178 protein-coding genes, 1 tRNA gene, 3 rRNA genes, 6 pseudogenes and 1 riboswitch (2 of these 189 only partly in view) are annotated in these 230,686 nt (G+C 66.1%); of the genes and pseudogenes, 109 read left to right on the top strand and 79 right to left on the bottom strand.

From position 1 onward, the window contains the following. A protein-coding gene (locus tag ERC79_RS01205; protein ID WP_131575032.1) for a hypothetical protein crosses the window boundary here: on the bottom strand, positions 1-69 show its 5' end (the start). It extends 144 nt beyond the left edge of the window; 69 of the gene's 213 nt are visible here — the first part of the coding sequence; the start codon lies at positions 67-69; the stop codon falls past the left edge of the window. Positions 70-191: 122 nt separating this feature from the next. On the opposite strand from ERC79_RS01205, the gene coaE reads away from it, so the two are divergent. Then, entirely contained in the window at positions 192-1,415 is a 1,224-nt protein-coding gene (gene coaE / locus ERC79_RS01200; protein ID WP_207390403.1) for a dephospho-CoA kinase, read from the top strand. An 8-nt stretch (positions 1,416-1,423) separates the two neighbouring features. On the opposite strand, the gene ERC79_RS01195 is transcribed toward coaE, so the two are convergent. After that, on the bottom strand, positions 1,424-2,002 hold the full coding sequence (locus ERC79_RS01195) for a DUF402 domain-containing protein (RefSeq protein ID WP_131575031.1): 579 nt from the start codon (positions 2,000-2,002) through the stop codon (positions 1,424-1,426). 103 nt (positions 2,003-2,105) lie between these two features. Between ERC79_RS01195 and uvrB the strand changes: the two genes are divergently transcribed. The 3 genes from uvrB to ERC79_RS01180 all read left to right on the top strand — a co-directional run bounded on the left by uvrB (position 2,106) and on the right by ERC79_RS01180 (position 5,803). Beyond that, positions 2,106-4,262, top strand: coding sequence for an excinuclease ABC subunit UvrB (uvrB, locus tag ERC79_RS01190; protein WP_131575030.1), 2,157 nt, complete (start codon positions 2,106-2,108; stop codon positions 4,260-4,262). A gap of 19 nt (positions 4,263-4,281) precedes the next feature. Further along, complete coding sequence (locus ERC79_RS01185) at positions 4,282-5,154, top strand: hypothetical protein (protein WP_131575029.1); 873 nt, start codon at positions 4,282-4,284, stop codon at positions 5,152-5,154. A gap of 196 nt (positions 5,155-5,350) precedes the next feature. After that, the gene (locus ERC79_RS01180; protein WP_131575028.1) at positions 5,351-5,803 is read left to right on the top strand and encodes a universal stress protein; all 453 of its coding nucleotides are present in this window, start codon (positions 5,351-5,353) and stop codon (positions 5,801-5,803) included. A gap of 10 nt (positions 5,804-5,813) precedes the next feature. Here ERC79_RS01180 and ERC79_RS01175 read toward each other — a convergent pair whose 3' ends face one another. The 4 genes from ERC79_RS01175 to otsB form a co-directional block, all read right to left on the bottom strand. Further along, entirely contained in the window at positions 5,814-6,236 is a 423-nt protein-coding gene (locus tag ERC79_RS01175; RefSeq protein ID WP_131575027.1) for a hypothetical protein, read from the bottom strand. 89 nt (positions 6,237-6,325) lie between these two features. Further along, positions 6,326-8,551: an ATP-binding domain-containing protein gene (locus ERC79_RS01170; protein ID WP_131580631.1), complete on the bottom strand. Its 2,226-nt coding sequence runs from the start codon at positions 8,549-8,551 to the stop codon at positions 6,326-6,328. 157 nt (positions 8,552-8,708) lie between these two features. Next, the gene (locus tag ERC79_RS01165) at positions 8,709-9,599 is read right to left on the bottom strand and encodes a DoxX family protein (RefSeq protein WP_131575025.1); all 891 of its coding nucleotides are present in this window, start codon (positions 9,597-9,599) and stop codon (positions 8,709-8,711) included. 66 nt (positions 9,600-9,665) lie between these two features. After that, positions 9,666-13,391, bottom strand: coding sequence for a trehalose-phosphatase (otsB, locus tag ERC79_RS01160; protein ID WP_131575023.1), 3,726 nt, complete (start codon positions 13,389-13,391; stop codon positions 9,666-9,668). A 307-nt stretch (positions 13,392-13,698) separates the two neighbouring features. Between otsB and ERC79_RS01155 the strand changes: the two genes are divergently transcribed. Both ERC79_RS01155 and ERC79_RS01150 read left to right on the top strand, forming a co-directional pair. Continuing rightward, positions 13,699-15,150, top strand: coding sequence for a wax ester/triacylglycerol synthase domain-containing protein (locus tag ERC79_RS01155; protein ID WP_131575021.1), 1,452 nt, complete (start codon positions 13,699-13,701; stop codon positions 15,148-15,150). Between the two features lie 57 nt (positions 15,151-15,207). Beyond that, complete coding sequence (locus tag ERC79_RS01150; protein WP_131575020.1) at positions 15,208-16,080, top strand: alpha/beta fold hydrolase; 873 nt, start codon at positions 15,208-15,210, stop codon at positions 16,078-16,080. 38 nt (positions 16,081-16,118) lie between these two features. Here ERC79_RS01150 and ERC79_RS01145 read toward each other — a convergent pair whose 3' ends face one another. After that, complete coding sequence (locus tag ERC79_RS01145) at positions 16,119-16,811, bottom strand: MBL fold metallo-hydrolase (protein WP_131575018.1); 693 nt, start codon at positions 16,809-16,811, stop codon at positions 16,119-16,121. Positions 16,812-16,967: 156 nt separating this feature from the next. Between ERC79_RS01145 and uvrA the strand changes: the two genes are divergently transcribed. Then, the gene (uvrA, locus tag ERC79_RS01140; protein ID WP_131575016.1) at positions 16,968-19,925 is read left to right on the top strand and encodes an excinuclease ABC subunit UvrA; all 2,958 of its coding nucleotides are present in this window, start codon (positions 16,968-16,970) and stop codon (positions 19,923-19,925) included. A 107-nt stretch (positions 19,926-20,032) separates the two neighbouring features. Here the strand turns inward: uvrA and ERC79_RS23675 are convergent, their stop codons facing one another. Then, positions 20,033-20,155 (bottom strand): hypothetical protein, encoded by a 123-nt coding sequence (locus ERC79_RS23675; RefSeq protein ID WP_278249717.1) that lies wholly within the window; start codon positions 20,153-20,155, stop codon positions 20,033-20,035. A gap of 219 nt (positions 20,156-20,374) precedes the next feature. Here ERC79_RS23675 and ERC79_RS01135 point away from each other — a divergent pair, with 219 nt between their 5' ends. Further along, entirely contained in the window at positions 20,375-21,136 is a 762-nt protein-coding gene (locus ERC79_RS01135) for a transglutaminase domain-containing protein (RefSeq protein ID WP_131575014.1), read from the top strand. Between the two features lie 7 nt (positions 21,137-21,143). On the opposite strand, the gene ERC79_RS01130 is transcribed toward ERC79_RS01135, so the two are convergent. Then, entirely contained in the window at positions 21,144-21,566 is a 423-nt protein-coding gene (locus ERC79_RS01130; RefSeq protein WP_131575012.1) for a DUF1801 domain-containing protein, read from the bottom strand. A gap of 77 nt (positions 21,567-21,643) precedes the next feature. Then, positions 21,644-22,021: a DUF1844 domain-containing protein gene (locus tag ERC79_RS01125; RefSeq protein ID WP_131575010.1), complete on the bottom strand. Its 378-nt coding sequence runs from the start codon at positions 22,019-22,021 to the stop codon at positions 21,644-21,646. Between the two features lie 380 nt (positions 22,022-22,401). Between ERC79_RS01125 and infC the strand changes: the two genes are divergently transcribed. The 7 genes from infC (at position 22,402) to ERC79_RS01090 (ending at position 28,789) form a co-directional block, all read left to right on the top strand. Beyond that, a complete protein-coding gene (infC, locus tag ERC79_RS01120) occupies positions 22,402-23,031 on the top strand; it encodes a translation initiation factor IF-3 (RefSeq protein WP_131580630.1) in 630 nt (209 codons plus the stop codon). A gap of 55 nt (positions 23,032-23,086) precedes the next feature. Beyond that, entirely contained in the window at positions 23,087-23,281 is a 195-nt protein-coding gene (gene rpmI, locus ERC79_RS01115) for a 50S ribosomal protein L35 (RefSeq protein ID WP_131575009.1), read from the top strand. A gap of 67 nt (positions 23,282-23,348) precedes the next feature. Further along, positions 23,349-23,738 carry a 50S ribosomal protein L20 gene (rplT, locus tag ERC79_RS01110; RefSeq protein ID WP_131575007.1) on the top strand — a complete coding sequence of 130 codons (390 nt, stop codon included), beginning with the start codon at positions 23,349-23,351 and terminating at the stop codon, positions 23,736-23,738. 23 nt (positions 23,739-23,761) lie between these two features. Beyond that, on the top strand, positions 23,762-24,562 hold the full coding sequence (locus ERC79_RS01105; RefSeq protein WP_131575005.1) for an RNA methyltransferase: 801 nt from the start codon (positions 23,762-23,764) through the stop codon (positions 24,560-24,562). Between the two features lie 105 nt (positions 24,563-24,667). Beyond that, positions 24,668-25,738 carry a phenylalanine--tRNA ligase subunit alpha gene (gene pheS, locus ERC79_RS01100; RefSeq protein ID WP_131575003.1) on the top strand — a complete coding sequence of 357 codons (1,071 nt, stop codon included), beginning with the start codon at positions 24,668-24,670 and terminating at the stop codon, positions 25,736-25,738. A 62-nt stretch (positions 25,739-25,800) separates the two neighbouring features. Next, entirely contained in the window at positions 25,801-28,290 is a 2,490-nt protein-coding gene (gene pheT, locus ERC79_RS01095; RefSeq protein WP_131575001.1) for a phenylalanine--tRNA ligase subunit beta, read from the top strand. 67 nt (positions 28,291-28,357) lie between these two features. Continuing rightward, the gene (locus ERC79_RS01090) at positions 28,358-28,789 is read left to right on the top strand and encodes a hypothetical protein (RefSeq protein WP_131575000.1); all 432 of its coding nucleotides are present in this window, start codon (positions 28,358-28,360) and stop codon (positions 28,787-28,789) included. Positions 28,790-28,801: 12 nt separating this feature from the next. Here ERC79_RS01090 and ERC79_RS01085 read toward each other — a convergent pair whose 3' ends face one another. Then, the gene (locus ERC79_RS01085; RefSeq protein ID WP_131574997.1) at positions 28,802-30,538 is read right to left on the bottom strand and encodes an acyl-CoA dehydrogenase family protein; all 1,737 of its coding nucleotides are present in this window, start codon (positions 30,536-30,538) and stop codon (positions 28,802-28,804) included. A 235-nt stretch (positions 30,539-30,773) separates the two neighbouring features. Between ERC79_RS01085 and argC the strand changes: the two genes are divergently transcribed. The 10 genes from argC (at position 30,774) to ERC79_RS01035 (ending at position 42,819) form a co-directional block, all read left to right on the top strand. Then, positions 30,774-31,856 carry an N-acetyl-gamma-glutamyl-phosphate reductase gene (gene argC / locus ERC79_RS01080; protein WP_131574996.1) on the top strand — a complete coding sequence of 361 codons (1,083 nt, stop codon included), beginning with the start codon at positions 30,774-30,776 and terminating at the stop codon, positions 31,854-31,856. Next, positions 31,853-33,091, top strand: coding sequence for a bifunctional glutamate N-acetyltransferase/amino-acid acetyltransferase ArgJ (argJ, locus tag ERC79_RS01075; protein WP_131574994.1), 1,239 nt, complete (start codon positions 31,853-31,855; stop codon positions 33,089-33,091). The genes argC and argJ overlap by 4 nt, the downstream gene beginning before the upstream one ends. Then, positions 33,088-34,047 carry an acetylglutamate kinase gene (argB, locus tag ERC79_RS01070; protein WP_131574992.1) on the top strand — a complete coding sequence of 320 codons (960 nt, stop codon included), beginning with the start codon at positions 33,088-33,090 and terminating at the stop codon, positions 34,045-34,047. Before argJ ends, argB begins: the two co-directional genes overlap by 4 nt. After that, positions 34,044-35,264, top strand: coding sequence for an acetylornithine transaminase (locus ERC79_RS01065; RefSeq protein WP_131574990.1), 1,221 nt, complete (start codon positions 34,044-34,046; stop codon positions 35,262-35,264). The genes argB and ERC79_RS01065 overlap by 4 nt, the downstream gene beginning before the upstream one ends. After that, complete coding sequence (argF, locus tag ERC79_RS01060; protein WP_131574988.1) at positions 35,261-36,199, top strand: ornithine carbamoyltransferase; 939 nt, start codon at positions 35,261-35,263, stop codon at positions 36,197-36,199. The genes ERC79_RS01065 and argF overlap by 4 nt, the downstream gene beginning before the upstream one ends. Then, positions 36,196-36,711 carry an arginine repressor gene (locus tag ERC79_RS01055; RefSeq protein ID WP_131574986.1) on the top strand — a complete coding sequence of 172 codons (516 nt, stop codon included), beginning with the start codon at positions 36,196-36,198 and terminating at the stop codon, positions 36,709-36,711. The genes argF and ERC79_RS01055 overlap by 4 nt, the downstream gene beginning before the upstream one ends. 49 nt (positions 36,712-36,760) lie before the next feature. Then, positions 36,761-37,960: an argininosuccinate synthase gene (locus tag ERC79_RS01050; protein WP_131574984.1), complete on the top strand. Its 1,200-nt coding sequence runs from the start codon at positions 36,761-36,763 to the stop codon at positions 37,958-37,960. A gap of 3 nt (positions 37,961-37,963) precedes the next feature. Then, complete coding sequence (gene argH / locus ERC79_RS01045) at positions 37,964-39,400, top strand: argininosuccinate lyase (protein ID WP_131574982.1); 1,437 nt, start codon at positions 37,964-37,966, stop codon at positions 39,398-39,400. A gap of 132 nt (positions 39,401-39,532) precedes the next feature. Beyond that, a complete protein-coding gene (locus tag ERC79_RS01040) occupies positions 39,533-42,538 on the top strand; it encodes an acyl-CoA synthetase (protein WP_131574980.1) in 3,006 nt (1,001 codons plus the stop codon). A gap of 65 nt (positions 42,539-42,603) precedes the next feature. Then, positions 42,604-42,819, top strand: coding sequence for a Trm112 family protein (locus tag ERC79_RS01035; protein WP_131574979.1), 216 nt, complete (start codon positions 42,604-42,606; stop codon positions 42,817-42,819). 13 nt (positions 42,820-42,832) lie between these two features. Here ERC79_RS01035 and ERC79_RS01030 read toward each other — a convergent pair whose 3' ends face one another. Beyond that, positions 42,833-43,588: an ABC transporter permease gene (locus tag ERC79_RS01030; protein ID WP_207390470.1), complete on the bottom strand. Its 756-nt coding sequence runs from the start codon at positions 43,586-43,588 to the stop codon at positions 42,833-42,835. Positions 43,589-43,590: 2 nt separating this feature from the next. Beyond that, a complete protein-coding gene (locus tag ERC79_RS01025; protein WP_131574975.1) occupies positions 43,591-44,340 on the bottom strand; it encodes an ABC transporter ATP-binding protein in 750 nt (249 codons plus the stop codon). Positions 44,341-44,464: 124 nt separating this feature from the next. Between ERC79_RS01025 and ERC79_RS01020 the strand changes: the two genes are divergently transcribed. The 24 genes from ERC79_RS01020 (at position 44,465) to ERC79_RS23320 (ending at position 70,626) form a co-directional block, all read left to right on the top strand. After that, entirely contained in the window at positions 44,465-45,073 is a 609-nt protein-coding gene (locus ERC79_RS01020) for a DNA-3-methyladenine glycosylase (protein WP_131580629.1), read from the top strand. Between the two features lie 19 nt (positions 45,074-45,092). Continuing rightward, positions 45,093-46,370 carry a tyrosine--tRNA ligase gene (gene tyrS / locus ERC79_RS01015; protein WP_131574974.1) on the top strand — a complete coding sequence of 426 codons (1,278 nt, stop codon included), beginning with the start codon at positions 45,093-45,095 and terminating at the stop codon, positions 46,368-46,370. Positions 46,371-46,951: 581 nt separating this feature from the next. Next, positions 46,952-48,467: ribosomal RNA gene (locus ERC79_RS01010) — 16S ribosomal RNA — on the top strand. Between the two features lie 328 nt (positions 48,468-48,795). Next, positions 48,796-51,924, top strand: a 23S ribosomal RNA gene (locus tag ERC79_RS01005). A gap of 131 nt (positions 51,925-52,055) precedes the next feature. Further along, positions 52,056-52,172 (top strand): 5S ribosomal RNA (gene rrf / locus ERC79_RS01000). The 16S, 23S and 5S rRNA genes sit together here, the layout of an rRNA operon. A gap of 60 nt (positions 52,173-52,232) precedes the next feature. After that, positions 52,233-53,225, top strand: coding sequence for a hypothetical protein (locus tag ERC79_RS00995; protein WP_131574972.1), 993 nt, complete (start codon positions 52,233-52,235; stop codon positions 53,223-53,225). A gap of 5 nt (positions 53,226-53,230) precedes the next feature. Continuing rightward, entirely contained in the window at positions 53,231-54,280 is a 1,050-nt protein-coding gene (locus tag ERC79_RS00990) for an HAD-IIA family hydrolase (RefSeq protein ID WP_131574970.1), read from the top strand. A 71-nt stretch (positions 54,281-54,351) separates the two neighbouring features. Further along, complete coding sequence (locus tag ERC79_RS00985; RefSeq protein ID WP_131574968.1) at positions 54,352-54,579, top strand: hypothetical protein; 228 nt, start codon at positions 54,352-54,354, stop codon at positions 54,577-54,579. A gap of 1 nt (position 54,580) precedes the next feature. Next, a complete protein-coding gene (locus ERC79_RS00980) occupies positions 54,581-55,417 on the top strand; it encodes a TlyA family RNA methyltransferase (protein WP_131574966.1) in 837 nt (278 codons plus the stop codon). Further along, the gene (locus ERC79_RS00975) at positions 55,414-56,349 is read left to right on the top strand and encodes an NAD kinase (RefSeq protein WP_131574964.1); all 936 of its coding nucleotides are present in this window, start codon (positions 55,414-55,416) and stop codon (positions 56,347-56,349) included. Before ERC79_RS00980 ends, ERC79_RS00975 begins: the two co-directional genes overlap by 4 nt. A gap of 2 nt (positions 56,350-56,351) precedes the next feature. Next, positions 56,352-58,136, top strand: coding sequence for a DNA repair protein RecN (gene recN, locus ERC79_RS00970; RefSeq protein WP_131574963.1), 1,785 nt, complete (start codon positions 56,352-56,354; stop codon positions 58,134-58,136). A 93-nt stretch (positions 58,137-58,229) separates the two neighbouring features. Then, positions 58,230-59,414: a putative cytokinetic ring protein SteA gene (steA, locus tag ERC79_RS00965; protein WP_131580628.1), complete on the top strand. Its 1,185-nt coding sequence runs from the start codon at positions 58,230-58,232 to the stop codon at positions 59,412-59,414. Then, positions 59,411-60,355: a copper transporter gene (locus ERC79_RS00960; protein WP_131574961.1), complete on the top strand. Its 945-nt coding sequence runs from the start codon at positions 59,411-59,413 to the stop codon at positions 60,353-60,355. The genes steA and ERC79_RS00960 overlap by 4 nt, the downstream gene beginning before the upstream one ends. A 147-nt stretch (positions 60,356-60,502) precedes the next feature. Beyond that, entirely contained in the window at positions 60,503-62,236 is a 1,734-nt protein-coding gene (locus ERC79_RS00955) for a CTP synthase (RefSeq protein WP_131574959.1), read from the top strand. Between the two features lie 13 nt (positions 62,237-62,249). Beyond that, positions 62,250-62,900, top strand: coding sequence for an NUDIX hydrolase (locus ERC79_RS00950; protein ID WP_131574957.1), 651 nt, complete (start codon positions 62,250-62,252; stop codon positions 62,898-62,900). Continuing rightward, positions 62,897-63,826, top strand: a complete 930-nt coding sequence (xerD, locus tag ERC79_RS00945; RefSeq protein WP_131574955.1) for a site-specific tyrosine recombinase XerD — start codon at positions 62,897-62,899, stop codon at positions 63,824-63,826. Before ERC79_RS00950 ends, xerD begins: the two co-directional genes overlap by 4 nt. An 84-nt stretch (positions 63,827-63,910) precedes the next feature. Next, positions 63,911-64,864 carry a ParA family protein gene (locus tag ERC79_RS00940; RefSeq protein WP_131574953.1) on the top strand — a complete coding sequence of 318 codons (954 nt, stop codon included), beginning with the start codon at positions 63,911-63,913 and terminating at the stop codon, positions 64,862-64,864. Between the two features lie 49 nt (positions 64,865-64,913). Then, on the top strand, positions 64,914-65,711 hold the full coding sequence (locus ERC79_RS00935) for a segregation/condensation protein A (RefSeq protein ID WP_242676826.1): 798 nt from the start codon (positions 64,914-64,916) through the stop codon (positions 65,709-65,711). Further along, positions 65,708-66,424, top strand: a complete 717-nt coding sequence (scpB, locus tag ERC79_RS00930) for an SMC-Scp complex subunit ScpB (RefSeq protein ID WP_131574951.1) — start codon at positions 65,708-65,710, stop codon at positions 66,422-66,424. Before ERC79_RS00935 ends, scpB begins: the two co-directional genes overlap by 4 nt. A 13-nt stretch (positions 66,425-66,437) precedes the next feature. After that, complete coding sequence (locus ERC79_RS00925; protein WP_131574949.1) at positions 66,438-67,412, top strand: pseudouridine synthase; 975 nt, start codon at positions 66,438-66,440, stop codon at positions 67,410-67,412. Continuing rightward, complete coding sequence (gene cmk, locus ERC79_RS00920) at positions 67,409-68,101, top strand: (d)CMP kinase (protein WP_131574947.1); 693 nt, start codon at positions 67,409-67,411, stop codon at positions 68,099-68,101. The genes ERC79_RS00925 and cmk overlap by 4 nt, the downstream gene beginning before the upstream one ends. Further along, complete coding sequence (gene der / locus ERC79_RS00915) at positions 68,098-69,543, top strand: ribosome biogenesis GTPase Der (protein WP_131574945.1); 1,446 nt, start codon at positions 68,098-68,100, stop codon at positions 69,541-69,543. Before cmk ends, der begins: the two co-directional genes overlap by 4 nt. Before the next feature lie 188 nt (positions 69,544-69,731). After that, positions 69,732-69,805 (top strand) — tRNA-Pro (locus tag ERC79_RS00910). Between the two features lie 518 nt (positions 69,806-70,323). Next, the gene (locus ERC79_RS23320; RefSeq protein ID WP_347563590.1) at positions 70,324-70,626 is read left to right on the top strand and encodes an MmpS family transport accessory protein; all 303 of its coding nucleotides are present in this window, start codon (positions 70,324-70,326) and stop codon (positions 70,624-70,626) included. Between the two features lie 101 nt (positions 70,627-70,727). Here the strand turns inward: ERC79_RS23320 and ERC79_RS23810 are convergent. The 3 genes and pseudogenes from ERC79_RS23810 to ERC79_RS00890 form a co-directional block, all read right to left on the bottom strand. Further along, positions 70,728-71,003 (bottom strand): annotated as a pseudogene (locus ERC79_RS23810) (IS3 family transposase); the annotation flags it as partial. Positions 71,004-71,171: 168 nt separating this feature from the next. Continuing rightward, positions 71,172-71,465 (bottom strand): helix-turn-helix domain-containing protein, encoded by a 294-nt coding sequence (locus tag ERC79_RS00895; RefSeq protein WP_242676825.1) that lies wholly within the window; start codon positions 71,463-71,465, stop codon positions 71,172-71,174. Between the two features lie 505 nt (positions 71,466-71,970). Continuing rightward, complete coding sequence (locus ERC79_RS00890) at positions 71,971-73,011, bottom strand: serine hydrolase domain-containing protein (protein ID WP_242676705.1); 1,041 nt, start codon at positions 73,009-73,011, stop codon at positions 71,971-71,973. Between the two features lie 656 nt (positions 73,012-73,667). Here ERC79_RS00890 and ERC79_RS00885 point away from each other — a divergent pair. Next, positions 73,668-74,852 carry a histidine kinase gene (locus ERC79_RS00885; RefSeq protein WP_131574939.1) on the top strand — a complete coding sequence of 395 codons (1,185 nt, stop codon included), beginning with the start codon at positions 73,668-73,670 and terminating at the stop codon, positions 74,850-74,852. Positions 74,853-74,890: 38 nt separating this feature from the next. Beyond that, a complete protein-coding gene (locus ERC79_RS00880) occupies positions 74,891-75,514 on the top strand; it encodes a response regulator transcription factor (RefSeq protein WP_242676824.1) in 624 nt (207 codons plus the stop codon). A gap of 78 nt (positions 75,515-75,592) precedes the next feature. Here ERC79_RS00880 and ERC79_RS00875 read toward each other — a convergent pair whose 3' ends face one another. After that, entirely contained in the window at positions 75,593-76,081 is a 489-nt protein-coding gene (locus ERC79_RS00875; RefSeq protein WP_131574935.1) for a DUF732 domain-containing protein, read from the bottom strand. Between the two features lie 155 nt (positions 76,082-76,236). Next, a complete protein-coding gene (locus ERC79_RS00870; RefSeq protein ID WP_131574933.1) occupies positions 76,237-76,728 on the bottom strand; it encodes a hypothetical protein in 492 nt (163 codons plus the stop codon). Positions 76,729-76,790: 62 nt separating this feature from the next. On the opposite strand from ERC79_RS00870, the gene ERC79_RS00865 reads away from it, so the two are divergent. Beyond that, positions 76,791-77,495: a hypothetical protein gene (locus tag ERC79_RS00865; protein ID WP_131574931.1), complete on the top strand. Its 705-nt coding sequence runs from the start codon at positions 76,791-76,793 to the stop codon at positions 77,493-77,495. A 110-nt stretch (positions 77,496-77,605) separates the two neighbouring features. Here the strand turns inward: ERC79_RS00865 and ERC79_RS00860 are convergent, their stop codons facing one another. After that, complete coding sequence (locus ERC79_RS00860; RefSeq protein WP_242676823.1) at positions 77,606-78,793, bottom strand: hypothetical protein; 1,188 nt, start codon at positions 78,791-78,793, stop codon at positions 77,606-77,608. Between the two features lie 216 nt (positions 78,794-79,009). Between ERC79_RS00860 and ERC79_RS00855 the strand changes: the two genes are divergently transcribed. The 12 genes from ERC79_RS00855 (at position 79,010) to gcvP (ending at position 89,952) form a co-directional block, all read left to right on the top strand. Further along, entirely contained in the window at positions 79,010-79,627 is a 618-nt protein-coding gene (locus ERC79_RS00855) for a CoA pyrophosphatase (RefSeq protein ID WP_131574927.1), read from the top strand. A gap of 42 nt (positions 79,628-79,669) precedes the next feature. After that, complete coding sequence (locus ERC79_RS00850; RefSeq protein ID WP_131574925.1) at positions 79,670-80,713, top strand: SMP-30/gluconolactonase/LRE family protein; 1,044 nt, start codon at positions 79,670-79,672, stop codon at positions 80,711-80,713. A gap of 87 nt (positions 80,714-80,800) precedes the next feature. After that, positions 80,801-81,430, top strand: coding sequence for a CDP-alcohol phosphatidyltransferase family protein (locus ERC79_RS00845; protein WP_131574924.1), 630 nt, complete (start codon positions 80,801-80,803; stop codon positions 81,428-81,430). After that, positions 81,427-82,293 (top strand): DUF881 domain-containing protein, encoded by an 867-nt coding sequence (locus ERC79_RS00840; RefSeq protein WP_131574922.1) that lies wholly within the window; start codon positions 81,427-81,429, stop codon positions 82,291-82,293. The genes ERC79_RS00845 and ERC79_RS00840 overlap by 4 nt, the downstream gene beginning before the upstream one ends. Continuing rightward, the gene (locus ERC79_RS00835) at positions 82,290-82,640 is read left to right on the top strand and encodes a DUF1290 domain-containing protein (protein ID WP_131574920.1); all 351 of its coding nucleotides are present in this window, start codon (positions 82,290-82,292) and stop codon (positions 82,638-82,640) included. Before ERC79_RS00840 ends, ERC79_RS00835 begins: the two co-directional genes overlap by 4 nt. 5 nt (positions 82,641-82,645) lie before the next feature. Continuing rightward, complete coding sequence (locus tag ERC79_RS00830) at positions 82,646-83,428, top strand: DUF881 domain-containing protein (RefSeq protein WP_131580624.1); 783 nt, start codon at positions 82,646-82,648, stop codon at positions 83,426-83,428. A 44-nt stretch (positions 83,429-83,472) separates the two neighbouring features. Then, the gene (gene gcvH / locus ERC79_RS00825) at positions 83,473-83,877 is read left to right on the top strand and encodes a glycine cleavage system protein GcvH (protein WP_131574918.1); all 405 of its coding nucleotides are present in this window, start codon (positions 83,473-83,475) and stop codon (positions 83,875-83,877) included. A 201-nt stretch (positions 83,878-84,078) separates the two neighbouring features. Further along, the gene (gene garA / locus ERC79_RS00820; protein ID WP_131574916.1) at positions 84,079-84,576 is read left to right on the top strand and encodes a glycogen accumulation regulator GarA; all 498 of its coding nucleotides are present in this window, start codon (positions 84,079-84,081) and stop codon (positions 84,574-84,576) included. After that, positions 84,573-85,310, top strand: coding sequence for a MerR family transcriptional regulator (locus ERC79_RS00815; protein WP_131574914.1), 738 nt, complete (start codon positions 84,573-84,575; stop codon positions 85,308-85,310). The genes garA and ERC79_RS00815 overlap by 4 nt, the downstream gene beginning before the upstream one ends. A 99-nt stretch (positions 85,311-85,409) precedes the next feature. Next, complete coding sequence (locus ERC79_RS00810) at positions 85,410-85,883, top strand: bifunctional nuclease family protein (protein ID WP_131574912.1); 474 nt, start codon at positions 85,410-85,412, stop codon at positions 85,881-85,883. Between the two features lie 262 nt (positions 85,884-86,145). Continuing rightward, positions 86,146-86,769, top strand: coding sequence for a MerR family transcriptional regulator (locus ERC79_RS00805; RefSeq protein WP_131574910.1), 624 nt, complete (start codon positions 86,146-86,148; stop codon positions 86,767-86,769). Positions 86,770-86,822: 53 nt separating this feature from the next. Then, positions 86,823-86,918: riboswitch (glycine riboswitch) on the top strand. 190 nt (positions 86,919-87,108) lie between these two features. Then, positions 87,109-89,952, top strand: a complete 2,844-nt coding sequence (gene gcvP, locus ERC79_RS00800; protein ID WP_131574908.1) for an aminomethyl-transferring glycine dehydrogenase — start codon at positions 87,109-87,111, stop codon at positions 89,950-89,952. Positions 89,953-90,559: 607 nt separating this feature from the next. Here gcvP and ERC79_RS00795 read toward each other — a convergent pair. Beyond that, a complete protein-coding gene (locus ERC79_RS00795) occupies positions 90,560-91,513 on the bottom strand; it encodes an aldo/keto reductase (RefSeq protein ID WP_131574906.1) in 954 nt (317 codons plus the stop codon). A 99-nt stretch (positions 91,514-91,612) separates the two neighbouring features. On the opposite strand from ERC79_RS00795, the gene ERC79_RS00790 reads away from it, so the two are divergent. Further along, positions 91,613-92,200: a TetR family transcriptional regulator gene (locus ERC79_RS00790; RefSeq protein WP_131574904.1), complete on the top strand. Its 588-nt coding sequence runs from the start codon at positions 91,613-91,615 to the stop codon at positions 92,198-92,200. A 382-nt stretch (positions 92,201-92,582) separates the two neighbouring features. On the opposite strand, the pseudogene ERC79_RS00780 reads toward ERC79_RS00790, so the two are convergent. The 4 genes and pseudogenes from ERC79_RS00780 to ERC79_RS00765 all read right to left on the bottom strand — a co-directional run. Next, positions 92,583-92,796 (bottom strand): annotated as a pseudogene (locus ERC79_RS00780) (recombinase family protein); the annotation flags it as partial. A gap of 130 nt (positions 92,797-92,926) precedes the next feature. Beyond that, positions 92,927-93,385: a hypothetical protein gene (locus ERC79_RS23805; RefSeq protein WP_131574900.1), complete on the bottom strand. Its 459-nt coding sequence runs from the start codon at positions 93,383-93,385 to the stop codon at positions 92,927-92,929. A gap of 360 nt (positions 93,386-93,745) precedes the next feature. Continuing rightward, entirely contained in the window at positions 93,746-94,090 is a 345-nt protein-coding gene (locus ERC79_RS00770) for a winged helix-turn-helix domain-containing protein (RefSeq protein WP_131574898.1), read from the bottom strand. 17 nt (positions 94,091-94,107) lie between these two features. Next, positions 94,108-95,115, bottom strand: coding sequence for a TerC family protein (locus ERC79_RS00765; RefSeq protein WP_131574896.1), 1,008 nt, complete (start codon positions 95,113-95,115; stop codon positions 94,108-94,110). A 261-nt stretch (positions 95,116-95,376) separates the two neighbouring features. On the opposite strand from ERC79_RS00765, the gene ERC79_RS00760 reads away from it, so the two are divergent. Beyond that, complete coding sequence (locus ERC79_RS00760) at positions 95,377-95,934, top strand: CBS domain-containing protein (protein WP_131574894.1); 558 nt, start codon at positions 95,377-95,379, stop codon at positions 95,932-95,934. Between the two features lie 95 nt (positions 95,935-96,029). Continuing rightward, positions 96,030-96,920 (top strand): universal stress protein, encoded by an 891-nt coding sequence (locus ERC79_RS00755; protein WP_131574892.1) that lies wholly within the window; start codon positions 96,030-96,032, stop codon positions 96,918-96,920. Positions 96,921-97,231: 311 nt separating this feature from the next. On the opposite strand, the gene ERC79_RS00750 is transcribed toward ERC79_RS00755, so the two are convergent. Further along, positions 97,232-97,600, bottom strand: coding sequence for a hypothetical protein (locus tag ERC79_RS00750; protein WP_131574890.1), 369 nt, complete (start codon positions 97,598-97,600; stop codon positions 97,232-97,234). A gap of 760 nt (positions 97,601-98,360) precedes the next feature. On the opposite strand from ERC79_RS00750, the gene ERC79_RS00745 reads away from it, so the two are divergent. Beyond that, complete coding sequence (locus tag ERC79_RS00745) at positions 98,361-99,329, top strand: hypothetical protein (protein WP_131574888.1); 969 nt, start codon at positions 98,361-98,363, stop codon at positions 99,327-99,329. A 184-nt stretch (positions 99,330-99,513) separates the two neighbouring features. Further along, positions 99,514-99,853, top strand: a pseudogene (locus tag ERC79_RS00740) (recombinase family protein); the annotation flags it as partial. Positions 99,854-100,035: 182 nt separating this feature from the next. Here the strand turns inward: ERC79_RS00740 and metA are convergent. After that, complete coding sequence (gene metA, locus ERC79_RS00735; RefSeq protein WP_347563601.1) at positions 100,036-100,938, bottom strand: homoserine O-succinyltransferase; 903 nt, start codon at positions 100,936-100,938, stop codon at positions 100,036-100,038. Positions 100,939-101,358: 420 nt separating this feature from the next. Here metA and ERC79_RS00730 point away from each other — a divergent pair, with 420 nt between their 5' ends. Beyond that, entirely contained in the window at positions 101,359-101,805 is a 447-nt protein-coding gene (locus tag ERC79_RS00730) for a DUF2971 domain-containing protein (RefSeq protein ID WP_131574884.1), read from the top strand. A gap of 206 nt (positions 101,806-102,011) precedes the next feature. On the opposite strand, the gene ERC79_RS00725 is transcribed toward ERC79_RS00730, so the two are convergent. The 5 genes from ERC79_RS00725 to ERC79_RS00705 all read right to left on the bottom strand — a co-directional run bounded on the left by ERC79_RS00725 (position 102,012) and on the right by ERC79_RS00705 (position 108,994). Next, the gene (locus tag ERC79_RS00725) at positions 102,012-102,518 is read right to left on the bottom strand and encodes an SRPBCC family protein (protein ID WP_131574882.1); all 507 of its coding nucleotides are present in this window, start codon (positions 102,516-102,518) and stop codon (positions 102,012-102,014) included. Further along, positions 102,515-102,880 carry a metalloregulator ArsR/SmtB family transcription factor gene (locus ERC79_RS00720; protein WP_131574880.1) on the bottom strand — a complete coding sequence of 122 codons (366 nt, stop codon included), beginning with the start codon at positions 102,878-102,880 and terminating at the stop codon, positions 102,515-102,517. The genes ERC79_RS00725 and ERC79_RS00720 overlap by 4 nt, the downstream gene beginning before the upstream one ends. An 851-nt stretch (positions 102,881-103,731) precedes the next feature. Further along, positions 103,732-104,886: a metallophosphoesterase gene (locus ERC79_RS00715; protein WP_131574878.1), complete on the bottom strand. Its 1,155-nt coding sequence runs from the start codon at positions 104,884-104,886 to the stop codon at positions 103,732-103,734. A gap of 3 nt (positions 104,887-104,889) precedes the next feature. Continuing rightward, positions 104,890-106,617, bottom strand: a complete 1,728-nt coding sequence (locus tag ERC79_RS00710) for a substrate-binding domain-containing protein (RefSeq protein ID WP_242676704.1) — start codon at positions 106,615-106,617, stop codon at positions 104,890-104,892. 181 nt (positions 106,618-106,798) lie between these two features. Then, positions 106,799-108,994 (bottom strand): malate synthase G, encoded by a 2,196-nt coding sequence (locus tag ERC79_RS00705; RefSeq protein ID WP_131574874.1) that lies wholly within the window; start codon positions 108,992-108,994, stop codon positions 106,799-106,801. Between the two features lie 328 nt (positions 108,995-109,322). Between ERC79_RS00705 and ERC79_RS00700 the strand changes: the two genes are divergently transcribed. Next, positions 109,323-110,372 (top strand): biotin/lipoate A/B protein ligase family protein, encoded by a 1,050-nt coding sequence (locus ERC79_RS00700; protein ID WP_131574872.1) that lies wholly within the window; start codon positions 109,323-109,325, stop codon positions 110,370-110,372. Positions 110,373-110,656: 284 nt separating this feature from the next. Here the strand turns inward: ERC79_RS00700 and ERC79_RS00695 are convergent, their stop codons facing one another. The 10 genes from ERC79_RS00695 to ERC79_RS00650 all read right to left on the bottom strand — a co-directional run bounded on the left by ERC79_RS00695 (position 110,657) and on the right by ERC79_RS00650 (position 123,646). Further along, positions 110,657-111,535 carry a 3-methyladenine DNA glycosylase gene (locus ERC79_RS00695; protein ID WP_131574870.1) on the bottom strand — a complete coding sequence of 293 codons (879 nt, stop codon included), beginning with the start codon at positions 111,533-111,535 and terminating at the stop codon, positions 110,657-110,659. A 5-nt stretch (positions 111,536-111,540) separates the two neighbouring features. Further along, positions 111,541-112,629, bottom strand: a complete 1,089-nt coding sequence (locus tag ERC79_RS00690; RefSeq protein WP_131574868.1) for a hemolysin family protein — start codon at positions 112,627-112,629, stop codon at positions 111,541-111,543. After that, complete coding sequence (locus tag ERC79_RS00685; RefSeq protein WP_131580623.1) at positions 112,622-113,995, bottom strand: hemolysin family protein; 1,374 nt, start codon at positions 113,993-113,995, stop codon at positions 112,622-112,624. Before ERC79_RS00685 ends, ERC79_RS00690 begins: the two co-directional genes overlap by 8 nt. A gap of 329 nt (positions 113,996-114,324) precedes the next feature. Continuing rightward, complete coding sequence (locus ERC79_RS00680) at positions 114,325-115,761, bottom strand: GuaB1 family IMP dehydrogenase-related protein (protein WP_131574866.1); 1,437 nt, start codon at positions 115,759-115,761, stop codon at positions 114,325-114,327. 3 nt (positions 115,762-115,764) lie between these two features. Continuing rightward, positions 115,765-116,646: a DMT family transporter gene (locus tag ERC79_RS00675; protein WP_131574864.1), complete on the bottom strand. Its 882-nt coding sequence runs from the start codon at positions 116,644-116,646 to the stop codon at positions 115,765-115,767. After that, positions 116,643-118,022 carry a DEAD/DEAH box helicase gene (locus ERC79_RS00670; RefSeq protein ID WP_131574862.1) on the bottom strand — a complete coding sequence of 460 codons (1,380 nt, stop codon included), beginning with the start codon at positions 118,020-118,022 and terminating at the stop codon, positions 116,643-116,645. The genes ERC79_RS00675 and ERC79_RS00670 overlap by 4 nt, the downstream gene beginning before the upstream one ends. 209 nt (positions 118,023-118,231) lie before the next feature. Beyond that, complete coding sequence (gene gndA / locus ERC79_RS00665; protein WP_131574860.1) at positions 118,232-119,698, bottom strand: NADP-dependent phosphogluconate dehydrogenase; 1,467 nt, start codon at positions 119,696-119,698, stop codon at positions 118,232-118,234. Positions 119,699-119,849: 151 nt separating this feature from the next. Continuing rightward, positions 119,850-121,868: a DEAD/DEAH box helicase gene (locus tag ERC79_RS00660; protein ID WP_131580622.1), complete on the bottom strand. Its 2,019-nt coding sequence runs from the start codon at positions 121,866-121,868 to the stop codon at positions 119,850-119,852. 364 nt (positions 121,869-122,232) lie between these two features. Next, entirely contained in the window at positions 122,233-123,192 is a 960-nt protein-coding gene (locus tag ERC79_RS00655) for a M56 family metallopeptidase (RefSeq protein ID WP_131574858.1), read from the bottom strand. Between the two features lie 10 nt (positions 123,193-123,202). Further along, the gene (locus tag ERC79_RS00650; RefSeq protein WP_131574856.1) at positions 123,203-123,646 is read right to left on the bottom strand and encodes a BlaI/MecI/CopY family transcriptional regulator; all 444 of its coding nucleotides are present in this window, start codon (positions 123,644-123,646) and stop codon (positions 123,203-123,205) included. A 157-nt stretch (positions 123,647-123,803) separates the two neighbouring features. Here ERC79_RS00650 and ERC79_RS00645 point away from each other — a divergent pair, with 157 nt between their 5' ends. Both ERC79_RS00645 and ERC79_RS00640 read left to right on the top strand, forming a co-directional pair. After that, complete coding sequence (locus ERC79_RS00645) at positions 123,804-125,108, top strand: alpha/beta hydrolase-fold protein (RefSeq protein ID WP_207390401.1); 1,305 nt, start codon at positions 123,804-123,806, stop codon at positions 125,106-125,108. Then, positions 125,105-127,645, top strand: a complete 2,541-nt coding sequence (locus ERC79_RS00640; protein ID WP_131574853.1) for a DUF2156 domain-containing protein — start codon at positions 125,105-125,107, stop codon at positions 127,643-127,645. Before ERC79_RS00645 ends, ERC79_RS00640 begins: the two co-directional genes overlap by 4 nt. 14 nt (positions 127,646-127,659) lie before the next feature. On the opposite strand, the gene yidC is transcribed toward ERC79_RS00640, so the two are convergent. The 3 genes from yidC to ERC79_RS00625 all read right to left on the bottom strand — a co-directional run bounded on the left by yidC (position 127,660) and on the right by ERC79_RS00625 (position 129,874). Continuing rightward, positions 127,660-128,595: a membrane protein insertase YidC gene (yidC, locus tag ERC79_RS00635; protein WP_131580621.1), complete on the bottom strand. Its 936-nt coding sequence runs from the start codon at positions 128,593-128,595 to the stop codon at positions 127,660-127,662. Between the two features lie 128 nt (positions 128,596-128,723). Continuing rightward, positions 128,724-129,056 (bottom strand): DUF6412 domain-containing protein, encoded by a 333-nt coding sequence (locus ERC79_RS00630; protein ID WP_131574851.1) that lies wholly within the window; start codon positions 129,054-129,056, stop codon positions 128,724-128,726. Positions 129,057-129,118: 62 nt separating this feature from the next. After that, the gene (locus tag ERC79_RS00625; protein ID WP_131574849.1) at positions 129,119-129,874 is read right to left on the bottom strand and encodes an NAD(P)H-binding protein; all 756 of its coding nucleotides are present in this window, start codon (positions 129,872-129,874) and stop codon (positions 129,119-129,121) included. A 101-nt stretch (positions 129,875-129,975) separates the two neighbouring features. Here ERC79_RS00625 and ERC79_RS00620 point away from each other — a divergent pair, with 101 nt between their 5' ends. Then, positions 129,976-130,698 carry a TetR/AcrR family transcriptional regulator gene (locus ERC79_RS00620; RefSeq protein ID WP_207390400.1) on the top strand — a complete coding sequence of 241 codons (723 nt, stop codon included), beginning with the start codon at positions 129,976-129,978 and terminating at the stop codon, positions 130,696-130,698. 19 nt (positions 130,699-130,717) lie between these two features. Here ERC79_RS00620 and ERC79_RS00615 read toward each other — a convergent pair whose 3' ends face one another. After that, positions 130,718-131,542 carry a hypothetical protein gene (locus ERC79_RS00615; protein ID WP_131574847.1) on the bottom strand — a complete coding sequence of 275 codons (825 nt, stop codon included), beginning with the start codon at positions 131,540-131,542 and terminating at the stop codon, positions 130,718-130,720. 727 nt (positions 131,543-132,269) lie between these two features. Here ERC79_RS00615 and ERC79_RS00610 point away from each other — a divergent pair. Beyond that, positions 132,270-132,569 carry a protease inhibitor I42 family protein gene (locus ERC79_RS00610; RefSeq protein ID WP_165497017.1) on the top strand — a complete coding sequence of 100 codons (300 nt, stop codon included), beginning with the start codon at positions 132,270-132,272 and terminating at the stop codon, positions 132,567-132,569. 131 nt (positions 132,570-132,700) lie between these two features. Next, the gene (locus ERC79_RS00605) at positions 132,701-135,988 is read left to right on the top strand and encodes an arabinosyltransferase domain-containing protein (RefSeq protein ID WP_131580619.1); all 3,288 of its coding nucleotides are present in this window, start codon (positions 132,701-132,703) and stop codon (positions 135,986-135,988) included. Between the two features lie 77 nt (positions 135,989-136,065). Here ERC79_RS00605 and ERC79_RS00600 read toward each other — a convergent pair whose 3' ends face one another. Further along, a complete protein-coding gene (locus tag ERC79_RS00600; protein ID WP_131574843.1) occupies positions 136,066-136,980 on the bottom strand; it encodes an alpha/beta fold hydrolase in 915 nt (304 codons plus the stop codon). Positions 136,981-137,445: 465 nt separating this feature from the next. Here ERC79_RS00600 and ERC79_RS00595 point away from each other — a divergent pair, with 465 nt between their 5' ends. After that, positions 137,446-137,904 (top strand): PaaI family thioesterase, encoded by a 459-nt coding sequence (locus ERC79_RS00595; RefSeq protein ID WP_131580618.1) that lies wholly within the window; start codon positions 137,446-137,448, stop codon positions 137,902-137,904. A 53-nt stretch (positions 137,905-137,957) separates the two neighbouring features. Here the strand turns inward: ERC79_RS00595 and ERC79_RS00590 are convergent, their stop codons facing one another. After that, positions 137,958-139,331, bottom strand: coding sequence for an NAD(P)/FAD-dependent oxidoreductase (locus ERC79_RS00590; protein ID WP_131574842.1), 1,374 nt, complete (start codon positions 139,329-139,331; stop codon positions 137,958-137,960). 82 nt (positions 139,332-139,413) lie between these two features. Next, positions 139,414-140,439 carry a tyrosine-type recombinase/integrase gene (locus ERC79_RS00585; protein WP_242676703.1) on the bottom strand — a complete coding sequence of 342 codons (1,026 nt, stop codon included), beginning with the start codon at positions 140,437-140,439 and terminating at the stop codon, positions 139,414-139,416. A 417-nt stretch (positions 140,440-140,856) separates the two neighbouring features. Between ERC79_RS00585 and ERC79_RS00580 the strand changes: the two genes are divergently transcribed. Then, positions 140,857-141,090: a hypothetical protein gene (locus ERC79_RS00580; RefSeq protein WP_131574838.1), complete on the top strand. Its 234-nt coding sequence runs from the start codon at positions 140,857-140,859 to the stop codon at positions 141,088-141,090. An 89-nt stretch (positions 141,091-141,179) separates the two neighbouring features. Here ERC79_RS00580 and ERC79_RS00575 read toward each other — a convergent pair whose 3' ends face one another. Together ERC79_RS00575 and ERC79_RS00570 are read right to left on the bottom strand one after the other, a co-directional pair. Next, positions 141,180-141,893 carry a SigB/SigF/SigG family RNA polymerase sigma factor gene (locus tag ERC79_RS00575; protein WP_242676930.1) on the bottom strand — a complete coding sequence of 238 codons (714 nt, stop codon included), beginning with the start codon at positions 141,891-141,893 and terminating at the stop codon, positions 141,180-141,182. 281 nt (positions 141,894-142,174) lie between these two features. Further along, positions 142,175-143,023 (bottom strand): class I SAM-dependent methyltransferase, encoded by an 849-nt coding sequence (locus tag ERC79_RS00570; RefSeq protein WP_131574835.1) that lies wholly within the window; start codon positions 143,021-143,023, stop codon positions 142,175-142,177. Between the two features lie 92 nt (positions 143,024-143,115). Here ERC79_RS00570 and ERC79_RS00565 point away from each other — a divergent pair, with 92 nt between their 5' ends. After that, the gene (locus ERC79_RS00565) at positions 143,116-143,694 is read left to right on the top strand and encodes a TetR family transcriptional regulator C-terminal domain-containing protein (protein ID WP_131574833.1); all 579 of its coding nucleotides are present in this window, start codon (positions 143,116-143,118) and stop codon (positions 143,692-143,694) included. Positions 143,695-144,800: 1,106 nt separating this feature from the next. On the opposite strand, the gene ERC79_RS00560 is transcribed toward ERC79_RS00565, so the two are convergent. Beyond that, complete coding sequence (locus ERC79_RS00560) at positions 144,801-145,379, bottom strand: zeta toxin family protein (protein ID WP_131574831.1); 579 nt, start codon at positions 145,377-145,379, stop codon at positions 144,801-144,803. Further along, on the bottom strand, positions 145,376-145,753 hold the full coding sequence (locus ERC79_RS00555) for a hypothetical protein (RefSeq protein WP_131574830.1): 378 nt from the start codon (positions 145,751-145,753) through the stop codon (positions 145,376-145,378). Before ERC79_RS00555 ends, ERC79_RS00560 begins: the two co-directional genes overlap by 4 nt. 172 nt (positions 145,754-145,925) lie before the next feature. Here ERC79_RS00555 and ERC79_RS00550 point away from each other — a divergent pair, with 172 nt between their 5' ends. From ERC79_RS00550 to ERC79_RS00540, 3 genes are all read left to right on the top strand, one after another. Further along, on the top strand, positions 145,926-147,644 hold the full coding sequence (locus ERC79_RS00550) for a GAF domain-containing protein (RefSeq protein WP_165497016.1): 1,719 nt from the start codon (positions 145,926-145,928) through the stop codon (positions 147,642-147,644). A 24-nt stretch (positions 147,645-147,668) separates the two neighbouring features. Continuing rightward, on the top strand, positions 147,669-148,589 hold the full coding sequence (locus ERC79_RS00545; RefSeq protein ID WP_242676702.1) for a universal stress protein: 921 nt from the start codon (positions 147,669-147,671) through the stop codon (positions 148,587-148,589). A gap of 89 nt (positions 148,590-148,678) precedes the next feature. Then, positions 148,679-149,107: an Hsp20/alpha crystallin family protein gene (locus ERC79_RS00540; RefSeq protein WP_131574826.1), complete on the top strand. Its 429-nt coding sequence runs from the start codon at positions 148,679-148,681 to the stop codon at positions 149,105-149,107. Between the two features lie 37 nt (positions 149,108-149,144). On the opposite strand, the gene ERC79_RS00535 is transcribed toward ERC79_RS00540, so the two are convergent. The 3 genes from ERC79_RS00535 to ppsA are packed head-to-tail and all read right to left on the bottom strand — an operon-like array spanning position 149,145 to position 152,953. Further along, positions 149,145-150,023 carry a universal stress protein gene (locus tag ERC79_RS00535; protein ID WP_131574824.1) on the bottom strand — a complete coding sequence of 293 codons (879 nt, stop codon included), beginning with the start codon at positions 150,021-150,023 and terminating at the stop codon, positions 149,145-149,147. After that, positions 150,020-150,634: a CBS domain-containing protein gene (locus ERC79_RS00530; protein WP_131574823.1), complete on the bottom strand. Its 615-nt coding sequence runs from the start codon at positions 150,632-150,634 to the stop codon at positions 150,020-150,022. Before ERC79_RS00530 ends, ERC79_RS00535 begins: the two co-directional genes overlap by 4 nt. A gap of 3 nt (positions 150,635-150,637) precedes the next feature. Further along, positions 150,638-152,953, bottom strand: a complete 2,316-nt coding sequence (ppsA, locus tag ERC79_RS00525; RefSeq protein ID WP_131574821.1) for a phosphoenolpyruvate synthase — start codon at positions 152,951-152,953, stop codon at positions 150,638-150,640. Between the two features lie 189 nt (positions 152,954-153,142). Between ppsA and ERC79_RS00520 the strand changes: the two genes are divergently transcribed. Further along, on the top strand, positions 153,143-154,168 hold the full coding sequence (locus tag ERC79_RS00520; RefSeq protein ID WP_131574820.1) for a hypothetical protein: 1,026 nt from the start codon (positions 153,143-153,145) through the stop codon (positions 154,166-154,168). 145 nt (positions 154,169-154,313) lie between these two features. Here ERC79_RS00520 and ERC79_RS00515 read toward each other — a convergent pair whose 3' ends face one another. After that, complete coding sequence (locus tag ERC79_RS00515) at positions 154,314-155,234, bottom strand: universal stress protein (protein WP_131574818.1); 921 nt, start codon at positions 155,232-155,234, stop codon at positions 154,314-154,316. Between the two features lie 119 nt (positions 155,235-155,353). Here ERC79_RS00515 and ERC79_RS00510 point away from each other — a divergent pair, with 119 nt between their 5' ends. Both ERC79_RS00510 and ERC79_RS00505 read left to right on the top strand, forming a co-directional pair. Then, complete coding sequence (locus ERC79_RS00510) at positions 155,354-155,992, top strand: response regulator transcription factor (protein WP_131574816.1); 639 nt, start codon at positions 155,354-155,356, stop codon at positions 155,990-155,992. Beyond that, positions 155,989-158,316, top strand: a complete 2,328-nt coding sequence (locus ERC79_RS00505) for a heavy metal translocating P-type ATPase (RefSeq protein ID WP_131574814.1) — start codon at positions 155,989-155,991, stop codon at positions 158,314-158,316. Before ERC79_RS00510 ends, ERC79_RS00505 begins: the two co-directional genes overlap by 4 nt. On the opposite strand, the gene ERC79_RS00500 is transcribed toward ERC79_RS00505, so the two are convergent. From ERC79_RS00500 to ERC79_RS00490, 3 genes are read right to left on the bottom strand one after another with little or no spacing between them, the layout of a single operon-like run. Further along, complete coding sequence (locus tag ERC79_RS00500) at positions 158,283-159,764, bottom strand: AAA family ATPase (RefSeq protein ID WP_242676701.1); 1,482 nt, start codon at positions 159,762-159,764, stop codon at positions 158,283-158,285. The genes ERC79_RS00505 and ERC79_RS00500 overlap by 34 nt on opposite strands. A gap of 47 nt (positions 159,765-159,811) precedes the next feature. After that, positions 159,812-159,982, bottom strand: coding sequence for a zinc transporter permease (locus ERC79_RS00495; protein WP_131574810.1), 171 nt, complete (start codon positions 159,980-159,982; stop codon positions 159,812-159,814). Positions 159,983-159,987: 5 nt separating this feature from the next. Next, the gene (locus ERC79_RS00490) at positions 159,988-160,956 is read right to left on the bottom strand and encodes a 1-phosphofructokinase family hexose kinase (protein WP_131574808.1); all 969 of its coding nucleotides are present in this window, start codon (positions 160,954-160,956) and stop codon (positions 159,988-159,990) included. 172 nt (positions 160,957-161,128) lie between these two features. Between ERC79_RS00490 and ERC79_RS00485 the strand changes: the two genes are divergently transcribed. From ERC79_RS00485 to ERC79_RS00460, 6 genes are read left to right on the top strand one after another with little or no spacing between them, the layout of a single operon-like run. Then, positions 161,129-162,253 carry a 4Fe-4S dicluster domain-containing protein gene (locus ERC79_RS00485; RefSeq protein WP_131574807.1) on the top strand — a complete coding sequence of 375 codons (1,125 nt, stop codon included), beginning with the start codon at positions 161,129-161,131 and terminating at the stop codon, positions 162,251-162,253. Then, positions 162,250-162,717: a cyclic nucleotide-binding domain-containing protein gene (locus tag ERC79_RS00480; RefSeq protein ID WP_242676700.1), complete on the top strand. Its 468-nt coding sequence runs from the start codon at positions 162,250-162,252 to the stop codon at positions 162,715-162,717. Before ERC79_RS00485 ends, ERC79_RS00480 begins: the two co-directional genes overlap by 4 nt. Continuing rightward, positions 162,714-163,538 carry an FAD/NAD(P)-binding protein gene (locus tag ERC79_RS00475; protein WP_131574805.1) on the top strand — a complete coding sequence of 275 codons (825 nt, stop codon included), beginning with the start codon at positions 162,714-162,716 and terminating at the stop codon, positions 163,536-163,538. Before ERC79_RS00480 ends, ERC79_RS00475 begins: the two co-directional genes overlap by 4 nt. After that, the gene (locus ERC79_RS00470; RefSeq protein ID WP_131574803.1) at positions 163,538-164,323 is read left to right on the top strand and encodes an oxidoreductase; all 786 of its coding nucleotides are present in this window, start codon (positions 163,538-163,540) and stop codon (positions 164,321-164,323) included. Before ERC79_RS00475 ends, ERC79_RS00470 begins: the two co-directional genes overlap by 1 nt. Continuing rightward, positions 164,313-165,632 (top strand): nickel-dependent hydrogenase large subunit, encoded by a 1,320-nt coding sequence (locus ERC79_RS00465; protein WP_131574801.1) that lies wholly within the window; start codon positions 164,313-164,315, stop codon positions 165,630-165,632. Before ERC79_RS00470 ends, ERC79_RS00465 begins: the two co-directional genes overlap by 11 nt. A gap of 20 nt (positions 165,633-165,652) precedes the next feature. Further along, positions 165,653-166,141, top strand: coding sequence for a hydrogenase maturation protease (locus tag ERC79_RS00460; protein WP_242676929.1), 489 nt, complete (start codon positions 165,653-165,655; stop codon positions 166,139-166,141). On the opposite strand, the gene ERC79_RS00455 is transcribed toward ERC79_RS00460, so the two are convergent. Then, on the bottom strand, positions 166,083-166,415 hold the full coding sequence (locus ERC79_RS00455) for a hypothetical protein (protein ID WP_131574797.1): 333 nt from the start codon (positions 166,413-166,415) through the stop codon (positions 166,083-166,085). The genes ERC79_RS00460 and ERC79_RS00455 overlap by 59 nt on opposite strands. Positions 166,416-166,588: 173 nt before the next feature. On the opposite strand from ERC79_RS00455, the gene ERC79_RS00450 reads away from it, so the two are divergent. Then, positions 166,589-166,927 (top strand): RNA polymerase-binding protein RbpA, encoded by a 339-nt coding sequence (locus ERC79_RS00450; protein ID WP_131574795.1) that lies wholly within the window; start codon positions 166,589-166,591, stop codon positions 166,925-166,927. 175 nt (positions 166,928-167,102) lie between these two features. Here the strand turns inward: ERC79_RS00450 and ERC79_RS00445 are convergent, their stop codons facing one another. Further along, on the bottom strand, positions 167,103-168,299 hold the full coding sequence (locus ERC79_RS00445) for a lipase family protein (RefSeq protein ID WP_242676699.1): 1,197 nt from the start codon (positions 168,297-168,299) through the stop codon (positions 167,103-167,105). A 422-nt stretch (positions 168,300-168,721) separates the two neighbouring features. On the opposite strand from ERC79_RS00445, the gene ERC79_RS00440 reads away from it, so the two are divergent. The 5 genes from ERC79_RS00440 to ERC79_RS22870 all read left to right on the top strand — a co-directional run bounded on the left by ERC79_RS00440 (position 168,722) and on the right by ERC79_RS22870 (position 173,968). Further along, a complete protein-coding gene (locus ERC79_RS00440) occupies positions 168,722-169,150 on the top strand; it encodes a chorismate mutase family protein (protein WP_131574793.1) in 429 nt (142 codons plus the stop codon). Between the two features lie 7 nt (positions 169,151-169,157). Then, on the top strand, positions 169,158-171,287 hold the full coding sequence (gene pabB, locus ERC79_RS00435) for an aminodeoxychorismate synthase component I (RefSeq protein ID WP_131574791.1): 2,130 nt from the start codon (positions 169,158-169,160) through the stop codon (positions 171,285-171,287). Continuing rightward, positions 171,284-172,216: a prephenate dehydrogenase dimerization domain-containing protein gene (locus ERC79_RS00430; protein WP_242676698.1), complete on the top strand. Its 933-nt coding sequence runs from the start codon at positions 171,284-171,286 to the stop codon at positions 172,214-172,216. The genes pabB and ERC79_RS00430 overlap by 4 nt, the downstream gene beginning before the upstream one ends. Next, positions 172,216-173,226, top strand: a complete 1,011-nt coding sequence (locus ERC79_RS00425) for a diiron oxygenase (RefSeq protein ID WP_131574789.1) — start codon at positions 172,216-172,218, stop codon at positions 173,224-173,226. The genes ERC79_RS00430 and ERC79_RS00425 overlap by 1 nt, the downstream gene beginning before the upstream one ends. A 538-nt stretch (positions 173,227-173,764) precedes the next feature. Beyond that, the gene (locus ERC79_RS22870; RefSeq protein WP_242676697.1) at positions 173,765-173,968 is read left to right on the top strand and encodes a hypothetical protein; all 204 of its coding nucleotides are present in this window, start codon (positions 173,765-173,767) and stop codon (positions 173,966-173,968) included. Positions 173,969-174,218: 250 nt separating this feature from the next. Here the strand turns inward: ERC79_RS22870 and ERC79_RS00415 are convergent, their stop codons facing one another. The 7 genes from ERC79_RS00415 to ERC79_RS00385 all read right to left on the bottom strand — a co-directional run bounded on the left by ERC79_RS00415 (position 174,219) and on the right by ERC79_RS00385 (position 206,730). Then, on the bottom strand, positions 174,219-174,590 hold the full coding sequence (locus ERC79_RS00415; protein WP_131574787.1) for a hypothetical protein: 372 nt from the start codon (positions 174,588-174,590) through the stop codon (positions 174,219-174,221). Positions 174,591-174,717: 127 nt separating this feature from the next. Next, positions 174,718-201,594, bottom strand: coding sequence for a non-ribosomal peptide synthase/polyketide synthase (locus ERC79_RS00410; protein WP_131574785.1), 26,877 nt, complete (start codon positions 201,592-201,594; stop codon positions 174,718-174,720). Between the two features lie 213 nt (positions 201,595-201,807). After that, complete coding sequence (locus tag ERC79_RS00405) at positions 201,808-202,032, bottom strand: MbtH family protein (RefSeq protein WP_278249716.1); 225 nt, start codon at positions 202,030-202,032, stop codon at positions 201,808-201,810. A 163-nt stretch (positions 202,033-202,195) separates the two neighbouring features. Further along, positions 202,196-202,981, bottom strand: a complete 786-nt coding sequence (locus tag ERC79_RS00400) for a polyprenol monophosphomannose synthase (RefSeq protein ID WP_131574782.1) — start codon at positions 202,979-202,981, stop codon at positions 202,196-202,198. Continuing rightward, entirely contained in the window at positions 202,908-204,623 is a 1,716-nt protein-coding gene (lnt, locus tag ERC79_RS00395) for an apolipoprotein N-acyltransferase (RefSeq protein ID WP_131574780.1), read from the bottom strand. Before lnt ends, ERC79_RS00400 begins: the two co-directional genes overlap by 74 nt. Then, on the bottom strand, positions 204,613-206,208 hold the full coding sequence (locus ERC79_RS00390; RefSeq protein ID WP_131574779.1) for an amidohydrolase: 1,596 nt from the start codon (positions 206,206-206,208) through the stop codon (positions 204,613-204,615). The genes lnt and ERC79_RS00390 overlap by 11 nt, the downstream gene beginning before the upstream one ends. 18 nt (positions 206,209-206,226) lie before the next feature. Further along, positions 206,227-206,730 carry an FxsA family protein gene (locus tag ERC79_RS00385; protein WP_131574777.1) on the bottom strand — a complete coding sequence of 168 codons (504 nt, stop codon included), beginning with the start codon at positions 206,728-206,730 and terminating at the stop codon, positions 206,227-206,229. Between the two features lie 193 nt (positions 206,731-206,923). On the opposite strand from ERC79_RS00385, the gene ERC79_RS00380 reads away from it, so the two are divergent. Then, entirely contained in the window at positions 206,924-207,574 is a 651-nt protein-coding gene (locus ERC79_RS00380) for a hypothetical protein (protein ID WP_131574775.1), read from the top strand. 117 nt (positions 207,575-207,691) lie between these two features. On the opposite strand, the gene ERC79_RS00375 is transcribed toward ERC79_RS00380, so the two are convergent. The 6 genes from ERC79_RS00375 to ERC79_RS22865 all read right to left on the bottom strand — a co-directional run bounded on the left by ERC79_RS00375 (position 207,692) and on the right by ERC79_RS22865 (position 212,627). Next, complete coding sequence (locus tag ERC79_RS00375) at positions 207,692-209,233, bottom strand: alpha/beta fold hydrolase (protein ID WP_347563600.1); 1,542 nt, start codon at positions 209,231-209,233, stop codon at positions 207,692-207,694. Between the two features lie 192 nt (positions 209,234-209,425). Continuing rightward, on the bottom strand, positions 209,426-209,734 hold the full coding sequence (locus tag ERC79_RS00370; RefSeq protein WP_131574772.1) for an SMR family transporter: 309 nt from the start codon (positions 209,732-209,734) through the stop codon (positions 209,426-209,428). Next, on the bottom strand, positions 209,734-210,096 hold the full coding sequence (locus ERC79_RS00365; RefSeq protein WP_131574770.1) for an SMR family transporter: 363 nt from the start codon (positions 210,094-210,096) through the stop codon (positions 209,734-209,736). Before ERC79_RS00365 ends, ERC79_RS00370 begins: the two co-directional genes overlap by 1 nt. Before the next feature lie 55 nt (positions 210,097-210,151). After that, the gene (locus tag ERC79_RS00360; protein WP_131574769.1) at positions 210,152-210,811 is read right to left on the bottom strand and encodes a response regulator transcription factor; all 660 of its coding nucleotides are present in this window, start codon (positions 210,809-210,811) and stop codon (positions 210,152-210,154) included. Between the two features lie 38 nt (positions 210,812-210,849). Further along, entirely contained in the window at positions 210,850-212,043 is a 1,194-nt protein-coding gene (locus ERC79_RS00355) for a histidine kinase (protein ID WP_131574767.1), read from the bottom strand. A gap of 56 nt (positions 212,044-212,099) precedes the next feature. Next, on the bottom strand, positions 212,100-212,627 hold the full coding sequence (locus ERC79_RS22865; protein ID WP_165497015.1) for a DUF4304 domain-containing protein: 528 nt from the start codon (positions 212,625-212,627) through the stop codon (positions 212,100-212,102). 339 nt (positions 212,628-212,966) lie between these two features. Here ERC79_RS22865 and ERC79_RS00345 point away from each other — a divergent pair, with 339 nt between their 5' ends. From ERC79_RS00345 to ERC79_RS00325, 5 genes are all read left to right on the top strand, one after another. Beyond that, positions 212,967-214,547, top strand: a complete 1,581-nt coding sequence (locus ERC79_RS00345) for a TldD/PmbA family protein (protein WP_131574763.1) — start codon at positions 212,967-212,969, stop codon at positions 214,545-214,547. Continuing rightward, the gene (locus tag ERC79_RS00340) at positions 214,544-215,908 is read left to right on the top strand and encodes a metallopeptidase TldD-related protein (protein ID WP_131574761.1); all 1,365 of its coding nucleotides are present in this window, start codon (positions 214,544-214,546) and stop codon (positions 215,906-215,908) included. The genes ERC79_RS00345 and ERC79_RS00340 overlap by 4 nt, the downstream gene beginning before the upstream one ends. Positions 215,909-215,912: 4 nt before the next feature. Next, on the top strand, positions 215,913-216,296 hold the full coding sequence (locus tag ERC79_RS00335; RefSeq protein ID WP_131574760.1) for a YchJ family protein: 384 nt from the start codon (positions 215,913-215,915) through the stop codon (positions 216,294-216,296). A 64-nt stretch (positions 216,297-216,360) separates the two neighbouring features. After that, positions 216,361-217,347: an LLM class F420-dependent oxidoreductase gene (locus ERC79_RS00330; RefSeq protein WP_131574758.1), complete on the top strand. Its 987-nt coding sequence runs from the start codon at positions 216,361-216,363 to the stop codon at positions 217,345-217,347. Between the two features lie 45 nt (positions 217,348-217,392). Next, positions 217,393-218,826, top strand: coding sequence for a lipase maturation factor family protein (locus tag ERC79_RS00325; protein WP_131574756.1), 1,434 nt, complete (start codon positions 217,393-217,395; stop codon positions 218,824-218,826). Between the two features lie 18 nt (positions 218,827-218,844). Here the strand turns inward: ERC79_RS00325 and ERC79_RS00320 are convergent, their stop codons facing one another. Beyond that, positions 218,845-219,222 carry a PPOX class F420-dependent oxidoreductase gene (locus ERC79_RS00320; protein WP_131574755.1) on the bottom strand — a complete coding sequence of 126 codons (378 nt, stop codon included), beginning with the start codon at positions 219,220-219,222 and terminating at the stop codon, positions 218,845-218,847. Between the two features lie 142 nt (positions 219,223-219,364). Here ERC79_RS00320 and ERC79_RS00315 point away from each other — a divergent pair, with 142 nt between their 5' ends. Then, on the top strand, positions 219,365-220,444 hold the full coding sequence (locus ERC79_RS00315; RefSeq protein ID WP_131574753.1) for a metallophosphoesterase: 1,080 nt from the start codon (positions 219,365-219,367) through the stop codon (positions 220,442-220,444). Positions 220,445-220,448: 4 nt separating this feature from the next. On the opposite strand, the pseudogene ERC79_RS00310 reads toward ERC79_RS00315, so the two are convergent. After that, a pseudogene (locus ERC79_RS00310) lies at positions 220,449-222,010 on the bottom strand (FHA domain-containing protein). Between the two features lie 208 nt (positions 222,011-222,218). Between ERC79_RS00310 and ERC79_RS00305 the strand changes: the two are divergent. Continuing rightward, entirely contained in the window at positions 222,219-222,860 is a 642-nt protein-coding gene (locus ERC79_RS00305) for a dihydrofolate reductase family protein (protein ID WP_131574751.1), read from the top strand. 9 nt (positions 222,861-222,869) lie between these two features. On the opposite strand, the gene ERC79_RS00300 is transcribed toward ERC79_RS00305, so the two are convergent. Further along, entirely contained in the window at positions 222,870-223,112 is a 243-nt protein-coding gene (locus tag ERC79_RS00300; RefSeq protein ID WP_131574749.1) for a cobaltochelatase subunit CobN, read from the bottom strand. A 42-nt stretch (positions 223,113-223,154) separates the two neighbouring features. Between ERC79_RS00300 and ERC79_RS00295 the strand changes: the two are divergent. The 3 genes and pseudogenes from ERC79_RS00295 to ERC79_RS00285 all read left to right on the top strand — a co-directional run bounded on the left by ERC79_RS00295 (position 223,155) and on the right by ERC79_RS00285 (position 225,728). After that, positions 223,155-224,169: pseudogene (locus ERC79_RS00295) on the top strand (IS3 family transposase). A 67-nt stretch (positions 224,170-224,236) separates the two neighbouring features. Beyond that, positions 224,237-224,602, top strand: a complete 366-nt coding sequence (locus ERC79_RS00290; RefSeq protein ID WP_131574747.1) for a hypothetical protein — start codon at positions 224,237-224,239, stop codon at positions 224,600-224,602. A gap of 74 nt (positions 224,603-224,676) precedes the next feature. Further along, positions 224,677-225,728 (top strand): annotated as a pseudogene (locus ERC79_RS00285) (IS630 family transposase). A 400-nt stretch (positions 225,729-226,128) separates the two neighbouring features. Here the strand turns inward: ERC79_RS00285 and ERC79_RS00280 are convergent. Both ERC79_RS00280 and ERC79_RS00275 read right to left on the bottom strand, forming a co-directional pair. Then, positions 226,129-227,211 (bottom strand): hypothetical protein, encoded by a 1,083-nt coding sequence (locus tag ERC79_RS00280; protein WP_131574745.1) that lies wholly within the window; start codon positions 227,209-227,211, stop codon positions 226,129-226,131. A gap of 98 nt (positions 227,212-227,309) precedes the next feature. Then, on the bottom strand, positions 227,310-227,780 hold the full coding sequence (locus ERC79_RS00275) for a DUF4160 domain-containing protein (protein ID WP_131574743.1): 471 nt from the start codon (positions 227,778-227,780) through the stop codon (positions 227,310-227,312). A gap of 522 nt (positions 227,781-228,302) precedes the next feature. On the opposite strand from ERC79_RS00275, the gene ERC79_RS00270 reads away from it, so the two are divergent. Beyond that, positions 228,303-230,686, top strand: partial view of a hypothetical protein gene (locus tag ERC79_RS00270; RefSeq protein WP_207390399.1) — the 5' portion only. 106 nt of this gene lie beyond the right edge of the window; only the first 2,384 of its 2,490 coding nucleotides appear in the window; its start codon is at positions 228,303-228,305; the stop codon falls past the right edge of the window.

The raw sequence follows: 230,686 nt of genomic DNA, 5'->3' as shown, positions 1-230,686 counted from the left end.
CAGGACCACGTGAACACCGTTCTCCATGCCGAGACGGTGCCGACCGTTACGGGCGGGATTGCTTGGCATGAAGCTCCTTTTCTGGAATCGGCAGACCGGGCACGTAAATCGAAAGGCTAGTGGACCAGCAGGTCAAAGCCTTGCATTTGTCGTTCGTGATCTTCGGCGTGTTTAGTGCGAGACTGGTCGGCGTGTTGAGAGTGGGCCTCACCGGAGGCATTGGAGCCGGCAAGTCGACCGTGTCGAAAGTCCTCGCGGAACTGGGCGCGGTCATAGTGGATGCAGATCTGATAGCGCGCGAGGTCGTCGAGCCCGGAACACCGGGCCTGGCGGCCCTGGTCGACGCCTTCGGGGCCGGCATCTTGCAGGCTGACGGTGCGCTCGACCGGCCGGCACTGGCGGCACAGGCATTCGGCAGCAGTGAATCCCGCGCGCTACTCAACTCGATCCTGCATCCGAGGATCGGCCAGCGGACCGCCGAACTTGTCGAGGGTGCTGCGGCCGACGGGATCGTGGTGCAGGACATTCCCCTGCTCGTCGAGGGACATATGGGGCCGGCGTTCAACCTCGTCCTGGTCGTCTATGCCGACGAAGCGGAGCGGCTACGTCGTCTCGTCGAGGTGCGCGGAATGCGGGAGTCCGACGCGAGGGCTCGGATGGCGGCCCAGGCCACTGACGACGAACGCCGGTCGGCGGCCGATGTCTGGCTCGACAACAGCGGTTCTCCGGAGCTGATCGAGGCGCAGGTGCGCGCGTTGTTCGAGGACCGGCTCGTCCCGTTCGAGCGGAACGTGCGGACCCGCACGGTGGTGCCCGTACCGCCGCTCGTTCGGCCGTCCGACCCTGAATGGGCAGCGCAGGGAGCGCGACTGGTCGAACGGTTGCGGTCGGTCTGTGGAGACCGCGCTATCCGGGTCGACCACGTCGGATCCACCGCTGTCGAGGCGCTCGATGCCCGCGACGAGATTGACGTGCAGATCACCGTTGCCGACCTCGCCGCTGCCGACGCGCTCGCGGAACCGTTGGCGGTTGCCGGCTTCCCGCGGATCGACTCGGTTACCCGCGATGAACCGAAACCGGTCTATGGCGTCGGCGGCGAGGCGGATCCGGCTCTCTGGGCTGTCCGCGTCCACGGTTCCGCAGACCCGGGACGTCCAGCGCGGGTCTGCGTCCGCGTCGACGGGTGGCCTGGTCAGCAGTTCGCGCTGCTGTTGCGCGACTGGCTGCGCGCCGATGCTCAGGCCCGTCTCGAGTTCCTCGAGGTCAAGGAGATTGCCAGTGCGAAGGCGGCGGCCATCGCCGACGACGACGAGGCTGCGCTGACCTATGTCGAGTCGGTTGCGCCGTGGTTCGACCGCGGGTATCGCCGGGCGTGGGAGTGGGCGGAGCGCGCGGGATGGTCACCCGGGCAGTGAATCGCCGGTCATCGCCAGGTGACGGGCATCCCCTTCGACGCCAGCCAAGCGTCCATATCGTGTCCGTGTGCGGCGATCCCGTCCACTGCGGCCATCGCGCAATGCACTGCCCGATCGGCCGCGGCGGCCGAGATCAGCCCGTGCGCCGCAGCCGAGATCAGCTCGTCGACGTCGAGTAGTTCGGTGTCGCGTCCAGTCCGCACGACCAGGTCGAGGTAGTGGTCCTCGGACTTCCAGACGTCCGCGCCGCGGGTGAAGTCACCGATGTCGATGTAGTGGTCCTGATCCCGCTCGTGATACGGGTGGAAGTGGAAGATGGACGCCCGGATCCCGAGGTCTGGAAGCAGCCACGACTCGAGGTAGTGGAACTGCGGATGATCGGCGGTGCGGGCCATGTACAGACCCCAGGGCTCGACGCGGAAGTGGTCGACCGGGCGCACGAATCCCTTCGGATCGGTGTTGGTCCGTTCGGAGATGTTGAAGAACTCTGTCTTCGGGCGATGTGCCGGCGCCAGACCGAGCGTCGGCGCATAGGCAGGACGCGTGTGCGGAACGGGTTCTACAGCGCCCGGTTCGACATTCTCCATACAGCAGAAAGTACAGGCAATCGCGTGCCGGGACAGCGCCGATCGGGGTCCCTGCCGGCAGGCGTTATCGGAACTTGTCAGAGGCTACGCATACCCTGGGATCATGGCGTTTGCATCCGAGCACCCGGTGGTTGCACATTCGGAGTTCCGTCCGGTCAGCGATATCGAACGCGCGGACGGCCGGTTCGAGGTCGTCAGTGAGTACGAACCGGCCGGTGACCAACCGGAGGCCATTGCCGAACTGGAGCGGCGCATTCGCGGGGGCGAGAAGGATGTCGTGTTGCTCGGCGCGACCGGCACCGGTAAGTCCGCGACCACGGCGTGGTTGATCGAGAAGTTGCAGCGTCCGACGCTCTTGATGGCCCCGAACAAGACTCTTGCCGCACAGCTCGCGAATGAGCTGCGCGAGATGCTCCCCAACAATGCGGTCGAGTACTTCGTCTCCTACTACGACTACTACCAGCCGGAGGCGTACATAGCGCAGACGGATACGTACATCGAGAAGGACTCGTCGGTCAATGACGATGTCGAACGACTGCGGCACTCTGCGACATCGAGCTTGCTCTCGCGGCGGGATGTTGTGGTGGTCGCATCTGTCTCGTGCATCTACGGCCTCGGCACCCCGCAGTCATACTTGGATCGGTCCATCCAGCTCGATGTCGGCGTGGAGGTGCCGCGAGACGCGCTGTTGCGCTTGTTGGTCGACGTCCAGTACAACCGCAACGACATGGCGTTCACCCGCGGCTCGTTCCGGGTCCGCGGCGATACCGTCGAGATCATTCCGTCGTACGAGGAGCTGGCGGTCCGGATCGAGTTCTTCGGCGACGAGATCGAGGCGCTGTACTACCTGCATCCACTCACCGGTGATGTGGTGCGGCAGGTGAACTCGGTCCGAATCTTCCCCGCTACCCACTACGTGGCCGGTCCGGAGCGAATGGAACGGGCCGTCAAGGACATCGAGGCAGAGCTCGACGAACGTCTCGCGGACCTCGAGAACAAGGGCAAGCTGCTGGAGGCGCAACGGCTGCGGATGCGCACGCAGTACGACCTGGAAATGATCAAGCAGGTCGGATTCTGTTCGGGCATCGAGAACTACTCGCGGCACATCGACGGTCGGCCCGCGGGTTCGGCGCCGGCTACCCTGATCGACTACTTCCCCGAGGACTTTCTGCTGGTCATTGACGAGTCTCACGTCACCGTGCCGCAGATCGGTGCGATGTACGAGGGCGACATGTCCCGCAAGCGCAACCTGGTGGAATTCGGGTTCCGGCTACCATCCGCCACCGATAACCGACCCCTCACCTGGGAGGAGTTCAGCCAGCGGATCGGTCAGACCGTGTACTTGTCGGCCACCCCGGGAAAATACGAGCTCGGTCAATCGGGAGGCGAGTTCGTCGAACAGGTGATCCGTCCGACCGGACTGGTGGATCCGGAGGTTGTCGTCAAACCGACCAAGGGACAGATCGACGATCTGGTGAACGAGATCCGGCAGCGGACCGACAAGGACGAGCGTGTCCTCGTCACCACACTCACCAAGAAGATGGCCGAGGACCTCACCGACTACCTGCTCGAGCTCGGGATCCGGGTGCGCTATCTGCATTCCGACATCGACACGCTGCGCCGTGTCGAGCTGCTGCGCCAGCTCCGGCTCGGGGAGTACGACGTTCTGGTCGGCATCAACCTGCTGCGCGAGGGCCTGGACCTGCCCGAGGTGTCCCTGGTGGCGATCCTGGATGCAGACAAGGAGGGATTCCTGCGCAGCTCGACGAGCCTCATCCAGACGATCGGCCGTGCGGCCCGCAACGTGTCCGGCCAGGTGCACATGTATGCCGACAAGATCACCGACTCGATGAAGCACGCTATCGAGGAGACCGACCGCCGCCGCGAGAAGCAGATCGCATACAACACGGAGCGGGGCGTCGACCCGCAACCGCTGCGGAAGAAGATCGCTGACATTCTGGACCAGGTCTACGAGGAGGCCGAAGACACCGAGGTCGAGATCGGCGGCTCAGGTCGCAATGCCAGTCGGGGGCGTCGAGCGCAGGGCGAGGCCGGCCGCGCAGTGAGCGCGGGCGTGTACGAGGGCCGCGACGTCAAGTCCATGCCACGCGCCGAGCTTGCCGATCTGGTCAAGGAGCTCACCGATCAGATGATGAATGCGGCCCGTGACCTGCAGTTCGAGCTGGCAGGTCGGCTACGCGACGAGATCTCGGATTTGAAGAAGGAGCTGCGGGGGATGGACGCTGCGGGGCTGAAGTAACGCGCTAACGTTCTGACCCATGGACGTACAGGTTTCGGGTCGCACCGCCCGGTCGCTCGACTTACTTCACTCGCTGGCCTACTTCGCGCCGGAGGTGGAACGCGAACTGGTCGACGCCGGTTTGGAACCGGCGTGGATGACGTACTTCGCAGGCCGCGCCGCGCCGATGGGTGCCGTGGGGGCGGGCGTCGTCGCCGCGACGTTCTACAACTTCAACCCCGCGCTGATCGAGGAGGTTGTGCCGCGGGCGTGGAAGCTCGTGGACCCGAAAGAGATCACGCGCGCACGGTATCGCGGTGTCGATACGGCGTATCGCCGGCTCTTCGGAGAAGCGGTGATCGGCTCGACGGAGCTGGCGGAGGCGGCCCAGCTCGCGGCGATAGCCGCACAGTCGATTCCGGGTGTCGACGGACGTCCTCTGTACGCGGGGTATGCGGCGCTGGAGTGGCCGGAGCCACCGCATCTCGTGCTGTGGCATGCGCTCACACTGCTGCGCGAGTACCGCGGTGATGGGCACATCGCGGCGCTGCAGACGGCCGGGCTCAGCGGACTCGAGGCGTTGATCACACACACGGTGGCAGGAGTCGGCCCGCAAAAGAAGTTCGCGCTCACTCGGCGCGGCTGGACCCAGGAACAATGGGACGCCGCTGTTGCGCGGCTCCATGACCGTGAGCTCCTGGACGCCCGCGGCGAGCTCACCGACGACGGTCGCGAATTGCGCGAGGTCGTCGAGGATCTCACCGACGAGCTGGCATCGGCTCCCTGGACCGGGCTGGGCGAGGACGGCGCGGCCCGCCTTGCGGAGCTCGCCGGACCATGGCGCGACGCTGTGCTCGCGTCGGGGGTGTTCCCCCAGACGTTCTTCGGGCCGCGCTACGGCGAATCGCGCTAGGGGTGGTCCCGTTCCGCGCAGTCCGTGGTGAAATGGTGCCTGGGGTGGGTCGTCCACCGGGGGATGAGGCATATTGTGCCGCAATTCCGCCTGGCTCTGCGCAGATACGGCTACTGTCAGCGCAGCGAGCGGTGATATCGGTCGAACAGGGCACTGCAGTCACCGTCCTCGAAAACACGCACACATGGAGGAATGAATGAGCGCCTACCGGACCGTCGTCGTCGGAACCGATGGATCGGATTCGTCATTGCGTGCAGTCGAGAAGGCCGCCGCACTCGCAGGTGACGCCGAGGCGAAGCTGGTGATCGCATGCGCCTACTACCCGGCAGACCCCAAGGACATGGAGTCGGCGGCGGACACGCTGCGCGAGGATGCGTACCAGGTCACCGGGTCTGCGCCTACCTACGAGATCCTACGAACGGCGCGTGAGCGGGCTACCGCAGCGGGTGCCAAGAATATCGTCGAGCGGGCAATAGTGGGTGCGCCGGTCGATTCTCTGCTCGCCCTCGTCGACGAGGTGGAAGCGGATCTGCTGGTGATCGGCAACCGGGGACTCAACACCCTGACCGGACGCCTGCTGGGGTCCGTGCCGTCGGACGCCGCACGCAAATCGACATCAGATGTGTTGATCGTGCACACTGTTCGCTGAGTGGGCGACGTCAACAGAGATCCGTGCGGGCCGCCCGCAACATGAGTTGCGCGGCGGCCTCACCGGTGAGGCGTCCGCCGGACAGGCTGGCGGCGTATCCGGCGATGGGCCGCAGCTGCTCGAGGATCGCCGGTTCCGGCGTACCTCCCGCAAGGTGCCGGCAGGTTGCGTCCAGGAGCGCGCGCAGAGTCGAGGCAGGAACGACGGCGGGGAGGCCGCCGTCGAGCAGCGCTTGTTCGTATGCGGTGGTGCGCGGATCGATGACCGGTGTGGGGGCCACGGACTCGGCTGGCGGTACTGGAGCCGGCGCTGCGGCGGTGTCGACGGTCGGCGCCGCGGCACAGCTACTGATCGCTGCACACACCGCGAGTGCGCTGACCACGGCGGTCAGCGCTGTACGCGTTCGGCGGCGGTAGCGAAGCGGTGCGGCCACGATGATTCCCGTTCTCGTTCGTCGGGGGAACGCCGACCCGTCGGGTTGACGCCCTAGGCACGGTACATCGTCCGCTTCGGGTTCTCTGATCAGACGCGCGGCGCTGTTACCGGATCGCCTAACGCCTCCAAGACGGCCGGCAGGGGCCGCGAGTGCACTATCCCGAGGCGTTGAGTCGCGCGGGTGAGAGCAACGTACAGGTCATTGATGCCGCGCGGCGACTCGTCGAGGAGGTCCTGTGGTTCGACGATCAGAACCGAATCGAATTCCAGCCCCTTCGCGTCCTTGACGGTCAGCACGCTCACCGAATCCGAGCGAAGGTCAGCCAGGGCCGCGACGTGCTCGTGACCCGCAAGGACTGCGGTCAGGCCCGGTCCCGTCTCAGCTGCGACCTGTCGTCGAACCTCGTCGACAACAGCATCCGCGTCCACCCGTTCCGCCCACGGTGAGAATCCGGAGTCGCGGACCGAACGCGGCACCGTCTGATTCGGATCGATCTCCTCGAGTACCCGGTGCGCGAGTTCCATGATTTCCGCAGGTGTCCGGTAGTTCACGGTGAGTTCGGTCAGCTTCCACCGCTGTGCGACATAGGGTGCCAGGACGTCCTGCCAGGACGAGCTTCCTGCGGGATCACCAGTTTGGGCGATGTCGCCGACCAGAGTCATCCAGCGGTTGGGGATGCGGCGCATCAACATCCGCCAGGCCATCTCGGAGAGCTCCTGGGCCTCGTCGACGATCACATGCCCGTAGGTCCACGTGCGGTCCGACGCGGCGCGCTCGGCGGTGGTCTGGCGCTGGCCGAGATCCTGACGTTCGGCGAGCTGGCTGGCATCGATCAGGTCGTAAGCCATGAGGATCTCGGGATCGAGCTCGTCCTCGAGGTCCTGCGGTGCCGAGCCCGTGAGGATGTCCAGCGCGCCTTGGGCATCCGCGATCTGAGCACGCCACCGGCGTTGGGCGCGCTCGCGTTCGGCTGCGTCATCCACACCCAGGAGCTCGGCGAGCTCATCGAGCAGCGGTGCGTCGGCGGCGCTGAACCCGACACCCTCAGTCCGCAGCAGAGTTGCGCGCTCGTCGTCGGTGAGCTCGGCGGCCGCATCCGCCAATCGCTTCGGCGATCGGAGCAGATCTGTGAGCACCTGCTGTGGGGTGAGGTCGGGCCAGAGGTCGTCGAGCGCCGCCATGATCGCGGGATCCTCGCGCATCTCGTCCCGCATGTCTGCGACGTCCTCACGGCTGAGCAGATTGCCGCCGTCGACGACATTGGCACCGAGCGTGTCGGCGAGCTGCTGTGCGAGTGCCTCGATGACGGCGGAGACGAAGATCGGGCGTGCCAGATTGTGTGGGCGGCGCGACGAACGGGCCCGTCCCCGCGCACGGGTGACGATCTTGCGGTCGATCGTCACGGGATAGGTGTCGAACCGGAGCTCGATCGGGGCCTTCGGGACTTCTTGTCGGTCCCGCACCGCCTTCTTCAGAATCTCGATCATCGCCAGTGAGCCCTTGATTTCCCCGGCCGCCAGTGTGTCCTCCCGCGCGGCGCGGACTCCGGGGTAGAGGTCGCCGATGGTCGACAGCAGCACACCGGTCTCGCCGAGGGAGGGCAGCACCTGACTGATGTAGTCCAGGAAGGTCTCGTTCGGTCCGATGATGAGGACGCCGGCCTTCGCGAGCTGCTGGCGGTAGGTGTACAGCAGGTAGGCGGCGCGATGCAGCGCGACGGCCGTCTTGCCGGTTCCGGGCCCGCCCTGGACGACCAGCACACTCTTGTGGGTCGAGCGGATAATCGCGTCCTGCTCGCTCTGGATCGTCTCGACGATGTCGTGCATCTGACCGGTCCGGGCGGCGTTGAGGGCCGACAGCAGCGCACTTTCGCCCGCGACCCCGCCTGCGCCGGAAGCGGCGCCGTTCGCCTCGGCGGAGGCGAGGTCGAGGAACTCGTCGTTGATTCCGGTGACGGTGCGGCTCCGGCTGCGGATGTGGCGACGCCTGGTCACACCATCCGGTGCGGCCGGGGTCGCCAGATAGAACGGTCGCGCCATCGGCGCGCGCCAGTCGAGCAGCAGGGGCTCGTAGTCGTTCGCCTCGTCGAGGATTCCGACCCGCCCGATGTACCGCTGCTCCTCGTCGAGATCGATCCGACCGAAGCACAATCCGTTCTCCGCGGCGTCGTAGCGCGCCAGATCCTCGGTGTACATCTGGCTGAACGACTCGCGTTCGCTGCGAGCCTGCGGGGTGCCGCCCGACTCGAGCAACACCCGGCTCAGGCGGGTCGACGCGTACGCGCGAAGCCTGTCGAGACGCTCGTAGAGCATCGACAGATACCCCTGCTCGTGTTCGAGATCGGGGTGCACGCGGGCCTCGTCCGGCAAGAGGTCTCCTAGGTTCGGGAACGACGTGAAAAGCGCCAAAACAGTCTAGTGCGCGCTCAACGCCGCCGCAGAATCGCTGGGGCCCGGTCCCGCGGTGCGATCAGTCCTGGAGTTCGGCGGCCTTGGCGCGAGCCGCTGCCAGCGCTCGCTCAGCACGCTTGCGGGCTTGCCGGCTCAACGTCTCCCCTTGCACGGAGGCCGTCGTCGCCCACTCGCTGCCACGTTCGCGTGCGATCTGTGCCAGTTCGGTCCCGCGTTCGCGGGCGATCTCGGCTAGGACGGGACCGCGTTCGCGAGCGAGCTCGGCGAGTGCCGGGCCGCGTTCGCGGGCGACATCCGTGAGCTCGGCGCCACGTTCCTTGGCGAGATGGGCGAGGGCAGCGCCGCGGTGGCGGGCCGTGTCGAGCAGTTCGCTGCTGCGCTCACCGGCGTGCTCCGCCGCGAGCCGGGCCCGGTCGGATACGAGTTGCCGACCGTGGCCGGAATTGCGGTTGTCGTTGTTCGACAGTCTCTCCGCGGTCTCCGCGACCGACGCCTGTGCCTTGCGGGCGGCCCGGCGCCCACGCCATCCGAGCGATGGCTTCGCCTCCGTGTCGACCGCGGCAATCAGCAGCCCCCCGAGCATCGTCATGTTCTTGAAGAACTGCATGCGCTGAATCGCGCGCTGCTGTGGGTCGTCTGCGTTCCAGAAGTCGTGACCGGCCAACGTCGTGGGCACAAGTGTGCCTGCCAGTACCAGTGACGCCACCCGGGGAGCCTTCCCCACGGCGAGCAGCGCTCCGGCCCCGACCTGGATCGCGGCGTTGATCTTGACGAGTGTTTCGGGATCGGGCGGGATCCGGTCCGTCACGGTGGCGGGCAGTGTCTCGACGCTCTTCTCCAGGAACGGCGTGGCGGCCTGTGCTTTCGGGGCGGGACTGCGGAGCGTGTCGATTCCGCCGGCGATGAAGACGGAGGACAGCAGCGGGCGGGCAATACGGCGAACGATCATGGACGGCCTCCCAACCTAGGTTTCTGTTCCACCGTATCCATGCTGACGGGATCCGGCAGATGGTCGCTAGCTCAGCTGTACCGTCGAACCCGGATGTAATTGCGCAACCTGGCCCCGGCACTCGATCTCGATCGGAGGCTGGTTCCCCGCTGCGGCACTGACCTGTACTTGTCGGCCACTGATTTGTAGTCGGAGTCGGTGTCCCCGGTAGTAGATGGGAAATTCGAGTGTTCCGAGTGCTTCCGGCCAGAGGGGTGTGAACACCAATCGGCCCCCGCGAGCCTCCATTCCGGAGAAGCACCGTTGCACCAGGTCGACGCTCCCGGCCATGGCGGCCAGATGGATACCCTCCGAGGTCGTACCGCCTTGGATATCGGCGATGTCGGACTTGAGCACTCGGTCGAAGAAGTCGATGGCCTGATCGCGGTTGGCTCGTGCCAGCACCCACGAGTGCACGACTCCACTGAGAGTCGAGCCATGTGATGTCCGTGCCAGGTAGTAATCGATGGTCCGCGGGATGGCTTCGCCCGGGAGTTCGTAGCCGAGTCGCTCGAGAAGTTCGCGCAACTCGTCGGCGGACAGCAGGTAGAACAGCATCAGAACGTCGGCTTGCTTCGAGGCGCGGTAACAGTTGACGTCGTCGCCCTCTGCCTCGAGGATCCGGTCGAGACGCTGGATGTCGCCGTACTGTCGGCCGTAGCTGTCCCAATCCAACTCGGCCAGGTTCTCGTACCCCTCGAACTGGCTGATGACACGGTCGTGGAACGGAACGAACATGGTGTGGGTGATTGCCTCCCATCGCGCGATCTCCTGGGCATGGAGCCCGAGGGCTTGTGTCAGGTCCGATCTGATCTGCAACGGGATTTGGTCGAGCGCCTCTATGGCCCGCAGGATCACCCACACCGACATGACGTTGGTGTACGCGTTGTTGTCGATGCCCGCGTAGGGGGCGCCCGGATAACCGGCATGGAACTCGTCGGGGCCGATGACGCCGCGGATGGTGTACCGGTCGCGGGTCTCGTCGTAGGTGGCGCGACCGGCATAGAACCGGGCGATTTCCAACAGCATCTCGGCGCCGAATTCGATGAGGAACTCCAGATCACCCGTCACCTGGTAGTACTGCCACACGTTGTAGGCGACTGCGATCCCGATATGGTGCTGGAGTCGGCTCGGGTCCGGGTTCCAGCGCCCGGACCGGGGATTGAGGTGCAGCTGCTGGCTTTCCTCGCGCCCGTCGCTACCGGACTGCCACGGGAACATCGCTCCGGCATGGCCCGCCTCGCTCGCCGCTCGCCGGGCCTCACGCAGGCGACGGTAGCGGTACCGCAGCAACGATCGGGTGAGAGTGGGCAGTCGCAGGTTCAGCACCGGGAATACGAAGAGTTCGTCCCAGAAGATGTGCCCGCGGTAGGCCTCACCGTGCAGGCCTCGTGCAGGAACACCGACATCCAGGTCGGCGGTGTTGGGGGAGACCGTCTGCAGCATCTGAAGCAGGTGGAGCCGAACGATGCGCAGGGCGTGACCGTGGCCCTCGAGCTCGATTCCGAGGTTGTCCCACAACCGCGCCCAGGCCAGCACGTGACCGTCGAGCACTTCGTCGAATCGGGTCAGGCGGGCCAGCCAGCGGGCGGCTTCGTCGGATGGCTCGGAGACTGCATGATCGCGTCCGGTGAACACGGTCACCAGCTTCTCCAGTGTCACGGACCTGTTCGCTTCGACGTCGACGGTGATGTCGTGGCCGATCTGGCCGTCGTCGTCGACGAGTCGATACGAGCCGGCGATGCGCTCGTCGCCGTTCCACAGCGTGCTTCGGGCCGCCATCGCCACCGGAATTCGTGATCGGTTCGTCTGAACCGCGAGCAGCACCGAGTCTGCAGTGAGCTCAGTTGCCTGTAGTGGTTCGAGGTGCCGGCCCGAGAGCTGGCGATAGCGCTCGACGAGGGTGTTCTCGACCGCAGCATCCAACACCGAGCGAATCTCGAGACGACCGGACCAGTTCTCGGCCACGAACGTCGTCTCGAGGGCGCAGGCATGCGGAAGGTTCATCGCGACGAATCTCCGCTGGACGACGGAAGTGACGTGCCCGGCCTCGTCGCGGATCCGGAACCGCCGGGTGAGAACCGCCCGGCGAAGATCGAGGTATTGCCGGTAGTCGAGCAATTCTGCCGAGTCGATGTCGAACCAGGCGGCTCGCTCGGTGCGGAACGTGACGGGCAACCAGTTCGGCAGGTTGACCATGCTCTCGTTCTCGATCGTGTTCCCCGCGATCTCGTCGCGTAGTCGGTTGAAGATCCCGGCCGCGTAGGTTCCCGGGTAGTGCACGGCGTCGGCCCGAGATTCGGGCGTGCAGCCGCGGGTGGCGAAGTAGCCGTTCCCGACGGTGCAGATCGCTTCACGCAGCTTCTCGGTAGGCGGATCGTAACCCTCGAAGAACACTGTCCACGGGTCGTCGGGTGGCGGTGTGGTCGTGGGATCGCTTCCGAGTAGATCGGCGAGCCGTTGCAGAAGTTCGCGGACCTCGTCGGGGCTGTCGACCGCGAACTGCGCCGTAGACCGGCGATCGCCCTGCTCGCTGTGGCGGACCACGATCCCGACTCCCGTTGTTGCGACGGCATCGAACGCGTCCTCGTCGGTGAGGTCGTCGCCGATGTAGATCGGCAGTAGATCCGCCACATCGCCCATCCGATCAAGCACCCAGAGCAGCGCTCGGCCCTTGTCCCAATCGATATCCGGGCGGATCTCGGTGACCTTGCGCCCGTTCGTGACCCGAATCCGATCCACGCCGTTCGCGGCCGCGTACACCGCCGCGACGACCTCCTCTACTCGGTCCGGATCGACGTTGCGATGGTGAACGGCAACGGCGAATCGCTTGTGTTCCACCAGAACTCCGGGAACATCCCGGAGGCGTTCCCTCAGGGAATCGGCGACTCGCGCAAGGTCCGGTGCTGCCGCCAGCGCGGCGTCGTTCTGGTGGAACTCCCCGTCAGGCCCGAGGAGTTCGCAGCCGTGGCTGCCTGCGTACCAGATTCCCGGCACACCGACCCGTCGCTGGACGTCTGTGAGATCTCGGCCGCTGATCACGGCAAGCCGACAGTTGCGAGCCAGACGCGCGAGCTCGGTTGACATGCCGTCGACAAGCGCAGCCGCGTCGGGATCGTTGACGATGTTTGCGAGGGTGCCGTCGAAGTCGAGGAACACCACGGGTCGTCGAGTGCGCAGGATGGTGGTCGATTGGTGGCGCGATGTCAGTGCGTGCGGGAGCTCCGAGATCCGGTGGTCGCTGGTGGGAATGTCGATGTCGGCAGAGTCCGCGACCACCACGTGGGCACCGGCACGGCGCAGCGCGTCGCCGTCGTGCGCTTGGTCGACGCCGATCACGAGCGCGAAACCGCCACGTCTGCCGGCCGCGACGCCGAGCTCCGTGTTATCGATGACCACGGTCCGGGCGGGCGCAGTGCCGAGCCGGTGGGTCGCCTCGACCAGCACGGCCGGGTCGGGGACGTCAGGGAGTCCCAGTTCGTCGGCCACCGCGGCGTCGACTCGAACGTCGAACAGGTCGCCGATGCCCGCAGCGTCCAGGATCTGCGCGCAGTTGCGCCGCGCCGAGACGACGGCCGTTCCGACGCCTGCGCTGCGCAGCCGCCGTACCAGTGCAATGGTGGAATCGCGTACCGGCACTGCGCTCACCTCGGACCGGATGGCCCGCCTGAGTGCCACGGCATCGATGACGACACCGTCGAGGTCGAAGATCGCCGCATCGAATCGGCGGCGGTCTATTGCGACTCGCGTCATCGCTCGAACTCTGGTGACCTGTGCATGGCCGCCTGCTCTCCATACCGTCGATCAACGAAACGATGGCCTGCATTCAGGTGAGGTGGAGGCTTCGTTCCGTCCCGTCGTGGAAGGACATCCCGTCGATGGATCAACTTACGCCGGTTGCGGCGCATCTCACGGGATTCTTCGATCTTGACCGCGTCTCGTGACGGTGGCAACCCGATTGCGGCACGGGCAGCCAAAGGGCCCTACCCGAGCGAACCCGCGGATGGCTAGGTTCGAGGTTGAACCACCATCACGGCACACGCCACAAGGGTGAACCATCATGACGGACACGCGCGAATCGCACATGACGCAGTCGGACTATTTCTCCTGGAACCTGGAACATGATCCGATCATGCGATCGACGATCGTGGCCGTCGTCATCCTCGACACGACGCCGGACTGGGATCGCTTCGTCACCATGATGGACCGAGCGACGAGGGTGGTTCCGAACTTTCGGCACAGGCTCGTCCGTGTCGGGTACGGGTTGGCCCCGCCGCACTGGGAGGTGGATCCCGACTTCGACCTGTCGTGGCACCTGCGGCGCCTGGCGCTTCCCGCGCCGGCGGACCTGGAAGCTGTTCTCGAGGTCGCGCGCCGAAGTGGGATGGGGGCATTCGATGCCCACCGGCCGCTCTGGCAGTTCACACTTCTGGTCGGTCTCGACGACGGCCGTGCGGCGCTGGTTCTGAAGGTCCATCATTCGTTGACGGACGGTCTCGGCGGAATCCAGATCGCGGGCGAGATCGTCGATTTCGCCCGCGAGGGAACCGACCGAGGGCCGCTCCCTCCCGCGCCGTCTCCGACAGTGGTGAGCGCCCTCGCGGACACGTTGCAATGGCATGTGGAGACGGGCGTCGCCCTGGCACGAAGGGGCATCGGCGCGCTCGTTCCGACGGTGCGGAGCACGATCGCGAACCCGTTCCGCGCGTTGCAATCCGCTGCCACTACCGCCACCGCGGTCGTTCGTTTCGCGCGCCCGATCCCGAACACCCTCTCTCCCGTCATGACCGAACGCAGCCTCGGGCGGCGTTTCGCCGGGATCGATATTCCGTTCGAGGCGCTGCATCGCGCGTCGAGACATGCCGGAAGCACGCTCAACGACGCGTTTCTCGCTGCGTTACTGCTGGGGGTGCGTGAGTACCACGAATTGCATCACTCGACCGTCGAACAACTGCGCGTGATGGTGCCGGTCAGCATGCGCACGGAATCCGACCCGATGGGAGGCAACCGAATCACCCTGGTCCGGGTCGCGCTACCCGCGAACGTGACAGACCCGGCCGAACTGATGCACCGCGTGGGCGAGATCGTCAGCATGTCGGGCCACGACCCGGCGCTTCCGCTGTCCAACGCCATCGCCGGCGCACTGAACCTGCTCCCCAACAGCTACCTGGCCTCGGTCTTCAAACATGTCGACTTCCTGGCTTCCGACGTTCCCGGTTCACCTGTGCCCATGTATGTCGCCGGTGCGGAGATAGAGAGGTACTACGCCTTCGGGCCGACACTCGGCACCGCCCTCAACGTCACACTCATGTCCCATACCGGTACCTGCTGTGTGGGAATCAACGCAGACGCGGCGTCGGTACCGGATCTGCCGGTCATGACCGAATGCATCAAGAACGGCTTCCGCTCGGTCCTCAGCGTTGGCATGGGGGCAACGCCCACTTCGCCGGACCTGACGCCGTCGTGGGGGAGACCTCATGGTGCCTGCTCGGACACAGTTGTAGAGAGTTAGCGGGTCCCCCTTGTAGGTTGGGCTGCGTTGGGTGGCTACACCTACGGAGGGGCGACAATGTCGCAACACGAACTCGAGTCCGCAGTTTTTCACCAGGATGTCCTCAAATATGTCGATCTCGGTGAGGGTCCACCAGTCGTGCTCGTGCACGGACTGCTCGGCTCACACGAGTCGTGGGGTCCGCAGATCGACATGCTGGCCGAGAAGTACCGTGTCATTGCGCCGGACCTGTTCGGCCACGGCGAATCAGACAAACCACGGGGTGACTATTCGCTCAGTTCCCACGCCGCGACAGTGCGTGATCTCATGGACCACTTGGAGATCTCCTCGGCCCCTCTGGTGGGCCACTCGCTCGGCGGCGGGATCATCATGCAGATGGCGTACCTTTTTCCCGAGCGGGTGGAACGGCTGTGCCTGGTGAGCAGCGGTGGTCTCGGACCCGAGGTGAGCTCGTACCTCAAGGCGGCGACGTTACCGGGAAGCGAGTTTGTGCTGCCCGTCCTCGCGTCCGGCTGGGTCCGGCGGAACACCGAGGCCGTTCTCGGATTGTTGGGTCGCACGGGCCTGCCCGTGCAGCCGAGCCGCAGTGCTGTCGAGACGTGGCGCTCGCTGGGAACGGTGGCAGACAGGGCCACCCGGGACGCATTTCTCGCATCCGTCCGCGCGGTCGTGGGTCCGCGCGGGCAAACCGTCAGCGCCAAGCAGCATTTCCCGCGGTTCGAAACGTTGCCAGCGATGCTCATCTGGGGCGGCAAAGACACGATGATTCCAGCGCACCACGCCGAGAACGTCCGCGAGGAAGTGCCCAGAAGTCAGATCGAAGTCTTCCCCGACGCTGGCCACTTCCCTCAACTGGACGAGCCTTACCGCTTCTTCCGGGTGCTGGACACGTTCCTGCGGGCCGGCACGGAGGAACCGTCGAACGGCTGATCGGCCCAGTCTCCGCACCGGTGAGTGTGACGGCGTTGTCACCAACCGCGTTCGCGCCACTCCTGCAGGTGCGGCCGCTCGGCGCCGAGGGTCGAGTCCTTGCCGTGGCCGGGGTAGAAGGCGGTGTCGTCGGCAAAGCGCCCGAACAGTTTGGTTTCGACGTCATTCATGAGCGACGTGAAACGCTCGGCGTCGGGTGTCTTGCCGACGCCGCCCGGGAACAGCGAGTCTCCGGTGAACAGGTGGACCCGGCCGTGCTCGGTCTTCTCGGTCAGTGCCAAGGTGATCCCTCCGGGCGTGTGCCCGTCGAGGTGGATGACCTCGAGCGTGAGATCGCCCACCGTGACGGTGTCGCCGTCGGTGAGGTGACGCGCCGGGGTCACGGACAGAACCTCCGAGTCGAGCGGGTGCGCCGCGGTCGGCACGCCGGTTTCGTCGGCCACCTCGGCGAGTGCGAACCAGTGGTCGTGGTGCTGGTGGGTCGTGACGAGGAGCTCGAGCCGCGATGTCTGCTCGCCGATCAGCTGCAGGATGCGGGGCGCATCGTTTGCGGCATCGATGAGCAGCGAACTTCCGGTTGCGGCGCATGTGAGGAGGTAGGTGTTGTTGTCCATCGGTCCGACCGACATCTTGATGATCGTCGCACCGGGCACCGTGCGGCGCTGTGCGCCCGCAGTGCCCGAGAGATCGCCGGTGTAGTTGTCGTCGATGGTGATGTGCTGCTGCTCCATGATCGGGAGGCTACCGTCGAATCGGGGCGTTGCCGTGTGTCGACGTAGATCGTTGGGAAACCCGCTGGTCGGCGAACTTGTCGGTGTCCGCGCCTACCATGGGCTGCGCCCGGACGAGTGTTCACGGGCCGACCGAAGTCGAGAAGGGAATTACGTGTGGCGGATCGCCTGATCGTGCAAGGTGCGCGGGAGCACAATCTGCGAGGGATCAATCTCGATCTGCCCCGGGACAGCCTCATCGTGTTCACCGGACTGTCCGGGTCCGGTAAGTCCAGTCTCGCATTCGACACCATCTTCGCGGAGGGGCAGCGCCGCTACGTCGAGTCGCTGTCCGCGTACGCGCGCCAGTTCCTCGGGCAGATGGACAAGCCGGATGTCGATTTCATCGAGGGGCTCTCACCTGCAGTCTCGATCGACCAGAAGTCCACCAACCGCAACCCGCGGTCCACCGTCGGCACCATCACGGAGGTCTACGACTACCTGCGCCTGCTGTATGCGCGCGCAGGTTCCGCACACTGTCCTGTGTGTGGTGAGCAGATCGCGCGGCAGACGCCGCAGCAAATCGTCGATCAGGTTCTCGCGATGGAGGATGGCACCCGCTTCCAGGTGCTCGCCCCGGTTGTCCGGACCCGCAAGGGCGAGTTCGTGGACTTGTTCGAGCAGCTCAACACCCAGGGTTACTCACGTGTGCGGGTCGACGGCGTCGTACATCAGCTCACGAATCCGCCGAAGCTCAAGAAACAGGAAAAGCACGACATCGAGGTTGTCGTCGACCGCCTCACAGTCAAGGCGAGTTCCAAGCAGAGACTGACGGACTCCGTCGAGACCGCTCTGCGCCTCGCTGAGGGCATCGTCGTCCTGGACTTCGTTGACCGCGAGGAGAACGCGCCGGACCGTGAGCGGCGCTTTTCCGAGAAACTCGCGTGTCCCAACAGCCACCCGCTGTCGATCGACGATCTCGAGCCGCGCTCATTCTCGTTCAACTCGCCGTACGGCGCGTGCCCGGAGTGCACTGGCCTCGGCATCCGCAAGGAAGTCGATCCGGACCTCGTGGTGCCGGATCCGGATCTGAGTCTCGAGGACGGGGCGATCGCGCCGTGGTCGATGGGTCAGAGTTCCGAGTACTTCGGCAGGTTGCTGTCCGGCCTCGGCGACATCATGGGCTTCGATATGACCACGCCATGGAGCAAGCTGCCGGCAAAGGCTCGCAAGGCGATCCTCGAGGGCAGCACCGAGCAGGTTCACGTCAAGTACAAGAACCGCTACGGCCGGACGCGTTCGTACTACGCCGAGTTCGAGGGGGTCATGCCGTTCCTGCACCGGCGGCTCGAGCAGACCGAGTCAGAGCAGATGAAGGAACGCTACGACGGCTACATGCGGGACATCCCCTGCCCTGCCTGCAACGGCGCACGACTGCGGCCGGAGATCCTGTCCGTCACTATTGCGTCGGAGGTCTACGGCAAGAAGTCGATCGCGCAGGTCTGTGAGCTGTCGATCGCGGACTGCGCCGCGTTCCTCAACAGTCTCACACTCGGTTCCCGTGAAGAGGCGATCGCAGGTCAGGTACTCAAGGAGGTTCAGGCGCGGCTCGGGTTCCTGCTCGACGTCGGGCTCGAGTACCTTTCGCTCGCCCGTGCGGCGGGCACCCTGTCCGGCGGCGAGGCCCAGCGTATTCGGCTCGCCACTCAGATTGGTTCCGGGCTCGTCGGCGTACTCTACGTGCTGGACGAGCCGTCCATCGGCCTGCACCAGCGCGACAACCGGCGACTCATCGAAACCCTCACTCGCCTACGTGATCTCGGCAATACGCTGATCGTCGTCGAGCACGACGAGGACACCATCCGGACCTCGGACTGGGTTGTCGACATCGGGCCGCTGGCCGGCGAGCACGGCGGTCGGGTGGTGCACAGCGGCACCTACAAGGATTTGCTGACCAACAAGGAATCCCTCACCGGCGCATATCTTTCCGGTCGCAGCACCATCGACGTTCCAGCGGTGCGCCGAGCGGTCGACCGGAAGCGTCAGGTCACCGTTGTCGGCGCCCGCGAGAACAACCTCAAGGGCATCGATGTCAGCTTCCCGCTCGGGGTCCTCACCTCGGTCACCGGGGTGTCGGGGTCGGGCAAGTCGACACTGGTCAACGACATCCTCGCGACTGTCATGGCGAACAAGCTCAATGGCGCCCGCCAGGTTCCTGGCAGACACACCCGGATCAACGGCCTCGACCAGCTCGACAAGCTCGTGCAGGTCGACCAGTCGCCGATCGGGCGGACACCGCGATCCAATGCCGCCACCTATACCGGCGTCTTCGACAAAATTCGCACCCTGTTCGCGGCCACGACCGAGGCCAAGGTTCGGGGGTACCAGCCGGGACGGTTCTCGTTCAACGTCAAGGGTGGCCGGTGCGAGGCGTGCTCGGGTGACGGCACACTGAAGATCGAGATGAATTTCCTGCCGGACGTCTACGTTCCGTGCGAGGTGTGCCATGGGGCTCGGTACAACCGCGAGACGCTCGAGGTCCACTACAAGGGCAAGACGATCGCAGAAGTCCTGGACATGCCGATCGAGGAGGCCGCCGATTTCTTCGAGCCGGTCACCTCCATTCACCGATACCTGAAGACACTGGTGGAGGTTGGTCTCGGCTACGTTCGACTGGGTCAGCCCGCACCCACGCTCTCCGGCGGCGAGGCGCAACGAGTCAAGCTCGCGGCCGAACTGCAGAAGCGGTCGACGGGACGCACTGTGTACGTGTTGGACGAGCCGACCACCGGTTTGCATTTCGAGGATATTCGTAAACTCCTCAAGGTGGTCAACGGTCTGGTCGACAAGGGCAACTCGGTGATCGTGATCGAGCACAACCTGGACGTGATCAAGACGTCCGACTGGATCGTCGACATGGGACCCGAGGGCGGCTCGGGCGGCGGCACCGTGGTTGCAGAGGGGACGCCGGAAGAGATTGCAGCAGTGGCCGAGAGCTACACCGGCCGCTTCCTCAAGGAGGTTCTCGTCGCCCCGAGTGCGGGCGGGAACGGTGCCGCCGTAGGGGCGGCTCCTGCCCGGAAGGCCGCTACCCCGCGTAAGCGGGTCAAGAAGGCTGCTGCCGCCGTCGGCTGATGCCGACGCGGCCGAGGTGATCGACCGGCATCATCTCCAGGAAGACGTATTGCGGCGGTGGGGAATGATGCCGTTCCCCACCGCCGCAATACCTCAGGAGTCGAGGGTTACTGGGGGGTTTCCTGCTGCGCAGAGCTGTTCATCAGGCCGCTGATGATGGCGGTCAGGTCGATGTCGCCATTGGCGATTGCTGCGAGTAGACCGTTGAGGATGGTGGTGATCGATCCCATTCGATACTCCTTTGGTTCGGGCCTTCGGGGAGGTGAAGGACCCAGTGGGGGGTTTGCGTGATCTTGATCGCGCAAGGGGCACGCTACCAATGCAATTGCGTTGCGCGATGGACTTTCGCGATTCGAATTCTCGTGTCTGCCATCGCGCTTCCTGCTGCGTGCGGCCGGATTTCCCCCAGTCGGACATATGTCCAGCTCGAACCGGGCTACGTTGGGACGATGGTGTGTGCATCACTGACGTCATGGCGGGGGGCGGTGCTGTCGCCGGTATCGAACAGTGCCACCGGCGCAGGCGGCGGAACTGAGGCGACCGCGATCCTGGACTGGCATCATCCGGCGGTGGAAGAGTTGCATCAGGCGGCCATGTCGCGATCGGCGACGGAGAACCCTGCCGACTTCCTGATTGCTGCTCACGCGCTGGTGCGACAGGAGATTCGCGCGGTGTACGCATTGGACGAGGCGCAGCCGGCGTCGGTGACCGTCCGACGCGGTCGCGGATCCTGCAGTCAGCGGCTTGCGGTCGTCGAGGCGATGGCCCGCCGAAACGGGATCGCCACCCGGACACGGGGCTACCTCGTCCGCGGCGAGTTCTGGTACCCGAGGTTCCGTCGACTGCGCGTGCTGATCCCGGATCGGGTCCTCGTGGCCTGGCCTGAGTTTCGTCCCGGTGGTCGCTGGCTCGACGCGTCGGCGGTGTTCGGCCCGGTCGGGTGTGAATCGACGGCACCGGATCCCTTCACCAACGACGGGGCGGAGACGCTGTTCGACGCGCTGAGTCGTGCGCCGCTCAGCTGGCGGCCGGCGGACCGGCCTTGCATTGACCTGTCGGGGCATGTCGAGGCCGACCTCGGACTTTTCGAATCGCGTGACGCGCTGTTCGCCGAGTACGGCCAGACGATAATCGAACCCGTTCGATCACTGATCGACCCGGTGTTCTCCCGTTGGGGGGCCTCCCGTCGGGGGCGGGGGCGCCCCCGGTGACCTGCCGTCAGCTGTTGCCGAGTGCGTGTGCGGCCGATACCGAGCGCGTCACGAGCTCCGTCAGCGCGGCGTCGTCAACTTTCGCGAGCCGCTTGATGTACAGGCAGCCCTTGCCTACTCGGTGCGGGCCGAGTTGCGCGAGGGTTGCCGTCTCGGCCTCGAAATCCAGCGTCAGATACAGCGCCAGTGCGGTGGTCCTGGGGGAGAAGCCGATGAGCGCCGTCTCGCCCGAGTGTCCGCTCGCATAGCGGTACGTGCGACGGCCGAAGCCGACGATGCTGGTTCCCCACATCGTTGCGGGTTCCCCGGTGATCGTGCCCATGATCGCGCACAGGTGTCGAGCGTCGTCGCGAGCAATGGGGTCGGCGATGCCGTCGAGGAATTCCGCGACGCTCGCGTCGGTGGCATGGGTCTTGTTCGCGCTGGCCATGAGGGCACGTTAGGACACTTCGGGTCCATCCGCTGCCGCCGACGCCTTCGGTCGCGGGCGGCGAAACCGGCTGGGTGTCAGTAGACGGGACCTGTGTACTTCTCGCCCGGGCCCTTGCCCGGCTCGTCGGGATGCGCCGATGCCTCGCGGAATGCGCGCTGCAGCGCCTGCAGTCCTTCACGAATGGGTCCGGCATGTGGACCGAGGTACTCGACCGAGGCCGTGACCAGACCTGCAAGTGCGGTGATGACTCGGCGGGCCTCGTCCAGATCGAGATTGGGGCTGGTGTCAGGATCGGGATCCGACAGGCCGAGTTTCTCGGCAGCGGAGCTCATCAACATGACGGCGGCGCGGCTGATCACCTCTATGGCCGGGACCTCGGCAAGTTCGCGCACATCGGTGAAATCGTCCTCGGCGTGCTGTACGGAATCGGCCGGATCGGGGTTCTGCGTCATACCCATGAGGATCCCACCCCGGCCGTGGCCGCGAGCAGGGCGGTCCGAGGGATCGGGAGCGATTCGATTGTGGGATGCAGTGGTGCTAAGCTTTCCAGCACGACCGCCCTAGGCCTCGGCCGAGGGCAGCAAAGTGGAGTCCGACTCCCACCTCTGCGCGACACACTCTGTGTGCAGTTCAGTGGTCCGGTCGCCTCACGGGAGCAGTCTCGGTGGGGCTCCTTCGAGGTCGATGCCCGTTGACGGGTGTCGAGCATAGTTCGAGGGGGATCGTGGTTCCGGCAATCCGGATCCGCTGTCCGACCGGTCGACATCGGGCCCCGCACGGAGAGTTCACTCTCCGACGCGGGGCTTTCTTGTTGGGGCACAGGGCGCACGGGCTGCGGCGCGGTCACCGGACTGCACCGCTCAACCTAGGAGGCCCCATCAGCACTGAGACCCGCATCAACGATCGCATCCGCGTTCCCGAGGTTCGCCTCATCGGACCCGGTGGTGAGCAGGTTGGGATCGTGCGTGTTGAAGATGCGCTCCGCGTCGCCCTCGAGGCAGACCTCGACCTGGTCGAGGTGGCTCCCGATGCCCGTCCTCCGGTCTGCAAGATCATGGACTACGGCAAGTTCAAGTACGAAACGGCGCAGAAAGCGCGCGAATCGCGCAAGAACCAGCAGCAGACCGTCATCAAGGAGCAGAAGCTCCGTCCGAAGATCGACGATCACGACTACGAGACCAAGAAGCGGAACGTCATTCGCTTCCTCGAGGCCGGATCGAAGGTCAAGGTCACGATCATGTTCCGTGGCCGCGAGCAGTCGCGTCCCGAGCTCGGGTTCCGCCTGCTGCAGCGCCTCGGCGCCGACGTAGCGGACCTCGGTTTCGTCGAGACCTCCGCGAAGCAGGACGGTCGCAACATGACGATGGTGCTGGCTCCGCACAAGGGCGCGAAGACCCGTGTCAAGGCGCAGGAAGATGCCGCACCGGGTCACACCCCGGCCGGTGAGACGCCGAGCAGCTAGGCCAGATCACTTCACGCAAGACCGAAGTACAGAGAACACAAGAACTGAGGACTCCATGCCCAAGTCGAAGACCCACAGTGGCGCCGCGAAGCGATTCAAGGTGTCCGGTAGCGGAAAGATCCTGCGCCAGAAGGCCGGACGTCGCCACCTCCTCGAGCACAAGAGCTCGCGGGTGACCCGTCGCCTCGACGGCACTGCCGTCGTCAGCGAGAAGGATGCTCCCCGCATCAAGCGCATGCTCGGTATCTGAGCGAGTTCTTCCCCTACTTGACCGCCTGGGGTGCCGTCAGCGCCCCAAAGATTGACAGGATTTTGCAGTGGCACGCGTAAAGAGGGCTGTCAACGCCCAGAAGAAGCGTCGTTCGATTCTCGAGGCGTCCAGCGGCTACCGCGGGCAGCGTTCGCGCCTGTACCGCAAGGCGAAGGAGCAGCAGCTCCACTCGCTGACCTACGCCTACCGTGACCGTCGTGCGCGTAAGGGCGACTTCCGGAAGCTGTGGATCACGCGTATCAACGCCGCCGCGCGTGCGAACGATATGACCTACAACCGCTTCATCCAGGGTCTGACCGCCGCGGGTGTCGAGGTTGATCGCAAGATCCTCGCCGAGCTCGCAGTCTCTGACGCCGAGGCATTTGCCGGCCTGGTGGCCATTGCGAAGGCGGCACTGCCGGCCGACGTGAACGCCCCTGCCGGGGATGCAGCCTGAGTCAGCTGTTCCGGAACCGACCCGTGGACCCGTTCACCGAACGGACTCCACGGGTCGTTTCTGCTGTCAAGCTCCTGCGCGGCGCAGAGCGCAGGAAGACGGGTCGTTTCCTCGTCGAGGGTGAGAACTGTGTCGCCGAGGCGCTCTCGTCCGCGCCGGTGCACGAGCTGTTCTTCACGGAAGCCGCGGCTGAGCGTTACCCGGATCTGATCGAGCGGGCGATCGCTGCCGGAGTCCGCACCTCGCCCGTCACCGATCGGGCGATCCGCGCCCTCAGCGACACCGTCACCCCGCCCGGGCTGGTGGCGGTCTGCGATGTCCTCGACGTGCCGTTGACGAAGGCGGTGACGCCGACGACGCGGCTTCTCGCGGTCCCTGTCTCGATTGCCGAACCCGGCAACGCCGGAACTGTCATCCGCGTGGCCGATGCAGTCGGGGCGGACGCGGCGATTCTCGCCGGTGACAGCGTCGATCCGCACAACGGCAAGTGCGTGCGGGCCTCGGCCGGCAGCCTCTTCCACATCCCGGTCGTGCGTGAGCGCGACACCGATTCCGTGCTCGACGCGCTCAGCGGCGCCGGAATCCAGCTGCTCGCGACGGCCGCGGACGGGGAGATCGACCTCGACGAGGCCGACGAGCTGCTCGCCCGCCCCACGGCGTGGTTGTTCGGCAATGAGGCACACGGTCTGGACTCGGCAGTAGCCGCCCGCGCCGATCACCGCGTGCGGATTCCCATCCGAGGTCGTGCGGAGAGTCTGAACCTGGCGACCGCGGCGTCGATCTGCCTGTACGCAAGCGCCCGCATCCAGCACCGGAGCTCGTGACCCGTTCCGCAAACGCGTGCGTGGCGTCCGCGGTCGATCGCCTAGGATTCGGGTGTTGTGCCCGCGCGCTGATATCCATCGATTGACTAAGGAGTTGCACCGGTCGTGGCTAAGAATGAGGGCGGCGCCCCGCCGACTGTCGATGCGAATGCGCTCACCGAGGAGGCGCTCAGCGCTGCGGCGCTCGCGGCCGAGGAGGCGTTCGCCGAGGCCGCTGATCTGGATGCGCTTGCAAAGGCCAAGATCGAGCACTTGGGCGACAAGTCCCCGATCGCCCTGGCGAAGCGCGGTCTGGGTGCCTTGCCCGGAAACGAACGTGCCGACGCCGGCAAGCGAGTGAACGTTGCACGGACCCGTGTCAGCACTGCCTTCGACGTGCGGCGTGAGGTTCTGCTCGCCGAGCGTGATGCCGCGGTCCTGGTGGCCGAGGTCATCGATGTCACCCTGCCGGCGCGGCGCCGTCCGGTCGGCGCTCGTCACCCGATCACGATCATCTCCGATCAGATCGCCGACGTGTTCGTCGCGATGGGATGGGAGGTCGCCGAAGGCCCCGAGGTCGAGACCGAGCACTTCAACTTCGATGCGCTGAACTTCCTGCCGGATCATCCGGCCCGCACGATGCAGGACACCTTTCACATCGCACCGCCGAATTCGCGGCAGGTACTGCGCACCCACACCTCACCGGTGCAGGTCCGCACGATGCTCGAGCGCGAGGTGCCGATCTACGTGGTGTGCCCCGGCCGAACCTTCCGCACTGACGAACTCGACGCCACCCACACACCGGTGTTCTCTCAGGTCGAGGGTCTCGCGATCGACAAGGGCCTGACAATGGCGAATCTGCGCGGCACGCTCGACGCCTTCGCGCGGGCACTGTTCGGTCCTGATACCCGGACCCGGATGCGCCCCAACTACTTCCCCTTCACCGAACCGTCCGCCGAGGTGGACGTGTGGTTCCCGAAGAAGAAGGGCGGAGCCGGCTGGGTCGAGTGGGGTGGCTGCGGCATGGTCAACCCGAACGTGTTGCGCGCCAGTGGAATCGATCCCGAGGAGTATTCGGGATTCGCATTCGGAATGGGCATGGAGCGAACCCTGCAGTTCCGCAACGGTATCCCGGACATGCGTGACATCGTCGAGGGCGACGTGCGCTTCACGCTGCCCTTCGGTGTGCAGGCATGAGAGGTGGATCCTGCGGAATGCCCAGAGATCACAGACTTCACGAGCGAGAGAGCTGAGAAGACGTGCGAGTAGCGCAATCGTGGCTGACCGAGATTCTGCAGCGGGCGACGCCCGACTGGCAGGTGAATGCCGAGGAGTTGGACGCAGGCTTCGTCCGCGTGGGTCTCGAGGTCGAGGAGGTCGACCAGCTGGAGCCGGTGGCGGGCCCGCTGGTGGTGGGTCGGGTCCTGGAGATCGCCGAGCTGACCGAGTTCAAGAAGCCGATCCGATTCTGCAAGGTGGACGTCGGGGCCGACGAGCCGCAGGAAATCGTATGTGGCGCCCGCAATTTCGCCGAGGGTGACCTGGTCGTCGCCGCGCTGCCCGGGGCGGTGCTACCCGGGGGATTCGCGATCGCGTCCCGCAAGACGTACGGCCAGGTGTCGAACGGCATGATGTGTTCGGCGTCCGAGCTGGGCATCGGCAAGGATCATTCGGGCATCCTCGTGCTGGAGCCGGGCACAGCAGAGCCGGGGACCGATGCCAACGAGCTGCTCGGCCTCGACGACACCGTCATCGAGCTGAACATCACGCCCGATCGCGGCTACTGCTTCTCGGTCCGCGGACTCACCCGCGAGCTGGCGTGTGGTTTCGACCTCGGGTTCGCCGATCCGGCGGACGTCGCGGCGCTGCCGTCGGACGGCGGCGAGGCGTGGCCGGTGCAGCTCGAACCGGAGTCCAAGGCCACGCGGTTCACCGCGCGCAAGATTGTCGGCATCGACCCGAAGGCGGTCAGCCCCTGGTGGATGCAGCGTCGTCTGCTGCTGTCGGGCGTCCGGCCGATCTCGCCGGCCGTGGACGTCACGAACTATGTGTTGCTCGAGCTCGGGCAGCCGCTGCACGCGTTCGACGCCGCGAAGGTCAGCGGCGGACTGGTCGTCCGGCGTGCGACCGAGGGGGAGAAGCTCACCACCCTCGACGGCGTCGAGCGCACGCTCGATCCGGAGGACGTCGTCATCACCGACGACACCGGCGTGATCTCGCTGGCCGGCATCATGGGCGGCGCGAGCACCGAGGTGGGTTCCGAAACGGTCGATGTGCTGCTCGAGTCAGCGACCTGGGATCCGCTGGCGGTGTTCAAGACCGCACGTCGGCACAAGCTCACCAGTGAGGCGAGCAAGCGGTTCGAACGAGTCGTCGACCCGCGGGTGGCGCTGCCCGCACTCGATCGTGCCGCGGCGCTCCTGGTGGAGATCGCGGGCGGTACCGTCGAACCGGTCCTCACCGACGTCGGTGCTGTCGCAGCGTCCGTTCAGATCCGGATGGACATCGACCTGCCGGACCGGGTGGCGGGCGTGACGTATCCGAACGGCACCGCTGCGCGGCGCCTGACGCAGATCGGCTGCACTGTCGAGGTCGGAGTCAGCGAGACCGGCCACGGACAGCTCGTCGTGACCCCGCCGTCGTGGCGTCCGGATCTGGTCCAGCCAGCGGACCTGGTCGAGGAGGTGCTTCGGCTCGAGGGTCTCGAGCAGATCCCATCGGTACTGCCGCAGGCGCCGGCCGGCCGGGGTCTGACCGGCAAGCAGCGTCGGCGCCGTTCGGTGGGCCGCCTGCTCGCGGCCGACGGGTTCGTCGAGATCCTGCCCCCGGTGTTCCTGCCGCACGCCGTGTTCGACACATGGGGCCTGGATGCCGACGATCCGCGCCGCAACACCTCCAAGGTGCTCAATCCGCTGGAGTCGGATCGGCCCGAGCTGGGGACGACCCTGTTGCCGGGTCTGCTCGAGGTGTTGGCGCGCAACACTTCCCGTGGTCAGCGTGATCTGTCGCTGTTCGGTATCGCGCAGGTGGTGCAGCCGGGGTCGGACACCAAACCTGTGGACGCCCTGCCGGTGGACCGTCGCCCCACCGACGAGCAGATCGCCGATCTGCTGAAGTCGCTCCCCGCGCAGCCGCTGCACGTCGCCGTGGTCCTGTCGGGACTGCGTGATCCCGCGGGTCCGTGGGGTCCGGGGCGCCAGGCGGAGGCATCGGACGCGTTTGCGGCCGTACAGACCATTGCCGACGCTGCCGGTGTGACGGTGGAGCTGCGGGCCGCGCAGTACCTGCCGTGGCATCCGGGGCGCTGCGCCGAGGTGCTGCTTGACGGTGTTGTCGTCGGCCACGCCGGCGAGCTGCACCCAGCGGTGCTCGAGCGGGCCGGATTGCCGGCGCGCACATGCGCCGTCGAGATCGATCTCGATGCGCTGCCCATCACTGAAGTGCTTCCCGCGCCGCGGGTCTCGCCGTTCCCGGCGGTGCTACAGGATGTTGCCGTCGTGGTCGGGAAGTCGGTGTCGGCCGCTTCCGTCGAGACGGCGCTTCGCGCCGGTGGTGGCGAGTTGCTCGAGGACATCCGGCTGTTCGACGTGTTCGAGGGCGAGCAGGTGGGCGAGGGTCGTAAGTCGCTCGCGTACGCACTTCGGTTCCGCGCGGTCGATCGCACGCTCACCGAGGACGAGGCGAGTGCTGCGCGCGATGCGGCCGTCGCGGCGGCGACCGAGTCTGTCGGCGCGGTGCTCCGCGGCTGACCCGTCGAAACATCCGGTGAGGGGCTCCCCTCGGTAGCCTGGACAGTGCTACCGGGAGGAGCCCCTCATGGTCGATATGGACGACACACTCGCGCGACTGCGCGGGCTCGGTGATGCGGAACTACTGGCTGCGATTCTCGCGGTCACGGCGGAGCGTCCGGGACTGTTGCCGGTTCACACCGCTGCGGCGATGCTGGCCGCGGGACGTGGACACACGCCGGACATCCCGCCGGATCCGTCGCGCCCGGCAGCGCCGCCGGATGTCCCACCGCCGACGACGATCGGTTCGGTTCCGCCGCCCGACTACACCGAGGCCGGGGTACCGACGTTCGACCGGGTGCGCGACCAGATCGAGGAACGCTTCGGATCCGCTCTCGGCTCGGAGGAGTTGGAGCGTGACAGCGAGGCCCGGCGCGACCTCGACGAGCAGTGGCAAGCTCGGGAGAAGGCCAGCCGCGACAGGCTCGACGAGATCCGCCGGTCCATGCGCAGGGATTGACGCTGGGAGGTGTCAGTGCCGTTCGAGGATTGCCGAGAAGTCGCTTCCTACCGGAAGTGTTCCGTACTCGAGATCGCGGTCGGCGCCCATCCGTGCCGCGACGAATGCGTCGGCGACAGCGGTCGGCGCCGTCCGTAGGAGCAGTGAGCCCTGCAGCCCCAGCGCCATGGCGGCCGCGACCGGCCGGGCCCGGAACTGCGCCGTCGCCGGATCGAGGGTCGCGAGGTCGGTGAGCATCGTGCGGACCCGGTCCAGGTGCTCGTCGAACACCGACGACGCGCCCCGCGCGAGGTTCAGTTCGGCGTCGAACGCCCGGACCGACTCGGGCTCGCGGGTCATCGCGCGCAGCACGTCGAGGGCGATGACGTTGCCCGATCCCTCCCACACCGCCATCACTGGCTGCTCGCGGTACCGGCGCGCGAGCGGAAAGGCCTCGGTGTAGCCGTTGCCGCCGAGACACTCGAGCGACTCGTACGCGTGATGTGGCCCGCGCTTACAGATCCAGTACTTGCTCACCGCGGTCGCGAGCCGGCGGAATGCCTTCTCCGAGTCGGACGCGTCGTCGTCGTGGGCGCGCGCCAACCGCAGGGCAGTCGCCGTCGCGGCCTCGGACTCTAGGGCGAGGTCGGCGACCACCGCCGTCATCGCGGGCTGGTCGATCAGCGTCGCACCGAATGCCGATCGGTGGCGCACGTGCCACAGTGCCTCCGCGACTGACTGCCGCATACCGGCGGCGGAGCCGTAGACACAGTCGAGCCGGGTGCGGGAAACCATCTCGATGATCGTGCGGACCCCGCGCCCGGGCTCGCCGACGAGGTGGCCGATCGTTCCGTCGAGCTCGATCTCCGAGGACGCATTGGACTTGTTGCCCAGCTTGTCCTTGAGCCGCTGGATACGGAACACGTTGCGGGTACCGTCGTCGAGAACCCGCGGAACCAGGAAGCAGGAGAGCCCCTCCCGTGATTCTCGGTCGCTCCGCGGGCTGCGCTCCCGCGATTCTCGGTCGCTCCGCGGGCTGCGCTCCCGCGCGTTGGCGAGTACCAGGAATGCGTCCGACATCGGGGCCGAGCAGAACCACTTGTGCCCGCTCAGCAGGTAGGTGCCGTCCGAGAGTGGCTGGGCGACAGTAGTGTTGGCGCGGACGTCGGATCCACCCTGCTTCTCGGTCATCGCCATGCCGAACAGCACGCCGGGCTTGTCGCCGGGCGCGGCGAGGGCGCCGTCGTAGCCGCGTGAGTACACCCGCGGTAGCCAGCGCTGCGCCAGTTCGGGCGCGAACATCAGCGACGGGACGGCGGAGTGGGTCATCGAGATCGGGCACGCGTGGCCGGGTTCGAGCTGTGCGAAGAGCATGAAGGTTGCAGCGCGTGCGACATTCGCCCCGGGCCGAGGTTCGGCCCATGCGGAGGTGTGCGCGCCGTACTCGACAGCGGCGGAGATCACCTGATGGTAGGCGGGGTGGTACTCGACCTCGTCGATGCGGTGTCCGTAGCGGTCGTGCGAGTGCAGTCGGGGGAGCTCAGTGTTCGCAAGTTCTGCTGCGTGCTGAAACTCTGCGGTGCTGACGAGTGCGCCCACCTCGGACAGGTGCGCCGACGCCCACGAGGCGTCGTAGCGGGTGACGCCCTCGACGAGTGGTTTGTTGGTGGTGAACTCGTTGATGTCGACTCGCGGTGGGGCCTGGTTGAACACTTCGTGGGTGCGATGTCCGCCGATGGTCGTGCTCGTGGAGTCCTGCGCTGTCGTCATGGCCGATACCCTTCCGCCAAACTATGAATCACAATTCAGTTCTTTTCGGTGACTGTAGAACGAATTCCCGCGGCGGGCAATGGCTCCGCGGGTCGCGCAGTCGGATTTACGGAGGTGCTCCGATCGAAGTCGATGCCCGGATGCTGACGAATCGCGGACTTCGGGGGTGCTGGTGATCCGGCCGATCGAGAAGCCTGAGATGAATAAGTTTGCATGATGGTGCATAATCATCCGCATGGGTACTTCTGGAGAATCCGGAACGTCGGCGAGCGGTAACCCGCTGTCGATCAAGGTCGCGATCGCGGGTGCGAGCGGGTATGCGGGCGGGGAAATCCTCCGCCTGCTGCTCGGCCACCCCGCGTATCGCGACGGTTCACTCGTGATCGGTGCGCTCACCGCGGGCGGTAACGCCGGCACCACACTCGGCGCACACCACCCGCACCTGGTGCCGCTCGCCGACCGTGTTCTCGCCGCCACGGACATCGAGACGCTGTCCGGTCATGATGTCGTGTTCCTCGGTCTGCCGCACGGTAACTCCGCCGAAATTGCGCGTCAGCTCCCCGAATCGACGGTGATCATCGACTGCGGCGCCGATTTCCGGCTCACCGACGCCGATGCGTGGGAGAAGTACTACGGCAGCCCCCATGCCGGTAGCTGGCCGTACGGTCTGCCCGAGCTGCCGGGCGGCCGGGACAAGCTCGTCGGCGCCACCCGGATCGCGGTGCCCGGGTGCTACCCGACTGCAGCGAGCCTGGCGCTCGCGCCCGCCGTCGCGGCAGGTGTCGTCGAACCGCGGGTCAACATCGTGGCGGTCAGCGGAACCTCGGGCGCCGGCAAGGCGCCCAAGGCGGATCTGCTGGGCTCCGAGGTCATGGGCTCGGTCCGGGCGTATGGCGTCGGGGGTGCCCACCGGCACACTCCGGAGATCAGGCAGAACCTCTCCGCTGCGGCCGGCACCGATGTGACCGTCTCGTTCACGCCGGTGCTCGCCCCGATGCCACGAGGCATCCTCGCCACCTGCACCGCGCCCACCACATCGTCCGTCGACGAGATCCGGGCGGTCTACGAGAAGGCCTACAAGAGTGAGCCGTTCGTCCACGTGCTGCCCGAGGGCCAGCTGCCGCAGACCGGTGCGGTCGTAGGCTCCAATGCGGTGCAGATTTCTGTCACCGTCGACGAGGGGGCCGGCCTGCTCGTGGTGATCGCGGCGATCGACAACCTCACCAAGGGCACCGCCGGAGGTGCCGTCCAATCCATGAACCTGGCCCTGGGCCTGCCCGAGACCGATGGTCTCTCGACCGTGGGAGTTGCACCGTGACAACCGAATCCGACTTCGCTGACGCCATCGAGATTGCCGGTGGTCGGCTGATCCGCACGCAGGGGGTCACCGCACCGGCGGGCTTCCGCGCCGCCGGTATCAAGGCCGGTATCAAGGTCAGCGGCCGCTCCGATCTCGCGCTGGTCTTCAACGAGGGCCCCGAACTGGCAGCCGCCGGTGTGTTCACCGCCAACAAGGTCAAGGCTGCACCCGTCCTGTGGTCGCAGCAGGTTCTCACCACCGGTCGACTGCGGGCAGTCGTCCTCAACTCCGGCGGAGCCAATGCGTGCACCGGGGCGCCCGGATTCCAGGACGCCCACAAGACGGCCGAGCACGTGGCTGCGTCGCTCAGCGACTGGGGCACCGAGACCGGCGCGATCGAGGTCGCGGTGTGCTCCACCGGGCTGATCGGTGACCGGCTGCCGATGGACAAGGTTCTCGCCGGCGTCACCGAGATCGTGCACGAACTGGCCGGCGGCATCTCTGGTGGCACCGACGCCGCACACGCCATCATGACCACCGACACCGTTGCGAAGCAGGCCGCGCTGCACCACGGCGACAAGTGGAATGTCGGCGGCATGGCCAAGGGTGCCGGCATGCTCGCCCCGTCGCTCGCGACCATGCTGTCGGTCATCACCACCGACGCCGTCGCGACCGCCGAACAGCTCGACGAGGCCCTGCGGTTCGCGACACGGTTGTCGTTCGATCGGCTCGACGTCGACGGCGCCACTTCCACCAACGACACCGTGCTGCTGCTCTCCTCCGGAGCCAGCTCGGTCGCCCCGTCACAGGAGGAGCTCAACGCCGCGGTCCTGGCGGTGTGCGACAGCCTCGCCGACCAGCTGATGGCCGACGCCGAGGGTGTCACCAAGCGGGTCCGGGTCACCGTCAGCGGCGCCGCATCCGAACAGGACGCGCTCCTCGCCGCTCGGACCGTCGCCCGCGACAGTCTCGTCAAGACCGCGCTGTTCGGCTCCGACCCCAATTGGGGCCGCGTGCTCGCCGCGGTGGGGATCGCGCCGGTCACGCTCGACCCGGACCGGATCTCGGTGTCGTTCAACGGCAATCCGGTGTGCATCGACGGTGTCGGCGCTCCCGGCGCGCGCGAGGTGGACCTGTCCGGTATCGACATCGACCTGACCATCGAACTCGGCGTCGGCGAGCACAGCGTCACCATCCGCACCACCGACCTGTCGCACGCGTACGTCGAAGAGAACTCGGCGTACTCGTCATGAGCGGCGGCATCGGCGACACGGTGGTCACCGACCCGAGCATCGCGAATCTGACGTCGAGTCAGAAGGCGTATGTCCTGGCGGAGGCGCTGCCGTGGCTGCAGCGGTTCCACGACAAGGTCGTCGTGATCAAGTACGGCGGCAACGCGATGATCGACGAGGAACTCAAGAGCGCGTTCGCGGCGGACATGGCGTTCCTGCGCACGATCGGCATCCACCCGGTCGTCGTGCACGGTGGCGGCCCGCAGATCAACGCGATGTTGAAGCGGCTCGGCATGGAGGGCGAATTCCGCGGAGGCTTCCGCGTCACGACGCCCGAGGTCATGGATATCGTCCGGATGGTCTTGTTCGGTCAGGTCGGCCGGGAACTCGTCGGCCTCATCAACGCACACGGCCCATTCGCCGTCGGCATCTCCGGTGAGGACGCACGGCTGCTGACCGCGACCCGCCGCACCGTGCAGGTCGACGGCGAGGCCACTGACATCGGACTCGTCGGCGACGTCACCACCGTCAACCCCGAGGCCGTGCTCGATCTCATCGCTGCCGGACGCATCCCGGTCGTCTCGACGATCGCGCCCGACGAGGACGGCGTTGTGCACAACATCAACGCCGATACTGCGGCCGCCGCCATCGCCGAGGCTATCGGTGCAGAGAAGCTCGTCGTCCTCACCGACGTCGAGGGGCTGTACACCGACTGGCCCGATCGCAGCTCGCTTGCCTCCGAGATCGACACGGCCGCATTGCGTCTGCTGTTGCCGAGTCTCGACTCCGGGATGGTCCCCAAGATGGAGGCCTGCCTGCGGGCCGTGGAGGGCGGCGTGCCCACCGCGCACGTCATCGACGGCCGGGTGGCACACGCGGTCCTGCTCGAACTCCTCACCGGCGAGGGCATCGGCACGATGGTTGTCCCCGCCCCTCACACCACCGTCAGCCCTGCAACCCCGGAAGGACTGGAATGACTGCCACGACGGATCTCCAGCAGCGCTGGTCCGGCGCACTGATGAACACCTACGGCGTGCCGCGGGTGGCGCTGGTCCGTGGCGAGGGCGTGATCGTCACCGACGCGGACGGGAAGCAGTACCTGGATCTACTCGCGGGCATCGCCGTCAACATCCTCGGACACGCGCATCCTGCGATCGTCGATGCGGTCACGACGCAGCTCTCGACACTCGGACACGTGTCGAACCTGTACGTCAGCGAACCCGCCGTAGAGCTGGCCGAGCACCTCCTCGCGCAGTTGGGTGCCGGCGACAACGCCGGTTCCGTCACCGGACGGGTGTTCCTGTGCAACTCGGGAACCGAGGCCAACGAGGCCGCGTTCAAGCTGGCGCGGGCGACCGGCCGGCGCAAGATCATCGCTGCCGAGAAGGCGTTCCACGGCCGGACGATGGGCGCGCTCGCGCTCACCGGTCAGCCCGACAAGCGCGCGCCGTTCGAACCGATGCCCCCCGGTGTCGAGCACGTGCCCTACGGTGACCTCGACGCGCTGGACCGCGCCGTCGACGAGGACACAGCTGCGGTGTTCCTCGAACCGATCATGGGCGAGGGCGGCGTCGTCGTTCCGCCCGAGGGCTATCTGGCCGGTGCGCGGCGGATCACCGCCGAGCGCGGCGCACTCCTGATCCTCGACGAGGTGCAGACCGGAATCGGCCGCACCGGCTGGTTCTATGCGCATCAGGCCGCGGGCATCGTGCCCGACGTGATGACGCTCGCGAAGGGCCTCGGCGGCGGCATGCCGATCGGTGCCTGCATCGCTACCGGCGCGGCCGCGGAGCTGTTCGGTCCGGGCAAGCACGGCACCACGTTCGGTGGCAACCCGGTGTGCGTGTCCGCGGCTCTAGCGGTGCTCCAGACCATCGCGTCCGAGGATCTGCTCTCGCACGCCGACAACGTCGGCAAGGTCCTTGCCGCCGGTATCGAGGGGCTCGAGCACCCGCTCGTCGACCATGTGCGTGGTTCCGGTCTGTTGTTGGGTGTCGTCCTCACCGAGGACGTGGCCCCTGCAGTCGAGACTGCGGCCCGTGACGCCGGGTACCTGGTCAACGCGGCCCAGCCCGGTGTGGTGCGGCTGGCACCCCCGCTGATTCTCACGGAGTCGCAGGCGGAAGGATTCGTCGCGGCGCTGCCTGCGATCTTGGACAGTGCTGTAGCGATTACTGGAGGCAAAACCACATGACGATTCGGCACTTCCTGAGGGACGACGACCTCACTCCGGCGGAGCAGGCGGAGGTTCTGGAGCTCGCCCGTGAGTTGAAGGCGAATCCGTATGCGCGGCAGCCACTCGCGGGCCCGCGTGGCGTCGGCGTCATCTTCGACAAGAACTCGACCCGAACCAGGTTCTCCTTCGAGATGGGTATCGCACAACTCGGCGGGCATGCGGTGGTCGTCGACGGGCGCAACACCCAGCTCGGCCGCGACGAGACGTTGCAGGACACCGGGCGCGTGCTGTCCAGGTTCGTCGATGCAGTCGTGTGGCGCACGTTCGGCCAGGAACGCCTCGATCAGATGGCCGAGGGCGCCACCGTGCCGGTAGTCAACGCGCTCTCCCGCGAGTTCCATCCGTGCCAGGTGCTGGCGGATCTGCAGACCCTCGCCGAGCGCAAGGGCGAGCTGAAGGGTCTGAGGCTCACTTACCTGGGCGACGGCGCCAACAACATGGCGCACTCGCTTCTGCTCGGCGGTGCCACGGCAGGAATCCACGTCACGATTGCGGCCCCGGCTGGGTTTGCTCCCGCGCAATGGGTGGTCGACGCCGCGCGGGTCCGGGCAGAGCAGACGGGCGCGATGATCACGCTCACCGAGGACCCGCAGGCCGCGGTTGAGGGCGTCGACGCGTTGGTAACCGATACGTGGACGTCGATGGGGCAGGAGGACGACGGGCTCGACCGCGTCGGGCCGTTCCGTCCCTTCCAGATCAATGCGGATCTGCTGGCAAAGGCGGCACCGGACGCAGTTGTGCTGCACTGTTTGCCCGCCCATCGCGGCGAGGAGATCACCGACGAGGTGCTCGACGGTCCGCAGTCGGCGGCGTGGGACGAGGCGGAGAACCGGCTGCATGCGCAGAAGGCGCTCCTCGTGTGGTTGCTCGAACGTGCCGGGACCCGGCCGTGACCTCCGCCCCGGGCCCGCACTCCGCGCCGACCGCCGCCGTCGCGCATACGCGCGCCGGCCGGCAGGCGCGGATCACCGCGCTCGTCGCGGAGCGGCATGTCCGTAGCCAGGGCGAGCTCGCGGCGCTACTCGCCGCCGAGGGAATCGAGGTGTCCAACGCGACGCTCTCGCGTGACCTGGAGGAACTCGGCGCGGTGAAGCTGCGGGCCGCCGACGGCGGGGCCGGGGTGTACGTGGTGCCGGAGGACGGTTCGCCCGTCCGCGGTGTGTCCGGAGGCACCGACCGGCTGTCGAGGCTGTTGGGGGAGCTGCTGGTCTCCACCGACGCCAGCGGCAATCTGGCCGTGCTGCGAACCCCGCCGGGGGCCGCGCACTACCTGGCCAGCGCCCTCGACCGGGCCTCACTGCCCGACGTCGTCGGCACCATCGCCGGCGACGACACAATCCTGGTCGTGGCCCGCGAACCGCTCACCGGTGCTGAGCTTGCCGCGGCGATCGAACGCCTGGCCTGACCACTAGACTCTTGTTGAACAATTCGATTTTCTAAGGAGCACACACACCATGGCTGATCGCGTCGTACTCGCCTACTCGGGCGGGCTGGACACCTCCGTAGCCATCAGCTGGATCGGCAAGGAGACCGGCAAGGAGGTTGTTGCTGTCGCGATCGATCTCGGCCAGGGCGGCGAGGACATGGAGGTCGTGCGTCAGCGTGCCCTCGACTGCGGCGCCGTCGAGTCGGTCGTGGTGGATGCGCGCGACGAGTTCGCGAACGAGTACTGCCTGCCGACGATCCAGGCGAATGCGCTGTACATGGACCGCTACCCGCTGGTCTCGGCCATCAGCCGTCCGCTGATCGTCAAGCACATCGTCGAGGCTGCTCGTGCACACGGCGGGACCGTGGTCTCCCACGGCTGCACCGGCAAGGGCAACGACCAGGTCCGCTTCGAGGTCGGCTTCGGCGCCCTCGCGCCCGACCTGGAGGTCATCGCACCGGTCCGTGACTACGCGTGGACTCGCGAGAAGGCGATCGCCTTCGCTGAGGAGAACAGCATCCCGATCAACGTCTCGAAGCGTTCGCCGTTCTCGATCGACCAGAACGTGTGGGGCCGCGCGGTGGAAACGGGCTTCCTCGAGGATCTGTGGAACGCGCCGACCAAGGACGTCTACGACTACACCCAGGATCCGACGCTCAACTGGAACGCCCCCGACGAGCTGATCATCAGCTTCGAGGCCGGCAAGCCCGTGGCGATCGACGGCAAGCCGGTCACCGTGCTCGAGGCCATCCAGGAGCTCAACAAGCGTGCAGGCGCCCAGGGCGTCGGCCGCCTGGACGTCGTCGAGGACCGTCTCGTCGGGATCAAGAGCCGCGAGGTCTACGAGGCCCCGGGAGCAATGGTGCTCATCACCGCGCACCAGGAGCTCGAGCACCTCACGCTCGAGCGTGAGCTGGGCCGTTACAAGCGTCAGATGGAGCAGCGCTGGAGCGAGCTGGTCTACGACGGCCTGTGGTTCTCCCCGCTCAAGGACGCGCTGGACACGTTCGTCGCGAAGACCCAGGAGCGGGTCACGGGCGACATCCGCCTGTTCCTGCACGGTGGCGCGATCACGGTCAACGGCCGTCGAAGCCCGGAGTCGCTGTACGACTTCAACCTCGCAACCTACGACGAGGGCGACTCGTTCGATCAGTCCTACGCCAAGGGCTTCGTCAACATCCACGGCCTGTCTTCCAAGGTCGCCGCGAAGCGCGATCTGAGCCTGTAAGCGATGTCGGACAACGGCAGCAGCTCTCACGGGACAAATGAGGGTGCCCTATGGGGTGGCCGGTTCGAGTCCGGACCGGCCGCCGCCATGGCCGCCCTGAGCAAGTCCACCCACTTCGACTGGGTCCTGGCGCCGTACGACGTGCGGGCGTCGCAGGCGCACGCACGTGTGCTGCACAAGGCGGGTCTGCTCAGTGACCAGGATCTGGCCACCATGCTCGACGGCCTCGGCCGCCTCGCCGACGACGTCGCGAGCGGCGCGTTCGGGCCCGCCGAGTCCGACGAGGACGTCCATGGCGCCCTGGAGCGCGGTCTGATCGAACGGGCCGGTCCCGAGGTGGGCGGTCGGCTCCGTGCCGGTCGCTCCCGCAACGACCAGGTGGCCACGCTGTTCCGGATGTGGCTGCGGGATGCGGCACGGCGGGTAGCCGACGGTGTCCTCGATGTCGTCGACGCCCTCGCGACGCAGGCGGCGGCGCATCCGGATGCCGTGATGCCGGGCAAGACGCATCTGCAGGCGGCGCAGCCGGTGCTGTTGGCACACCACCTGCTCGCGCACACTCATCCGCTGCTGCGCGACGTTGCGCGTCTGCGGGACTTCGACAAGCGGGCCGCGGTGTCCCCGTACGGGTCCGGCGCGCTCGCGGGCTCGTCGCTGGGTCTGGATCCGGACGCGATCGCCGCTGAGCTGAAGTTCGATTCGGCCGCCGAGAACTCGATCGACGCGACGTCCTCGCGCGACTTCGCGGCCGAGGCGGCGTTCGTGTTCGCGATGATCGCGGTGGATCTCTCGCGGATGGCCGAAGAGGTCATCATCTGGAGCACACCGGAATTCGGCTACATCACACTGGCCGACGCCTGGTCGACGGGTTCGTCGATCATGCCCCAGAAGAAGAACCCGGACGTCTCCGAACTCACCCGCGGCAAGGCCGGACGCCTCATCGGCAACCTGACGGGTCTGCTGGCGACTCTCAAGGCGCAGCCGCTTGCGTACAACCGCGACCTGCAGGAGGACAAGGAGCCGGTCTTCGACTCGGTGGCTCAGCTCGAGCTGCTGCTTCCGGCGATCACCGGACTGGTCTCCACCCTCGAGTTCCATACGGACCGGATGGCAGAACTGGCGCCGGCCGGATTCACTCTCGCGACCGATATCGCGGAATGGATGGTGCGCCAGGGTGTTCCGTTCCGTGTCGCCCACGAGGCGGCCGGTGCGTGCGTTCGCGTCGCGGAGGCTCGTGGCGTGGGACTCGACGAACTCACGGACGAGGAGATCGCCGCTGTGGACGCGGCGCTCACACCCGCAGTCCGTGACGTCCTCACCGTCCACGGTTCGATCGCCTCGCGGAACGCGCGCGGCGGTACGGCCGGGGTGCGGGTCGCCGAGCAGCTCGGTGGCGTTCGTCGGTCCGTCGAGGCGCTACGGGAGTGGACCGGCGCATAAGGCCGCCCCGGTGGCACGTCCGTCTCGGGCAGTTGGTGCCTCGGTGACACGTCCGTCACGGACAGTAAGTAGTGTGAGCCCCATCGAACGGAATGTGATGCAAGTCACGATGGGTTGCTGGGGAGTGCGCTAGTGGGTCTGAGCTCCGAATACGTGGTCGGGTCGCTTCGTCGGGCGGTGGCCACGGCGCAGAACGGTCTCGAGGTGGTGCGGCTCGGCGGTCTGGAGACGGGGGCGACTCCGTCCCCGTTCCAGGTCGTCGAGCGCGCACCGATGTACCGGTTGCGGCGCTACTTTCCGGATACCGACCCGGAGCTGACCGGGCCGCCGATCGTGCTGGTTCCGCCGATGATGATGTCAGCGGACGTGTACGACGTCACTCGGGATCAGGGCGCGGTCGGAATCCTGCACGAGATGGGTATCGACCCGTGGGTCGTCGACTTCGGGTCTCCGGACTCCGAGGAGGGCGGCTGGGATCGCACCCTCGCTGACCACATCGTCGCGATCAGCGAGATCGTCGACCGAGTCCACGAGCTGACCGGACGGGACGTCCACCTGTCCGGCTACTCTCAGGGCGGCATGTTCTGCTATCAGGCCGCCGCGTACCGGCGTTGCCGAAACATCGCGAGTCTGGTGACCTTCGGCGCCCCCGTCGATACCCTCGCAGCGCTGCCGTTCGGCATTCCGGAGGTACTTGCGACCAGGGCCGCTGACCTGCTCGCCGACCACGTCTTCAGTCGCCTTTCCATCGCGGGGTGGATGGCACGCACCGGGTTCCAGTTGCTCGATCCGGTGAAGACTGCGAAGTCCCGGCTCGAGTTCCTTCTGCAGTTGCACGACCGTGAGGCTCTGCTGCCGCGCGAGCAGCAGCGCCGCTTCCTGACGCAGGACGGCTGGGTGGCATGGTCAGGTCCGGCGGTCGCGGAACTACTCAAGCAGTTCATCGTTCACAACCGTATGATGACCGGTGGTTTCGTCATCAAGGACGTTGCGGTGAGCCTCGCCGAGCTGTCCTGCCCGATCCTCGCCTTCGTCGGCGAGGTCGACGATATCGGCCAGCCGCTCGCGGTGCGTGGCATCAAGCGGGCGGCCCCGCGCGCCGAGGTGTTCGAGTCGACTTTACGCGCCGGGCATTTCGGACTCGTTGTCGGTTCGGCAGCGGCGGTTCGGACGTGGCCCACCACGGGTGAATGGGTGATGTGGCGAGAGGGCACGGGGCCGCGGCCCGAGGCGGTCGAGGTGATGATCCAGGAAGAGCCGTCCGACAACGAGACCGGTGTGAGCATGACCAACCGGATCACTCACACAGTCGCGTCCATCGCGGAAGTCGGTGTCGGAGTGGGCAAGGGGATCGCGGACCTGGCCACCGACACGGTGCGAGGGACCCGCGAGATCTCCATCGAGGCGGCCCGGGCGCTACCTCGGCTTGCCCGGCTCGGTCAGCTGCAACCACACTCTCGGATCTCGCTGGGGCTCCTGCTGGCCGAGCAGGGCCGCAAGGTGCCCAAGGGGGAGTGCTTCCTCTTCGACGATCGGGTTCACACCAACGCCGCCGTCAACACGCGCATCGACAACGTCGTCCGCGGCCTGATCCACGTCGGCATCAGGCCGGCAAATCACGTCGGTGTCCTCATGGAGACTCGACCCAGCGCGCTGGTCGCGATCGCGGCGCTCTCGCGTCTCGGTGCGGTCGCGGTACTACTGCCACCGGGCGGAGATCTGGCGGCGGCGGCTCAGCTCGGGGGCGTCGACCGTATCCTGGTCGACCCCGACAATCTCGAGGATGCAGTCGCGACCGGCAAGAAGGTCCTCGTGCTCGGCGGCGGCGAATTCCGTGGTCTCGCGGTCGAACTCGGGCCGGATGTCGTAGATCTCGAGCAGGTGGATCCGGCAGCGGTGACCCTTCCCGGCTGGTACCGGCGTGACCCGGGGCTGGCCGGCGAACTTGCGTTCGTCATCTTCAGTGGTTCGCGCGGTGGCCTCGAGGCCAAATACATCACCAACTATCGGTGGGCGCTGTCCGCGTTCGGTACCGCATCGGCGGCTTCTCTCAGTCGTGGCGACACGGTGTATTGTCTTGCACCGCTGCACCATTCGTCCGGCCTGATGGCCACGCTCGGTGGTGCGATCGCCGGCGGTTCGCGCATCGCGCTATCCCGTGGTCTCGATCCCGACCGCTTTGCCGAGGAGATCCGGCGGTACGGCGTGACGGTCGTCAGTTACACGTGGACGATGCTCCGCGAGATCCTCGGGGCCAAGTCGCTTCCTCTGGACGAGGGTCATCCGGTTCGGCTGTTCATCGGTTCGGGCATGCCGCCCGGCATCTGGAGGCAGACCACCGAGCGTTTCGCGCCCGCGCAGGTACTCGAGTTCTACGCCTCGACCGAGGGCGACGTCGTCCTCGTCAATGTCTCGGGTGCGAAGGTCGGCTCGAAGGGGCGCCCGCTGCCCGGCAGCGCGGAGGTGCGGCTGGGCGCCTACGACCCCATCGCGGGCCGGCTGCTCGAGGATGAGCGCGGATTCGTCCGGGTGTGTGAGGACGACGAGGTCGGGCTTCTCCTCGGCCGTCCCGGCGCCCGTTCGGAGGCCGCCACCGGGGTGATGCGCGGAGTGTTCGCGGCCGGTGACTCATGGGTGCCGACCGAGAACCTTTTCCGGCGTGACGCAGACGGTGACTACTGGCTGGTCGATCACAAGCGCACGGTTGTCGCCGCCGCTCGTGGCCCGGTGTTCACGCAGCCGATTGTCGATGTCCTCGACCAGATGCCGCAGGTCGACCTCGCGGTCGCCTACTCGGTGGCCGCTGGAGCACACGATGTCGCGGTTGCGGCTTTCACAGTCCACGACGGTCGGGTGCCCAGCGTTGCCGAGGTCGGCGCCGCGCTCGGACAGCTTCCCGAGGATCAGCGTCCGGACCTGGTGCACGTCGTCGATCAGATTCCGATCGGTGCCACCTATCGCCCCAGTGCTGCCGAGTTGCAGGCCGCAGGGCTGCCGAAGCCGAGCGTGCGTTCGTGGTACTTCGATTCGGAGGCCGGACGGTACAGGCGCTTGACGAAGGCGGTAGCCGCCCGATTCGCTCAGATGCCGGCGAACTCGGGTGACAGGCCGGCAAAGCCGGGTGGGGTGCCCGCGTAGTCGGCCAGCACCCCGACTTGTAGCCTGGACCTGCCGAGATCCAGGACGGCCCGAGAGGACTTCACGTGGTTATTGATCCGACCCTGCTCAGCATTCTGGCGTGCCCGCAGGACAAGGGTCCGCTGTTGCTGGTTGGCGACGAAGTGCTCTACAACCCACGTCTGCGTCGGGCGTATCCGATCGAGAAGGGCATCCCTGTGTTGCTGATCGACGAGGCCGTCGATGTCGACGATGCCACGCACGAGGATTACGCCGCGCGTGGGGTGGGTTCGGGCGGCTGATCAGGCTCGCCGGTCACGGTGTCCGGCGGCGCAGGGTTGCGGCGCCGAGCCCCAATGCGACCACCACGAACAGCGTGACGACAGCGATGTCCCGCCCCATGAGTGCGGTAGTTCCGGGATGGGTTGCGACCTGCTGCAGGGCCTCCACCGCGTAACTGAGCGGCAGGGCATTGCTGATCCACTCCAGCCACTGCGGTAATTGCCCGCGGGGGACCAACAGCCCGCACAGCAGCAACTGTGGGATGACGATGACCGGCATGAACTGCACCGCTTGGAACTCGGTACGGGCGAACGCGCTGCACAGCAGACCCAGCGCTACGCCCAGTACTGCGTTGACGATGGCAATCAGCAGCACCCAAGCGACATTGCCCTCGGTGGTCAGGTTCAGGAATCCGAAGGCGACTGCGCAGGCCAGTCCCGCCTGCGCGGCCGCGGCGATCGAGAACGCGGTGCCGTAACCCGCGAGGAGGTCGAGTTTCGACAGGGGAGTGGTGAGCAGGCGCTCGAGGGTCCCGGAACTGCGCTCGCGCTGCATCGCGATCGAGGTCACCAGGAACATGACCACGAACGGGATGATCCCCAGCATCGTGATCGCGACGCGATCGAATAGTGGAATCTGTCCGGGCGGGGTGGGCACATTCTGGTAGAGGAAGTAAAGCAGCACCATCAGGAGCGCCGGTACCAGCAGAATCATCGCGACGGTGCGACGGTCGACCCGAAGCTGGCGCAGGATCCGCACAGTGCTCGACCCGTAGATGCGGGGGGTGATGATCATTGCGAAGCACCCACCTGTTGTTCACGGATGAGGGCCAGGAAGGCCTGCTCGAGGTTCGATTTACCGGTACGACGGCGTAGTTCGTCGGGCGGAACCTGTGCGAGTAGGCGTCCGTTGCGCATGAGGAGCAGATTCTCGCAGCGGTCGGCTTCGTCCATCACGTGACTCGACACCAGCAGTGTCGTGCCCTGGTCTGCCAGGGCCTGGAAGTGTCCCCACAGTTCGTCGCGCAGAACGGGATCGAGGCCGACGGTCGGTTCGTCGAGCACCAGCAATTCGGGGCGTGCGACCAGCGCGCATGCCAGCGACACCCGGGCTAGCTGACCGCCGGAGAGGTCGCCGGCCCGGTGGTGGATATGGGTGGTGAGCCCGACGGCCTCGATCGTCTCGAGAACCGCATCGCTTCCGCTTCCGTACAGCGACGCGAAGTACCGCACATTCTCCTTGATCGTGAGGTCCAGGTAGACACTCGGCGCCTGGGTGACGTAGCCGACCCGGCTACGCAGGAATGCCGTGCCGGCGGAGCGTCCGAGGACGGTGACGGTGCCGGACTCGACGATCTGGGTGCCGACTATGCACCGCATCAGTGTCGTCTTCCCGCAGCCCGACGGTCCGAGCAGTCCGGTGATCGTTCCGCGCTCGATCGTGAGGGTCAGGTCGCACAGTGCGGGTACGCCGCCTCGCCGGACGTCGAGATTGCAGATCTCGACCGCGGGGGAGTCGGCTGAGGGAGGGGAGCCGGGCATGTCGGCCTCGATTCATCGAATGATGAACTCATCGTCTGATGAACTATTCGCTCGTGAGGAAGTTCAGGTCAACGGTCCTCGGGTCTCGAACGCGCACACGTGGACAATCGATCTTGTGACCATCCTGGGACGAGACAGACTGCGCAACGTCACCGACCCGCTCGACGCAGCCCGTGCCGTGCTGGGTGCCAAGCTGACGGTCGGAGCGGTTACGGTCCGTATCGTCGAGGTGGAGGCCTACGGAGGCGATCCGGCGGGGCCGTGGCCGGATCCGGCGTCACACTCGTTCAGGGGACGCTCGGCACGGAACGCCGTCATGTTCGGGGAGGCCGGCCACCTGTACGTCTACCACAGCTATGGCATGCACTACTGCGCCAACGTTTCCTACGGACCGGAGGGTGTCGCGGGAGGGGTATTGCTACGGGCAGGTGAGGTTCTCGCCGGTCACGTCGTGGTTGCGGCTCGGCGCCGCAGCGCCCGGCGCCCCATCGACGCCGCACGGGGACCCGGGAACCTCGGCTCCGCGCTGGCGCTTTCCCTCGAGGACAACGGCGCCGACCTGTTCGGGTCGGGGGAGGGCGCCCGACTCGTTCTCGGCCCGCCGATGGAGGTCGCGAGCGGCCCCAGGGTCGGGATTTCGGTTGCGGCCGAGCGGCCGTGGCGGCTGTGGATCCCCGGATCGCCTGCGGTCTCCTCCTATCGCCGCAGCCCGCGCGCACCCGCCGTCAACTGACGGTGGGATGATCGGGTGCGTGACTGAGAACATCCTTGACGAACTGACCTGGCGTGGGCTCATTGCCCAGTCGACCGATCTGGACGCACTGCGTCGTGAGACCGAGGCCGGTCCAGTCACGTTGTATGCCGGCTTCGATCCGACCGGTCCGAGCCTGCACGCCGGGCATCTGGTGCCGCTGCTCGCGCTCAAGCGCTTCCAGCGGGCGGGCCATCGCCCAATCGTGCTGGCCGGTGGCGCCACCGGCATGATCGGTGATCCGCGCGACGTCGGCGAGCGGGTCATGAACACCGCAGACACCGTCGCGGACTGGGCCGAGCGCATCCGTTCGCAGCTAGAGCGCTTCGTCGACTTCGACGAATCCCCGACCGGTGCGGTGATCGAGAACAATGCCAATTGGACTTCGAAGCTGACCGCGATCGACTTCCTGCGCGACATCGGTAAGCACTTCTCGGTGAACGTCATGCTCGCCCGTGACACCGTCAAGCGTCGGCTCGAGTCCGACGGCATCTCGTACACCGAGTTCAGTTACATGCTGCTGCAGGCCAACGACTTCGTGCACCTTCGCCGCAACTACGGCTGCGCACTGCAGGTCGGCGGCTCCGATCAGTGGGGCAACATCATCGCGGGTGTCGATCTGAACCGGAAACTCGATGGTGCGTCGGTACACGCGATGACGGTTCCGTTGGTGACCTCGGCCGACGGTAAGAAGTTCGGAAAGTCGACCGGAGGCGGCAGTCTGTGGCTCGACCCGGAGATGACCAGTCCGTATGCCTGGTACCAGTACTTCGTCAACACCGGCGACGCCGACGTCATGCGGTACCTGCGCTGGTTCACATTCCTCACCCAGGAGGAACTCGCCGAGCTGGAGTCCGCGACGGCCGAACGTCCGCAGGCTCGTGAGGCACAGCGCCGGCTTGCGGCTGAGATGACGACCCTCGTGCACGGCCAGGCCAACACTGATGCCGTCGAGCTTGCGAGCCGGGCGCTGTTCGGCCGCGCCGAACTCGCCGATCTCGACGAGTCGACTCTCTCGGCCGCATTGACAGAGGCTTCGGTTGCCGAGGTGCGCGCAGGGGAGCCGTCCACGATCGTCGATCTGCTCGTGGTGACCGGGCTGTGCGAGAGCAAGGGCGCAGCGCGCCGGGCCGTGAAGGAGGGCGGCGCTTCGGTGAACAACCAGCGGGTGGCGGGTGAGGACTGGGTGCCCGGCGCCGGTGACCTGCTGCACGGACAGTGGTTGGTGATCCGCCGCGGAAAGAGGAACTTCGCGGGCGTCAAGGTTCTCGCCGGCTGACGTGGCACGTGCCACAGAGATTCAGATCGAGCCGAACGGGGCGGGGTAATCCTCGCCCCGTTCGGTCTACCTGGCGGTTCGCCAACCCGAGGACAGTGAATGAGCGCCTGACCAGGCGATTTGGCATTGGCCGTCGAGTTCGCGTAACTTAATTCAGGTCAGAGTGACACGGACACCGACCCGGACCTGAGGGACTGGGAAAACGAGGTTGTACGGAGAGCGCCTGAAAATCCGGATGTGAAGCTTCCTGTAGGGTTGTGGAGCGTGTTCGGGTGGCTGGGAGAGGGTCGGGTTTGCACTCGGGTCTGTTACCGGTTAGGCTGGAACAGTTGCCCCGAAACGATGAGCCTGTGGGTTCGGAGTGGTGGTGTGCGCGTGTTCTTTGAGAACTCAACAGTGTGTCGATGAATGTCAGTGCCAATTATTTTGGTGCCCCGCATCTTTTTTGGGTGTGGGTTTGCTGATTGTTCCATTCTTCCGTCTGGGATGGTCAGCGCAATAGCTAGTTTGAGTTTTTTTGCTAGTGATTTGACTCGATGTCTATGACTGATTGGTGGCTTCGGCTGCGTAATCTAGAGTCTTCAACGGAGAGTTTGATCCTGGCTCAGGACGAACGCTGGCGGCGTGCTTAACACATGCAAGTCGAGCGGTAGGGCCCTTCGGGGTACACGAGCGGCGAACGGGTGAGTAACACGTGGGTGATCTGCCCTGCACTTCGGGATAAGCTTGGGAAACTGGGTCTAATACCGGATATGAGCCTCTACTGCATGGTGGAGGTTGGAAAGGTTTACTGGTGCAGGATGGGCCCGCGGCCTATCAGCTTGTTGGTGGGGTAATGGCCTACCAAGGCGACGACGGGTAGCCGGCCTGAGAGGGCGACCGGCCACACTGGGACTGAGACACGGCCCAGACTCCTACGGGAGGCAGCAGTGGGGAATATTGCACAATGGGCGAAAGCCTGATGCAGCGACGCCGCGTGAGGGATGACGGCCTTCGGGTTGTAAACCTCTTTCAGCAGGGACGAAGCGAGAGTGACGGTACCTGCAGAAGAAGCACCGGCCAACTACGTGCCAGCAGCCGCGGTAATACGTAGGGTGCGAGCGTTGTCCGGAATTACTGGGCGTAAAGAGCTCGTAGGCGGTTTGTCGCGTCGTCGGTGAAAACCAGCAGCTCAACTGCTGGCTTGCAGGCGATACGGGCAGACTTGAGTACTGCAGGGGAGACTGGAATTCCTGGTGTAGCGGTGAAATGCGCAGATATCAGGAGGAACACCGGTGGCGAAGGCGGGTCTCTGGGCAGTAACTGACGCTGAGGAGCGAAAGCGTGGGTAGCGAACAGGATTAGATACCCTGGTAGTCCACGCCGTAAACGGTGGGCGCTAGGTGTGGGTTTCCTTCCACGGGATCCGTGCCGTAGCTAACGCATTAAGCGCCCCGCCTGGGGAGTACGGCCGCAAGGCTAAAACTCAAAGGAATTGACGGGGGCCCGCACAAGCGGCGGAGCATGTGGATTAATTCGATGCAACGCGAAGAACCTTACCTGGGTTTGACATATACCGGAAAGCCGTAGAGATACGGCCCCCTTGTGGTCGGTATACAGGTGGTGCATGGCTGTCGTCAGCTCGTGTCGTGAGATGTTGGGTTAAGTCCCGCAACGAGCGCAACCCTTGTCCTGTGTTGCCAGCACGTAATGGTGGGGACTCGCAGGAGACCGCCGGGGTCAACTCGGAGGAAGGTGGGGACGACGTCAAGTCATCATGCCCCTTATGTCCAGGGCTTCACACATGCTACAATGGCCGGTACAGAGGGCTGCGATACCGTGAGGTGGAGCGAATCCCTTAAAGCCGGTCTCAGTTCGGATCGGGGTCTGCAACTCGACCCCGTGAAGTCGGAGTCGCTAGTAATCGCAGATCAGCAACGCTGCGGTGAATACGTTCCCGGGCCTTGTACACACCGCCCGTCACGTCATGAAAGTCGGTAACACCCGAAGCCGGTGGCCTAACCCTTGTGGAGGGAGCCGTCGAAGGTGGGATCGGCGATTGGGACGAAGTCGTAACAAGGTAGCCGTACCGGAAGGTGCGGCTGGATCACCTCCTTTCTAAGGAGCATCTCCTTCTCGGACCAGCACGTAGGTGTTGGGGGAGTGAGGCAGAGGCCGTTGAGTGAACACATGTTTCACTGCGGTTGCTCATGGGTGGAACACTGACTGTTTCGTCTGCGTATCGGATGGCCATGATGGTTGTTCGGCAGGTGATATATCGGCATACTGTTGGGTCCTGAGAGAACACGTGAGTGTTTCCTCGAAGGAGAGACGATCCTGTTCGGATGTCAGGCAGACCGCACTACTTCGGTGGTGGGCATGGTGCTGGCGGAGTTCGAGTGGGGTGTGTTGTTTGAGAACTGCACAGTGGACGCGAGCATCTTTGTTGTAAGTAATGAAGAGCGTACGGTGGATGCCTTGGCACCAGGAGCCGATGAAGGACGTAGGAGGCTGCGATAAGCCTCGGGGAGCTGTCAACCGAGCTGAGATCCGAGGATGTCCGAATGGGGAAACCCAGCCACAGTGATGTGTGGTTACCCGCGCCTGAATATATAGGGCGTGTGGAGGGAACGTGGGGAAGTGAAACATCTCAGTACCCACAGGAAGAGAAAACAACAGTGATTCCGTGAGTAGTGGCGAGCGAAAGCGGAAGAGGCTAAACCGTGGATGTGTGATAGCCGGCAGGCGTTGCATTCGTGGGGTTGTGGGATTCATTTTGTCGATTCTGCCGAGTCGGCCGACAGTAAGAAATCGTTGTGTTAGTCGAAGTGGTCTGGAACGGCCTGTCGTAGAGGGTGAGAATCCCGTAGACGAAAACATGACGACTGTCGTAGTGGACACCCAAGTAGCAGCGGGCCCGTGAAATCTGCTGTGAATCTGTCGGGACCACCCGATAAGCCTGAATACTCCCTGGTGACCGATAGCGGACTAGTACCGTGAGGGAAAGGTGAAAAGTACCCCGGGAGGGGAGTGAAATAGTACCTGAAACCGTGCGCTTACAATCCGTCAGAGCCTTTGCACCTTCGGGTGGGGGGTGATGGCGTGCCTTTTGAAGAATGAGCCTGCGAGTTAGTGACATGTCGCGAGGTTAACCCGTGTGGGGTAGCCGTAGCGAAAGCGAGTCTGAATAGGGCGTTCGTAGTGGCATGTTCTAGACCCGAAGCGGAGTGATCTACCCATGGCCAGGGTGAAGCGACGGTAAGACGTCGTGGAGGCCCGAACCCACTTAGGTTGAAAACTGAGGGGATGAGTTGTGGGTAGGGGTGAAAGGCCAATCAAACTCCGTGATAGCTGGTTCTCCCCGAAATGCATTTAGGTGCAGCGTCGCGTGTTTCTCACCGGAGGTAGAGCTACTGGATGGTCTAGGGGGCCCACAAGCTTACCGAAATCAGCCAAACTCCGAATGCCGGTGAGTGAGAGCGCGGCAGTGAGACTGCGGGGGATAAGCTTCGTAGTCGAGAGGGAAACAGCCCAGATCGCCAGCTAAGGTCCCTAAGCGTGTACTAAGTGGAAAAGGATGTGGGGTCGCGAAGACAACCAGGAGGTTGGCTTAGAAGCAGCCACCCTTGAAAGAGTGCGTAATAGCTCACTGGTCAAGTGATTCTGCGCCGACAATGTAGCGGGGCTCAAGTACACCACCGAAGCTGCGGCATTCGCATAACACCCATGTTCCCTTGCGGGGGGATGTGCAGTGGTGTGGATGGGTAGGGGAGCGTCGTGTGGCCATGGAAGCGCCGGAGTGATCCAGGTGTGGAGGCCACACGAGTGAGAATGCAGGCATGAGTAGCGAAAGACGAGTGAGAAACTCGTCCGCCGAATGACCAAGGGTTCCTGGGCCAGGTTAATCCGCCCAGGGTGAGTCGGGACCTAAGGCGAGGCCGACAGGCGTAGTCGATGGACAACGGGTTGATATTCCCGTACCCGTGTGAACGCGCCCCTGGTGAATCAGTGATGCTAAGCACCCTGAAGCTATTCGTTGTCCTTCGGGACGGTGGGTGGTGGATGCGTGTGAACCGATCTGGTAGTAGCCAAGCGATGGGGTGACGCAGGAAGGTAGCTGAGCCAGTCAGTGGTAATACTGGTGTAAGCGTGTAGGGCGTGACCTAGGCAAATCCGGGTCGCATACAGCCTGAGACGTGATGCGTAGCCGATTGAGGCGAATTCAGTGATCCTATGCTGCCGAGAAAAGCCTCTAGCGAGCTTTCACACGGCCCGTACCCCAAACCGACACAGGTGGTCAGGTAGAGAATACTAAGGCGATCGAGATAACTGTGGTTAAGGAACTCGGCAAAATGCCCCCGTAACTTCGGGAGAAGGGGGGCCTTCGCTGGTGATCGGACTTGCTCCGTGAGCTGGTGGGGGCCGCAGAGACCAGAGAGAAGCGACTGTTTACTAAAAACACAGGTCCGTGCGAAGTCGTAAGACGATGTATACGGACTGACGCCTGCCCGGTGCTGGAAGGTTAAGAGGACCGGTTAGCCAGTGATGGCGAAGCTGAGAATTTAAGCCCCAGTAAACGGCGGTGGTAACTATAACCATCCTAAGGTAGCGAAATTCCTTGTCGGGTAAGTTCCGACCTGCACGAATGGCGTAACGACTTCTCTGCTGTCTCAACCACAGACTCGGCGAAATTGCATTACGAGTAAAGATGCTCGTTACGCGCGGCAGGACGAAAAGACCCCGGGACCTTCACTATAGCTTGGTATTGGTGTTCGGTTCGGTTTGTGTAGGATAGGTGGGAGACTGTGAAGCGGGCACGCCAGTGTTCGTGGAGTCGTTGTTGAAATACCACTCTGATCGTATTGGATATCTAACCTCGGACCATGATCTGGTTCAGGGACAGTGCCTGGTGGGTAGTTTAACTGGGGCGGTTGCCTCCCAAAATGTAACGGAGGCGCCCAAAGGTTCCCTCAGCCTGGTTGGCAATCAGGTGTCGAGTGCAAGTGCACAAGGGAGCTTGACTGTGAGACTGACAAGTCGAGCAGGGACGAAAGTCGGGACTAGTGATCCGGCACCGGCAAGTGGAAGCGGTGTCGCTCAACGGATAAAAGGTACCCCGGGGATAACAGGCTGATCTTCCCCAAGAGTCCATATCGACGGGATGGTTTGGCACCTCGATGTCGGCTCGTCGCATCCTGGGGCTGGAGTAGGTCCCAAGGGTTGGGCTGTTCGCCCATTAAAGCGGCACGCGAGCTGGGTTTAGAACGTCGTGAGACAGTTCGGTCTCTATCCGCCGCGCGCGTTAGAAACTTGAGGAAGGCTGTCCCTAGTACGAGAGGACCGGGACGGACGAACCTCTGGTGTGCCAGTTGTTCCGCCAGGAGCACTGCTGGTTAGCTACGTTCGGAAGGGATAACCGCTGAAAGCATCTAAGCGGGAAGCCTGTTCCAAGATGAGGTTTCTCACCCCTTCGAGGGGGTAAGGCCCCCGGCAGACCACCGGGTTGATAGGCCAGAACTGGAAGTCCGGTAACGGATGGAGGTGACTGGTACTAATAGGCCGAGGACTTACCACAAAGAAGCTACGCGTCCACTGTGCGGTATCTGAAACAACACACAGATATCATTCACCCCCCACATTCCGAAGCCTTCGGGTCGACGGATGGTTCGGGCGGGGAGAGGTGAATGTGTGACAGTTTCATAGAGTTACGGCGGCCATAGCGGAGGGGAAACGCCCGGTCCCATTCCGAACCCGGAAGCTAAGCCCTCCAGCGCCGATGGTACTGCACTCGACAGGGTGTGGGAGAGTAGGACACCGCCGAACATCCGTTACCGAAAGGGGACCCAATATACTGGGTCCCCTTTCGTGTTTTGTATGAAAGGAATGGCTGTGTCGGAAAGCAGTGGTGATCGTCGGTCCTTTCGCGGAGACGGCACGCACCGTTCCGACGGATCCCGTGACGGACGCTCATCGGACCGTCAGGGTCCGCGCGAAGGCCGGAATCTGAGTTCCGGATCCGGACAGGATCGGTCACCTCGTCAGGGTGGCGGCCAGTGGCGTGATCGAGACGATCGACGCGGTGGCGATGATCGGCGAAGTGATGATCGGCGCGGGTCGGCGGGTCCCCGCCGTCGCGGTGGCGAAGGTAGCTTCGGAGCACCCCGGGGCCGTGACTCTGGTGGTCCTCAGCGGCGCGACGCCCGTCCAGACGAACCGGATCTGCCGGATGAGGTGGAGGCAGGCGAGCTCGACCCCGCCGTCCGGCGTGATCTACTGAGCCTGGACAAGAACAATGCGAACGCGGTGGCACGTCACCTGGTGATGGCGAGCCGGCTGATCGAGGACGATCCGCGTCTCGCGCTTGCTCACGCTCGCGCCGCTCGTCAGCGGGCCGGTCGCATCGCGGTGGTGCGCGAGACTGCTGGCATCACGGCGTACCACGCGGGAGAGTGGGCGGAGGCTCTGGCAGAGCTGCGAGCTGCGCGACGAATGTCCGGTGGCCCCGGCCTACTTGCGGTGATGGCTGACTGTGAACGCGGATTGGGTCGTCCCGAGCGTGCGATCGAACTCGGTCGCAGTGACGAAGCCCGTGCTCTGAACGGGGAAGAGGCAAGCGAACTGCGGATGGTTGTGGCCGGCGCCCGTATGGATCTGGGTCAGTTCGATCAAGCAGTGGTGACATTGCAGACCGCGGATCTCGATGCGTCGCGTACCGGCCCGGCTGCTGCTCGGTTGTTCTACGCCTATGCGGACGCACTGGTTGCGGCGGGCCGCATCGAGGATGGCCTCAAATGGTTCCTCAACTCTGCGGCGGCGGACCTCGACGGTGATACCGATGCCGAGGAGCGTGTGGCCGAACTGACCGGGGGAGCATAGTGATCATGCCCGCACCGACCGCACCCTCGCCCGCGCGAGACGAGGGCGCGGTCCTGCGTGAGAAGTACGACGTCCTCCTGCTCGACCTGGACGGAACCGTCTACCAGGGGCCACATGCCATCCCTGGTGCACGTGAGGCGCTCGAACGTGGCAGTCAGCGTCTGCTGTATGTGACCAACAACGCGAGTCGTAGTCCCGCCGAGGTGGCGGATCATCTTCGCGCACTTGGGTTCACCCCCGGTGACGACGACGTTGTGACGAGTTCCCAGTCTGCCGCGCGCCTGCTTGCCGAGCACGTGCAACCTGGCTCGGCGGTCCTCGTGGTCGGTACGGATGCACTGGCTGCCGAGGTGGAACGTGTCGGTCTACGGCCGGTCCGCCGATTCGTGGAGAATCCCGCTGCTGTCGTGCAGGGCCATTCCCCCGGAACCGATTGGGGGATTCTGGCTGAGGCAACCTTGGCGATCCGTGCCGGGGCGCTGTGGATCGCAGCCAATCTCGACTCGACCTTGCCGACGGAGCGTGGCCTCGTGCTGGGTAACGGTTCGATGGTGGCAGCGGTCCGCACCGCGACAGGTCGGGAGCCGCTGGTTGCCGGGAAGCCGTCTGCGCCGCTGATGGAGGATGCGCTCCGTCGTGCCGGCGCCTCGCGTCCCTTGGTGGTCGGTGACCGCCTCGACACCGACATTGCGGGGGCCAACGCTGTCGGCATCGATTCGCTGCTGGTACTCACCGGAGTGAGCACTGCCGCAGATCTGCTGCGGGCGGCCCCGGATCACCGACCGACCTATGTTTCCGAGTCATTGGAGGCTGTGAACCGGAGGGCCGAGTTGTCGTCCGTCGGTCCGCAGAGTCACTGGCGGGTCGATTCCGTAGACGGCGACGTCGTGGTCTCGTTCATCGGGGACGTCGGCGGTCCGGATCCGTCCGATCTCCCTCTGGCCGCGTTGCTGGCCACGCTCGACGTGGCCTGGCGGCTACCGGAGTTCGGGACGGTTCGCGGCGCCGATGACACGGCTCGGGCGGTGACATCGGGATGGAACGCTCGACAGTGACCACTGTCTCCGGGCCTGGCGGGACCTTGTACAGTGGTCGGCTGTCGGTTCGATGAGCTAGGTTTGCACCGATGAGCACGTCAGTACCACTCCCAGGCCAACACCTTCCGGATCGTGATCCGGAGGTCGATCCGCCACGAATCGTGAGCCGGGTAGAAGAGCTGCTTTCGGCGTTGGATGAGTCTTCGGAGTCAGGGGCCGTCGCCGGGGGTCCCGACGCATTGTCTCGCCAGGCACAGATCCTCGAGCAGGCTCACGACATACTGGTCGAGTCGCTCGCTGCAGTGGACAAGATCTGACGTGGCGCGTCGAGCAAGGGTTGACGCTGAGTTGGTCCGACGCGGACTCGCACGGTCCCGTGAGCAAGCGGTCGAGCTGATCTCGGCGGGACGGGTTCTGATTTCGGGATCCGTCGCAACCAAACCCGCGACGGCAATCGAGTCCGGAACCCCACTACTCGTGACCGAGGTCGACGAGGAAGTGTCCTGGGCCTCGCGCGGCGCCCACAAGCTCATCGGTGCGCTCGAGGCGTTCGCGCCCGACGGATTGCGAGTCGAGGGACGCCGGTGCCTCGACGCCGGCGCCTCTACCGGAGGTTTCACCGACGTCCTGCTTCACCGTGGAGCGCGCGAAGTCGTAGCAGTGGACGTCGGCTACGGGCAGCTCGTATGGCGCCTGCAGTCAGATGACCGGGTGCATGTCATAGACCGCACCAACGTGCGCTCGATCGATGCCGAGAAGGTTGGGGGACCCGTCGACATGGTGGTTGCCGACCTGTCATTCATCTCCCTCAAACTTGTGCTGCCTGCCATGGTGGCATGTGCCGCGGATGGCGCCGATCTGGTGCCCATGGTGAAGCCTCAGTTCGAGGTCGGTAAGGACCGTGTCGGCACCGGCGGCGTCGTACGGGATCCGGAGTTGCGTGCGGCCGTGGTGCTCGAGGTGGCACAGTCGGCTGCCGAACTGGGCCTCCGTACCCTCGGCGTTGTCGCCAGTCCGCTGCCGGGGCCGTCTGGCAACGTCGAGTACTTCCTGTGGTTGCGCAAGGATCCCGGGTCCGCGGACACCGAGCCGGCAGCTGACATCCCGAAGGTCGAGGACATGGTCCACCGTGCGGTCCAGGAAGGTCCTCAGTGACCTCGGATTCTCTCACCGGCGTCGCTCGCCGTGAGATTCTGCTGGTAGCCCATCCCGGTCGGAACGAGATCACCGAGACCGCTCGACGGGTTGCCGAGATTTGTGCGCGTGCGGGCATCGGGCTGAGGATCCTCGAGAACGAGGTCGATCCGTCCCGGATCGACCTCGCGACAGACGAGGACGTAATGGTGACCGTCGTGCCCGAGGGGCCGACCGCCGCTTCCGGTTGCGAGATGGTGATCGTTCTCGGCGGCGACGGCAGCTTTCTTCGCGCCGCGGAGTTGGCGCAGTCCGCGGACGTCCCTGTGCTGGGGATCAATCTCGGCCGGATCGGGTTCCTCGCCGAAGCGGAGGCCGATCACCTCGAGGAGGCGATGGCACAGGTAGTGCGACGCGAGTACCGAGTCGAGCACCGCATGACGCTCGACGTGCTGGTTCGGGTCGAGGATCAGATCGTCCAGCGCGGCTGGGCCCTGAACGAGGCCAGCATCGAGAACCGCTCACGTCTGGGGGTGCTCGAGGTGGTGCTCGAGGTCGATGGGCGGCCTGTGTCGGCGTTCGGTTGCGACGGGGTTCTGATCGCGACACCCACGGGTTCGACGGCATATGCGTTTTCGGCGGGCGGTCCCGTGGTGTGGCCCGAACTCGAGGCGCTGCTGGTCATTCCGAGTAACGCGCATGCGCTGTTCGCGCGGCCTCTCGTGACGAGCCCCGAGTCGATCGTCGCGGTGGAGACCGCGGCCGGCAGCCATGACGGCCTGGTCTTCTGCGACGGCCGGCGCACGCTCGAGCTTCCGGCGGGAGGCCGGGTCGAGGTGGTACGTGGCAGGGATCCGATCCGATGGGTCCGGCTCGATTCGGCTCCGTTCGCGGATCGGATGGTCCGCAAGTTCGAACTTCCGGTGACCGGCTGGCGAGGGAGGAAGCGGTAGCGGTGCTTGCAGAGATTCGGATCGACGGACTCGGAGTGATCTCGTCGGCCTGTGCGCAGTTCCACGAGGGCCTGACTGTCCTCACCGGTGAGACCGGTGCCGGTAAGACCATGGTCGTCACGAGCCTGCACTTGCTCAGCGGTGCCCGCGCGGACGCCGGCAGGGTCCGGATCGGTGCCTCCCGGGCCATCGTCGAGGGTCGGTTCACCGTCGACGAAGCGGCCGTCCAGATCGACCGGCAGGTGACGCGAGTGCTCGAGTCGTGCGGCGCCGAGCGAGACGAAGACGGCAGCATCATCGCAGTGCGCACCGTTGGCGGCGATGGGCGCTCCCGTGCGCATCTCGGTGGACGCAGCGTTCCCGCGGGCGTGCTGTCTCAGTTCACCGATCCACTGCTGACCGTCCACGGGCAGAATGATCAGCTCCGCCTGCTGCGGCCGGATGAGCAGCGCAATGCGCTCGACCTGTTCGCCGACAAGAACATCGGACCGCTGCTGGCGCGCTACCGAAAGCATCGCGCCGAGTGGGTCGAATGCCGTGCGGAATTCATCGAACGGACCAGTCGCACGCGGGAACTCGCGCAAGAAGCTGACCAGCTGACCTACGCGCTGGAGGAGATCGACCGGATTGCACCGTCGCCCGGCGAGGACAGCGCCATTGTCACCGAGGTCCGGCGGCTCGGCGATCTCGATTCACTCCGATCGGCTGCGGAGGGCGCGCAGGCGGCGCTCACGGGCTCAGACGATTCCGGCGGGTCCGTCGACGGGGTCAGCGCGGCGCTGGATCTACTGGGTGAGGCGCGTTCGCGGATCGAGGCATCGGACGATCCGGCACTCACCGGGCTGGGGCCGCGACTGGGCGAGGCGATCGCCGTTGTCGCCGACGTTTCCGGGGAGCTGTCCGGGTACCTGTCGGCGCTGCCCAGCGATCCCGATGCGCTGGACATGCTGCTCACCAGGCAGGCAGAACTCAAGACCCTGACGCGCAAGTACGCGGCCGACATCGACGGCGTGCTGGCGTGGGCGGACAATGCCCGTGACCGGCTGGCGAAGATCGACGTCTCGGCCGATGCCCTCGCGGATCTCGCTGCACGTGTGGACGTGACGGCGGGCGCGACGGCCGAGGCTGCCGTCAAGCTCACCGCGGCGCGGGTGAAGGCGGCGTCGAAGCTGGCCAAGTCTGTCAGCGAGGAACTCGCCGGACTGGCGATGGGGCGTGCGGCGCTGGAGGTATCGGTGCGCCCCAGGGACGCAGGGCCCCATGATGCCGCTCCGCTGAAGATCGGTGACCGCGAGCTACATGCTGGAATGTCCGGGGTGGACGAGGTCGAGTTCCGGCTCGCCGCGCACAGCGGCGCCCAGTCATTGCCGATCAGCCGAAGTGCGTCGGGAGGTGAACTCTCGCGAGTGATGCTGGCGCTCGAAGTTGTGCTGGCCGGCTCCGACCGGGGCGCGACGATGGTGTTCGACGAGGTGGATGCGGGAGTCGGTGGTCGCGCCGCCGTCGAGATCGGGCGTCGGCTCGCACGGCTGGCCCGCACTCACCAGGTCATCGTCGTCACGCACCTGCCGCAGGTCGCGGCGTTCGCGGATACGCACCTGGTCGTCGACAAGGTCGACGATGCGCGCAGCGGTGTCAACAGCGGGGTGCGAACGCTGACCGAGGACGAACGAGTGGTGGAGCTCGCACGCATGCTTGCCGGGCTCGACGACACCGAAACCGGGCGTGCCCATGCCGAGGAGTTGCTTGCCATAGCGGGGCAGGAACGCAGCACGGCGCTCGCCTAGCCGGAACTGATCTTGGTACTGCTGTGACTGGTGTGGTATTCGGTCCGGCGCGCCTCCACGATCGACGACTCGCCGCGCGCGATCATCGAGGTCATGAAGATGCCGGCGCTGCTCTCCCGTAAGACCGAAACCCTGCCCGGAATCAGTGGCATCGCCCGAGTCGACCGCGACACTGCCAAGCTGTTGCGGAGGGTCGGCCACGGCGATGTCGTCGTCCTCGACGAGATAGATCTGGACCGGGTCACCGCTGACGCGATCGTCGCCGCCGGTGTCCTGGCCGTAGTCAACGCGTCTCCGTCGATTTCGGGACGCTACCCGAACCTCGGTCCCGAAGTGCTGGTCGCAAACGGGATCACGCTGATCGATTCTGTCGGCGCCGAGGTCTTCAAAGCGATCAAGGACGGATCGAAGGTCCGTCTCCACGAGGGTGGCGTCTACGCCGGTGACCGGCGTTTGGCGAAGGGTGACGAGCAGACCGAGGCCGAGATCTCCGATCGGATGATCGAGGCGAAGACCGGCCTGGTCGACCACCTCGAGGCATTCTCGGGCAACACGATCGAGTTCATCCGATCCGAGAGTCCACTTCTGATCGACGGGGTGGGGGTGCCCGACATCGCCGTAGATCTCGAGGATCGGCACGTGGTGGTGGTCGCGGATGGTCCGGGGCATCAGCAGGACCTGAAGAATCTCAAACCGTTCATCAAGGAGTACTCGCCGATTCTGGTCGGCGTAGGTGCGGGTGCGGACACTCTCACGCAGTCCGGATACCGTCCGGACCTGATCGTCGGTGATCCCGACGACATCAGCAGTGAAACCCTCAAATGCGGTGCCGAGGTGGTGTTGCCGGCCGACCCGGACGGTCACGCGCAGGGGTTGGAGCGGATCCAGGACCTCGGGATCGGCGCCATGACGTTCCCCGCGTCGGCGTCGCCGTCGGATCTGGCACTGTTGCTCGCCGATCACCACGGTGCGTCGCTGATCGTCACAGTCGGCAGTACCGTCTCGCTGGACGAGTTCTTCGATCGGGGACGTCGGGACACCAACCCCGCGGCGTTCATGACGCGCCTCAAGGTGGGTCCGAAGCTTGTCGACTCCAAAGCAGTTGCGACGCTGTACCGTAGCCGCGTCTCCGGTGCGGCCATCGCGTTGCTGGTTCTCGCAGCACTGACCGCAGTGATCGTCGCGCTCGTGGTCTCGAATGTCGGCGGAGACGCAGTGGACTGGGCAATCGACACGTGGAACAGCTTCGCGCTGTGGGTACAGGGGCTCTTCAAGTGATTTCTCTGCGGCAACATGCAATCTCCATAGCGGCAATCTTTCTGGCCCTCGCGATCGGCGTGGTGCTCGGATCGGGGCTGCTCTCGAACGGGATGCTGTCGGGCCTGCGGGACGACAAGGCCGGGCTGCAGAACCAGATCGAGGATCTGAACACGCAGAACAACAGGTTGGGTGAGCAGCTCAACTCTGCAGACAGCTTCGACGCCGCGGTGGCCGACAGGATCGTCCGTGACAGCCTCGCGCAGCGCTCGGTGATCGTCGTGACGACGCCGGACGCGAATCCTGGCGATGTCGAAGGGATCAACCGGCTGATCGGGCTCGCCGGCGGCACAGTCACGGGGCGTGTGTCACTCACGAAGTCGTTCGTCGACTCCGTCAATGGTGATCAGCTGCGCACGATGGTGACCAATATCATCCCGGCGGGTGTTCAGCTGCGCACCGGCGCGGTCGACCAAGGTAGCCTCGCCGGCGACCTGCTGGGGTCGGTGCTGCTGCTCAATCCGCAGACGGCCCAGCCGCAGACCACCCCGCAGGAGCGTGTGCTGGCGCTGGACACCCTGCGTGGCGGCGGATTCATCGAGTTCGACGGCAACGTAGCGCCGGCGCAGCTGGCGGTGGTTCTGACGGGCGGGGGCGATCCGGACAGTGTGGGCGGTAACCGGGGTGCTGTGATCGCGCGTTTCGCCGGAGCCATGGACGGTCGCGGTGCCGGAGCCGTGCTCGCGGGTCCGCCGTCCGCGGCGGAGGGCAGCGGTCCAATCGCGGTGGCCCGCGCCGACGCGGCGCTGTCCGCGGTGCTGGCGACCGTCGACAACATCGATCGGGAGGCCGGCCGGATCACCGTCCCGCTGGCCCTCCAGGAGCAGCTGGGTGGGGTTTCCGGGCGTTACGGAACCGGCCCCGGTGCGGTCTCGGTCACCGTCGGGGCGAAGCCGCTGTAGGCGACCGAAGCCGACCCTCGGCGGTGGAGCCGGGCGCGCCGAGTACGGTTCCTCGCCGGCAGGTGTTACCGTGAAGTCCCGTGGGTCGGCAGGCCCCAGCACGCTTCATCTCAGACCAAGTCCTGCACAGTCGTCACGGGAGCCCCTTTGCCACAGTCACGCATCCATTCGCGTAACGCCACCAAGCACATCTTCGTGAGCGGGGGTGTAGCTTCCTCCCTTGGTAAGGGATTGACCGCCTCCAGCCTTGGTGAGCTGCTCACCGCTCGCGGACTGCGCGTGACCATGCAGAAGCTGGATCCCTACCTCAATGTCGATCCCGGAACGATGAACCCGTTCCAGCACGGCGAGGTGTTCGTCACGGAGGACGGCGCCGAGACGGACCTGGATGTCGGCCATTACGAGCGCTTCCTCGACCGCGACCTCAACGGATTCGCAAACGTCACCACCGGCCAGGTGTACTCCGCGGTGATCGCGAAGGAGCGTCGCGGGGAGTACCTGGGTGACACGGTGCAGGTCATCCCGCACATCACCGACGAGATCAAGAGCCGGATTCTCGCGATGGCCGGTCCCGACGCCCAGGGACAGGTCCCCGACGTCGTCATCACGGAGATCGGTGGCACGGTGGGTGACATCGAGTCGCAGCCTTTCCTGGAGGCTGCCCGTCAGGTGCGCCACGACGTGGGGCGTGAGAACGTCTTCTTCCTGCACGTTTCGCTGGTGCCGTACCTCGGCCCCTCTGGTGAACTCAAGACCAAGCCGACTCAGCACTCCGTGGCGGCACTGCGCAACATCGGTATCCAGCCGGACGCGCTGATCCTGCGCTGCGACCGCGACGTGCCGCAGGCGCTCAAGGCGAAGATTGCGCTGATGTGCGACGTCGACGTCGACGCATGCATCTCCACTCCCGACGCACCGTCGATCTACGACATCCCGAAGGTGCTGCACCGGGAGGGCCTCGACGCGTATGTCGTGCGCCAGCTCGGCTTGCCGTTCCGGGATGTGGACTGGACCGTGTGGGGTGATCTGCTCGAGCGCGTCCACAACCCTCGTGAGACGGTTCGCGTCGCGCTGGTCGGCAAGTACGTCGACCTGCCGGACGCCTACCTGTCGGTGACCGAGGCGCTGCGTGCCGGCGGTTTCGCGCACCACGCCAAGGTGGAGATTTCCTGGGTGCCCTCGGATGAATGCGAGACCGAGGCGGGTGCCCTGGCGGCGCTCGGCGACGTCGACGCAGTCCTGATCCCCGGCGGTTTCGGGATCCGCGGCATCGAGGGCAAGCTCGGCGCCATCAAGTTCGCCCGCACTCGCCAGATTCCGCTGCTGGGTCTGTGCCTGGGCCTGCAAGCAGTGGTGATCGAAGCTGCCCGTTCGGTGGGGCTCGAGGACGCGAACTCGGAGGAGTTCGACGCCGGCACCAAGCACCCCGTCATCTCGACGATGGCCGATCAGGAGCAGATCGTCGCCGGCGAAGCCGACCTCGGCGGCACGATGCGGTTGGGCGCCTACCCTGCGGTGCTCGCCAAGGGCTCCGTCGTGGCCAAGGCCTACGGCAGCGAGAACGTCTCCGAGCGTCATCGTCATCGCTACGAGGTCAACAACGCCTACCGGGACCGGATCGCCGAGAGTGGTCTCGTCTTCTCGGGCACGTCGCCTGACGGCCATCTCGTCGAGTTCGTCGAGCTGCCCGCCGAGAAGCATCCGTTCTTCGTTGCGACGCAGGCGCATCCGGAGCTCAAGAGCCGTCCAACTCGGCCGCATCCGTTGTTCTCGGCGTTCATCAACGCGGCACTGGTCTACAAGGCTGCCGAGCAGCTGCCGGTGGACGTCGAGCCGGACGCCGCACAGGAGCAGTCCGCCACCGCGGACAGCGTCGGATAGTCGGCGCACGCGGATGAGCCTGCCGGGCGAGCACGAGTTCCGTACCGTCGACTCGCGTGAGGTGTACAGCGGGGCAATCGTCGCGCTGCGAGTGGATCGGGTCGCGATGCCCGGCGGGCGTGAGGCAGATCGCGAGATCGTCGAGCACCACGGCGCGGTTGCCGTCGCGGTGCTCGACGATGACGAACGGCTGGTGCTGATCCGTCAGTACCGTCACGCACTCGGGCGTCGGCTGTGGGAGCTGCCGGCCGGGCTGCTCGACGAACCCGGCGAGGCTCCTCTCGTCGCTGCGCGGCGCGAGCTGGCGGAGGAGACGGGACTTGCTGCGGACCGGTGGTCGCTGCTGGTCGACGTCGCGCTCTCTCCCGGGTTCACCGACGAATCGGTGCGGGTGTTCTTGGCGGAGGGGCTGCGGGATGTCGGGCGCCCGGCCGCGCATGATGAGGAAGCCGATCTCGAGATTGCCCGGGTGCCGCTGGCCGACGCGGTCGTGATGGCACTGCGCGGCGAGATCGTGAATGCGACCGCGGTCTCGGGGATCCTGGCGCTTGCCGCGGCCCGCTCCGGTGGGGTCGTCCTGCGTCCGACGGAGGCGCCGTGGCCGGACCGGCCCGAGATGTTCTCGCGCCGGAAGCGAAATCGGACCGGTACTGGGAGAACATGACGGTGCTGGGGGGACAGGTCGATGCATACCTCGACCATCTGGCGGTCGAACGCGGTGCCGCTCGCAACACGCTCACTTCGTACCGGAGGGATCTGGAGCGGTACGCACGATTCCTGTCCGGGCGGGGTGTCAGCGACCTCGTCTCGGTGAGCGAGGCAGACGTCAGTGATTTCGTCGTGGCACTGCGCCGGGGGAATCCTGCGGAGGGCGCCGTGGCGCTGGCTGCTAGTTCCGCCGCACGCGCATTGATCGCGGTGCGCGGACTTCATCGTTTCGCGGCTGCGGAGGGTGTCACGCCGACCGACGTCGCCCGAGCGGTCAAGCCGCCGAACCCTGGGCGCCGACTGCCGAAGTCGCTTCCGTTGGATGACGTCCTTGCGCTGCTCGATGCCGCCGGGGGTGACGGTGCGTCGGACAATCCGCGGACGCTCCGCGACCGTGCCCTGCTCGAAGTCCTGTATTCGACTGGCGCGCGGATCTCGGAGGCCGTCGGCCTCGACATCGACGACCTCGACACCGAGGCGCGGTCGGTACTGTTACGCGGCAAGGGCGGCAAGGAGCGGGTGGTGCCGGTCGGCCGGCCTGCAATCTCTGCCGTCGACGCCTATCTGGTTCGCGGGCGGCCAGCCCTCGCGGGGCGCGGAACACCGGCGCTGTTCCTGAACGTCCGGGGTGGCCGTTTGTCCCGGCAGAGCGCGTGGCAGGTGCTGCATACCGCCGCGGAAAAGGCGGGGATCACGGTGCCGGTGTCCCCTCACACGCTGCGGCATTCCTTTGCGACCCATCTGCTCGACGGTGGCGCGGACGTGCGCGTGGTGCAAGAGTTGCTCGGTCATGCTTCGGTCACGACGACCCAGGTCTACACGATGGTCACCGTCGGTGCGCTCAGAGAGGTCTGGGCGCAGGCACACCCGCGTGCACGCTGAGGAAATGCGTGTTGGCATCGCCTTCATGTCACGAAGCGGTAGCGTTACGATATAGCCGTCTACAGGACAGGGGAGCATCGGACAGTGGTGACACCGCAGCCGCCTGGAGCGGAGCAAGCGCACCCGCATTCTCGGGATGCGCTGTCCTTCGCGGGGAACGCCGAGCTGCCACAGGCTGCCGCGGCCGTCTCGGACATCGAAGAGAGAGTGGGACCTACGGGTCGGTATCGACGTGAGGTCCCGGAGCCGCGGCCACTCGCCAGCCACGGGCCCGCCCGGATCATCGCGATGTGCAACCAGAAGGGTGGCGTCGGCAAGACCACGTCCACTATCAACTTGGGCGCGTCGCTCGCCGAGTACGGCCGTCGCGTGCTGCTGGTAGACCTCGATCCGCAGGGGGCGCTGTCTGCGGGACTCGGTGTCGCACACCATGATCTGGATTTGACGGTCCATAACCTGCTGGTGGAACGGACTTCCATCGACGACGTCCTGATGCGCACGCGTATCGAGGGGCTCGACTTGCTGCCGAGCAATATCGACCTGTCCGCCGCCGAGATCCAGCTCGTCACAGAAGTGGGCCGCGAGCAGACACTCGGCCGGGTCCTGCATCCGGTTCTCGACCGTTACGACTATGTGCTGATCGACTGCCAGCCATCGTTGGGATTGCTCACGGTCAACGCACTCGCGTGCGCGGACAGCGTGATCATCCCGATGGAGTGCGAGTACTTTTCGCTGCGCGGTCTCGCGCTTCTCAACGACACCGTCGACAAGGTGCGTGATCGACTCAATCCGCGCCTGCGGCTCGAGGGCATTGTCGTGACAATGTTCGACGCCCGTACATTGCATGCGCGCGAGGTGATGTCGCGTGTGGTCGAGGTGTTCGGCGACCTCGTGTACGACACCGTCATCAGCCGTACCGTTCGCTTCCCGGAGACCAGCGTCGCCGGCGAACCGATCACCACGTGGGCACCGAAGTCCCTGGGCGCGGAGGCGTACCGAGCACTGGCCCGCGAGGTGATCCACCGGTCCGGCCGGTAGCGGTGTGACCGTGGACGAGGCGCTTGCGGACGCCGCCGCGGTATCGACGCTGGAGCGGCCCACAGGTGGGTCGGGCTTCCAATTGCGGTTGCGAAACTTCGAGGGGCCCTTCGATCTACTGCTGAAGCTGATCAGCCAGCATCAGCTCGACGTGACCGAGGTGGCGTTGCACCAGGTCACGGACGAGTTCATCGAGTACACCCGGTCGCTCGGCGGCGAAATGGCACTGGACCAGACCACCGAGTTCCTGGTGGTCGCGGCCACGCTGCTCGACTTGAAGGCGGCACGGTTGCTCCCCGCGGGCGAGGTGGACGACGATGAGGACCTGGCGTTACTCGAGGCCCGCGATCTTCTGTTCGCGCGTTTGCTGCAGTACCGCGCCTACAAGCAGGTGGCGCAGCTGTTCGGGGAGCTCGAGGCGGCAGCACTGCGACGCTATCCGCGGTCGGTATCGGTGGAAGATCGCTTCGTAGGATTGCTCCCGGAGGTGCTCCTGGGGGTGGACCCACAACGGTTCGCGGAGATTGCGGCCACGGCGTTCCGGCCACGACCGGTCCCGACCGTCGGGCTGGATCATCTACACGTGCCCACGGTGTCGGTGCCGGAGCAGGCGGCGCGAATCCTTGAACTGTTGCGTGACCGGGGCGTCGGCGTGTGGACCCCGTTCGGGGACCTGATCGCCGAGTGCGCGAACCAGGTCCAGATCGTCGCCAGGTTCCTTGCGCTGCTCGAGCTCTACCGGGAACGGTCGGTGTTCTTCGAACAGCCCGAACCGCTCGGCGATCTGCTGGTGAGCTGGACGGGGGAATCCGGGGACGCACCCGCGAGTGAGGAGGACTACGCATGACGTCCGTCGATGCCGACGAGCTGCACCCGGACGGGTGGGAGATCGACGAGAAGACCGGAGATCGCCAGGAGCTTTCCGACGGCCGGTTGGCGTCCGCGCTCGAGTCGATGCTGCTGGTGGTCGATTCACCGGCGTCGAGCGAGATGTTGGCCTCTGTGCTGGGGGAGCCGGAGGTCCGCATCGAGGCTGCGCTGCGGACGATCGCAGCCGATCTCACCGCGCGCGACAGCGGCATCGACCTGCGCTATGCGGGAGACGGATGGCGGTTCTACACCCGCAACGAATACGCCCCGTACGTCGAGCGTCTGCTTCTCGACGGTGCCCGCTCGAAGCTGACCCGCGCCGCACTCGAGACGCTCGCCGTGATCGCGTATCGGCAGCCGTTGTCCCGTGCCCGGATCAGCGCGGTGCGCGGCGTCAACGTCGACGGAGTGATCCGCACGCTGCTGGCCCGCGGACTGATCACCGAGGCCGGCACCGATCCGGAGACCGGCGCCACCACATACACGACGACGGAAATGTTCCTCGAACGTCTCGGATTGGCCTCCTTGGCCGATCTTCCGGCTCTCGCACCGCTGCTTCCGGACGTAGATGTGATCGATGACATCAGTGAGAGTCTCGAAGCGGACCCGCGATTTGCGAGAATGGAACGGACAACACCTTCAATGGGACCGACACAGACGCTGGACCCCGAGCTCGACGCAGATTACTGACAGGGATCGAAAAGTGAACAAGCCCGCTCGCCGTGATGGCACACCGGACCGCAAGAAGCCCGCTCGCCGTGATGGCGCACCGGACCGCAAGAGGACGCCGACGACCGGCCGCACCGACGCTGCGACGAACAAGCGCGGTAAGCCAAAGTCCGCAAAGCCGCAGCGTGCGCAGACGCAAGCTCCGAAGATCAGCAACGCCAAGCCCGCCCGCCATCAGTATGCCGAGGCCGATCGCAGCCTGGCGCCCATGAAGGGCGACGGGGTGCGGCTGCAGAAGGTGCTGGCGCAGGCCGGTGTCGCCTCCCGGCGCGCCGCCGAGGAACTCATCGACCAGGGCCGTGTCGAGGTCGACGGCCGGATCGTCGTCGAACAAGGACTACGGATCGACCCCGAGAACGCGATCGTTCGTGTCGACGGCATCCGCGTGGTCGTCAAGAAGGATCTGGTCCACATCGCGCTGAACAAGCCGCGTGGATGGCAGTCCACGATGTCCGACGACCTCGGGCGTCCGTGCATTGGTGACATCGTGTCCGAACGTGTCTCCGCCGGTCAACGTCTCTTCCACGTCGGCCGGCTCGACGCCGACACTGAAGGACTGATTCTGCTGACCAACGACGGAGACCTTGCACACCGACTGATGCACCCGTCGTACGAGGTGCCCAAGACATACTTGGCGACCGTCAACGGTGTCGTCGATCGCGGTCTCGGGAAGAAGCTCAAGGCCGGCGTCGAGCTCGAGGACGGCCCGGCAACGGTGGACGCATTCACGCTCCTCGACATCAACGGTGGCAAGTCGCTGGTCAAGATTGTCCTGCACGAGGGTCGCAAGCACATCGTGCGCCGACTCCTCGATGCCGTCGGGCACCCGGTGGTGCGTCTGGTCCGCACCGACATCGGCGCCGTCGCGCTCGGCGACGGTCGTCCGGGCACGCTGCGGGTACTCGGCCGCGGTGAGGTCGGCAGCCTGTACGGGGCGGTGGGACTGTGACAGCAGCGGGTCCGCTGGTCGTCGCGATCGACGGTCCGTCGGGTACCGGCAAGTCGAGCGTGTCTCGGCGTCTGGCGATGAGTCTCGGCGCCCGCTATCTCGACACCGGCGCGATGTACCGGATCGCGACGCTGCATGTGCTGCGGCTCGGCGTAGACGTGACGGATCCGGTAGCGATAGCCAAGGCAACGGCGTCGCTGCCATTGACGATCGGCACCGATCCGGTGACGGACGGTGTCCAACTCGACGGTGAGGATGTCACCGACGAGATCCGTGGCGCCGCCGTCACCCAGGCCGTATCCGCGGTGTCGGCCGTGCCCGATGTGCGCTCGTTCCTGGTGGACCTGCAGCGGCGAATCGTCGCACAGGCCGAGCGGATTGTCGTCGAGGGCCGCGACATCGGAACCGTCGTACTGCCGGACGCGGATGCGAAGATCTTCCTGACCGCCTCCGCGGAAGCGCGTGCGACCCGGCGCAACGCCCAGAACATCGCGGAGGGCCGCGGCGACGATTTTGCCGCCGTGCTCGCGGACGTGCAGCGCCGGGACCACCTGGACTCCACCCGCGCGGTATCTCCATTGCGTCCGGCTGACGATTCGGTGACGGTGGACACTAGTGAACTGGGTATCGAAGACGTGATCGGCAGGTTGCTGCTGGTAGTAGGCGACAGAACTGGAGCAGTGCAGTGACCGACGATTTTTCCGGCGATTCCACGGCGATCGAGTATGCAGGAGACGGAATCTGGAGTGAGGAGTCCGACTGGGACCTCGCCGATTTCGTCGACGGTGAGGACAGCGAGGAGGAGGTCGCGGTACCGACCCTTGCGATCGTCGGCCGGCCGAACGTCGGCAAGTCGACGCTCGTCAACCGCATCATCGGCCGACGTGAGGCCGTTGTCGAGGACATTCCGGGTGTGACCCGAGACAGGGTGTCCTACGAGGCAAACTGGTCCGGACGCCGATTCATGGTGCAGGACACCGGCGGCTGGGAGCCCGACGCCAAGGGGCTGCAGCAGGCGGTCGCCCGGCAGGCCGAACTGGCCATGCAGACCGCCGACGCGATCCTGCTCGTCGTCGACGCCGTCGTCGGCGCGACTGCGACGGACGAGGCCGTGGCGCGATTGCTGCGCCGATCCAAGACTCCGGTGCTGCTGGTCGCCAACAAGGTCGACGACGGCCGCACCGAGTCGGAGGTGGCGTCACTGTGGTCGCTCGGCCTCGGTCAGCCGTACGCGGTGAGCTCGATCCACGGCCGCGGCACCGGTGACCTGCTCGACGAGGTGCTCGCCGTGCTGCCGGAGACGCCCCGCGAGGGCACCGGTGGCCAGGGTCCGCGCCGCGTCGCGCTGGTCGGCAAGCCCAATGTCGGCAAGTCCAGCCTGATCAACAAGCTTTCGGGTGACGAGCGCTCGGTTGTCCATGACGTCGCGGGTACCACCGTCGACCCCGTCGACTCGCTCGTCGAACTGGGCGGCAAGGTGTGGAAGTTCGTCGACACCGCCGGTTTGCGCAAGAAGGTCAGCCATGCCAGTGGCCACGAGTTCTATGCGTCGCTGCGCACCAAGTCGGCGATCGAGGCGGCTGAGGTCGCGATCCTGCTGATCGACGCGTCGCAGCCGATCACCGAGCAGGATCTGCGTGTCCTGAGCATGGTGGCCGAGACGGGCCGTGCGCTGGTGCTCGCGTTCAACAAGTGGGACCTGGTCGACGAGGACCGCCGTCTGATGCTCGAAAAGGAGATCGATCGCGAGCTGGTTCGCGTGCCGTGGGCGCAGCGGGTCAACATCTCCGCGCATACCGGCCGCGCCGTCCAGAAGCTCGTCCCGGCGCTCGAAACGGCGCTGGACTCGTGGGACAAGCGAATCTCGACGGGCCGGTTGAACAACTGGCTCAAGGAGGTTGTGGCCGCGACACCGCCGCCGATGCGTGGCGGCCGCCTGCCCCGCATCATGTTCGCCACCCAGGCGGGCACCCGGCCGCCGACGTTCGTGCTGTTCACCAGCGGCTTCCTCGAAGCTGGCTACCGGCGCTTCCTCGAGCGCCGTCTGCGTGAGGAGTTCAACTTCGACGGCAGCCCTGTCCGCATCTCGGTGCGCGTGCGGGAGAAGCGGGAACGTAACAAGAAGCGCTGACATAGGGATCCCCGCCTCTCACAGGTTTTGCCGGTATCACACACCGCTTCTGGCTGAATTAGTGTGTGACTACCGCAAAACCTGTGAGAGGCCAGGTTCGCGATTGCCGAACTGGCCCCTGGCCTGGCGATTCGCTTTCCTGAGCGACACTGTTGTAATCTCTTGAGGCGCCCGAACGAGGGTGTGGACGGGCTGTGGCGCAGCTTGGTAGCGCACTTGACTGGGGGTCAAGTGGTCGCAGGTTCAAATCCTGTCAGCCCGACCGAGTAAAACCCAGGTGAGAGACCATCTCACCTGGGTTTTTCTGCATCTACAGACGCTCTGCGATGCTCTGGCTTTACCGCAGGAGATCTCGCACGCGAGACAGCAGGCAGGCAACGGCAGCGCGGGCGAGGGGTGGCTGCGCGCCAGCCATTGGGGGTCGGTGAGGGTTCGGCGCACAGCTCAATAGTAAGTCGACCGGTTGGTCTACTATGAGAAGTTCGTATGTTCATCAGCGCTCGTCGGGGGATTTCGGGGGCGCACCGATTCAACTAGGGGAGCGCTACACCCCTGACCGAGCCGTTACAGCCTGCCGCCACGCCGCCTGCGCCGGAGCCGAAGGGTAAGAAGAAAAAGTGGCCGTGGATCGTCGGGGTCGCTGCGGTCGTCATTGTCATTGCGGCCGTCTCTAGCGGTGGCGAGGACAAAAAGGATGCGGACAAGACCGCGTCTGGCAATACGACAACCGCTGTCGATTCTCCGCCTGCGGCAGCGACCACCGCGCCGAAGGCGGAAGAAGTGGCCGCGACGACCCTGCCGCCGCTCAAGGCCGCTGCGCCGTCCGGCAAGGGTAAGCAGATTCAGTACGGGGCGATCTCAGATTCAGCCAGTCTCAATAGCGTGACTTGGTTCGACGAGAACAACAGTCTGCAGCAGTCGAGCTCCGCATCGGCTCCGTGGTCGCTGGAGTTGACGAACACCTCGTCCTTCGTGACTGCTGGGGTTACGGCGCAGACGGATGGGACATCGGTGACGTGCCGCGTTGTCGTTGACGGCAAGGTGGAGATGAGAAGACGGCAACCGGCAAGTATGCCGTGGTGAATTGCACCGCCGCCGTTTTTTAGCTCGCCGCAATACCATGAACGCCTCTGCCAAGATGCGTGCTGGTATTGGAACTCCTGGTCAGAGTGCACGAGCGGCGCCTGAACTGGGACGAGGGTTGCGAGGGCGGCGCGCAGCGGAGTGTTCGTCAGGTGCAAACTCGGTGAGCGGCCGGTGGAGTAGGCGATGATATCGCGGTTGAACAGGTCCATGATCGGCGAGAGATAGAGCTTCGTGTAGCGGCGTCTGCGGCGCAGCCGGCAGACCAGCCCGAGTTCTCGCATCAGCTTGGTCTGCTTGGCAACCTGCGTGCTGGCCTTTATCAGCTCTCCGTGCACCCGGCGATGCCCGTAGCGGCCGCGGTTGACAGTGAACACATCGGTGACTGCCGGCTTCAGTTCCGCCTGCGGGTCTAGGGCGGCGAGCCGGGCTTGGTGATAGAAGAACGTCGATCGGGCAAGCCTTGCGACACCGAGTGGATCGGCCAGCGGTGGTCAGCCTTGAAGGAGACGACGGCGAGGATGCTCACCGTCGTTGCTGCTCCCTCAAGGCCCCCAATTCTCCAAGGCCCGCAGTTTTCCCAGGTAATCGACCTCGGCCCGCAACCGGTCGTTCTCGCGCCGCAATCGTTCCAGCTCCCACACCTCGCCTGAGAGCACCGCCGAGTCGCTCCGTGGTCGGCGGCCCTTCGGCTTCGGCGGACGCAGCGCGTCCTCGCCATCGCGCCGATACTCGCGTACCCACTTCTCCAGCAACTGCACAGACGACAACCCGAGGTCCGTGGCGAGATCGGCCTTGGTCTCGCCCGCAAGGAACCGTTGAACGACATCGAGTTTGATCGAATGTGTACGACTGTTTCCTCGTCGCCGCCACCAGTACTCCCGGTCCGCGAGCCCGCCAACGTCGATACAGGCTCGTCACCGGGCAGCGCGACACACCCAGTCGCTTCGCCACCCCGGTGTCCGCCAAGCCCTCCTCGAACCACGCTATCGCCGCCGCACGCTCACCGTCAGACAGCGAACTTGGATACCCCATACAACTGCTCCCCGGGAGTCGAAGCTGAATTCCTCAGTCCAGCTTCCGGGGGAGCGGTTCAATCCTCGGGGCGTTCGTCGTTTGGGGCGAGAGTTCTCGAAGAAATTGCCGCGCAAGGAATGCAAATACGGCGCAAGCGCAGCAACCCAGAAGACGCAAGAGGGAAGAAGATACCTTCCCGGAGGGAAACGATCGGGGCCGCCTCAATGCATTGACGCTGCCGGCCATGTGGGCCACCGAGTCGACCTGCCTGATCCCCAACCTACCGTGTATGCCGAGTAGGAGGACAGGGCGGGCATCTCTGCGGGCTCAGCCGTATATGTGATCGGGACTGATCACTTCGGTAATCGGGGTGACGAGTGCGCCAGCGAGGTCGGTGTTGTCGCCCTCGACATCCGAATTGACGAGTACGACCATGGTGAGGTCTCGCTCCGGGAGATACACTGCGACGCTCTTGTATCCCGGCAGGCTTCCATTGTGTCCGATCCACCCCTCAATATTGAAGAGGCCGAGTCCGTACCCTGCGTCTTCCTGCCCTTCTGTCAGGGCGACGGTCTGGAGTCTTTGTTGCTGGGTGTCGGCGTGAAGCAGGTCGCCCTTCGCGAGCGCGGGCGCCCAGATCCGCAAATCGTCGAGCGTAGAAATCATCGCACCGGCAGCCCAGCCCCATGATGGATTCCAATCGGTTGCGACCGCGATTGTCCCGTCCTTCGTCTGGTTGGTGTACCCCTGGGCGTGCGGTTCCGGAAACGCATTTGTTGTAGGGAAGTTCGTACTATCCATTCCGAGCGGCCGAAGGATCTTCGCGTCGATGACATTGGGCAATGAATCTCCCGTCACTTTCTCGACAACAAGGCCCAGCAAAATCGTGTTGGTATTGGAATAGTCGACCTCGGTTCCTGGTGTGAACTTCAACGGCTCGTCCTTGATGTACGCGAACAGTTGTTCGGGGGTAAAACCGCCCTTCGGATCGGCAAGATAATCTGTCGCGAACTGTTCCGACGTCGTGTAGTCGGGCAATCCACTTCGCATACCGGCCAATTGGCGAAGAGTGATGCGGTCGCCATCGGTCACACCGTTGACGTACTTCGAGATCGGATCATCGAGACCAATCTTGCCGTCGTCGACGAGCTGAAGCAGAGCCGTCACAGTGAAAGTCTTTGTCACACTGCCTATGCGACTGTGGAAGTCAGCCTTCATAGGAGCCCCCGTCGCAGTGTCTGCAACCCCGGTTGCGCTGGTGTATGTGCCGTTCGGTCCCCAGATACCCACGATTGCGCCGGGAATTCCCGTCTGTTGGATTGCTGCCGCAATCACCGAGTCCAGTTTCGCGGTAGTCGCCTTATCCATACTCGCATCAGCAGTCGCCGACGACCCCGGCCTCGCCGAAGTGGAGCTCCCACCCGCGTCGCCGCAACCAGTCGCGGCGACTGTCAAAACGGTTGCACACAGGGCAATGCAAAGCGCTCTCCTCATGCGTGAATGCGAATCGATCAGCATCGATATACCTCTCTTCTGTGCATCCAACCCGGATGCTCTATCAGTAGAGCAGGCGAAAGCCTCAAAATTGATATGGGACTACAGATTTCAAGAAAGTCACGACCTGCGATGTATGGCAGCTATGCCTCAAGGCATACCTGATCGCTCCGTTTACGGTCGATCGGCTGATGCGGAAGCCCACGATGACGCGGATGATCGCCGGGCCGGGAACTCTCTTGGACGTCAGGGCTGTTCACGCAGGATTCTCGGCCCGGAATCACCTCGTTGCCTTGGGGTGAGCCGACGTTCAGCCATCGCCGTGTCTTTGAGGAGATCGACATGATCGGCGTTCGTAAGGTTGCGTCCAATCCAGTCGGTGGGTTCTCCCGCGGTATGCGTGTCAAAGTGACTCAAATCCGGGGGTTCTCTGTTCGAAGTGGACGAAGTTCGGATACTGCGTGCGTGGAGGTGACCTAGATCGGCGCTGCCGTCTATCGCCTCCCGTGTGGATACCTGACCAAGGAACAATGTCCACCATGCGCTACCTCCGTCCAGTCGAACATCCAGCCGATCGCTCCCCAGGCCGTTGGGTCTTCGACACGGCGGTCATGATGCTGGCCGTCGCGGTGGCGGTGCCCGACATTGTCGAAGACCCCTCGCACTCACCTGCGATCGCGATTCCGGCCTTGCTCATCGTGCTCGCGCCGCTGGCGATCCGGCGTGTCTTTCCAACCCCGGTGCTCGCCTGGGTCCTGATCGCTTCGGTTGTGGCCGGACTCTGGAACGAGCACATCGTTGCGGACCTGGGCCTGCTGATCGCGCTCTACACCGTTGCCTCAGCGCATGCACGCCGGGAGGCACTGGTTGCGGCAGCCTTCGTCGGACCGGTGATGGTCGAGGTCACCGTCCGTATGACGGGCGTCACCTGGTGGTACGCCGCGATCATCGTGTCTGGTCTGGTTGGTGCTGCGGTCGGGCTCGGTCTGTACTCGTCGACCCGGCGCGCGTATCTCGCCGAGCTCCGAGATCGGGCGGTGCACCTGGAGTACGAACGCGACCAGCAATCCGCCTTGGCCGCAGCAGCCGAACGCGCCCGGATCAGTCGCGAGATGCACGACATCGTCGCGCATCATCTCACTGTCATGATTGCCCTCAGCGAAGGTGCGGTCGCCGTGAGCGCGGTCTCTCCCGAACGCGGGATCGAGGTGATGCGCACCGTCTCCGCCACCGGACGGCGCGCGCTGGCCGACACCCGCAAGCTGCTCGGAGCGTTGCGGGTGGACGAACAGGAGAACGATGGTGGACTTGGGCCCGTACCGGACCTAGCCGAACTCGAGGTGCTCATCGAACGGGTCAGCGCCGCGGGACTGACGACCACCCTCCAGGTGCACGGAACCAGCCCTGATGTGCCTGCAGCCGTCCAGCTCACGGTGTACCGCCTGGTGCAGGAGGCACTGACCAACACCCTCAAGCACTGCGGTCCGGGTGCTCAGGCCTCAGTGCGGCTGCAGCATCTGCCCGGCGAACTGAGGGTGGACGTCGATGACGACGGCGCCGGCGCGGCGGCTACTCTGGCCGGAGTCGGCAGTGGCCTGATCGGTATGCGGGAGCGGGTCCACGCCTGTGGCGGCGACATGCACGCCGGCCCTCGCCAGTCTGTCGGTTGGAGTGTCTCTGCGCGGCTGCGCCTGGACGAAGGAGACACCACGTGATCCGCGTGCTTCTAGTCGACGATCAATCCCTGTTGCGGATGGGATTTCGGCTGATCCTGGAAGCCGAACCCGACATCGAGGTGATCGGTGAGGCAGGAGACGGCGCGACCGGGGTCCGTATGGCGGCGGCGCTCGGGCCCGACGTCGTGTTGATGGATGTCCGCATGCCGGCAATGGACGGGATCGCGGCGACGGCCGCGATCCTCGACAGCCGACCGGCGACCGCGGTCCTCATCCTCACCACCTTCGACGCGGACCAGTATCTCTACGCCGGCCTTAAGGCGGGTGCAAGTGGCTTCCTGCTCAAGGATGCGCCCCCGACCGCGCTGGTCGCCGCGATCCGCACGGTTGCCGGTGGTGAGGCAGTGCTCGCCCCGACCGCGACCCGACGCCTGATCGACCAGTTCATGCCGTTGATGCCCGCGCCGGACCGGCAGGCCCGGCAGGAGAAGGTACTCAACGCGCTGACTGTCAGGGAACGGACAGTCTTTGCCGAGCTCGCCGCCGGGCGATCGAATCGCGAGATAGCTGGCGACCTGCACCTCTCCGAAGGCACCGTGAAGATCCACGTGGGACGAATCCTGACCAAGCTGGACCTGCGTGACCGCGTGCAGGCAGTGGTGCTCGCGTACGAGTCCGGCCTGATCACCCCAGGGAACTAGGGGCACGAAGGTGGCGCGGTCGACGCCATATTCTTGGCTACGTCACCGATCGGGATCGGTTCGGCCATCAGATCGTGCTCACCCTAACTCGGGGCAGTAGGAGGCTGTCGCGGCGTTGAGAATATTCGCCACCTCCGCTCGGGTGTACGAGGTGTCCGCGAGCGCGGCGGCAGTGAGTTCGGTTTCGGAGATTCCACGTTCGAGCGAGCGGCAGATCGAGCGCCCCAGGCGGATCTGATCGCTCTCGGACTTTTCCATGAGCGTGAACTCGGTGATGTAGGACAGGAATACGATGTCTTCCCTGCTGAGCGCGTCGATCGTGACAGGGACGAATTCCTGCCTGGTCACGGGCACGGAAGGCGCCGCGGAGCGGATGGGTACGGCAGTCGGCGGGGTGGTTGTCGAGGCAGTCGGGGCGGGGGTGTCAGCATTCGGTGTTGTGAGGTCGCGTCCGGCGTCGGCGGTGACGACTGGGTCGCTGGCGGTGGGGGTGCTGCTGCAGCCGGTCAGGAGCAGGGCCGAAACCGAAAGAGCGGCGAGAATGCCCACACGGGCCGAGCGAATCACGATGGGGGATCTTTCCCTACCGGCCGGCCAAGATCGTTCTCGGGTGGGGCGGGGCGGCTGCGCCGATGAGGTCGGGGAGGCGGCACACGCGTCTTCCGGGTTCAATACGGCTGAGAAGGTTGGCCGTACCCGGAATCCGTTGCGATCGGTGGCGGCTACAGGCCGGCGCAGCTGGCCGCCGCCACGCCATGGTTGACGTAGACGTTGCTTTCCGGGGTGCTGTACTGCTCGGCCATGATCAGAGCGCCGCCGAAACTGTTCTTGATGCCGAGCGCGATGTTGTAGTGCTTGCTCCGCAGTGTGAATCCGTTGTCGGATTGGGTGGCGTGGAAGTTGGTGTTCTGTCCCATGCTGCCCGGCACACGTAGGCAGGTCTCGCCGTAGATGACGGTGAATCCGGTGGACAGCACGTACATGGGCTGGTTCGCCCAGGCACCCATAGGAAGGGCGGTGGCGCGGGTGTTGTGGCTGGAATCGTAGGGGTTGATGATGCCGATTGCCGCCCCGGTGTGGTTGTGAAGCCAGATGTAGACCAGGGACGCTTGTGCGGGTTGTATAACTGGAATGGCTAGAGCCGATCCCATGGTTGTGGCCATGGCGGCCATGATCAGCGACACGGTGACGAGAAACTGCTTGACCGTCTTCATAGTTGCTCTCCTGCCGCGAGCCGGGCCGATCTGGCCTCGCGATGCACTCTAGAACACGATCATTGTCAGCCGGACACTTTTTGGAAGACTTCGGCAGTGTGCCGGACGTGGCGGTGACAAGACTTCCATTACGAGACAAGGTCTTTGTGCCGACCCCTCGCATTGATCGACGTCGGGCGCAGGCTGCGTACGAACCGTTCCTTCCAGCTCCATTGCTGAAATTCTCTTCATCGAGAATTCGTGATGCCAGTTGGTTTCGGGTGCTAGCCTCTGGCGCGTATTTCCGGCCGATGCGGCCGGATTTCTCAGACGCGGAGGTAAGTATGAGATTCAAAAGGCTCTTCGCCGCAGTTGCCGCGATCGCTGCAATCGTAGCGTCCGGCGCCGCGGGTTCCTCGACGGCTCATGCAACTACCACCGTAATCAAGATTACGGTTTGGAACGGATCGGGCGCCGCTATCGGCCTGATCAACCCGGCAGACAGCCAACACACCACACGAGCGACTGCGCTGTCGATCCCTCCCTGGGGAGAAGCCACGGACATCTGGGTGCCGACCGATGGCACTTTCGTTGTCATTTACGCCGAGACGTGCTTGCGCGTTCCGGGCAGTCTGAACGGTTTCAATTTCGTGGGAGGCAGATACAACGTCCAGCTTGGCGCGGTCTGGCTCACACCCACACTCAACTTCGTTCAGGACAAGTCCAACCCCACGAACGGCGTCTACGTGGTCCAGAACTCGACCGCCTCGAGTTGCTCTGGCTTGTGACCGAGTGATTCAACATGTTCGGGCCGGCATCGGTGGTATGTAGCCAGGAGTGGCGCTGCGGGACATCGCCGGCTGCGGGCGGAGGCCGCGCACCTGGATGCCCGGGCGCTTCACTGCTCCTCAGAGAAGCAGCTCCGATACCCGTGGTCGGCGAATGTCGTTGCCGCGCAGTACGTCGCGATGGGGTAGAAATCGCCCATCGAAACAGAGGGGTCGCTGTCACTCGCTTGTGACGCCTGGATCGACATCGGATAGAAGTCTTTCGTGGGCAACATGTTCCGCAGGATCAGAACCTTCTTCGGTACGTCGGTCGAACCCCACGGCAGTACGGTCACCGTCGGGTCGAGGGCCGGTGGAAGGTCGACGGGCGCGGCGACCACGTAGGTGTAGTAGCCGTCGGTGTCGACCCGAGTCTGGTAGTCCGCGGCACATGCCACTACCGGGTACGGGGAAACCAGATCGTTCTGGCACATCGACCAGTACCGCACTTGCTGATCGGGGTCGGTCGGTGGCGCGCCATTTCGCGTGTCGGGGAACACCGGTGCCTTGCCCCGCACCACGACGATCCGCCCGGGCTGATAGGTCAGTGCGGCGCCGATGTACTTGTTGTCGCCGTTCGGAAACAGTCCTGACGTGCTCGAGGGATTGACGAACCTTGCCTCGGGGGAATTGCCGGGAATGGCTCCGGCGGCGGCCCCCTCGATCGCCTGATTGACGCCCATTCGCGCGGCGTCGGCGAGGGGGCCGGAGTGCGCGCCCGGATCGAGGGTTCGCGAACATGGCTGGACCGGAACTGTGCTCCCGCCTAGTCGGTACGTGACGTCGGGTAGCGCCGCACCGCCGCTGAGGGATGCGGGATCGTCCGGCACATAGATACGGATGATCAGGAATCCGACGGGCGCGGTCCCTGGCGTCAGTGCCTGGATCTCGTTGCGGCCGTGGTCGGCTGGGCCGGGCACCAATGTTGCCTGCCAGCTGCGTCCCTGTGGTGGCGGCGTAGGGGCATCGGCCTCGGCGAACGGATTCCTGCTGCCCGGATCGGCGCTGATCTGGTTGTCCCGCAACGTGTCGATCGTGTCCAGATCGGTTCCGTATGTGTTCAGGGAGAAGTATCGTGCCGCGGGAAATGCGCCGGACAACTCGATCGTGTCGCGCGGACCGAGCGCGTACGGAAGCACCCAGTACGCGGCATTGGTGTCCGGGAAGGCCGCGTTCAGCTTTTCGCCGTCGGACATGAAACGCCAGGCGCAGGGGAGTGGGTCGAGCGGCTCGGCTGCTGCCTGGGGAGTTGCGACCATCGAGAGTGTTGCACACAGGACAGCGACGGAACCGAGAAGGCTGCGGGCGATGGAACGTGAGGAAGCGTCCATCAGCGGCTCCGTTCGCAGGTCCTCACGATAACGTGGCGGCCTTGACTCCGGTCGTCGTTCGGCCGGACGCTCCGACCGGGCCCGGCGCGGTGTCGGGCATGATCGAGCCAAGGTAGTGAGAGTGGAACAACGCAGGAGGCGCTCGTGACCGATTCGAAACTGCTCGAGCGCGATCACATCGAGGCGGCCCTCGCCGCCTTCGTCCCGGAAACGGTGCCGCTCGGGGACCGTCGCGCGGCGTCCGTCGTCATCGCGCTCATGCGAGGCGACGACGGCGCGCCGGTGTTCCCGCTGACGTTGCGGCCAGCGAGGATGCGCGCCCACGCTGGGCAGTTCGCCCTCCCAGGAGGCCGTGTCGACCAGGGCGAGTCGGCATGTGAGGCAGCCCTACGGGAACTGCGCGAGGAACTTGGACTGGAGGTCCCTGCTGACGACGTGCTCGGTCGCCTCGACGACTACGTCACCCGCTCGGGCTACGTCATGACCCCATTCGTGGTGTGGTCGGGACAATCCTTCGACGCTGTGCGCCCGAACCCTGACGAGGTGGCGCATGCGTTTGCGGTGACTGCCGAAGAGCTTGATATCGACCCGCAGCAGGTCTTCGTGCCGGGATCGGCCGAGCCCATTGTGCAGTGGCCGTTTCGTGGTGAGCAGATCTACGCGCCGACCGGGGCCGTGATCCACCAGTTCCGTGAGGTAGTGCTCCGCGGTCGGCACACCCGCGTCGGCGGGTTTGCACAGCCGGCCTTTGCGTGGCGGTGAAATCCGCCCGACCGGGAAGCCGACGGTACTAACGTCGCGCTGGTGAGCATCCTTCGATCGGTCCTGCAGGTAATCGACCGCACCGGCATCGAGCCGGTTGCGTGGACACCTCCACCCGCGCCCCCAGCGACGGGCCGATATGCGCCCAGCCGCGAACTCGACGGTATCGAGCAGTGGCGACTTCCCACAGGACGTGGGCCGGAGGACGTCGCTGTCGACGGTGAAGGCAGGGTGATCACGGGTGGCGACGACGGCCGCCTCTGGCGCTTCGACAACGCGGGGGCGGTCACCGAACTTGCGCACACCGGCGGGCGCCCGCTCGGCGTCGAGGTGCTCGACGATGGACGTTTCCTGGTTTGCGACAGCGAACGCGGTCTGTTGCGGGTCGACGAGACCGGACGGGTCGAACTGCTCGCCGATACGGCGCTGGGCCGGCCGCTGCTGGCGTGCAACAACTCCGCCGTCGGGCGGGACGGCGTCGTCTACTTCACCGACTCGTCGTCGCGGTTCACGATTTCGGATCATCGGTTGGACCTACTCGAGCACAGCGGAACCGGGCGGCTGCTGCGATTCGATCCCGCCTCTGGCGACATGGATCTGCTCGCGGACGGACTGCAGTTCGCCAACGGGGTGGGCCTGTCCACCGACGAGTCCTACCTCGTCGTTGCCGAGACCGGTGCGTACCGGATCCGACGGGTCGAGCTGACCGGTTCGCGGGCCGGGGCGGTGTCGATCTGGGCGGAGAATCTGCCGGGCATCCCCGACAACGTCACCTCACAGACCTCCGGCGGCATTTTCTGGGTCGCTCTCTACAGTCCGCGGATGCGACTCCTCGATCAGGTCGCTCCCTATCCGAACCTGCGGATCCTCACCGCGAATCTGCCGGCTTTCCTGCAGCCGGATCCGGAGCACCGGGCCTGGGTGCTGGGCATCGACGGTGCCGGGACGGTGGTGCGCAGCCTGCAGGGCGGTAAGGGCAGTTACTCCCCGGTGACGGGTGTCCGGGAGGCGGCGGATCACCTCTACCTCGGCAGCCTGTCGGCGGGCTCGATCGCGCGATTACCACGTTGCGAACTGGGGCTCTGACCGAGAGGTCGCCGAACGGTGGTCCCTGAAATGCGACACCGGGTGTGGAAAGCTGGCCTGCGACAGCGGACGGGAAGCAGAAAGGGAATGTTGGTGGACGCGGTAGGGCAGCAGAACGTGGGCTCGGAGCCGGGCGCTGACCGTATCCTGACGATCCCGAATCTCCTCAGCATGATCCGGCTCGCCGGAGTTCCGCTGTTCCTCTACCTGCTGCTCGGGCCGCAGGCCGACGGTTGGGCACTGGCGATTCTGATGCTCAGTGGCTTCACTGACTGGGCCGACGGGAAGCTCGCCCGGTTGCTGAACCAGATGTCACGGTTGGGCGCGCTGCTCGACCCTCTGGTGGACCGGCTCTACGTGATCACGACGCTGCTCGCATTCGTCATCCGCGACATCATCCCGTGGTGGGTGGCTGCGATCCTCATCGGCCGGGACCTGATCCTGGCGTTCACTCTGCCCGTGTATCGGCGCCGTGGCCTGCCGCCGCCGGAAGTCATCTATCTCGGCAAGGCGGCGACGTTCGCGCTGATGTTCGCGCTGCCGATGCTGCTCGCAGCGCAGCTGGACTGGAGTTTCGCCACGATCGCGCGGCCGTGGGGGTATGCGCTCCTGGTGTGGGGCACCGTGCTCTATGTCTGGACGGCGGGCATCTACATCGCGAAGGCCGCAGATCTCGCGCGGACGGTGTCGCGAACAGCACCACGGAGCGCAGGATGAGCGGTTCGCCGCGACAGGTGCGGCGGAATCCGGTTCCGTCGCTGCTGAAGTCCTTGATGACCGAGCACCTCGATCCTGGGTATGCGGGCGCCGCGAACGACCGGGACCAGGGTCATTCGAAGCCCACGCGCGTCGCGGCGGGAGTGTGGATCGCGCTGGGCGCTTTGCTGATCGGACTGGTCTTCGGCATTGCGTACGCGCAGGCAACCGCGGGAGCGCCGGACGCGAGTCAGGAGCGCAGCGAGATGCTGTCGAAGGTGCGTGCGGCCGAGGAGCGTGGACGCAGCCTCGCGACGAACCGCGATGAATTGACCAGCCGCGCCGACGAACAGCGCGCCTCGGCGCTGGCGGGTGACGCACAGGGCGCCGAAGTGCTGGGGCAGTTGCGCCTGCTCGAGGCGGGCGCTGCAACGGAGCCGGTTCACGGTCCCGGGCTCGTGGTGACGCTGACGGACCTGGCGGCGCGTCCGGACCTGTCGGATTCCTCGCAGCGGGTGCCCGGATCACCCAAGGCCGGGGTGCTGGACCGTGACCTGCAGTCCGTGGTGAACGCGTTGTGGGCTAGCGGTGCCGAGGCAGTGGCGGTCGGCGATGTCCGGGTCGGCCCGGCGGTAACGATCCGGCAGGCGGGCGGCGCGATGCTGGTCGACAACCAGCCGGTGCCGTCGCCGTACCGGGTGTCGGCGATCGGTCCGCCGGGCAAGTTGCAAACCGGCTTCGTCGTGAGTGACGCATTCCTACGGATGTCGGCGGTCCGAGATCTGTATGGGGTGGGGTTCTCCATCGCCGAGACAGATGATCTGAGCCTGCCCGCCGCGGCGGGCCGTGAAATTAGATTCGCACAGGAAACGGGGGCACCGTGAAAGGTGGTTACGCGCTCTACGGAGTGCTTGCATTGATCGGCGGGATCGTGGTCGGGATCGTGTTCAGCCCGCAGGTGCCCGATGCGGTGCAGCCGTACCTTCCGATTGCTGTGGTGGCTGCGCTCGACGCGGTGTTCGGCGGTCTGCGCGCCTATCTCGACGAGATCTTCGATTCGAAGGTCTTCGTCGTCTCGTTCGTCTTCAACGTCCTGGTCGCTGCGTTGATCGTGTGGTTGGGGGACCAGCTGGGCGTCGGAACGCAGCTCTCCACCGCCATCATCGTCGTTCTCGGTATCCGGATCTTCGGAAACGCCGCCGCATTACGCCGGCGTCTGTTCGGGGCGTGACGGGGATGTCGGACAACGAACATCGTCCCGATCCCCGCCACGATCCGCGGCCCGAGGGACGCCACGAACTCCGCCCCGCCGCGCCGGCGAGGAGTCGCGCGCGTCTCGGGTTCGGACTGCTGGCGGTGCTGCTGATGGTGGCACTGGGGATCGCGATCGCCACCCAGGTGAGCAGTACCGGTTCCGGTGACAGCCTGGACTCCGCGCGACCCGCGGATCTGCTGACCGTGCTGGGCAATCTCAACCAGCGCGAGGCCGCTCTGCGGCAGGAAATTGCGGGTATCGAACAGACGCTGTCGACCCTGCAAGCCGGCGGCGGCAGCGCCGGCGCCGCGCTGGACGAGGCGAAGGCGCGGCTGGCGGCGCTGTCGATCCAGGTCGGCACCGTCGCTGCGACGGGCCCCGGGGTGATCCTGTCCATCGACGATCCTGGGAAGTCAGTGGGCTCCGAGGTGCTGCTGGACCTGATCCAGGAACTGCGTGCAGCGGGGGCCGAGGCGATCGAGATCGCAGGGTCCGGATCCGCACCGATCCGCATCGGCGTCGACTCGTGGGTCAGCGGCAGCGGCGGGAAGGTGACGATCGACGGACAGGCGGTGAGTGCTCCCTACAAGATCGTCGCGATCGGTGACCCGCCGACGCTCGCGGCCGCCCTGAACATTCCCGGCGGTGTCGTCGACACCGTCGCTCGCAGTGGAGGGCGGCTGCGGATCGAACAATCGCCGCAGGTCACGGTGGCCGCCTTGCGGGAGATGAAACCACGCCAATACGCTCAACCCGGAAACTGATCTTCTCCGGCCCGTTCGTCGGATCACACCGAAAGGAAGCCACCTTGAGTGAGCTCGCTACCCCTGCCGATCTGCGCTACACAGCAGAGCACGAATGGGTTCGGCGTACGGGTCCGGCGTCGGTTCGTGTGGGCATCACGGACTTCGCGCAGTCTCAGCTCGGCGACGTCGTGTTCGTCCAGCTGCCCGCCGCCGGTGACGTCGTGACCTCTGGTGAGTCGTTCGGCGAGGTTGAATCGACGAAGAGCGTGTCCGATATCTACGCGCCGCTGACTGCCAAAGTTGTTGCCGTCAACACTGATCTGGACGGTAGCCCGGAGTTGGTGAACACCGAACCGTACGGCGGCGGGTGGCTCGTCGACCTCGAGGTCGAGGACGAGGCTGCGCTCGACGAGGTGTTGGCCGGAACTCTCGATGCCGACGGATACCGGGCGGTTTCCGGCAGCTGATATCGCGCACTCGCGCACGGCCTGTCCACCTACACGCACCGCCGGTCTCAGGGTACGGTCGAGGTGAGCGCAATGCCGTGTCGGGCCGCAGATCCGCATCGGAATGTGATCGTGGCCGAGATTCGTCGAGGCCTAGTTGTACCGCGTGACCCCGGGAGTGTTCGGTAACTTCTCGGGTAGTCGGACTGAGGAGGAGAAACGGTGAGCGAGAACGGCAACGACGCGGTTTACGGTGAGACACCGGCCGAGACCACATCGGTATTCCGTGCTGATTTTCTCAGCGAGTTGGACACCGCTTCATCCCAGACGGCCGAGGCTCCGGTCTCCGGAGTCGAGGGACTGCCGGCCGGGTCCGCGCTGCTCGTCGTCAAGCGGGGGCCGAATGCCGGCTCTCGTTTCCTGCTCGATCAGCCGACGACCTCGGCCGGGCGGCACCCGGACAGTGACATCTTCCTCGATGACGTCACCGTCAGCCGCCGTCACGCGGAGTTCCGTCAGGATGACGACGAGTTCCAGGTGGTCGACGTGGGCAGCCTGAATGGCACCTATGTCAACCGCGAGCCGGTGGACTCGGCGGTTCTCGCAAACGGTGACGAGGTGCAGATCGGCAAGTTCCGGCTCGTCTTCCTCACCGGCCCGCGCGGAAACTCCGGCGGCCCCCAGATCGGTGAGTCCGCGGCTGGTGCAGGAAACCAATGACCGCCGTGCGGCAGCAGGCCGCCACGGGTATGTCGATCGGCACGGTGCTCGATCGACTTCGTCCGGATTTCCCGGATGTCACGATATCGAAGATCCGGTTCCTCGAAGCTGAAGGACTGGTCAGTCCCGAACGCACGCCGTCCGGGTACCGGAGGTTCTCGATCGAGGACTGTGAGCGGCTGCGTTTCGTGCTCACGGCGCAGCGGGACCAGTACTTGCCACTCAAGGTGATCAAGGAACAGCTCGAGGCGATCGACAGTGGCGTCGCGACCGTCGGTGCCGTCGATGCGGCTCCACGACGGCCTCGCACACTGGCGATCGCCCCGGGCGAGGTATCGCCGGACGAGTTCCGGGTCGATCGAGAGGTGCGCATCAGCCGGGAAGACCTGATCTCGCGTTCCGGTATCGACGAGCGGTTCCTGGGCGAACTGCTGCGTAGTGCGCTCGTCGTTCCCGGACCGGCAGGCTTCTTCGACGAGGATGCCGTGACGCTGGCCCGGACCGCAAAGGCGATGTCCGACTTCGGTCTCGAGGTTCGGCATCTGCGGGCCTTCAAGTTGGCTGCAGATCGTGAGGCCGGCCTCGTTGCGCAGATTGCCGGGCCCGTTGCGAAAGGGCGAGATGCCGGAGCCCGGGATCGTGCCGAAGAAATGGTGCGGGAGCTGGCCGCTCTGTCGCTGACTCTCCACACATGCCTTGTCAAGTCCGCTGTGCGGGGCGCTCTCGATCGCTGACGGCCACAGTTCGTTCGAATAGAATCGGGGCAGTACGTCAGGCGGGGCTCGGACACCGGATCAGGTGGACCCGATCACCGGTGCGAGGTGGAGGACACGATGAGCGAGATGCGCGTGATCGGAATCCGTGTCGAGCAGCCGCAGAACCAGCCAGTGCTGCTTTTGCGTGAGAGTGATGGCGACCGCTATCTGCCGATCTGGATCGGACAGACGGAGGCTACCGCGATCGCGCTGGAACAGCAGGGTGTCGAACCGGCGCGCCCGCTGACGCACGACCTCATCAAAGACCTGCTGGAGGCGTTCGGTCACGCGCTGCGCGAGGTGCGCATCGTGGATCTGCAGGCAGGCACGTTCTACGCCGACCTGGTTTTCGATGACGACATCCGGGTTTCCGCGCGCCCATCCGATTCCATCGCGATTGCGTTGCGGATCGGAGTCCCGATTTTCGTCGAGGAAGCCGTCCTCGAGGAGGCTGGACTGGTGATGCCGGACGAGCGTGAGGACGAAGTCGAGAAGTTCAAAGAGTTCCTCGAGTCGGTGTCGCCGGATGATTTCAAGGCGACCGACGGCTGATTAAGTCTCTACCTCAACTTTAGGTTTAGTTTTCTTGGGCGCGTCGCGTTGACCCTGCCCCGCCGGGGCCATAGCGTCGGGGGCGTTGTCAGCGTCCGGGTCCTTGAACCCCCGCCACGCTGTCTGTCCAGGGCGTACTCTGAGTAGATCCACCGTTCGGGTTTACTCGGTTGTCACGAGTGAGCGATTGCAGGTAGCGGGGAGAGTCGAATGCCACGCCCCACCTGTCAGCCGCTGCTGAACATGCGAGAGGGAGTAGTCAGTGGGAGATCGGCCGCAGGAGCACCAGTTGAATCTCGCGTCTACTGACGAGGCATCGGTCGTGGCGCCGATTGTCGATCAGGAAACGCAGCCAGGGTTGTTCCCCGACGATTCCATCCCGGACGAGCTCGTCGGCTACCGCGTACCGAGTGCATGCCAGATCGCCGGCATCACCTACCGTCAGCTGGACTACTGGGCCCGTACCAATCTGGTCGTGCCTTCGATCCGCGGCGCCGCCGGTTCCGGCAGCCAACGTCTGTACTCCTTCAAGGACATTCTCGTCCTCAAGATCGTCAAACGACTCCTCGACACCGGGATCTCACTGCAGAACATCCGGGTCGCGGTCGATCACTTGCGCCAGCGCGGTGTGCGCGACCTTGCTCGAATCACCCTGTTCTCCGATGGAACAACCGTTTACGAATGCATGTCTGCGGAAGAGGTCGTCGACCTGCTCCAGGGCGGTCAGGGAGTCTTCGGGATCGCGGTGAGCGGAGCTATGCGCGAGCTCACCGGCACCATCGCTGACTTCCCGGCCGAGCGTGCCGATGGTGGCGCGGCCGAGCAGAGTCCTGAGGACGAATTGGCGTCTCGCCGCAAGAACCGGGGCGACCGCAAGACCGGATAGCCGGTACCGGGCGTTCGTTGCATCCTGCGCGGTGGCATAGAATGGCGGGGCGTCGCCGTCGTGCGGGAGAGTTCCGGGCACCTGTCCGGGCGCCGAAGGAGCAGCACCTCCCCGTCAATCTCTCAGGTACCCAGGACCGTGCGGGCTCCGACGCCTCTGGAAAGCGGTGGGAGTACCCACCCGCCCACGGGGAAAGGCGCGCACGTCCATGCTCAGGCGCGGACGACGTGGCAGCCGAATCTCTCAGGCGCTCGGGTCTCCCGAGCAGGCGACAGAGGGGGAGGAACGTTCCTCATCGTGGAGCGTGTCCTGGACCTTTCGACCTGCCTGGGAGTTCACTTGATCGACGCTCGTAGCCATTCGTTCGCTGACCGCCACGTCGGCCCCGATTCGGCCGAACTGGCCCGCATCCTCGATGTCGTCGGGGTTGCCTCGCTCGATGAGCTCGCAACGCGCGCGGTGCCCGCCAGCATCCTGGACGCGGCGCCGGGTGGTGTCGCCGCCGGGCTCGACACCCTGGACTCGCCTCTCACCGAACACGAGGCGCTGATTGCCCTGTCTGCGCTGGCAGCTCGCAACACGGTCGCCGTCTCGATGGTGGGTCTCGGCTACTACGACACCCTCACTCCGCCCGTGCTGGTGCGCAACATCCTCGAAAACCCGGCCTGGTACACCGCCTACACGCCGTATCAGCCGGAGATCAGCCAGGGCCGGCTCGAGGCGCTACTCAACTTCCAGACGATGGTCGGCGATCTGACGGGCATGGAGATCGCGAACTCGTCGATGCTCGACGAGGGCACGGCCGCGGCCGAGGCGATGACCCTGCTGCGTCGTGCCTCTCGCAGCAAGTCCCCGCGGTTCGTCCTGGACACCGACCTGTTCCCGCAGACCCGCGCCGTGGTGATCACGCGTGCCGAGCCGCTCGGCATCGAGATCGTCGAGGCTGATCTGACGCAGGGCCTGCCGGACGGTGAGTTCTTCGGCGTGCTCGCGCAGCTGCCCGGTGCTTCGGGGAGGGTCGTCGACCACACGTCGATGATCGCCGAGGCACATGAGCGCGGCGCGCTCGTGGCCGTCGGTGCCGACCTGCTGGCGTTGACCCTGCTGACCCCGCCCGGCGAACAAGGTGCCGACGCGTGCTTCGGCACGACCCAGCGTTTCGGCGTTCCCATGGGTTTCGGTGGCCCGCATGCGGGCTATCTAGCCGTGCATACCAAGCATGCACGTCAGCTCCCGGGCCGCCTGGTCGGCATCTCGGTCGACGTCGACGGCGACAAGGCCTACCGACTGGCACTGCAGACCCGCGAGCAGCACATCCGTCGTGAGAAGGCGACATCCAACATCTGCACCGCACAGGTGCTGCTCGCGATAGTCGCGGCGATGTATGCCAGCTACCACGGCGCCGAGGGACTGAAGGCCATCGCGCAGCGGGTGCACCGTCATGCCGAGTTCATTGCGGCAGGTCTGCAAGCAGCGGGCGTGGAGGTGGTGCACGGAGAGTTCTTCGACACCGTGCTCGCCCGGGTGCCCGGCCGGGCGGTCGAGGTCGTAGAGAATGCACAGGCTTGGGGCATCAACCTGCGTCTGGTCGACAGCGACCACGTCGGCATCGCGTGCGACGAGGCGACCACCGTCGAGCACACCGCGTCGGTCCTCGCCGCGTTCGGGCTGACGGCGGGCACTGTCGTCGACGTCGCGCCGGCCCCGTTCGGGAACCGCACCAGCGGCTACCTCGAGCACGAGTCGTTCACGAAGTACCGCACGGAGACCGCGATGCTGCGGTACCTGCGGTCGTTGTCCGACAAGGATATTGCGCTCGACCGCAGCATGATCCCGCTCGGGTCGTGCACCATGAAGCTCAATGCGACCGCCGAGATGGAACCCATCACGTGGCCGGGCTTCTCGAAACTGCACCCGTTCGCTCCCGCGTCGGACACACCGGGGATGCTGCAGGTGATCGAAGATCTTCAGGACTGGCTGGTCGCGATCACCGGCTACGACGCGGTGAGCCTGCAGCCGAATGCCGGCAGCCAGGGCGAGTACGCGGGCCTGCTCGCGATCCGCAACTATCACCTCAGCCGCGGCGACAGTCACCGCGACACCTGCCTGATCCCCTCCAGCGCGCATGGCACCAACGCCGCCTCAGCGGTCATGGCGGGCATGCGGGTCGAGGTCGTGGCGTGCCGAGAGAACGGCGATGTCGACCTCGACGACCTGCGCGCCAAGATCGCCGACCATGCCGAGCGTCTCGCCGCGATCATGATCACCTACCCGTCGACGCACGGTGTGTACGAGCACGAGATCGGCGAGATCTGCGCGGCCGTCCACGACGCGGGTGGCCAGGTGTACGTCGACGGAGCGAACCTCAATGCTCTTGTCGGACTGGCCCGTCCGGGCCGGTTCGGTGGTGACGTGAGCCATTTGAACCTGCACAAGACGTTTTGCATCCCGCACGGCGGCGGCGGTCCCGGTGTCGGGCCGATCGGTGTGCGATCGCACCTCGCACCGTTCCTGCCCGGGCATCCGATGGCCCCTGAACTCGGCGAGGCCGGTCCGGTGTCGGCGGCGCCCTACGGAAGCGCGTCGATCCTGCCCATCACCTGGACCTACATCAAGATGATGGGTGCGCAAGGTCTGCGGCGCGCATCGCTGACAGCCATCGCGTCGGCCAACTACATCGCACGTCGTCTCGACGAGCACTTCCCGGTGCTCTACACGGGCGAGAACGGCATGGTCGCGCACGAGTGCATCCTGGACCTGCGTCCGCTCACGAAGGAGACCGGTGTGACGGTCGACGACGTCGCCAAGCGCCTCGCGGACTACGGCTTCCATGCGCCGACAATGAGCTTCCCGGTGGCCGGCACGCTGATGGTGGAGCCCACCGAGAGTGAGAACCTCGACGAGATCGACGAGTTCTGCGAGGCAATGATCGCGATTCGTCGCGAGATCGACCGGGTCGGGGCAGGGGAGTGGCCCGTCGACGACAACCCGTTGCGGGGAGCCCCGCACACCGCAGAGTGTCTTGTTTCCGAATGGAAACACCCCTACTCGAGGGAGGTCGCGGTCTACCCGCGCGGCAAGGCTCGCCCGAAGGTGTGGCCGGCCGTGCGTCGCATCGATGGCGCGCACGGGGACCGCAACCTCGTGTGCTCGTGCCCGCCGATCGAGGCGTACAGCGACTGATTCGGTTTCGCGGCCCGGCCAGGTTCATTCAGGTCGGGCCGCGTCAATCTCTATCGAAGAGAAATCCGATCGAGACGGAAAACATTCAATTCCCGAAATAAGGTGATCGCCTCGCCTCACGCAGTCCTCGGGTGGGGATGCGGGATGCCCTCCACTGCCGGTGCCTGGAATCGACTCCTTGCATTGCGGAACATAGCCACTCGCCGATTCGGAGAGCTGGCCCGTGCCCGGGGGAATCGGGGCCCGCAGCGACTGTGGGCGCCATTCGATCAGGCACTCGATCTAAGCGGGGGAGTCGCTCGCCAGGGCGGGCGAGGATCGAGGGGCTTTCTCGCTGGACATCCGACTGCCGGAAGCGGGTTCGCGGCGATGCTCACGCGTCTACCCGGTCTCTGGTTGCTCAGTCTAACCCCAGCGGAGTCGGTACGCGGAGGTCTGTACCCGACGGAATGAGTTAAATAACAGAAGTGCAGGTAGCTCGCAGGCGGCCAATCCCACCTTTTCGAACAGCAAAAGAGCGCCGCCGGGCGGCGGCAACACGCCAGATCGCGGTGCGAGACCGGGGCGTCGCGGTCCGGTGGGGTGGGCCAGGCCACCGGACCGCTTGTCACAGCCAGGGTGAGGGTGTGCCGCGACCGCCGTGTCCGCCGGTCGGGGCGATGTCGGCGATGCGAGTGAGATCGTCGGCGGTGAGGGTGATCTCGGTGGCCGCGATGTTCCATGCGACGCGGTCGGGGTTGCGGGAGCCGGGGATCGGCACAATGTAGTCGCGTTGTGCGAGCGTCCAGGCCAGGGCCAGCTGGGACACGGTGATGCTCTTGGTTTCGGCGATTTCGACGAGCCGACCGACGATGTGTGTATTGGCGTCGAAGTTCTCGGCACTCCACCACGGCATGTGGGCGCGGAAATCGCCGGGCTCGTGTTCGGCTGCGGGTTTCGCTGTGCCGGTGAGAAGGCCGCGCGCCAGAGGGGAGTAGGCAACGAATCCGATGCCGAGTTCCTCGAGTAACGGGAACAAGGGTTCGGCGTCCGGGGCGAAGATCGAGTATTCGCTCTGCAGCGCTGAGATTGGGTGTACCGCATGGGCCTTGCGGATCGTCTCGGGTCCGGCTTCGGACAGGCCGACGTACTTCACCTTGCCGGCACCGACGAGTTCGGCCATGGTCCCGACCACGTCCTCGATCGGAACAGTGGGATCGACTCGGTGTTGGTAGAGCATGTCGATGGTGTCTACACCCAGGTTTCGCAGGCTGGCATCGACTACCTTGCGTATACGGCTCGGGTGAGAGTCGGTACCGAAGTCGTGGGTCAAGCCGAACTTCGTGGCGATCACCACCTCGTCGCGAAAGGGTGCCACCGCGCGGCCGAGCAGCTTCTCGCCGGTTCCCCAGCCGTACATCTCGGCGGTGTCGAAGAAGGTGACTCCGAGATCGTGGGCGCGACGGATCGCGGCGATGGACTCTGCGTCGTCGGTGGCGCCGTATCCGACTGCGGTACCCATCGAGCCGTAGCCCATCGCCGACACGATCAGACCTTGGTTTCCGAGTGCTCTGCGTTGCACGAATGCCCCTCCTGAATCAAACCGAACTGTTTGGTTTGACCATACTGCGACGGGTTCCGCTCGTCAAACTGAATAGTTCGGTTTTGTTAGGATTGGGGAATGGCCTCCTCGTCCAGCGATGATTCGACCCGCGGCCGCGTTCTCGGGGCCGCCAAGGCTGAGTTCGCTCGCTACGGGATTGCCGGTGCGCGAATCGACCGAATTGCAAAGGCCGCCAGAACCAGCAAGGAACGCGTCTACGCCTACTTTCGTAGCAAGGACGAGCTCTACCAATTCGTCGTGGCCCAGGAACTCGAAGCGATCGCAGAAGCGACGCGCATGAATCCTGCCGATCTACCCGGTTATGCCGGGCGAGTTCACGACTACTTCGTGGCGAATCCGGACAACATGCGTCTCATGCGCTGGGGACAGCTTGAACTCGCCGACAGTGAACCCGATGACGCCTCCGCGGAGACGGCGAACCGCAAAATCGGACAGCTGCGTCGCGCGCAGCGGGACGGGCTGCTTGATCCGTCGTGGAACCCACTCGACATCCTCATGTTCGTCAACCAGCTGGCGATGGCTTGGGCTGGGCAACCCGGTGTGGCAGCTGCCGAAGCCGCGGCTGGTGGCCAATTCCTGGCCGACCGTCGCGCGGCGATCGTCGCCGCGGTCGAGCGACTGTTCCCCGCGAGTACCTCGCCGTAGTGTTCGGCGATCGGCTCCGGATTCACTCTTCCGCGTGAACAGCGGTACCGCATGCGGGAAACGGTCCTCGATGGGTAGCCGTAGTACTCGGGGAGCTTCGGGCGGATATGACCGAGCACGGAGATCTTCCTGCTCAGCTTTCGCTGAGCGAACTGAGGCAGTTCAGGTCGAATCCCGATGTGGCAGCGGGCTACAGCCTGTCGGTATCGCGAGAACCTGGGCCGCAGCTCAGAGTCGATCCGTCGCGGACGGCTCGATTCCCGCACGGCGAATGGCGCGGTGGACAGTGGAGCGGGCGACGTTGAACAGTTCGGCGAGTTCGGTGGTGGTGTGTGCTGGCCGGTCTCGGCAATCATCGGCAGAGTGGTGAACGGCAGCCGTCCGATCGGGCCGGGCGATCGAGTTTGCCAACGATCAGCATGTCTCCTTCGCGTACCGCCGCAAGGGCCTCACGTAGCCTGGGACGGGCACGATTGGTCCCGGTCAGTCCATGATCGACATAGATCCGGTGGGCATCGATTCCCATGCGGGGCAGGGTGTCGATCTGCGCGGTGAGGTCCTGTGCATGTAGTGCAGCGTGTGTAGCCGACCAACAGTTCGAGCGCCACCCGAGAGTAGCGATCGACCCCCGTTGACCGGGCATTCTTGCGGGCAGGTGGTTCGGGAGTGCTGGTCAGGCGCGAGCTGCGCAGACGCCGTCAGTTTCGGAAGTCCCCTGCACGGATTTCAGAAGTGGTCTGCACACGGTGACGTGTCGCTTGCTCCTAGGGTCCTCGGATAGCTCGATGGATGCGGGAGTTGGGGCTTGGCCGTGGTCCAGTTGTCGTTCATCGTCAGGGTCTGCTCGAGAAGGGCGTCGGCGCGGGCTTCGAAATCGTCGAGGACATTGGCGACGTCTGCAAGCGCGTCGACCGCGTCGCGGCGCGCGGCGAGGGCGCGATGGTAGTGGTCGCTGGAGAGCTGTGGCGGCTCCGGTGGCGGGGTCGGGACAGTCGCAGCGGTTTTCGTTCGTGGCCGGCGGGGCGGGAGTGGGTGGGTGTCGTCGTACGGCATGGCGCGGGTGATACCGGACCCGTCCTGGTCGGTCTTCGACTTCCGCAGCTGCACATGCAGACCATCGTGCCGGTGCCGGGTGACGTGGCCGGCCCGGGCGCCGTGAAGCCCGCGGCGTGGAGGCGGCCCCATCTATCCCCACCGGCACCGGCACTGGCCCCGCTTCGGTACTCGCAAAGCGGGGACCGGAGAGCCTTCACCGGCAAAGACAATCGGAGGCATCAACGCGGATTCCCTTGTCGTAGTTCGCGTATCCGTGGGGTCGAAGCCTGCGTACTCGCGCAGAGTGGTCTCCGTTCGCCGAGACCGCCGCTGATTCGTGTCGTAGTCGATGTCCACAGGTCGAGCCTCTATGGCTGTGCGACACCAGGGAACACGACAAAGTCGATGTCGCTGCACGGGAGGGATGCTCCGTGGTCGCTGCGCTGATGCCTCTGTCGGGGCACCTCGGGGTCTACGCGCAGAGACGCCGGGTAGTCGTTGCACGACGGATCAGTTCAGGGCTGTGATGAGTTCACCGATGGTGTGGTCGGATTCGAGGTGGTGGCGGAGGCGGCCATCGATGTTGACGGTGTAGGAGTTGCGGCGGCCGTTCTTCGTTCGGGTGAGGTATCCGTCCTCGATAAGGTCGGCGATGATGGCCTGCACGGCGCGTTCGGTGATTCCGACGGCGAGCGCGAGTTCGCGCATGGTGAGGTCGGCCTCGCGGGACAGACACAGAAGCACGTGCGCGTGGTTGGTGAGGAATGTCCAACCCCGACCCGCTTTGGGCGCCGGGCCCGCGGCGGCACGATCGGGGCGAATGGGGGCAGCATCGGTGTCGTGGTGGACGGCCATAGAGGCACAATAGACCATCATCGTTTCGTGTATCCCTTTTCGTGTTTTCTGCAGGGTGCTGGGTCGGCGACCCGCGCCGAAGAGGTCGGCGTTGGCGCGCTGTCCGTTGGTGTCATCGTGGAGCGGGTGCGGATCCAGCTTGCGGCGATTGCGGCCGTGAGGACGGCGATGACCACGGCCAGCGAGACGGTGGTGGGGATCTTGTAGACCTCGAGGAGCAGCATCTTGGTTCCGACCCAGACCAGGACGACGGCGAGGCCGAGTTTGAGGTAGACGAAACGATGCATCAGGTCGGCGAGCATGAAGTACATCGCGCGCAAGCCCAGGATGGCGAAGGCATTCGAGGTGAAGACGAGGAACGGCTCGCTCGTGACCGCGAAGATCGCCGGGATGGAGTCCACGGCGAAGATGATGTCCGTTGTCTCGACCAGCACCAGGACCGCCAACAGGGGGGTGGCCACCCAGCGCCCGCCTTCCCGGACCCAGAACTTCTGACCGTGGTATCGGTCTGTCGTCGGAACCACGCGCCGGAACCCGCGCAGCACCAGTGACTTGTCGGGGTCGATGGTGTCGTCGCGGTGGCGGGCCATCTTGATGCCGGTGACTACCAGGAAAGCACCGAAGACGTAGAGGATCCAGGCGAAGCTGGCGATGAGGATCGATCCGGCGGCGATGAACGCCCCGCGGAAGACCAGGGCTCCCAGGACGCCGTAGAACAGCACGCGATGCTGGTATTCGCGCGGCACGGCGAAGTAGCTGAAGATGATCGCGAAGACGAAGACATTGTCGACCGCGAGAGACTTCTCGATCACGTACCCGGAGAAGTACTGGGCCGCGAACTCGCCGCCCCACATCCACCAGATCAGCGCGCCGAACCCGAGCGCGAGCGTGACCCACACGGCCGACCAGATCGCCGCCTCTCGGACGCCGACGACGTGCGCCTTGCGGTGGGCGAACAGGTCCACCGCCAGCATGACCAGGATGACGGCGAGTACCGCCGGCCACATCCACAAGGGGACCGACATGAGGTGAAACCTCCAGTCCTTTCGGGTCGACTGGACCGGAAGCGGCAGGTCACTCGTCTGCACCTGTGCGGACCAGGCTTCCCGTGTGGGCCTCCGGCGAAGCGATGGGTCGCTCCACTAAGAATTATTCGGGAAGTACAGTTCATGTGTCAAGCTTCACTTTGACAGTATCGCGGTTTATAATTGGTGAATACTAGTTCGCATGTTGATCTCGACTGGCGGGCGTGACGGACAGCCGAGGGAAGGGTCGGGGTAGTTCCGATGTGGGTACAAGATGTGATGAGTCGCCCGGTGGTGGCGGTCGATGAGGACACATCGGTGCGGGTGGCGGCCGTGACTCTCGCCGAGCACGGGTTTGCGGCGTTGCCGGTCCTCACCGGCGACGGGCAGCTGGCGGGAGTGCTCACCAGTGGGGACGTGCTGCGAGCGGGCGAGCTGAGCGCAGACCTCACCGCGGCGGACACGATGACGACAACTGCGGTGGTCGCCGCGACCTACCAGGACCTCGCCGAGGTGGTGCGGATGCTGTTGCGGCAAGGCGTGCGGTCGCTTCCGGTACTCGACAGTGCCGGCCACGTGCAGGGCATGTTCAGTCGCGGTGACGCACTGCGGATCATGCTGCGGCCGGACGACGCCATCGAGGTCGGTGTCCAGGCCCGCCTCGACGACTACATCGGCCCTCGCCGCTGGCAGGCCACCGCACGGGACGGCGCGGTCACCGTGGCCGGCGCGTTCACCGACGATTCCGAGCGACGCATCGCCGCCGCGTTGGTGCGCACCGTCTCCGGGGTACGAGAAGTTACCATCACCACACTCTGATCGCCGCGCGTGCACCCCCGTCCGAGGGGAACGACTCGTCGGATCACACCTCCGGCAACACGACGTACGGAATCGACGACGAGAGAAGGTCGCACATGTCCATCAGCGCGCTCGTGGGATACGACGGCTCCCGCAGATCCGCTGCCGCGATCGAGGCAGGGTCGGCACTGTTCCCAGCAGCACACGGGTGGATCACCCACCTGTGGACCCCGCCGTTCGCCGACTCTACGATTCGGCGGCGACTGCTCGCCCGCGCCCACGATGCGGACCAGTTGACCGAGATGGTGGAGCAGGAGGGCCAGCGCGAAGCCGAACGCATCGCCGCGATGGGAGTCGCCCTGGCACAAGCCGCTGGATGGGACGCCGAACCACTCCTGAAACGGGCCTGGGGAACCGAGGGCGTATCGATCGCCCGTAGCGCCGAAGAGGTCCACGCGGACCTGGTGCTCGTCGCCTCGCGCGGGCTCGGGGGCACCCGTGCCGTCCTCGGCAGCGTCTCCGACATGGTGGTGCACTTCTCCGCCCGGCCCGTCGTCGTAGTCCCCTCCCCGATGCTCACTGCCGAGTTCGACGCGTTGGACAGCGGACCCATCATCGTCGGCTGGGACGGATCGGCCGGCGCCGAGCAAGCGATCGCCGCAGCCACCCGATTGTTCCCCGGCCGCGAAGTGCTGCCGGTCTCTGTCGACGAAGGGGACGCCGAACCTACCGCCCCTGCGCCGCGGGTCGGTGGCCGAGAAGTTCTGCGCTCTGACAGCGAACGTGGTCCCGCTTTGCACGGTCGCGGTGTCGCCGACGCACTTGTCACGATCGCGAATGCTCACGACGCCGCCGCAGTGGTCGTCGGATCTCGCGGACGCTCCGCTATTCGCGAGATTCTGCTCGGCAGCGTCGCCATGGCCACCCTGCACCACAGCCACCGGCCGGTCATGGTGGTGCCGAAGAAGCCTTCACCGACAGCTGCGCCCGGGCCCCGGACCCCGTGAAGCCCAGAACGGAGGCTGCTGTTCGCTGAACAGCCGGAGAGATCTGGCTGACAGAACGCTTCGGGTAGGTCGAGGCCGCCGCAGCTGCAGATCTGGCAGCACGGCGCGAAGCTGGTCGATGAGATCCCTTCGCACCCTCTCGAATCCCTGAGAGGCAGTCGGGCTGCCGGTTTCGAGGTTCGCACCACTGACACTGCTCCCCGAGCGCACCTACCGGCGCCGCCTCACCGCCACCGTGACGGTGCGCAGGTTAAGGGGCATGGTCGGCGCCCTGATGCGCGTCGCCGGTCACGAAGGGTCGGAGTTGGTGTTCATGGGCCGCCGAGGAGTTGGTAGGTGGTGTATGTATTGCCCCATTTGAGGTAGGCGCTGGTGGTGGCTTGGCCTCGAATGTCGTCGTTCTGGAATTGGTAGACGGGGTGGCGGGGCCAGAGGGTGCTGACGTGTTCGAGGGTGTAGTACTCCCGGTGGATGGGTGAGTGTCGCTGGTGGATCTCTTCGAGGGTGAACGTGGGCAGGTTGCTGAGTTGATAAGTCCTGCCGAGGGATTCGAGGCGTTCGGGTGGGGTGAATATGTTGATGCTGCGGTAGATGAACATCGTGTAGAGGGTCCCGGCGGTGAGCATGGCGGCGAGTGCGAGGGCTCCATATCGGACAGCGCGGCGCAGCGGCGGGTGCATCTGAGCACGGTACCGTGCGGTGGCCAGGGAACTGCTGCCCGATCGACGGGTTCGGTTGGGCAGCATAAGCGGCTGGTGTGGTCATGATGGTCTGCGATTCGACCGCAGGTCGGTTCGCCGAGCCTGGCTTGGCGATGGTGGTAGGCCCGTTCGACTCTCCCCCGCAAAGCGGGTGGTATCCCCGGTGACGATCGCGCCAGTGTGGCCGGTGCCCGTCCCAGTCGCGATTTCCTGACGCCGATCGCTGATCGGATTCATGCAGCAGGCCTGTCACGCCGAGCGGGAACTCGAACGACTGCTCGGCACCTTCGACGGCCTCGAGATCCCCACTTGCGACTTCGCGGCGGATCGCCTTCCCCCGAGAGCCCCGACGTAGCCGCTGCGTCGTCGTGGAGCGGCTCCCTCTGGGGCCATCAGTCATGCTCCGTGACCGAATGGAGCCCGGATTTGGGCGGCTCTACCAGTCACTCATGGTTCTGTGTGGGGAGCGTCGATTAGTGTAGCTATCGCACATAGTAGTGAAAAGCTGCAGGTCCCACGGTTATCGGGTCCGGACGACTCCCGGCAGGTGCGCCGGTACATGAGTTTCGGCCGTCGCACGCAGCTGTGTCGCAGAATCGGGTCGTTACCGCGCACACGGCGTCGATGGAGTACGCTCGCTCTCTTCGCCTCTGGGTGAAGTACGTGGGAGCAGTGACCCGATGCCGGAACACAAGCAGATGCAGCCGCCGGACTACTACAGCGAGCCGGGCGCGTACACGTGACTGTCTACAGGACGTCAGCGGAATTGGCCCAGCGGATCCGCGCGACTGTCGGCGACGAGATTCGTCCCGTTCACGAGTATCTGGCATCGGTGGTCGGACACGATGGCGCCCTGCGGATCGGCCGAGGCCCGGCGCTGGTGGCCTCCAGCGTGGAGCTTGACGACGTCACCGTCTCGGTGAGCGTCTCCTGGGACGATCCATCGTTCCTGGGAACCTTCGACAGGACCGCAGATACGCGACTGGTTCGGGTGGTGATCGGTGCGAGGCTGGTCGCCACCCCGGCACCCGAACATTCGTTGCCGCCGGCGGTCGAGTTGTCTCGACGAGAGGAGATCGCCTGGCTGAGGGTTGTCCTCGGGGGTCTGGCGGATTACGCCTACCGGATCGTCACCGACATGAGCGTGCTGCGTGGTCGACCCGCGTGGTTCATCGTCCTGGTCGACCGCCACGGCACACCGCGGCTCGCGCCGAGCGACTTCGAATGGATCCTCGCCAGCTACGGCGGCCGGCACGCCTACCGAGAGAAGGTGGTTCCCGAGGACCCGGACCTACTCAGAGGCCTGCGCCGAAATGGTGATCTGGTTCCAGTCGAACAGGTTCCACACCCACAAGCAGCCCCACCAGAGGTGTGGGCACAGCAGTTCGTCTCACACCTGACGGCCACCATCGCCGACCAGCTCGGCCGCACGAACATGAGCGACTGGTTCACGTTCGACGAGATCAGCCTGCACGGCACGAACCGCGTTGTCGTGCGATACACCTGGCACCTCGTCGCAGGAGACAAGGCGTACGGGTTCGACATCGATCTGGCAGGCGTCCGCGCGCAGCGTCTTCGGCTGTTCGACGACCCTCGTGCTTGTTCCGCAGCTTGGAGGATTGGGACGACGCCGTTCGATCAGCCCGTGTTTCGAGATCCTCCGGTGATCGACGGCGTGACCTGGATCAGATTCGGCGTATCGGAGTGATACACAGAAACCAACTGGCGTTCCGAGATCAGTCGTTACCGCGACCGCCACATCCGCATTCTGTGCACACCGCTACTGACGTCCGTGCCGTCGACCTCTGAATCTGACAAGCGTCCCAAGAACATGTCTCGATGCTGTTGTCCCGAACCCGGTGCTATAGGTGAGTTCTGGGACACTTCCGGCCGTGAGCGCACTGTTGGGCTACGCCCGGGTCTCGACCGCTGACCAGAACCCCGACCTCCAAAGCGACGCACTCCGCGCCGCCGGGTGCTTTCGGGTGTGGACCGACACCGCCTCCGGCGCGAAGACCGACCGCTCCGACCTTGCCGCGGTGATGGATGCGCTCGGCCCGGGAGGAGACGCTCGTCGTGCGGCGACTCGACCGACTCGGCCGCAGCCTCCTGCATCTGATCGAGGCAGTCACCGAACTAGAAAAGCGTGGGGTGGCGTTCCGCACCCTGACAGAGTCCATCGACACATCGACTGCTGGCGGGAAGCTGATCTTCCATGTCTTCGGTGCGCTCGCTGATTTCGTTGTTATCTGGACACTTCCTCGATCTGCCTCGGCTGGAAGCAAGTGGGTTGTTCGCGATCGAGCACCAGCTCATCGCCGATGCCCACGGGCGAGGCTGGGATCGTGAAGCCGACCGCCACCGGCGGATAGCCACGCGCATATCGGAAGTGTCGACGGAACCGGCTCAGCCGGTCAGACCTCGCCTGGACTGAACGGTGTCTCCTGGTAGACGCAGTAGTTCAGCCAGTTGGAGTACAAAAGGTGCCCGTGGCCGCGCCATCGGTTGAGCGGGATGGCGGTGGGATCGTCGCCGGGAAAGTAATGCGCCGGAGCTGGGACCGGCAGTCCTTGCTCGCTGTCGCGGCGGTATTCACGTGCCAAAGTGTCCGCGTCGTACTCCGGGTGACCGGTCACGAAGACCTGGCGGCCGTCCGCGGTGGCTGCCAAGTAGACCCCGGCCTCCTCGCTCACCGCCAACACGGCGACCTCACCGGTGGCCTCGATGTCGGCGGCGTGGACATCGGTGTGCCGTGAGTGCGGCGCTAGGAACTCGTCGTCGAACCCGGTGACGATCGGAGACCGCGCACCAGTGATCCGATGGGAGAAGACGCCGGAGATTTTCTGTGAGACCTCGTGTTTGCGCACACCGTAGTAGTGGTAGAGGGCCGCCTGGGCGCCCCAGCAGACGTGCAGAGTCGACTGCACGGCGCTGCGGGACCAGTCAAGGATCTTGGTCATCTCCGGCCAGTAGTCGACGTCCTCGAAGTCGAGTTTCTCGATCGGCGCCCCGGTGATGATGAGGCCGTCGAAGTGCATATGGGCCACGTCATCGAAAGTCGAGTAGAACGATTCGAGATGCTCTACAGAGGTGTTACGCGAGACATGGCTGGCCATGTGCAGCAGGGTGATCTCGATCTGCAGAGGAGTATTGCTGAGCAACCGCAGCAGCTGCGTCTCGGTGCTGACCTTCATCGGCATCAGATTCAAGATGGCGATCCGCATAGGGCGAATATCCTGATGTCCAGCACGCTCGTCGGACATGACAAAGATTCGCTCCGCCTCCAGGATGGCCCTGGCGGGAAGATCGCGCGGCATAGTGACAGGCATCGCCCAGTAGCTTAGTCCGCCTCCGATTGCCGTCAGGAACCGGAGCTTCAATAGCTCCAGCGGCGCGTCGCGAGAACAGCGTCGCGGGACGGTCTGTCCACACAATCGTCGCCGAGGTGCTCTAAGTGCGCTGTATCGACACCTCGGATGATCCAGTTCACTCGGGTGCCTGATGGCCAGGCTGGTGCGAGAGACTGGTCGGCGTGGCTGAGGGTTTCGACACCGCTAGCGAGATCTTCTGTACCACTACGGATGCCTTTGGGCTGCAGGGGATTGTGGCTCCATCGCCGTGGTCGAGGGATGTTCGGGTTGATCCGAAGGTGTATCGGTCGGCGATACAGCTGTGGGCGTCGGATGTCCGGTACATGAGCGATTCACGCGACTTGGTCTTCGGGGCCGAGGTATTCAATGACGTGTTCGCTCGCGCTCGCCGTGACCCTGCATCTTTCGAAGGATCTGACAGACCTGTTCTTTGAGCTGCGGCGCGCATTTGCCGGCGATTCGGTGTTTGAGTGGGCCTATGGCCTGAGGTGCTTCGCGATCTGCCTGTGTGAGAAGGGGGACCTGGTGAGTCAGTGGCGCGGCTACGCGGGAGGCACAGGCGGATTCGCGATTGGTTTCTCGCCCGATGTTGTCGCCAAGACCCTCGCGTTTCATCCGGAATCAACCGCCATGGGAACCACGCCATCCGGTGAGGATTCGCCCGAGAAGTGCAGGGCTGCTCCCGTATCTAGAAGCGGTACCGAACCCTGGACAGGGACGACGTCCCCGCAGTTGAGCAGCCGATCGTCGATCTGGTGGTGGGACCTGGTCCAGATCAAGCGGGACAGGTCGCCGCGGCGAGAGAGCTATTGAAGCTCCGGCGATTCGATTCTCGCGTTGTCAGACCGTCGTCCGCTCCCTGTGCAGGGGTTGACGAGGCGCTCGGCGCTCGATCTCCTCCCAGCGATGCCCAGGAAATCGTGGACACCGAGAAGTCCACCACGCGCCAACCTCTCCTCCGGCGTTGGCGCGTGGTTGTCCGTTGCTGGCCGACGCTGACCTCAGTGTCGGACGACGGATCACTCTGCGGTGAGCTCCTCGTAGTACGGCTTCATCGAGGGGTAGTAGTCATTGAAATCCGGTTGTGGCGAACCGGATTGGGCTGTGCTGAACATATCCAGGTAGTATTCCCATCCTGGGCCGACCTGTGGAACCATGGCCACCCCGTTTGCGCCGGCGAGGTGCTGGGTGAAGACGAGTTCGGTCGTTCCGGACGATTCGAAAAGACGTACTTCAAGGTCCCAGGAGCCTGCATCATCCACAGCCGAGATCTGCAATCGGTGTGGCGGCTCGCACGCATCGATACGCATGTCAGCCCAGGGCTGCCCCTCCTCGAAGGCCATCTGCACCCTGATCATGCGGTCCGGTCCGGCTTCTCCTTCCCAGGTGCCGTACCAACGGGCGGTCCGGTGAGGTTCGGTGAGGCTCGCCCAGACATCCTTGATCGGTGCGCGGTAGGTCCTCGTCAGGACCAGGTCTGCACCGAGGTCGGTGCCGACCAGTCGCCCGAGTGGGGTCGGGGTCATGCCGTTTGCTCCTTCTGTGTTTGCTGATCCGTCGGACCGGCGCGGTGTTCGCGGCGAGTCCGGTAAACCTCGGTTTCCAGTGCGTCGAGGCGTTGCATCCATTCGGCGGACGTGTCGAAGCGGGCAATCCAGGTGGCGAGCTCAGCGAGTTCTCCGGGGTGGAGCACGTAGAACCGCTGTCTGCCCACCAGCTCGTCATGCACCAGTCCGCTTTCGCGCAGCACGCGCAAATGCCTGCTGATCGCGGGTCTGGTGATGGAGAAGTGCGACGCAATGTCACCGGCGGTGCGGCGGGAGTGCCGCAGCAGTTCCAGGATTTCGCGCCGCACCGGATCGGCTATCGCACCTGCTACCGCGTCCATGCCGAAAAGGTAACTGAATGGTTACATGTATGTCCACTGATGGTGGTCGCCGCCATACGGCCTCGCGAAGAGCGACGTTTGTTGGGCCCGTGAGTCGTCTAGACCCCTTCGGATGTGACCCGATGGACTACGACAAAGCCCTTCTCGCGTTCGCAGCCTCCCGAGAGTGCACGTAATGGCTCACGTGCAGTGGTTACTGCGCTGTTTCGAGTTGTGTCCGTCGATTCATCTGGCTTCGGCACTTCGTCGATAGGCCGGCCGCTCGGGGAACCGGCCCGAGGCTGTCATGGCAGCAGCGTGAGGCAACTCGAATCGCATACGCACCGAGCGTCCTTCACAAGGCCACGCGAGCTATCGCCGGAGTGTGGTGCCCGCTCGTGCATCACATGGGCACGCCGCCGGTGTGGCTATGGAGCGAGCCACACGCAGCTCGACACCGCCGGAGAACGCTGGGGGAGCGGCGAGATCGCAACCAAGTCGATCCGGGTCTGCGTGTGGTCGACCAGAACCCGCAGGGTGTGCGTGAGCGGTGCGATGCCATTGATCCAGTCGTCGGATACGTGGAGCGGACAAGGAACAGTCGCCCGTCTTCGCGGTCCAGGTCGACCAGCATGCCTACCTCCTGGAAGTGATCCTCGGTCGAGGGCGTGTCCCAGTTCGACCAGAAGCGGTGCGGGGTGGACTCGACCTCGGACAGGGACGGGATCGTCGGACCAGTCGATATCGACGACGAGTCCGCCGGTGAGTTCGACTCGTCCGGTCAGGGGCCGGTCGGACATCCACTCGGCGCGCTCGAGGGCGTGCCCCCGGTTCGCTACGTCCGGGAGGGCGCCCACCTGCCGTTTGTGACCTCAGCGGCGATCGAAGGTGGGGGCACGACTCGCGAGTTCGAGGATCGTGATCTCAGGCGGTGCGCCGACGCGGACCGGTGGGCCCCATGCGCCGACGCCCCGGCTGGTGTACAGAACGGTGTTGCCGATTCGGTCCAGGCCCGTCACCGACGGCTGCTGCAGTGGGACCAGGTAGCCCAGCGGCCACATCTGACCACCGTGCGTATGCCCGGACAACTGCAGGTCCACACCGAACTCCGACGCCTCGATCGCCTGCTTGGGCTGATGGGCGAGAAGCAGCACGAAGCGTTCAGGGTCACGGCCGGCAAGTGCTGCGGGTAGGTCCGGTTCGAAAGGAACAGGGGAGCTGTGGTCGTGGATGCCGGCGAGGTCGATGGCCGCGCCGCCGCGCCTGATCTCGACACGTTCGTTGCGCAGTGTGTGGATTCCGAGCTGGTCCCACAGATCGAGCCAGGGTCCGCCGTCGCCGGCGTAGAACTCGTGGTTTCCGCTCACCCCGAACACTCCGAGAGGCGCGCGCAGGTCGCGCAACGGTTCGAGATCCGGACCCACCTTCGCGACGGTGCCGTCGACCAGGTCGCCGCCGAGCAGGATCAGTTCGGGGTTCTCCGCGTTGACGAGGTCGACGACTTGGCGGGTGAACCCGACGCCCCGTGCCGGGCCGACGTGGAGGTCGGTGACCAATGCGATCCGGGTTCCGGCGAATGGGCTGGGCAACCGATCGAGGGGCACCCGTACTCGCTGAATGCGTGGTCTCGCCGCCTCCGCTACACCGTAAGCGGCCGCGCCGACCGCCGCTAACGTGACAACTGCGGTGGCGCCGCGCAGGACTCGTCGCCGTGAGGGATCGGTCGGCCGGGGGCGGCCCGCCGCACGCGCGATGCCCGAGCCGATCGAGACCACGAGCAGCCCGGCTACCAGGTACAGCATGGCCGCCAACCAAACCCAGCCGACGAAGCCCGGAATGCGTGTCCATCGCGGATGGAAGACCTCGCCGGTGCCGATGCCGAGCATCGCGAGCGCCCACAGGAGGACAAGGGCGAGATCGGCGGCGCGGGCCGTTCGACGGGAGAGGCCGGTGGCGCGGACCAGACGGCGGTGTAGCAACCACGTGACGAGCGCCAGGAAGATGCCGAAGACGAGAATGCGGGTCATCTTCTAGGACAGCAGCTTTCCGAGGGCCTGCTCGAGGTCTGCGCCCTGGGCCGACGGCATCGCGATGAGCGCCCCGCCTGTCTGCTCGGCGATCGCCTGCAGTGTCGCCTGGTCGCTGTTCTCGCCGATCGAGATCACGTCGACTCGGACCGGGCGGTTGGGGTCGGTCGCGGCGAGCGCGGCAGTCAGCCGTTGCCTGGTTGTCGATGTGTCATCGTTGGGGCCGTCGGTGATCAGCAGAACCGAGTTGGTCCGTCCGGGTACGTAGCCCTTCACCGCGCTGTCGTGGGCGGCGATGACCGATGCATACGTCGATGTCGCGGTTGCGGGGCGTAAGCCAGCGAGCGCGGTCTCGATCTGCTGGCGCCGGTTTGCCTCCGGCAGTGGCCCGGTCGGCACCTTCACCTGGTATGGGCGGTTGCCGTCGAGCCCGCGACTGTATGCCCACAGACCCGTGTCGGACGCATCCGGTAGCTGCGCGATCCGTCCGGTGAGGGCGGCGACGGTGTTGCTCAACCGGGTGCCCGAACCGTCGCTGTAGCCCATGGAACCGGACACGTCGAGCAGGATCGTCGTGGTCTGGGGAACGGCAGGATTCGCGAAGGTATGCGCGAGGCCCACGGCTGCCGGTCCGGTCGCGGGGGCGAGCACCTGTCCCAGCGCTGGTGTCGGCGTCCGGTCGGTTGCGTCGGGGGTCCTCTCGCCGACGCGGAATCCGGCGTCGACCAGAGTCTGCACCTGCTCGGGCTGGCGCAGGAAGTCCACGAATTGCGCTGCCGTCCGGCTGTGGGTCTCGTCCACCCACGGAGTCGCCAGGATCGCGGCGGGATGGTCGGCGACCGGTGTGGCGCCGGCGGGGGCGAACGCGACCAGCGTGGAGGCCTTGTCTCCGGCGGCGAACAGTTGCTGTTCGGTGGCGGGTACGGCATGGAAAGACCCATTCGCCGGATCCGGCTGATCGGCGAGAGCCGCGAGAGCGTCCGTCGTGGACGGGGGGACGCCCTCGAGTACCTTCGTGCCGTTCGCGAGTGCGGCAATCGCGGCGGTCACCTTCGGCAAGGCCGCTTGTGCCTCGTCGAGGGGGCCGACCCCGGCGTCGGCTGTGGCGGCAGCGACGGCGTCGAGGGCAAGTCCGGTGGCCGCTGAGCCCGAACCGGTGGGCAGGGCCAGCCTCAGACTGCCCCAGCCGTCGAGACCGAGACCGTTCAACGAGTCTGTGCCGGCTTGCAGGGTGGTCACGTTCTGCCATCCGGTCCCCGCAGCGGTGAGCGCTTGGGACAACTCGCGTGGTACCGCGAGCACCACTGGGCTGGACGCCACAGGTTTCGGCTGGCCGGCGACGACTCCAGCGTTTGCGCCTACACGGTTGATCGACTGGCTGCCCGCCGGGATCCACAGCGCCGGCGCCGGTCCCAGGGTCTCGTTCCACGGGCCGTCCGGTGCTGCGACGAGTGCATCGGCGACGGCATTCGAATCGCTCGCGGTCACCGATACCGACACACAGTGGTCGCGTACCACCGGATTCGTGGCGGTGTAGCGGGCGGCGAGGTCACGGATCTGAGGGGCGAGGTCGGGGGCGGCTGCCACTTCGAGTGTCGCATCGCCCTCGACGCACAGTTCAGCCGCGGCTGAACCTTGGTTGCTCGTTCGGTCCCGCAGTTGGAACCAGCCGACGACGGCGAGTACCAGCAGCAGGACCGTCACCAGGGCGATCACCGGACCCTTGCTCACGCTCCGGGTGTGCCGATCACTGCGATGCTGCCCCACGTGTTCAACCGCCTTGCCTCACGCTGAAGAACCGGATTTCGGCCGGCCTTGACGAACGCAGTCTAGTTGCGCGTTATGCCGCCTTGACGGTCTCGGCCCCGACACCGTTGCAGATGTCGGGGCCGAGACCGTCAAACGTTCGCGATCAGGCGTTGGCAGCCTTGTACTCGCGACGACGGCGGTGCAGGATCGGCTCGGTGTAGCCACTCGGCTGCTTGCCGCCCTCGAGGATCAGCTCCTTCGCCGCCTGGAAGGCGATGCAGGAATCGAAGTTCGGTGCCATGTTCCGGTATGTGATGTCACCAGCGTTCTGTCGATCCACGACGGGAGCCATCCGCTCGAGGCTCGCAACGACGTCTGCCTCGGTGACGATGCCGTGGCGGAGCCAGTTCGCCAGCAGCTGGCTCGAGATGCGTAGCGTCGCCCGGTCCTCCATGAGCGCGACGTCATGGATGTCGGGCACCTTGGAGCAGCCGACACCTGCGTCGATCCAGCGGACGACGTAGCCGAGGATCGACTGGCAGTTGTTGTCAAGCTCCTGCTGCTTCTCGGCGTCCGACCAGTCGGTGCTGGGCGCGAGCGGGATCGTGAGGATCTCGTCGAGCGTCGCGCGGGGCTTGCCCTTGAGCGCGTTTTGTACCGCGAACACGTCCACCTGGTGGTAGTGCGTTGCGTGCAGCGTCGCGCCGGTGGGTGAGGGCACCCATGCGGTGTTGGCGCCGGCCTTCGGGTGACCGATCTTCTGCTCGAGCATGTCCGCCATCAGATCGGTCATCGCCCACATGCCCTTACCGATCTGCGCCTTGCCCTGCAGACCCGTCGCGAGACCTGTGTCGACATTCCAGTCCTCGTATGCGGCGATCCACGTCTGCTTCTTCATGTCGGCCTTGCGCACCATCGCGCCGGCCTCCATCGAGGTGTGGATCTCGTCGCCGGTGCGGTCGAGGAAGCCGGTGTTGATGAACACCACCCGCTCATCCGCTTCCTTGATGCAGGCCGCGAGGTTGACGGTGGTGCGCCGCTCCTCGTCCATGATGCCGACCTTGAGGGTGTTCGCGGGCAGACCCAGGACCTCCTCGACACGGCCGAACAGTTCGGTCGTGAACGCGACCTCCTCGGGACCGTGCTGCTTGGGCTTGACGATGTAGATCGAGCCGGTGCGCGAATTGTTCAGCGGGCCGTGATCGTCGTCGATGCTCAGGCCGTGGACCGCGCACGCGCTGGTGATCAGGGCGTCGAGAATGCCCTCGGGCAGCTCGTTGCCGTCGGCGTCGAGGACGGCCGGGTTGGTCATGAGGTGACCGACGTTACGCACGAACAGCAACGAACGGCCGTGCAGAGCCAACTCACTGCCGTCCGGTGCGGTGTAGGTGCGGTCGCCGTTCAGTGTGCGGGTGACCGTCTTGCCGCCCTTGTCGAACGACTCGGACAGATCGCCGCGGTTGAGGCCCAGCCAGTTTCGGTAGCCGACGACCTTGTCGTCCGCGTCGACCGCGGCCACCGAGTCCTCGAAGTCCATGATCGTCGTGATGGCGGACTCCAGCACGACGTCCTTGACGCCCGCGGCATCGGTCTGGCCGATGGGGGAGTCGGCGTCGATCTGAATCTCTGCGTGCAGCCCGTTGTTGCGTAGCAGCACCGACGTCGGGGCGTCTTTCTCTCCCAGGTAGCCGACGAACTTCTCCGGCTGCTCCAGCGTGGTGACGACCTCGTGGCCGAGCTCGATCCTCAGGTCGGTGCCGTCGATCCAGTAGCGCGTGGCGTCAACGTGTGAGCCCTTGGCCAGCGGAGCCGCGGTGTCGAGGAAGCCACGGGCCCAGGCGATGACCTTGTCGCCGCGAACCTTGTTGTAGCCGGGCTTTCCTCCGGGCGCCTTCTCGGCGCCACCCTCCTCGGAGATCGCGTCCGTACCGTAGAGGGCGTCGTACAGCGACCCCCAGCGGGCATTGGACGCGTTGAGCGCGAACCGTGCGTTGAGCACCGGGACGACGAGCTGCGGGCCGGCGGTCGTGGCGATCTCGGCGTCGACGTTGCGGGTAGCGACCTCGAACGGCGCCGGCTCGGGCAGCAGGTACCCGATGTCCTGGAGGAACGCCTTGTACTCGGCGGCGTCGAGCGGCTTGCCCGCGCGATCACGGTGCCAGGCATCGATCTGCTCCTGCAGATCGTCACGCTTGGCCAGCAGTGCCTTGTTCTTCGGCGCCAAATCGGCGAAGACCTTACCGGCGCCTTCCCAGAATGCGTCAGCGCTCACGCCGGTGCCGGGAAGCGCCTCATCGTTCACGAAGTCGTAAAGAACCTTGGCGACCTGAAGACCACCGACCTGCACGCGTTCAGTCATCGAACTGCCTCACTTTTCCGGTACCAGCAGCGCCCACAGTGGGACGCTCAACGGGACGACATATATGTTACCCGGCGGTAGTTTCGGAGCGATCTTTCCGGTACAGCTGCCGGGGCGGCATCGATACATACAGCTCAGGGCTGAGGCGCATGAGGTGGGCGCCGACTGTTCACGGACGTACGGTGCGCGTCCGCGCGCAATCTCGATCATGAAAGGCTAGTTTGCCGATCGTGCACAGATAATACTGGCCAGCCAAGGTAGCCGCGCGACGGCCTGTACGCGTAGCGACCGTGAAGGTCATCCGACGACGCCCGATACGCTCTCTGCCGTGCGTGGTGAGTACAAGGTTCCCGGTGGCAAGCTCGTGGTGGTCGACGTCGAGGTGGAGGACGGGCGTCTGTCCCGGGTGGCGCTGTCCGGCGACTTCTTCCTCGAACCGGACGAGGCGCTCGACGACATCACGGCTGCGGTCACCGGCACGCCCGTCGCTGCCGATGCCGCGCAACTCGGCCAGGCGATCTCGGAAGCGCTCGGTGACGACGTGGCAATGATCGGTTTCACTCCGGAGTCCGTGGGCATCGCGATCCGACGCGCGCTCGGCCACGCCACCGGCTGGCACGACCACACCTTCGACGTGATCGAGCCGGTCGTGCTCGACCCGGCGATGCATGTCGCGCTCGACGAGGTGATCACCGGGGAGGTGGCGGCCGGCGAGCGCCGCCCGACGCTGCGGTTCTGGGATTGGGATTCCCCGCTCGTGGTGCTCGGTTCGTTCCAGTCGGTGCGCAATGAAGTGGACGAGGAGGCCGCGGCCCGGCACGGCATCGGGATCGTGCGGCGAATCTCCGGCGGCGGCGCGATGTTCATGGAGCCCGGCAACTGCATCACCTACTCGCTGGCGGTGCCGACGTCGTTGGTCGATGGCCTGAGCTTCGAGCGCTCGTACGAGTTTCTCGACCAGTGGGTGATGGGTGCGCTCGCCGACGTCGGCATCAAGGCTCGCTATGTGCCGCTCAACGATATCGCCTCCGAACAGGGCAAGATCGCCGGTGCCGCCCAGAAGCGATTCGCCGCCGGCGCGGTGCTGCACCACGTGACGATGGCCTACGACATCGACGCCGACAAGATGACCGAGGTGCTGCGCATCGGGCGGGAGAAGATCTCCGACAAGGGGATCACCAGCTCTGGCAAGCGGGTCGACCCGATGCGCTCACAGACCGGCATGGCCCGCGCCGACATCATCGCGGCCTTCCTTGCGCACTTCCGCGCCCGCTACGACACCCGCGAGGGCACCTACTCCGACGCCGAACTGGCTGCCGCGCGTGAGCTGGTCGATGCCAAGTTCATGGCCCCCGAATGGACCTACCGGGTGCCGTGAACGCCGGTGCCGCGCGCGAAGTGGTGCCGTGCGCGCGCAATCGTGCGCGCGGGACGTCACTTTGCGCGCGACGGCGAATCGACTGGGACATCGGAGCTACGGGCGCATTCCGCTGAGGGGTGAGGCCCGCGCCGGTCTGTCCGCCGACGGTGGCTGCCGCGAACGAGGCGCCCACGGGCACGGGAGCCGCAGGGCGCCGAAAGGCTGTTGCGGGAAACTCGCCCGATGTGCTCGAAAGTGTCCCCCAGACCGTCCACCAAGGTGGCTGTGACGGACGGATATTGCTACTTGGTGAGCGCCGCCGACAGTCCTCGGCACCGTGCGAGCAACTCCGAGCGCAGGGTCGCGGCTCGCTCCGACAGCGCGACCTGTTCGCGTACGTACTCGGCGCGGCCCTGGGGGGTCTCGATGGGAACCGCGTCGTAGCCGTAGCTGGTGAGGTCGTACGGGCTGGCCTTCATGTCGAGTTCGCGCGCGTCTGTTGCCAGACGGAAACAGTCGATGACCAATTCGGACTCGACGAGCGGGCCGAGCTTGGTGGCCCACTTGTACAGGTCCATCCCCGCGTGCAGGCAGCCAGGCTGCTCGCGGGCGATCTGATCGTCCCGGCTCAACGGCACCTCGTTGCGGGGCGCCGCGTCGCGGGTGAAGAACCGGAACGCGTCGAAGTGGGTGCACCGCAGGTTCATCGACTCGACCACCTCGTCGGTACCGGCATGCCCCAGGCGCAGCGGCACCGAGGAATGCCGGACAGCGTCCTCTCCGCCGCGGTACACCATCGCCCACTCGTGCAGGCCGAAGCAGCTCAGCTGGGGGCGCCGGGATTCGGTGGCGGAGAGCAGGGCCGTCACGAATTCCACGGCGGGGCGGCGGTGCTCGAGTAGAGCGGGGGAGACGGTCACACCCACGTCGGTGGCCGCGTAGCCCGCGTACTCGAGGTAGATCGCCGATTCGGCGCCACCGAGCACTGTGCCGAATCCAGGGTGCCAGCGCCGCAACTGATTCGGACGGACGCTGTAGTAGGTGAACAGGAAGTCGTGCACCGGGTGTGTGACGCCCTCCGCCCGGCGCCGCAGGTGCGGCCCGACGAGATCCGCCACCACCTCGAGGTGGCGGTCTCGTCGGGCAGTCCACACAGCTTCTGGCAGAACTGCCGAACTCACTGCTGTCAGCTCGCCTTCTGACCAGGAATCGCGTCGTCGATCCGGTGTGTGCCGTCGCGTACGGTACCGACGAACTCCTCGACCAGGTCTTCGAGCGCGACGATGCCGATCACCCCGCCAGCCGGATCGGCCACCGCGCCCAGGTGTGAGCTCGCACGCCGGAGCCGAGTCAGTGCGTCGTCCAGCGGCAGCGCCACCGGGATCGACGGTAGACGGCGGATGTCGGAGCGCGGGATCACTGTCTCCGGACCGGCGGAATCGTCGGCCACCTGATCGAGCACGTCCTTGAGGTGCAGGTAGCCGGCCAGCGATCCGTCGGCCGCGCGCACCGGGTACCGCGAGTAGCCGGTTTCGATGACCGCCTGCTCCACGGAACCGAGTGTGGTGCCCGCCGCGGACAGTGGCACGGTACGTACCTTGTCCAGCGGGATCATCACATCGGCGACGGTACGGCCCGCGGTTTCGAGCGCCTGGGTGAGGCGCCGATGCTCTTCCTCGTCGATCAGGCCCTCGGTGTGCGACTCGCCGATCATCTCCGAGAGTTCGAGCGCCGACACGGTCGCGTCGAGTTCGTCCTTGGGCTCGACGCGCAGCATCCTCAGGATCCCGTTGGCAGTGATGTTGTAGAACCCGATCAGCGGGCGAACCAATTTGATGAACGCCAGGTGCGCGGGTACCAGCAGCATCGCGGTCCGCTCCGGTCCGGCGATGGCGATGTTCTTCGGGACCATCTCGCCGAGCAGGATGTGCAGGACCACGACCAGGGACAACGCGATCGCGAACGCGATCGGATGCAGCAGCCCCTCGGGCACACCGAGCGCAGCCATCGGTGCTTCGATGAGGTGGGCGATGGCTGGCTCGCCGACCTTACCGAGCAGGATGGAGCAGATCGTGATGCCCAACTGTGCACCGGCCAGCATCAGCGACAGGTTCTCGCCGGCGGTGATCACGGTGCGCGCGCGCTTCTTGCCTTGTGCATGCAGCGCCTCGAGCCGGTCTCGGCGTGCGGTGATGAGTGCGAACTCGGCGCCCACGAAGAACGCGTTGCCTGCGAGCAGGACGACGGTGAGGAGCACTCCGAAAAGGTCATTCATCGGTTGACTCCAGTCGTCCGGCGCCGATGGACGGGACCGGTGTGAGCAGCACCCGATCGATCCGTCGGCCGTCCATGGTCAGTACGCGGGCGATCCAGCCGCGGCCGTCGGGCCCGATCGGCCTGCCCGACGCGTCGGGCAGCGGAACATCGTCGCCCTCTTCGGGGATCCGGCCCAGGTGTGTGAGCACCAGGCCGCCGAGTGTGTCGTACTCGCCCTCCGGAGCGGTGTACCCGGTTGCCCGGGTCACCTCGTCGGTGCGCAGCAGGCCAGAGCACGACCAGCTGTGGCCGACGCGCTGGACGTCGATCTCCGGCTCGTCGTGTTCGTCGCGAACGTCGCCGAGGATCTCCTCGATGAGGTCCTCCATGGTGACCATGCCGGCCGTGCCGCCGTACTCGTCGACGACGAGCGCGACTTGCATGCCGTCGGCACGTACTTGTGCCATCACCGAGTCACCGTCGAGCGAGGACGGAACCACCGGGACTCGTTGCGCGATGGAAACCAGCTGCGTGGTCGCGCGGCGGGCCGCGGGCACCGTGAACGCCTGCTTTATGTGTACGACGCCGACCGTTCCGTCGAGGTCGCCATCCACGACCGGGAACCTCGAGAACCCGGTGCGCGACGCGGCATCGATGAGATCGATGACGGTCGCGTCGGTGTCGAGGGACTCGATCTTCACGCGCGGAGTCATCAGTTCCTCGGCGCTGAGATCACCGAACCGCAGAGAACGGTTGACCAGCAGCGCGGTTCCGGCGTCCAGGGAGCCACGTTCGGCGGACGTGCGGACCAGCGAACCGAGCTCCTGCGGGGATCGGGCAGAACGCAGCTCCTCGGCCGGTTCGATGCCGAGCCGGCGCACCACCCAGTTGGCGGTGCCGTTGAGCCCGTTGATTGCCCACTTGAAGATCAGCGAGAACCCGGCCTGCAGTCCGGCGGTGGCCCGTGCGGTCGGCAGGGGCTTCGAGATCGCCAGGTTCTTCGGAACGAGCTCGCCGAAGATCATCGAGAACGAGGTCGCGATGATCAATGCGAGGGCCAGGGATATACCGCTCGCGGTCGATGCGGACAGGCCTACACCGTGGAGCACCGGAGTGATGAAGCGGGCCAGAACTGGTTCCGCGAGGTAGCCGGTGATCAGCGTCGTGATGGTGATGCCCAGCTGAGCACCGGACAGCTGAAAGGACAGCGTGCGATGTGCGTGTTGCACCTGCCGGGCACGGCGGTCGCCGTCGCGGGCATGGGAGTCGACGGTGCTGCGCTCGAGTGCGGTAAGGGAAAATTCCGCCGCAACGAAGAGGGCGGTGCCTGCAGTCAGTGCAAGAAAGCCGACCAGGCTGAGTGTGGTGAGGATGATCTCTGCGATGTTCACGTCAGCATCGCCCACCGTGATGTTCGGGGCCGCCGGGTTTGTCTCCCGGCTCGGTAGAGGAGCCCTCCGAGTTTTCAGCCGAACCCTCAGCGGATTCGGAATCCGCTCCCGGGCAGGCTGCTACGGAGGTCGCTACGGCGTTCGAGTCGGGGGGCGTGTGTATGGGTGCCTCGGGCACCTGGGTCCTCTCTGTCGGGCGGCGTCTTCCGTGACATACAACCGGAATGACGCCGCACGTATTTCCGGAAATTGATCCTCCATCATACCGGCACATACCCGGATGGGATGACACCGACGATGCCGGGATGGCTGAACGTGGGTTCTCACCACCCTGTCGGGAGTGGACGGCCTTCGGCGAACCCGGCCGCGGACTGGATGCCGACGATGGCCTTCTCGTGTAGCTCGTCGACCGTGCGTGCCCCGGCATACGTGCACGTGCTGCGCACGCCCGAACAGATGTGGTCGAGCAGGTCCTCCACACCGGGCCGGGCCGGATCCAGCAGCATCCGCGACGTCGAGATGCCCTCCTCGAAGAGTGCTTTGCGGGCCCGGTCGAACGCGCCGTCGTCGATGTTCCGGGCGGCGACCGCCCGTTTGGACGCCATCCCGAAGCTCTCCTTGTATCGGTTTCCGTCCCGATCGATCCGCAATTCGCCCGGTGATTCGTAGGTACCGGCGAACCACGAGCCCACCATGACATTCGAAGCGCCCGCTGCCAGTGCCAGCGCGACATCGCGCGGGTGCCGAATGCCACCGTCCGCCCACACGTGCCCGCCCAGTTCGCGGGCCGCTGCCGCGCACTCGGCGACCGCCGAGAACTGTGGCCGGCCCACCCCGGTCATCATCCGGGTGGTGCACATCGCGCCGGGCCCCACGCCGACCTTGACGATGTCCGCGCCGGCCTGGATGAGGTCGCGGGTGCCCTGCGCGGAGACGACGTTCCCGGCGACCAGGGGAATACCCAGTCCGAGTGCTGAAACAGCGCGCAGCGCGTCGATCATCCGTTTCTGATGCCCGTGGGCGGTGTCGAGCACGAGTAGGTCGGCTCCCGCGTCGGCGAGCGCTTTCGCCTTCGCGGCGACGTCCCCGTTGACTCCGACCGCAGCGGCGATCCGGAGTTTGCCGTGCGAGTCGACCGCGGGCGTGTAGATGCCGGCTCGGATCGCGCCGGTGCGGGTGAGCACGCCGGTGAGCCGACCCGTGTCGTCCACGATCACGGCCAACGGGTCGTGGCGGGATTCGAGCAGGGCGAAGACCTCACGCGGGGTAGCCGTGACCGGAGCGGTTGCGAAATCCGTGACCGCGACGGCGCGGACGCGGGTGAACCGGTCGACGTCGTTGAAGGAGGATTCCGTGACGACGCCGACGGGCTTGCCGTCAGCGGTGACGACGGCCGCGCGATGGGCCCGCTTGTGCAGCAGGGTCAGTGCGTCTGCGACCGCGGCGTCGGGGTCGAGGGTGATGGGGGTGTCCGCGACCAGATGTCGGCTCTTGACGAAGGCGACGGTTTCCGCGACCGCGTCCGCCGGTACGTCCTGCGGAATCACGACCAGGCCACCGCGGCGGGCGACAGTCTCGGCCATCCGCCTACCCGCCACCGCGGTCATGTTCGCGACGACGATGGGGATCGTGGTGCCAGACCCGTCGGACGTCGAGAGGTTGACGTCGAACCTGGACGCCACCTCGGTCCGGTTCGGGACGAGGAAGACATCGTCGTAGGTCAGGTCATATGGTGGGCGCTGCCCGTGAAGGAACTGCACGCCTCACGAGCTTAGTGGCGATGCGGCATTCGCGCCCGATGTCAGAGCTGCCTGATCTCGGGAGAGTCCGATCGTCGCCACCAGCATCACCACGGCGGACAGTGCGATCACAACGATTCCGGTGCCCGAGACCCGCAGGCGCTCGTCGAGCACCGCCATCCCCAGGAACACCGCGACCACCGGTTCACCGATCGTCATTGCGGGCAGCGACGCCGACAGCGGTCCCACCTGGAACGCGCGCTGCTGCAGGTAGACGCCCAGAACCCCGGCCGCTACCAGCGCCCACGACTGCCATGCCGAGACGACGGCAAGTGCGCCGTCGTCGAACAAATCAGTGACGTACTTGGTGAACGCGACCGCCACGCCGTACAAGCCTCCGCTCGCTCCGCCGAGAAGCAGTGCCCGCCACCCGGGTTCGACGCGGGGCGAGAGCCCCACCAGGGTCGCGGTGGCGATGACGACGACCACCGCGGCGAGCGGGACGGCCCATTCGCCCAGTGCCGCATCGGCGTTGCCCTCGGTGGGATTGCCGACGACGAGGAATACCCCGAGCGCGAGAGTGAGCCCGATCGCGAGGGTCCACGACCTACGCGTGAATCGGTACCCGGAGAAGCGCGCCGACAGCGGCAGCGCGAACAGCAGCATGCTCACCAGCAGCGGCTGGACGATCAGCACCGATCCAAGGGCGAGCGCGACCACCTGCATCAGGTAGCCGCCCCCGTCCCCGACCAGCCCGGCCCACCAGCGAGGGCTGCGCATCAGGGTCGCGATCAGCGACTGGTCCTCCGGCACCTGTGCGGCCGCGCTCTGCTGCGCGACCGAGGCACACGCGAACAGGAACGCGGCGGCGAGTGCACACAGGACGGAGGCGACCATCGGGCTCACGCACCCCCGCGGCGGCCGCGGCCGCGCGGTGCGGCGCCGGGACGGCCCCGACGCTGATCGCCGCGGCCGGGTTTCTGCGCCGCCTCGCGGCCCTTCTGGCCGCCGGCGCCGCGGGGCGGTAGCGCGGTGCCGCGCAGGGACACCCGCGTCGGCCGCTCGTCGGGTGTCGGCTCGGGTGCCGCCTTCTCCGGGACAGGCACACCGCTGGGTTTGCGCGCACCGGTGATCGCGGCCAGCCGAGCATCATTCGGGCGCACAGTGATCGGGGTGGACGCGACGCCGGCCGCGCGCATCACCTTCACCGACTGGGCCTGCTCGTCCTCGGCGACGAGCGTCACCACGGCGCCGGTCTCGCCGGCGCGTGCAGTGCGTCCGGCCCGGTGCAGATACGCCTTGGGCTCGGTCGGTGGATCGACGTGCACCACCAGGGAGATGTCGTCGACGTGGATGCCGCGTGCCGCCACGTCGGTGGCCACCAGCACCGGCCGGGTACCGTCAGCGAACTCGGCGAGCGTTCGGGTGCGGTGTCCCTGCGGCTTGTCGCCGTGTAGTGCGCCGGCGTCGACGCCGACCGCACGCAACTCCTGGTGCAGGCGGTCCACGCCGGACTTGGTGCGAGCGAACATCAGTGTGCGGCCCTCGCGGGACGCGATCCGCGCGACGATCTCGGGCTTGTCGGCGCGGTCGATGTACAGCACGTGGTGCGTCATCGTCTCGACCGCCGCCTCCACCGCCGCGGTCGCGTGCGTCACCGGGTCGGACAGATAGCGGCGAACCAGTTCACCGACCTCGCCGTCGAGCGTCGCCGAGAACAGCAGCCGCTGCGAGTGCGCGGGGGTGCGATCGAGGACCTCCGTCACCTGGGTGAGGAATCCGAATTCGGCCATGTGATCGGCCTCGTCGACCGCGGTGACGACGACGTCGTCGAGGGTGATCGTGCCCTGGGCGAGGTGATCGGCCAGCCGGCCGGGAGTCGCGACGACGAGGTCCGTGGTGCGTGAGAGCCGCGTCGCCTGTCCCTTGAAGGGCACCCCGCCGACCAGCAACGCAATCCTCAGTCCCAGCGCCAGCGCCGGTTCGTCGAGCGCCTTGTCGATCTGCGCAGCGAGTTCGCGGGTGGGGACGAGCACGATGCCACGCGGGCGGCCCGGTCGGCTCGCCGCACCGGTGAGGCGTACCAGCATCGGCAACCCGAAAGCAAGGGTCTTACCGGAGCCGGTGGGGCCGCGGCCGAGCACGTCCCGCCCGGCGAGAATGTCCGGGATGGTCGCCGCCTGGATCGGGAACGGCGCCGTGATACCCCCGCGTCCCAGCGCGTGGATGAGGGGAGTCGGCAGACCGAGCTGGGCGAAGGTGACGTCAGGGCTGGTGGGCATCGGTGTGGGCTGGCCTCCGTTACGCCGCGGTAGAGATCCGGGCGGGCGCCCCGGGCACGTACGGGGCTCCGCTCGTGAATCCACAGGCTACCGCGGGCGCGGGACCGTGCATCCCGCTGGACCGCCGTCACCCGCGGGTCCAGCCGCGCGGGGGGAGGGGACGGCTGCAGCTGCTGCAGCCGTCCCCTCCCACGTACTGAAGACGAGGCTCAGGCCTCGATCTCGGAGCGATCGCCGCTCCAGAGGGTGTGGAACTTGCCTGGCTTGTCGATGCGCTCGTAGGTGTGCGCGCCGAAGAAGTCGCGCTGGCCCTGGGTGAGGGCCGCCGGCAGGCGCTCGGCTCGCAGACCGTCGTAGTACGACAGCGACGACGCGAACGCTGGCACCGGAATTCCGAGCATGGTCGCGGTCGCTACGACCCGACGCCAGCTGTCGATGCCGGTCTCGATGGCCTCACGGAAGTACGGCGCCAGAATCAGGCTCTGCAGTTCCGGATCGGCGTCGAACGCATCCTTGATGCGGTTGAGGAACTGCGCACGAATGATGCAGCCACCGCGCCAGATGGTCGCCAGGTCGGCACGATTGACGTTCCAGCCGTACTCGGCGCTGCCAGCGGTGATCTGGTCGAAGCCCTGCGCGTACGCCACGATCTTCGACGCGTAGAGCGCAGCCTGGATGTCCTTGGCGAACTGCTCGACATCGGCGGGCTTGTCTCCGAGCGTGCCCGAAGCCAGCCCCTGCGCCTGTGCCGCCTTGCGCTGTGAGCGAGATCCCGACAGCGCGCGCGCGAACACGGCCTCGGCGATGCCGGTGACCGGCACACCCAGATCCAGCGCAGACTTGACCGTCCAGCGGCCGGTGCCCTTCTGCTCGGCCGCATCGACGATGACGTCGACCAACGGCATGCCGGTCTCGGCGTCCACCTGGCGGAGCACCTCGGCGGTGATCTCGATCAGGTAGGACTCCAGCGTGCCCTTGTTCCACTCGCTGAAGACATCGGCGACCTGGCCGGCGTCGTAGCCGAGCGCGTCCCGGAAGAGGTTGTACGCCTCGCCGATGAGCTGCATGTCGGCGTACTCGATGCCGTTGTGCACCATCTTCACGAAGTGGCCGCTGCCGTCGGGGCCGATGTGCGTGCAGCACGGGGTGCCGTCGACATGTGCGGAGATCGACTCGAGCAGTGGTCCGAGCGCCTCGTACGACTCCTTGGGGCCACCGGGCATGATGGACGGGCCGTTGAGTGCGCCCTCCTCGCCGCCGGAGATGCCGGCGCCCACGAAGTGCAGGCCGCGGGCGCGGATCGCGGCCTCGCGGCGAATCGTGTCGGTGTACAGCGAGTTGCCGCCGTCGATGATGATGTCACCGGGCTCCATCGCATCGGCGAGCTCCTCGATCACCGCGTCAGTGGCGTCGCCTGCCTTGACCATGATGAGGACGCGTCGCGGCTTCTGCAGCGCGCCGACGAATTCCGCGATGGTCTCGGTGCGGACGAAGTCGCCCTCGTCGCCGTGCGCGGCCAGAAGCGCATCCGTCTTCGCGACACTGCGGTTGTGCAGGGCCACGGTATGTCCGTGGCGGGCGAAGTTGCGGGCGATGTTGGATCCCATAACGGCGAGCCCGGTGACGCCGATCTGGGCGCGGGCAGCCTCGGTGCTGGCAGAGGTCTCGATGGTCATGGTTACAGCTTCCCTCGTGAACCCTCGCGGATGCGAACCGGCCCCGTTGATCAGGATGTGACAGGTGCCACACAGACGGCCCCGACTGCCCGTCGCGGGGCAGTCGGGGCCGTCTGCGGCTTCACGTCCGGTCGACTACACGACCGCGGCGCTACGCGTTGCGGTTGCGGTGCGGACCATCGAAGCCGTCGTAGCTGCGGCGCTCGGTGCGGCTACGGAATCCGCTGCCGGACTGCTGGCCGGACGGGGCGCCGTTGCCGCGGCGGTCGCCGAACGATCGGTTGTCGCGATCGTTGCGGTCGCCGAAGTCGCGACGCGGGCCACCGTCGCGGTTTCCGCCGTTGCCTCGGAAGCCACTGCTGTCGCCGTCGCGGCGGGGTGCGCGGTTGTCGCGGTCGCCGAAGTCGCGACGAGGTCCACGGTCGTCGCGGTTGCCGAACGAACGGTTGTCACCATCACGACGGGGACCGCGATCACCGACGCTCCGGTCGTTACGGAAGCCGCCGCGGGAGTCGCTACTGCGGGAGCCGCCGCTGTCTCGGTTGTTGTCACGGTTGCCGCGGAACCCGCCGCTGTCGCCGTCACGGCGGGGTGCGCGGTTGTCGCGATCGCCGAAGCTACGCTGACCGCTCGGACGGTCGCCCTGCGGTCGATCGACACGGCTGCTCGAGTTGCCGCGGAACCCGCCGCCGTCGCGGTTGTTGTCCCGGTTGCCACGGAAGCCGCCGCTGTCGCCATCGCGGCGGGGTGGGCGACTGTCCCGCCCGAAGTCCCGGCGCGGGCCGCGATCGTCACGGTTGCCGCCGTGCGAGCGGTTGTCGCGATCGCCGAAGCTACGCTGACCGCTCGGGCGGCCGTCACGAGAGCCGAAGTCCCGACGGGGTCCACGGTCGCCGAACGACCGCTCACGACGATCGCCGCCACGGCCGTCCCGCTCACTGCGGAAGTGGCTCTCGCGCACCGGCTCACCGCTGGGTGCCTGCGCGCCGGTGATGGCGGCCAACTGCTCCGAGCCCGGGGCGACGGGGACGGCCGTGGCGTTGACGCCAGCCATTCCGGTCAGGCGGCGGAACTGCCGACGCTGATTCGGTAGCACGATGGCCGCGACCACGCCGGCCTCACCGGCACGAGCCGTACGACCCGCACGGTGCAGGTAGTCCTTGTGATCGGCGGGCGGATCGACATGCACGACGAGGGAGATGCCGTCCACGTGGATACCGCGTGCGGCGACGTCGGTGGCGACCAGAACGGGGGTGCGTCCGGCCTTGAAACGCTCGAGGACTCTGGTGCGCTGATTCTGTGCCTTGCCGCCGTGCAGCGACTCGGCAGCGACACCCTGCTCGCGCAGGCGCTCGGTGATGCCCTCGGCGCCCAGCTTGGTGCGGGCGAACATGATCGTGCGTCCCTTGCGAGAAGCGATCTCGGCCAGGACCTCGTCCTTCTGGCCACGCTCGACCAGCAGGACGTAATGATCCATCGTGTCGACCGAGGCGCGGCCGTCCTGCGTCGAGTGCATCTCGTGCTGGGGCAGGAACTCCCGCACCAGGGTCTTCACGTCGTTATCGAGCGTCGCAGAGAACAGTAGGCGCTGGCTGTCGGCCGGGGTATCACCCAGCAGGGTGCGAACCTCGGGCAGAAAGCCCATGTCTGCCATCTGGTCCGCCTCGTCGAGCGCGGTCATCTCGACCTCGCCGAGCATGCAGGTGTTCTGCCGCAGGTGATCGCCGAGACGGCCGGGGGTGGCGACGAGGATGTCCACCCCGCGACGGAGTTGGTCCACCTGCTTGGTGAATGGGGTTCCGCCGACCGCAGCACGCACGCTCAGCCCCAGGGAGCCCGCGTACGGGGTGAGCGAATCGACGACCTGGAAGGCAAGCTCACGGGTGGGAACGAGGACGAGGGCGCGGGGCCGTTTCGGCGCCGGACGGTCCTCGTGGCGTGCGAGCCGTGCGAGCATCGGCAGACCGAATGCGAGGGTCTTGCCGGAACCGGTCTGGGCGCGGCCGAGGATGTTCTTCCCCGCGATGGCATCGGGGATTGCCATGGCCTGAATGGGTGACGGCACCGTGATGGAGTTCCGGGCGAGGGCAGCGACGACGGGCTCGGGGAGCCCGATCTCGGCGAAGGTCTGCTGCGCGGGCGCCGACTCGGTCTCGACGACGGAATCCACAGCAGGGTTCTCGACAGCAGGGTTCTCGACAATAGGTGCGTCGACGGGTGTTTCGATGGCTGGCTCATTTCGAGCAGCGGAATCTTGGGTAGCAGTAGTCACGCGGAATTACCTCTCCGGACGTCGGGCACGTCGCGGAGCGGGCTGTCACGCAGCCGCACGAAGAGACGAGCCAGGGCACATTTCACCTGGCCATCCGTGCGCTCTGCGCAGGGGAGATGGGGCTGTGTGCCACACATTGATTGATCGAGCCGCGATGGCGGCCGCATTCGAGTGTACGCGATCGCGATCTGTTGCGAGGATTCGGCCAGGTGCTGTGACCTGCGTAACTACCCGTCGGGTGAAGTGCGCAGTCGGGGGCCGGTCAGGGCTGCGCGGGTGAGAAAAACCGGCTCAGCTCGACCAGCCATGGCACCGCGACGGCGATTGTCGGAACGACGAGGATCGCGGCCGCGGCCAGATAGGCGGCCGCCGCAACGCGCATATCGCCACGAACGTCGCGCAGCCGTTGGACACGGACCAGGGTGCTCGGCCCGCCAGCCGCCATCGCACCACGCGGCGCGGTGGAACCGGCGCAGGTCACCAGGGCACGGGCCAGTGGACCAGGCCCGGTGACCTTGACCGCGGAGTCGTCCGCGAGCAGTTCGACCAGTAGCTGCACGGAGCCGAGAGCCGATTTCGAGCGGACCACCCGCGGAAACGCCTCGTGGACCGCGGTGAACGCCTCTAGTACGAGATCGTGCCTGGCCCGCAGGTGGGAACGTTCGTGGGTGAGGATCGCGGTGACCTCGGCATCGTTGAGCGACGCGAGTGTGCCTTCGCTGAGTACGACGCGCTGGCGCAGACCCGGTAGGCAGTAGGCAATGGGTTCGGCCGCGTCGAGTACACGCACTCCAGACGCACGCCCGAGTGCAGACGAGATGTCGCCACGGTCGAGGAGGTCGACCAGCATCCGGTGCCGCGCCCGGCGGCGGCGTGTGTACACCGCGACCCGGATCACCGAAAAGATGAGCTTCGCGCCGATCAGCAGGGTGATGCCGAAGATGACGACGTACAGGGTCCACAGCGGCAGCCCCAGAGCGTCGATCTCGGCAGTCGGCTCGGTGGTCGGCCGGCCGTCAGGTCCGGGAACGAGGAGCTGGCTCGCGATCGCCAGCCCGGAACTGAATGCCGACAACACTGCGGCGAGCCCGATGGCCTGCCACAGCACCAGGGCGGCGCGGGGCGCACGGAACGGCCACTCGGCGCGGCTGAGCAGTGCCGGCACCGGACCCGTCAGGGCCAATGCCAACACGCCGAAGGCCAGCGCCGTGGTGGTGTTCATCGCAGACAGGTCATGATGCGGGGCGGGCTCTCAACTCGCCCGAACGCGAATCCGTCGAACCTGCGGAGTGCATCGAGGTATCGGCCTCGGACGCCTCGAGTGCGGCGAGTGCCTCTCGGAGAGCAGCGGCCTCGTCGGCGCCGACCTGTCCCACGAAGTGCACGAGCGCGGCGGCGCGGCTGCCGGACGCGTCGGCCTGCTGCAGGGCGTCGACCATGAGACTCGCGACGAGCTCTTCGCGCCCGTGCACGGGCAGGTACCGGTGCGCACGATCGTCACGCTGCTGGATCACGAGGTGCTTCTTCGCCAGGCGCTGGAGCACAGTCATCACTGTCGTATACGCGAGTTCACGCTGCGCCGCGAGTGCTTCGTGCACCTGCCGCACGGTTTGAGGTTCCGGCATGGACCACAGATGTTCCATCACCGCACGTTCGAGCTCGCCGAGTCCAGCCATGCTCTGATTCTACGGATAGACCGGTCCCCATGGTTACTACTAGCGGTAGTAACCGGCCGGAACCAGTGTGGTATTGGTCGCATCCCTGTTCGGGACTGTATACCGGTGAGGAGATGCGGCGCGGGGGAGGCACCTTGGAGATTGCGGAGGTCTGGTATTGGGGTGGCTCGATCGAATGTCGTTGGTGTCCGGGCCGTTGCCGTACATCGTTGCGGTGTGCGGCGTCATCGGCGCGATCTGGCTCGTAGCCAGTCGCCGACGCTGGTTCGTCCGGCGCGTGCTGCCCGGGTGTCTTCTCGCCGCCGTCGGGCTGACCGTGGCGTTGTACGTCGTCGTCGAGAAAGTGTGGCGGCCGTTCCCTGATCCGGTCGAGACGTCCATCTACGTGTGGATCGGCATCGGGTTGTGCGCTGTGGCACTGATGATTCCGCGGATCTTCGCGGGACGGCCGTGGACCGCGCCGGTATCGGTGCTCGCTACTGCAGCGGTCGTGCTCACCGCGGCGGTGCAGATCAACCTGGTGTTCTATGCCTACCCCACGGTCGGGAACGTTCTGGGGTCGTCCGATCCCGACCGCATCGACTTCGCACAGGTGCCGTCGTCTGCCGGGCCGGTAGTGACGGGACGCCCACTCGAGGACATCTGGGCGCAGCAGGCGCCATCGGACATGCCTGATGGGGGACGGATCGCGACCGTACCGATTCCCGGTACCAAGTCCGGATTCGCGGCCCGGGACGCGGTGATCTATCTCCCGCCTGCCTACTTCGTGAGCCCACGTCCGCTGCTGCCGGTACTGGTGCTGCTGGCCGGGCAGCCCGGCTCGCCGGAGGACTGGCTCGGCGGCGGCAAGCTTGCGACGACGATGGACGCGTTCGCGCGCGAACACCACGGGCTCGCACCGGTGGTCGTCGTCGCGGACGGCACAGGGTCTCAGTTCGCCAACCCGCTGTGTATGGATTCGCGGCTCGGCAATGCCGCGACCTATCTTGCCGTCGACGTGCCCACGTGGACGAAGTCGAACCTGCAGGTCGATCCGGACCCCCGCGCGTGGGCGGTGGCCGGGCTGTCCTACGGCGGCACGTGCGCACTGCAGCTGGCCACCAACTTCCCGGAGGTGTATCCGACCTTTCTGGACCTGTCCGGGCAGCAGGAGCCGACTCTCGGCGACCGCGAGCGGACCATCGGCGATGCGTTCGGCGGCGACGAGGCCGCTTTCGTGGCGGTCAACCCGATGGATCTGATGACGACCCGACGCTATCCGGACACGGCGGGGATCATCGTCGTGGGCGCGAGCGACGATGCGTACCGCGGCGGGGCTCAGCGGGTGTTCGAGGCGGCGAAGAACTCCGGCATGGACGTGCAGTACGTGGAGCTGCCGGGCAGACACAGCTTCAAAGTCTGGTCCACTGGCCTGCGTGAGGAACTCGATTGGATGGCGAAGCGCATGGGGTTGATCTCGTGAACACCTTGCGGCGCTACGGCCGTCGAGTGCTCGAACTGCTGCGATACGGCGCGGCCGGGGCGCCTGTCAGCATCACGCTACTAGCGGCGCTGTGGGTGCTCGGGTTCGCGACCGATTCGGTCCTTCGCGGCCCCTCTCAGTTCGTCGACCGGCATCTGGCTCTCGGCATCGGCCCGCTCGAACACTGGCGGCTGTGGACGCCGTTGACCGCTGGCCTGTGGGCGCCTGGTCTGGTGGGCTACCTCGGTGTCACGCTGCTGATCTTTCTGGTGGCGGCGCCGCTCGAGCGCCGTATGGGTTCGGGCCGCTTCGCATTCGCCGCGGTCGCCACCCAGGTGGGTGGTGCCATGCTCGGACTCGCGGTTGCGACGATCGTCAAGCTGCTCGACTCGGACTGGGGATTCCGTCTCCACGTCGGCACCGCGGTCGGCCCCACTACCTGGATCCTGGGTGTCGCGATGGTCGCCAGCTCCTCGATGGGCACGCTGTGGCGCAGACGGATCCGCGTCGGGTCGCTGGCCCTGACGATCACCCTCGTCCTCTTCGCCGGGCAGCTGCAGGACGTGATCCGGTTCGGCGCGGTCGTTGTCGGATTGCTCGCCGGTCCGTGGATCGTCGGGCGGTCGGCGCGCGGTTCCCGCATCACGGGAACCCGGAGGGAGGGCCGTGTGCTGGTCGCGATCGTCGTAGCGGCGAGTTCGATCGGCACGATGCTCGCCGCATTGTCTCCGCACGCCGTCGGCCCGCTCGCGGTGCTTCGGGACCTGTTCCGGGGCGTGCCCTGGACGGCGGCTGAGGTTCGGGAGATCTGCGAGGCGACGCCGACCGACCCCGACTGCCGGCGCGGCATGCTCGATCTTCGACTGTCCGGCATCGGGCCGACGTTGCTGAGTCTGATGCCGTCGGTCTTCCTGCTCGTGTTGTGCGATGGACTACGGCGCGGACGCCGGTTCGCGTGGATCGCGGCCACCGTGGCGCAGGCGGTGCTGCTGGCGCTGTCGCTGCTGAACTTCGTAGTCCGCTACGTCGACGTCTCCGGCGAGGACACCCTGTTCTACGGGCTCGAGTCGCCGAATCTATACCGCACGATCGCCCCGTTCCTCACCCCGCTGGCGCTGCTGATCCTGCTGTTGGCGACGCGCCGGTTGTTCGACGTCGTCGCGCCGCCGCGGACGTATCGGCGCCTGGGCGGCAACCTCGCGCTGCTCGTGGCGGGCCTCGGCCTCCTGTACGTCCTCGGCGGACTGTGGGCGCGCAACGGTTTCGATCGCCGGGCCACGTTCTCGCTGTTGGTCGCTGATTTCCCGGAACGTCTGGTCCCGCCGGTGTACCTGCAAATGCTCGATCCTCGGCTGCTGCCTGACGACTGGGCTTCGACCCTGCTCTACGAATGGACCGGAGTCGTCTTCTGGGTGACTACCTGTGCACTTGTTGCAGCGACGTTCCTGCGCCCGGCGCACGGATCCGTCGTCGGCGCTGCAGACCGGGCGCGCGAGATCCTGAGGTCGGGGTCGGGCAGTGCGCTCTCGTGGATGACAACCTGGCGCGGCAACTCGTACTGGTTCGGCGACGGCGGCGACAGCTACGTCGCCTTCCGAGTGAGCTCCGGTGTCGCACTGACCACGGGCGGACCGGTGGGCCGTCCGGACCGGGTCCGGGACGATGTCATCGGGTTCGCCGAGTACGCATCCGCGAACGGCTGGGTCCCCTGCTTCTACTCCGTAACCGGCGATGTCAAGGCCGTCTCCGACGAGCTCGGCTGGGTGGGAGTCCAGGTCGCGGAGGAGACGCTGCTCGATCTGGGCAAGATCGCATTCACCGGCAAGAAATTCCAGGATGTGCGCACAGCGCTGAACCGCGCCGCGAAGTCCGGCATCACCGCCGAGTGGATCAGCTTCCACACTGCCCCGCTCGCGCTCACAGACCAGATCTCCGCGATCTCCGAGGAATGGGTCGCCGACAAGGGCATGCCCGAGATGGGATTCACCCTCGGCGGGCTGCAGGAGATGGACGATCCGGAAGTTCGCTGTCTGATCGCGGTCGACGAGGACCGGACAGTGCACGGGGTGACGTCGTGGCTGCCGGTGTACCGCAACGGGCATGTGGTGGGCTGGACGCTCGACTTCATGCGTCGGCGCGCGGACGGCTTCCGGCCCGCGATGGAGTTCCTCATCGCCTCCGCCGCAGTCCTGTTGGAAGGTGAGGGTGCCGAGTTCCTGAGTTTGTCGGGTGCGCCGTTGGCCACTGTCGGCGGCGCCGGCGACCCGGAGCAGTCCGGCGGCGATGCACGCGTGGGGTTGTCCGAAGCGATGGAATCGGTACTCGAGGCGCTAGGCCAGACTCTCGAACCGGTGTACGGCTTCCGGTCACTGTTGGCGTTCAAGTCGAAGTTCCAGCCGCGCTACGAGCCGATGTACATGTGCTTCGCAGACCCCGTGGCACTGCCGAGTATCGGCAACGCAATCGGCCGGTCGTACCTGCCGGAAGTCTCGCTCGGGCAGGGGATGCGCCTGGTCCGGACGTTGATTCGGCGGTGAGCCCGGCGCAGCGATTACTTCCGCCGCCCTCGTTTCCGGCGGTTAGGAGTCGGCCGGGCGCCCGGTTCCGGACCGGCGGCCGGGCGTCGATGCGCGATCTCCTGCAGTTTCATGGCTTCTTCCCGGTCGATTCGGGCGAGAACCAGATGTTGTTGGCCGTAGGTCCATACGTTGTTGCTCACCCAGTACAACAGGATCGCGATCATCAGGAACGGTCCTCCGACGAGGACACCGAGTGGGAAGATCCACAGCATCAGTTTGTTCATGATTGCCGCCTGCGGATTGGCCGCGGCTTCCGGACTCTGCCTTCTCACCGATGCCCGGGCATTGAAGTGTGTGGCAAGGCTCGCAAGCACCATCAGCGGGAGAGCCACAGCGGCAATCGTGGCCAGTGTCGGGACTCCGCCGTACTGTGCGAAGGATGCCAGAGTGGCTTCTGGGCTGCTGATCGCGGCGGAAATCGGTGCACCGAACAGCCGGGCGCTGAGGAACGACTGCACATCGGTAGCGCTGAAGACATAGTTCGGAGTGCTTGCATTTGCTGTGGGCGTCATCCCTGGCTGGCCCAGCCCGGTTCCGGTGCGGTTGAACGAGCGGAGCACATGGTAGAGGCCGAGGAACACCGGAGCCTGTACCAGCGCAGGTAGACACCCCATCAACGGATTGAACCCGTGCTCCTTCTGCAGCTTCTGCATCTCTGTAGCCTGGCGTTGCCGGTCGCCGTCGTGCTTCTTCTGCAGGGCCTTGATCTGCGGTTGCAGCTCCTTCATCTGGCGGGTTGTGCGAACCTGTCTGATCGCGGGTTTGAGCAGCAGAACGCGCAGGGTGAAGACCAGGAACACGACCGCGAGCGCCCAGGCGAATCCGTTGTCCGGTCCCAAGACTGCGCCGAATAGCTTGTGCCAGAACCACAGGATCGCGGACACGGGGTAGTAGACGAAGTCGAGCATGGTGAGCACCTCTTTGCTGCACGACGCAACGTCACACGGCATCGTGCGAGTCGGAATACACGCCGGAGTCCGCTGTGGACGATCACGGCGTGGAAAGTGGACGGCCGATTGAGGTGGCCTACACAGCGTCAGGAACGCTGTGCGGCCGCCAGGGCCTGCCCGGGTGCTCGGGGCCGACGTGGGCGGCCGGGGGTGTCCGGCGCGCTCTGCCTGCGGAACGCGCCACGCAGGCGCTGCTCTTCCTCGGGTGGACCAGACGCCGGCTCGGTCCGTGGGTGCAGTTGGGACAACGAACTCTGCCCGGCAACGGCAAGCAGGAGAACGATCGCAACCGTGGCGCCGACGACTGCAGCCGGCCCATCGATCGCGGTTGTCGTGGCAATCACCAACGCCAGCACGGTCACCCACGTGAACTGAACGATGTTCAGTCCCCGTGTGAGTACAGACCAGATCCGTGCCATGCGCCACAGCGTACCGAGAAATCTGATTCACACGCTTGCCGTGCACACACGGCGATTCGGTGTCAGGGGGTGTCGGCGATGGGCGAGGGCATGCTGCCGAGGGTCCCGGGGGATCGTCCGTCACCGTCGTGGGCCAGCGCGCTGGGCGTGCGGCGCCCGACTATCGCAGGAGCCTCGCGGATGAGCGTGTCGTCGGTCAGTGCCTCCACCATGAACAGCGCGAAATCCACGCGCCGCGTCAGGTTGCTCGCGAGGACCGGGTCGCCGACGTGGCGGCTCCATACCGGCAGGCCTTGGCTCTCGCCCTCCTCGAGGTCGCTGCCACGGACGACGGTCCACCGGCGATCGCTGGCGAAGATCCGTCGGCATGCCTCCACCTGATCGTCGATCTCCACGGCGCGCACGAGGCGAGCCAGCCAGGTGACGATCCGGACGGACGCCTTGAATCTCCTGGAGTACTGGTCCTTGCCGTCGCGCGAGATGTGCCAACCGCACGAGAAGACCAGGCGCGCATTCGGTTCGGCATAGTCGAGCACTGCCTGCGCCGTGCCCGACGAGTATTGCTGCACACCCCAGGGCGCCAGTACGGTCAGCACGCCGTCGCATCCCGCGACTGCCTTTCGAATCACCTCGCGGTCGTTCGTGGGTCCGGGAACGATGGTGATCCGGTCCGCGAACGCCGCGAGCTTCGGGACGCTGCGTTCGCGGCATACGCCGACCACCTCGTAGCCGCGGTCCAATGCATGTCCAACCATGTAGGTCCCGAGTTTCCCCGAGGCGCCGACGATGCAGATCTTCCGGATCCGGTTCGTGTTCATGTCCCCACTCCTGCCACTCGCGTCTGGGTTCGAACTTACGGTGTAAGTCACGGTAGGCTTACGTTGTAAGTCCGTCAACCGGGAATCAGGAGGCAGAACCGATGAGCGAGCGCGGCACCGGACAGCGTGCGAGGCCCAAGCGAGCGCCGCTCAGCCGGGAGCGGGTGGTGGCCGCCGCAATGGCGCTCGCCGACGAGAAGGGTGAAGCCGGAATCACATTGCGAGCGATCGCCGCCCGGCTGGGCGTCGAGGCGATGTCGCTGTACAACCACGTCGCCGGCAGGGAGGACATCCTCGACGGGATGGTCGACGCGGTGTTCGGTGAGATCGAGCTTCCGGCGTCGGCCACCGATTGGAAGGTGGCGATGCGCGAGCGTGCAGCCTCGACACATGCGGTCCTTCAACGCCATCGCTGGGCAGTCGGCCTGATGGACTCCCGCAGCCAGCCCGGCCCGGCGACCTTGCGTCACCACGACGCCGTGCTGGGCATCCTGCGGGCGGGAGGCTTCTCCGTCGCGATGGCTGCGCACGCGTTCTCGGTAATCGACAGCTACCTCTACGGGTTCGTCCTGCAGGAACTGAGCCTGCCGTTCTCGAGCCCGTCCGAAGTCGACGAGATCGCGGGAGGCATCCTGCGGGATCTGCCGACCGACGCCTACCCACACCTCATCGAGCTCATCACCGAGCACGCCCTTCGGCCGGATTACAACTACGGTGACGACTTCGAGTTCGGGCTCGGACTGATCCTCGAAGCCCTCCGCCCCGACGAGGCGCGGGTCGAGTCTCTCGAGGAGTACGAGCGGGGAGGTGGGTGCAGGCCCTAGCTCGCGCCGACGGTTGTCACTACTGCGGCTCAACTGCAGCATCCCGGCCTGCATACCGCAGTCGGGAGATCAGCCGGTCGGGTTCGTCGACGTACACGCTGATAGAGGTGACATCCGCAGTCTTGCGGCGGCTGGGTGACAATGCCGGCATCCGGACCGTCACTGGTCTCCCGAGCACCATATCGACCGTGGTTCCGTCGGCATTGGGGAGGAACAGGCGCCCGGCCACAATCGCTGGCGTGGTTTCGGCGAACCGGCGGCGCAGCGTCACGCGCTCGATGTTTGCCAGCGCAACTGCGACGACAACGGCGCCGGAGTGGCGCAGGACCAGCCGTTCGCTCGTCGCGTAGTGCGGATGTGTGCGGTGGATCGCAAAGTAGCCGAACAACATCACCAACGACCACACCGACAACACGGCCAGGACTGCCTGTACCCACTGCCAGGGAATCAGCAGGTGAAGCACCACGACCTCTATTCCGGTTGCGAGCGCAAACGCCGTCGGAACCACGAGAGTTCCTGCGTGCGATGAGAAGACGACAGCGTCGGACTCGGGTACCGAGTTGCGCCCGCGGATCCACATCCACAACGCCACGTACGACCGGATCTCCGTTTTGACCATGGGCCCGAACGGGGAATCAGCCAGCGTCTCCGTCACCACCTGCCGCATCCCGGCACCGGCGCGCCGCTTCGCCACGATCGCACCGACTACCGCCAATGCCGCGATACACAGCAAGGGGGCCTCGACGGCCACCAGCAGTGCAAGTGCCTGCCGTCGGGTGACCACGCCGGAGAAGAACAACGCTCCATTGACGAGCAGGACGATCACCGACAGCCACTGCGTCACGTGCTGGAATCGTCGGGCAGCACGCGGTGTCATCACCTGTTCGACCACGATCTCGTCGACCTCCGGGTGACCGTCGAACCAATCTTCATGGCACCGAGTGTCAACTATGACCTCGCGTCAAGGTCAAGCACACGCAGTCCGGCTGTCCGGCTCTCAGATCGGGCAGTTCCGACCAAAGTGGTGCGCGTCGAATACGCCGATGGTGGATTCGCGTCGGCGGCGCACTCTCAACCGAGGGGTCCGCAACTCGGAAATCGATGGTGGCGTCCGATGGCGGGGGCGCATATAATCTATACCCAAGACGCAAAAGCGTTGATCATGCCGAAACATCACTCCTGAGGAAGGCCGCTGTTCACGGGGGATTCCCCTCCCGAAACGAACAGTCGACCACGAAATACCGCTCTTCAGCAGCAGGTCAGTGGGGTCTTCTTCCGTCAGCTCGATCGACTGGGGATGCCCGTGACGCTCTGATCGGGAGATGATTGGCAAGACGTGGGGCCCTTGTTGCAATGCCCTGACCCGGAGGCGGGTCTTTCGATCAATGATTCCGGGGGCTCACCGGCTGGAGCAGTTGCCTATTTTGGCGAGGATGCGGTGACAATACAATCCGTCAAGAGATGTCGAGATCGATGAGCTCGTGAACAAATTTGTGGGATCTTGCCAGTTTGAAACAATAAGGGAGCATTCCGAATATCGTTCCAAATCGGATCCAACGAAAGGGGTAATGATGACCGCCACCCAGCATTCCGCTGATGAAAAGACCACGGTCTTTGCGCGACTCGCCGAAATCTCTCTGGAGGAGAACCCTTCAACGGGGTCTCGGTGGAATCTGATCCTTCCGCCCGCCCTCTCCCTCGTCGACGACAGATACATACCTGATGAGCCGGTCCGTCCCGGCAGCGGAGGCACACGAGTCTTCATTGTGCGTGCGTCCAAGAGCGGAACCTATGAGGTTTCGGCGATTCTCCAGCGTCCCTGGGAGCCGAATCCGATCGAGACGCGAAAAATCGTCATCGTTGTGCAGTAAGTCGATCCCGACTCAGTCGCCGGTGCCGAAGCGCAGGACCGGCGACTGGGCCCTGGCTTCCCGGCGCAGGCCAAGGGTGATCTGGATGTCGGTACTTCGGTGAGTGGATAAGCTCGCTTGCCGTGACCGAAATGAGAACGGCAGCCGAACCACCACTGCCTACCCCCGACGGTGTTCGAGGCTACGAGAAACCACCCCAAACAACAGCCGACCTGACCAGCGCGCGTCTGGTTGCGATAGTCAGCTCGGTAGTGGGGATCCTCGCAGCGATCGCGATCCCGTTTCTACCCGTGCAGCAGACCGAGGCGAGAATCTCGTGGCCGCAGAACGGTTTTGCCACGGGTGTGACAGCACCGTTGGTGTCGTACACGCCGACCGATCTCGACATCACAATTCCGTGTGCGGCCGTCGGGGAGTTGGCCACTACGGGTGGCGGTGTCCTCGTGTCGACCGCACCGATCGGAGCCGCCGAGCCGGACCGGTGGACGCTGTCCGCCCGTGTGATCGCAGGCGACGACGTCGGCGGTCGATTGGAAGTGGTTGCCCGGAACACGATTCTGCTGTCGGCACCTGTCGAGTCCTTGTCGGGCGCAGGTTGTGCGGTCTCGATCTCGTCGACTCCGACCCGGACCGTCGCCACGGTGACTGGCAGCAGGGGCAGTGACACCGAGCAGATCTTCGATCGTGATCTGCGCCCGCAGATGGTCGGGGTCTTCTCGGACCTCGATGGTGCCGCGCCGGAGGGGCTGCGGGTCGACGCCACTCTCGATACTCGGTTCACGACGTCGCCGACCGCAATGAAGCTGACAGCGATGGTGCTGGCGGTGTTGGCGACAGTTCTCGCATTGTGGTCGCTGTACCGGCTCGATATCGCGGATGGGCGACGATCACGCAGAGTTCTCCCGGCTTCGTGGTGGTCCTTCACCCGCATCGACGCGGTCGTGGTCGGTGTGCTGGCGTTGTGGCATCTCATCGGAGCCAACACTTCCGACGACGGTTATCAGCTCGGAATGGCCCGCGCCGCAGGCGAGGCGGGCTACATGGCCAACTACTTCCGGTGGTTCGGCGTACCCGAAGCACCGTTCGGGACCCCGTTCTACGACGTCCTCGCCTGGATGGCGAATGTATCTACAGCCAGTGTGTGGATGCGCCTGCCGGCGCTCATCGCGGGGATTCTCACATGGTGGCTGATCAGTCGAGAGGTAGCGCCGAGGCTCGGGGTGGTGGTCCGCCGAACGTCGCTGCCGCTGTGGACCGGCGCACTGGTCTTCCTCGCGTTCTGGCTGCCGTTCAACAACGGTCTGCGCCCGGAACCGATCGTTGCAGCCGGGGTCCTGTTGACCTGGTGCTCAGTCGAACGTGCCGTCGCCACTCGGCGACTATTGCCTGCCGCGGCGGGCATCCTGATCGGTGCCCTCACGGTGACTGCCGGGCCGTCCGGCATCATCTGCTTTGCGGTGCTCATCGCTGGGGCTCGCCCGGTGGCGCGGATCGTTGCCGATCGCTCCCGCGTCACGGGCTACGCGGCGCTGCTGCTACCGATGGCATCCGCCGGACTGGTCATTCTTGCTGCCGCCTTCGCAGATCAAACATTTGCCGCAGTGCGTGAGATGCAGCGGGTACACCAGATCGCCCCGAACGCCCCCTGGTTCGAGGAGTACATGCGCTACCAATGGCTACTGCAGGACGGCGCCGACGGGTCACTGGCTCGCCGATTCGCGGTCTTCACCATGGTGCTCTGCCTGATCACCGTCATCCTGGCAATGCTCCGGCGCGGCGGCCAGATCCCCGGAACCGCCCAAGGCCCGACACGACGGATCGTCGGAATCACCATCGGCGCCATGGTGTTGATGACGTTCGTTCCTACCAAGTGGACCCACCACTTCGGGATCTATGCCGGCCTGGCCGCATCCGTTGCAATCGTCGCGGCAGTCGCGGTGGCTCCGGCAGTGTTGCGCTCACGCCGAAACCGGGCCCTGTTCGCGGCCGCGGTGATGGCGGTCGTAGCGATCTCCTTCGCCGGCCGAAATGAATGGTGGTACGTCTCGAGCTACGGCGTGCCATGGTTCGACAAGCCGCCATCTATCGCCGGCCACGGGTTCGCGGTGGCGTTTCTCGCCGTGACCGGACTGCTACTTGCGGTGGCCGCATGGTTCCACATCCACCCGACGGCCTCGACCAGAACCGATACGCCGTCGCGCTGGTGGGCCATCCCGCCGTTGACCGTCGCCGCGGCGGCCATGGTGTTGTTCGAGGTGCTGTCCTTCGCCAAGGGCGCGATCTCCCAGTATCCGGCGTACTCGATTGCCCGATCGAACATCGACGCGCTCACTGGTTCTTCGTGCGGGCTTGCCAATGACGTTCTGCTCGAAACGGATCCCAACGGGTCGATGCTGCAACCGATCGCCGCGACCACCGGCAGCGGCCTGTCAGCCGGCGGAGCGGACGGATTCACCCCGAACGGTGTGGCCCCGGACCTCACACCCGATCAAGAGGACCTCGCCTCCGGCACAGCGAACACCGTCGACCGCACCAACGCCGACCAGAAGACCTCGGGAGAGACCGCGGGCACCGGCGGAGGGTTCGGCGGCGAAGGGGTCAACGGCAGTACCATTGCCCTACCGTTCGGCCTGAATCCCGCCACTACGCCTGTTCTGGGCAGCTTCGGCAACGAGGGTGCTGCCGCCGTCACCACCGACTGGTATCAGCTACCGGAGTCCGATGCAGACGGCTCACGCGGGGACATCGTGTCCATCTCTGCGGCTGGCCGAGTTCGCTCGGTCAACGCAGACGGTATCGAAACCTACGGGCAGAAGCTCGAACTCGAATACGGTGTCGCGGCCCCGGACAATACGGTGAGGTCCCTGGGGTCGGCCGTACCGATCGACATCGGCCCGACGCCGTCGTGGCGGAATCTGCGGGTTCCGCTCGATCAGTTGCCGGCAGAGGCGAATGTCGTCCGGATTGTTGTCGTCGACAACGACATTCGGATGGATCAGTGGGTGGCATTCACTCCACCCCGAGTGCCCCGGACACAAACCCTGCAGCAGGTTCTCGGCCGCGACACCCCGGTGCTGCTGGACTGGGCGGTGGGTCTGAACTTCCCGTGCCAGCATCAGATGCTCCACGCCAACGGAGTCGCCGAGATTCCCGAGTATCGGATCTCCCCGGACCGGCCGGGGGCAGTCGTCACCGGACTGTGGCAGGACCACTACGGAGGGGGCCCGCTCGGCTGGACGCAATTGCTACTCGGCGCCCGAACGATCCCCTCCTATCTGGCCCATGACTGGGACCGAGATTGGGGCTCGATCGAGCAGTTCGTTCCGATCGACCGCAGCGCGACACCGGCGCAGATCCACACAAGCAGCACGACCCGGTCCGGGCTGTGGACACCAGGACCGATCAACATCACTTCCTGAGTGCGAATGTCGACCGTGGTGGGCCGAGCCGGATCCGGCTCGGCCCACCATGTCTGTCGCGATGAACAAACATGCGGTCAGCCCTGCTCAGCCACTCCAGCAATCACCGATCGCGCTGTGGTGATCAGTTGCGCAAGTCCGGGTTCTTCGATCGGCCAGTGTCCGCAGTTCTCGAGAAGGACCGACTGCGTTGGTGCGCAGATGCGGTCGAGGAATTGCTGGCTGAGCTGCGGTGGAGTCCATCGGTCGGCTGCGGGGTGAACAAGCGTCACTGGAGCAGCGGTGAACTGTTCGGGTACGGCGTGCGGGAAGGTGAACCAGTCGGCGAGGAATCCGAGGGGGACCCGGACTCCACCTCCGCGTGGATCGGAAGCGCACAGACGTGACAGGTCGGGGTCGTTACTCATTCGGTTCATACGCACCAGCCACTTGATCGGCGGGCGCAGTCCGCCGGCCACTCGGGCGATGGGCGGTAGAAGTGCGGGGGCAGCCTTCCCGGCGGCTCCCCATCGGGCTGCGGCCGCGCGGGCTCGAGGATCAGCGGGGTCGAGCAAGCACGTCGCGAGCACGGCAGCTACCTGACCTGTACGGGAAGCGACCTCGTACGCCATCATCCCGCCCATGCTTGCGCCGAAGAGAACCAGCGGGCGTGGGTCACAGGCTCGTTCGGCGTCGACCAGGTCGCACAGAAGGTCGATCCAATCGTGGTAGCGAACCTGAGCTGGCCGAGGCTCGACAGTGAGCCCGTAGATGGGCATGTCCGGAAAGAGGATCTCCACACCTTCGTCTGCAGCCAGTGCCGCGAATGACCAGAGCGCCATGGCGTGGCCGCCGGCGCCGTGGATTCCCATGACGCGCACACGAGCATCGGGGCGAACGGCGCGCGCAATGTGGACACGACGGCCGCGCCACTGCCACCACGTCGATTCCGGTTCGCGGTAAGCCGATCGGTAGCCATCGGGCAGGAAGCCTGCGTATGCCACTGCGTCCATTCTTCGAATCTCCGTCCTCGTCGGACTGTACGGGCCAGAACCCGCGCCGCTGTGGTGGCGAACGATAGCCGGACGCCACTGACCTGCACAATGTGCGTACCATTGCCAAGAATCGTAAGCGGCGCAACGAATTACAGATCCTCTACCGCCTCACTTGCTTGTTCGGTGAACCTGTCTTGCAGTTCACCGGGCAGGGTCCGCGATAGGGCACGTCTTCTGGACCGAGACATCCCCGTGGATCGGCAGGTTGCATATTAGGGCAGCCTGACCTATCTTAAATCTGGATTGGCTGCCGGACCGCGGGGAGTCCTGAGGGCTGCAGAGACTCCCGGTCCATCCCGCGGCGGGTTCCGCGCTTCCGGGCGCGGAACCCGCCGATCTGTTTTCGGAGGGGCGGATGTGCAGACTCCGATCTCGTGGATCACTATGACGAGGTACATATCGGACGAATTGATGGAGCAGATCATGGCGAGCGAGGCAGGGCACGCATTCGGGCTGGGTGATGGATCGGATCCCGCCCAGATCAATGCGTTTCTGAACAAGGGATTCGGCGAGGCGTTGGGTCTCGAGTTCACCGAGCTCACCCCGGACCGCGTCCGGGCCCAGTGGAAGGTGACCCCGGCGCTGCATCAGCCATGGGGGATCATGCATGGCGGCGTGCATTGCGCGGTGGTCGAATCGGTGGCCAGCATCGCCGCGAGCATTTGGCTCGGCGACCGAGGCCACGTCGTCGGAGTCAACAACAACACAGACTTTCTCCGAGCTTCACGCGAAGGCGTGCTCTATGCGGAGGGAAATCCCGTCCATCGTGGACGCACACAGCAGTTGTGGCTGGTGACGATCACCGACGAGCAGGAACGGCTGGTCGCACGCGGCCAAGTGCGGTTGCAGAACATCACCGAGACTGACCGGCTAGGCAAGTAGTGTCTCGTGGTCGCCGTCTTGGGTGCGGCGACCACGAGCCTTCGGTCGGCGGCTCAGCCGACCTCGCGTGACTCGGCCGCATGGCGTGCCCGACTCTGCTCCTGCAGGATGTCGATCGCGTTGCGCGCGAACACCTGTTGCTCGGTAGACGCCATCTGTGCACGTCCGCGACCGAGGAACGAGACCGTCCACGAGATCACCGTGGACAACCGGCTCCGGAAGCCCACCAGATACATCAGGTGGATCACGAGCCACATCATCCAGCCGATGAACCCGCTGATCTCGAGCTTGCCGACCTTCGCGACCGCGCTGAACCGCGAGATTGTGGCCATCGAGCCCTTGTCGAAATACTTGAACGGCTGACGGTCCTCGGGTTTCGCGCCGTCCAGCCCCGCCCGGATCTCCTTGGCCGCGTACTTGCCGCCCTGCATCGCGACCTGCGCGAGGCCCGGCAGCTTGTCGAGCGACATCATGTCGCCGATGACGAACACATGGGGATAGCCGGGCAGGGTGAGATCCGGATTGACGTGCACCCGTCCGGCGCGGTCGACTTCCGCGCCGGACTGCTCGCCCAACTGCTTCCCGAGCGGGCTCGCCTGGACACCGGCCGACCAGACCTTGCACTGAGATTCGATGCGCATCTCGGTGCCGTCCTTGTGCCGGACCACCAGACCGTCGACATCGACGTTGGTCACCATCGCGTCCAGCTGAATCTCCACACCGAGCTTCTCCAACCGCTCCGCGGCCTTGCGGCTCAACTTGCCGCCGTAGACCGGCAACACCGCGGGCGCGCCGTCCAGGAGGATGACGCGAGCGTCGGTCGGATCGATGCGACGGAACGCGCCCTTGAGCGTGCGGTGCGCGAGCTCGGCGATCTGTCCGGCCAGCTCGACGCCCGTAGGGCCCGCGCCGACCACTACGAACGTCAGCAGCCGCGCGCGCTCGTCCGGATTGTCGGACAACTCGGCCTGCTCGAACGCGCCGAGGATCCGCCCGCGCAACTCGAGGGCATCGTCGATGGTCTTCATACCGGGTGCGAACTCGGCAAAATGATCATTGCCGAAGTACGACTGCCCGGCACCGGCCGCGACGATGAGCGAATCGAACTCGGTGACCGTGATGCGATCGAGTAGCCGGGAGGTCACTTTCCCGCCCGCGAGATCGATAGTCTCCACGTCGCCCAGCAGCACCTCCGCGTTCTTCTGCTTGCGCAACACCATCCGGGTGGCGGGTGCGATATCGCCGACGGAGAGAATGCCGGTTGCGACTTGATAGAGCAGTGGCTGGAACAGGTGGTGGGTGGTTCTCGCGATGAGTGTGATGTCCGCGTCGGCGCGTTCGAGGGCCTGTGCTCCGAACAACCCGCCGAAGCCGGATCCAATGATCACGACGCGGTGACGACGTGTGTGTGCCGAGGGGATGCTCATCCTGCGCTCCTCGAAGCTTGTCCGAACGTGCTCTCCTTGTCACCGTAGCCGTCGAATGGCCGGTCGTCTCTCCGACTCGGGGTCACTTCTCGTCGAGGAGCCGGTACAGCGGGTTGCGCGCGGCAGCTTCTCGCACACCGGTACCGGCGCCCTCGGTGTACACCTGTGTGGTGTTCATCGACTCATGCCCCAGCATGCGCATGAGAGTGAAGATGCTGACGTTCTCGTCCGCCATGTTGGTCGCGAAGGTATGCCGGAACTGGTGCGTCAGGGCGCCCTTGGCCCGCTCGCCATTGATCCCAGCTCGCCGGTAGGCGCGCAGTACCCGGTATTGCAGGGTGCCGCGGGTGATTCGTTCGCCGTCTGCGCCCACGAACAGGGGGTCGGCGCTACGGAAGTGCTGCCACGGCGTCGCGTCGGCGCTCACCCGGCGCTTGGTGGAGCCCGGGAAGCGGTCGATGCGGGACTCGAGGTAGCCACTGAGCGCGGCGACGAGCGCCGGTTCCGCGGTGGCCACCCGCTCCTTACTGCCCTTGCCGCGCACGAGAATCACCTTCGCAGCTCCCCCCGAGGCGTCCGCGGCGGTTCGGACATCGCCGATATCGACGGAGATCAGTTCGGAGGACCGCATGCCTGTGAGTAACGCGGTGAGGATGATCGCGAAATCGCGTTCCCCCCAGGGCCGGACGCCGTCGTGGTCGTCCTCTTGGAGGGTGGTGATCAGTCGCGCGACGGCGTCGGCCGGCAGCGCCTTGGGGAGCCGCTTCGGCGCCTTCGGGCGCAGCACCGCGGACATCGGGTTGGCGACGATGGCGTCGATTGAGAACAGGAAGTCGCACAGGGTGTTCCAGGTGGACCAGCACCGCCGGATCGAGGCCACCTCGTGCGTCGCTGCGAACGCCGCGAACGACTGCTGCATCGACTGTTTGGTGATCACGTCGACGGTCAGCTGCCGAACCGGCACGCCGGATTCCTGCGCGAGAAATCCGGCGATAGCGGACACGTCCTGCCGGTACGCCTTGATAGTGTGCGGGGACGGTTTGGCTGTGCTGCGGTGGAGGAGGAACTCGCCGAACCAGGCCTCGAGCAGTTGTCGATCATCACTCACGTAGGACTGCTCCAATACCCTTTCGGAATGTTCGTGCGGGAGCTGTGCGCGTCCCGTGCCGCCTCAGGGAGTCTATCTGCCGAGTCCGACCCCGAGCGTCCACGACAGGTTGCGCGCGGGAAAGCGTCCAGTACGGACGCTCCGCGAGCGTAGTTCGCGGACTGGGAGCTGGGCCTGGCGCCGACGAGAAGCGCTTCACCCTCGATTTCACCCCAGTCCAGCTTCCTTTGCTCGCCTCGTCCTCGGATAATTGGGACAGGCCAGGCGCACCCCCCGACGTGTGCCTGGCCTCCTCAATTTTCGAGCACGCTCCGCCCCGCTCATTCGGCTCGAGCACATGTGTAACCCATCCGCTCTCGGGGTAAGCCACCTCTTGTCGGCCCGTTCAGTGGCCGTGGCCCGACGAGGAGGCATGCGATGGCGACCTGTGAGACGTGCGGCAACGACTACGACAAGGCGTTCACGGTGGTCATGGGGGACCGGAAAGGCGTGTTCGACAGTTTCGAGTGTGCCGCCCACGCGATGGCTCCAGTGTGCGCGCACTGCGGGTGCCGGATTCTCGGCCACGGTGTCGAGGACGAGAGCCGGATCTTCTGCTGCGCGAACTGTGCGCGGATCGCCGGACACGAGCGGTTCGTCGACCGTGTGTAAGTCCGCGCCGTAAGGCCGTGTCGCAGTGCAGCTGTCGTCACGGCTCGAGTTCCTCTCGCTGGATCACGGCTCGAGTTCCTCTCGCTGGGTCACGGCTCGAGTTCCTCTCGCAGTGTCGCGAGGGAACGAGTGAGTAGCCGGGACACGTGCATCTGGGACAACCCGACCTGCTCCGCGATTTTGCTCTGGGTGAGATTGCCGTAGAACCTGAGCGCCAGGATCTGGCGTTCCCGTTCCGGCAGGACGGCGAGCGCCGGGCGCAAGGTCTCGTGGTTCTCGACTGTTTCCAGTTCGGAATCGTATTCGCCCAGCGTGTCTGCGAGGACCTGATCGGTTCGCCGATCGCCGGTGCCTGCATCGACCGACAGTGTCTGGTACGCATTTCCGGCCAGCAGTCCGTTGACCACGTCCTTCTCTCCGACGCCCAACTCGTCGGCGAGTTCGTGAGCCGTCGGGGATCGGCCGTGACGCTGAGTCAGCGCGCCAGTCACGTGAACGATCTCGAGGTGTAGTTCCTTGACTCCTCGGGGTACCCGCACGGCCCAACCTGTGTCGCGGAAGTGCCGTCGGATCTCACCGGTGATGGTCGGCACCGCGAAGGCCACGAAATCGGAGCCGACCGTGACATCGAACCTGTCGACCGCCTTCACCAGTCCAACTCGGCCAACCTGCACGAGGTCGTCGTAGTACTCACCACGCCCGGAGAACCGTTTCGCAATGTGCTCGGCGAGCGGAAGACATCGGATCACCACGTGTTCCCGCAACTTCCGGTACCGCTCGTCGTCCGGATCGAGCCCGGCCATGGACGCGAACAGCGGTCTGACGTCGCTGTACTCGTCGGCGCGCGCAATTCGGGGGGTCACACGTTCGACCCGCCTGATTGTCTGCGGCCCGAGCCGGGGATGTGCGATCGACGTGTGGGTTCGGCAGCGACCACACCGGCGTCGGGCCCATATGTGTGACTCATACGTCCTCCGATCGCGACGATGCCGCGTCCCTTCATCGTATGGCGCCGCAGCGGTCCCTGGTTAGACCTCGAGAACCTCCTCGACAGGCGTCGGCCACCAGCCTGGAGGGGGAGTGCCTATCCGCGCGGCCGGCCGGGCCGCCTGGCGACGATTGCGAAGTTCAGGGGGATTCGAGGCGCCTCCGGTGACAGCGTCCACCCCTGCGAACACGGGACAAGGTCAGGAAAGGCGGGCCAGTCCATGAAGGGGAGCTCGCTGAATGCCTCAATTCGGAGCCCTGCACATAGCAGTGAACTGACGACCTCACCCAAGTCGTGCCGCCACTCGTGATTGGTGACGTGTGCAATTCGTCCGGCCGAGTTGTCGGTATAGGTTCCGGAGTCATCGTAAGTTCGGGTGCCGCCGCCTCCGAGGTAATCATCGGTGATGACCCAGGGTTCGAATTCCATCGCACCGAGGATCGGATGATCGTCTCGGATCATGAACACACCACCCGGTTCGAGAAGGTCATGGATCGACTGAGCCCAAGTCGCAAGCTCCGGTAGCCACACGATGGTTCCGGCACTGGTGACGATGATGTCGAAGCGTCGGTCGATCAGCATCGAGGCGAACCGTGCGTCGCCTTCCACCCAGTTGATCTCCCGGCCGTCGGCCTTCGCAATGCGAGCCGCGTGGTGCAGCGACTTGGGGGACAGGTCGAGCCCGTGGACGTCGACGGCCCCGAGCCGCGCCCAGGAGACGGTATCGGTGCCTATGTGACACTGCAGGTGCAGCAGCGAACGACCCCGGACCCCGGAATCCGGCAGGTGGGGAGCCAACACCGAGAGGTCCTTCTGCACGACGGCGGAGATTTCGGCGCGGTCGGCCAGGAAGCCGTCGACGTTGTACATCTCGGAGCGCGCGTGGACCTCGGCTCGATCGTCCCAGTTCGCCCGGTTGGCGGCGATGGCTTCCGTCTCGTGCATGGAGAGTCCTTTCGAAAATGGCGTCGGCTGGCAGATCAGCCTTCTTTGTATCACGCGCGTGATACATAAGCCTGTCGATTTAGACTGACCCGGTGCCCGTACAGGTTGATGCCGATGAACGCCGACGTCATATCGCGGAGGCGGCGCTACGCCTGGTCGTTGCCGAAGGCATGGCCGCCGTGACATTTCGAAAGGTCGCCGCGGAGGCCGCCCTGAACGTCGGATCGGTCCGCCACTACTTTGCCGACCATGAGTCGCTCGTCGTCGCGGCAGTGACCGAGGCTGGAGATCGCATGGGGCAGCGCCTGGCCCGCCATCCCGCGCCCGCGGGACAGGGTCGCGAAGCGGCGAAGCGGCATCTTCTCGTCGTACTCGAAGAGCTGGTGCCCTTGGACGATGAGCGGCATCGAGAAGCGGTCGTCCTGCTGGAGGTCATCACCGCTTCGCGAATCAACCGCGCCTTCGAGCCTGTGACCAGACAGATGGCGTCAGATCTGCATGTAGTGCTGACTGAGGCACTGGCCGAGGTCGGCGTGAGTGCCCCCGCTCGCGAGGCAGTTCGCTTGGCTGCTCTCATTTCCGGCCTGTCATTGGATGCGGTGACCCCGCATGGAGGAGTCGACAGGTCGACCATCCGGGCAGTGCTGGAACAGCACGTCGCGGGGCTCTGACGTGATGCCCTCGAGTAGGGGGAGTGGGGTAGTGGAATGCGCTTGCGGGCAAGGCCGATCGGTTCTGCGGCACGCAGCCGGAGAGTGGTCGGGCAGAACGTGCTCAGGGAACCCGATCGTCGTACGGGAACTGGGGCGGAGCAGGGGCGGCCATGAGGGTGGCGGATTGGGTGCGGCACTCCAGATATGTGAATCGGTGCCACCTCGGCGGTGTTCGCTGTATCTTGAAAGCGATTGGAAGACATGGATATTCGTCATTATCCATGAAAGGTGAGTGCGGGATGGCCCGAGAGCGGCGGGGGAAGGCCGGCTCGGATCAGCGTCGTGGCCTACGTCGAACAGCGGATCCCGAGTCCGGCGCGGACGCCGCGTTCCGATTGTCGCATCCGCGGCGCCATGACCATCAGGCAGAGTCGTCATCCCGAGGCGGCGTCATCACTATGGAGCGATGTGCGATCAGGAACGCGTGGACACCGATCGATCCGAGGTGGGGCGATCAGCCGGAGCCGCCGCGCGCAGCCTTGCCTGCTGCGCGCGCGATTCGGCTCGCGGGAGGCAAGGCTGCGCGCGGCGTCGTGGGCCGGGGCAACACGATGAATCAGCACTGATGCACCCGGGCTCCGTCGGAAGGCTGCTCGACCAGCGCCGGGGACCGCCCGATATCGATTACTTGACATAATGTGGATTATCGGCGAAATGGTGACCTGCATGAATATCGCGCTCGGCCGGATGATGACGTTAATCGCCACGCTGACTGGCAAATGGAGTCCGCAGTCGGCGCAGTGGTCGCCCTCGTTGCGGCGGCTTCGTTCACTGATCGCTCACTCGACTCGAGACCTTCGGAGCCTGCCCAGTTATCTGCTTGCTCCGTCCGTCTCGCTGACAGTGTGGATTTGGGACGGTGCGGATTTGGGACAGTACGGCATCTGGGCGCGACGACAACCTCGCGCAATCAGGCGTTCATCGGGTCGACAAGTTCCCTACCCGGACTCCCAGTCTTGCACCCCATTTTCGTCACAGTGACGAAAATGCTCTGGTGTGCTTGTCGGCCCAATTTGACACTTCGACCTGAGACTTCGGTCCAGCATGCAGCACCCACATCCGAGTCAGCCATGGACCATTTTGGTCAGATCTTCTGGAGTCCATGCAGGCCAGATGATCTCGGCTACCGCGTCTCCGTCGACGAACCGCGCGACGATCCGTGTGACGTCCGCGGCGGTGTTGTCGTAGACGGTCGCGTGGTCGGCTCGGCCGATCGCGTCTACGACCAGCGGCCACAGTCGCTTGAATCGCTCGCGAATCTTTTCCTCGGGCACCGAGTGCCCGCCCTCGACGACGCGTTCGGCAACACGAGCGACCGACAGCTCGACTGGCACCAGGACTATGTGGAGCACGACGACGTACCCGGCCTCGCGGGCCCGGTCGATCAACTCCAGTTTCGAGGGGTGCGAGAACACCGTCTCGGCGATGAACGACTCCCCCTGCTTGATCAGGGCGAGTCGGATCGTCGCTGCAATCTGCGCGGCCTCGTAGGAGTGCTCCTCGGCACTGTCAGGCCAGCGGTCCTTGGCGATGACGTCGGCGTTGACGAATATGCTGCCCGGCAGCAGCGGCGCGAGGCGTTGCTCGACGAACGTCGACTTACCGGCGCCATTCGGTCCGACGATCAGGTCGAGACGTCTCACAGGATGATTTGGGTGCCGTCAGGAAGGTGTTTGACGACGCGTCCCTGGTCGTCGAGCACGACCGCCGCGCGGCCCTGGGCGGCGCGGTCGGCGACATGGTTGCCTGCGGCGAGTGATTCTTCGAGTGTGGCCGCGATCTCGGCGTTGAACACCGCGCCTTCCTCGGCGGAGAGCGCGCTCAGCGATATCCGGCCGGCGAGGGCCGCCTCGACGCGACGGCGAGCGACCCGTCGCTGATTCGACACCTCGCGACCGACCCGGGCCCAGTGCTCGAGCTGCTGGCGTGCCGAGCGGTGCTCGCGCTCCCCCTCGGCCGAAGCGGCGTCGAAGAGCTCCGCCGAGAACCTGGTGACCTTGTCGGCGACCTCCGTCATGACTTCTCCTTCCACGCAACATCACTTCGGGCACATCACCGAGGCCATTGTAGCAATCTGCTACACGGTGTTCTTGCGCTCGTCACGTCCCCACGAGCACCGGTCAGGCGGTTCCGCGCTGAGACACCGCCACAGCGCCCATCGATCGCCGCCGGCGTGGGAGAATGGCCCTGTGTCTCGCGCACCGAGACCGGGCGCGCGCCCGGGCGGTACAGGTCAACTCGAGCAGCACGGGTTGACCGTCGATACCTGCCGGACTCGCGGGCAGCTCGGTGAGCTCGTGCAGGCGCTGTTGGATGTGACATCCGGGCTCGAGCTCGACGACACCCTCGATCGGGTGGTCGAAGCCGCGATGCGGCTCACCGGTGCACGCTACGGCGCTCTCGGCGTCCGGAGTGCCCACGCCACACAGCTGTCGCAGTTCGTGCACCGCGGTATCGATCCGAGCGCGGTGGCGAACATCGGCGGACTCCCCCGCGGCCGCGGCGTCCTGGGCCTGATGTTCGATGAGCCCGTGCCGCTGCGTCTCGATGACCTGGGGCAGCACCCGTCCTCGGTAGGCCTTCCGCCAGGGCATCCGACCATGCGGACGTTCCTCGGGGTTCCGGTCCGGGTGCGCGGTGGCGTGTTCGGCATCCTGTACCTGTCCGAGAAGGCGAGCGGCGCCACCTTCACCGAGGATGACGAGATCATCGTGCAGGCGCTGACGTCGGCAGCCGGTGTCGCTATCGACAATGCCCGAATTCACGACCAGGCACAGGCGCGTCGAAGCCGGCTCGAGGCGCTGCAGGACGTGAGCACCGAACTGCTCGGCGGGAACGATCCGGGGCGTGCTATTCAGCTGGTGGCCGACCGGGCCTGTGAACTCACCGACGCGGACCAGAGTTTTGTCGCGGTGCCGTCGGATCCGGACGTTCCACCCGATCAGGTGGACGAACTCGTGATCACTGTCGCATCCGGCCCAGAATCCGGACATGCGTTGGGCCGCAGGATTCCGGTCAACCGCTCGAGTTCCGGTGAGGTGTTCCGAACCCGTCTGCCGAACAGCTCCGACCACCTCGAGTACGACGCCTTCGGTAGTGCGGTGAAGGACTTCGGTCCTGCGATGATCACTCCCCTGCGCGCTGTCGGTACCGCGACCGGTGTGCTGGTGGCGCTGCGTCGCCGCGGTCGGCCCACATTCGACACCGACCAGCTGGCGCTGATGACGTCGTTCGCGGATCAGGCCGCTCTCGCGTTGCGCGTAGCAGCTGCACAACGCGAGAAGCAGGAGCTGACGCTGCTCGCCGACCGCGACCGTATCGCCCGGGACCTGCACGACCACGTGATTCAGCGGTTGTTCGCGGCGGGCCTGTCCCTGCACGGCACCCTGCGACGGACGGAGGCGCCGGAGGTGCGAGCGCGGATCGACTCCACGATCGACGAACTGCAGGCGATCATCGGCGATATCCGGACGGTCATCTTCGATTTACACAGCGGCGCAAGCGAATCGGAGAATCTTGGGCGGCTGCGGCGTGCGGTGGCGGATCTTACTGCCGACAGCGGCCTGGTCGCCGATGTCCGCTTTCACGGTCCGCTCGGTGCGGTCCGACCGGATCTCGCGGACCATGCCGAGGCCGTGGTCCGGGAGGCGGTCAGCAATGCGGTCCGCCACTCCAGCGCCGACACGGTGGCGGTCATGGTCACCGTGGACGACCAGCTGACGGTGGAAGTGGAGGACGACGGGTCCGGTGTCGATACGCCTTCGGCCCCGAGTGGGCTCGCGAATCTCGCGGCCCGGGCGCGGGAGGTGGACGGGACGTTCGAGTTCGATTCGACGGTCGGATCGGGGACCCGGGTCCGCTGGTCTGCGCCACTGCCCGAGCGGCGAGCGGCCGAAGCGCAAGACTGAGCAGGCTAGTGACGGAGGACCCCTGTGGCCAACGAACCTGAGACCGCGTCCGGTGTGCTGCCAGGTCCGGACGCGATTGTCGTCGGAGTCGACGAGTCGGATTCCGCGTTCGATGCGTTGCATTGGGCGGCCCGGGTGGCGGGGCGTCGCGCCGCTCCCCTGCATGTCGTGCACGCGCTGCCGACTCCCGGGGTGTTCCTGAGTGAGGCAGCGGTTCTCATTCAGGCGCAGTTCACCGAGACGCTGCAGGAAGCCGCGAAGCAGGTGCTGGCGCGGGCGCGGACGGCGATGGAGTCCGATCACCCTGATGTGGCCTTCACGACCGGCGCCTATCCGGGGCCGTCGGCGGCGGCACTGATCGACGTCAGCGAGGACGCTGCGCTGCTGGTCCTGGGCGCGACCGGCTCCGGCAGCATCGGGACCGCACTGGTCGGGTCGACAGGCCAGCGGGTGGCGAACCACTCACGGTGCCCGGTGACGATCTGTCGGGGCGGGCGGCATGCCGCCGCGGATACACGTCCGGTAGTGGTCGGCGTGGACGGCAGTGAGTTGAGTGTCCGGGCGGTGGGCGCGGCATTCGAGTACGCGTCACTGTTCGACGTTCCTCTGATCGTTGTTCATGCGTGGGGCTCGGACCGAACCGCGGACCCGCACAGTGCGTCTCGACTGGCGGACTGGGCGGCGATCGAGACAGCGGAACGCGCGGTGGTCAGCGAGAGTATCGCGGGCTGGGTCGAGGACTATCCCGACGTCGAAATCGTGACCGAGCTGAATCAAGCCGGTGCCGGCCGGCTATTGCTCGCGTATGCGAAGCAAGCGCAGTTGGTGGTCGTCGGGAGCCGCGGACGCAGTCGGCTCGCGGGCGTCCTTCTCGGATCCACCAGCCAGAATCTGGTCCACCACGCCCCGTGCCCGGTGATGATCTGTCGCGATCCGACGCGGTGACCAACGACCCTGCCGAGCGCGCCTGGAACGGAGTCGAATGGAGATGTCACCGTTCGAGCGGTGATCGACAGCGACAGCGAGGAGTAGTCATGTCCAACGTTCCCGCCCGGCGCCGACCGCGGTCCGTGTTCCCGGATTTGACCGAACTGTTCGATGCCCTGCCCGTGACGGGGCTTCGTCCTCCGTTCGGCGGCAACTTGATTCGGGTCGAAGACCAGGTGGAGGACGACCGGTACATCTTGCGAGCCGAGCTTCCAGGCCTGGACCCGGCGAAGGATATCAAGGTCAGCGTCCAGGACGGTCATCTCACGATCGAGGCCGAGCGCACCGAGGAGAAGTCCGAGAACGGTCGATCCGAATTCAGCTACGGGTCGTTCACCCGCACCGTGGCGTTGCCGGTCGGTGCGGACGAGGACAAGGTCGAAGCCGGCTATTCCAAGGGCATTCTGGAGGTGTCGGTGGGGCTTTCCGCGAAGGACGAGGGCGCCAAGCAGATCGCGATCGAGTCCCGGGACTGAGTCTCGAGATTGAGTCCGCGGCCGGTCTGATCGTGCGCTACCCGGGGCGCACGATCAGCAGGGGGCACGTGACGGTGCGGAGCAGCGCGGTACTGGTGGAACCGAGTGTCATGCCGCGGAATCCGCCACGGCCCCGGCTGCCTACCACGATCAGCTGGGCTCCGGACCCGCGCATCAGCAGATTCCGCACCGGCCGATCCTGGACCACGACCGGCCGCACCGTGACGTCAGGGTACTGCTCCTGCCAGCCGGCGAGACTCTCGGCGAGAACGGCTCGTTCGGAGGACTCGGTCGTCGGCCACGTGGGGATCTGACGAGAACTGCTCGATGCGGCGAGAACCGACAGATCGAGGTCCGACCAGGCATGGATCGCAACCAGGTCCGCACCGTGCAGCGACGCCTCCTCGAATGCCGCGGCAATTGCCGCTTCGCTGGCCGCGGAGCCGTCTACTCCCACAACCACCGGACCGTCGAGGTCCGCCTCCCCGGGGCGCGGCCATCCGGCAATCACCGCGACCGGGCAATGCGCGTGGTGGACCACGGCCGAGGTGACCGATCCCACCAGCGAGCCGGTGAATTCCCCCAGCCCGCGGGTCCCCAACACGATCATCCGGGCCGTCTCGGAGTGCTCGAGTAGCGCCTCGACGGGGACACGCCCCGACAGCTCGATGTGAGGTTCGAGGGTGCCGCCCGGATCCTCGGCTGTAGCCAGCTCGACGGCGTCCGCAGAGGCGCGCTCCCCGAGGAGCCTCAGATCGTCGTCGAACGGAGACGAGGTGCCGATGCCGCCCGGGCTGACACTGGACACCAACAGCAGCGGTGCGCCGCGGATGACGGCCTCGCGCGCGGCCCAGCGCACCGCGTCACGAGAGGTCGGTGAGCCGTCGACTCCGACGACGATCGGGGAATCGATCATGTGGATCTCCTCGGTGGTGCGACGTGGTGGTGACCGGGGCCGGGGGTGGGCTGGATACGGACCTCCCCCACCCCGTGGATCGAGCGGGCGAGCACGAGAGCCACCTGGCGGTCGGCTTCGTCCGGGAAGGCGCCCTCGACCGTGACCACGCCATCGCGGACGTCTACCTGCCAGCGGGATGCCGCGCCGTACCGTGCAAGCCGGCCGAGCAGCTCGCCGCGAACGGTGGCGTCGTCTCGGGCCAGCGCCCGGACGACTTCGAGGCGGGTGATCATTCCGATCACGGTGAACTGGTCGACGATCGGCACCGCACGGGTTCGGGCATCGGCGAGTGCCGTTGCGACGTGCCGGACATCGGTATCCGGCGTCATCGCGAGTACCGGGGTGATCATGAGGTCTGTGACGCGGTCCACCGCGCCGTCCGGTCCGGGCGCCGGCGCGATCTTGTCGAGCAGGTTCGCCACGGTGATCAGCCCGACGAGTTCGCCGTCGTTGTTGACGACGGGCAGCGCGGATACCGCCGAGTCGGCGAGCAGTCGTAGGGCATCAGTGACGGTGGCGTGCTCGCCGACGGTGGCGACCGGATGGGTCATGATGTCGCGGGCACGCACGGCTCAGTCCTCGGTACGGGATGCGGCGCGAGCATGGTCCAGCAGGATCCGGCGCTCCGCGGTCGCGACGACGCGCCGCGTATGAGCGGCCGAGTCGGGCGTGACCGACACCGAGGTGATCCCTCGCCGCACCAGGTGTTCGGCCAGGCGCGGATCGGTGGAGACCGCCTGCCCGCACAGCGACGTGGTGAGCCCGGCGGCGCGGGATCGGTCGATGATTCGGTCGATGGCGTCGAGCACGGCTGGGTCCATCGTGTCGAAGAGGTCCTTGCACACCTCGGAATCACGGTCGACCCCCAGCATCAACTGGGTCAGGTCGTTGCTCCCGATGGAGACCCCGTCGATGCCCAACTTCGCGTAGGCGGGAATCCAGTGCACCACCGACGGCACCTCTGCCATGATCCAGCGGAGCATGCCGCGGTCGGCGCCGAGCGGATGCGCGTCGAGCTGTGCGAGGCACTGCGCGAGTTCCCAGCGGGTCCGCACGAACGGGATCATCAGGTGCACGTTCGGCAGGCGTTCGCGAACGCGGTGGAGGACGTCGAGATCGAGGCGGAAGAGCTCCGGTTCGCGGACGTAGCGGAAGCAGCCGCGGTAGCCGATCATCGGGTTGTCCTCGTCCGGTTCCACCTCCCCTCCCTCGAGTCCGGCGAACTCGTTGGAGCGCAGGTCGATCGCACGATAGACCACCGGCCGAGGCGCGAACGCTGCGGCGATGTGTTCGACGCCGGCTGCCATCTCGTCGATGTAGTCCTGGCGGCGTCCGGCGGCGATCATTGCGGTCGGGTGGGCGCCGCCGAGGGCCGTGGTGATCATGAACTCGGCGCGCAGCAGGCCGACGCCGTCGACGTCCTGGGCAGCGACGCCTTCAGCCGCATCGGGCGTCGCGAGGTTGACGTACACGGCGGTGGCCGTCGGTGCGGATACCGCCGTCCGCGTGGTGGCTGCTGTGGGAGCGGGGGTTTCGGCGGACGCCCGCTCGCCCGAGAACACCGTCCCGCTGCCGCCGTCGACGGTGATCAGTGTCCCGTCGGTGATGACGGTGGTCGCATCGTGGGTGCCGACGACCACCGGCCTGCCGAGTTCGCGTCCCACGATCGCGGCATGGCAGGTGACTCCGCCACCGTCGGTGACGATTGCGGCGGCCCGGCGCAGCACAGGAAGCCAGTCCGGGCGGGTCATCGGCGCGACCAGGATGTCACCGTCTCCGAGCCGGTCCGCGTCACCCAGTCCCAGCAGGACGCGCGCGGTACCTGTTGCGGTGCCGGGCCCGGCACCGAGGCCGTGTACCAGCTCGGTCCGGTCTGCGGCGGCGCGAGCGGTGTCGGCGGGGGCCGCGGAGCCAGTGCGGCCGAGCGTCGTGATCGGCCTCGTCTGGACGATCCACAGATGCCTGCCGGCAAAGGCGAATTCGAGGTCCTGGGGCTGCCCGTAGTGATTCTCGACGGCAGCGGCGAGCCGGGCCACTTGCAGTAGCTGGTCGTCGTCGAGGACCTGTCGATTGCTTTCCTCCGCCGACAGGTCGACGCGTCGGTCACCGGACTCCCCCGGCTCGATCGCGAAGGCCTGAGCGCCGATATGCAGCTCGAGCAGGTCGAAGCCCTCCTTCGCCACCACGTAGGTGTCCGGTTCGACCTGACCGCCCACGATCACCTCGCCCAGACCGAGTGCGGCCTCGATCACGATGCGGTCCCGCGCCCCGGTCCGTGGATCCGCGGTGAACGCAACTCCGGACCGGTCCGAGCGGACCATCCGCTGGACCACCACCGCGATGGATGGCTCATCGGTGTAGCCGCGCAGGGTCCGGTAGGTGAGAGCGCGCGCGGACCAGAGCGATGCCCAGCACTCGCGGACCGCATCGATCAGGGCATCGGCGCCGGTCACATCGGTGAAGCTCTCGTGGATCCCGGCGAAGGAGGTGTCGGCGGCGTCCTCCGCGGGGGCCGACGAGCGGACCGCTACCGACACCTCGTTGCCGAGGTCGCGATAGGCGCCTCGGATCTGCGCCTGCATCTCGTCGGGAAGCGTCACCCCGCGTACGACGGCCTGCAGTTCGTCGGCCTCTCGGGTGAGGTCACTGTCGTCAGGACTGCGCGGGGCAGCCCCACGGCGGGCGAGTTCGGACCGGACGCCGGCCGCATCCATCGCATCCTTGTACGCCTGCTCGTCGATCGCGAAGCCCGGCGGTACGGGGAACTTGCCGCGCGTGAGTTCGCCGAGATTCGCGGCTTTTCCGCCGACAGACGGCGCGTCGGCGGGCCCGAGCCGCTCGAGCGGGGCGACCCACCGGGACGGTGTCGGGGCCGGCTGAGCTGTCATGGTCCGTGCTCCTCGCTGCTGGGCCACTGGGCGGCTATGGCACTCGGATGTCGTTCTCGTCGTCTCGCTCCAGCAAACACCCGGTTGGGCCGCTCCTACAGGGCCCAAGGTCACCGGTCGCCGCGGAAGGAGGAGGGTGAGGCCCAACGACTCTTGCCGCGCCGATCGCGGGGCGACGACACTCGAGGAATGACAACGGGTCCTGGACCCGACGTGATCCGCGGCGCGGTCGAGATCGCATGTCGGGCACCGTCACTGCACAACAGTCAGCCGTGGTTGTGGACGTACGCCCGGGGGGCGCTGGAACTGTACGCCGACCGTGCGAGGTCGCTGGCGGTCACCGATCCCCTGGGACGTCAGATGCTCATCAGTTGCGGCGCGGTGCTGCACCACTGCGTGGTCGCGGCGTCCGGGTTTGGAAGCGACGTCACGGTCGAACGGTTTCCCGATCCGCAGGACCCGATGCACCTGGCCACCCTGAACTTCGCGCCGTCGAGGCAGACGCCGGACGCTGTCCCAGATTCCCGAATGGCGTCGTTGCGGGGTGCGATCGCCGATCGCCGCACCGATCGGCGGCCGTTCGATGCGCCGGAGTCGGCGGGTCTTGCGGGATTGGACGCCGGCCTGGGGTTGTTCGCGTCGTCGTTGACCCTCCTCGGCGACGACGGCGCCGCGCGTTTGGCGGAGGCGTCCCGTCATAGCGCGTCGGTGCGGCGCTATGACGCGGCCTACCGCACCGAACTCTTCTGGTGGACCGGGCACTCACTTCCCGACGAGGGCGTCCCGCCGTCCGCCCGGCCGGCCGGGCGGGCAGTTCCCACTGGTCGCGAATTCCCGAGCGGGACATTGAAGTCCGATGCACCGGGTCCGGATCGGGCCGCGCTCGCGGTGATCAGCACGGAAGCGGACACCCGACTCGACTGGTTACGCAGCGGTGAGGCGCTTTCCCAGGTCCTGCTCGACGCCACCGCTCGCGGGCTACGGACCTGCCCGCTCACCCATCTGACGGAGGTGGCGGCGAGCCGGGCGATGGTGCGGGACGCGGCAGCGGCGCGGGGCGAACGGTTCCGATTCCCACAGACCGTGGTGCGGATCGGTACCGGTAGGAACGGCGTGGCTGCAGAACTGTCGGCCACGGGACGTCGGTCCATCGACGAGGTGTGCCGGATTGATCAGGCCGCCCCAGAATCGGATTCGTCACCGCTCGCCGAATGACAGGAGTCCTCCGCCAGGACGACACATGCGCGGAGTTCCAGGAACGCACACGCGATCGCGTCTGTGACGGTCACTCCAGGACCGGCCACGAAGTAGATCTGTTCGTCGTGCTGCACTGGGGAACCTTCCGGAGGAATCTGTCGGATCAGTCGGTGCCCGATTGATTGCTGCCGGGTCTGCTACGCACGATCAGTAGCGGGCACCTTGCCGAGTGCAGCAGTGCGGTGCTGGTGGAACCGATCAGCATCCCGGAGAAGCCGCCTCGGCCGTGGCTGCCGACGACGAGCAGTTCGGCTTCCTCCGAACGGTCCCTGAGTTCGTCCGCCGAGGTGCCCTTGGCAACGATCCGGTTGACGCGTACCTCGGGATATCGCTCACTCCATCCGGCAAGACTCTCGGCAAGCACCGCTTGCTCGGCAACTTCGACCGCATCCCACGGCAGATCCAGCTGGTCGTCGAAGGCCGTGGACAGTGTGAACGGCGACCACGTGTGGACTGCAACGAGATCGGCGCCGCGCAGCGCTGCTTCCTCGAACGCCGCCGCCAGCGCCGGACGGCTGTTGTCCGAACCGTCGATCCCGACGACCACTTCTCCACGGCCCGAGGTCTGTCCGGCACGGCCCCGCAGCACCGCGACCGGGCAGTGCGCATGTGCGGCGAGCGCGGAGGTCACCGATCCCGCGAGGACCGCGGTGATCTGGCCGAACCCACGACTGCCGAACACCATCATTCTCGCCGACTTCGAGGCCTCGATCAGCTGGGGACGTGCGGAACCGTTCCGCACCTCGGTGGCGGCTTCCGTGGAATCGGCGGCGCCGCGATCCGGGAGCACCGTGCGCGCGATCGCCAGAGCTTCTGCCAGATGAGAATGCGCGGCTCGGTCGCGATCGGCGAAGTAACTCTGCGGCAGCTGTACTCCGTCCCCGTAGGGTGCGGGGGCGCCGAGCGCAGTGACGATCTTGAGCGGGCAGTCGTGGAGGCGTGCCTCCTTGGCGGCCCAGCTCACCGCGGCGTAGGAGTTCGTGGACCCATCGATGCCGACGACAATCGGCGCTGTGGTCTCCATTTTCGACCTCCGCATGTGCATCTGCGTTCATCGTCGCCGGGCTGCGGCTGACGCCGATAGGGCCGGAAGTCCCCGCAAACGTCGTAGGATCGGCTCATCCGCAACGGTGGAGGTGGCCGATGCTCACCGTATTTCTGGTCGACGACCATGAGGTCGTGCGCCGCGGTCTGGCCGAACTCATCGAGGAGGACGACGAGATGGAGGTCGTCGGCCAGGCCGAGAACCGGGCGCAGGCTCTTGCCCGGATCCCGGCCCTGCGCCCCGATGTGGCGCTGCTCGACGTTCGCCTACCCGACGGGAACGGGATAGACCTGTGTCGGCTGCTGCGTGGGCGCCTGCCGGATCTGCGTTGTCTTGTCGTCACCTCGTTCCGCGACGAGCAAGCGATGCGCGATGCCGCAGCCGCCGGCGCGATGGGGTACGTCGTCAAGGACGTCCGGGGCATGCAGTTGGTGCAGGCGGTCCGAGAGGTTGGCGCCGGCCGTTCCCTGCTCGCCGCCCACACGGCGGTCTCGCGAGTGCGGGCCGGCCCGACCCGTGGCGGAGGGGTGCTCGCCGATCTCACCGAACAGGAGCGGCGCTTGCTGGCGTTGCTCGGAGAGGGACTGACGAACCGGCAAATCGCGGCACGGATGTTCCTGGCCGAGAAGACCGTCAAGAACTATGTCTCGCGGCTGCTGGCCAAGCTGGGCATGGAACGGCGCACGCAGGCTGCGGTTCTGGCGGCAAAGCTCGAGACACCGACTGTGTCGGAATGACAGTGGAGCTTCGTGACCGGTTCGCGACCAGGGCGAGGGCCGCGATCGTGCCGACCCTGCTGACCCTGACTGTCGGCGCACTCGCGACCGGCATCGTGGCTGTGCTTCTCGGTGAGGACGGTGTCGCAGACATCGCCTGGGCCACCGGCACAGTTGTGGCACTGATACCAGCGGTTGGCTGGGTCGTGGCCGCAGTGCGCCGCCGTTCTGTCGGTGTCGATCTGATCGCGGTGCTGTCCCTGATCGGCACTCTCGCGGTCCACGAGTACCTGGCGGGCGCGCTGATCGCGGTAATGCTTGCGACGGGCCGCACTCTGGACGCCGCGGCGGAGCGGCGGGCCTCCCGAGACCTGCGCGCTCTGCTCGAGCGTGCTCCCCGGACAGCCCACAGAATGGTCGGGGATGCGGTGACGACTGTGCCACTCGAGAGCATCGTCGCCGGGGATCGGCTGATGGTCAAGCCCGGCGAGGTGGTCCCGGTGGACGGATGGGTGGAATCCGGCACCGCAGTTCTGGACGAGTCGGCGCTGACCGGGGAGCCACTACAGGTCGAACGACCCGCGGGTGAGCGGGTACGCAGCGGTGTGGTCAACGCGGGTGGGCCCTTGCAGCTCCGGTGCGAGGCGGCGGCGGAGGCGAGTACCTATGCCGGCATCGTGCGCCTGGCCCGGGATGCGGCCGCCGACACGGCCCCGGTCGTCCGTCTCGCCGACCGGTTCGCTGCCTGGTTCCTGCCGCTGACCTTGGCGGTGGCGGGCGCGGCGTGGGCGTTCAGCGGGTCAGCGGTACGCGCGGTGTCGGTGCTCGTAGTCGCGACCCCGTGCCCGCTGTTGCTGGCTGCACCCGTCGCCATCGTGTCCGGCTTGTCCCGGGCTTCGCGGCTCGGGGTGGTGGTGCGCAGCGGCGGCGCTCTCGAGAGTCTGGGTCGGGCGCGCACGCTTGTGCTGGACAAGACCGGAACCCTCACCACCGGTACACCGGCAGGTCTCGACGTGGCGACCGCCCCGAACCGGTCCAGCGACGAGGTGCTACGTCTGGCCGCGGCGGCCGATCAGTTCTCACCGCACGTCGTCGCGCAGGCGATCGTCCACTCGGCCCGCGTCCGTCGACTCGAGCTGCCCCTGCCGACCGATGTCGACGAGCAGGCCGGCACGGGCGTTGCGGCCACCGTCGAGGGCCGCCGAGTGAGGGTCGGCGACCACGCGGTTCCGGACACCCTGCCGCAGTGGGCGACGACAGTGCGAACTCGGTCGGAGTTGGACGGCACCGCGATCGCATGGGTCTGGGTCGACGCGGAACTGGCCGGTGCGATCACGATCCGGGACCCCCTGCGCCGCGACGCGCCCCGAACCCTGAGGCGTTTGCGTGCCTCCGGGCTGACGCGTCTGATCATGCTCACCGGGGACCGGCCGGCCCCGGCCAGGGAGATCGCAACGGTTGTGGGCCTCGACGCAGTGTTCGCCGAGCAAACTCCGGCCGACAAGGTCGCCGTGGTCCGGGACGAGTGCCGGCTCGCGGTCACGGTCATGGTGGGCGATGGCGTCAACGACGCGCCGGCACTCGCCACCGCGACTGTGGGCGTCGCGATGGGCGCGCGCGGCGCCACCGCCAGTTCGGAGGCGGCGGACGTGGTGCTCACTACTGATCGGCTGGATCGGCTCGCCGATGCGATCGAGATCGCGCACCGTTCCCGGGCCATCGCAATCCAGAGCGCCGGAGTCGGGATGGCGCTGTCGCTGATCGCGATGACGGCGGCGGCCTTCGGGTTCCTACCCCCGGCGGTCGGTGCGTTGCTCCAGGAGGGTATCGACGTTGCGGTGATCCTCAATGCGCTGCGGGCGCTCCGGATGCCACCGTCTGCGGATATGGCGCTCGACGCCGACACCGAGCGTCTGGTGCGCCGTTTCGACCGGGAGCACGACGAACTCCGGACGGCGCTGCCGATGATCCGGGAAGCCGCCGAGCAGCTCGCGACGGAGCCGTCGGATGCGGCCCTCGCGGCGCTGCGTCGCGCTCACCGGAGTCTCACCGAACGGCTACTGCCGCATGAACGTTCGGAGGAGCGGGAACTCTATCCTGCGATCGGGGCGGCACTGGGTAGCACGGAGGTGACCGCGACAATGAGCCGAGCGCACGCCGAGATCGAGCGCCTGGCCCGTCGGTTGGCCGTGCACGTGGAGATGGCAGATGCCCACGGCGGTATCCGCCCGGATCAGATAGACGATCTACGAGCGTGTCTGTACGGCCTCTATGCAGTCCTGCAGCTGCACTTCGCACAGGAGGAGGAAGGCTACTTCGTGATGTCGTCCGACCGGGGCACGTGAGCCGATGTCGTGGGATTCAGCCGCCACCATTGCTCGGTTGCGGCGCGAACCGATTGTTCGACCGGCCCGGCAGTATCGATATCGGTAGCTTCGGGCCAGGCGTCCGCGGCTCGTGCCATCGCCCGGGCAATTGCGGGTGTCGCTTCCGAATCAGCGCTCGTTCCGGCATGGCCCGAGCGAGGGCTCACTCGCCTCCGCAGCCGTCGTTCGGCGATCTCCGAGTCCGCGGTGCACTGAAGCGACACCAGCTCGCTGAGCGTCTCGCCTGCAAGTTCCGCGGCGCGCCCCCGAAGACGTCGATCGGTCCAGGAGGCGTCCAGAACGACCGACTCGCCCCGCTCTAGGGCCCGGCGCGCCCGGTCGAGCATTGTCGCGTACACCCGCGCGGTGGCCTCCGCCGAGTACCGCCCGTCCCGAAATCCCGGATTCGGATCCGAGGCTCGATCTTTCTCGAACAGCTCTCGGCGCACCCGATCGCTCGAAACCAGTTGCGCACCAACACTTTCAGCGAGCCGTTCGGCCACCGTGGACTTCCCGGTGGCGGGCAGACCGCCGACGAGCGCGAGGCGCACCGCCCCCTGCTCGAGGTGTGCCTCGGCGAGCTCGGTGTGCCGCAGCGCGTCGGTTCGGGACTCGCTGCGGCCCTGGAGATACCGAACACAGTCGACCTTCGCACGCATGAAGGCCCGGTACGCGATGTAGTGGTGCCGTAACGCTGTCGGGGCCGGATCGTCGATGAGCGCGGCGTACCGATCGAGGAAGCGGTCGGCGAGGTCTCCGCGCCCCTGGAACTCGAGATCCATTGCCAGACAGGACACGTCGTCGAGACCGTCCACATAGCGGAGGTCGTCGTCGAACTCGAGACAGTCCAGGATGCGTGGACCGTCGTCGAGGCAGAAGATGTCGTCCGCCAGCAGGTCTGCGTGCCCGTCGACGATCCGCGCATCTGCGATTCGCTGCGCGAACAGTTGCTGACGTCCGTCGAGGAAGCGCAGCACTCGCCGCTCGATCGCATCGAGCCGATCAGGGTCGACGATGTCCTGGTCGAGCTCACGTGTCTCGCGGATGTTGTTGCACCACCGCCGCCGAACCGCCCGCACGGATCCTTGTCGATCGATGTCCGGACCGCGGGCGGCCGAGGTGTGGAACCTCGCGACCACATCGGCAATCGAATCCACCAGAGCATCGGCCGGCGACCCGTTGGCCACCAGCGCGGACAGTCGAGAATCCTCCGGCATCCGTCGCATGACCACCAGCGGTTCGCCGGCACCGCCGGCGGGATCCGCCAGCTCGATCACCCCGAGGTAGACGTCCGGCGCGAGGCGTCGATTGAGCGAGACCTCGCGGGCGCACACGCTGCGCCGCGCCTCGACTGTGCGGAAGTCCAGGAACTCGGTTCGGATCGGCTTCTTGGCCTTGTAGACCCGATCGCCGAGCAGGAAGACCACCCCGGAGTGTGTTTCGTGCAGCGCGGCGAACGGCTGGTCGACGGAAATCAGCCGACCTCACCGTGTTCGTCGTAGTGGCCCTCGTGCTCCGCGTGACGGTGCCCGTCATGGATGTAGTCCACGTGATCGCCGTGCTGGACGGATTCGTGCCCACAGTCGCTCCCGTGAACGTGCGGATGATCCGAGGGATTGTGTGGATGGTGCTCGGAGGCGGTCATGATCCCTACCTTTCGGTCGTCTCCACGCGGGTGTCTTCCAGAGTAGTTGGGTCGGCGATGGTGCGATACAGATCCTCGATCTCCTCGCGGCGGCACGGACGGGTCCCCGGCGTGGTGAGCATCGCGGTCCCGGCCGCCACGCCGAGCCGCACGGCATCGTCAAGGCTCTTGTTGCGGACGAGTCCCACAGTGATGCCGGCGAGCATCGCGTCCCCTGCACCGACACCGCTGCGGACGTGGACCGGGATCGCCGGGAATCGATGGGCCGAGTCCGACGTGACGGCCAGGGCGCCGCGGGCGCCGAGCGAGAGCACCACCACCTGGCAGCGCCCGTCGGTGACGAGTTCGCGCGCCGCGCGGACCCATTCGGATTCTTCGGTCAGTTCGCGGCCGGTCATGTCGCGGAGTTCACGGATACTCGGCTTGAGCAGATACACCGAGGTGCCACTGCGGCGAAGCGGTTCCCCCGATGTGTCGAGCACGCATTGCGCTCCGAGATTTCGGGTCATGCGCGCGACCCGGTCATAGAAGTCCGGCGGAGTTCCGGGCGGCAGGCTACCGCTGGCGACGACGAACCGTGCATCGTGCGCGACCTCGGCGAGCAGCGCGAGACACCGCTCCTGATCGGCGGCAAGGAGTTCGGGGCCGGGGAGCACGAACCGGTACTGGTTTCCGGTGCAGTGCTCGTCGACGGTGAAGCTCTCTCGGGTCGCGCCCGATACCGGTACCCGTCGGCTCCACACACCCTCGCGGTCGAGCAGGGCGCCGAGCACTGATCCGGTCGCGCCGCCGACCGGAAACACCGCGACCACGGACTCCCCCAGCACTCGAACCAGCCGCGCGACATTGATTCCCCCACCGCCGGGGTCGTACCGGGGTGCGGTACACCGCACCTTGTCCGTCGGTGACACGGTCTCCGCCGTCGTCGAGATGTCGAGTGCTGGATTCATGGTCAGCGTGACGATCGCCGGCATCCCATCACTCTCCTAGGCACTGCTCACCGACCCCCGCCGACCCCCTTGCCGACCCGATGACTCGCTTCGGCGTCCTGCGTCGATCCTGGGCTGCGATTCCTGCCCCGAACAGGGCCGAAGGGCCCTTTACAGGTTCGATGGTTCCTGTCCCAATGGACACGGAGGAGCAGCCATGGATACCGCTGTGATCGACCGGTCCGCGCTCGACGATCTGATTGCCGTGCTGCGGGACGAGGGATACCGGGTGATCGGTCCCTCTGTACGTGACACCGCGATCGTGCTCGCCGAACTCGAAACCGGCGCACAACTCCCCGACGGCTGGGGTGTGAGCACTGCACCCGGCGAGTATCGCTTGCACCCGCGCGCGGACGGTGCGGTGTTCGCGCATTCCGCGGGGCCGATGTCTTGGAAGCAGTTCGTTCACCCCGCACGCCGCATGCTGTGGTCCTCGGACGGTACGGAATTCTCGGCCCCGCCGGACGAAGCGCCCCGCTACGCCTTTCTCGGCGTACGGGGTTGCGATCTCGCCGCGATCCGGACCCTGCGCACTGTCCTCGGTGCCGATCCGGACGGATACACCGCACGGGTGATCGAGCAACTCGTGGTGATCGCCGTGAACTGCACCGAGCCCGGTGGCGTGTGCTTCTGCGCCTCGATGGGAACTGGTCCCGGCGTTGCTGCCGACTACGATCTTGCGCTCACCGAGCACATCGACGCACTCGGCCATCGTTTCGTCACCGACATCGGAACCGACAAGGGTCGACGGCTCCTCGGGCGCATCCACCACCGCGAGGCGAGCACAGTCGACGTGGACTCCGCACGGGACGCCGTCGAGGAGGCCAGTGGCCGCATGGGCCGCACCATGCCGGATGTGGACCTGCGGGCGCTGCTGCGCGCCGCCCGCGATGAACCGGTTTGGGAGGACGTGGCCAACCGCTGCCTGACCTGTGGGAACTGCACCATGGTGTGCCCGACGTGTTTCTGCACCACCGCGGAGGATGTCAGCGATCTGACCGGCGACCACACCGAGCGCTGGCAGCACTGGTCGTCGTGTTTCGAACTCGACTACTCGCACCTGCACGGCGGGAACATCCGCACCAGCGGCGAGAGCCGGTACCGGCAGTGGATGACACACAAAATGGGAACATGGTTCGACCAGTTCGGCACGTCTGGCTGTGTGGGCTGTGGCCGCTGCATCGACTGGTGCCCAGTGGGCATCGACATCACCGCGGAGGCAGCCCGGCTCACGGGCGCACTGCCGGACGCTTCGGAACCGGAACCGGGGCCTAGTCCGTGACCACCCCACCAGAGGACACCCGCACACCGATCCTGCTGCCGGAGTTGGGCGCCGCGGACCGGCAGCGGCTGCAGCGGATGAGTACACCGGTGACGTTCGAGGCAGGCGAGTACATCTTCCGGGAGGGCGAGGCGGCCCGCAGCTGCTGGCTGTTGCGGCGCGGCCGCGTCTTGTTGAGCACGTCGGTACCCGGTCGCGGAGACGTCGTGATCGAGACGCTTTCGGATGGCGACGTCCTCGGCTGGTCCTGGATGCAGCCCCCGCACGTGTGGAGTTTCGGGGCGCTGGCGGCGACAGCAACCGAGGCGTGGAAGATCGATGCGGCGACCCTGCGCGCTGCTGCCGAGGTAGATCCGGCCTTCGGTTATGCGGTGACGCGCGCCCTGTCCGGATTGCTGCTCGATCGGTTGCTGGCGACCCGCGCTCGCCTGCTCGACCTGTACTCGAATCCCGGAACGCCATGACGACACCACTTGTGCCGGTTCCGCACCGGGTGCTGCGTCGGACGGTCGAGACCAACGATTCGGCGACCCTCGAACTGGGCCCGGTCGGTTCACCGTTACCGGCATTCCGGCCCGGCCAGTTCATGATGCTGTGCGCGCCGGGCGTCGGCGAGATCCCGGTTTCGCTGTGCGGGGATCCGAGCAGGCAGGACGGCACGCTGACCCACACCATCCGGCGGGTCGGCGCGGTGAGCGCTGCATTGCATGACGCGCCGGTGGGCCGCGTGATCGGGGTGCGCGGGCCGTTCGGCACCGGCTGGGATCTGACGCCGGCGATCGGTGGCGACCTGCTGATCGTCGCGGGGGGTGTCGGGCTCGCGGCAGTCCGCGCGCCGGTGCTGGCGGTCCTCGCGGATCGGCACCGCTATCGGCGGGTCGGCCTCGTCGTCGGCGCTCGCAATCCCGCCGAGATCCTGTACCGCCGAGACCTGGACGTCTGGCAGGACGCGGGTATCGACGTCGTGGTGACGATCGATCAGCCGACTCGCGACTGGTCCGGACCTGTCGGATTCGTCACCGAGGTTCTGGCAAGACTCGAGATCGATCCCGCTCGCACCCGGTCGCTGGTCTGCGGCCCGGAGGCCATGATGCGGTACGCGGTGCGGATTCTGGAAGGAAAAGGCATGCAGCCGTGGGACATCGAGGTGTCACTGGAGCGGAACATGCAGTGCGGCATCGGTGTGTGTGGACACTGCCAGCTGGGCGAACTGCTGCTGTGCCGCGACGGCCCGGTAGTCGACTATGCGATTGCTGCACCTCTACTGCACACCAGGGAGTTGTGATGCCCGAACCATTCCCGCCCTCGAAGCCGACACTCGCGGTGTGGAAGTTCGCCTCGTGTGACGGGTGCCAGCTGTCGCTTCTCGACTGTGAGGACGAGCTCCTCGCGGTGGCCGGATCGATGCAGATCGCACATTTTCTGGAGATGTCGAGCGCATCGGTCGACGGTCCCTACGACCTGTCGCTGGTGGAGGGCTCGATCACCACCGCGGCCGATGTGGAACGGATCCACCGGATCCGGGATGATTCGGCACGGCTGGTGACGATCGGTGCGTGCGCCACCGCCGGGGGCGTCCAGGCGCTGCGGAACTTCGGCGATGTCGCCGAGTTCGCGGACGTCGTCTACGCGAGTCCGCAGTACATCGATACGCTCGGGACGTCGACGCCGATATCGGCACATGTCCCGGTGGATTTCGAGTTGCGCGGCTGTCCGATCGACCGCCGGCAACTCATCGAGGTGATCACCGCTTTCCTGGCCGGACGCACCCCGAACATCCCGAATACCAGCGTCTGTACCGAATGCAAACGGCGCGGACTGACGTGTGTCATGGTTGCCGACGGCACCCCATGCCTCGGCCCCGTCACACACGCCGGCTGCGGTGCACTGTGTCCCGCCCACTCTCGGGGCTGTTACGGCTGCTTCGGGCCGACACCAGACCCGAACATCGCCTCGCTCGCCGGATGGCTACGCCGGTGCGGAATGGACGAGGAGGCTGTCGGGAGGGTGTTCTCCACTTTCAATGTGGCGGCGCCCGGGTTCGAGGAGGGCCGTCGGCATGGCCGGTGATGCACCCGACGGCGACGCCGCGGCCGAGCGCCGCCAGTTGACCGTCCGGGCTCTGGCCCGGGTAGAGGGTGAGGGACGGCTGGACGTCGCGGTCCGAAACGGGTCGGTCGAGTCGGCGCAGCTGAACATCTACGAACCGCCCCGGTTCTTCGAGGCGTTCCTGCGCGGCCGCGACTTCCGGGAACCACCGGACCTCACCTCCCGGATCTGCGGCATCTGTCCGGTCGCCTACCAGGTGAGCGCGTGCAATGCCCTCGAGCAGGCGTGCGGAGCTTCCGTGGACCGGCGGGTGGTCGAGCTACGCCGGTTGCTGTACTGCGGCGAGTGGATCGCGAGCCACGCACTGCACATCTATTTCCTGCATGCCCCGGATTTCCTGGGCGCACCCGACTCTGTGGCACTGGCGCGCTCCCAGCGGGGCGCGGTCGAACGGGGCCTCGCCTTGAAGAAGGCTGGTAACGCGATCCTCGAGACCGTCGGTGGACGGCCCATCCACCCGGTCAATGTGCGGGTCGGGGGCTTCTACCGGGCACCCACCCGCACCGATCTCGCGCCGCTCGCCGAGACACTCCGCCGCGCCCTCGACGACGCAATCGAGACGGTTCGCTGGGTCGCCGGGTTCGAGTTCCCCGATGTCCGGCTCGAATCGACACTCATGGCCCTGCACCACCCGGAGCGATACGCGATCGAGGATGGGGACATCCGCACCAGCGGGGGCGGCGGCTTTCCTGTCGCCGACTTCGACGACCATGTCGTCGAATACCACGTCCCGCACTCGACGGCGTTGCACGCCCGCCTGGACGGGGAGAGGTATCTCACCGGGCCCCTGGCTCGGTACACCCTCCACCATGAGCAACTGTCCGCGACCGCCCGCGAGGCAGCAACGGCCGCCGGACTCGACACCGAATGCCGAAACCCATTCCGCAGCATCGTAGTTCGCGCCGTCGAGGTGGTCTATGCGGTGGATGAAGCGCTTCGGCTGATCGAGGCCTACGAGCGGCCCGAGCCCCCCGCCACACCGGTGACTGCGCGCGCGGCAGTGGGCCGTGGCGTGAGCGAGGCCCCACGTGGCCTGCTCTACCACCGCTACCATCTCGCCGCGAATGGGCTGATCGAGTCGGCGAACATCGTGCCGCCGACCGCGCAGAACCAGGATGCGATCGAGGCAGATCTCGCCGATCGGATCGGTGAGCATCTGGACCTCGACGATGCCGCCTTGACGGCACTGTGCGAGCGAACGATCCGCAACCACGATCCCTGTATCTCCTGTGCCACGCACTTCCTCGATCTCCGGGTCGTGCGCCGGTGACGACGGTTGTGGTCGTGGGGATGGGAAACGAGTTCCGGCGGGACGACGGCCTGGGACCGGCGGTCATCCGGGCGCTGGCAGACCGAACCCCCGGTGGTCACAGGGTGGACGCGGTCGTTGCGGCCGACGCGGTCGACCTGCTCGACGCCTGGTCGGGGGCTGACCTCGCGATCGTGGTGGACCTGGCGATGGGCACCCCTGCGCGGGCGGGGCGGGTGCGGCGGGCCACCTCGGCTGGGGTCGATGCAGTGGGCTCGATAGGCGGCCACAGTGTCGACCTGTTCACGACGCTGGAGCTGGCCCGCGAGCTCGGCCGCAGCCCGGGTGCCCTCGTCGTATTCACCGTCGAGGGCGCCGATGTCAGGGTGGGGATCGGTCTGTCGCCCCCTGTCGCACGGGCGGTCGCGGAAGTTGTGGCTGCGATCGATACCGAACTGGAGAACTGGGAGATCAGCGAAAGCGCTCGGCGGCGCGTGCCAGACCCACCAGGTCCGTGGCCAGCGCGCTGAGTTCGCCGGAATCTGCGCCCTCTGCAATCGCCGTCGCGACGTCCTCTGCCGCGCAGCGCAGTTCGAACATGCGGTCGGCCAGCGCCGAGGCCTCGTCAGCGGTGAGCACGAGCGCGTCCGCCGGAATGCTGGTGCCCTTGACCGCAGCACGCTGTTCGTAGGCGCGCTGGCGACACGACTGCCGGCAGTAACGCCGCCGGCGGCCGACTGTCGAACCCGCGACCTCCCGTCCGCACCACACGCAGGATTCGGGTCGGCGGCTTGGTCCGGGCATGGTTGTACACCTTACTGCCGGTGCGGTGCGGCCGCCCCGGTAAGATGGGGCGGCCGCAGCCGCGTAAGTCGCGGGAACGTTTCCAGATTCCGGGACGTTGTAGATGGTTGTGAACGCTCGGTGCGCCGTTGCAGGCGAGCTGGCGCGGCGGAAGAACGAAGAGAGGACACACCATGGCAGATCGCGTACTTCGAGGTAGCCGACTCGGTGCGGTGAGCTACGAGACCGATCGAGACCACGACCTGGCGCCCCGTCGCGTCGCCCGTTACCGGTGCGACAATGGCGAGGAGTTCGATGTTCCCTTCGCCGACGAAGCCGAGATCCCCGGCACGTGGCTGTGCAAGAACGGGCTCGAGGGAGCGCTCCTGGAGGGCACCGCTCCCGAGGCGAAGAAGGTCAAGCCGCCTCGTACCCACTGGGACATGCTGCTCGAGCGCCGCTCGGTCGAGGAACTAGAAGAGTTGCTCAAGGAGCGCCTCGACCTCCTCAAGACCAAGCGTCGCGGAGCGTAAGCACCAAGTTCCAGCGTCGCGGAGCGTAAGCACCAAGTTCCAGCGTCGCGGAGCGTGAGCACCAAGTTCCAGCGTCGCGCACGCAGTGACGATGTCAGTGCCGTCATGGAGACAACTCCGTGACGGCACTGACTCGTTGTGTGGCCTGATAGTCGGGTAGCCCTGTATTTGTCTCTCAGCAGTTGCTGGGCGCGGGTTCTCCACGGAAGCGTGCGTCGAGATAGTCCAGCGCTCGTGGGAGGCCGAGTACCGCGGTGGTGAGATGGTCCGGGCTGGGAAATAGCTCCGATTGAACCTTCGCCCCGGCCGCGCAGTAGCGCTGCATCGTCGAGTCGATCGAGTCGACCGGGATGAGAGCATCGGTCGGACTGTGCCACTCGAAGAGCGGCGCGGTGGGGATGCCGGGAAATTTTTCGATGCTGTTGTCGTCGAGGATCTCGACGGCGGCCGGGCTGGCCAACAGATCGGTCGTATTCGAGATCTCAAAGGCGCTGCGGCCAGCGCCCACCGTCAGAATGTCGTTGGTGCACGCATTGGCGACTGCATTGCGCATCGCCAACCCTTTGGCGTTCAGTTGCTCGCTGATGGGCAGTCGGTCGGGATACTCGCGTTCGAGGCCGATCGCGGCTGCGAGGGCCAAACCGAACACCGGGTGCGGGGCGGTGCCTAGCCCCTGTGCCATCTTCCCGATGTTCATCGGTACTCCGCCGGCGGCAACTCCGACGATGTTCAGTTCCGGAGCGTACGAGGGCGCGAGGGCTGCCGCATACGCCGTCGCCATCCCGCCGCCGGAGTATCCCGCCATCGTCACCGGGCTACGCGCGAGGCCGAGAACGGGGAACCGCTGGACCGCGCGGACTCCGTCCAGCGAGATCTGTCCGCCCAGTTTCGCGGCGCCGTAGGCACTACCGGGCCCGAGATGATCGGGCAACGCCACGGTCCAGCCGCGGGCAAGGACGACATTGAGCGCCGGCGCCTCGCGAATGATCAGGTTGGCGTCATTGCTGTACAGAGCGCGCGATGGCGCGCACTGGGTACCGAGTGCGTTGATGATGTGCTGGTAGGAGAGCAACGGGCCGTTCGGCTTCCGGTTGGCCGGGACGAGCACAGTGGTCACTGCCGCGATCGGCCGGTTCGTCGAGTTTGTGGAGCGGAACTTGATCTGCCACACGGTGGTGTTCGGGAACAGCGGCAACGGTGGCATCTCGCGGGCGGAGAGCACATCGCCGGGAGCGTGCTCGGCGAGATCGTTCGACGGGGCGTAGAAGGGATCAGGATCGCTCACCGGGTAGATCGGTGCCGCGGTCGATGTCATCGGTTCGAGAATCATCGAGCATGCGACCACCGCGGCGACAGCTAGCGCTTTCCTCATGCGATGTCGCATCGCAACAGGCATCGACGTCCCCCTCGAAATCCGGTTGACCGCTCTGTGTTTGACCGAACGACGACCTAGCCTATGCGAGACCTTCGGGATGGAGGGCGATCATTCCGAACCTCTTTGCGCGGCGGTAGGTTTCGGTCGACGAGATACCTCACGCGAGGGCCTCGCGCAATCGAAGCCGGACACTTCGGCACCGGTCGTGATCACACTGTCACCGAAGCCTCCAGCGACCCGGTCGGTCGATCAACCGACAAGTGCCGGATATTCGAGGGAAGATTCGCGTCCCCTCGTTCGGTCGTGCAATCATGAAAGAACCCGACAGGACGGAACGCACACAGCTAGCAGACTTCGGCTGACGCGAATGGGCTCCTGGTCTCCCGCGCCGGTCCAGTAGATGTAAGGCGAGGTGGCGTATGGACGACACCAACGGCTCGACAAAGGCCGGCACCTCCGGGATACCCACGGGAACCATCTCGGCAGACCAACCGGACCTCGAGGCACTTCGTGCAGAACTCGACGGAATCGACCGGCGGCTACTCGAGGACATCGGGGCCCGGATCGATGTGTGTGTCCGAATTGCCCAGGTGAAGCGGGACCGGCAGATTCCGATGATGCAGCCACATCGGGTGAATCTCGTGCAGGACCGGGCAGAGGACTTCGCACGCACCCATGGCCTGTCGCCCGCGTTCCTTCGACGCCTATACGACGTGCTGATCGGCGAGACGTGCCGGGTCGAGGATCTCGTGATCGGCCGAGACGGCGCGGTCGACGTGGGCGTCCCCAACGGAGACGGAGGCAAGGGTAACGGCGACGAGATCAACGGCAACGGCATTGCAGGTTGATGGCATCATGGCGATCCGCACGCTTCTGATCGACAACTACGACTCGTTCACCTACAACCTCTACAGCCTGTTGTCGGAGGTGAACGGAGTTCCTCCCTGCGTGGTGAAGAACGATGCGGAGTGGGCATCGGTGGACCTCGATGCATTTGACAACATCGTCATCTCCCCAGGCCCGGGCCGTCCCGATCGGGTCCGGGATTTCGGTATCAGCGCACGTGCGATCGCGAACCGAGCGATCCCGGTGCTCGGGGTTTGCCTGGGACATCAGGGGCTGTGTCATCTGTTCGGGAGTACCGTCGGGCTCGCGCCGGTCCCGATGCACGGTCGACTCTCGCCGATCCGTCATGTCGGGACCGGACTCTTCGACAGCATTCCGTCGCCGTTCGAGGGGGTCCGCTACCACTCGTTGATCGTCGAGGACCTACCCCCGGAACTCGAGCCGCTGGCCTGGACCGACGAGGGCCTGCTGATGGCAGCGCGCCACCGCCGGTATCCCTTGTGGGGCGTGCAGTTCCACCCCGAATCGATTTGCACGCAGTACGGACGCAAGCTCCTCGCCAACTTTCGCGATCTCACGCCGGCCCGGACCGCGACCGCCCCGGCCGAGGACAATGAGCCGGTCCCGCAGAATCGCATCGACGCCCACACCGAGGCGCCGCCGTACGTCGTCCGCAGCGTCCGGGTGGACAGGGCCGTAGATCCCCAGGCCGTGTACACACTGCTGTTCGCGAACGGGCCGGAGAGCTTCTGGCTGGACGGCAGTGCGGCACGGGAGCCAGAGTCCCGCTTCTCGGTGATGGGCGATTGTTCGGGGCCGTTCGCGGAGTACCTCACCTACCGGGTTGCCGAGACGACGGTGTGCGTCCGGCGCCAGGGGCGCCCGGAAGAACGAATCAATCAGCGGTTCTTCGACTACATCGACGAGCAGGTACGCGCACGCGCGGTGCCCCCGAATCCCGATCTTCCCTTCGCTTTCGGACTCGGCTACGTCGGGTACCTGGGTTACGAACTCAAGGCCGACGCGGGCAGTCAATTGGTACACACCTCTCCAAACGCGGATGCCGCCTTCGTCTTCGCTGATCGCGCGGTGGTGATCGATCACCTCGGCGGCTGCTGCTACCTCCTCGCCCTCAGTGACGATCCCGACGATCCGCGCGTGCGAGAGTGGTTCGCGCACACCGAATCCGAACTGTGCAAACTCGACGAAGCCGTCGAATCGCCACCACCACACCCTCTGGTCAAAATCGACGAGGACACGAAGCCGCGACTCCGACACGACAGAGACGCGTACCTGGCGCTCGTCGGCCAGTGCCTCGACGAGATCCGGTCCGGCGAATCGTACGAGGTCTGTCTGACGAATGCGGCATCCGTCGATCGGGTGATCGATCCCCTGCAGAGCTACGAGACCCTTCGCGAGATCAGCCCCACTCCGTACAGCGCGCTACTGAAATTCTCCGGCCTGTCGGTGCTGAGCGCGTCGCCTGAGCGCTTCCTGCGGATCGGTATCGACCGAGTCGTCGAGTCGAAACCGATCAAGGGCACGCGGCCCCGGCACGCCGACGACAAACGCGATGCGGCGCTGCGGCAGGATCTGCTCGACAGCGAGAAGGATCGGGCCGAGAACCTCATGATCGTCGATCTGGTTCGTAACGATCTGTCCCGCGTGTGCGTCCCCGGGTCGGTCCACGTCCCGAAGCTGTTCGATGTCGAGACCTACGCCCCGGTGCATCAGCTGGTGTCGACGGTGCGTGGCACGCTGCGCAGTGATGTGTCCTCGGTCGACTGCGTCCGCGCGGCATTCCCCGGCGGCTCGATGACCGGTGCGCCGAAGCTCCGCACGATGGAGATCATCGACAAGCTCGAGGAGGGTCCGCGTGGCGTGTACTCCGGCGCCATCGGCTACTTCTCGATCAATGGGACGGCAGACTTCTCGATCGTCATCCGGACCATGGTCGCGACTGCTGACGAGGTGACATTCGGGGTGGGCGGGGCCATCGTCGCGCTGTCGGATCCTGAAGAGGAACTCGAGGAGACCATGGTCAAGGCCGTCACAATGCGACGCTGTCTGTCGGTGACCGCCGCCGACGCCGACGACCTCGACCGGCCAGATTCCGATCGTGAGGATCCCGATCCGTGACCTTTCCGGTAACGCCCACGACCGACCGACTCGTCGTGGTCGGCGGCCTGGGTGCCGTCGGGTCGATGTTGGTGGACCTGCTGCGCACGGACGGCGCAGTGGTGACGGTCGTGGATCCGAGGGCAGACGGGGCGGTCGGAACCGGTGACATCACGGCACCGGATGCAACGCTGTCTGCGGTCCTCGCGGACGCCGATACGGTGATTCTGGCAGTCCCCGAGTCGGTTGCACTCGCAGCCGTCCCGGTACTCACCCGCGCAATGCGGGCCGACGCGCTGCTCGTCGAGACGCTGTCGGTGAAGTCCCGCATCCACCAAGTCTTGCTCGACCGCTCCCTTCCTCCGGGCTCAGCGGCACCAGCGGTGGGCATCAACCCGATGTTCGCGCCCGGCTTGGGCATGTCCGGACGCCCGGTGGCGGCGGTGGTTCACCGAGCCGGTCCCTCCGTCGACGCGTTTCTCCGCTCGGCGGCCGGCTGGGGTGCGGAGGTGGTACGGGTCGATGCCGCACGACACGACCGGATCGTCGCCGCGACGCAGGCACTCACCCACGCGGCAGTGCTCTCGTTCGGCCTGGCGCTGACGGAACTGGATGTCGGTCCGGATGAACTCGCTGCGATCGCTCCCCCGCCCCACACCACGATGCTGGCGCTGCTGGCACGGGTCGGTTCCGGCCTGCCCGAGGTGTATCGGGACATCCAGGCGGGTAACCCGGCGGCCGGAGACGCGCGCGCTGCGCTGGCACGGGCCCTCGCGCAGTTGGCGGACACTGTCGCGTGCGGCAACGATGCAACGTTCCAGGAACTGATGGATCAGTCCGTGCGCGGACTCGGAGGTCGTATCGGCGAGTACCGCGCGTTGTGCGACACCCTGTTCCGGGAGCTACCGACCCTATCGGACCATGTTCGGCGATCGGACGGTGATTTATGATGAGCGACAGCATTTTTGGTGGAAGTTCAACCGGAGACGAGGCCGCGGAGCGGGAGACGCTGTTGCGGCTGCCGTCCCTGCCGCCGTTCGATCCCTCCAATCCGGTGGAGAGCGCGGTCATCAGCAGCCTCGCCGGCAGTTGGCCCCGGCGAGCCACCGTCAAGAGGGCGGAGCCCGATCTCGACGACCTCTTCGAGCCAGACAAGGCGGATTACCCGGACCATCTGATCCCGTTCCACGACGACGATCGCTACCGTCGGCTCGACGAACCTGTGCGTGCCCGCTTGTCGGCCTGGGCGTGGATCGCCTACAACAAGAACGTGATGGACGTCGAGCAATACGTCGTCAATCCTGGATTCCGGCTCCTGTCACAGGATGCCTTCGGTACCGGCCTCGGGGACACACTCACCATTGCGACACTGCAGGCGATGGTGGACGAGCAGTACCACACGCTGATGCACCTGAACGCGAGCGCGCTCACCAGGCGTCGGCGCGGCTGGGACCTTCACGAGGGTCAACTGCCCTACGGTCCGACGGTGCGTCGCCACCACGCTGCGGTGAGCGCAGCCGACGGCCCCCGTGCCGCCGCGCTGGCGAGTCTGGCATTCACCACGGTTGCGGAGACCTCGATCAGCGCATATCTCGGTCTCATGACCGACGACGAAACCGTGCAACCGGTCAATCGGTCAACCGTCGTGCTGCACCGTCGCGATGAGTACTGCCACTCGTCAATCGCTGGCGAGCTACTGAAGATCGTGTTCGAGAGCCTCGGCGCTGATGACCGGCGACTGCTGCTGGCCGGGCTCGCCGACGGTCTCGAGGCGTTCTCCGCCAACGACTTCTCGACCTGGGCGGCCGTGATGGACGCGGAAGGAGTTCCCGGCAGACAGGGCATCCTCGCGGACGCGGTGCACGACACGAGCCGTCGGAACCTGGTCCAGGACTGCTCGGCGATCCGGCGTCTGTGTGACGAGCTGGGCGTGTCCGCGGAGGTCCCCTACGACTGGTGACCGCGGTGCTGCGCCATGTCCACGGCAGGACATCCGGGTTGACAACTGCAGCAATGGCTTCGAGCGACGATATAGCCGGTTCCGTCGGGGTCTCGATACCGCTGATGACGGCCAGGGCGCCTCTCGGGGTGCTGACTGTGCAGTCATCACGACGTAGTTGAAGTGTCTATCAGGCCCTGCAACGCATCGCGGGTGACACTGGTGTCATCTCCTACTGTCACGAACATGTCGATCCTGATTACGCAGTACAACGGTAAGCCTGCCACTGTCCACAACCTCGCGCCGTTGGCCTTCGCTGGCTTCGCCCACTTCACAGCCATGCAGGTGCGCAACCGCTCTGTCAGGGGACTCGACCTCCACCTGAAGCGGCTGCGGACCGCCAGTGACCAACTGTTCGGCCATCATCTCCCCGACGAAGCGATCCACCGCAGGTGGTCGAGGGAGAACCCGACGTCGGTGCCGATGGTGGGGAGCGCGACGTTGAGGATCGAGTCCCGAATTCGCGACTCTGTGGGCCAAACACCCAGTCCGGAAGTGCATGAGCGGCGTCAAACAATTCCGTCACCCCGAAGTCGGTAACTTCGACCTCAGCTTCGAGGTACTCCACCTGCCCGAAGCCAACGGCCAACGCATCATGACCCACATGGCCGAACCTGGTTCACCTGCCGAAGCAGCGCTCGCCCTGCTCCGAGCGACCGGCACGGCCGTACGCGACACCCCCAAGCAAGCTACTGGGCGGTGACTCACGAGTCCGTCCACTCGTGTCACTCCTAGTTTGTGGCGGTGATGGCAATGCCCCAGACACGACGCCTGACGTGGCCGCACCGGGATCTCCACGGTGCGCTCCCACGCCCGTGGTCTCCCGCTCAGCGTATCGCTTGACGCACGTGGGATCCTCGACGCTCAACTGCTCGGCGACGAGGTTCAGCAGCGACGTCAGCACCGCGATCGAATCCGACAGGAACGTCCCGACGCACTGCCCAGTGCCGGTGCTACGGCGTGGCATTGAGCCATTCGTAGAACGCTGGCTGCACATTGGGGTTTGCTCCGGTGATGCCGTTGTACGCGCCGACAGCGGCGCCGATCCCGGTGCCGACGATGCAGCCGGCAATGAAGTTCGGGAAAATCGAGACACAGCCGATCGCCAGCCCGACACCCGCCCCGATCGCCATGCCCGCGGGACCGCCCGTCTCCCATCCGATCGTGATCTCACGAATCAGGTTGTCCTGCGCAGTCTGCTTGTCGACGACGGGCTGCACCAAGGGAACGGATGACGTGAGCGGGGCCGCGTATGCGGTGCCGGCGCCCGCGCCGAGTGCAGCAACGACGAGAACCGATGCAGCCGATGCTCTGAGAAGGTTCATGACGCTCTCCGAACTGTGTGGGAAGAAACGCTGTCCTGTCGTTCCGACGCTAGTCGCTGCGATCCTGCTTCGCCGCGAATCTGTGTTGCCCGGTACTATTGCGAAGTTTGTTGTGGCAGGACCGATTTCAGTGCGTAATGAGGTATTCCTCGAGTAGTGGACCGATTTCGGCCAGCGCGGCCGGTTCGATCATCTGATTGTGTTCGCAGTCGATCGTGAACTCCCGGATCCGACCGGAGATCACCGGCCTCCACACCTGTGGTGAATGCTCCTGTCCCGCATCGCTACTGCCATCACCCTGACCGGCAGTGAAGAACAGCAGGTCGCCATCGAACACAGCCGGTGAGTATTGGTTCATGATGTTGGCCGACGTGGTGAAGCCGTCGTTGATGCGCTTGAGGTGCTCGGGTGTCAGGCCGGTTCGCTGTCCGAGTGATTCGTCGAGCAACTCCACCGCACGGGCGTAGCTCAGGTCCGTGACGTCACCGAACGACGCCAGGTCCAGCCCCAGTCCCTCGAGCAGCTCCGCAACCGTGAGCCGTTCGACGTCCTCCTCCCCCTCGGTGAGGTAGCTGTCCATGATCGCGAGCGTCTCGACCTCGTCACCGGCATTGCGCAACTCGACGGCCATGGCATGCGCGATGACACCACCGAGCGACCACCCGAGTAGGTGATACGGCCCGTGCGGCTGGACTACCCGGATCTCCTCGACGTACCGGTGTGCGAGCTGGTCGACGGACCCGAAGTCCGGCCCACCGCTCAACAGCGGCAACTGGAGCCCGTACGCCGGCCGGTCCTTCGCAAGGTGCTGAACCAGGCCCGCGTAGCCCCACGACAATCCGATACCGGGGTGGACGCAGAACAGTGGCGGCCGATCACCATTCGGTCGGAGCGGGATCATCACACCGAGCGCATCGTCGACCGGCGACGCGCCGCGCCCCAAGTGCCCGACCGGAAGATCGATCCGTCGGGCCAGCCCGGACGGTGTCGGGTCGAGGAACATCGTCTGCAGTGGGAGCTGACGGCCGAGGCGGGACTGCAGCGCGGACATCAGGCGGGTCGCGATGATCGAGTTGCCGCCCAGATCGAAGAAGCTGTCGTCGATCCCGACGTGCTCGACGCCGAGGACATCGGCGAACACCTCGGTCACGGCACGCTCCGTCGCCGTCGTCGGTGGCCGGAATTCGGTTGTGAGCGAATTGAAGTCGGGTGTCGGCAGCGCTCGCCGGTCGAGTTTACCGACGGGAGTGAGCGGGATGTCGTCGAGGACGACCACCGCCGACGGCACCATGTGTGCCGGCAACTGGGCGGCGACATGTGCCCGCAGGTCGCGCGGCTCGACGGTGTGACCCTCGACCGGACGGACGTAGGACGCCAGCAGCGTGTCCCCGGAGGGCCCGACGTGGCCCAGCGTCGCCGCGAATGTGACGGCGGGGTGCCGCGTGAGCACCGCGTCGATCTCGCCGAGCTCGATCCGGAAGCCGCGGACCTTGACCTGGAAGTCCGACCGCCCGATGTGCTCGATCGTGTGATCCGGCCGCCATCGCACCACGTCGCCGGTGCGGTACATCCGTTCGCCGGGATCGCCGAACGGGTTGGCGACGAACCGCTCGGCGGTCAGTCCCGGACGGTTGTGGTAACCGCGGGCGAGGCCCGGGCCCGAGATGTACAGCTCGCCGGGCACCCCGACCGGAACCGGCCGCAGCCGGCCGTCGAGCACGGTCTCGCCGAATCCGATGGCAGGTCCGCCGATGTTGACGACCTCTCCGGGTTGCATCGGCGCGCTGACGCTCGCCTGAATCGTCGTCTCCGTGGGGCCGTAGCCGTTGAACATCCGACGTCCGGGCGCCCATTTGGCGACCAGCTCCGGCGGGCAGGCCTCGCCGGCGACGGCAAGCACCCGCAATGAGTCGAGCCCATCCTCGTCTATCGAGGCCAGCGCTGTCGGGGTGATGAACGCGTGGGTGACGCCCTCCCGAACCAGCAGCTCGGCAAGCTCTGCGCCGCCGTAGACCGTCGGCGGCACGATGACCAGCCGGGCACCGGCGCTGAACGCCATCATCATCTCGAACACCGAGGCGTCGAAGCTGGGTGATGCGAGGTGCGAGACTCGTGACTGCTGCGTCACGCTGAAGCGGTTCCTCTCCTCCGCGGTGAGATTCGCGATCCCGACGTGAGTGACGATGACGCCCTTCGGCAGGCCCGTCGAGCCTGATGTGTAAATCAGGTACGCGGGATGCGTCAAGTGCAGCGGCGCGGTCCTGTCGGCGTCGGTGACCGGACCTGCAGACACGGCGGCCATCCGGTCCTCGAAGTCCGTGTCGTCGAGCACCAGCCACGGAACTGTGTCGGGCAATCGTTCGCGCAGCGCCGATGTGGTCAGCCCGACGGCAGCTCCCGAATCGGTGAGCATGTGGGCAATACGCTCGGCCGGGTAGTTGGGGTCCACCGGGACGAAGGCGGCGCCCGCCTTCGCCACCGCCCAGATCGACATCACTTCCTCCACCGAGCGCGGCATGCCCAGTGCAACGAACGTCTCCGGTCCCACACCACGTCCGCTGAGCACCCGGGCCAGCCGGTTGGAACGCTCGTCGAGCTCGCGATAGGTCACTTGGTGTCCGAGATACGACAGCGCGACCGCGTCGAGGTCGCGTGCCGCAGCGGTCGAGAGCAGTTCGGGCCATACGTGGGGCGAGACGTCGTTGCGGCCGTGCGCGGGCGCCAGTTCCGCGAGCTCCGCGCTGTCGAGGATCTCGATGTCCCCGACCGAGAGCGCCGCGTCCGTGGTGACGGCCTCGAGGATGCGCACGAAGCGCTCCGCGAATCCTCGGACGGTGGACGCGTCGAACAGGTCGGTTGCGAAATCGAGGGACGCCTTGATCCCGGCCGGGGCTCCGTCGTCGGTGAACTCCTCGGCGAGGACGAGTTCCAGGTCCTCCTTCGCCACCTGCGCGTCGATCCCGAATCCCTCGACCACGAGGCCGGGCAGCTCGAGCCGAGGGCGTTCATTGTTCTGGAATTCGATCGAAACCTGGAAGAGCGGCGAATACGACGTGGACCGTGGCGGGTTGAGTTCCTCCACCAGCCGTTCGAACGGAACCTCGGCATGCCCGAAGGCGGCGAGGTCGGATTCCCGGACGCGGCGCAGCAGTTCGTCGAACGAGGCTCCGTGATCGACGCTGGTGCGCAGCACCAGCGTGTTGACGAACATACCCACCAGCTCGTCGAGGGCGATCTCGCCGCGGCCGGCGATCGGGGTGCCGACCGCGATGTCATCGGTGTCGGCGAGGCGCGCAAGCAGCGTCGCGAGCGCGGCGTGCATTGCCATGAACATGCTCGCTTCGTGGCGGTGTGCCAGCGCGGTGATCCGCGTATGCAGGTCGGCGTCGATCCTGAACTCGATGCGACCGCCGTGGAACGTTTGTTGAACCGGCCGCGGCCGGTCGGTCGGCAGCTGGATCACGTCGGGCAGACCGGCGAGCTCGTCGGTCCAGAACCGCAGCTGGCGGTTGAGGAGCGAATCGGGGTCGCTGTCCGAGCCGAGCAGTTCGTGCTGCCACAACGTGTAGTCGGCGTACTGCACCGGCAGCGGCGACCACTGCGGGACCGACCCGGCGGCGCGGGCCGTGTACGCGGCCATCACGTCCCGGCCGAGCGGGGCCATCGAGTAACCGTCGGCGCAGATGTGATGGGCGACGATCACCAGCACATGCTCGTCGAGCCCGGTTTCCAGTAGTTCTGCCCGTACCGGGGGCGCAGTGGTCACGTCGAAGCCAGCGGATGCGAATGCGGTGATCCGCGCGCGCAGTTCGTCGTCCCCGGACACCTGCACCGGCGTCAGATCGGTGAGAACATCCCCGGCGGGGATCACCCGTTGACTCGGCTCTTGGTCGACGACGGGGTACTCGGTGCGCAGTGCCTCGTGGCGTTCGAGGACATCGCCGACGGCCGCACGAAGAGCCGCGACATCGAGGTGGCCCGAGAGGTTGACGGCCATCGGGATGTTGTATGCCGGTGACGCCGTGTCGAACTGATTGATGAACCACATCCGTTGCTGGGCAAGCGAGAGCGGTATCCGCTCCGGCCGTTCGCGGGGCCCGAGTTCGGGGCGGCCAGTACCGGTCGTGGTCTCCCGCGCAATCCACTGCGCGAGACTGTGAATCGTGGGCGCCTCGAACAGCGCACGGACCGGGATGTCCGCATCGAGAGCGCCGCTGAGCCGCGCGGTGACCCGGGTGGCGATCAGGGAGTTGCCACCGAGTTCGAAGAAGCTGTCGAGAGCACCGACCCGCTCCACCCCGAGCACCTCGGCGAAGACATCCGAGATGGTGTACTCGAGGGGGTTGGTGGGTGCCCGGAATTCGTTGGTGGCGAAGGCAAAATCCGGTTCGGGTAGGGCAGCGCGGTCGAGCTTGCCGACCGGGGTCAGCGGGATGTCGTCGAGCACCGTCACCGCCGCCGGAACCATGTGCGCGGGCAGTCGGTTCGACAGCTGCGCGGTGAGAGCGGACGGGTCGACGGTACTGCCCACCCGGGGCACCACGTACGACGCGAGCACCGTGTCACCGGCCGGGCCGGGCACTCCGAGTGTCACCGCGAAACCGACCGTTGGATCGGCCATGAGCGCGGCGTCGACCTCACCCAGTTCTATCCGGAAGCCACGCACCTTGACTTGGAAGTCCGATCGGCCCACATACTCGATCGTGTGATCGGCGCGCCAGCGCACTATGTCGCCGGTCCGGTACATCCGCTCCCCCGGCTTACCGTACGGATTCGCCACGAAGCGTTCGGAGGTCAGACCGGGCCTGCGGTGATACCCGCGGGCCAGCCCGAGGCCAGTGATGTAGAGCTCGCCTGGCACACCTACCGGGACCGGGAGCAGCTGTCCGTCGAGAACTACCTCACCGACCCCCCGGATGGGGCCACCTATCGTGATCGGTGCACCCGCGGTCATGGGTGCGCTGATGTTCGACATGATCGTCGTCTCGGTAGGTCCGTAGGCGTTGTGCAACTCCCGCCCCGGCGCCCAGCGGGTCACCAGGTCCGATGGACATGCCTCCCCGCCGACCGCGACATGCCGGAACTCTCCGAGCCCGGTTGGGTCGACGGTCGAGAGCGCCGCGGTCGTGATGAATGCGTGGGTGACGTGACCTGTGCTGATGACACGGGCCAGGTCGGCTCCGCCGAACACGGTGGGCTCCGCGATCACCATCGTCGCGCCGACACCGAACGCCTGCAGGTACTCGAATACCGCGCCGTCGAAACTCGGTGTCGCAAAGTGCAGCGTGCGTGACGCAGACGTCGCGCCGAACCGTGCCTTCTGATCTCGCGCGAAGTTGTCCAGTCCCCGGTGAGTCACGACGACCCCCTTGGGCCGGCCGGTCGAACCCGACGTGTAGACGACGTAGGCGGCGTGCTCGAGTCCCACCGCGGAGATTCGGTCGGTATCGGTGACCGGAGCTGCGGATCGGGCGGTGCATTCGGCTCGGAACTCGGGGTCCTCGAGGGTGATCCACGTGACGGTGTCCGGCAGGTCGTGCCGGTGTGCCTCGACGGTGAGCCCCAGCCCGGCACCGGAGTCGGCGAGCATGTGCTCGATCCGTTCGAGGGGGTAGTTCGGGTCGATGGGCACGAACGCGGCACCAGCCTTTGCGACCGCCCACACCGCGAGCACTGACTCGATGGAGCGGGGAATACCCAAGGCCACCAAGGACTCGGGTCCGACTCCCTGGTCGATCAGCACACGGGCGATGCGTGAGGAGTCCTCGTCCAACTCGCGGTAGGTCACGTCGCGTCCCGCGTATGTCAGTGCTGTCGCCTCCGGATCGATCGCCGCCGCATCGGTGAAGATCTGCGGCAGTGTGCGCGACGATCCGCCGTGCGGCCCGAGTACCGGAGTCAGGTCCCGGCGTTCGGATTCGGTCAGCAGGTCGAGCTGTGCCAGCTGCTGTTCCGGATCGGTCGCCAGCTGGTCGAGGACCACCTCGACCCGGGTGGCGATCGACTCGACGGCCGCGCGGTCGAAGTACTGCGGGAAGTACTCGAACTTGAGGTTGAGCCGGGCATCCGCTGACGCGACCAGAGACAGTGGGTAGTGTGCGGCGTCCCGGCCGTCGATACCGACGACCCGGAGACCGGCAATGTCCGTGTCGGCGGTCAATGCCGCCCGGTCCACGGGATACGACTCGAAGACGGTCAGCGTGTCGAACGCGGTTGCCGGTCCGGTTGCCTTCTGAATGTCGGCCAGACCCAGATAGTGGTGGTCCATCAGCGCCGCCTGCTCACGCTGGATCCGGTCGAGGAGACAACCGAGAGTTTCGGTTGCATCGAGCGTTACCCGCACGGGCAGCGTGTTGATGAACAAACCCACCATCGATTCGATGCCGGGTATCTGCGGCGGGCGTCCCGACACAGTACCGCCGAACAGAACGTCGTCACGGGCGGTCAACTTGCCCAGCACGATTCCCCACGCGGCCTGCACGATGGTGTTGAGTGTGAGACCTCGCTCCCGAGCGAGCGACCGCAGTGTATCGGTCTGTTCCTCGGGCAGCGTCACCTCGAGTTCGTCGGTGCCCGTCGAACTGTCCCGCCGGGTGGCCCCCGCCAGCAGGGTGGGTTCCTCGAGTCCCACCAGGGCACGCCGCCATGCCGCGGCTGATTCGGATGCATCCTGCCGTGCCATCCATGCGAGGTAGTCGCGGTACGGGTGGACGCGCGGCAGCGCAGATGCATCGCCGTCCGTGGCGTACAGAGTGAGCAGATCACGCAGCACCAGCGGCGTCGACCAGCCGTCGAGCAGGATGTGGTGGTTCGTCACGACCAGGCGATACCCGCCGTCACCCATGTTGCACAGCATCATCCGGATCGCGGGTGCGGTGGCAAGGTCGAACTTGGTGAGGCGGTCGGCGTGCACCAGCTCGTCGAATCGCCGGGCGCGAGTATCGGTGTCGAGGTGGGAGAGGTCGACGTCGGTCCACGGCAACTGGACGCCGTCGCACACCACCTGGATCGCGCTGCCGACCCCTCCGTCATCATCGGCCTGCTGGACGAAAGCTGCCCGCAGATTCGGATGCCGGTCCAGGAGTGCCTGACCGGCGCGCCGGAGTCGCTGGGGATCGACCTTGCCGCCGAGGTCGAGGGTCAACTGAACCAGGTACGCGTCGACGGAGTCGTCGGAGAACATTGCATGGAAGTGCAGGCCGGCCTGTAGCGGCGACAGTGACCACACATCGGACATGGCCGGATACCGTGTCTCGAGCCGTTCGATCGCGCGCTGATCGAGGTCCACCAGTTCCAGATCGGACGGGGTCAGGCCGGCCGCGCCGGGATGGTCCGCATGACGGGCCAGCGCGGTCAGCGCCCGTACCCACAGGTCGGCAAGTTCACCGACGTCGACATGGGCGAGGACCCCGCTCGGGAACGACCACGTCGCCCGGAGCTTCGGGCCGTCGGCGGTGTCGGTGACCACGGCGTTGACGTCGAGGACTGCGGCGACCGGCATGCCTGGGCTGGGCTTGTCGCCGAGTTCGATGTCGCCCACCGGGATCCAGCCGACCCCGTCGGTTCCGTCCGAGGTGCCGCCGAGCCGGCCGAGGTAGTTGAAACTGACCTGCGGTACCGGCAATGCTGCCAGGATCGGTGCCGCCTGCGGATCCAGGTAGCGGAGCATGCCGAATCCGATGCCGTGATCCGGGATGGACAGTAACTGTTCCTTGACCGCCTTCACTGCGGCACCTGCCGCCGGGCCGGAGTCGAAGGCGTCGTGGAGATCGATGCCGTCGAGATCCAACCGAACCGGGAAGATCGTGGTGAACCATCCGACGGTTCTACCCAGGTCGGCGCCGGGGACCACGTGGTCCTCGCGGCCGTGCCCCTCGAGATTGACCAGTGCGGTGTCGGTCTCGACGCCGCGGGTGCGGCGCCAGCGGGTCAGCGCCATCGCGAGCCCGGTCAGCAGACCGTCGTTGACGCTGCCCCGGTACGCCTGGGGCAGTGTCGTGAGCAGCGCCTCGGTGACCGACGTGGGCACTTCCACCGACACCTTTTCCACCGTGGCGTTGACATCGACCGCCGGGTCCAGCGGTCGTGCGCCGATCACTGGGTCGACCGCGGCGAGCATCCGACGCCACAGGTCCAGCTCGCGGCCACGACCCGGCACACCTGCGACGGCGGCCTCTGCCAATCCGTGCGCCCAGCGCCGCATCGAGGTGCCGGTGGCGGGTAGTTCGGGAACTTCCCCGGCGACTACCTGCGACCAAGCGGACGCAAGATCTGGGACCAGGATCCGCCACGAGACGCCATCCACGGCGAGGTGGTGCACCACCAACAGCAGTCGGCCACCGGTGTCCGGACCGGCGTCGAACCACACCGCCTGCAACATGATTCCGTTGACCGGGTCCAGCCGGCCAGCCGCGGCATCGAGTGCGGCACCGGCGACGTCGGTGAACGCGGGCCCTGTCGGCTGCTCGACCGCTACCCGAGTGAGCAGTCCACCTGCCTCCACCGCACCGACCGGTCGTACCTCCATCGTCGGGTCGGAACCGGCGGAATCGGTGTGCAATCGCGCGCGGAGTAGGTCGTGCCGGTCGATGACAGACTGCAGAGTGCGTTCGAGCTGAATCCGGTCCATCGCGGCCGGCAGGGTGAGCAGCGCAGTCTGGGTGTACCGGCGAAGGTCGCCGCCGCGGCCCAACAGCCAGTGCACTATCGGGGTTGCCGGGAACTCCCCCACCCCGCCGCCTGGCAGTTCCTCGAGCCGGATCTGGTCGGCGGCGCCGGTCGCTGTCGAGACTGCGGCCAGTCCGGCGACCGTCCGGTGCTCGAACACGTCCCGCGGGGAGAACTGCAGGCCCGCCTCCTTGGCGCGCGACACCAGCTGAATGGACATGATGCTGTCGCCACCGAGCGCGAAGAACGAGTCGTCCACACCCACCGAGTCGAGCCCGAGAACCTCCGCAAACAATCCCGCGAGGGTTCGTTCGCTGTCGGTCTGTGGGTCGCGGCTCGAGGTAGCGCGCTGGCCGAAGTCCGCCTCCGGCAGTGCTTTGCGGTCCAGCTTGCCATTCGCGGTGACCGGAAGCTCGTCGAGCACGACGAGCGCGGCGGGCACCATGTACGACGTCAACTGCGCGCCCACGTAATCGAGCACGGCCTCCGGCTCGATTTCCGTGACGCCCTCGGGGTAGTCGAGTTCACCCTGTTCACGCACGACGTAGCCGACGAGCCGGACTGCGCCACGGGGTTCTTCGTGCACCGTCACCACGGCCTGCGCGACACCCGGGTAGCTCAGCAGCACCGACTCGATCTCGCCGAGTTCGATCCGGAAGCCACGAACCTTCACCTGGAAGTCGCTGCGGCCGAGATACTCGAGCTGCCCGTCCCGGTTCCAACGAGCCAGATCACCGGTGCGGTACATCCGGGAGCCGTTGCAGCCGAATGGATCTGCAACGAAGCGGCCTGCAGTCAGTGCGCATCGGCCCAGATAGCCTCGGGTCACCTGGTCGCCGGAAACATACATTTCGCCGGTTACCCCCGGCGGTACCGGGTGCAGCCGGGCGTCGAGCACCGCAACCCGCAGACCAGGTATCGCGCGTCCGATGACGCTTGCCGAAGCCTCGGCTGCGAAGTCGCGGTCCAGCTCGAGTTCCGTGACGTGGACGGTCGTCTCGGTGATGCCGTACATGTTCACGAGCGCCGGCGAGGTGTCCGGATGCCGGGTGTACCAACGCGAGAGCTGTCCCAGGTCGAGCGCCTCGCCGCCGAAGATCACGTACCGCAGCGCCAGACCGGGTCCGCCCTCGCCAGAGATCCGGTCGGCCTCAGCGAGCTGGTAGAACGCGGTCGGGGTCTGGTTCAGAACCGTCACGCCCTCAGTACGCAGCAGGTCGAGGAACATTTCCGGCGACCGCGCGGTGAAGAAGTCGACGACGACGAGCCGCCCGCCGTGCAGCAACGGGCCCCACAGTTCCCACACCGAGAAGTCGAATGCATACGAGTGGAACATCGTCCACACGTCCGTCTCGTCGAATCCGAAAGTGGCCGCGGTGTTCTCGAACAGTGTGAGCACATTGCGATGGGAAACCTGCACACCCTTCGGCCGGCCGGTGGAGCCGGAAGTGTAGATGACGTACGCGACATCCTCGGGGCGCAGTGGCGCCGACCGGTCCGCATCGGTGATCGGTTGCGCCGACCGCGCACCGATCGCAGCCACTGTTTCCGCGGTGTCGAGCAGCACATGCGGTACCGCCGCCACCGCCGGCAGGCTCGCCGAGTCCGCCTCGGTGGTGAGCACGCAGACCGGCACCGAGTCGGCGAGCATGAACTCCAGCCTGTCGGTCGGATAGGTGACATCCAACGGCAGGTAGCCGCCGCCGGCCTTGATCACCGCGAGCAGTGCCACAATCAGGTCCGCGGAACGGGGCAACGCCACCGCGACGAGTGATTCCGGCCCCACTCCGAGATCGACCAGGTGCCGCGCCAGCCGGTTGGCCCGGGCATCCAGCTCGGCATAGGTGAGGGTGACTCCCTCGCAAGTGACCGCTGGGGACTCGGCAAAGCGTGCGGCGGACGCCGTGACTCGGTCGGCGAGCGACCCGCTCGGCGTGACCGCGCCCGGCATGTTCCAATCGAAGAGCAGCATCGCCCGTTCGGCGGCTGTTGTGATCTCGACATCGCCGGTCGGGCGAGTCGGATCATCGGTGACCGCGGTGAGCAGGCGCACGAACCGCTGCCCGAGGTCGTGGACGGTGTCCGGGTCGAACAGGTCGGTGGCGTAGGTGAATGCGGCGGTGATGCCGGCGGGGACCCCGTGCTCGTCGGTCTGTTCGGCGAGCGTGAGCTGCAGGTCGAACTTCGCAACCGCGAGTTCCGTATCGACCGGCTCGACCACCAGCCCGGGCAGTTCCAGTCGGGGCAGCTCGTTGTTCTGGAATTCGAGCATCACCTGGAACAGCGGTGAATGCGCAGTCGACCGCTCCGGGGCGAGCACATCCACGAGACGTTCGAACGGCAGGTCCGCGTGCCCGAACGCACCGAGGTCGAATTCCCTGGCGTGAGTGAGAAGTTCGCCGAATCCCACTCGGCCGTCAACGTGTGTACGCAGCACCAACGTATTGACGAACATCCCTACCAGGTCGTCGAGTTCGGCCTCACCGCGTCCGGCGATCGGGGTGCCGATCGCAATGTCGTCAGTGCCGCTGAGTTTGGCGAGTAACAATGCCAGGGCGGCGTGCGTGGCCATGAACATCGTCGCGCCCTGCCTGCGGGCCAGTTCCGCGAGCGCACGGTGCACATCGGCCGGAATGTCGAACTGCGCCCGAGCTCCGACGAAGCCCTGCTGGGCGGGCCGGGGTCGGTCGGTGGGCAGTGCGATGGCGTCGGGCAGCCCGGCAAGTGCCTCGGTCCAGAAAGACAGTTGCTCGCTGATCAGCGAATCCGGATCGTCCTCCGAACCCAGCATGTCGGTCTGCCACAGCGCGAAGTCCGCATACTGCACCGGCAAGGGCGCCCACTGCGGCAGGTGCCCGCCGGTGCGGGCGACGTACGCGGTCATGACGTCCCGCGCTAGCGGCGCCATCGAGAAACCGTCGGCGCAGATATGGTGAACCACGATCGAGAGCACGTGTTCGGTGGGACTCAGTCGCAGGAGCAGTGCCCGGACCGGGACCACATCGGTGACGTCGAAGCCCTGAGAGATCAGCTCGGCCACTCTCTCGGGCACTTCGTAAGCCGGGATGTCGGCCACCGTCAGGTCCGGGATCGCCTCTGCCGCCGGGACTGTCATCTGTACCGGTTCCCCGTGTTCGGAGGGGAAGAAGGTCCGCAACGACTCGTGCCGGGTGAGCACGTCACCGACAGCCGCGCGCAGCGCCGTTACATCGAGGTTCCCGGACAGCCGCACAGCCAGCGGAATGTTGTAGGCCGCCGAGTCCGGATCGAACTGATTGATGAACCACATCCGCTTCTGCGCCAACGACAGCGGGACACGATCGGGCCGCGGCGCCGCCACCAGCGGCGGACGCGCCGCCACTGACTGCTGGTCACCGATCCACCGGGCGAGCCGATGTGCATCGGGCGCCTCGAACAGAGCCCGCACTCCGATGTCGACACCGAGCGCCGAGGACAGGCGCGCAATCACCCGTGTCGCGATCAGCGAATTGCCGCCGAGGTCGAAGAAGCTGTCGTCGACACCGACTCGCTCGATTCCGAGGACCTGGGCGAACACTTCCGTGACGGCCTGTTCGAGTGGGTTCGTCGGTGCCCGGAACGTCGTCCCGGAAGGCAGGAACTCCGGCTCCGGCAGCGCGGACCGATCGAGCTTGCCTATCGGTGTCAAAGGGAGCTCGTCGAGCACCATCACGCTGGCCGGCACCATGTGCGAGGGCAGTCGCTCGGCGACGAAATCGCGCAATTCGCCCGGCTCGGGTCGTTCGCCGTCGATCGGCAGCACATAGGTGACCAGTGCGGTCTGTCCGGCCGGGCCTGGGCGGCCGAGCGTGACAGCGAACCGGATCGCCGGATGATCACCGAACGCGTTGTCGATGTCGCCGAGTTCGATACGGAAGCCGCGGATCTTCACCTGGAAGTCATTCCGGCCGATGTATTCGACTGTGTGACCGGGCCGCCACCGCACCACGTCGCCGGTGCGGTACATCCGTTCACCCGGCGCGCCGTGCGGGTTGGCGACGAAGCGCTCGGCGGTCAGTCCCGGACGACGGTGGTAGCCACGGGCCAGCCCCGGCCCGGCAATGTACAACTCGCCGGGCACTCCCTCGGGGACGGGTCGCAGACTCGCGTCGAGCACCAGTTCCGATACCGCGCGCAGTGGCACACCGATCGTGACGGTCTCGCCGGTGACGAGCGGGGCGCTGACATTCGACATCACCGTTGCTTCGGTGGGGCCGTAGCCGTTGTAGAAGCGCCGACCGGGCGCCCACCGGGCCACCAGTTCCGGCGGGCACGCCTCGCCGCCAACCATGACCTCGACGAACTCGTCGAGACCGGAGGGATCGACGGTGGCGGCGGCAGCGCTGGTGATGAACGCGTGCGAGACGTGTTCGTCCCGGATCAGCTGCGCCAGGTCCGCGCCGCCGTACACGTTCGGCGGCGCGATGATCATTGTGGCGCCCGCGCCGAATGCCAGCAGATAGTCGAGCACCGAGGCATCGAAGCTCGGCGTCGAGAAGTGCAGCGTCCGCGAGGACGGTTGCGTGGCAAACCGCGCCCGGTATTCTTCGGACAGATTGTCGATCCCCGCGTGAGTGACTATGACACCCTTCGGGACTCCGGTTGTGCCGGACGTATAGATCACATAGGCGGGATGCGCGAACTGCAATCGTGCTGGCCGATCGTCATCGGTGACCGGCTCCGCTGACTGCGCGTCGCACCGCGCCGTAAAGCCTGCGCCGTCGAGCACCGTCCACGGCACCGCGTCCGGTAGCCGATCACGAGCCGTCGTCACCGTCAGGCCCAGTGTCGATTCCGAGTCGGCGAGCATGAATGCGATCCGGTCGGGCGGGTAGTTCGGGTCCACCGGCACGAATGCCGCGCCGGTCTTCGTCACCGCCCACACCGCCACCACCGAGTCGATCGACCGCGGAATACCCAGGGCAACAAATGTTTCCGGACCGATTCCCGCATCAAGGAGAACCCGCGCCATTCGATTGGACCGTTCGTCGAGATCGCGATAGGTGACCTCGACACCCGCGGCGACCAGCGCCACTGCCTCCGGGGCGGCGGCCGCCGCGGCACCGAGGAGATCCGGCAGCGTCCGCTGCGATCCGCCCGGCCGGCCGTGGACCGGCACCAGCTCGTCCCACTCTGCATCGGAGAGCAGCCGCAGCTGGGCGGGCACCACCCGCGGGTCGTCGGATATCTCGACCAGCACCCGCGCGACCCGGTCTGCGAGGGCCTGAGCCTGCCCGCGGTCGAACAGGTCGGGCAGGAACTTCAGCTTCATCCGGAGCCGCTCGTCTCCGGAGTCCGATGAACCGGAGGAGGCGACGAGCGTAATCGGGTAGTGCGCCGCATCCGAGCCTTCATGGATGTGCACGACCCGTAGTCCAGCGATATCGGAGTCCGCCCGGCTCAGCGCCTCGCGGTCGACTGGATACGACTCGAACACCGTCAGTGTGTCGAAGCCGAGCGCGGGACCGACAGCGTCCTGAATCTCCGTCAGCCCCACATCGTGGTGATCGAGAAGTTCGGCCTGTTCGGCCTGTACGCGGCGCAGCAGGTCGCCGACCGGCTCCCGCGGATCGATTCGAATCCGCACCGGGAGCGTGTTGATGAACAGACCGATCATCGACTCGATACCGTCGATCTGCGGCGGCCGTCCCGAGACGGTGCCGCCGAACACCACATCGTCGCGACCTGTCATGGCACCGAGCACAATCGCCCATGCGGTCTGCACCATCGTGTTGAGGGTTACCCCCCACTGCCGCGCCGTAGCGCCGAGCCGCTGTGTCCGTTCGGAATCGAGTGCGACGGTGACCTCGTCCGGCACAGTGGCCTGCTCGCGGCCCCGATTCAGCGGCGCGATCAGAGTCGGCTCCTCGACCCCGGCCAGCGCCCGAGTCCAGGCCTGTGTCGAGGCCTCGGAGTCCTGCGCCGCGAGCCACGACAGATACTCGCGATAGGACTGGACCCGCGGCAGAACCGAACGGTCACCGTCGGTCGCGTACAGCGTCAGCAACTCCTGCAGCAACAGCGGCGTCGACCACCCGTCGAGCAGGATGTGATGGTTGGTGAGGACCAGCCGGTGCTCGTCGGGTCCGGTTCGTACCAGCAGGAACCGCAGCAGCGGCGCCATCGTCATGTCGAAGCGATCCGCACGGTCAGCCTCGAGTAGCCGGGCCAATTCCGTTGCCCGCACAGGTTCGTCGAGTTCGGACAGGTCGATCTCGCGCCACGGCACCACGATTCCGCTCTGGATCACTTGCAGGGCCGATCCGTCGGACCCGGTCACGAACGCCGCGCGCAGGTTCGGATGACGGTCGAGCATCGATTGCCCTGCCCGCCGCAGCCTTGCAGGGTCCGCGCCGCGGACATCGAGCATCAGCTGCACCAGGTACGAGTCCACTGAACGGTCTGCCAACCGCGCATGGAACAACAGCCCAGACTGCAGTGGCGACAGTGACCACACGTCCGCCAGCGCCGGGAATCGTTGCTCGAGCCGTTCGATTTCCGGCTGGTCGAGGGATACCAGGTCGAGGTCTGACGGGGTGACGCCGCCTGCGCCGGGCCGGGCGACGTGGCGGGCCAGACCCACCAGCGCGTCGGTCCACAGTCCGGCCACCTCCTGGACTTCGTTCGCGGCCAGGACCCCCGCCGGGAACGCCCACGTCGCAGTCAGCTGAGGCCCGTCCGGGCCGTCCGTGGTTACCGCATTGATGTCGAGCACTGCGGCCACCGGCCGGTCCGAGTCCTGCAGGACGTTCAGGTCTGCATCGTCGGTGGGTACCCAGCCCACATCGCGCAACCCGTCCGGAACCTGGGCGGCGCTGAGTCGGCCGAGATAGTTGAAGCTCACCTGCGGCGCCGGAAGCCGGCGCAGCTCGAGCTCGGTCTCCGGGTTCAGGTACCGCAGCATGCCGTACCCGATGCCGTGGTCGGGCACCGCGAGCAGTTGTTCCTTGACGGCCTTCACCGCGGCGCCGGCACCACAGCCACCGGTGAACGCGTCGTCGACGTCTATTCCGGACAGCTCGAGCCGGACGGGAAACAGGGTGGTGAACCAGCCGACGGTGCGTCCCAGGTCGGCTCCGGGCAGCACCTGGTCCTCGCGGCCGTGGCCCTCGAGAGTGACAAGTGCGTCATCGACGTCGATGCCGTGCAAGCGCCGCCACCGCGTCAGTGCGAGCGCCAGCGCGGTGAGCAGTCCGTCGTTGACGCTGCCCCGGAACGCCTCCGGGAGGGTGGTGAGCAGTGCCTCCGTGACGTCCGCCGTTACTCCGACCGTCACCTCGGCCACGGTCGCCGCGACATCGACCGACGGGTCCAACGGCCGGGACCCGAGTAGCGGATCGGCCCCGGACAGTGTGCGCTGCCAGAGTTCGAGCTCAGCCGTCCGCTGCGGCGCCGCCTCGATCAGACCGTGTGCCCACCGGCGCATCGAGGTGCCCACCGGCGCCGGATCCGGTCGGTCACCTGCCGCCACGCGCGCCCACGCGGCAGCCAGGTCGGGCACCAGAATCCGCCACGAAACACCGTCGACAGCAAGGTGGTGCACGACCACAAGGAGCCGTCCGGCACCGGACGTCGCATCGAGCCACACCACTTGGATCATGTCCCCTGCAGCGGGATCGAGACGATCCATCGCGGCATCGAGTTCGGTGCGCACGTGCTCGGCGAACTCGGGGGTCCCCGCGACCGCGTCGACAACCACGCGCCGGATCAGCCACTCCGCGTACACCGAACCCGGCAGCGCGACCTCCATTCGGTGCGCACCTGACCGCAACCGTGACCGCAGCATGTCGTGTCGGTCCAGGACCGCTTGTACGGTTGCGGCCAGTGCAGCATCGGTGAGCCCAGCAGGCGCGGTGAGAAGGGCAGCCTGCGAGAACCGGTCGTGATGACCACCGCGTTCGAGCATCCAGCGGACAACCGGGGTCGGTGGAACGTCACCGACTCCCCCGCCGTCGAGTTCTTCGAGGACTGCGGCAGCATCGCCGGCGTGCGCGACGCCGGCGAGAGCTGCCACCGACTTGTGCTCGAACACGTCCCGCGGGGAGAACTGCAGGCCCGCCTCCTTGGCGCGCGACACCAGCTGAATGGACATGATGCTGTCGCCACCGAGCGCGAAGAACGAGTCGTCCACACCCACCGAGTCGAGCCCGAGAACCTCCGCAAAGAGCTCTGCGAGCTGCATCTCCAAACGCGACTTCGGCGCCCGGCCCGTCGACGCATCCCCGAAGTCCGGTGCGGGCAGCGCACGCCGATCCAGCTTGCCGGCGGGCCCCAACGGCAGTTGGGCGAGCACCATCACCGCCGACGGCACCATGTACGACGCCAAGAACGTTCCGGTGAACGTGATGATCTCGGCAGGCACGAGCTCCGCACCCGGCTCCGGGACGACGTATCCGACGAGCCGGCTTGCCGGGCCGGTGCCATCGACGGTCACCACTGCCCGGGCGACCCCTTCGTACCGGCGCAGCGCGGACTCGACCTCGCCGAGTTCGATCCGGAAGCCGCGAATCTTGACTTGGAAATCGGAACGGCCCAGGTACTCGAGCTGCCCGGACCCGTTCCACCGCACCAGGTCGCCGGTGCGGTACATGCGGGAGCCGGGGTCGCCGAACGGAGCGGCGACGAACCGGGAGGCGGTGGTGCCCGGACGGGCATGGTAGCCGCGGGCGAGTCCGCTGCCGAGGATGTACAGCTCGCCCGGCACCCCTGCGGGCACCGGGTGCATTCGCGCGTCGAGGACTACGACATCGGTGCCCATCGGCGGGCGGCCTATCGTCACGGGCATTCCGACGACGAGCGGTTCGCTGATACTCGCGACGACTGTTGCCTCGGTGGGGCCGTAGGCGTTGAACATCCGGCGCCCCGGCGCCCACTGCGCTACCAGCTCAGGCGGGCACGCCTCGCCACCGGTGACGACGCACTCGAGCCGGTCGAGCCCGATGGGATCGACCGATGCCAGCGCGGCCGGAGTCACGAAAGCGTGCGTGACGTGCTCACTGCTGAGCAGCTCACGCAGCTCGTCACCGCCGATCACCGACTGCGGCGCGACCACCATCTCGGCTCCCGCGCCGACCGCGAGGAGCAATTCGAGGATCGACGCGTCGAAGCTCGGCGACGAGAAGTGCAGAGTCCGCGCCCGGGGCGTCACCCCGAACCGGGTCCGTTCCTCGGCAGCGAAGTTCGCGAGCCCGCGGTGCGGTACGACGACGCCCTTCGGAGTGCCGGTCGAACCGGACGTGTAGATCAGGTACGCGGGGTCGTCGAGGCACAGCGGACGCACCCGGTCGGTGTCGGTGACCTGCCCGGCAGCAAACCGCTCGAGCCGCAGCGCAGTCGCCGGTTCGTCGACGACGATCCACGGGGTCTCGTCGGGCAGCGCGCCGCGGTGCGCGGTGGCTGTGAGACCGACGGCGGCGCCGGAATCGGTGAGCATGTGTTCGATCCGGTCGGCCGGATAGTTCGGATCCACCGGCACGAACGCCGCCCCGGACTTGGCCACCGCCCACGTTGCGGTAACCGAGTGGAGGGAACGGGCGAACGCGAGTGCCACCACCGATTCCGGTCCGACACCCGCGTCGATCAGCAAGCGCGCCAGACGATCCGAACGTGAGTCGATCTCACGGTACGTCAGACAGCTGCCTTCGAACGTCACCGCCGGTGCGTCCGGGTCGATCACCACCGCTGCCGCCAGGATCTCCGGCAGTGTGCGGGCCGGGACCCCGACGCCGCCGTTCACCGGGGCCAGCGCGGCGCGTTCGGTGGCACTGAGCAGGTCGATGTCGCCGACCCTGGCCGTCGGCGCTGCGGTCACCGTGCGCAGAACCGTGACGAACCGTTCGGCGAGACGATCCACCGTCGACGGGTCGAACAGGTCTCTCGCGTAGGTGAATCCTGCCGTGATGCCCGCCGGAGCGCCGGTTCCGTCGAAATCCTCGGTGAGCGTCAACTGCAGATCGAAGTTCGCGATCTCGGTACCCGGATCGGCGACGGTCACGGTGAGCCCGGGCAGCTCGAGGTGAGGCAGTTCGTTGTTACGGAACTCGAGCATCACCTGGAACAGCGGGGAATGCGCGGTGGTCCGTTCCGGCGCGAGCGCGTCGACAAGACGCTCGAACGGCAGGTCCGCATGGTGAAAGGCGGCGAGGTCGGTGTCGCGGACCTCGGTCAGCAGTTCGGAGTACGTCGCATCCGAATCGACTCGGCTCCGCAGCACCAGCGTGTTGACGAACATGCCTACGACATCGTCCAGCGCCGCCTCACCGCGTCCGGCGATCGGGGTGCCGATCGCGACATCGTCGGTGTCGCCGAGCCGCGCGAGCACCGCGGCCAGAGCAGCGTGCACCGCCATGAACACCGTCGAATTGTGGCCTCGCGCAATCGCCACGAGCTGTCGGTGCACGTCGGCGTCGATCTGGAAGTCCCAGACCGCCCCGCGCATCGTGCGGGCCGTGGGACGTGGCCGATCGGTCGGCAGATCAAGCACCTCGGGCAGACCGTCGAGAGTGCGGGCCCAGTAGTCGAGCTGGGTCGAAAGCAGACTCTCGGGATCGTCGGTGCTGCCGAGCACGTGATGCTGCCACAGCGTGAAATCCGCATACTGCACCGGAAGCGGAGTCCACTGGGGCACCTGCCCGCTCGTTCTGGCCACGTACGCACTCATCAGGTCGCGTGCGAGCGGCGCCATCGAGAAGCCGTCTGCACAGATATGGTGCATGACGATCTCCACGACGTGGGACCGCGCCCCGACACGGAGCAGCTGCGCGCGCACCGGCGGAGCCGCGGTGACATCGAACCCGGAGCCGGCGAACTCTGCAACCCGCTCGGCGACCTCGGGCTCGGAGACGTCGATGGGCTCCAGTGTGGGAGCGACATCGGCCGTCGGCACCACCACCTGCGTCGGCTCGCCGTCAGCCATCGGGAACCGGGTCCGCAGTGCCTCGTGCCGGTCGAGGACATCCGACATCGCCGCCTGCAGTGCGTCGAGATCGAGGTCCCCGTCGAGGCGGATCGGCAGCACCACGTTGTAGGCAGGCGACGCTGTATCGAACTGATTGATGAACCACATCCGCTTCTGCGCCAACGACACCGGAAGCAGCGGGGGACGTTCCTGTGCGATCAGTGGCGGCTGGTCGGCGGCGAGTGCGCCCGCAGACTCGATCCGCTGCGCCAGCGCCGACACCGTCGGGGCGTCGAAGACGTCGCGGACACCGATGCCGGCGTCGAGCGCCGAGTTCACCCGCGCCACCAGACGGGTGGCAATCAGTGAGTTGCCGCCGAGCTCGAAGAAACTGTCGAACACGCCGACCCGCTCCGCCCCGACCAGGTCGGCGAAGATCGACGCAAGGATCTCCTCGTCTGGGTTGCGGGGGGCGACGAACTCGCCCTCCGGGCCCCGGAAGTCGGTCGCCGGCAGTGCCTTACGGTCCAGTTTTCCGGTTGTGCCGAGCGGGAGCTCGTCGAGTACGACGATCTGCGACGGCACCATGTAGGCGGGCAGCGACCGGGCCACCGCATCTCGCAGACCGACCGGATCGATTTCGGCATCAGCGGCGGCCGGTGGCTGGGCAGTCTGCTGGGCGACCACGTACCCGACCAGTGCCTCGCCCAGGATGTCGCTGCGCTGGACCACCACGACGGCCTGCGACACCGCCGGATCGGCCAGCAAAACCGACTCCACTTCACCGAGCTCGATGCGCAGACCACGGAGCTTCACCTGGAAATCGCTACGGCCCAGATACTCGAGAGAGTTGTCGAGTCCTTTCGATCTCTTCCAGCGGACGATGTCGCCCGTGCGGTACATCCGGGTTCCGGGCGCCCCGAACGGGTTGGCCACGAACCGGTCCGCGGTGAGATCCGGGCGACCGATGTATCCGCGGGCCAGCTGGATTCCCGCGAGATACAGCTCACCGGAAACCCCGACCGGAACCGGGTGCAGACGTGAATCGAGTACGAAGACCATGGTGTTCCACACGGGCGCGCCGATCGGAACGGTGACGGTATCGGCCGCCGTGTACTCCCGGTACGTCACGTCGACTGCGGCCTCGGTGGGGCCGTACAGGTTGTGGAGTTGTGCGCCGCAGACCTCGGTGAACGCGGACGCGGTGGCGGGCGGCAATGCCTCGCCGCTGCAGAATACGGCGCGCAGGGACCGGTACTGTTCGGGTACGGCGCCCATGACGAACGCGGCCAGCATCGAGGGCACGAAGTGCGCGACGGTCACCCCGTGTTCCTCGATCAGCCGCGACAGATACACCGGATCGCGGTGTCCGTCGGGCGCGGCGATCACCAGGCGCGCACCGGTCTGCAACGGCCAGAAGAACTCCCACACCGAAACGTCGAACGTCGCGGGTGTCTTCTGCACCACCGCATCGGACGCGGTGAGCTGATACCGGCCCTGCATCCACAGCAGGCGGTTGACGATCGCTTCATGAGGGACCGCGACGCCCTTCGGCCGCCCCGTCGAGCCGGATGTGTAGATGACGTACGCGAGGTCGGCCGGGTGTAGCGATCCATTGCGTTCCCCGGCCTGCACGACGGTGTCACTATGTGCCCGGGGGTCGAGCCGATCGATCTCGAGCACCTCGACGCCGTCCGGTAACGCGCCGCGGTCCCGGCCGGTGCTGAGCACGCATGCCGGCCGCGCGCTCGCCAGCACGTACTCGTTGCGTGCCCGCGGGTGATCGGGATCGAGCGGGACGTACGCGGCGCCCGCCGCCGCTATCGCGTACATGCCGATCAGTAACTCCGGTGACCGGCGTATCGCCAGCGCGACGCAGGTCTCGGGCCCGACACCGCGCGAAATCAGTTCACGCGCGAACTGGTGGACCTGCGCCGCGAACTGGCTGTAGGTCAGTTCCTGGTCCCCGAACACCAGCGCGACGGCGTCGGGCGTCCGGCGGACCTGATCCTCGAAGAGATCGACCAGGGTCACATCGGGCACCCGGTGTTCGGTGGCGTTCCATTCGCTCAGAACCAACTCGCGTTCGCCTTCAGCGAGAATGTCGATCTCGCTGAGCTTCGCCGCGGAGTCGACGGTGATCGACTCGAGGATCCGGACGAACCGCTCCGCGAACGCCTCAACCGTTTCGGGATCGAACAGATCGGTCGCGTAGGACAGTGTTGCGTCGATCGCGGCTGGCCGGCCCTCCTCGTCGGACCTTTCGGTGAGTATCACCTGCATGTCGAACTTCGCGGTGCCCGTTTCGATCTCGGTGACGTGGGCACTGACTCCCGGCAATTCGATCCGGTTACGTTCGGCACCCTGCAGGACCAGCATCACCTGGAACAACGGTGAGTAGGCCGCGGACCGCGGGGGGTCGAGCACCTCGACCAGCCGCTCGAACGGTACGTCGGTGTTCCCCAGCGCCGCAAGGTCGTCCGCGCGAGTATGCGCGAGCAGTTCCCGGAACGTCTCCTGCGGGTCCACCCGCGATCTCAGCACCAGGGTGTTGACGAACATGCCGATCAGATTGTCGAGTTCGGCCTCGCCGCGGCCCGAGACCGGGGATCCGATCGTGATGTCGGAGGTTCCGCTCGAGCGGGCCAGCAGCACCGCGAGCGCGGCGTGCAACACCATGAACAGGCTCGCGTCGGACTCACCAGCGATATCGAGGAGCCTGCGGTGCAGGTGTGGCGCGATCGCGAAGTCGACGCTGGCCCCGCGCATCGACTGCTCCGGCGGACGGGGCCGGTCGGTGGGGAGCTCGAGCAGGTCGGGGGCACCGTCGAGTGTTGTCCGCCAGAATTCGAGTTGTCGCGCCACCAGACTGTTCGGATCGTCTTCCGCGCCCAGCAATTCCCGCTGCCACAACGAGTAGTCCGCGTACTGCACTTCGAGCGGCGGCCACGGCGGGTCCATCTTCGTCGCCCGCGCGCTGTACGCGAGCATGAGGTCGCGTGCCAGCGGCGTCATCGACAAGCCGTCGGCCGCGATGTGGTGGACCACCAGGGTGAGCACGTGTTCGGTGGGTCCGGTCCGCCACAGGTCGGCCCGGACGGGCGGCTGGGCAGTGACGTCGAAACCAGCGGTCGCCGCATCCGTCACTCGTTGTGGCAGTTCCGCCTCGGTGACCGCGACCGGTTCGAGGGCCGGCGCGATATCCGCCACGGCCCGCACCACCTGGATCGGCCCGTCGGTGGTGTTCGGGAAGACCGTCCGCAGCGACTCATGCCGTTGGAGGACGTCCGTGAGCGCCGCTCGTAGCGCTGCGACGTCGAGCTCACCGCTCAACTGCACCGCGATCGGGATGTTGTACGCCGCTGAGCCAGTGTCGAACTGGTTGACGAACCACATCCGCTGCTGGGCGAGCGAGACCGGCACCGGACCTTCGTGCCGGCGCGGAACCAGTGGGGGTCGACCGCCACGTCCCGGCCCGGAGGCATCCGCCCGTACGGCCAGTTCACCCACGGTCGGCGCCTCGAACAGATCGAGGACCCCGAGATCGGTGCCGAGTGTCGAGTTGATGCGCGCGACGATGCGGGTCGCGGTGAGGGAGTTGCCGCCCAGATCGAAGAAGCTGTCCGTGGTCCCGATCCGCTCCACGCCGAGGAGTTCGGCGAACACGCCGGCGATCTTCTTCTCGTCGAGTGTGGCGGGCGCCTCGAATTCTCCGGTACCGGTGTCGAATCGCGGCTCCGGCAGGGCCCGACGGTCCAGCTTGCCGGCCGGCGTCAACGGGAGTGAATCGAGGACGACAACGCTGGAGGGAACCATGTGCGACGGAAGAATCTCGGCGGTGTGTGCGATGACATCCGCGCCCCGTAGTTCCCGATCGTTCTCGGGCTGCACATACGCCACCAGCAACGTGTCACCGGACGGTCCCACATATCCGGTCGCGAGTGCGAAGCCGACTGCAGGATGCGAACGCAGCGCGGCCTCCACTTCCCCGAGCTCGATCCGGTATCCGCGAATCTTGATCTGAAAGTCGGTGCGGCCCAGGTACTGGAGCTGGAGGCGCCGGTTCCAGCGCACCAGGTCGCCCGTGCGGTACATCCGCTCACCCGGCGCCCCGAACGGGTTCGCGACGAAGCGCTCAGCCGTGGTGGCCGGTCGAGCGTGATATCCACGGGCCAGCCCGGCACCGTAGATGTACAACTCACCGGCGACACCCACCGGGACCGGACGCAACCGGGTATCGAGGACCAGCGCGCCGCACCCGAGCGGCGGGGAGCCGATCGTCACGTCCTCGCCCGGAACCAGCTGCCTGGACACGCTCGACACGACGGTGGCCTCGGTGGGGCCGTACGCGTTGAACATCCGGTAACGCGGGGCCCACTGTTCCACCAGGTTCGGCGGGCAGGCCTCACCGCCGGTGATGATGCACTCGAGGCAGTCCAGCGCGTCGGCGTTCACCGATCCGAGTGCTGCGGGTGTCACGAAGGCGTGCGTGACCCGTTCCTGCCGCAGTACCTGGGTCAGCTCGGCGCCGCCGTATACGGTCGGCGGTGCAATCACCATTGTCGCGCCGGACCCCACCGCGAGCATGAGCTCGAGCATCGAGGCGTCGAAGCTCGGCGACGAGAAATGCAGGGTGCGCGAGTCGGGGCCTATGCCGTACCGGACGCGTTCGTCCTCCGCGAAGTTCGCAAGTCCGCGGTGGGTGACCGAGACACCCTTCGGGGTACCGGTGGAACCCGACGTGTAGATCAGGTACGCAGGATGGTCCAGCCGCGGTTCGGCATTGCGATCGGCATCGGTGACCGAGTCAGACGACCACTGCCGGACCTGGTCGGCGAAGCCCGGATCATCGAGGACCAGCGTCCGCACCGTATCGGCCACCGCATCGGCGTGAGCGGTGACGGTCAGCGCCAGCGTCGCTCCCGAGTCGGTGAGCATGTGTTCGATTCGTTCCGGCGGATAGTTGGGGTCGACGGGCACGAAGGCCGCGCCGGTCTTCGCCACAGCCCACACCGACGTCACAGATTCGATCGAGCGCGGCATCGAGAGCGCCACCACCGATTCCGGTCCGACGCCGCGCGCGATCAGCATGCGCGCCAGCCTGTTCGACTGTTCGTCGAGCTCTCGGTAGGAAACCTCCTGCCCCTCGCAGGAAAGTGCGGTGCGGTGCGGGTCCAGTCCGGCGGCGGCACCGAGCAGGTCTGCGAGCGTGCGTGGGGCCACGCCGTCACCGCCCCACACCCCGGACAGCTCCCGGCGCTCGACGTCGTCGAGCAGATCGATGTCCGCGACCACGGCGTCGGTGTCGGCGAGCACGACGTCGAGAACCCGCCCGAAGCGGGTGGCGAGCGACTCGATGGTCTCGCGATCGAACATGTCGGTGGCGTACGCGAAGGTCGCATCCAGCCCCGCCGGTCGACGGTCCTCGCCGTCGCCGTCGTCTATGTCGAACCGCTCCTGGACTGTGAGCCGCAGGTCCAGCGCCGAGATGTCCGGACCGGCGTCGGTGCCGCGGACCAGTATGTCCTCGGACTCGAAATGCGGTGTTCGACCATCCAGGAACTCGAGCATCACCTGGAACAACGGCGAATGCGCGTTCTCCCGGGTGCGGTCCAATGCCTCCACCAACTGGGCGAACGGGGTCTCCGCATGGCGGAAGGCCTCGATGTCGGACGTGCACACGTCGGTGAGCAACTCATCGAACGTCTCGTCGCCGCGTAGCCGTGTTCGCAGTGCCAGGGTGTTACGGAACTCCCCCGCCGTCCCTCTGCCCTCCACCGGAGTGCCGACTGCAATGTCGTCGACATCGGTCAGACGCGCCAACAGCACCACCAGCACCGCATGAATGGCGGCGAACACAGTGCAGCCACGTTCCTGGGCCATCGAGATGAGTGCCCGGTGGGCTTCCGGTCCGATGGTGAAGTCCACCTCGTTCCCGACGAGTGCGCGCCGGGACGGTCGTGGACGATCCGATGGCAAGGACAGGATGTCGGGCAGCCCCGACAGCTCCCGCGACCAGAACTCGAGCTGCGCTGCTGACTGGAGCAGCCGGGCCCCGACGGCCGAACTCTCCGGGTGGATATCGGCGACGCGCGCTTCCGGCGCGGCTGCAACGAACTCCTCCACCAGCTCCAGGAAGCGGCGGTGGTGGATACGCAGCTCGTCGTCTCCGTACCGGGCCGGATTCGCCCGAAACTCGACGAATGTCCTTGGCGGCGTACCGCTCTGGACGAAATTGATCAGAAGGTCCTCGACCGGGCCCGACGTGACGATGTGGTACTCGCCGACGATCGGCCCGAGGGTGATCTGCTGATGGAACAGCATGACGTTGACCATCGGACCGGCCAGCCCCCGGGCGGTTCCGGTCAGACCGGCGTCGCGACGAATGTCCTCGATGCTGCACCGCTGGTGACGCAGCGCGCCCATCAGCTCGAGCTGAATGCGTCCGACGACGTCGGCCACGGTGTCGTTCGGCAGCACCGTCGCGCGCAGCGGCGCCACGTTCACCAGCATTCCGCCGGAACGCTGCAGCGGCGCAGTCGTTCGCGCCGAGACCGGCATGTTGACCAGGACATCGGTCCGGCCCGTCATCCGTGAGAGGTAGCACGCGAACGCCGCGATCAGTACCGACGCCGGCGTCGCCTCCAGCCGGCGATCGGTCGAGTCGAGGGACTCGATTGCCGCATCGGACAGCGGAGCACTCGCGAACCGGCTGATGGCCGACGCGGGCCCATCAGCACTCGCCAGCGTGGACCCTGCCTCGATGCCCGCGATGTGATCGGCCCAATACTCGCGGTCGGCCTGAAATCGATTCGACGACCGGTATTTCCGGTCAAGGGTGAGCAATTCACGCAAATCCAGAGCACGGTTCGGCTCCGCTTCCCGATGCTCGCATGCTGCGGTGTACAGCGCCGCGATGCGGTTCGCCATCGTCATACCGCTGTACCCGTCGAGAGCGACGTGGTGAATTCTTGTGTACCACAGATAATCTCGGTCCCCGACCTGCAGGATCGTCATATCGATCAGCCGATCGCGGGTGAGATCGATCGGCGTCGAATAGTCGTGGTCCATCCACTCGCGGGCAGCAGCGGCCGGGTCCTCGCGTTCACGGAAGTCGATGATCCCGATCGATGTGTCGGTGTTCGGATCGATGAGCTGGTGGGGTTCGCCGTCGATGTCGATCAAACGGATGAATGGGGACTGGAACTCCTGCGCCGCGGTGACCGCGGCACTGCTGAGCAGCTCGAGATCGACGTCCCCGTGCAGAGAGACGTACTGAGCGATGAAGATGGGGACGCTGGGCGTCAGTTGCTGCGCAAACCACATGCTTCGCTGCGCCGAAGACAGTGGAAATGCCTCGGCTGACAGGTCTGGAGAAGTGGACCCGACATTGCCGGGTTCCTGCGATCCTGACGTCTTCATTGCAAGCCCCCTGAAGGCCCAAGGCCCTGGTTGCACAGAGACCACACCATATCAAGATCCACTCCCCGCGAGGACGGTTTCCAGCCCGGGAAAGATCGGTAAATGGCCTGGTAGATAGGCAAAAATGACCCTTCGGTCCGATAAGTCCCAACGCCTGCGCGAGGGGGCGGATCGAGAGTGGCTGCGGGTGCGCCGAGTGCGCGGCCCGGACGCCTAGCCGACGGTCGAATCATGCTCCTCCGCGGCGAGCAGACTGCCCGGCCGCAGATCGGTCCAGTTGGCATCGATGTAGTCGATGCATGCTCTTCGCGTGTCCTCGTTGTGAGCGATGGACCAGCCCGCCGGCACGTCGACACGGGCCGGCCAGAGCGAATGCTGATTCTCTTCGTTCACCAGCACCATGAAGCTGGCATCGGAGTCGTCAAATGGATTGGTCACCGTGTCCACCTCTCGATCGATTCGACGAAGTGTGATGCACACCATTAGCTGAATCGAGCGCCTCACAGGCTTCGTTACTCCATGCTAGGCGCGGCAAACGCGTCGCCCCATCCGCTGCCGAGGCTGCGAACGGGGCGATCCGGACATCGAGGGCGGTGAGCGGTCAGGATCGGCCGAGGAGCTCCCTCACCTTCGCGACCCGATGCCTCACACCCCACCCTGTCACCTTGAGCAGCGCTTCGCGGACGATGCCACCACTCATCTTCGACTCCCCCAACTCGCGCTCGGTGAACGTGATCGGGACCTCGGAAACAACGAAACCATGATTGATCGCGCGCCAGGCGAGATCGACCTGGAAGCAGTAGCCGTGCGATTCGACTGCGGCAAGATCCAGGGCCTCGAGCACCTCACGCCGATAGGCCCGATAGCCGCCGGTGATGTCCTGAATCTTCACACCGAGAGCCAGACGCGAATAGATGTTGCCACCGCGCGAGAGCCACTCGCGGTGCTTGGGCCAGTTCACGACGGTGCCGCCGGGAACGTAGCGCGACCCGAGTACCAGATCAGCACCTGCGTCGATCTTCTCGAGAAGCCTGTGCAGCTGTTCGGGAGCGTGGCTGCCGTCGGCATCCATCTCGACCAGCACGGTGTAGTCGCGCGCCAAGCCCCACCGGAATCCGGCGATGTAGGCGGCACCGAGGCCGTTCTTCTCGGTGCGGTGCATGACCTGGATCCGGCCGGCGGAATCAGTCGCGGCAAGCTCGTCCGCGAGCGAACCTGTGCCGTCGGGGCTGCCGTCGTCGACAACCAGGACGTGGACGTCGGGCAACGCGGTGTGGAGCCGGCCGATGATCAGCGGAAGGTTGTCGCGCTCGTTATAGGTCGGAATGATCACCAGGGTCCGTGCGCTCGGCTGTGTGTCTTCCCCGGTTGGCGTCCCCGCTGACATCGAGATCCTCCCTGCCGGCTGCAGCCGGCACATTCAGTACGTCGTCCTGTACGTCGCAGGCGGTCCGCGGCGTCGTCTTGCGTGTGGATCCGTCGCACCGTCGGCTCTGCACGAGTGCGAGCCCGAGGGCGACGGCGGCGCCGAGACACAGGAGAATCTCCGGAATCGGGCCGAGTCGAGTTGCCAGAGTAGTACCGGTGCGTAGTGAGACCTCCGACACCAGGGCCGCGGGCACGAAAAGCGACGATTCCTGTTGCACGGAACCGTCGGCATCGATGATCGCGCTCACACCGCTGGTCGCGGCCACGACGACGTCGCGGCCGTGCTCGACGGCGCGCACCCGTGACATCGCCAGCTGCTGATAGGTCATCTCGGTATCGCCGAAGGTCGCGTTGTTCGTCGGAACGGCGATGAGCTGGGCGCCGGCCCGCACCGACTGCGTCAGCGCGCGATCGAACGCAACCTCGTAGCAGGTCGCGACGCCGATCGGAATACCCGCAGCGGTCACCACACCGTTGCCACTACCGGGGACGAAGTGCCCCGCCTGGTCCGCGTACGAGGAGAACAGCCGAAAGAAGCTCCGATACGGGAGGTATTCACCGAACGGCTGGATGATCTTCTTGTCGTGGCGTTCGGCGGGCCCCTCGGCGCCGTCCCAGACGATCACCGAGTTGGTGGTCGTACCGTCGCGGTTCACCAGCACCGCCCCCACCAGGATCGGCGCCCCGATTGCTTCCGACGCCGCCGTGATCTCGGCGGCAGCGTCCGCGTTGCGCAACGGATCGATGTCGGAGGCGTTCTCCGGCCACACCACCACGTCCGGTCGCGGGGCCCGGCCGGCTGCGACATCGTCGGCCAGCTCGAATGTGCGCCGAACGTGGTTGTCCAGCACCGCCCGTCTTTGCGCGTTGAAATCGAGGCCCAGGCGCGGCACGCTGCCCTGGATCGCGGCGACTGTGATCTTGTGCCCGTCCGTGGACTGCGCGTGCACGTACGGCACCGCCGCCACCGCCGCGACGGTGGCACACGCAGTCACCGCGATCGTCGTGGCAACTGTGCGGGCCGACTTCCGCCGGGCCGCAGCCACGATCGCGGCCGCCAGGCCAGCGCCGGTCAGCGCGACCCCAAAGCTCAACAGCGGTGCCCCGCCCAGCGACGCCAGGGGCAGCAACCACCCCTCGGGCTGGCCGAATGCCAATCTTCCCCAGGGAAACCCGCCGAAAGGTACGGATGACCGCAACCACTCGGTCAGACTCCACACCAGCGCTATCGCGATCGCGATCACCCATTGCGGTGCCCGCAGGCGAGCGACCAGAACCACTCCCAGACCGAACAGTCCGAAGAACACCGCCTCAGCCGCCGACAAGGCGAGCCACGGCAACGGACCGACGTACTTTCCGATCCACGGCAGGAGGGGTACGAGGAATCCGAGTCCGGACAGGAAGCCGTAGCCGAATCCGGCCCGCAACCGACGGCCACCTCGTCCGAAATCGGTGACAACTGCCACGAGCAGCCCGATACCCAGCGGGGCGAGGAACCACAACGGCCGCGGCGGGAAACTCGCGAACAGCAGCAGGCCGGACATGATCGCGAGCACCGATTCGCGCAGTGTGGCGGTCAGCGTGTGGCGGTCAACTCTCATGAACAGTGACTCCGCGGTGCACCGAGCGCAGACACACGGGGGCAGGTGCCCCCTCCTCGAGCCGGGGCAGCGCCGGGACACGCGAGCGTGGATCGGTGGACCAGCGCTGGACCGTGTCCTTGGGTGCCGACACCACCAGTTCATCGGCATTCCACACCGCGTACGACGCGGGCGCGCCGGGAGTGAGGGTACCGGCCATGCCATCGCGCACCCCGCCCGCGCGCCAGGCGCCGCGGGTCGCGGCGGAGAACGCCGCCCGCGGCGAGACTCCGCTGCCGGGCGTGTGGTGGTGCACGGCCGCGCGGAGCATTGCCCACGGGTCGATCGGAGTCACCGGCGCGTCCGATCCGAACGCCAGCGACATGCCCGCCGCAGCGATCGGGGCGAACGGGTTCATCTGCAGCGCCCGCTCGGGACCGAGACGGCGGGCGTACATGCCGTCGGACCCACCCCACAAGGAGTCGAACATCGGCTGCATGCTCGCGATCACGCCCCATCCGCCGAGCTGTGCGGCCTGCGCGGCGGTCACCATCTCCAGGTGTTCGAGGCGGTGCCCGCGGGCCGCGACAGCCGGGCCACCGAGTTCGTCAGCGACGGTCTCGAACGCCGCGACCACGGCAGCGACGGCAGCGTCGCCGATGACGTGGAAACCGGCCTGGATCCCGGCCAGGGTGCAGGAGCGCACATGTGCGGCCACGGTCTCCGCATCCAAGTAGTGGACGCCGTGATGCCCGGTGCAATCGACGTACGGTTCGATCAGTGCGGCGGTGTGAGAGCCGAGTGCACCGTCGACGAACAGATCACCGCCCAGCGCATGGGCGCCGGTGTGCGCCAGGAGTTCGGCTGCAGCCTCCGGTGTGGACACCGCCTCGCCCCAGTAGCCGCGAACCTCGACGCCATGCGGCATCGCGAGGAGCTCACGGAAATCCGTGAGTCCGGCGATGTCGGGACCACCGCACTCGTGAACCGCGACGACGCCGTGCGCGGCGAAGGTATTCAGCGCGGCGCGGCGTGCGGCGTCGCGCTGGGGGGCCGTGAGCAACGAACGTGCGACGGCCCGCACCCTGTGATGTGCGTCGGCGCTGACGGCCCCGTCCGGGGTGTACCCGGTGGAGTCCGCGAGATCAGGTACTGCGGCGCGCAGGGATGATGAGCACAACGCCGAGTGGGCGTCGATTCGGGTGAGGTATACGGCCCGACCCGGCGCGATCGCGTCGAGGTCGGCGGTTGTGGGGGCAGCGTCCGGCCACCGGCTGTCATCCCAACCGTGACCCCAGATCACCGCGTCGTCGTGATCGCGCACGAACCGTCGCACCAGGTCCAAGCATTCGGTCCGGTTGCCGGCAGCGCTGAGATCCAGCCCCGTCAGGTTCAGCCCGAGCGCGGTGATGTGGACGTGCGTGTCGACGAAGGCGGGCGTGACGAATGCGCCGTCGAGTTCGATGATCTCGGCGCCGGGATGCAGGGCGCGACCGGGACGATCATCACCGATCCACACGACGGTGCCGTCGGTGACCGCCATCGCGGTCGCGTCGGGGGCGCTGGGACTGTAGATGCGGCCGTCGACCAACAGTTGGGTACTCACGACCGTCCAGTCTGCCTGCTACGGAAGCGCGCGACGTCCCGGGGTGCCCGGGTAGTCGTCGAGGTCCGTGACATCCACGACACTGCTGTCGACTACCTCGCCGTCGATCACGGGCCCGCGGCGTCGACCGGTGGTCCGGGACGCAAACTCGACCCCCGCCATGGTGACGCCCACTCGTTTGCCCGCCACTAGCACTGCGGCGGGACGCAGTGCCCACCGCGTCGGGGGAAGCAGCAGGAGGAGACCGAGCACGGAGGTCACCAGACCCGGGACGAACATGAGTACCGCTCCGGCGGCGACCAGCGCACCGTCCGCGACGGCCCCGGTCGGCGAGGCCTCCCCACGTGTGGCCTTCCGAAAGCCTGCGGTGACGGAGCGCCACTGGGACTTCACCAGCACCATGCCGACAGCCGATCCTGCGATCAGCAGTAGCACGGTCCACAGCACGCCGATCGCGCTTCCCACCCAGATCAGGACACCGACCTCCACCACTACGTACAGAACGAACAGTGCGGCGATCATGGTCGGTCCTTTCGGTGGCGCGACCCTCGTCGGGACGCTCTCACTGATCAACGATCGGGAACCTCCGAATGCTCCCACGTCTGCGGATTCGATCCCATAACGGTCTAACCCTAAAGTTGACGTAGAGACTCTGCCGTGATTCGGTAGGCGAACCGATCGGCTGGGAGGGCCGATCCATTCGGGAGGAGTCCACATGTCACGTCGCTCGGGACGCAGCACCACACGCCGAGTACTGGCCCGCCTGTCCGCCGCTGTCGTGGCGACCGCGGCAGGCGCGGTCGTGTTCTCGGGAGTGGCGACGGCAGCGCCCGCGCCGCCCGCTCCCCCGTCGCTGCAGGGGATGCTCGAACAGTTCACGAAGAACGTGCCGCAGGCGTCGGATCTCCTCGGCGGATTGCTCGGTAACCCCGAGCTCACCGACCTCATCGAGGGCGCGACCGGCCAGGAGGTGGGCGCCACCAAGGCGCAGGACTTCATGTTCCCGGCGCCGACATTCGGGTGCGGCGTGGCCGGGAATCCGATGACCGTCACCGTCGCGAACGCCCAGGCCGGACCGAACTTCCCGATTCCGCCGTGGATCGAGCGCGGCAATCTGCGATTCCAGGCGATCCCCGCTCATGTCGATATCCCGAAGCAGTCCGACCTGCGCGTCGCGTGGTTCAACACGACCACAATGAAGGGCGGCCTCGCACCGCTCGACGACAACCTCCTGAACGTACCGACGCTCTCGAAGACCGTCACGACCGGTGAGGGCACCGTGATCGCTGCGATGTTCGGCCAGGTCAGGTACGAGTCGGGTACCACATGCACCGCACTGGGCACGGTCGGGCAGTTCACGGCCTAGTGACTCGATCGTCCGGGAAGGATCCCGCGGCTTTCCGCGGGATCCTTCCCGAACACGCAGTCGGCATAGACACTTTGCCTGGCACGAAGCACAGGCGGTGACGGGACTGCCGCCGCGCTACAGCGGCGCGGTTATCGGTGCTTCCGGCGCACGGGTGATGGTGGTGGCCCCGGTCAACAGGTAGTCCGTGACGGCCGTATCGACCGTGATGTTGCCGCCCTGGATGGCGGCGCCGTGGTCCCCTCCGTCCACCGTGACCAGGTGCGCATCCATATCGTCGGCATGTTGCATCCCGCCGTCGTACGGCGTCTGCGGGTCCCGCAATCCCTGCAGCACCAGGGGCGCCGTGGCCAGACCCTTGTTGTCGATATCCGGTAGCGCGGTCACCGGCGGTGCGCCTGCGCACCCCGGGCCCGCGCTGTAGCCGTAGCCGATGGCGTCGAACAGGTCGCCGGTGACGAACGTCGAGAAGAGCCAGCCCGGGAGCCGCTCTGGGCGTGGCGCGACGGCGTTCTCGTTGCAGAGCACGACTGCCTGCATCATCTGAGCGCGGACAATCGATTCGAGCTGGTCGGCGGTGACATCTCCAGACACACCCTCGGGAAGCGCCCCGAGTCCGTCCCGGATGAGGCGAGCGACCATAGGCCAATTGTTCCGGGCGGGAAGCACTTGGCGTGTCAGGGCATAGATGCTCGATGCGGACTGGGTGTGGGCCGGATCGGCGAGACGCCGCAGGAATGCCTCGAACTGCACCCGGGCGGGGCCCGTCAAGTCGACACCGGCCCGGTACGCGGCGGCGATGCCTTCCAGGCTGGGTGGAACGTCGCCGATCCTCGCCGCGGGGGGTGCCAGCGTGGGATTGCCACCTGCTTCCTCGACGATGCGGTCGGACCAGCGCTGGTACACCTTCAGCGGGGTGTCGCCGAGGCCGTACGTCGCGTCGTTGTCCGCGATCCAGTCCATGAGGTCGTAGAAGCGCGCCTTGTACCCGTCGTTCTGATGCCACAGGACGTCGTTCCACATCCAGTCGCGATCGACCGCCGAGTCGAGCACCATTCGTCCCGTGTGCTGCGGGAACAGGGTGGCATATGTCGACGCGAGGATCGTTCCGTACGACAGGCCGTAGATGTCGATCACATCGGCACCGAGCGCGATCCGCACCCGTTCCCAGTCACGGGCGGTGTTCTCCGTCGTGATGTGCGCGGTGGTGCCGGGTACCGCACCGTCGCATGCCAGACGCGCAGGCCCACCCGAGAATCCGACATTCACCGCGGCCAGCAACTCCGGGGTGACGGCGCATTCGACCGCGCCTGCGTGCGGGAGACCCCGAGGCTGCACACCGATGAAGTCCCACTGCCGGCGGATCTGTTCGGGAAGCGCCTGCGCGAGCATGCTGTTGGACGCGATCGCGTCGCCGCCGGGCCCACCGGGGTTGGTGAACAGCACGCCTCGGCGTGAGAGCGGGTCCTCGGCGCGGTGACGGGTGACGAGGACGTCGATCGATCCGGCCGCCGGATTCGCATAGTCGCGCGGCACAGTCACGGTTCCACACTGGTCGGTGTCCGGATCGAGCGCGTACTCGGCGGGGCACGGACCCCACACAAGTGCACCGCTGGTCGGGTCTGCCGCGGACGGTACTGCGACGGAGACGAATCCGATCGTCACACCGATCGCAACGGCGCCGACGCGAGCGCTCCGACCGGTTCGATGCCGCGACTTCCGAATACTGCTAACCGAATTCAACACATCCACGACGGTAGTGCGCGGGACTGATTTCCCCGAATCGAGTGGGTCCGCGCCGAGGCAGCCACCGACCCTCTCCGGCGGTCGCTGCGCCGTCTCACACCCGTCTCACAGTTCGATGAGCAGCACACCGACGATGATGAGGGCGATCCCCGCGGCCATGACCCGGGTGAACGGCTCCTTGAACAGGAACTTGCCGGCAACTGCGGTGAGCGCAACACCCGCCGCGGCCCAGATCCCGTACGCGATACCGATTCCGAGGCCCCGTGCGAGCGCCATGGACAGCAAAGTGAACGCGGCCAGGTAGCCACCGACGACGAGCACGTACCACGCCTTGGATCCGGTCGTCGCGGCGCGCAAAGACAGTGTGGCCATGACCTCGACGAGGATCGCAAGGACGAGGAAGACCCAGTACATCAGGGCGCCTCGACCTTCTCGTGCACGTGCGTCCGGTCCCGAGCCTGCTGCGATCCGAGTTCGACAAGCAACACTCCGGCGATGATGCAGGCGATGCCCACCAGCATGACGCCGGTGAGTGCTTCTCCGAAGATGACGGCAGCGAGGATCGCGGTGAGCGCGACCCCTGTCGCTCCCCAGATGCCGTATGCCGCACCGAGCGGCATGCCCGTGCGGAGTACCGCCGCCAGAAACGCGAACGCCGCAACATATCCCGCCGCGACCACCACGTACCAAGCAGGCTGGTCGAGCGCTGCCTTCAGCGACAGCGAGCCGGTCACCTCGCTCCCGATCGCGCAGCCGAGCAGCAGCCATTTCTTCACAGGTCAGTCCTCCAGGAGTAGTCGGCGGGCGGCCTGGGCGCGAGGGTCGTCACCGTCACGAGCCGGGCCGCACCAGACCGGTCTCGTAGGACAGGACGACGGCCTGAACCCGATCGCGCAGCCCCAGCTTGGACAGAACCCGACCGACATGTGATTTGATCGTCGCCTCCGACAGGTACAGGCGCGCCGCGATCTCGGCGTTGGACAATCCCCCGGCAATCAGGCAGAGAACCTCACGTTCTCGATCGGTGAGGACCTCGAGCACCGCCGGATCCCGCGTCGGCGGCACGTCGTCGTTGAGGAAGCGGGAAATGAACCGGCGCGTGACGCGGGGAGAGACGACGGCGTCCCCGGCGGCAACGCTCCGGATCGCCGAGACCAGGTCCTCGGGTGGGGTGTCCTTGAGCAGGAATCCGCTCGCGCCCGCGCGCAGCGCGCCGAGCACGTGCTCGTCGAGATCGAACGTGGTCATCACCAGTACCCGGGTGGGCCCCCCGGCAGCGATGATGTCTGCGGTGGCACTGACGCCGTCGACGATCGGCATCCGTACGTCCATCAGCACCACGTCCGGTGCCAGCTCGAGGGCTGCCTGGACGGCGGCGGCGCCATCCGCAGCCTCCCCGACCACGTCTATGTCGTCATGCGCGTCGAGCACCATGGTCAGGCCCATCCGCATGAGCTCCTGGTCGTCGACGAGCAACACAGTGATGGGCACTCGAACAATCTAGTGGCTCCGCGGATCCGAACGCACGTTCATTCCGGGGGATGCAGCGGTAGTTGCGCCCGGACGGTCCATCCGCCGTCGTGCCTGCGTCCGGCTTCGAGCGTTCCGTGGAGCACGGCGACGCGTTCACGCATGCCGACCAACCCGTTGCCGGTGCCCTCGATCGCGGTCCGATAGTCCTCGCGGACACCACTACCGTGCCGGGCGCCGCCGTTGTCGACGATCTCGACCAGAACATCATCCTCACGCCGGACGACGTGGACCCACGCCTTCGAGTCCGTCCCGGAGTGCCGCAGCACATTCGTCAACGACTCCTGGACCAGCCGATGCACACCGAGGCTCAGAGCGGGGCTGATGTCATCGATCGCCCCGGACTGCACCAGTTCTATGGACAGGCCCGCGTCGCGCATCGTCTGGACCACGCGTGCAACGCCAGCGGTGCCGTGCTGCGGCATTTCCTCCGGCGTCTGCGGGGTGCGCAGAAGGGCGACGGTGCGCCGCAGTTCGGCGAGGGCCTGCCGGCCGGTGCCGGCGATGTTGGACAGCGCCCGCTCCGCGGCCTCCGGGTTGCCGCGCAGCGCATACGAGGCGCCATCGGCCTGCACAACCATCACGCTGACCGCGTGCGCGACAACGTCATGCAGTTCGCGTGCGATACGGGTCCGTTCGGCGTACACGGCTTCCTCCGCCCGACGATCCCGGTCGTACGCGGCGACGGTGAGCCGCGCCGCAACCTCGTCGTCGTACGCGCGGCGGGCGCCGAGGAACTCCGCGATGATCCAGGAGAGTGCGAAGGCCAACGCCGAGAAGACGACGACGGCGGGCACGTCCTGGTCGAGCAGCAAGATCGACACCGCCGCATCCGCGGACAACCCGACCACATAGATCGCCGCTGCCCGACGACCGACGTACGCGACGAGTGTGTACAGCGACACCGCGAGGGCGAACTTCGCCGGATGCTCGTTCTCCGCGGCGTTGAGATCACCGGTCGCGTACAGAGTCACCGTGCACACGATCGACATGACCAGCACCGCGGTTGCCGCGGCGCGCGGGTACCGGCGCCGACACACGATCGGAAGGCACATTCCCAGTCCGGTGATCGCATACAGCACCGGCGCGGTTCGTCCGAACGACGACAGAATCTCGAGGGTGAACAGGAGCGCGGCCAGCATCGAGTCGGCGATCATCGGCCGATCGCGCACCCACAGACTGAACCTCCGCATGGCCAGCATCGTAGGAGGTCGTCGCCCCGGGAACGAACTCCCAGGGGCTTCGGGCTTCAGCCGTGATTCGACGCGGACATGACCGCGGGGAGTTTCGCGGCCGGCACGTGGCTGCGGAGATTGTCGTCGATCCTCGGCCAACGCGCCTCGCCGCCGATTCTGTCCGCGAGCGCATCGGTGGTGTCGATGGTGCCGAGCGCGGGTACCGCCGTCTCCAGCGCCACGACCACGGCCGAGCCGGTCGGCTCGGCGGGCGTGTCCGCAGTGATCTCGAACCACTGCGGAGCCGCCGGCGCCAGGCTGTCGAGGCGGCACCGGAACTGGCAGTCGACCTCGCGCGGGCGTTCGACGACCGTCTCGCCGATCACCGCCGCGAACTCCGCGGAGTAGACGCCGCAGTTCACGTAGAAGCGCACGTTGCCGCCGCTGTTGCCCGAGGACCGCTGCAACGACAGGACATCGGTGAGGCCGTCCCGCACCCGGGTGAAGACGAGCGCCCGCTTCCGGAAGCCGAGCTCCTTCAGGAACGGCCGGACATGGTCCCGCTCGACACCGTCGAACCCCATCGACACCGAATCATTCACGGCCGCACAACCTACCAGCGGACGACGACGGACGGTCGTGGCCACGCGCGCGTCACCCCGGCTCGGCCGGTGATTCCTCCCAGCCGTATCCGGTCCACGCGAGTTCGACCGGATACTCGCTGTTGACGCCGATCGCCCAGTAGTCGATGATGCCGTGGTCCGGCGAGCCGAGTTCGAACCCGAGGTACTGGCCTGCGACGACCCGAACGGCGGCACCTCGATGGCCGGGCGCCTGCCCGAATCCAGGTCCACGCGGACAAGGGGTGGCACCGCGTCCATCTCGTCCTCGCGATTCCGTCGCTCGCCGGTCGGCGTCGCGACGCCGACTAGGCTGGGCCGGTGATCGTCACCCACGGCGCTGTCCCGCCCGCAGTCGCATCCGGCCATCCGGTCGACCCCGAGTTCACGAGCCTGCCGCTGCACGCGCTGGCCGATGCGGCATTGGCCGTCGCCCGCGCCGCCGGTGCCGAGCACGCCGATCTGAGGGTGCATCGCCTCGTCACCCAGTCGCTGCGACTGCGCGACGGCCGGGTCCAGTCCGCGCAGGACGGCGTCGAGACCGGATTCGCGGTGCGCGTCGTGGTCGACGGGACATGGGGATTCGCGTCGCACGCCGAGCCGACCCCGGAGCGCGCGGCGGCCGTGGCGGCGGAAGCGGTGGCGGTGGCCCGCGCGCTGCGCGCCCTCAACCGCGAACGGGTGGTGCTCGCACCGGAACCGGTGTACCGGGACGCCACCTGGGTGTCGGGCTACATGATCGATCCGTTCACGGTCGCCACCGCCGACAAGGTGGATCTGCTCGCCGACTGGTCACGGCGCCTGCTCGACGCGGCCGGCATCGACCACGTGACCGCGAGCTGCCTGCAGGTCAAGGAGCAGACGTTCTACGCCGACCTGGCCGGGTCGACGATCACGCAGCAGCGGGTGCGGCTGCATCCCGAACTCGAGGCCGTCTCGGTCGATGCCGACGCCGGCACCTTCGAGACGATGCGCACCCTCGCCCCGCCGGTGGGCCGCGGCTGGGAGTACCTCGACGGGGCGAGCGGAGCGACGGGGGATGTCACCGGCACGGGCTGGGAGTGGGACGCCGAACTCGCCGAGATCCCGGGACTGCTCGCGGACAAGATCGCGGCGCCGAGCGTCGAGGCGGGCCCCACCGACCTGGTGATCGACCCCACCAACCTGTGGCTGACGATCCACGAATCCGTCGGTCACGCAACCGAATACGACCGCGCCATCGGATACGAGGCGGCGTACGCCGGCACGTCGTTCGCGAGCCCCGACCTGCTCGGCAGCCTGCGGTACGGCACGCCGCTCATGCACGTCACCGCCGACCGCACCGAACCGCACGGGCTCGCGAGCGTCGGCTTCGACGACGACGCCGTGGCGGCGCAGCGCTGGGACCTCGTCCGCGACGGCGTCCTGGTCGGCTACCAGCTCGACCGGGTGTTCGCGCCGCGACTCGGCCTGGAACGCTCCAATGGATGCTCGTACGCTGACTCGGCGCACCACGTACCGATCCAGCGGATGGCGAACGTTTCCCTGCAGCCCGATCCCGAAACCGATACCAGCACTGCCGATCTCATTTCCCGCGTCGAGGACGGCATCTACGTCGTCGGCGACAAGAGCTGGTCGATCGACATGCAGCGCTACAACTTCCAGTTCACCGGGCAGCGCTTCTTCCGGATCCGGGACGGCCGGCTCGACGGGCAGCTGCGCGACGTCGCGTACCAGGCGACGACGACCGACTTCTGGGGCTCGATGGAGGCTGTCGGTGGGCCGTCGACGTGGCGCCTCGGCGGCGCGTTCAACTGCGGCAAGGCACAACCCGGCCAGGTGGCGGCGGTGAGCCACGGTTGCCCGTCGGGGCTGTTCCGCGGCGTCAACGTGCTCAACACCCGAACGGAGGGCGGCCGATGATCGCCGCGCAGGAACTCGTCGAGCGGGCGCTCACGCTGTCGACCGCCGACGAGGCGATGGTGCTGGTCACCGACGCGAGCGAGGCGTCACTGCGCTGGGCCGGCAATTCGATGACCACCAACGGCGTCTCGACGTCGCGGTCCTGGACCGTGCTGTCGGTGATCCGCTCCGCCGACGGGGCCGCGCAGGTCGGCGCGGTGACGTCGTCGACGGTCGACGCGGACGCGATCGCCGACGTGGTGCGGGCCAGCGAGGCCGCCGCCCGCGCGGCCCAGCCGGCCGAGGACGCGATGGACCTGCTGACCGGCGCCGCCGCAGATCCGGGCTGGTCGCAGGGCCCTGCGTCGACGGGTGTGGGGGTGTTCGAGACGCTCGTGCCCGGGCTGGCGGACGGGTTCGACGGCGCCGACCGGCTGTACGGCTTCGCGCACCACCAGATGCACAGCACGTGGCTCGGGACGTCGACCGGGATCCGTCGACGCTTCATGCAGCCGACCGGGTCGATCGAGATCAACGGCAAACGCGGCGATGCGAGTTCCTGGGTGGGCACGTCGACCCTCGATTTCACGGACGTGGCGGTTCCCCGACTGCTCGCCGATCTCGGAACCCGGCTGGACTGGTCCGCCCGCACGGTCGACCTGCCGGCGGGGCGCTACGAGACGGTGCTGCCGCCATCGGCAGTGTCGGATCTGATGATTCCGCTGATGTGGGCGATGGAGGGCCGCGGCGCACAGGAGGGACATACCGCCCTGTCGCGGCGAGGTGGCACCCGGGTCGGGGAACGTCTCACCGACATTCCGCTGACCCTGTTCTCCGACCCGCATGCCGACGGGTTCGCCTACTGCCCCTTCGTCGCGGCGACCGCGTCGAGCGACACGGTGTCGGTGTTCGACAACGGCATGGACGCCGAGCGGGTCGACTGGATCCGAGACGGCGCGATCAACGCCCTCGCCTACCCGCGCGCGGCGGCCGCCGAATTCGGCGCCCCCGTCGCCGTACCGGGCGACAATCTGCTGCTCACCGGCGGCAACGCCGCGTCGCTCGATGACATGGTCGCGCGCACCGAGCGCGGATTGCTGCTCACCACACTGTGGTACATCCGCGAGGTCGACCCGGCGACCGCTCTGCTCACCGGACTTACCCGGGACGGAGTGTACCTGATCGAGGACGGCACTGTCACCGCATCGGTCAACAACTTCCGATTCAACGAGAGTCCCCTCGACCTGCTGCGCCGGACCACCGAGGTGGGCGCAACCGAGTCGACGCTACCGCGCGAGTGGAAGGACTGGTTCACCCGGACGGCCATGCCGCCCATGCGAATTCCAGACTTCCACATGTCGTCTGTGAGCAAGGCGCGGTGACCGCGTGATCGACCCCGAAGTCCGTTGCCCCTGCCTGTCCGGTGAGCAGTACGGCCAATGCTGCGGACGCTTTCATTCCGGAGAGGCCGAGGCGCCCACCGCCGAACAGCTGATGCGCTCCCGGTACGCCGCGTTCGCTGTCGGCGACGAGGCGTACCTGCTGCGGACGTGGCATCCGAGCACCCGGCCCAGGCGGATTGACATCGATCCCGAGCAGGCGTGGCGCCGCCTCGACATCCTGCGGACCACGGCTGGCGGATTGCTCGATCAGACGGGAACCGTCGAGTTCGTCGCACATTATCGCCACCATGGCGAACGTGGCTCGCTGCGCGAACACAGCCGATTCGTCCGCGAGCACCGACAATGGTTCTACGTCGACGCCCTGTAGATGTCGACGCCCCGTGCTTGTCGACACACCGTGCTTGTCGACACACCGTTGCGAAGGATTCCTGATGCGATTCGGACTTTTCGTACCCCAGGGTTGGCGCCTGGATCTCGTCGGCATCGATCCGGCCGACCAGTGGCCCGTGATGCGCGACATCGCGCTGCGCGCGGACAGTGGACCGTGGGAGTCGATCTGGGTGTACGACCACTTCCATACCGTCCCCGAACCCACCGACGAGGCCACTCATGAGGCGTGGTCGCTGGTGTCGGCGTTCGCCGCGGTGACCGAGCGGGTGCGGCTAGGGCAGATGTGCACCGCGATGGGCTATCGCAACCCGGCCTACCTCGCGAAGGTCGCGGCGACCGCAGACATCATCTCCGGCGGGCGCGTGGAGATGGGCATCGGCGGCGGCTGGTACGAGCACGAATGGCGCGCGTACGGATACGGATTCCCTTCTGCTGGTGAGCGGCTACGCCGTCTCGACGAGGGCGTACAGATCTTCAAGCAGGCGTGGACAACCGGCACCGCAACCCTGGACGGCCGGCACTACCAGGTCGATGGCGCGATCGTCCGTCCGCTTCCGCTGCAGGACCGCGGAATTCCGCTGTGGATCGCCGGCGGCGGCGAGAAGGTGACGCTGAGGATCGCTGCGAAGTACGCGCAGTACACGAACTTCGACGGCACTCCGGACGGTTTTTCCCACAAGTCGCAGATTCTGCGCGAGCACTGCGCCGAGGTGGGCACCGACTTCGACGGCATCGTCCGTTCCGCCAACTACAACCTCGCGATCGGACGCACCGAAGCCGAGGTGCAGGACCGGCTCGAGGCGCTGCGCGCCCGGCTGGAACCGATCGTCGGTGCCGCGAAGGCTGACGCGTCACTCGGCGCATTCCGTGGCATGCCCGCCGTGGGCACCCCGGAGCAGATCGTCGAGAACCTGACGGCGCTGAAGAAGCAGGGGCTCGAGTACGCGATCTTCTACGTCCCCGAGGCGGCATACGACACCTCGGGCCTCGAGCTGCTCGAGCGGGAAGTGCTGCCGCATCTGCGCTGAGCGAGTAGCGTCCACAGCAGAAGGGTTTGCTCTGCTGAGGTCTTTGTGAACTGGTTCGACGCGGACGGCTATTGGCTGTCGCGGCTGCTCTTCAAGGAGGGGCTGGCCGCGATCTACCTCGCTGCGTTCCTGGTGGCGGCCAATCAGTTCAGACCGCTGATCGGCGCGGACGGAATGCTCCCGGTCCCCCGGTTCGTCGGCACCACCCGGTGGCAGCGGTCACCGAGCATCTTCCATCTGCACTATTCAGATCGGTTCTTCGCTGTCGTCGCATGGTCCGGCGCTGGCCTGTCAGGGTTGGCACTGCTCGGGGTGATGGATCGGCTGCCGTTGCCGCTGTCGATGCTCGGGTGGTTGTTGTTGTGGGCGCTGTACCTCTCGATCGTCAACGTCGGACAACTCTGGTACGGCTTCGGGTGGGAGTCGCTGCTACTCGAGGTGGGACTGCTCGCGGTGTTCGTCGGGAACTGGGAGTCCGCGCCGTCCGTACTGGTGTTGCTGCTGATGCGGTGGCTGCTGTTCCGACTCGAGTTCGGCGCCGGACTGATCAAGCTGCGCGGTGACAAGTGCTGGCGTGACCTCACGTGTCTCGACTACCACCATGAGACGCAGCCGATGCCCGGTCCACTGAGCTGGTACTTCCACCACCTGCCGCGGCCCCTGCACAAAGTCGAGGTAGCCGGCAACCACTTCACGCAGTTGATCGTGCCGTTCTTCCTGTTCGCGCCACAGCCGGTGGCCGGCGGCGCGGCGGCGATCATGATCGTGACCCAGTTGTGGTTGGTGGCGAGCGGCAACTTCTCGTGGCTGAACTGGCTGGCGATCGTGCTCGGGCTTTCGGTACTGCCCGACAGTTTCTGGAAGGTGGTCCTGCCGATCAGCCCGCCCTCCGACCTGACGGTGGCGCCGCTGTGGTTCACAATCGTCGTCGCTACGGTGACAGTCGCGGTACTGGCCTTGAGTTACCGCCCCGCGCGGAACATGTTCTCGAGTCACCAGATGATGAACGCATCGTTCGACCCATGGCATCTGGTGAACACCTACGGGGCGTTCGGGCACGTCACCAGGACCCGCTACGAGATCGTGGTCGAGGGCACCGCCGACGAACACCCAAGTCCGGATTCCGATTGGCGCGCATACGAATTCAAAGGAAAACCCGGGGACCTGCGTCGACGTCCGCGCCAGTTCGCCCCCTACCATCTGCGGCTTGACTGGCTGATGTGGTTCGCCGCGATCTCACCCGCCTACGCAACTGCCTGGTTCGGCGGATTCGTGGGCAGGCTGCTCGAGAACGACCGCGCAACACTGAAACTGCTGCACCACAACCCTTTTCCGAACGCGCCGCCGAGATTCATCCGAGCTCGGATGTTCCGGTACGAGTTCACCAGTCGCGCCGAACGGCGAGAGAGCGGCGCGTGGTGGACGCGCACCTTCATCGCCGACTTCATGCCGGCGGTGTCGAAACGCCAGGTCGGATAGCGGCCCCGGGTTCGCAATTCAGGCGGTGATTGCCAACCCGACGGTACCGGTGCGACCGCGACGAACCAGGCTGCCTCTCACCGTCAGCCAGCCGAGGATCCCGTACTTGCGGGCTATGACATCGCGAGCGCGTTCGGTACCGGCGTCGTCCAGGACTGCCGCGGTCGCATCGATCTGCGGGCCCTTCGGATTGCCACGCACGTCACACGCCCCGACGGTGACGCGGGCATTGCGCCGGATCCGCTTTACCTTCCATGAGTCGGTGACGGTCCACACAAGCAGCCGATCGCCGTCCATTGCCCCCCACAGCGGGGTCGGCACTCCCGAACCATCCTTGCGGAAGGTGGTCAGCAGAACATACTTCGCCGCACCGATCTCACTGAGCGTGACAGTCATACCCGTCAGAGTACGGTCTGGTCGGACCCCCCTGTGTACAGCGGGTGAACATCTGCCGACGCACCGCGAGTTGAGTTGAACAGTTGTCCATGCTCGGGTTTGCTGGGGCGGACACTCGAACCCCGACACCGACGAGGACACCGTGACCGAGTTCAACCCGATCAGCCGCCGCAGCTTCCTCGCCGGAGCCGGCGCTACAGGCGCCGCCGTCTCGATCGCTGCGCTGTCCCCGACCGCCACCGCCGGTGTCCCGTCCCCCGTCTCACCCGACACCGGAAAGTTCGCCTTCCCCACCGGTTCCGACGTCCGAGTCCTGGTCACCGGTGACGCAGGAACCGGTACCCCGGCGCAGTGGGCCGTTGCCGACGCGATGCGCGCCGTGCACGCGGCGGAACCGTTCGGGATGGCGCTCGGGCTCGGCGACAACATCTACGAATCCGGCCCCAACGGCGACCGTGACGTCCAGTTCGCGACCAAGTTCGAGGACCCCAATCACGGCCTCGACTTCCCGTGGGTGATGGCTCTCGGTAACCACGACAACAGCGCGGTGTTCCCCGGGGACGGCGGCTGGCTGCTGCGGGGCGACGACGAGGTGGCTTACCACCGGACGTCCCGCAAGTGGTGGATGCCCAGCCGCTACTACTCCGTCCGGGTGCCGGAGCAGAATCCGATCGTCGAGTTCTTCGTCCTCGACCTCAATCCCGTCGCCGCCTACCTGCCCCCGCTGTTCGTGCCGTACTGGGCGGCGGACGGGCAGTTCATGAACGAGCAGCGCGCGTGGCTGGACGCGGCGATCGCGGCATCCCCCGCCAAGTGGAAGATCGCCTGCACCCACCACCCCTATCTCAGCAACGGATCGCACGGCGACGCCGGTGAGTACGACGGCATCCCGATCGAACCGATGAACGGCGTGCACGCAAAGCGGTTCTACGAGGACCACGTGGTCGGGCGGTGCCAGTTCATCCTCGCCGGACACGATCACTCGCTGCAGGTCCTCGATCCCACCGCCGAGTCGAAAGGCACCCGCCAGATCGTCTCCGGTGCGGCCGGGAAGAACAGCCACGGCAAGTCCACCAGTCCGGACCGGGCGAATCTGTACCAGAACTTCGACGACGTCGGATTCATGGTCATGGACCTGTCCGCGGAGTCGGTGCGGCTGCGGGCCTACACCGTGGACATCCCTACCGCCGAACCGACACTCGCGTTCGACCGCCGGCTGTAGGCCTCTACCGACGGCGCAGCCGGAGTCGGCTGTAGGTGAAGACCGCGAGCACGCAACTGATGAGCACCAGCATGGCGATGCTGAGCAGCCACCACGATCCGATGTGCTGCCACAGCGTGTCGGGCTCGGTGCCGCTGGCGTTCGTGACCAGGTCCACCGTCGAGGCGGCGGCCGCGAACCCCCAGCGGGACGGGAACAGCCACGCGACCTGTTCGAGCACGGCACGTCCGGTGATCGTGATCAATCCTCCGCACATCACCAGCTGCGCCATGATCGTGACCACCAGCATCGGCAGTACCTGCTCACTCGAGCGCGCCACCGAGGACAACGCCAGTCCCAGCACGACGCAGGTGCAGGTGATGGCGGCGATGTCCACGATCAGTTCGACGGAGCCCGACGGGAGCACACTGCCGTGGCCCGGGAAACCCTTGCCCAGGTAGACGATCAGCACCATGATCACCGACTGCACGATGCCGGCGGCGCAGAACACGACGATCTTCGCCGTCAGGTAGGCGGACGGCAGCAGCCCGGCGGCACGTTCGCGCTGATAGACCATGCGCTCTCCGACCAGGTCGCGGATCGTCAGTGAACAGCCCATGAACGCGGCGCCGAGAATCAGCACCACGAGGATCTGGGTGAGTTCGCCGGAGACGTCGGCACCGGACTGCCCGAACCCGGTGTCTCCCGGCACGAGCAGGGCGAGGCCGCCGAGCACGAACGGCAGCAGCGACAGGAAGATCAGGTAGCCCCGGTCGGCGCGGATCAGCCGAACCTGGCGGCGGGCGACGGTGCTCAGCTGTTTGCGCCTCGAGGTGTGCGCGGGAGAGCCGAGCGGCCCCGGCGGGGTCGGTGGGGGTGCCTCCACCACCGGGCGGGTGGCGCGGTACTCGGCGAACAGTCGCGGCAGTCGCCTGCCGTGGAACGAGCCGGCCTTCCTCCACGCTGAAGTCGGTGTTGCCGATGGTGACGACGGCGCCGTCGTTCAGCCGTGCACGCGTCACCCGGGCACCGCCGACGAACGTTCCGTTGACGCTTCCCAGATCTTCGACTTCGAGGCCGGACGGCGCATCATGGACTATCGCGTGACGCCAGCACGTCCCGCACGACGATGTCGTTGTCGGGGGACCGCCCGATCGTGATTGCTCCCGCGGGGACGGTTTCGCGCGGTGCCGGAGGCGGGGCGATCGAGGCCCCGATGTCGATCGTCGATTCGTCCCATCGACCGCCCACGTCCCGTCGCGTCGCGTCGGGGTCCTCGATCGAGATCCGCACGGTGGGTCCCTCGACCGCGTCACCCAGGCGGACGAGGACGGAGTCCGTGACGGGTACCTCCTCACAGCGCTTGCCGTCGACGTAGATCCCGTTCTTGCTGTCGGAGTCGACGAGCTGCCATCCCTCGTCCCATCTGAGCCGCGCATGCTCGCGCGACACCACAGGATCGACGATCGTGATCTCCAACTGCGGGTCCCGGCCGATGCGTACCGCTTTGCCCGCGCTGTGGCTGGTACGGCCGTTCTCGGTCTCGACCACGACCCGCGGGCGCTCGCGTCTCGTCCAGTCGTCCATCGCCACGGCCTCCGGTCAGCATCAGGCGTAGAGCGTCGTCTTCTCCATGGTGGCACGCCCCCGGGATCCGATGACAGAACGGTCAGTCTCGTATCCCCTCGACCTTCCGGCGCGCATCGGACAAACACGTGAAGCTGCGTCATGATGAGTTTCATCGCCGCGGCGAGTCTGTCTTCTCGCAACACCACACCAGAGAGCGGAGCATCACGTGAGTCAGCTACTGAAGGTCCAGAACTTCAACGTCTCGAGCGACGGAGTGGCGTGCGGCGAGAATCAGACCTTCGAGAACCCGTTCGGCCTCGACCCCGGCGAGATGCTCGCGTGGGCGGGCGCCACTGCGAGTTGGCCCATGCGCACCGACGGCGGCGGCAGCCGCGGCCTCGACGACTACTTCACCCGCGACTTCTCCCACAACATCGGCGCCGAGATCATGGGGCGCAACAAGTTCGGGCCGCAGCGCGGCCCGTGGGAGAACCTGGAGTGGGAGGGCTGGTGGGGTGAGGAGCCGCCGTTCCACACGCCGGTGTTCGTCGCGACCCACCACCCCCGGCCGTCGATCAAGCGCGGCGAGACCACGTTCCACTTCGTCGACGGCGACCCCGCCACGATCTTCGAACAGGCCAGGGAGGCGGCACAGGGCAAGGACGTCCGACTCGGCGGCGGGGTCACCACGATCCGCGAGTTCCTCGACGCCGATCTGGTCGACACGATGCACGTGGCCGTCTCGCCGATGACGTTCGGCACCGGGCTGCGGCTGTGGGACACCCCGGACGAACTGCGCGACCGATTCCACTTGGAAACGGTGCCCAGCCCGAGCGGGGTGACCCACCACCTGTTCTGGCGGAAGTAGCCGGTCGCGCTACTCTCCCTCGAGTTCGCCCTCGGTCTCGAGGTACACCTGGCGCAGGCCGTCGAGCACCTCGGGAGAGGGCTCCTCCCACATCTTCCGCTCGACGGCCTCGAGCAGGCGTTCGGAGATGCCGTGCAGCGCCCATGGATTCGACTCGGACATGAACTTGCGGTTCTGCTCGTCGAGCACGTACGTCTCGGCGAGCTTCTCGTACATCCAGTCCGCGACGACGTTCGTGGTGGGGTGTACCAATGGTCTTGGACAGTGAATCTCGGGATGAGAGAGGATCTGTACATGACCGAGAAGCGTCGTCAGTTCAGCCCGCAGTTCAAGGCTGAAGCGGTGCAGATGGTTGTCGGCCTGGGCCGTTCACTCGCCGCTGTCGCCCGGGACTTGGAGATCAATCCGGGCACGCTCGGCAAAACGAGTTCCTGAAAAAAGCCGCGGCCTTCTTCGCCAGGACGCACCCGTAGCCGAGCGCTGCGCGTTGATCGAAGCGGAGAAGGCCGATTACGCCGTCGGCTGGATGTGCATGCTGCTGGATGTGCCGCGGTCGATTCTATGCCTGGCGTGGCCGGGTCGAGACACCGACCGCGTCGAGGAGACGGGGGCTGTGTGAGCACGTCGGTCGGGTGTTCGTCGAGTCCCGGCAGACGTACGGGTGCCGGTCAGTGTCGGTACCGTCGCCGACATCATGCGCGAGCTGGGATTGTGTGCGGTGCAACCGCGTGCGTACAAGCGGACCACGATCGCCGGCGAGGTGGCGACGATCCCGGACCTGATCGACCGGGACTTCACCGCCCAGGGGCCGGGCTCGCGTCTGGTCGGTGACATCACCTACCTGCGTACCGGTGAGGGATGGTTGTATCTGGCGACGGTGATCGACCTCGCGACGCGGATGGTCGTCGGTTGGCAGACGGCCTCGCACATGCGCACGTCGTTGATCGTCGACGCGTTGCAGATGGCGGTCAGCGGCGGGTACGTCGAGGCTGGTGCGGTGTTCCATTCGGATCGCGGAAGTCATTACACTGCAAAGGAATTCACTGAGTTTTCCGGGTCGCGGGGCGTGCGGACCAGTGTCGGGCGGACCGGGGTGTGTTGGGACAACGCGGCCGCCGAGTCGTTCTTCGCGACCCTGAAGAACGAGATGTACTACCGGCAGACGTTCGACACCAGGGGGCGGGCACGGTTCGCGGTCGCCGAATACATCGAGGTGTTCTACAACCGCAAGCGCCTGCACTCGACGCTGGGCTACCGCACCCCCGTCGAAGCGCTCGCCGAGTATCGAAACGCAGCATCAGCTGCCTGAAACCTGTCCAAGAACCTTGACACACTCCATGGTCGCAACACTGACACGACGACGGAATGGGTCATCAATGCAAGTCAAGACACATACGCTGATCACTCAGCAAACATTCAACGAACACAGGAAGCGACTCACGCCGCCCGTTTACAAGGTCACCGTGGAACTCCCGTACCCCTACATTGGTGTCACCGCCGACCATCTCGACTGCATGGAAGGCGTCCATAACGGATTCCGCCCCACCGTCACCGAAGGATCGCAGGGGTGCACCCACGTTCATCTCTTCATCCCAAGCAAGACTGCGAGCTGGGCCACGATGTTCGGGGAAGACCTGATCACCAAGAGCAATCCACCGCAGCTACGCGGCCCCATCCTCAGCATCACCGCAACCCACGCCACTGAATCCGACTTCGCACCGACATCTCCCGAGTACGACTAGTGTCCCGCGGCGCTAATTTGTTCTCTATGTGATAGTGGGGTGTGGCGAAAACAGGGCGTCCGAAATCCTAACTCGTGCTCACCGATGAGGAGAGAGAGCAGCTGACCCGATGGGCTCGGCGCAGGAAGTCCTCTCAGGCGTTGGCGTTGCGATCGACGATCGTGCTGGAATGCGCTGCGGGAGCAGCTAACACGGAAGTCGCGACGCGGTTGAGGGTGAGCAGGCCGACGGTCGGAAAGTGGCGGTCCCGGTTCATCGAGCACCGACTGGACGGATTGGTCGACGACCCTCGTCCAGGCCGCCCGGCGACAGTCGCCGCCGAACAAGTCGAAGATGTCGTCGTGGCGACGTTGGAGTCCACACCGCAGAACGCGACGCACTGGTCGCGGGCGAAGATGGCCGAACGCACCGGGCTCTCGAAGTCGACCATCGGGCGGATCTGGAAGACGTTCGGGCTCAAGCCTCACCGGACCGACGGGTTCAAGCTGTCGAACGATCCGTTGTTCGTCGAGAAGGTGTAGGACATCGTCGGCCTGTACCTGAATCCACCCGAGTCCGCCGTCGTGCTCAGTGTCGACGAGAAGAGTCAGGTGCAGGCTCTGGCCCGCTCGCAGCCGGCGTTCCCGATGATGCCGGGCATGCCAGAAAAGCGCACCCACGACTACGTCCGGCACGGCACCACCAGCTTGTTCGCCGCGATGAACGTCGAGGACGGCACCGTGATCGCCTCCACCCACCGCCGTCACCGGGCGGTGGAGTTCAAGAAGTTCCTGGCCAAGATCGACCAGAACGTCCCCGAACACCTCGATATCCACGTCATCTGTGACAACTACGGCATGCACAAGCACCCCACGATCGCGACGTGGCGCGGCACACACCCTCGGTTCCACATGCACTTCACACCTACCTATTCGTCGTGGATCAACCAGGTCGAGCGGTTGTTCGCAGAAATCACCCGTGACCTGTTCCAACACACCGCAGCGTCCACGCACTTGAAGCCGACCTGCGATCCTGGATCTCAGACTGGAATGCCCAGCCCCGGCCGTTCATCTGGACCAAGACAGCAGACGAGATCCTCGAATCCATCGGGCGATTATTGCAACGAATTAACGGCGCGGGACACTAGCCTGGGACGTGCCATATTCGTCAAACGTCCCCGCGCCCAGCCAGGTGCAGGGGCTGTTCTCCAACGCGTGAGCGCGATCGACCAGACTGTCCAACGGAGGCCCGGCCCAGCATCTACGGGCCGGACTTCCTTCTGTGCCAGATCGGGTCGAACCTCGGGGCCGACACATCGTGATCGAGCACTTGGGCCGCGATTCCCTCACGCTCGATGCCCGTGCACCCCGCGTCAGACACGGCCGGGACTGCGTCCCCCGTTCCACACGCTCCAGATCGAGACCGGTCAGCACGTTCACCGCGGTCCGATGGTGTGAGACGTCGGTCCCCTCGATCTCCAGCGTCTGCATCGTCGTGTTCATCGCGTACTCTCCCGCAGCCGTGACAGACGGGGAGAGAGCCACCAGTTAGCTCAGTTCGACGTCACCGGCTGTCGGTACGACGCCACGCTGTCCTACTTCTTCGTCCGGTTCCCAAAGCGGAACCTCGAAGTCTCCCTCTGTCCGGTCCGCGTCCCATTGCTCCCATCGGGTCCCAGAGTCATTCTGGTAGTCCGCGACTGCGACCTCCGCCGAGCCGTCCGCGTCGTACGACCCACGGACGATTATGGTTCCCGCTTCAGCATCGAAGCGGACCTCGCTGATCACGATGCTCAGATGCCCTTCCACTGACCCCACATCTGGGTCTCCGTGGCCAGCTCGACTGGCCTCGCCCGCGATCTGAGCCGCCTGGTCGCTTCTGATTGCCCTTTCGGCGGCGTGGACGGCGACGTCCAATGCCTGGTCGAAGTCCCACCCGAACACATCCTCCAGGACGACCTTCGCTCGCCTCGAACACTCATCCAGAATCACTGGGCCAACCACAGGACCGTCCGTAAACACACGCGGCTCGTCGCAGCCGTAGTCGCTGTACTCGCCCCTGTAGTTATAGGTCGAGGGGCTTTCCAACACCTCTGGGGACTCGGAGCGGAACCGATCAATTAGAGCTGGCCCAAGCATGGACAGGCACTCCTTCGACTTCGGAGCAGAGAAGTCAGCGCCCAAGAGCTTACCCATCGCCTGCTGCACGCCCGAGGCGGAGCGAATGCCCATCACGAATTTCTCGACCGCGGATCGCTTTTCGTGGGCCTTGTTCAGCCACGTCGTGAGCGCCGGAACCCCAACAAAGCTGGTATCAGACTTGTCCGCATTACACTTGCGGCAGATCGGAGCAAGGTTGTGCGCAATGTTTAGATCGAATGCTTCAGCCCGTTCACGCGTCAGATACTCGGCCTTGAACGCTTCAAGCTCGGTTTCGGGGAGAGTTCGGGGGAGTATGTGATCGATCTCAGCTCCAGCGAATGTCACCGGTGTCCTGCACTGGTAGCAATAATTGCCCCACTCCTTCAGGAGCGCGAGTCGAAGCAACGCATTCTCGTCGCTATTCCCCGTCCGATAGCGAACCTGAAACGACCCGGGGGCTTTGGTCTCGGCTTTTGGGATGAAAGTCACAGAATGACCGTACCGACGAGCAGCCGACCGGCAGGTACCGACACGCAGCCCACCCGCGCCACTGCCGCCCAAATCTCGACCACAGGGTGAGATAAGGACTACTCGAACACGTACTCGCCGTGTGCGGTCACCCACATCTCCTTCAACCTGTCTTCTGGCTCGACGATCGCCCTTTTGTAGCCCTTCATTTTCGTCGTTTTCAATCCCCTCGGGGCAGTATCAATGAACTCGCCCGTCACAAGGTTTACACGCAGTTTCTGGCCTCTGAAATCGCTGTGCTCGATATGCACATGCGGCGGGTTGTGATCCCGTGAACAGACCCGAAGCTTGACACCGCCCTCCAATTGGATCGACGCACCAACCAATGAGATGACATGACCATCCTCGTCGTAGCCCACCGGCCCCGGATTGCCCATCGCAAAGACCAGGATGTTCCGCAGCCGAAAAAGTACGTGCTCAGGAGTGATGTGACCATCCGCGTCGGCCTGCTCCCACTGCTCCTTGGTCATCAACGGGTTCGGGCGATCATTGGCATGGTCCCACCAAGGATTATCTGGATACTTGCTCACAAACAGACAGTATGCGCTTGCCGTGATCACGTTCGCATAGAGGGACTCTCTGATGCCTCCATGTCACTCCGAAGCAATCACGATCGTCGCGAACAGCGCCAGCTGTGTATGACAGCTGAATCCGCAGTGCGGCCCGCGGATCATCTGCGTGGACACGCGGAATAGGGCCGCGTCATCGAGGTAGAGGTTATGGTCGACCAGGCCGAACTCCGGCCTGCCAGTATTGGGGTCGATCGCACCGAGGAGATAGCTCGGCAGCTTGTCGTCCCCGAACTCGACGACGACTGCCCGGGCGCACGCCTCATCCCCTGGTGGGCTACGTGCAGGCGGGCACCTGCGGCGAACGCGGGACGCACCGGCAGGTGAACTTGGCCTATGCGGGCGGCCCCGACAAGGCTCTCAGCCATCACACCGCCGCGGCTACTGGCGGTCAGTTCAGCTTTGGCGAAGCCAGGACGCTGGCCGCTCTAACGCATTGCTGGCGACTACGAACTTTGATCTTGGTGTGCTTGGATTTATGCTATGGCCTCACGGACAAAGCGTCGCGAGACGCGCAGGAAGCGGCGACGCCGCGCTGATCAGGCCACGTCGGCGTTCGACCTACATGCAGAGGCACTGGTCGGCTCCCTGGCTGCGATGCAACGACTCATAGTTGAGTTCGCGGCGGCCGAGGATCCTTCGGCGGCGATCGATGCGGCGTTCAACGAGGCAGTTGCCGAGTTCGTTGAGGGGTTGCGAAGATTCGACGCGATTCGGCTTATCGAAGTAGCTCGTCTGGCGTTCTTGCCGATGGCGCCCGAGGGGGAAACACCCGTCACCGCTGAGGCAAGTGCCGCACTGGTCGAATTGCTAGCACTCATCGCCCTCGCCGCTCAGCAAGAGACCAGCGGGCCTGGTCCCGGCGCTGATCTGATCCAAGATCAAGAAATGAGTGGATTCGTCTCCAATGCAAAGGACGAACTCGAAGCGCTTCTCCATCTGGCGCAGATACGCACCTTCATCGCAGCGGATCCGCAAGACAAGTTCACGATGGTGTCATTGCGCATCCGTGCCTCCGAAGTCCTGATGCGCAATCCGTCGTACCCCGCGATGGCGGAGGAAACCAACCTTGCGCTTCTCGATGGCGAACCGACTGTTCACGCCGCGCTGAAGGACGAACTTGGTTTCGATGCATCCGAAGCCCACGCCGTGCTGAATGCATGCGATCACTTGCAGCAGACGAGCATGAATGACCGTATCGATGCGATGCGTTCGACGACGTTGAACGCGATGTGTGCAACACGCGCTGGTGAGGCAGGCAAAGATCTGGTGCAACTCGCCCGGTCCGCGTTCTTCTCGATGTTCGAGCCCGATGCCCGTGCCGCTACGGTCGCGATCGAAGATATCGTCACGCATACGGGTGTTGCCGAGGACGTCGTCACAACCATCGTCGAGCGGTTCCGCGTCGATCTCAGGACGCTTTCAATCACGGAGGTCGTCGACGCGTTCACCACCGGAAGAAACCCAATGCGCACGCGACCCCTCATCGCCAGCGATACCGGACGGGTCATGCTGCCCCATCCCGCGCTTAACACAGTCGCCATCCGAGAAAGCCTCGAGGAGCACCTCAAGAAGTCGCCTGCGTGGAGCAAATACGCAAAGCACCGCGGCGACCTTCTCGAATCCCGTACGCGCTCGGCTCTCGGACGTCTTCTCCCCGGGGCCCACTTCCGGGACGGATTCGAGTACTACGTGCCGGCGAGCGACGCTGAGCGAGTAACCAACGATCCTGCGCGGTACACCAAGCGCGTCGAGGGCGACCACCTGGTCATCATCGACGACGTCGCCATTGTTGTAGAGGACAAGGCCGTAGCACTGAGTGCCCTCGCCAGAGGCGGAAAGACTGCACGCATACGGACCGACCTGACCGGAATCATCACCAAGGCTGCGGATCAAGCGAGCCGAATCCGCGATGGCATCGAACGAGACCGCGGACTCCGCATCGAATCAGAAGGATGGGTCGACCTCAGCCACATCCGTGAGATCCACACCATTGCAGTGAGCCTCGACGACATCTCGGCCGTCCTCTCTGCTACCGCAGAGCTAGTCCGAGCAGATCTACTCGCGCTCGATAACATCCCCTGGACTGTGTCGCTGCACGATTTCGAACTCATCTCCGAGCTGGTAGACCACCCTGCGGAGTTCCTCCTATACCTCCGTCGACGACGCCACCCTGACGTCACTGTCATGTTCAGTGCACCTGATGAACTCGATTTGTTCCTTCACTTCTTCGAGGAAGGCCTATGGGTCGAACCTGACCCCGCACAAGTGCGTGTCGCGTTCCCATTCATGCATGCACCGACCACCGCTGAACTACGCCGCTTCCGGGCACAACAGCCAGCCCTCCTGACCAGTCGCACTGATCAACTCGATAGCTGGTACTACGCAAGAAATCGCACAGGAGACGACTCCGGATCTGTACCAAAGCCCACGATGGTGGCATCCCCAATCAGGCCACTACTCGACGAGCTGCAGTCCCAGAAGATCACAGGCTGGCTCAGCATCACTGCAACGCTGTTGTCGGCGTCAACGCAGACTCAGCGTCAGTTCGCGCGCTACCCTAGCGACCTTCTCGACAACCCATCACCGAACGGCCTGGGGCGCAGTCTGACTGTGCCAATCACCGCAAGTGTGGACCCAGCTGAGGGATGGATCCTGGTATGGGCCACCAGTCCGCCCGGGGCCGATTCGGTAAGCACCGAGAAGGGACTTCGTGACTATCTGAGGGCAAAGAAGTACCAACTCGGTATTCCCCGCGGGGTCGTATTCCTCTACGACGAAGCGACTAGAGACCTCATCGACGCCTACTACGACGGGCACATCGGACCTCTCGACACGGCACTTACGGCCAGCCTGAGCACGCTACG

Source organism: Rhodococcus sp. ABRD24, from assembly GCF_004328705.1.
Lineage (GTDB): Bacteria > Actinomycetota > Actinomycetes > Mycobacteriales > Mycobacteriaceae > Prescottella.
This window is presented reverse-complemented; position numbering and strand designations above follow the sequence as displayed.

Bases quoted from the DNA above. Each gene is read 5' to 3' on its own strand.
- ERC79_RS01195 (WP_131575031.1), bottom strand. From the start codon at position 2,002: ATGGAGAATGTCGAACCGGGCGCTGTAGAACCCGTTCCGCACACGCGT.
- uvrB (WP_131575030.1), top strand. From the start codon at position 2,106: ATGGCGTTTGCATCCGAGCACCCGGTGGTTGCACATTCGGAGTTCCGT.
- ERC79_RS01185 (WP_131575029.1), top strand. From the start codon at position 4,282: ATGGACGTACAGGTTTCGGGTCGCACCGCCCGGTCGCTCGACTTACTT.
- ERC79_RS01180 (WP_131575028.1), top strand. From the start codon at position 5,351: ATGAGCGCCTACCGGACCGTCGTCGTCGGAACCGATGGATCGGATTCG.
- ERC79_RS01170 (WP_131580631.1), bottom strand. From the start codon at position 8,551: ATGCTCTACGAGCGTCTCGACAGGCTTCGCGCGTACGCGTCGACCCGC.
- ERC79_RS01165 (WP_131575025.1), bottom strand. From the start codon at position 9,599: ATGATCGTTCGCCGTATTGCCCGCCCGCTGCTGTCCTCCGTCTTCATC.
- otsB (WP_131575023.1), bottom strand. From the start codon at position 13,391: ATGACGCGAGTCGCAATAGACCGCCGCCGATTCGATGCGGCGATCTTC.
- ERC79_RS01155 (WP_131575021.1), top strand. From the start codon at position 13,699: ATGACGGACACGCGCGAATCGCACATGACGCAGTCGGACTATTTCTCC.
- ERC79_RS01150 (WP_131575020.1), top strand. From the start codon at position 15,208: ATGTCGCAACACGAACTCGAGTCCGCAGTTTTTCACCAGGATGTCCTC.
- ERC79_RS01145 (WP_131575018.1), bottom strand. From the start codon at position 16,811: ATGGAGCAGCAGCACATCACCATCGACGACAACTACACCGGCGATCTC.
- ERC79_RS23675 (WP_278249717.1), bottom strand. From the start codon at position 20,155: ATGGGATCGATCACCACCATCCTCAACGGTCTACTCGCAGCAATCGCC.
- ERC79_RS01135 (WP_131575014.1), top strand. From the start codon at position 20,375: ATGGTGTGTGCATCACTGACGTCATGGCGGGGGGCGGTGCTGTCGCCG.
- ERC79_RS01130 (WP_131575012.1), bottom strand. From the start codon at position 21,566: ATGGCCAGCGCGAACAAGACCCATGCCACCGACGCGAGCGTCGCGGAA.
- ERC79_RS01125 (WP_131575010.1), bottom strand. From the start codon at position 22,021: ATGACGCAGAACCCCGATCCGGCCGATTCCGTACAGCACGCCGAGGAC.
- rpmI (WP_131575009.1), top strand. From the start codon at position 23,087: ATGCCCAAGTCGAAGACCCACAGTGGCGCCGCGAAGCGATTCAAGGTG.
- ERC79_RS01090 (WP_131575000.1), top strand. From the start codon at position 28,358: ATGGTCGATATGGACGACACACTCGCGCGACTGCGCGGGCTCGGTGAT.
- ERC79_RS01085 (WP_131574997.1), bottom strand. From the start codon at position 30,538: ATGACGACAGCGCAGGACTCCACGAGCACGACCATCGGCGGACATCGC.
- argC (WP_131574996.1), top strand. From the start codon at position 30,774: ATGGGTACTTCTGGAGAATCCGGAACGTCGGCGAGCGGTAACCCGCTG.
- argB (WP_131574992.1), top strand. From the start codon at position 33,088: ATGAGCGGCGGCATCGGCGACACGGTGGTCACCGACCCGAGCATCGCG.
- ERC79_RS01065 (WP_131574990.1), top strand. From the start codon at position 34,044: ATGACTGCCACGACGGATCTCCAGCAGCGCTGGTCCGGCGCACTGATG.
- argF (WP_131574988.1), top strand. From the start codon at position 35,261: ATGACGATTCGGCACTTCCTGAGGGACGACGACCTCACTCCGGCGGAG.
- ERC79_RS01050 (WP_131574984.1), top strand. From the start codon at position 36,761: ATGGCTGATCGCGTCGTACTCGCCTACTCGGGCGGGCTGGACACCTCC.
- argH (WP_131574982.1), top strand. From the start codon at position 37,964: ATGTCGGACAACGGCAGCAGCTCTCACGGGACAAATGAGGGTGCCCTA.
- ERC79_RS01025 (WP_131574975.1), bottom strand. From the start codon at position 44,340: ATGCCCGGCTCCCCTCCCTCAGCCGACTCCCCCGCGGTCGAGATCTGC.
- ERC79_RS00995 (WP_131574972.1), top strand. From the start codon at position 52,233: ATGGCTGTGTCGGAAAGCAGTGGTGATCGTCGGTCCTTTCGCGGAGAC.
- ERC79_RS00990 (WP_131574970.1), top strand. From the start codon at position 53,231: ATGCCCGCACCGACCGCACCCTCGCCCGCGCGAGACGAGGGCGCGGTC.
- ERC79_RS00985 (WP_131574968.1), top strand. From the start codon at position 54,352: ATGAGCACGTCAGTACCACTCCCAGGCCAACACCTTCCGGATCGTGAT.
- steA (WP_131580628.1), top strand. From the start codon at position 58,230: ATGAAGATGCCGGCGCTGCTCTCCCGTAAGACCGAAACCCTGCCCGGA.
- ERC79_RS00950 (WP_131574957.1), top strand. From the start codon at position 62,250: ATGAGCCTGCCGGGCGAGCACGAGTTCCGTACCGTCGACTCGCGTGAG.
- xerD (WP_131574955.1), top strand. From the start codon at position 62,897: ATGACGGTGCTGGGGGGACAGGTCGATGCATACCTCGACCATCTGGCG.
- scpB (WP_131574951.1), top strand. From the start codon at position 65,708: ATGACGTCCGTCGATGCCGACGAGCTGCACCCGGACGGGTGGGAGATC.
- ERC79_RS00890 (WP_242676705.1), bottom strand. From the start codon at position 73,011: ATGGATAAGGCGACTACCGCGAAACTGGACTCGGTGATTGCGGCAGCA.
- ERC79_RS00885 (WP_131574939.1), top strand. From the start codon at position 73,668: ATGTCCACCATGCGCTACCTCCGTCCAGTCGAACATCCAGCCGATCGC.
- ERC79_RS00880 (WP_242676824.1), top strand. From the start codon at position 74,891: ATGGGATTTCGGCTGATCCTGGAAGCCGAACCCGACATCGAGGTGATC.
- ERC79_RS00870 (WP_131574933.1), bottom strand. From the start codon at position 76,728: ATGAAGACGGTCAAGCAGTTTCTCGTCACCGTGTCGCTGATCATGGCC.
- ERC79_RS00860 (WP_242676823.1), bottom strand. From the start codon at position 78,793: ATGGTCGCAACTCCCCAGGCAGCAGCCGAGCCGCTCGACCCACTCCCC.
- ERC79_RS00845 (WP_131574924.1), top strand. From the start codon at position 80,801: ATGTTGGTGGACGCGGTAGGGCAGCAGAACGTGGGCTCGGAGCCGGGC.
- ERC79_RS00840 (WP_131574922.1), top strand. From the start codon at position 81,427: ATGAGCGGTTCGCCGCGACAGGTGCGGCGGAATCCGGTTCCGTCGCTG.
- ERC79_RS00830 (WP_131580624.1), top strand. From the start codon at position 82,646: ATGTCGGACAACGAACATCGTCCCGATCCCCGCCACGATCCGCGGCCC.
- ERC79_RS00815 (WP_131574914.1), top strand. From the start codon at position 84,573: ATGACCGCCGTGCGGCAGCAGGCCGCCACGGGTATGTCGATCGGCACG.
- ERC79_RS00810 (WP_131574912.1), top strand. From the start codon at position 85,410: ATGAGCGAGATGCGCGTGATCGGAATCCGTGTCGAGCAGCCGCAGAAC.
- ERC79_RS00790 (WP_131574904.1), top strand. From the start codon at position 91,613: ATGGCCTCCTCGTCCAGCGATGATTCGACCCGCGGCCGCGTTCTCGGG.
- ERC79_RS23805 (WP_131574900.1), bottom strand. From the start codon at position 93,385: ATGGGGCCGCCTCCACGCCGCGGGCTTCACGGCGCCCGGGCCGGCCAC.
- ERC79_RS00770 (WP_131574898.1), bottom strand. From the start codon at position 94,090: ATGGCCGTCCACCACGACACCGATGCTGCCCCCATTCGCCCCGATCGT.
- ERC79_RS00765 (WP_131574896.1), bottom strand. From the start codon at position 95,115: ATGTCGGTCCCCTTGTGGATGTGGCCGGCGGTACTCGCCGTCATCCTG.
- ERC79_RS00760 (WP_131574894.1), top strand. From the start codon at position 95,377: ATGTGGGTACAAGATGTGATGAGTCGCCCGGTGGTGGCGGTCGATGAG.
- ERC79_RS00755 (WP_131574892.1), top strand. From the start codon at position 96,030: ATGTCCATCAGCGCGCTCGTGGGATACGACGGCTCCCGCAGATCCGCT.
- ERC79_RS00750 (WP_131574890.1), bottom strand. From the start codon at position 97,600: ATGCACCCGCCGCTGCGCCGCGCTGTCCGATATGGAGCCCTCGCACTC.
- metA (WP_347563601.1), bottom strand. From the start codon at position 100,938: ATGCCGCGCGATCTTCCCGCCAGGGCCATCCTGGAGGCGGAGCGAATC.
- ERC79_RS00730 (WP_131574884.1), top strand. From the start codon at position 101,359: ATGACGTGTTCGCTCGCGCTCGCCGTGACCCTGCATCTTTCGAAGGAT.
- ERC79_RS00725 (WP_131574882.1), bottom strand. From the start codon at position 102,518: ATGACCCCGACCCCACTCGGGCGACTGGTCGGCACCGACCTCGGTGCA.
- ERC79_RS00720 (WP_131574880.1), bottom strand. From the start codon at position 102,880: ATGGACGCGGTAGCAGGTGCGATAGCCGATCCGGTGCGGCGCGAAATC.
- ERC79_RS00715 (WP_131574878.1), bottom strand. From the start codon at position 104,886: ATGACCCGCATTCTCGTCTTCGGCATCTTCCTGGCGCTCGTCACGTGG.
- ERC79_RS00705 (WP_131574874.1), bottom strand. From the start codon at position 108,994: ATGACTGAACGCGTGCAGGTCGGTGGTCTTCAGGTCGCCAAGGTTCTT.
- ERC79_RS00690 (WP_131574868.1), bottom strand. From the start codon at position 112,629: ATGAATGACCTTTTCGGAGTGCTCCTCACCGTCGTCCTGCTCGCAGGC.
- ERC79_RS00670 (WP_131574862.1), bottom strand. From the start codon at position 118,022: ATGCCCACCAGCCCTGACGTCACCTTCGCCCAGCTCGGTCTGCCGACT.
- gndA (WP_131574860.1), bottom strand. From the start codon at position 119,698: ATGACCATCGAGACCTCTGCCAGCACCGAGGCTGCCCGCGCCCAGATC.
- ERC79_RS00655 (WP_131574858.1), bottom strand. From the start codon at position 123,192: ATGAACACCACCACGGCGCTGGCCTTCGGCGTGTTGGCATTGGCCCTG.
- ERC79_RS00650 (WP_131574856.1), bottom strand. From the start codon at position 123,646: ATGGCTGGACTCGGCGAGCTCGAACGTGCGGTGATGGAACATCTGTGG.
- yidC (WP_131580621.1), bottom strand. From the start codon at position 128,595: ATGCTCGACTTCGTCTACTACCCCGTGTCCGCGATCCTGTGGTTCTGG.
- ERC79_RS00630 (WP_131574851.1), bottom strand. From the start codon at position 129,056: ATGGCACGGATCTGGTCTGTACTCACACGGGGACTGAACATCGTTCAG.
- ERC79_RS00625 (WP_131574849.1), bottom strand. From the start codon at position 129,874: ATGAACACGAACCGGATCCGGAAGATCTGCATCGTCGGCGCCTCGGGG.
- ERC79_RS00620 (WP_207390400.1), top strand. From the start codon at position 129,976: ATGAGCGAGCGCGGCACCGGACAGCGTGCGAGGCCCAAGCGAGCGCCG.
- ERC79_RS00610 (WP_165497017.1), top strand. From the start codon at position 132,270: ATGACCGCCACCCAGCATTCCGCTGATGAAAAGACCACGGTCTTTGCG.
- ERC79_RS00605 (WP_131580619.1), top strand. From the start codon at position 132,701: ATGAGAACGGCAGCCGAACCACCACTGCCTACCCCCGACGGTGTTCGA.
- ERC79_RS00600 (WP_131574843.1), bottom strand. From the start codon at position 136,980: ATGGACGCAGTGGCATACGCAGGCTTCCTGCCCGATGGCTACCGATCG.
- ERC79_RS00595 (WP_131580618.1), top strand. From the start codon at position 137,446: ATGGCGAGCGAGGCAGGGCACGCATTCGGGCTGGGTGATGGATCGGAT.
- ERC79_RS00590 (WP_131574842.1), bottom strand. From the start codon at position 139,331: ATGAGCATCCCCTCGGCACACACACGTCGTCACCGCGTCGTGATCATT.
- ERC79_RS00580 (WP_131574838.1), top strand. From the start codon at position 140,857: ATGGCGACCTGTGAGACGTGCGGCAACGACTACGACAAGGCGTTCACG.
- ERC79_RS00575 (WP_242676930.1), bottom strand. From the start codon at position 141,893: ATGGCCGGGCTCGATCCGGACGACGAGCGGTACCGGAAGTTGCGGGAA.
- ERC79_RS00570 (WP_131574835.1), bottom strand. From the start codon at position 143,023: ATGCACGAGACGGAAGCCATCGCCGCCAACCGGGCGAACTGGGACGAT.
- ERC79_RS00555 (WP_131574830.1), bottom strand. From the start codon at position 145,753: ATGACGGAGGTCGCCGACAAGGTCACCAGGTTCTCGGCGGAGCTCTTC.
- ERC79_RS00540 (WP_131574826.1), top strand. From the start codon at position 148,679: ATGTCCAACGTTCCCGCCCGGCGCCGACCGCGGTCCGTGTTCCCGGAT.
- ERC79_RS00535 (WP_131574824.1), bottom strand. From the start codon at position 150,023: ATGATCGATTCCCCGATCGTCGTCGGAGTCGACGGCTCACCGACCTCT.
- ppsA (WP_131574821.1), bottom strand. From the start codon at position 152,953: ATGACAGCTCAGCCGGCCCCGACACCGTCCCGGTGGGTCGCCCCGCTC.
- ERC79_RS00520 (WP_131574820.1), top strand. From the start codon at position 153,143: ATGACAACGGGTCCTGGACCCGACGTGATCCGCGGCGCGGTCGAGATC.
- ERC79_RS00515 (WP_131574818.1), bottom strand. From the start codon at position 155,234: ATGGAGACCACAGCGCCGATTGTCGTCGGCATCGATGGGTCCACGAAC.
- ERC79_RS00510 (WP_131574816.1), top strand. From the start codon at position 155,354: ATGCTCACCGTATTTCTGGTCGACGACCATGAGGTCGTGCGCCGCGGT.
- ERC79_RS00505 (WP_131574814.1), top strand. From the start codon at position 155,989: ATGACAGTGGAGCTTCGTGACCGGTTCGCGACCAGGGCGAGGGCCGCG.
- ERC79_RS00495 (WP_131574810.1), bottom strand. From the start codon at position 159,982: ATGACCGCCTCCGAGCACCATCCACACAATCCCTCGGATCATCCGCAC.
- ERC79_RS00490 (WP_131574808.1), bottom strand. From the start codon at position 160,956: ATGCCGGCGATCGTCACGCTGACCATGAATCCAGCACTCGACATCTCG.
- ERC79_RS00485 (WP_131574807.1), top strand. From the start codon at position 161,129: ATGGATACCGCTGTGATCGACCGGTCCGCGCTCGACGATCTGATTGCC.
- ERC79_RS00475 (WP_131574805.1), top strand. From the start codon at position 162,714: ATGACGACACCACTTGTGCCGGTTCCGCACCGGGTGCTGCGTCGGACG.
- ERC79_RS00470 (WP_131574803.1), top strand. From the start codon at position 163,538: ATGCCCGAACCATTCCCGCCCTCGAAGCCGACACTCGCGGTGTGGAAG.
- ERC79_RS00465 (WP_131574801.1), top strand. From the start codon at position 164,313: ATGGCCGGTGATGCACCCGACGGCGACGCCGCGGCCGAGCGCCGCCAG.
- ERC79_RS00460 (WP_242676929.1), top strand. From the start codon at position 165,653: ATGGGAAACGAGTTCCGGCGGGACGACGGCCTGGGACCGGCGGTCATC.
- ERC79_RS00455 (WP_131574797.1), bottom strand. From the start codon at position 166,415: ATGCCCGGACCAAGCCGCCGACCCGAATCCTGCGTGTGGTGCGGACGG.
- ERC79_RS00450 (WP_131574795.1), top strand. From the start codon at position 166,589: ATGGCAGATCGCGTACTTCGAGGTAGCCGACTCGGTGCGGTGAGCTAC.
- ERC79_RS00445 (WP_242676699.1), bottom strand. From the start codon at position 168,299: ATGAGGAAAGCGCTAGCTGTCGCCGCGGTGGTCGCATGCTCGATGATT.
- ERC79_RS00440 (WP_131574793.1), top strand. From the start codon at position 168,722: ATGGACGACACCAACGGCTCGACAAAGGCCGGCACCTCCGGGATACCC.
- pabB (WP_131574791.1), top strand. From the start codon at position 169,158: ATGGCGATCCGCACGCTTCTGATCGACAACTACGACTCGTTCACCTAC.
- ERC79_RS00425 (WP_131574789.1), top strand. From the start codon at position 172,216: ATGAGCGACAGCATTTTTGGTGGAAGTTCAACCGGAGACGAGGCCGCG.
- ERC79_RS22870 (WP_242676697.1), top strand. From the start codon at position 173,765: ATGAGCGGCGTCAAACAATTCCGTCACCCCGAAGTCGGTAACTTCGAC.
- ERC79_RS00415 (WP_131574787.1), bottom strand. From the start codon at position 174,590: ATGAACCTTCTCAGAGCATCGGCTGCATCGGTTCTCGTCGTTGCTGCA.
- ERC79_RS00410 (WP_131574785.1), bottom strand. From the start codon at position 201,594: ATGAAGACGTCAGGATCGCAGGAACCCGGCAATGTCGGGTCCACTTCT.
- ERC79_RS00400 (WP_131574782.1), bottom strand. From the start codon at position 202,981: ATGTCAGCGGGGACGCCAACCGGGGAAGACACACAGCCGAGCGCACGG.
- lnt (WP_131574780.1), bottom strand. From the start codon at position 204,623: ATGAGAGTTGACCGCCACACGCTGACCGCCACACTGCGCGAATCGGTG.
- ERC79_RS00385 (WP_131574777.1), bottom strand. From the start codon at position 206,730: ATGATCGCCGCACTGTTCGTTCTGTACGTAGTGGTGGAGGTCGGTGTC.
- ERC79_RS00380 (WP_131574775.1), top strand. From the start codon at position 206,924: ATGTCACGTCGCTCGGGACGCAGCACCACACGCCGAGTACTGGCCCGC.
- ERC79_RS00370 (WP_131574772.1), bottom strand. From the start codon at position 209,734: ATGTACTGGGTCTTCCTCGTCCTTGCGATCCTCGTCGAGGTCATGGCC.
- ERC79_RS00355 (WP_131574767.1), bottom strand. From the start codon at position 212,043: ATGCGGAGGTTCAGTCTGTGGGTGCGCGATCGGCCGATGATCGCCGAC.
- ERC79_RS00340 (WP_131574761.1), top strand. From the start codon at position 214,544: ATGATCGCCGCGCAGGAACTCGTCGAGCGGGCGCTCACGCTGTCGACC.
- ERC79_RS00330 (WP_131574758.1), top strand. From the start codon at position 216,361: ATGCGATTCGGACTTTTCGTACCCCAGGGTTGGCGCCTGGATCTCGTC.
- ERC79_RS00320 (WP_131574755.1), bottom strand. From the start codon at position 219,222: ATGACTGTCACGCTCAGTGAGATCGGTGCGGCGAAGTATGTTCTGCTG.
- ERC79_RS00290 (WP_131574747.1), top strand. From the start codon at position 224,237: ATGCAAGTCAAGACACATACGCTGATCACTCAGCAAACATTCAACGAA.